The 225,413-nt window shown below is 63.4% G+C and carries 213 protein-coding genes, 3 tRNA genes and 1 pseudogene (1 of these 217 only partly in view); 124 read left to right on the forward strand and 93 right to left on the reverse strand.

Features of this window, described 5'->3' with window-relative positions:
• Nucleotides 1-39: 39 nt before the first annotated feature.
• The 3 genes from ACQ4W4_RS03905 to imuA all read right to left on the reverse strand — a co-directional run bounded on the left by ACQ4W4_RS03905 (nt 40) and on the right by imuA (nt 2,953).
• The gene (locus tag ACQ4W4_RS03905) at nt 40-744 is read right to left on the reverse strand and encodes a glutathione S-transferase N-terminal domain-containing protein (protein WP_436540852.1); all 705 of its coding nucleotides are present in this window, start codon (nt 742-744) and stop codon (nt 40-42) included.
• 81 nt (nt 745-825) lie between these two features.
• A complete protein-coding gene (locus ACQ4W4_RS03910) occupies nt 826-2,313 on the reverse strand; it encodes a Y-family DNA polymerase (protein WP_436540853.1) in 1,488 nt (495 codons plus the stop codon).
• Entirely contained in the window at nt 2,243-2,953 is a 711-nt protein-coding gene (gene imuA / locus ACQ4W4_RS03915; protein ID WP_436540854.1) for a translesion DNA synthesis-associated protein ImuA, read from the reverse strand. Before imuA ends, ACQ4W4_RS03910 begins: the two co-directional genes overlap by 71 nt.
• A gap of 206 nt (nt 2,954-3,159) precedes the next feature.
• Between imuA and ACQ4W4_RS03920 the strand changes: the two genes are divergently transcribed.
• Complete coding sequence (locus tag ACQ4W4_RS03920) at nt 3,160-4,425, forward strand: putative Na+/H+ antiporter (protein ID WP_436540855.1); 1,266 nt, start codon at nt 3,160-3,162, stop codon at nt 4,423-4,425.
• Between the two features lie 34 nt (nt 4,426-4,459).
• On the opposite strand, the gene ACQ4W4_RS03925 is transcribed toward ACQ4W4_RS03920, so the two are convergent.
• The 3 genes from ACQ4W4_RS03925 to ACQ4W4_RS03935 form a co-directional block, all read right to left on the reverse strand.
• On the reverse strand, nt 4,460-6,493 hold the full coding sequence (locus ACQ4W4_RS03925) for a GNAT family N-acetyltransferase (RefSeq protein WP_436540856.1): 2,034 nt from the start codon (nt 6,491-6,493) through the stop codon (nt 4,460-4,462).
• An 83-nt stretch (nt 6,494-6,576) separates the two neighbouring features.
• Nucleotides 6,577-7,791: an MFS transporter gene (locus ACQ4W4_RS03930; protein ID WP_436540857.1), complete on the reverse strand. Its 1,215-nt coding sequence runs from the start codon at nt 7,789-7,791 to the stop codon at nt 6,577-6,579.
• A gap of 290 nt (nt 7,792-8,081) precedes the next feature.
• Nucleotides 8,082-9,305 carry an extracellular catalytic domain type 1 short-chain-length polyhydroxyalkanoate depolymerase gene (locus ACQ4W4_RS03935; RefSeq protein ID WP_436540858.1) on the reverse strand — a complete coding sequence of 408 codons (1,224 nt, stop codon included), beginning with the start codon at nt 9,303-9,305 and terminating at the stop codon, nt 8,082-8,084.
• 239 nt (nt 9,306-9,544) lie between these two features.
• On the opposite strand from ACQ4W4_RS03935, the gene ACQ4W4_RS03940 reads away from it, so the two are divergent.
• On the forward strand, nt 9,545-10,108 hold the full coding sequence (locus tag ACQ4W4_RS03940; protein ID WP_436540859.1) for a PRC-barrel domain-containing protein: 564 nt from the start codon (nt 9,545-9,547) through the stop codon (nt 10,106-10,108).
• A gap of 188 nt (nt 10,109-10,296) precedes the next feature.
• On the opposite strand, the pseudogene ACQ4W4_RS03945 reads toward ACQ4W4_RS03940, so the two are convergent.
• Both ACQ4W4_RS03945 and hrpA read right to left on the reverse strand, forming a co-directional pair.
• Nucleotides 10,297-10,389 (reverse strand): annotated as a pseudogene (locus tag ACQ4W4_RS03945) (DUF3418 domain-containing protein); the annotation flags it as partial.
• 203 nt (nt 10,390-10,592) lie between these two features.
• A complete protein-coding gene (gene hrpA, locus ACQ4W4_RS03950) occupies nt 10,593-14,792 on the reverse strand; it encodes an ATP-dependent RNA helicase HrpA (RefSeq protein WP_436540860.1) in 4,200 nt (1,399 codons plus the stop codon).
• Between the two features lie 56 nt (nt 14,793-14,848).
• Between hrpA and argA the strand changes: the two genes are divergently transcribed.
• Nucleotides 14,849-16,159 (forward strand): amino-acid N-acetyltransferase, encoded by a 1,311-nt coding sequence (gene argA, locus ACQ4W4_RS03955; RefSeq protein WP_046685875.1) that lies wholly within the window; start codon nt 14,849-14,851, stop codon nt 16,157-16,159.
• Between the two features lie 45 nt (nt 16,160-16,204).
• On the opposite strand, the gene kdsA is transcribed toward argA, so the two are convergent.
• Nucleotides 16,205-17,050, reverse strand: coding sequence for a 3-deoxy-8-phosphooctulonate synthase (gene kdsA, locus ACQ4W4_RS03960; RefSeq protein WP_034750794.1), 846 nt, complete (start codon nt 17,048-17,050; stop codon nt 16,205-16,207).
• 219 nt (nt 17,051-17,269) lie between these two features.
• Here kdsA and ACQ4W4_RS03965 point away from each other — a divergent pair, with 219 nt between their 5' ends.
• Nucleotides 17,270-17,542 (forward strand): oxidative damage protection protein, encoded by a 273-nt coding sequence (locus ACQ4W4_RS03965; protein WP_034750797.1) that lies wholly within the window; start codon nt 17,270-17,272, stop codon nt 17,540-17,542.
• A gap of 167 nt (nt 17,543-17,709) precedes the next feature.
• Complete coding sequence (locus ACQ4W4_RS03970; RefSeq protein WP_436540861.1) at nt 17,710-18,234, forward strand: DUF6622 family protein; 525 nt, start codon at nt 17,710-17,712, stop codon at nt 18,232-18,234.
• 35 nt (nt 18,235-18,269) lie between these two features.
• On the opposite strand, the gene rpiA is transcribed toward ACQ4W4_RS03970, so the two are convergent.
• Entirely contained in the window at nt 18,270-18,947 is a 678-nt protein-coding gene (rpiA, locus tag ACQ4W4_RS03975; protein ID WP_436540862.1) for a ribose-5-phosphate isomerase RpiA, read from the reverse strand.
• 208 nt (nt 18,948-19,155) lie between these two features.
• On the opposite strand from rpiA, the gene ACQ4W4_RS03980 reads away from it, so the two are divergent.
• The 23 genes from ACQ4W4_RS03980 (at nt 19,156) to ACQ4W4_RS04090 (ending at nt 39,168) form a co-directional block, all read left to right on the forward strand.
• On the forward strand, nt 19,156-19,524 hold the full coding sequence (locus tag ACQ4W4_RS03980) for a response regulator (RefSeq protein WP_070222443.1): 369 nt from the start codon (nt 19,156-19,158) through the stop codon (nt 19,522-19,524).
• A gap of 2 nt (nt 19,525-19,526) precedes the next feature.
• Nucleotides 19,527-20,153: a chemotaxis protein CheC gene (locus tag ACQ4W4_RS03985; RefSeq protein WP_070222465.1), complete on the forward strand. Its 627-nt coding sequence runs from the start codon at nt 19,527-19,529 to the stop codon at nt 20,151-20,153.
• Between the two features lie 5 nt (nt 20,154-20,158).
• Complete coding sequence (locus ACQ4W4_RS03990; RefSeq protein WP_436540863.1) at nt 20,159-21,118, forward strand: diguanylate cyclase; 960 nt, start codon at nt 20,159-20,161, stop codon at nt 21,116-21,118.
• A 149-nt stretch (nt 21,119-21,267) separates the two neighbouring features.
• Nucleotides 21,268-22,935 carry a sensor histidine kinase gene (locus ACQ4W4_RS03995; RefSeq protein ID WP_436540864.1) on the forward strand — a complete coding sequence of 556 codons (1,668 nt, stop codon included), beginning with the start codon at nt 21,268-21,270 and terminating at the stop codon, nt 22,933-22,935.
• Entirely contained in the window at nt 22,932-23,633 is a 702-nt protein-coding gene (locus ACQ4W4_RS04000; protein ID WP_070222441.1) for a response regulator, read from the forward strand. Before ACQ4W4_RS03995 ends, ACQ4W4_RS04000 begins: the two co-directional genes overlap by 4 nt.
• 247 nt (nt 23,634-23,880) lie before the next feature.
• Nucleotides 23,881-24,027: a hypothetical protein gene (locus ACQ4W4_RS04005; RefSeq protein WP_436540865.1), complete on the forward strand. Its 147-nt coding sequence runs from the start codon at nt 23,881-23,883 to the stop codon at nt 24,025-24,027.
• Nucleotides 24,028-24,102: 75 nt separating this feature from the next.
• Nucleotides 24,103-24,276, forward strand: coding sequence for a Flp family type IVb pilin (locus ACQ4W4_RS04010; RefSeq protein WP_070222439.1), 174 nt, complete (start codon nt 24,103-24,105; stop codon nt 24,274-24,276).
• A 93-nt stretch (nt 24,277-24,369) separates the two neighbouring features.
• A complete protein-coding gene (locus ACQ4W4_RS04015; protein WP_071654391.1) occupies nt 24,370-24,543 on the forward strand; it encodes a Flp family type IVb pilin in 174 nt (57 codons plus the stop codon).
• The gene (locus ACQ4W4_RS04020; RefSeq protein ID WP_436540866.1) at nt 24,540-25,610 is read left to right on the forward strand and encodes a phosphatase PAP2 family protein; all 1,071 of its coding nucleotides are present in this window, start codon (nt 24,540-24,542) and stop codon (nt 25,608-25,610) included. Before ACQ4W4_RS04015 ends, ACQ4W4_RS04020 begins: the two co-directional genes overlap by 4 nt.
• Complete coding sequence (locus ACQ4W4_RS04025) at nt 25,607-26,194, forward strand: A24 family peptidase (RefSeq protein ID WP_436540867.1); 588 nt, start codon at nt 25,607-25,609, stop codon at nt 26,192-26,194. The genes ACQ4W4_RS04020 and ACQ4W4_RS04025 overlap by 4 nt, the downstream gene beginning before the upstream one ends.
• A 40-nt stretch (nt 26,195-26,234) precedes the next feature.
• Nucleotides 26,235-26,855 (forward strand): methyltransferase family protein, encoded by a 621-nt coding sequence (locus tag ACQ4W4_RS04030; RefSeq protein WP_436540868.1) that lies wholly within the window; start codon nt 26,235-26,237, stop codon nt 26,853-26,855.
• 33 nt (nt 26,856-26,888) lie between these two features.
• Complete coding sequence (locus ACQ4W4_RS04035) at nt 26,889-28,235, forward strand: DUF8689 domain-containing protein (protein ID WP_436540869.1); 1,347 nt, start codon at nt 26,889-26,891, stop codon at nt 28,233-28,235.
• Nucleotides 28,232-29,080 (forward strand): Flp pilus assembly protein CpaB, encoded by an 849-nt coding sequence (gene cpaB, locus ACQ4W4_RS04040; RefSeq protein WP_436540870.1) that lies wholly within the window; start codon nt 28,232-28,234, stop codon nt 29,078-29,080. Before ACQ4W4_RS04035 ends, cpaB begins: the two co-directional genes overlap by 4 nt.
• Before the next feature lie 22 nt (nt 29,081-29,102).
• Nucleotides 29,103-30,695, forward strand: coding sequence for a type II and III secretion system protein family protein (locus ACQ4W4_RS04045; protein ID WP_436540871.1), 1,593 nt, complete (start codon nt 29,103-29,105; stop codon nt 30,693-30,695).
• 9 nt (nt 30,696-30,704) lie between these two features.
• Nucleotides 30,705-30,992, forward strand: a complete 288-nt coding sequence (locus ACQ4W4_RS04050; protein WP_436540872.1) for a pilus assembly protein — start codon at nt 30,705-30,707, stop codon at nt 30,990-30,992.
• A 46-nt stretch (nt 30,993-31,038) separates the two neighbouring features.
• On the forward strand, nt 31,039-32,589 hold the full coding sequence (locus ACQ4W4_RS04055) for a pilus assembly protein TadG-related protein (RefSeq protein WP_436540873.1): 1,551 nt from the start codon (nt 31,039-31,041) through the stop codon (nt 32,587-32,589).
• A 7-nt stretch (nt 32,590-32,596) separates the two neighbouring features.
• Nucleotides 32,597-33,064: a TadE/TadG family type IV pilus assembly protein gene (locus tag ACQ4W4_RS04060; protein ID WP_436540874.1), complete on the forward strand. Its 468-nt coding sequence runs from the start codon at nt 32,597-32,599 to the stop codon at nt 33,062-33,064.
• A 10-nt stretch (nt 33,065-33,074) separates the two neighbouring features.
• Entirely contained in the window at nt 33,075-33,593 is a 519-nt protein-coding gene (locus tag ACQ4W4_RS04065; RefSeq protein ID WP_436540875.1) for a TadE/TadG family type IV pilus assembly protein, read from the forward strand.
• Nucleotides 33,594-33,616: 23 nt separating this feature from the next.
• Nucleotides 33,617-34,768 (forward strand): CpaE/TadZ family protein, encoded by a 1,152-nt coding sequence (locus ACQ4W4_RS04070; protein ID WP_436540876.1) that lies wholly within the window; start codon nt 33,617-33,619, stop codon nt 34,766-34,768.
• Nucleotides 34,769-34,806: 38 nt separating this feature from the next.
• Nucleotides 34,807-36,174 (forward strand): TadA family conjugal transfer-associated ATPase, encoded by a 1,368-nt coding sequence (locus ACQ4W4_RS04075; RefSeq protein ID WP_436540877.1) that lies wholly within the window; start codon nt 34,807-34,809, stop codon nt 36,172-36,174.
• Between the two features lie 10 nt (nt 36,175-36,184).
• Nucleotides 36,185-37,159 (forward strand): type II secretion system F family protein, encoded by a 975-nt coding sequence (locus ACQ4W4_RS04080; RefSeq protein ID WP_436540878.1) that lies wholly within the window; start codon nt 36,185-36,187, stop codon nt 37,157-37,159.
• Between the two features lie 19 nt (nt 37,160-37,178).
• The gene (locus ACQ4W4_RS04085; RefSeq protein ID WP_436540879.1) at nt 37,179-38,126 is read left to right on the forward strand and encodes a type II secretion system F family protein; all 948 of its coding nucleotides are present in this window, start codon (nt 37,179-37,181) and stop codon (nt 38,124-38,126) included.
• 13 nt (nt 38,127-38,139) lie between these two features.
• Nucleotides 38,140-39,168 carry a LytR C-terminal domain-containing protein gene (locus tag ACQ4W4_RS04090; RefSeq protein WP_436540880.1) on the forward strand — a complete coding sequence of 343 codons (1,029 nt, stop codon included), beginning with the start codon at nt 38,140-38,142 and terminating at the stop codon, nt 39,166-39,168.
• A 20-nt stretch (nt 39,169-39,188) separates the two neighbouring features.
• On the opposite strand, the gene ACQ4W4_RS04095 is transcribed toward ACQ4W4_RS04090, so the two are convergent.
• The 3 genes from ACQ4W4_RS04095 to edd all read right to left on the reverse strand — a co-directional run bounded on the left by ACQ4W4_RS04095 (nt 39,189) and on the right by edd (nt 42,357).
• On the reverse strand, nt 39,189-39,710 hold the full coding sequence (locus ACQ4W4_RS04095; RefSeq protein WP_436540881.1) for a Rhs element Vgr protein: 522 nt from the start codon (nt 39,708-39,710) through the stop codon (nt 39,189-39,191).
• 100 nt (nt 39,711-39,810) lie between these two features.
• A complete protein-coding gene (gene eda, locus ACQ4W4_RS04100; RefSeq protein ID WP_289903953.1) occupies nt 39,811-40,440 on the reverse strand; it encodes a bifunctional 4-hydroxy-2-oxoglutarate aldolase/2-dehydro-3-deoxy-phosphogluconate aldolase in 630 nt (209 codons plus the stop codon).
• A 3-nt stretch (nt 40,441-40,443) separates the two neighbouring features.
• Nucleotides 40,444-42,357: a phosphogluconate dehydratase gene (edd, locus tag ACQ4W4_RS04105; RefSeq protein ID WP_436540882.1), complete on the reverse strand. Its 1,914-nt coding sequence runs from the start codon at nt 42,355-42,357 to the stop codon at nt 40,444-40,446.
• Between the two features lie 336 nt (nt 42,358-42,693).
• On the opposite strand from edd, the gene pgi reads away from it, so the two are divergent.
• Together pgi and ACQ4W4_RS04115 are read left to right on the forward strand one after the other, a co-directional pair.
• The gene (pgi, locus tag ACQ4W4_RS04110; protein WP_436540883.1) at nt 42,694-44,358 is read left to right on the forward strand and encodes a glucose-6-phosphate isomerase; all 1,665 of its coding nucleotides are present in this window, start codon (nt 42,694-42,696) and stop codon (nt 44,356-44,358) included.
• A gap of 14 nt (nt 44,359-44,372) precedes the next feature.
• Nucleotides 44,373-45,269: an SMP-30/gluconolactonase/LRE family protein gene (locus ACQ4W4_RS04115; protein WP_436540884.1), complete on the forward strand. Its 897-nt coding sequence runs from the start codon at nt 44,373-44,375 to the stop codon at nt 45,267-45,269.
• A gap of 171 nt (nt 45,270-45,440) precedes the next feature.
• Here ACQ4W4_RS04115 and ACQ4W4_RS04120 read toward each other — a convergent pair whose 3' ends face one another.
• Complete coding sequence (locus tag ACQ4W4_RS04120) at nt 45,441-46,394, reverse strand: chemotaxis protein (protein WP_436540885.1); 954 nt, start codon at nt 46,392-46,394, stop codon at nt 45,441-45,443.
• Between the two features lie 172 nt (nt 46,395-46,566).
• Here ACQ4W4_RS04120 and ACQ4W4_RS04125 point away from each other — a divergent pair, with 172 nt between their 5' ends.
• The 4 genes from ACQ4W4_RS04125 to tal all read left to right on the forward strand — a co-directional run bounded on the left by ACQ4W4_RS04125 (nt 46,567) and on the right by tal (nt 50,589).
• On the forward strand, nt 46,567-46,860 hold the full coding sequence (locus ACQ4W4_RS04125; RefSeq protein ID WP_436540886.1) for a hypothetical protein: 294 nt from the start codon (nt 46,567-46,569) through the stop codon (nt 46,858-46,860).
• A gap of 96 nt (nt 46,861-46,956) precedes the next feature.
• On the forward strand, nt 46,957-48,429 hold the full coding sequence (gene zwf / locus ACQ4W4_RS04130; protein WP_100874099.1) for a glucose-6-phosphate dehydrogenase: 1,473 nt from the start codon (nt 46,957-46,959) through the stop codon (nt 48,427-48,429).
• A 211-nt stretch (nt 48,430-48,640) separates the two neighbouring features.
• Complete coding sequence (locus tag ACQ4W4_RS04135) at nt 48,641-49,495, forward strand: SIS domain-containing protein (protein WP_034750862.1); 855 nt, start codon at nt 48,641-48,643, stop codon at nt 49,493-49,495.
• A 158-nt stretch (nt 49,496-49,653) separates the two neighbouring features.
• Nucleotides 49,654-50,589, forward strand: a complete 936-nt coding sequence (gene tal / locus ACQ4W4_RS04140; RefSeq protein WP_436540887.1) for a transaldolase — start codon at nt 49,654-49,656, stop codon at nt 50,587-50,589.
• Nucleotides 50,590-50,656: 67 nt separating this feature from the next.
• On the opposite strand, the gene ACQ4W4_RS04145 is transcribed toward tal, so the two are convergent.
• Nucleotides 50,657-51,511, reverse strand: a complete 855-nt coding sequence (locus ACQ4W4_RS04145) for a hypothetical protein (RefSeq protein ID WP_436540888.1) — start codon at nt 51,509-51,511, stop codon at nt 50,657-50,659.
• 166 nt (nt 51,512-51,677) lie between these two features.
• Here ACQ4W4_RS04145 and ACQ4W4_RS04150 point away from each other — a divergent pair, with 166 nt between their 5' ends.
• The 3 genes from ACQ4W4_RS04150 (at nt 51,678) to ACQ4W4_RS04160 (ending at nt 55,968) form a co-directional block, all read left to right on the forward strand.
• The gene (locus ACQ4W4_RS04150; protein ID WP_436541117.1) at nt 51,678-52,769 is read left to right on the forward strand and encodes a patatin-like phospholipase family protein; all 1,092 of its coding nucleotides are present in this window, start codon (nt 51,678-51,680) and stop codon (nt 52,767-52,769) included.
• Between the two features lie 123 nt (nt 52,770-52,892).
• Nucleotides 52,893-54,626, forward strand: a complete 1,734-nt coding sequence (locus tag ACQ4W4_RS04155; protein WP_436540889.1) for a methyl-accepting chemotaxis protein — start codon at nt 52,893-52,895, stop codon at nt 54,624-54,626.
• 166 nt (nt 54,627-54,792) lie between these two features.
• Nucleotides 54,793-55,968 (forward strand): tetratricopeptide repeat protein, encoded by a 1,176-nt coding sequence (locus ACQ4W4_RS04160; RefSeq protein WP_436540890.1) that lies wholly within the window; start codon nt 54,793-54,795, stop codon nt 55,966-55,968.
• On the opposite strand, the gene hemW is transcribed toward ACQ4W4_RS04160, so the two are convergent.
• The 3 genes from hemW to rph form a co-directional block, all read right to left on the reverse strand.
• Nucleotides 55,965-57,239 (reverse strand): radical SAM family heme chaperone HemW, encoded by a 1,275-nt coding sequence (gene hemW / locus ACQ4W4_RS04165; protein ID WP_436540891.1) that lies wholly within the window; start codon nt 57,237-57,239, stop codon nt 55,965-55,967. The genes ACQ4W4_RS04160 and hemW overlap by 4 nt on opposite strands.
• Nucleotides 57,236-57,820, reverse strand: a complete 585-nt coding sequence (gene rdgB, locus ACQ4W4_RS04170) for an RdgB/HAM1 family non-canonical purine NTP pyrophosphatase (protein WP_070222390.1) — start codon at nt 57,818-57,820, stop codon at nt 57,236-57,238. The genes hemW and rdgB overlap by 4 nt, the downstream gene beginning before the upstream one ends.
• 138 nt (nt 57,821-57,958) lie before the next feature.
• Nucleotides 57,959-58,687: a ribonuclease PH gene (gene rph / locus ACQ4W4_RS04175; RefSeq protein WP_436540892.1), complete on the reverse strand. Its 729-nt coding sequence runs from the start codon at nt 58,685-58,687 to the stop codon at nt 57,959-57,961.
• A 302-nt stretch (nt 58,688-58,989) separates the two neighbouring features.
• Here rph and ACQ4W4_RS04180 point away from each other — a divergent pair, with 302 nt between their 5' ends.
• Nucleotides 58,990-59,880 (forward strand): YicC/YloC family endoribonuclease, encoded by an 891-nt coding sequence (locus ACQ4W4_RS04180; RefSeq protein ID WP_070289142.1) that lies wholly within the window; start codon nt 58,990-58,992, stop codon nt 59,878-59,880.
• A 128-nt stretch (nt 59,881-60,008) separates the two neighbouring features.
• On the opposite strand, the gene ACQ4W4_RS04185 is transcribed toward ACQ4W4_RS04180, so the two are convergent.
• Nucleotides 60,009-60,692, reverse strand: coding sequence for a tetratricopeptide repeat protein (locus ACQ4W4_RS04185; protein ID WP_436540893.1), 684 nt, complete (start codon nt 60,690-60,692; stop codon nt 60,009-60,011).
• 413 nt (nt 60,693-61,105) lie between these two features.
• On the opposite strand from ACQ4W4_RS04185, the gene gmk reads away from it, so the two are divergent.
• From gmk to ACQ4W4_RS04200, 3 genes are all read left to right on the forward strand, one after another.
• Complete coding sequence (gene gmk, locus ACQ4W4_RS04190; RefSeq protein WP_436540894.1) at nt 61,106-61,744, forward strand: guanylate kinase; 639 nt, start codon at nt 61,106-61,108, stop codon at nt 61,742-61,744.
• A 57-nt stretch (nt 61,745-61,801) separates the two neighbouring features.
• Complete coding sequence (gene rpoZ / locus ACQ4W4_RS04195) at nt 61,802-62,005, forward strand: DNA-directed RNA polymerase subunit omega (protein WP_010400723.1); 204 nt, start codon at nt 61,802-61,804, stop codon at nt 62,003-62,005.
• An 82-nt stretch (nt 62,006-62,087) separates the two neighbouring features.
• Nucleotides 62,088-64,370, forward strand: coding sequence for a RelA/SpoT family protein (locus ACQ4W4_RS04200; protein ID WP_436540895.1), 2,283 nt, complete (start codon nt 62,088-62,090; stop codon nt 64,368-64,370).
• Nucleotides 64,371-64,507: 137 nt separating this feature from the next.
• Here the strand turns inward: ACQ4W4_RS04200 and greB are convergent, their stop codons facing one another.
• Nucleotides 64,508-65,077, reverse strand: a complete 570-nt coding sequence (gene greB, locus ACQ4W4_RS04205; RefSeq protein WP_436540896.1) for a transcription elongation factor GreB — start codon at nt 65,075-65,077, stop codon at nt 64,508-64,510.
• Nucleotides 65,078-65,192: 115 nt separating this feature from the next.
• Between greB and ACQ4W4_RS04210 the strand changes: the two genes are divergently transcribed.
• The 12 genes from ACQ4W4_RS04210 to ACQ4W4_RS04265 all read left to right on the forward strand — a co-directional run bounded on the left by ACQ4W4_RS04210 (nt 65,193) and on the right by ACQ4W4_RS04265 (nt 78,080).
• Entirely contained in the window at nt 65,193-65,780 is a 588-nt protein-coding gene (locus tag ACQ4W4_RS04210; protein WP_099408922.1) for a hypothetical protein, read from the forward strand.
• Nucleotides 65,781-65,797: 17 nt separating this feature from the next.
• Entirely contained in the window at nt 65,798-67,300 is a 1,503-nt protein-coding gene (locus ACQ4W4_RS04215) for a sensor histidine kinase (protein ID WP_436540897.1), read from the forward strand.
• A 30-nt stretch (nt 67,301-67,330) separates the two neighbouring features.
• The gene (locus tag ACQ4W4_RS04220) at nt 67,331-67,978 is read left to right on the forward strand and encodes a response regulator (protein WP_034753998.1); all 648 of its coding nucleotides are present in this window, start codon (nt 67,331-67,333) and stop codon (nt 67,976-67,978) included.
• A 198-nt stretch (nt 67,979-68,176) separates the two neighbouring features.
• Complete coding sequence (locus ACQ4W4_RS04225; protein ID WP_436541118.1) at nt 68,177-69,748, forward strand: diguanylate cyclase; 1,572 nt, start codon at nt 68,177-68,179, stop codon at nt 69,746-69,748.
• 339 nt (nt 69,749-70,087) lie between these two features.
• On the forward strand, nt 70,088-71,599 hold the full coding sequence (locus ACQ4W4_RS04230) for a flagellin N-terminal helical domain-containing protein (RefSeq protein WP_436540898.1): 1,512 nt from the start codon (nt 70,088-70,090) through the stop codon (nt 71,597-71,599).
• 84 nt (nt 71,600-71,683) lie between these two features.
• Entirely contained in the window at nt 71,684-72,055 is a 372-nt protein-coding gene (locus ACQ4W4_RS04235; RefSeq protein WP_436540899.1) for a flagellar protein FlaG, read from the forward strand.
• Between the two features lie 230 nt (nt 72,056-72,285).
• Nucleotides 72,286-74,967, forward strand: coding sequence for a flagellar filament capping protein FliD (gene fliD, locus ACQ4W4_RS04240; protein ID WP_436540900.1), 2,682 nt, complete (start codon nt 72,286-72,288; stop codon nt 74,965-74,967).
• A gap of 22 nt (nt 74,968-74,989) precedes the next feature.
• Nucleotides 74,990-75,436 (forward strand): flagellar export chaperone FliS, encoded by a 447-nt coding sequence (fliS, locus tag ACQ4W4_RS04245; RefSeq protein WP_436540901.1) that lies wholly within the window; start codon nt 74,990-74,992, stop codon nt 75,434-75,436.
• 3 nt (nt 75,437-75,439) lie between these two features.
• A complete protein-coding gene (locus ACQ4W4_RS04250; protein WP_436540902.1) occupies nt 75,440-75,766 on the forward strand; it encodes a flagellar protein FliT in 327 nt (108 codons plus the stop codon).
• A 26-nt stretch (nt 75,767-75,792) separates the two neighbouring features.
• Nucleotides 75,793-76,989: a flagellar hook-length control protein FliK gene (fliK, locus tag ACQ4W4_RS04255; RefSeq protein ID WP_436540903.1), complete on the forward strand. Its 1,197-nt coding sequence runs from the start codon at nt 75,793-75,795 to the stop codon at nt 76,987-76,989.
• A complete protein-coding gene (locus ACQ4W4_RS04260) occupies nt 76,982-77,308 on the forward strand; it encodes an EscU/YscU/HrcU family type III secretion system export apparatus switch protein (RefSeq protein ID WP_152254657.1) in 327 nt (108 codons plus the stop codon). Before fliK ends, ACQ4W4_RS04260 begins: the two co-directional genes overlap by 8 nt.
• Nucleotides 77,309-77,333: 25 nt before the next feature.
• The gene (locus ACQ4W4_RS04265; RefSeq protein ID WP_092711001.1) at nt 77,334-78,080 is read left to right on the forward strand and encodes a flagellar brake protein; all 747 of its coding nucleotides are present in this window, start codon (nt 77,334-77,336) and stop codon (nt 78,078-78,080) included.
• A 139-nt stretch (nt 78,081-78,219) separates the two neighbouring features.
• Here the strand turns inward: ACQ4W4_RS04265 and fliE are convergent, their stop codons facing one another.
• Complete coding sequence (gene fliE, locus ACQ4W4_RS04270; RefSeq protein WP_436540904.1) at nt 78,220-78,522, reverse strand: flagellar hook-basal body complex protein FliE; 303 nt, start codon at nt 78,520-78,522, stop codon at nt 78,220-78,222.
• 336 nt (nt 78,523-78,858) lie between these two features.
• On the opposite strand from fliE, the gene fliF reads away from it, so the two are divergent.
• The 13 genes from fliF (at nt 78,859) to fliR (ending at nt 90,168) form a co-directional block, all read left to right on the forward strand.
• Entirely contained in the window at nt 78,859-80,574 is a 1,716-nt protein-coding gene (fliF, locus tag ACQ4W4_RS04275) for a flagellar basal-body MS-ring/collar protein FliF (RefSeq protein WP_436540905.1), read from the forward strand.
• On the forward strand, nt 80,567-81,565 hold the full coding sequence (gene fliG / locus ACQ4W4_RS04280) for a flagellar motor switch protein FliG (RefSeq protein ID WP_034754023.1): 999 nt from the start codon (nt 80,567-80,569) through the stop codon (nt 81,563-81,565). The genes fliF and fliG overlap by 8 nt, the downstream gene beginning before the upstream one ends.
• A 43-nt stretch (nt 81,566-81,608) precedes the next feature.
• Nucleotides 81,609-82,310, forward strand: coding sequence for a flagellar assembly protein FliH (locus tag ACQ4W4_RS04285; RefSeq protein ID WP_099408992.1), 702 nt, complete (start codon nt 81,609-81,611; stop codon nt 82,308-82,310).
• Nucleotides 82,311-82,399: 89 nt separating this feature from the next.
• Nucleotides 82,400-83,716: a flagellar protein export ATPase FliI gene (fliI, locus tag ACQ4W4_RS04290; protein ID WP_227742184.1), complete on the forward strand. Its 1,317-nt coding sequence runs from the start codon at nt 82,400-82,402 to the stop codon at nt 83,714-83,716.
• 32 nt (nt 83,717-83,748) lie between these two features.
• Nucleotides 83,749-84,189, forward strand: a complete 441-nt coding sequence (gene fliJ / locus ACQ4W4_RS04295) for a flagellar export protein FliJ (RefSeq protein ID WP_070289135.1) — start codon at nt 83,749-83,751, stop codon at nt 84,187-84,189.
• Nucleotides 84,190-84,208: 19 nt separating this feature from the next.
• On the forward strand, nt 84,209-85,489 hold the full coding sequence (locus ACQ4W4_RS04300) for a flagellar hook-length control protein FliK (protein WP_436540906.1): 1,281 nt from the start codon (nt 84,209-84,211) through the stop codon (nt 85,487-85,489).
• A gap of 186 nt (nt 85,490-85,675) precedes the next feature.
• Nucleotides 85,676-86,188 carry a flagellar basal body-associated protein FliL gene (gene fliL, locus ACQ4W4_RS04305; protein ID WP_070220126.1) on the forward strand — a complete coding sequence of 171 codons (513 nt, stop codon included), beginning with the start codon at nt 85,676-85,678 and terminating at the stop codon, nt 86,186-86,188.
• A gap of 6 nt (nt 86,189-86,194) precedes the next feature.
• Nucleotides 86,195-87,181 carry a flagellar motor switch protein FliM gene (fliM, locus tag ACQ4W4_RS04310; protein WP_070220128.1) on the forward strand — a complete coding sequence of 329 codons (987 nt, stop codon included), beginning with the start codon at nt 86,195-86,197 and terminating at the stop codon, nt 87,179-87,181.
• Between the two features lie 48 nt (nt 87,182-87,229).
• The gene (fliN, locus tag ACQ4W4_RS04315) at nt 87,230-87,664 is read left to right on the forward strand and encodes a flagellar motor switch protein FliN (protein ID WP_070220130.1); all 435 of its coding nucleotides are present in this window, start codon (nt 87,230-87,232) and stop codon (nt 87,662-87,664) included.
• Nucleotides 87,661-88,245, forward strand: a complete 585-nt coding sequence (gene fliO / locus ACQ4W4_RS04320; protein ID WP_436540907.1) for a flagellar biosynthetic protein FliO — start codon at nt 87,661-87,663, stop codon at nt 88,243-88,245. The genes fliN and fliO overlap by 4 nt, the downstream gene beginning before the upstream one ends.
• Entirely contained in the window at nt 88,235-89,011 is a 777-nt protein-coding gene (gene fliP, locus ACQ4W4_RS04325; RefSeq protein ID WP_495542785.1) for a flagellar type III secretion system pore protein FliP, read from the forward strand. Before fliO ends, fliP begins: the two co-directional genes overlap by 11 nt.
• A gap of 10 nt (nt 89,012-89,021) precedes the next feature.
• Nucleotides 89,022-89,291 (forward strand): flagellar biosynthesis protein FliQ, encoded by a 270-nt coding sequence (gene fliQ / locus ACQ4W4_RS04330; RefSeq protein WP_034754044.1) that lies wholly within the window; start codon nt 89,022-89,024, stop codon nt 89,289-89,291.
• A 16-nt stretch (nt 89,292-89,307) separates the two neighbouring features.
• On the forward strand, nt 89,308-90,168 hold the full coding sequence (gene fliR, locus ACQ4W4_RS04335) for a flagellar biosynthetic protein FliR (RefSeq protein ID WP_436540908.1): 861 nt from the start codon (nt 89,308-89,310) through the stop codon (nt 90,166-90,168).
• Here fliR and ACQ4W4_RS04340 read toward each other — a convergent pair whose 3' ends face one another.
• Nucleotides 90,169-90,822 (reverse strand): LysE/ArgO family amino acid transporter, encoded by a 654-nt coding sequence (locus tag ACQ4W4_RS04340; protein ID WP_436540909.1) that lies wholly within the window; start codon nt 90,820-90,822, stop codon nt 90,169-90,171.
• 73 nt (nt 90,823-90,895) lie between these two features.
• Between ACQ4W4_RS04340 and ACQ4W4_RS04345 the strand changes: the two genes are divergently transcribed.
• Complete coding sequence (locus ACQ4W4_RS04345) at nt 90,896-91,792, forward strand: LysR family transcriptional regulator ArgP (protein ID WP_436540910.1); 897 nt, start codon at nt 90,896-90,898, stop codon at nt 91,790-91,792.
• A 9-nt stretch (nt 91,793-91,801) separates the two neighbouring features.
• Here ACQ4W4_RS04345 and ACQ4W4_RS04350 read toward each other — a convergent pair whose 3' ends face one another.
• The 13 genes from ACQ4W4_RS04350 to flgB all read right to left on the reverse strand — a co-directional run bounded on the left by ACQ4W4_RS04350 (nt 91,802) and on the right by flgB (nt 104,712).
• Entirely contained in the window at nt 91,802-93,061 is a 1,260-nt protein-coding gene (locus tag ACQ4W4_RS04350; RefSeq protein ID WP_436540911.1) for an MFS transporter, read from the reverse strand.
• 48 nt (nt 93,062-93,109) lie between these two features.
• Nucleotides 93,110-93,553 (reverse strand): MarR family winged helix-turn-helix transcriptional regulator, encoded by a 444-nt coding sequence (locus tag ACQ4W4_RS04355; RefSeq protein ID WP_436540912.1) that lies wholly within the window; start codon nt 93,551-93,553, stop codon nt 93,110-93,112.
• A gap of 168 nt (nt 93,554-93,721) precedes the next feature.
• The gene (flgL, locus tag ACQ4W4_RS04360; protein ID WP_436540913.1) at nt 93,722-94,963 is read right to left on the reverse strand and encodes a flagellar hook-associated protein FlgL; all 1,242 of its coding nucleotides are present in this window, start codon (nt 94,961-94,963) and stop codon (nt 93,722-93,724) included.
• A 51-nt stretch (nt 94,964-95,014) separates the two neighbouring features.
• Complete coding sequence (flgK, locus tag ACQ4W4_RS04365; RefSeq protein WP_436540914.1) at nt 95,015-96,982, reverse strand: flagellar hook-associated protein FlgK; 1,968 nt, start codon at nt 96,980-96,982, stop codon at nt 95,015-95,017.
• Between the two features lie 88 nt (nt 96,983-97,070).
• Nucleotides 97,071-97,997: a flagellar assembly peptidoglycan hydrolase FlgJ gene (flgJ, locus tag ACQ4W4_RS04370; RefSeq protein ID WP_436540915.1), complete on the reverse strand. Its 927-nt coding sequence runs from the start codon at nt 97,995-97,997 to the stop codon at nt 97,071-97,073.
• 10 nt (nt 97,998-98,007) lie between these two features.
• Complete coding sequence (locus ACQ4W4_RS04375) at nt 98,008-99,123, reverse strand: flagellar basal body P-ring protein FlgI (protein WP_436540916.1); 1,116 nt, start codon at nt 99,121-99,123, stop codon at nt 98,008-98,010.
• Between the two features lie 2 nt (nt 99,124-99,125).
• Nucleotides 99,126-99,776 carry a flagellar basal body L-ring protein FlgH gene (locus tag ACQ4W4_RS04380; protein ID WP_436540917.1) on the reverse strand — a complete coding sequence of 217 codons (651 nt, stop codon included), beginning with the start codon at nt 99,774-99,776 and terminating at the stop codon, nt 99,126-99,128.
• Between the two features lie 50 nt (nt 99,777-99,826).
• The gene (gene flgG / locus ACQ4W4_RS04385; RefSeq protein ID WP_076568129.1) at nt 99,827-100,609 is read right to left on the reverse strand and encodes a flagellar basal-body rod protein FlgG; all 783 of its coding nucleotides are present in this window, start codon (nt 100,607-100,609) and stop codon (nt 99,827-99,829) included.
• A gap of 72 nt (nt 100,610-100,681) precedes the next feature.
• The gene (locus ACQ4W4_RS04390; protein ID WP_034787153.1) at nt 100,682-101,425 is read right to left on the reverse strand and encodes a flagellar basal body rod protein FlgF; all 744 of its coding nucleotides are present in this window, start codon (nt 101,423-101,425) and stop codon (nt 100,682-100,684) included.
• A 114-nt stretch (nt 101,426-101,539) separates the two neighbouring features.
• Complete coding sequence (locus tag ACQ4W4_RS04395) at nt 101,540-103,087, reverse strand: flagellar hook protein FlgE (protein ID WP_152254612.1); 1,548 nt, start codon at nt 103,085-103,087, stop codon at nt 101,540-101,542.
• A 54-nt stretch (nt 103,088-103,141) separates the two neighbouring features.
• A complete protein-coding gene (locus ACQ4W4_RS04400; protein WP_436540918.1) occupies nt 103,142-103,840 on the reverse strand; it encodes a flagellar hook assembly protein FlgD in 699 nt (232 codons plus the stop codon).
• Nucleotides 103,841-103,855: 15 nt separating this feature from the next.
• Nucleotides 103,856-104,257, reverse strand: a complete 402-nt coding sequence (gene flgC, locus ACQ4W4_RS04405) for a flagellar basal body rod protein FlgC (RefSeq protein ID WP_071075845.1) — start codon at nt 104,255-104,257, stop codon at nt 103,856-103,858.
• Between the two features lie 2 nt (nt 104,258-104,259).
• Nucleotides 104,260-104,712 carry a flagellar basal body rod protein FlgB gene (gene flgB / locus ACQ4W4_RS04410; protein ID WP_070220161.1) on the reverse strand — a complete coding sequence of 151 codons (453 nt, stop codon included), beginning with the start codon at nt 104,710-104,712 and terminating at the stop codon, nt 104,260-104,262.
• A gap of 190 nt (nt 104,713-104,902) precedes the next feature.
• Between flgB and flgA the strand changes: the two genes are divergently transcribed.
• The 4 genes from flgA to ACQ4W4_RS04430 all read left to right on the forward strand — a co-directional run bounded on the left by flgA (nt 104,903) and on the right by ACQ4W4_RS04430 (nt 107,490).
• Nucleotides 104,903-105,598 (forward strand): flagellar basal body P-ring formation chaperone FlgA, encoded by a 696-nt coding sequence (gene flgA, locus ACQ4W4_RS04415; protein WP_436540919.1) that lies wholly within the window; start codon nt 104,903-104,905, stop codon nt 105,596-105,598.
• Nucleotides 105,599-105,709: 111 nt separating this feature from the next.
• The gene (flgM, locus tag ACQ4W4_RS04420; RefSeq protein WP_034754089.1) at nt 105,710-106,018 is read left to right on the forward strand and encodes a flagellar biosynthesis anti-sigma factor FlgM; all 309 of its coding nucleotides are present in this window, start codon (nt 105,710-105,712) and stop codon (nt 106,016-106,018) included.
• An 8-nt stretch (nt 106,019-106,026) separates the two neighbouring features.
• The gene (locus tag ACQ4W4_RS04425) at nt 106,027-106,494 is read left to right on the forward strand and encodes a flagella synthesis protein FlgN (RefSeq protein ID WP_436540920.1); all 468 of its coding nucleotides are present in this window, start codon (nt 106,027-106,029) and stop codon (nt 106,492-106,494) included.
• Nucleotides 106,495-106,926: 432 nt separating this feature from the next.
• Nucleotides 106,927-107,490, forward strand: coding sequence for an FxDxF family PEP-CTERM protein (locus ACQ4W4_RS04430; protein WP_436540921.1), 564 nt, complete (start codon nt 106,927-106,929; stop codon nt 107,488-107,490).
• 133 nt (nt 107,491-107,623) lie between these two features.
• Here ACQ4W4_RS04430 and ACQ4W4_RS04435 read toward each other — a convergent pair whose 3' ends face one another.
• The 11 genes from ACQ4W4_RS04435 to ACQ4W4_RS04485 all read right to left on the reverse strand — a co-directional run bounded on the left by ACQ4W4_RS04435 (nt 107,624) and on the right by ACQ4W4_RS04485 (nt 119,004).
• On the reverse strand, nt 107,624-108,481 hold the full coding sequence (locus ACQ4W4_RS04435; protein ID WP_436540922.1) for a hypothetical protein: 858 nt from the start codon (nt 108,479-108,481) through the stop codon (nt 107,624-107,626).
• 71 nt (nt 108,482-108,552) lie between these two features.
• Nucleotides 108,553-108,915: a translation initiation factor Sui1 gene (locus ACQ4W4_RS04440; protein WP_436540923.1), complete on the reverse strand. Its 363-nt coding sequence runs from the start codon at nt 108,913-108,915 to the stop codon at nt 108,553-108,555.
• Nucleotides 108,916-109,030: 115 nt separating this feature from the next.
• Nucleotides 109,031-109,822, reverse strand: a complete 792-nt coding sequence (gene motD, locus ACQ4W4_RS04445; protein WP_436541120.1) for a flagellar motor protein MotD — start codon at nt 109,820-109,822, stop codon at nt 109,031-109,033.
• A 5-nt stretch (nt 109,823-109,827) separates the two neighbouring features.
• Nucleotides 109,828-110,574, reverse strand: coding sequence for a flagellar motor protein (locus ACQ4W4_RS04450; RefSeq protein WP_326459286.1), 747 nt, complete (start codon nt 110,572-110,574; stop codon nt 109,828-109,830).
• A complete protein-coding gene (locus tag ACQ4W4_RS04455) occupies nt 110,556-111,287 on the reverse strand; it encodes an RNA polymerase sigma factor FliA (RefSeq protein WP_102297166.1) in 732 nt (243 codons plus the stop codon). Before ACQ4W4_RS04455 ends, ACQ4W4_RS04450 begins: the two co-directional genes overlap by 19 nt.
• A gap of 45 nt (nt 111,288-111,332) precedes the next feature.
• Nucleotides 111,333-112,196, reverse strand: coding sequence for a MinD/ParA family ATP-binding protein (locus tag ACQ4W4_RS04460; protein ID WP_070220170.1), 864 nt, complete (start codon nt 112,194-112,196; stop codon nt 111,333-111,335).
• Nucleotides 112,189-113,517 carry a flagellar biosynthesis GTPase FlhF gene (flhF, locus tag ACQ4W4_RS04465; protein ID WP_436540924.1) on the reverse strand — a complete coding sequence of 443 codons (1,329 nt, stop codon included), beginning with the start codon at nt 113,515-113,517 and terminating at the stop codon, nt 112,189-112,191. Before flhF ends, ACQ4W4_RS04460 begins: the two co-directional genes overlap by 8 nt.
• A 267-nt stretch (nt 113,518-113,784) precedes the next feature.
• Nucleotides 113,785-115,881: a flagellar biosynthesis protein FlhA gene (gene flhA / locus ACQ4W4_RS04470; protein ID WP_436540925.1), complete on the reverse strand. Its 2,097-nt coding sequence runs from the start codon at nt 115,879-115,881 to the stop codon at nt 113,785-113,787.
• Nucleotides 115,878-117,071 (reverse strand): flagellar biosynthesis protein FlhB, encoded by a 1,194-nt coding sequence (gene flhB, locus ACQ4W4_RS04475; RefSeq protein WP_436540926.1) that lies wholly within the window; start codon nt 117,069-117,071, stop codon nt 115,878-115,880. The genes flhA and flhB overlap by 4 nt, the downstream gene beginning before the upstream one ends.
• Before the next feature lie 139 nt (nt 117,072-117,210).
• Nucleotides 117,211-118,209, reverse strand: coding sequence for a fumarylacetoacetate hydrolase family protein (locus ACQ4W4_RS04480; protein WP_436540927.1), 999 nt, complete (start codon nt 118,207-118,209; stop codon nt 117,211-117,213).
• An 84-nt stretch (nt 118,210-118,293) separates the two neighbouring features.
• Nucleotides 118,294-119,004 (reverse strand): pseudouridine synthase, encoded by a 711-nt coding sequence (locus ACQ4W4_RS04485; RefSeq protein WP_436540928.1) that lies wholly within the window; start codon nt 119,002-119,004, stop codon nt 118,294-118,296.
• Nucleotides 119,005-119,249: 245 nt separating this feature from the next.
• Between ACQ4W4_RS04485 and ACQ4W4_RS04490 the strand changes: the two genes are divergently transcribed.
• The gene (locus ACQ4W4_RS04490; protein ID WP_436540929.1) at nt 119,250-119,621 is read left to right on the forward strand and encodes a hypothetical protein; all 372 of its coding nucleotides are present in this window, start codon (nt 119,250-119,252) and stop codon (nt 119,619-119,621) included.
• A 386-nt stretch (nt 119,622-120,007) separates the two neighbouring features.
• On the opposite strand, the gene ACQ4W4_RS04495 is transcribed toward ACQ4W4_RS04490, so the two are convergent.
• The 4 genes from ACQ4W4_RS04495 to ACQ4W4_RS04510 form a co-directional block, all read right to left on the reverse strand.
• Complete coding sequence (locus ACQ4W4_RS04495; protein WP_436540930.1) at nt 120,008-121,009, reverse strand: S49 family peptidase; 1,002 nt, start codon at nt 121,007-121,009, stop codon at nt 120,008-120,010.
• A gap of 41 nt (nt 121,010-121,050) precedes the next feature.
• A complete protein-coding gene (locus tag ACQ4W4_RS04500) occupies nt 121,051-121,428 on the reverse strand; it encodes a Rieske (2Fe-2S) protein (RefSeq protein ID WP_436540931.1) in 378 nt (125 codons plus the stop codon).
• Nucleotides 121,425-122,084, reverse strand: a complete 660-nt coding sequence (locus ACQ4W4_RS04505) for an HAD-IA family hydrolase (protein ID WP_070289164.1) — start codon at nt 122,082-122,084, stop codon at nt 121,425-121,427. The genes ACQ4W4_RS04500 and ACQ4W4_RS04505 overlap by 4 nt, the downstream gene beginning before the upstream one ends.
• A gap of 105 nt (nt 122,085-122,189) precedes the next feature.
• Nucleotides 122,190-123,185 (reverse strand): RluA family pseudouridine synthase, encoded by a 996-nt coding sequence (locus ACQ4W4_RS04510; protein WP_436540932.1) that lies wholly within the window; start codon nt 123,183-123,185, stop codon nt 122,190-122,192.
• A 678-nt stretch (nt 123,186-123,863) separates the two neighbouring features.
• On the opposite strand from ACQ4W4_RS04510, the gene ACQ4W4_RS04515 reads away from it, so the two are divergent.
• The 6 genes from ACQ4W4_RS04515 to ACQ4W4_RS04540 all read left to right on the forward strand — a co-directional run bounded on the left by ACQ4W4_RS04515 (nt 123,864) and on the right by ACQ4W4_RS04540 (nt 133,531).
• Nucleotides 123,864-127,019, forward strand: a complete 3,156-nt coding sequence (locus tag ACQ4W4_RS04515; protein ID WP_436540933.1) for an Rne/Rng family ribonuclease — start codon at nt 123,864-123,866, stop codon at nt 127,017-127,019.
• Between the two features lie 89 nt (nt 127,020-127,108).
• Nucleotides 127,109-128,449: a chromate efflux transporter gene (chrA, locus tag ACQ4W4_RS04520; protein WP_436540934.1), complete on the forward strand. Its 1,341-nt coding sequence runs from the start codon at nt 127,109-127,111 to the stop codon at nt 128,447-128,449.
• 29 nt (nt 128,450-128,478) lie between these two features.
• Complete coding sequence (gene moaA / locus ACQ4W4_RS04525) at nt 128,479-129,600, forward strand: GTP 3',8-cyclase MoaA (protein WP_436540935.1); 1,122 nt, start codon at nt 128,479-128,481, stop codon at nt 129,598-129,600.
• Nucleotides 129,601-129,662: 62 nt separating this feature from the next.
• On the forward strand, nt 129,663-131,510 hold the full coding sequence (moeA, locus tag ACQ4W4_RS04530; protein WP_436540936.1) for a molybdopterin molybdotransferase MoeA: 1,848 nt from the start codon (nt 129,663-129,665) through the stop codon (nt 131,508-131,510).
• A 320-nt stretch (nt 131,511-131,830) separates the two neighbouring features.
• A complete protein-coding gene (locus tag ACQ4W4_RS04535; RefSeq protein WP_436540937.1) occupies nt 131,831-132,688 on the forward strand; it encodes an MHFG family PEP-CTERM protein in 858 nt (285 codons plus the stop codon).
• A gap of 57 nt (nt 132,689-132,745) precedes the next feature.
• Nucleotides 132,746-133,531 carry a hypothetical protein gene (locus ACQ4W4_RS04540; protein WP_436540938.1) on the forward strand — a complete coding sequence of 262 codons (786 nt, stop codon included), beginning with the start codon at nt 132,746-132,748 and terminating at the stop codon, nt 133,529-133,531.
• A gap of 27 nt (nt 133,532-133,558) precedes the next feature.
• On the opposite strand, the gene ACQ4W4_RS04545 is transcribed toward ACQ4W4_RS04540, so the two are convergent.
• Together ACQ4W4_RS04545 and ACQ4W4_RS04550 are read right to left on the reverse strand one after the other, a co-directional pair.
• On the reverse strand, nt 133,559-134,944 hold the full coding sequence (locus tag ACQ4W4_RS04545) for a DNA recombination protein RmuC (RefSeq protein WP_436540939.1): 1,386 nt from the start codon (nt 134,942-134,944) through the stop codon (nt 133,559-133,561).
• A 4-nt stretch (nt 134,945-134,948) separates the two neighbouring features.
• A complete protein-coding gene (locus ACQ4W4_RS04550; RefSeq protein WP_436540940.1) occupies nt 134,949-135,344 on the reverse strand; it encodes a group II truncated hemoglobin in 396 nt (131 codons plus the stop codon).
• Between the two features lie 132 nt (nt 135,345-135,476).
• Here ACQ4W4_RS04550 and ACQ4W4_RS04555 point away from each other — a divergent pair, with 132 nt between their 5' ends.
• The 3 genes from ACQ4W4_RS04555 to ACQ4W4_RS04565 are packed head-to-tail and all read left to right on the forward strand — an operon-like array spanning nt 135,477 to nt 137,627.
• Complete coding sequence (locus ACQ4W4_RS04555; RefSeq protein WP_436540941.1) at nt 135,477-136,742, forward strand: MFS transporter; 1,266 nt, start codon at nt 135,477-135,479, stop codon at nt 136,740-136,742.
• 12 nt (nt 136,743-136,754) lie between these two features.
• Complete coding sequence (locus tag ACQ4W4_RS04560) at nt 136,755-137,102, forward strand: GIY-YIG nuclease family protein (protein WP_436540942.1); 348 nt, start codon at nt 136,755-136,757, stop codon at nt 137,100-137,102.
• A 57-nt stretch (nt 137,103-137,159) separates the two neighbouring features.
• The gene (locus tag ACQ4W4_RS04565) at nt 137,160-137,627 is read left to right on the forward strand and encodes a MarR family winged helix-turn-helix transcriptional regulator (protein ID WP_436540943.1); all 468 of its coding nucleotides are present in this window, start codon (nt 137,160-137,162) and stop codon (nt 137,625-137,627) included.
• A 6-nt stretch (nt 137,628-137,633) separates the two neighbouring features.
• On the opposite strand, the gene cqsA is transcribed toward ACQ4W4_RS04565, so the two are convergent.
• Complete coding sequence (gene cqsA / locus ACQ4W4_RS04570) at nt 137,634-138,878, reverse strand: alpha-hydroxyketone-type quorum-sensing autoinducer synthase (RefSeq protein WP_436540944.1); 1,245 nt, start codon at nt 138,876-138,878, stop codon at nt 137,634-137,636.
• A gap of 132 nt (nt 138,879-139,010) precedes the next feature.
• Here cqsA and ACQ4W4_RS04575 point away from each other — a divergent pair, with 132 nt between their 5' ends.
• Together ACQ4W4_RS04575 and ACQ4W4_RS04580 are read left to right on the forward strand one after the other, a co-directional pair.
• A complete protein-coding gene (locus ACQ4W4_RS04575; protein ID WP_436540945.1) occupies nt 139,011-140,363 on the forward strand; it encodes a sensor histidine kinase in 1,353 nt (450 codons plus the stop codon).
• Between the two features lie 3 nt (nt 140,364-140,366).
• Nucleotides 140,367-141,374: a response regulator gene (locus ACQ4W4_RS04580; protein WP_436540946.1), complete on the forward strand. Its 1,008-nt coding sequence runs from the start codon at nt 140,367-140,369 to the stop codon at nt 141,372-141,374.
• Here ACQ4W4_RS04580 and ACQ4W4_RS04585 read toward each other — a convergent pair.
• Both ACQ4W4_RS04585 and ACQ4W4_RS04590 read right to left on the reverse strand, forming a co-directional pair.
• Nucleotides 141,371-143,902, reverse strand: a complete 2,532-nt coding sequence (locus tag ACQ4W4_RS04585) for an ABC transporter permease (protein WP_436540947.1) — start codon at nt 143,900-143,902, stop codon at nt 141,371-141,373. The two genes, ACQ4W4_RS04580 and ACQ4W4_RS04585, sit on opposite strands and share 4 nt — an antisense overlap.
• Before the next feature lie 21 nt (nt 143,903-143,923).
• The gene (locus ACQ4W4_RS04590; protein WP_436540948.1) at nt 143,924-144,955 is read right to left on the reverse strand and encodes an adenosine deaminase; all 1,032 of its coding nucleotides are present in this window, start codon (nt 144,953-144,955) and stop codon (nt 143,924-143,926) included.
• On the opposite strand from ACQ4W4_RS04590, the gene ACQ4W4_RS04595 reads away from it, so the two are divergent.
• From ACQ4W4_RS04595 to ACQ4W4_RS04665, 15 genes are all read left to right on the forward strand, one after another.
• Nucleotides 144,954-145,199 (forward strand): hypothetical protein, encoded by a 246-nt coding sequence (locus tag ACQ4W4_RS04595; RefSeq protein WP_436540949.1) that lies wholly within the window; start codon nt 144,954-144,956, stop codon nt 145,197-145,199. The two genes, ACQ4W4_RS04590 and ACQ4W4_RS04595, sit on opposite strands and share 2 nt — an antisense overlap.
• Nucleotides 145,200-145,527: 328 nt before the next feature.
• Nucleotides 145,528-147,450, forward strand: coding sequence for a PrkA family serine protein kinase (locus tag ACQ4W4_RS04600; protein ID WP_436540950.1), 1,923 nt, complete (start codon nt 145,528-145,530; stop codon nt 147,448-147,450).
• Nucleotides 147,451-147,522: 72 nt separating this feature from the next.
• Nucleotides 147,523-148,791: a YeaH/YhbH family protein gene (locus ACQ4W4_RS04605; RefSeq protein WP_436540951.1), complete on the forward strand. Its 1,269-nt coding sequence runs from the start codon at nt 147,523-147,525 to the stop codon at nt 148,789-148,791.
• Nucleotides 148,791-150,392, forward strand: coding sequence for a SpoVR family protein (locus ACQ4W4_RS04610; RefSeq protein ID WP_436540952.1), 1,602 nt, complete (start codon nt 148,791-148,793; stop codon nt 150,390-150,392). Before ACQ4W4_RS04605 ends, ACQ4W4_RS04610 begins: the two co-directional genes overlap by 1 nt.
• Nucleotides 150,393-150,930: 538 nt before the next feature.
• Nucleotides 150,931-151,587, forward strand: a complete 657-nt coding sequence (locus ACQ4W4_RS04615; protein WP_436540953.1) for an energy transducer TonB — start codon at nt 150,931-150,933, stop codon at nt 151,585-151,587.
• 86 nt (nt 151,588-151,673) lie between these two features.
• Nucleotides 151,674-152,606 carry a MotA/TolQ/ExbB proton channel family protein gene (locus ACQ4W4_RS04620; RefSeq protein WP_166448878.1) on the forward strand — a complete coding sequence of 311 codons (933 nt, stop codon included), beginning with the start codon at nt 151,674-151,676 and terminating at the stop codon, nt 152,604-152,606.
• Between the two features lie 5 nt (nt 152,607-152,611).
• On the forward strand, nt 152,612-153,040 hold the full coding sequence (locus tag ACQ4W4_RS04625) for an ExbD/TolR family protein (RefSeq protein ID WP_034754165.1): 429 nt from the start codon (nt 152,612-152,614) through the stop codon (nt 153,038-153,040).
• 105 nt (nt 153,041-153,145) lie between these two features.
• Nucleotides 153,146-153,577, forward strand: coding sequence for an ExbD/TolR family protein (locus ACQ4W4_RS04630; protein WP_176741207.1), 432 nt, complete (start codon nt 153,146-153,148; stop codon nt 153,575-153,577).
• Nucleotides 153,578-153,655: 78 nt separating this feature from the next.
• Entirely contained in the window at nt 153,656-154,867 is a 1,212-nt protein-coding gene (locus ACQ4W4_RS04635) for a tetratricopeptide repeat protein (RefSeq protein ID WP_436540954.1), read from the forward strand.
• 187 nt (nt 154,868-155,054) lie between these two features.
• Complete coding sequence (locus ACQ4W4_RS04640; RefSeq protein ID WP_436540955.1) at nt 155,055-156,026, forward strand: bifunctional riboflavin kinase/FAD synthetase; 972 nt, start codon at nt 155,055-155,057, stop codon at nt 156,024-156,026.
• A 67-nt stretch (nt 156,027-156,093) separates the two neighbouring features.
• Complete coding sequence (gene ileS / locus ACQ4W4_RS04645) at nt 156,094-158,994, forward strand: isoleucine--tRNA ligase (RefSeq protein ID WP_436540956.1); 2,901 nt, start codon at nt 156,094-156,096, stop codon at nt 158,992-158,994.
• 80 nt (nt 158,995-159,074) lie between these two features.
• Entirely contained in the window at nt 159,075-159,584 is a 510-nt protein-coding gene (gene lspA, locus ACQ4W4_RS04650) for a signal peptidase II (RefSeq protein ID WP_070224538.1), read from the forward strand.
• Between the two features lie 17 nt (nt 159,585-159,601).
• The gene (gene coaBC / locus ACQ4W4_RS04655; RefSeq protein ID WP_436540957.1) at nt 159,602-160,822 is read left to right on the forward strand and encodes a bifunctional phosphopantothenoylcysteine decarboxylase/phosphopantothenate--cysteine ligase CoaBC; all 1,221 of its coding nucleotides are present in this window, start codon (nt 159,602-159,604) and stop codon (nt 160,820-160,822) included.
• Nucleotides 160,823-160,977: 155 nt separating this feature from the next.
• Nucleotides 160,978-161,427 (forward strand): dUTP diphosphatase, encoded by a 450-nt coding sequence (gene dut, locus ACQ4W4_RS04660; protein WP_436540958.1) that lies wholly within the window; start codon nt 160,978-160,980, stop codon nt 161,425-161,427.
• Nucleotides 161,428-161,564: 137 nt separating this feature from the next.
• Entirely contained in the window at nt 161,565-162,668 is a 1,104-nt protein-coding gene (locus ACQ4W4_RS04665; protein ID WP_436540959.1) for a M48 family metalloprotease, read from the forward strand.
• 159 nt (nt 162,669-162,827) lie between these two features.
• Here ACQ4W4_RS04665 and ACQ4W4_RS04670 read toward each other — a convergent pair whose 3' ends face one another.
• Nucleotides 162,828-162,968 carry a hypothetical protein gene (locus tag ACQ4W4_RS04670; RefSeq protein WP_162835767.1) on the reverse strand — a complete coding sequence of 47 codons (141 nt, stop codon included), beginning with the start codon at nt 162,966-162,968 and terminating at the stop codon, nt 162,828-162,830.
• Between the two features lie 100 nt (nt 162,969-163,068).
• On the opposite strand from ACQ4W4_RS04670, the gene ACQ4W4_RS04675 reads away from it, so the two are divergent.
• The 5 genes from ACQ4W4_RS04675 to ACQ4W4_RS04695 all read left to right on the forward strand — a co-directional run bounded on the left by ACQ4W4_RS04675 (nt 163,069) and on the right by ACQ4W4_RS04695 (nt 166,817).
• The gene (locus ACQ4W4_RS04675; RefSeq protein WP_436541121.1) at nt 163,069-164,076 is read left to right on the forward strand and encodes an XdhC family protein; all 1,008 of its coding nucleotides are present in this window, start codon (nt 163,069-163,071) and stop codon (nt 164,074-164,076) included.
• Nucleotides 164,077-164,143: 67 nt separating this feature from the next.
• Nucleotides 164,144-165,049 (forward strand): DNA-3-methyladenine glycosylase family protein, encoded by a 906-nt coding sequence (locus ACQ4W4_RS04680; protein ID WP_436540960.1) that lies wholly within the window; start codon nt 164,144-164,146, stop codon nt 165,047-165,049.
• Nucleotides 165,050-165,107: 58 nt separating this feature from the next.
• The gene (locus ACQ4W4_RS04685) at nt 165,108-165,482 is read left to right on the forward strand and encodes a COG4315 family predicted lipoprotein (RefSeq protein ID WP_436540961.1); all 375 of its coding nucleotides are present in this window, start codon (nt 165,108-165,110) and stop codon (nt 165,480-165,482) included.
• A 19-nt stretch (nt 165,483-165,501) separates the two neighbouring features.
• Nucleotides 165,502-166,023, forward strand: a complete 522-nt coding sequence (locus ACQ4W4_RS04690) for an RNA polymerase sigma factor (protein ID WP_436540962.1) — start codon at nt 165,502-165,504, stop codon at nt 166,021-166,023.
• Nucleotides 166,020-166,817, forward strand: a complete 798-nt coding sequence (locus ACQ4W4_RS04695) for an anti-sigma factor family protein (RefSeq protein ID WP_436540963.1) — start codon at nt 166,020-166,022, stop codon at nt 166,815-166,817. Before ACQ4W4_RS04690 ends, ACQ4W4_RS04695 begins: the two co-directional genes overlap by 4 nt.
• 12 nt (nt 166,818-166,829) lie before the next feature.
• On the opposite strand, the gene ACQ4W4_RS04700 is transcribed toward ACQ4W4_RS04695, so the two are convergent.
• The gene (locus ACQ4W4_RS04700) at nt 166,830-168,056 is read right to left on the reverse strand and encodes an MFS transporter (protein WP_436540964.1); all 1,227 of its coding nucleotides are present in this window, start codon (nt 168,054-168,056) and stop codon (nt 166,830-166,832) included.
• Nucleotides 168,057-168,166: 110 nt separating this feature from the next.
• On the opposite strand from ACQ4W4_RS04700, the gene ACQ4W4_RS04705 reads away from it, so the two are divergent.
• The gene (locus ACQ4W4_RS04705; protein WP_436540965.1) at nt 168,167-168,967 is read left to right on the forward strand and encodes a helix-turn-helix transcriptional regulator; all 801 of its coding nucleotides are present in this window, start codon (nt 168,167-168,169) and stop codon (nt 168,965-168,967) included.
• Nucleotides 168,968-169,013: 46 nt separating this feature from the next.
• Here ACQ4W4_RS04705 and ACQ4W4_RS04710 read toward each other — a convergent pair.
• Nucleotides 169,014-169,090: transfer RNA gene (locus ACQ4W4_RS04710), tRNA-Met, on the reverse strand.
• Nucleotides 169,091-169,232: 142 nt separating this feature from the next.
• Nucleotides 169,233-169,309, reverse strand: a tRNA-Met gene (locus ACQ4W4_RS04715).
• A gap of 185 nt (nt 169,310-169,494) precedes the next feature.
• Here ACQ4W4_RS04715 and ACQ4W4_RS04720 point away from each other — a divergent pair.
• From ACQ4W4_RS04720 to ACQ4W4_RS04730, 3 genes are read left to right on the forward strand one after another with little or no spacing between them, the layout of a single operon-like run.
• A complete protein-coding gene (locus ACQ4W4_RS04720; RefSeq protein WP_436540966.1) occupies nt 169,495-170,073 on the forward strand; it encodes an NUDIX hydrolase in 579 nt (192 codons plus the stop codon).
• 31 nt (nt 170,074-170,104) lie between these two features.
• Entirely contained in the window at nt 170,105-170,821 is a 717-nt protein-coding gene (gene aat, locus ACQ4W4_RS04725; RefSeq protein ID WP_436540967.1) for a leucyl/phenylalanyl-tRNA--protein transferase, read from the forward strand.
• A 54-nt stretch (nt 170,822-170,875) separates the two neighbouring features.
• On the forward strand, nt 170,876-171,598 hold the full coding sequence (locus ACQ4W4_RS04730; protein WP_436540968.1) for an arginyltransferase: 723 nt from the start codon (nt 170,876-170,878) through the stop codon (nt 171,596-171,598).
• Between the two features lie 103 nt (nt 171,599-171,701).
• On the opposite strand, the gene ACQ4W4_RS04735 is transcribed toward ACQ4W4_RS04730, so the two are convergent.
• The gene (locus ACQ4W4_RS04735; RefSeq protein WP_436540969.1) at nt 171,702-175,013 is read right to left on the reverse strand and encodes a S41 family peptidase; all 3,312 of its coding nucleotides are present in this window, start codon (nt 175,011-175,013) and stop codon (nt 171,702-171,704) included.
• A 204-nt stretch (nt 175,014-175,217) separates the two neighbouring features.
• Here ACQ4W4_RS04735 and ACQ4W4_RS04740 point away from each other — a divergent pair, with 204 nt between their 5' ends.
• The 3 genes from ACQ4W4_RS04740 to ACQ4W4_RS04750 all read left to right on the forward strand — a co-directional run bounded on the left by ACQ4W4_RS04740 (nt 175,218) and on the right by ACQ4W4_RS04750 (nt 180,031).
• On the forward strand, nt 175,218-176,267 hold the full coding sequence (locus tag ACQ4W4_RS04740; protein ID WP_436540970.1) for a quinone-dependent dihydroorotate dehydrogenase: 1,050 nt from the start codon (nt 175,218-175,220) through the stop codon (nt 176,265-176,267).
• Nucleotides 176,267-177,313, forward strand: coding sequence for an aldo/keto reductase (locus ACQ4W4_RS04745; protein WP_436541122.1), 1,047 nt, complete (start codon nt 176,267-176,269; stop codon nt 177,311-177,313). Before ACQ4W4_RS04740 ends, ACQ4W4_RS04745 begins: the two co-directional genes overlap by 1 nt.
• 294 nt (nt 177,314-177,607) lie before the next feature.
• Nucleotides 177,608-180,031, forward strand: a complete 2,424-nt coding sequence (locus ACQ4W4_RS04750) for a TonB-dependent receptor plug domain-containing protein (protein ID WP_436540971.1) — start codon at nt 177,608-177,610, stop codon at nt 180,029-180,031.
• 84 nt (nt 180,032-180,115) lie between these two features.
• Here ACQ4W4_RS04750 and ACQ4W4_RS04755 read toward each other — a convergent pair whose 3' ends face one another.
• Entirely contained in the window at nt 180,116-180,673 is a 558-nt protein-coding gene (locus tag ACQ4W4_RS04755; RefSeq protein WP_436540972.1) for a PEP-CTERM sorting domain-containing protein, read from the reverse strand.
• A gap of 356 nt (nt 180,674-181,029) precedes the next feature.
• Here ACQ4W4_RS04755 and ACQ4W4_RS04760 point away from each other — a divergent pair, with 356 nt between their 5' ends.
• On the forward strand, nt 181,030-181,641 hold the full coding sequence (locus tag ACQ4W4_RS04760; RefSeq protein WP_436540973.1) for an immunity protein Imm33 domain-containing protein: 612 nt from the start codon (nt 181,030-181,032) through the stop codon (nt 181,639-181,641).
• Nucleotides 181,638-181,991 carry an MmcQ/YjbR family DNA-binding protein gene (locus tag ACQ4W4_RS04765; RefSeq protein WP_436540974.1) on the forward strand — a complete coding sequence of 118 codons (354 nt, stop codon included), beginning with the start codon at nt 181,638-181,640 and terminating at the stop codon, nt 181,989-181,991. Before ACQ4W4_RS04760 ends, ACQ4W4_RS04765 begins: the two co-directional genes overlap by 4 nt.
• Here ACQ4W4_RS04765 and ACQ4W4_RS04770 read toward each other — a convergent pair.
• The 8 genes from ACQ4W4_RS04770 to ACQ4W4_RS04805 form a co-directional block, all read right to left on the reverse strand.
• Complete coding sequence (locus ACQ4W4_RS04770; RefSeq protein ID WP_070224514.1) at nt 181,988-182,920, reverse strand: CysB family HTH-type transcriptional regulator; 933 nt, start codon at nt 182,918-182,920, stop codon at nt 181,988-181,990. The two genes, ACQ4W4_RS04765 and ACQ4W4_RS04770, sit on opposite strands and share 4 nt — an antisense overlap.
• 14 nt (nt 182,921-182,934) lie before the next feature.
• Nucleotides 182,935-184,005 (reverse strand): sulfate/molybdate ABC transporter ATP-binding protein, encoded by a 1,071-nt coding sequence (locus tag ACQ4W4_RS04775; protein WP_071075790.1) that lies wholly within the window; start codon nt 184,003-184,005, stop codon nt 182,935-182,937.
• A gap of 1 nt (nt 184,006) precedes the next feature.
• A complete protein-coding gene (cysW, locus tag ACQ4W4_RS04780) occupies nt 184,007-184,933 on the reverse strand; it encodes a sulfate ABC transporter permease subunit CysW (protein ID WP_298413800.1) in 927 nt (308 codons plus the stop codon).
• Nucleotides 184,930-185,739, reverse strand: coding sequence for a sulfate ABC transporter permease subunit CysT (gene cysT / locus ACQ4W4_RS04785; RefSeq protein ID WP_070224513.1), 810 nt, complete (start codon nt 185,737-185,739; stop codon nt 184,930-184,932). The genes cysW and cysT overlap by 4 nt, the downstream gene beginning before the upstream one ends.
• A gap of 329 nt (nt 185,740-186,068) precedes the next feature.
• Nucleotides 186,069-186,707, reverse strand: a complete 639-nt coding sequence (locus ACQ4W4_RS04790; RefSeq protein ID WP_436540975.1) for a peroxiredoxin — start codon at nt 186,705-186,707, stop codon at nt 186,069-186,071.
• Between the two features lie 42 nt (nt 186,708-186,749).
• Nucleotides 186,750-187,316: an RBBP9/YdeN family alpha/beta hydrolase gene (locus tag ACQ4W4_RS04795; protein WP_436541123.1), complete on the reverse strand. Its 567-nt coding sequence runs from the start codon at nt 187,314-187,316 to the stop codon at nt 186,750-186,752.
• Nucleotides 187,317-187,369: 53 nt separating this feature from the next.
• Entirely contained in the window at nt 187,370-188,374 is a 1,005-nt protein-coding gene (locus tag ACQ4W4_RS04800) for a sulfate ABC transporter substrate-binding protein (protein WP_077407966.1), read from the reverse strand.
• A gap of 130 nt (nt 188,375-188,504) precedes the next feature.
• Complete coding sequence (locus ACQ4W4_RS04805; RefSeq protein WP_152283346.1) at nt 188,505-188,888, reverse strand: diacylglycerol kinase; 384 nt, start codon at nt 188,886-188,888, stop codon at nt 188,505-188,507.
• 153 nt (nt 188,889-189,041) lie between these two features.
• On the opposite strand from ACQ4W4_RS04805, the gene ACQ4W4_RS04810 reads away from it, so the two are divergent.
• A complete protein-coding gene (locus ACQ4W4_RS04810; protein WP_034747499.1) occupies nt 189,042-189,821 on the forward strand; it encodes an IclR family transcriptional regulator in 780 nt (259 codons plus the stop codon).
• A 93-nt stretch (nt 189,822-189,914) separates the two neighbouring features.
• Here the strand turns inward: ACQ4W4_RS04810 and pbpG are convergent, their stop codons facing one another.
• The 3 genes from pbpG to ACQ4W4_RS04825 form a co-directional block, all read right to left on the reverse strand.
• Entirely contained in the window at nt 189,915-190,988 is a 1,074-nt protein-coding gene (pbpG, locus tag ACQ4W4_RS04815) for a D-alanyl-D-alanine endopeptidase (RefSeq protein ID WP_436540976.1), read from the reverse strand.
• A 177-nt stretch (nt 190,989-191,165) separates the two neighbouring features.
• Nucleotides 191,166-191,885, reverse strand: coding sequence for a nitroreductase (locus ACQ4W4_RS04820; RefSeq protein WP_436540977.1), 720 nt, complete (start codon nt 191,883-191,885; stop codon nt 191,166-191,168).
• A 14-nt stretch (nt 191,886-191,899) separates the two neighbouring features.
• Nucleotides 191,900-192,826 carry a DMT family transporter gene (locus tag ACQ4W4_RS04825; RefSeq protein WP_436540978.1) on the reverse strand — a complete coding sequence of 309 codons (927 nt, stop codon included), beginning with the start codon at nt 192,824-192,826 and terminating at the stop codon, nt 191,900-191,902.
• 352 nt (nt 192,827-193,178) lie between these two features.
• Here ACQ4W4_RS04825 and ACQ4W4_RS04830 point away from each other — a divergent pair, with 352 nt between their 5' ends.
• Nucleotides 193,179-193,745, forward strand: coding sequence for a phasin family protein (locus tag ACQ4W4_RS04830; protein WP_034747490.1), 567 nt, complete (start codon nt 193,179-193,181; stop codon nt 193,743-193,745).
• A 253-nt stretch (nt 193,746-193,998) separates the two neighbouring features.
• Here the strand turns inward: ACQ4W4_RS04830 and ACQ4W4_RS04835 are convergent, their stop codons facing one another.
• The 6 genes from ACQ4W4_RS04835 to ACQ4W4_RS04860 all read right to left on the reverse strand — a co-directional run bounded on the left by ACQ4W4_RS04835 (nt 193,999) and on the right by ACQ4W4_RS04860 (nt 199,385).
• Nucleotides 193,999-194,718, reverse strand: a complete 720-nt coding sequence (locus tag ACQ4W4_RS04835; protein WP_436540979.1) for an ABC transporter ATP-binding protein — start codon at nt 194,716-194,718, stop codon at nt 193,999-194,001.
• On the reverse strand, nt 194,715-195,488 hold the full coding sequence (locus ACQ4W4_RS04840; protein ID WP_436540980.1) for an ABC transporter ATP-binding protein: 774 nt from the start codon (nt 195,486-195,488) through the stop codon (nt 194,715-194,717). The genes ACQ4W4_RS04835 and ACQ4W4_RS04840 overlap by 4 nt, the downstream gene beginning before the upstream one ends.
• Nucleotides 195,489-195,502: 14 nt before the next feature.
• The gene (locus tag ACQ4W4_RS04845; RefSeq protein ID WP_436540981.1) at nt 195,503-196,720 is read right to left on the reverse strand and encodes an ABC transporter permease subunit; all 1,218 of its coding nucleotides are present in this window, start codon (nt 196,718-196,720) and stop codon (nt 195,503-195,505) included.
• Between the two features lie 21 nt (nt 196,721-196,741).
• Nucleotides 196,742-197,671 (reverse strand): branched-chain amino acid ABC transporter permease, encoded by a 930-nt coding sequence (locus tag ACQ4W4_RS04850; RefSeq protein WP_086140000.1) that lies wholly within the window; start codon nt 197,669-197,671, stop codon nt 196,742-196,744.
• Nucleotides 197,672-197,971: 300 nt separating this feature from the next.
• Nucleotides 197,972-198,919, reverse strand: a complete 948-nt coding sequence (ispH, locus tag ACQ4W4_RS04855) for a 4-hydroxy-3-methylbut-2-enyl diphosphate reductase (RefSeq protein ID WP_436540982.1) — start codon at nt 198,917-198,919, stop codon at nt 197,972-197,974.
• Nucleotides 198,920-198,929: 10 nt separating this feature from the next.
• Nucleotides 198,930-199,385 (reverse strand): FKBP-type peptidyl-prolyl cis-trans isomerase, encoded by a 456-nt coding sequence (locus tag ACQ4W4_RS04860; protein ID WP_070224501.1) that lies wholly within the window; start codon nt 199,383-199,385, stop codon nt 198,930-198,932.
• Nucleotides 199,386-199,505: 120 nt separating this feature from the next.
• Between ACQ4W4_RS04860 and radC the strand changes: the two genes are divergently transcribed.
• The 3 genes from radC to rpmG all read left to right on the forward strand — a co-directional run bounded on the left by radC (nt 199,506) and on the right by rpmG (nt 200,844).
• Nucleotides 199,506-200,180: a RadC family protein gene (gene radC, locus ACQ4W4_RS04865; protein ID WP_436540983.1), complete on the forward strand. Its 675-nt coding sequence runs from the start codon at nt 199,506-199,508 to the stop codon at nt 200,178-200,180.
• A gap of 237 nt (nt 200,181-200,417) precedes the next feature.
• Nucleotides 200,418-200,654: a 50S ribosomal protein L28 gene (rpmB, locus tag ACQ4W4_RS04870; RefSeq protein ID WP_010400928.1), complete on the forward strand. Its 237-nt coding sequence runs from the start codon at nt 200,418-200,420 to the stop codon at nt 200,652-200,654.
• A gap of 22 nt (nt 200,655-200,676) precedes the next feature.
• A complete protein-coding gene (gene rpmG / locus ACQ4W4_RS04875) occupies nt 200,677-200,844 on the forward strand; it encodes a 50S ribosomal protein L33 (RefSeq protein WP_010400929.1) in 168 nt (55 codons plus the stop codon).
• A 140-nt stretch (nt 200,845-200,984) separates the two neighbouring features.
• On the opposite strand, the gene ACQ4W4_RS04880 is transcribed toward rpmG, so the two are convergent.
• The 5 genes from ACQ4W4_RS04880 to ACQ4W4_RS04900 form a co-directional block, all read right to left on the reverse strand.
• Nucleotides 200,985-202,154 carry a DesA family fatty acid desaturase gene (locus ACQ4W4_RS04880; RefSeq protein WP_436540984.1) on the reverse strand — a complete coding sequence of 390 codons (1,170 nt, stop codon included), beginning with the start codon at nt 202,152-202,154 and terminating at the stop codon, nt 200,985-200,987.
• A 172-nt stretch (nt 202,155-202,326) separates the two neighbouring features.
• On the reverse strand, nt 202,327-203,685 hold the full coding sequence (locus ACQ4W4_RS04885; RefSeq protein ID WP_436540985.1) for a mechanosensitive ion channel family protein: 1,359 nt from the start codon (nt 203,683-203,685) through the stop codon (nt 202,327-202,329).
• Nucleotides 203,686-203,810: 125 nt separating this feature from the next.
• Nucleotides 203,811-205,130 carry an RsmB/NOP family class I SAM-dependent RNA methyltransferase gene (locus ACQ4W4_RS04890; protein ID WP_436540986.1) on the reverse strand — a complete coding sequence of 440 codons (1,320 nt, stop codon included), beginning with the start codon at nt 205,128-205,130 and terminating at the stop codon, nt 203,811-203,813.
• Between the two features lie 21 nt (nt 205,131-205,151).
• Nucleotides 205,152-205,760: a phosphoribosylglycinamide formyltransferase gene (purN, locus tag ACQ4W4_RS04895; protein WP_166448924.1), complete on the reverse strand. Its 609-nt coding sequence runs from the start codon at nt 205,758-205,760 to the stop codon at nt 205,152-205,154.
• Between the two features lie 156 nt (nt 205,761-205,916).
• On the reverse strand, nt 205,917-206,315 hold the full coding sequence (locus ACQ4W4_RS04900) for a barstar family protein (RefSeq protein WP_436540987.1): 399 nt from the start codon (nt 206,313-206,315) through the stop codon (nt 205,917-205,919).
• Nucleotides 206,316-206,716: 401 nt separating this feature from the next.
• Between ACQ4W4_RS04900 and ACQ4W4_RS04905 the strand changes: the two genes are divergently transcribed.
• The 5 genes from ACQ4W4_RS04905 to ACQ4W4_RS04925 all read left to right on the forward strand — a co-directional run bounded on the left by ACQ4W4_RS04905 (nt 206,717) and on the right by ACQ4W4_RS04925 (nt 210,698).
• Nucleotides 206,717-207,229 (forward strand): glycine zipper 2TM domain-containing protein, encoded by a 513-nt coding sequence (locus tag ACQ4W4_RS04905; RefSeq protein ID WP_070224495.1) that lies wholly within the window; start codon nt 206,717-206,719, stop codon nt 207,227-207,229.
• A gap of 222 nt (nt 207,230-207,451) precedes the next feature.
• Complete coding sequence (locus tag ACQ4W4_RS04910) at nt 207,452-208,240, forward strand: class I SAM-dependent methyltransferase (RefSeq protein ID WP_436540988.1); 789 nt, start codon at nt 207,452-207,454, stop codon at nt 208,238-208,240.
• Between the two features lie 47 nt (nt 208,241-208,287).
• Nucleotides 208,288-210,054, forward strand: a complete 1,767-nt coding sequence (locus ACQ4W4_RS04915; protein ID WP_436540989.1) for a GspE/PulE family protein — start codon at nt 208,288-208,290, stop codon at nt 210,052-210,054.
• Nucleotides 210,055-210,122: 68 nt separating this feature from the next.
• Nucleotides 210,123-210,198 (forward strand) — tRNA-Lys (locus ACQ4W4_RS04920).
• Nucleotides 210,199-210,302: 104 nt separating this feature from the next.
• On the forward strand, nt 210,303-210,698 hold the full coding sequence (locus ACQ4W4_RS04925; protein WP_436540990.1) for a hypothetical protein: 396 nt from the start codon (nt 210,303-210,305) through the stop codon (nt 210,696-210,698).
• On the opposite strand, the gene ACQ4W4_RS04930 is transcribed toward ACQ4W4_RS04925, so the two are convergent.
• Both ACQ4W4_RS04930 and ACQ4W4_RS04935 read right to left on the reverse strand, forming a co-directional pair.
• Entirely contained in the window at nt 210,699-211,172 is a 474-nt protein-coding gene (locus ACQ4W4_RS04930) for a hypothetical protein (protein WP_436540991.1), read from the reverse strand.
• 39 nt (nt 211,173-211,211) lie between these two features.
• Nucleotides 211,212-212,258 (reverse strand): lysozyme inhibitor LprI family protein, encoded by a 1,047-nt coding sequence (locus tag ACQ4W4_RS04935; protein WP_436540992.1) that lies wholly within the window; start codon nt 212,256-212,258, stop codon nt 211,212-211,214.
• Between the two features lie 174 nt (nt 212,259-212,432).
• On the opposite strand from ACQ4W4_RS04935, the gene ACQ4W4_RS04940 reads away from it, so the two are divergent.
• Nucleotides 212,433-214,595 (forward strand): prolyl oligopeptidase family serine peptidase, encoded by a 2,163-nt coding sequence (locus ACQ4W4_RS04940; protein ID WP_436540993.1) that lies wholly within the window; start codon nt 212,433-212,435, stop codon nt 214,593-214,595.
• 55 nt (nt 214,596-214,650) lie between these two features.
• Here ACQ4W4_RS04940 and ACQ4W4_RS04945 read toward each other — a convergent pair whose 3' ends face one another.
• The 5 genes from ACQ4W4_RS04945 to ACQ4W4_RS04965 all read right to left on the reverse strand — a co-directional run bounded on the left by ACQ4W4_RS04945 (nt 214,651) and on the right by ACQ4W4_RS04965 (nt 220,302).
• Nucleotides 214,651-215,943 (reverse strand): MFS transporter, encoded by a 1,293-nt coding sequence (locus ACQ4W4_RS04945; protein WP_436540994.1) that lies wholly within the window; start codon nt 215,941-215,943, stop codon nt 214,651-214,653.
• 232 nt (nt 215,944-216,175) lie between these two features.
• Nucleotides 216,176-216,907, reverse strand: a complete 732-nt coding sequence (locus tag ACQ4W4_RS04950) for a BON domain-containing protein (protein ID WP_436540995.1) — start codon at nt 216,905-216,907, stop codon at nt 216,176-216,178.
• Nucleotides 216,908-217,011: 104 nt separating this feature from the next.
• A complete protein-coding gene (locus tag ACQ4W4_RS04955; protein WP_436540996.1) occupies nt 217,012-217,704 on the reverse strand; it encodes a hypothetical protein in 693 nt (230 codons plus the stop codon).
• Nucleotides 217,705-217,857: 153 nt separating this feature from the next.
• Entirely contained in the window at nt 217,858-219,591 is a 1,734-nt protein-coding gene (locus ACQ4W4_RS04960) for a dipeptidyl-peptidase 3 family protein (protein WP_436540997.1), read from the reverse strand.
• A 111-nt stretch (nt 219,592-219,702) separates the two neighbouring features.
• Nucleotides 219,703-220,302 (reverse strand): short chain dehydrogenase, encoded by a 600-nt coding sequence (locus ACQ4W4_RS04965; RefSeq protein WP_436540998.1) that lies wholly within the window; start codon nt 220,300-220,302, stop codon nt 219,703-219,705.
• 112 nt (nt 220,303-220,414) lie between these two features.
• Here ACQ4W4_RS04965 and ACQ4W4_RS04970 point away from each other — a divergent pair, with 112 nt between their 5' ends.
• On the forward strand, nt 220,415-221,332 hold the full coding sequence (locus ACQ4W4_RS04970) for a LysR family transcriptional regulator (protein WP_436540999.1): 918 nt from the start codon (nt 220,415-220,417) through the stop codon (nt 221,330-221,332).
• Nucleotides 221,333-221,498: 166 nt separating this feature from the next.
• Here the strand turns inward: ACQ4W4_RS04970 and ACQ4W4_RS04975 are convergent, their stop codons facing one another.
• The 3 genes in view from ACQ4W4_RS04975 to ACQ4W4_RS04985 are tightly spaced (at most 50 nt apart) and all read right to left on the reverse strand, a layout consistent with a single transcriptional unit that may run on beyond the window.
• Nucleotides 221,499-222,929, reverse strand: coding sequence for an efflux transporter outer membrane subunit (locus tag ACQ4W4_RS04975; protein ID WP_436541000.1), 1,431 nt, complete (start codon nt 222,927-222,929; stop codon nt 221,499-221,501).
• Nucleotides 222,930-222,979: 50 nt separating this feature from the next.
• The gene (locus ACQ4W4_RS04980; protein ID WP_436541001.1) at nt 222,980-224,578 is read right to left on the reverse strand and encodes a DHA2 family efflux MFS transporter permease subunit; all 1,599 of its coding nucleotides are present in this window, start codon (nt 224,576-224,578) and stop codon (nt 222,980-222,982) included.
• A gap of 6 nt (nt 224,579-224,584) precedes the next feature.
• A protein-coding gene (locus ACQ4W4_RS04985; protein WP_436541002.1) for an HlyD family secretion protein crosses the window boundary here: on the reverse strand, nt 224,585-225,413 show its 3' portion. 371 nt of this gene lie beyond the right edge of the window; 829 of the gene's 1,200 nt are visible here — the last part of the coding sequence; the start codon falls outside the window, past its right edge; the stop codon is at nt 224,585-224,587.

A 225,413-nucleotide genomic window follows, 5' to 3' on the forward strand; every position in this document is an offset into this window, starting at 1 on the left:
CCGATGGCGCATTGTAGCGCCGGCCGGCCGCCGCCTGTTTTATCCGCGTTGCGGGATGTCGATGCCCTTGATGACGGCGGGACGGGCAAGAAACGCGTCCAGCGCGCGCTGCACGTTCGGGAAATTGTGGAAACCGACGAGCTCGCCCGCGCCATAGAAGCCCACCAGGCAGCGCACCCACGGGAAGATGGCGATGTCGGCAATCGTGTACTGGCTACCCATGATCCAGTCGCGGCCCTGCAGGCGCTGCTCGAGCACGCCCAGCAAACGCTTCGCTTCGCCCAGATAACGTTCCAGCGGGCGCTTGTCTTCGTAGTCCTTGCCGGCGAATTTGTGGAAGAAGCCCACCTGGCCGAACATGGGGCCGATACCGCCCATCTGGAACATCAGCCATTGGATCGTTTCATAGCGCAGGCCCGCATCCTCGGGGATGAACTTGCCCGTCTTTTCGGCCAGGTACAACAGGATGGCGCCCGACTCGAACAGGGCCAGCGGCTTGCCGTCGGGACCATCCGGGTCGAGGATGGCGGGAATCTTGTTGTTGGGATTGAGGGACAGGAAGGCGGGCGACAGCTGGTCGTTCTGCTCGAAGCTGACCAGGTGCGGCTCGTACGCCAGGCCCAGCTCCTCCAGCAGGATGGACACCTTGATGCCGTTCGGCGTCGGCAGCGAGTATAGCTGCAGGCGCTCGGGATGTCGGGCAGGCCATTTTTGGGTGATGGGGAAGTCGGAAAGCTGTGTCATGGATATCCTTCATTTCAATTAAAGACGCGGCGCAAGAAAGCAAGTATAGCCAAGCATGGCAGTTTCAGCAGGACAGCGCCTTCAGCCAAACAAGCCATGCAAAAACCAGCGCGGCGCGGCGTCTTCTCCGCTGCCGGCGATGCGTTCGCGGTAGACCCAGTAATGGGCGTGGTCGAGGCCTTCGGCGATGAAGTAATCGCGCGCCTGCGATTGCCCCCACCAGCCCGCCTCGATGCGCTCGGCGACGGACACCATTTTCAAGGGCGAGCCATAGAAGGGCCGGTGTTCGCGCATCAACAGGGCGATGGGCTGGGCCAGCAGCCAGCCGGGACGGGGCATGCCAGGCAAGCCGGGCGGCAAGTCGGACGGCGCGTTTTTTGCGCCTGGCTTAGCCGGCAGCGGCAGCCACCGGTTGGCCGCCTCGGGGCGGTAATCGGCGCGCGGCGCGGCCTGCAAGACATTTTCCATGCCCAGGCGCGCCACCAGCAATTCGAGCAGGCGCTGGCGCTCCTGCGGCGTACCGCCCGGCTCGGGAAACAGGCTCTCGCTGGGCGGCGCCATCGGCTGCACCTGCAGCGCTTCCAGGGTCAGGCCAATCACGGGCGCGTCCAGCGCCAGCTGCGCCAGGCGCTCCTTCAGCAGGCGCACCAGATGCTCGTCGCGCCAGACGGCCTCGCCCAAGGCCAGGTCGATGACGGTGGGAGCGCGCGCCACCCTGCCCCGTTCGTGCGCCAGCAGCAATTGAATGCGCTCGACGGCGAATTGCCGCGCGCACAGCCAGCCCGTCATTTGCTGCAGCAGGCGGCGCGCGCCGAACAGCAGCGCGTCGGCGTGCTCCACGCGGTCGAACAGTTCCAGGCTGGCGCGGAACGTGGGCGGCGCCTCAATCCATACGAACAATTCCGTGCTGTGGCCATGCGCGTCGTCGAGCATGTCCAGCAAGGCCCCGCCGCAACGGCGCTGCAAGCCGGGCCGGGGCAAGTGGCGCAGCTGCCCCAGGGTGCGGCAGCCGATGCCCTCGAACCAGTCGAGCCAGGGACGCGCGGGCGGCAGCAAGGCGCACGGCAGGCCGTCGAGACGGCGCACGAGACTCTCCATGCCCAGCACGCGGCCCCGGCGCGTGCCGGCGCGCGCCAGCAGCCAGGCGCCGCGCGCCGTGGGGGCGCACGACAGCTGGGCCGTGTAGCCGAGCGCGCGCAAGCTGGCCGCGATGCGCCGGCACAGGGCGCGCACGCCGCCGAACAGGCGCAGGCTGGCGCCCGCATCGACGAGCAGGGTCGCTTCCTCGCCCTGCGCCACCAGCGGCGAATATTGCAGCAGCGCCAGCGCCACCGCCTGCAGGGCCTGCGCTTCCAGCTCGGGCGAACGTTCGTGCAGGCGCGCCTGCGGCGCCAGCATCAGGGCGCCCGCGCGGCGCATGCCCGGCTTGACGCCGGCGGCCAACGCCAGCGGCGACAGGGCCATCACTTGCTCCTGCTCCAGCACCACGCCGAGGCTGTCAGCCGACCAGCGCGGGCAAAACACTTCGAGCGGAAGCCGGGGCAGGCACAGGCCGATCCAGAGTCGCATGGCGTAGCAATAATGAAGGAGGTTGCAGGGGCAGGAACAGGGGCGCGTCGCGCTGCGGTCCCCGGCGCTTGATGAAGCCGATCTCGATGCCGCCGGCGGCCGGACGCACGGACAGGCGCAGCGGCGCGGGCGACGCATCCTGCGCGCCGTGCAAGGGGCGCAGCATGCAGAACAGGGTATTGCCCGACTGCGCGGCCAGATGCAGCCGGCGCAGGCTGTCGGCGCGCACGTGCGATTGCCAGAACAGCAGGGCGCCGCACGTGCCGCTGCGCAAGATGTTCTCGGCCGCCCACAAGGCATCCTTGCTGCCGGCGCTTTTGAGCCACAGCAGCTGCGACGGCGCCACCCCCTGTGCGGCCAGGGCCAGCGCCTGCGGCGGATGGGGCGGCTGCAGCAGCACGATGGGCAAGCCCGGCAGCTGCGCCAGCGCGGGCGCCAGCAGCCGCAATTCGCCGCTGCCCGGCTGCTGCACCAGCAGATCGATAAGGCTGCCGCTGGGCCAGCCGCCGCCGGGCAGCTGCGCGGACAGGGCGGCAAAGCCCGTATCCAGGCAGCGCGTGGCGCCCTGGCCCAGCTGCGATGCGCGCCACAAGGACGGATGCAAGGCTTCCGGCGCGGCCATCAATTCGGAATGTTGCATAATTAAATATAGAGATAAATACTGTATGTATATACAGTACTATCCGGCCCCGCTTTTGGCAAGGCTTATCTGCGCAGCGCCTGCCCGGAGGCCGTCCCGCCATGTCCGAAAAACCCCGTTTCCCGCATCGATTGCTGTACCATAAGCACTCTCCTTACCGCTCGGCAATGCACCGGGCGGCTTCCTCCGTCCATAAGGAAACGCATTTGACCACCATCCAAATCATCAGCGCCATCGTCTTCGGCCTTGCGCTCATCCACACCTTCGCCGCCAAGTCGTTTGAAACATTATCGCGACGCCACCCCCGCCATGCGGGCCTGCTGCACTTGCTGGGCGAAGTGGAAGTCGTGTTCGGCTTCTGGGCCTTCATCCTGATCATCATCATGGCCTTTGTCTCGGGCGGCGATGCGGCCATCGAGTATGCCGAGTCGCGCCATTACACGGAACCGCTGTTCGTCTTTGTCGTCATGGTCGTGGCCGCCTCGCGCCCCGTGCTCGACGCCGTGCAGCGCCTGTTGAAAAGCGTGGCGCGCGTGATGCCGCTGCGCACGGAACTGGCCCTCGTCTGGCTGGGCCTGGCGCTCGTGCCCCTGACGGGCTCCCTGATCACGGAACCGGCCGCCATGACCCTGGCCGCGCTGATGCTGGCGCCGCAAATCTTCCGTCCGGGCATTCCCGAATGGCTGAAATACGGCGCGCTGGGCGTGCTGTTCGTCAATGTGTCCATCGGCGGCACGCTCACGTCGTATGCGGCGCCGCCCGTGCTGATGGTGGCCACCACGTGGAACTGGGACAGCGCCTACATGGCCACCCATTTCGGCTGGAAAGCCGCCATCGCCGTGCTGGTCAATGCCACGGGCGTGAGCATCTTGCTGCGCAAATATCTGCACAGCAACACCTCCGACATCAAGCCGAAAGCCGGCGACGTCGAAGCGCCGAAGGTGCCGCTGGCCGTCAGCCTCGTGCACATGATCGTGCTGGCGGGCGTGGTCACCCTGGCACACCACCCCGTGCTGTTCATCGGCCTGTTCCTGTTCTTCCTCGGCTTCGTGCAGGCCTATGAACGCTATCAAAGCCCGCTGATCCTGAAGGAAGGCTTGTTGGTCGGCTTCTTCCTCGGCGGCCTGGTGGTATTGGGCGGCATGCAGCAATGGTGGCTGCAGCCCATCGTCTCGAGCCTGAAGCCGCTGGCCCTGTTCTTCGGCGCCCTGGGCTTGACGGCGATTACCGACAATGCGGCCCTCACTTACCTCGGTTCGCTGATCGTCGGCATGACGGACGAAGCGAAATACATGCTGATGGCGGGCGCCGTGGCCGGCGGCGGCCTGACCGTCATCGCCAATGCGCCGAACCCGGCCGGCGTGGCCCTGCTGCGCCGCGGCTTCAAGGATGAATCGATCGGCGCCGTCGGCCTGCTGGCCGGCGCCCTGCTGCCGACGGCCGTGGCGGGCCTGGCCTTCCTGGCCTTGTAATCACCACAGTGCGGCGGCCACCCTGGCCGCCGCTTTAATTGCCTTCGTAGACGAGGAAATGCAGCCGGTCATAGAACAGGCTGTAGGCATAGTCGAACGTGCCCACGCTGCGAAAACCCTTGTGCAGATACACTTGCAGCGCTTCGCTCTTTTCCCACACCGTCAGGGTGATGCGCGCACAGCCCTTGCGGCCGGCCAGGTCGCGGATTTCATGGAACATCTGCCTGAATAAACCCTGGCCCCGGTATTTCTCGTCGATGGCCAGGCTGCTGACGAAACAGTCGTCGGCGCGCGCATGCGCGAGCACGAAAGCGTCATATGCGTCGTCGAGCGCCTTCATGTCGTCGCGGTAATAGGACACGGCGGCGCAGGCCTGGAACTCGTCCATCGTCGCGGCCGTGAAAAAGCCGATGAAGCGCCCGTCCTCGTCATGCAGGCCGTGGATGTGCGCCAGATACGGGTCGATGTTTTGCCGCCGCTGCAATTCGACGAACTGCAGATTGAGTTTATTGCCGAACGAGCAGTATTCGAGGTAGCTGGTGGCAAACAACAATTTGGCCATGCGGTTCTTCGTCTCTTCGCCCAGCAGTTCGCCCGCCACCAGCTTGAGCGGCGCATGCGACAGCAAGCCCGCCTGCGTCTCGTCACCGGGCGGGGCGGCATCGCTGGCGGCCGGCATGCGGCTGCCGTGACGGCCCACTGTGGGGCGCCAGAAATTGCCGGCGGCAATATGCTGCGAACGGTGGGCCAGCAGGTAGCGGCAAAAGACGGCATTCACGCGGTCCAGCTGCGGATCGTCCGACAGCACCGAGTAATAGTGAAAATGCTCGATGTCCGCACGCAGCTGGGCCGCATACGCCATGCGCGGCACTTCCTCGATGTCGAACACGTCGACGATGTCGGGCAGGCGCAATGGATCGTCGAGCTGCCAGCCGATCTCGTCCAGCCTGGCGACGCAGCGCGCATACGCGCGCCGCTCCTCGTCGTTCAGGGGGATGTGCATGCCGGTAATGATATCGTCCAACAAGCGCATGCCGCGGATGCCGCCCGCCACCGCTTCCCGCGCACCGTCATACAGCACGCAATAGCGCTGGTAGAACTCGGCATGGCTGAGCACGGTCACGCCCAGGTTCTTCTTCCATTCGGCATAGAACTGGCCGAACAGCTGCGCCTCGAATTGCGGACAGGAACGGGGAATCTGCGCGGCGATGCCCGCATAGGCGAGGTTCACATTGCGCTGGATCACGCGCAGCGCGGCGTCGTTTTTCTTGGCGATCAGCATGCCCGTTTCATCGAGAAACAGATTCATCCAGCTGACATGCCGGCGCTCTTCGCTGTCATTATCCTTGCGCTGGAAATAATCGGGCACTTCCGGCTTCATCAGGAAAATCGTCGCCGGATTATGCGGGATCGTATCGACATCCATGTACAGGCCGCCGTATTCGCACATGATGAGGATGCGGAAATAATCGGACAGAGTGGCGAAGTAGCGCTGCGTATGCAGGGTGTCGAGGATGTCGAAGCGGGCCGGCGCGAAATCGAGCGCCAGCGCGCGCAGCGAGTTGATGTGCAGGGTCGTGCCGCCGATGGCATAGCGGCCTATCGTATAGCGCCCGGCGCCGCCCGTGGGGCTGAAGCGCTCGTCATTGCGCAGCTGCTGCGCATCCCACACCCACAGGATGGAGACATATGGCGCGCCGCCGTTGTGCCGCACTTCTTCCAGCGCCGCGCCCCACTGCCCGATCGCCTCCCCGGCGATGGCCGGCAACGGCCCGCCCATCCAGATGCGGTGCAGGTAGCGCTCGTCCTCGCCGAGCGCGCGCGTGGGGATGCAGCTGAGCGAGGAACAGCTTGCCGCATTGAAATGGTTGAAGTTCAGGGCGACGAAGCTGCGCAGGGCGGCGATGCCCGCCTGGTGTTCCGCGGCCAGTTGTTCCAGGTCGCTGCCGGCCGGCCGGACATCGGCCAGGGTGATGTAATCGAGTTTCAGCCGGTTGATGCGGAACTCGTATTCCAGGTTGAAAATCTTTGCTTGATCGTGTTTTGAGGCCAGGTCATCTATTTTCATGGGCGCACCATTTTCCGCAGGAGAGTGTCAATAAACGTCGCAGGAGGTAAAACAAGGTCGACAACATGCGCATCGTTGCGCCATCAGTGCCGGGCCAGCCGCACCTCGCTTTCCCGGCGCCCCGCCATGCCCCGCGTAAACAACAGCAGGCAGGCGGCGATAACCACGATGACGGGAATATTCAGCAGCGCATACGTTTTCAGCGCATAGCCGAGGCGCTGGCACAGCAGGTTGTACAGTTGCAGCCAGGCGGACAGATAGATGCAGTACAGCAAGCTCATGGCGGCCGTCGTCAAGGTCATCGATTCCTTGCTGGCCGTGATCGCGCTGCGTATCAGGGCGCCGTTGAACAGCCCGAAGCCGATGGAATAGACAAACATGCAGGCCGCAAACACATCGACGTGATGGCGGCCCGCGCCGGCGCCCAGCATGCCGGCCGCCGCGATCAGCCCGCCCATGCGCAGCAGATGGACGAGAGGAAAATCCTGGCGCAGCCGCTGGATGGCGATGCTGCTGAGGACGAAGCCCGACAAAATCACGCATTGCAGCGCGATATAGGTGGCGTAGGACGCCCCCATTTCCTGCAGCACGAAGATGGGCGAAAAACCGATCCAGGCCGTCAGGGGCACGGTGGCCAGCCCGGCCGTGAACATGCCGAACATGAAGCGCCCGTTGCTGAAAATGGCGGCATAGCTGCGCACGATGGCGGCCAGGTCCAGGCGCGTGACCGTGGGCGCCGTGCGCGGCATGGTCTTGAACAGGCCCAGCAAGGACAGCAACGCCAGCAGGCCCGAGAGGAAAAACACGTAGCGCCAGTCCAGCCGGCTGATGATGGCGCTGCCGAGGATGGGACCGGCCAGGGGCGCAAGGATGGTGGTGCTCGACAGAATACTGCTCAGCTTGACGGCGGCCATGTCGTCGAACAGTTCATGGATCATGGCATAGCCGACGAAGATGAAGCAGCAGCCCATGCCCTGAATGAAGCGCACGGCGAGAAATTGCTCGATGGAAGTGGCAAACGGCACGGCCACCGTGGCCAGCAGGAACAAGGTATTGCCGGTGAGTACGAGCTTGCGCTTGCCGATGCAGTCGGCCAGCGGGCCCAGGAAGATCTGCAGCGAACTGCCGCCCAGCAGATACAGGCTCAGGGACAGTGGGACGAACTTTTTCTCCGCCTGGAACTCCTCGACGATGCCCAGCATCGCCGGCATGATCATGTCATTGGACAGATAGATATTCAGTTCGAAGACGAGAAAAAACGCAAAAAACCACAGCAACTGCTTGGACTTGATGGACATGGCGCGTTCCGTAACGTGGGTGGCTGCCGTCAGTGCATGCCGGCCGTCGGGGCATGGGACGGCGAACACGATTTACACTGAAAACGTGTACCAATTGTATACCAGTTCGTATTTTTAACGCCGATTTTTGTATTTTTTAAATACCGCAGCAATACCACTTACAGTAACTCCATGGCATTGCGGCAATGGCGCCTGCCCTGAAAAGGGCGTGTCCAGCATGCCGGCGCGCTGGCGCGGGCATATCGAGGAGGGAAGAACGATGCGTACCAGTCGGCGCGCATCGAGGCGGCCTACCGGCGGCGGTGGCCGGCGAAGAAATCGAGCAGCATCCTGCTGGCGTCGGGCTTGGCCTTGTCGTTGAACGGCAGGCTGGCGTCGCCGCCGCTCCACGCGTGCTCGAGGTGCTCGATCTGCGCCACGCGCAGCAGCACCTCCTTGCCCACCTGATAATCGTGCAGCGCGTACGCATGGGCCGGATTGCGTCCGCCCGCCGCCCCGCCCGGCAGCCGCTGCGCCGTCACCATGGTATCGGCGGGCATGCGGTTGACGCGCACGCTCTGGCGCACCAGCTGCGTCTGGTTAATGGGACGCACCACCTTGTCGGCCAGCCCTTGCAGCAGGATGGTGGGCAGGCGGGGGAACGCGGGCTGGCGCGCCAGCACTTCATCGATGGCCGCATCGGCACGGGCGGCTGCGCCATGCTGCATCACGCCCAGCGCGCCGATCAGGTTATGGCCGGCGCCAAACACGGGGCCCGAATGCAGGCCCAGCGCGGCGAACAGATGCGGGTGATTCAGGGCCACGATATGCGCCATGCCGGCGCCGGCGGAAATGCCGCAGATATAGATGCGCGCGCGGTCGATCGCATGGCGGGCCGCCACCTGCTCGATGGCGCCGACGATCAGGCGCACGTCGCCGCCGCCCTCCTGCGTCAGCTTGTCGTACCACTTCCAGCAGCGGCGCGCATGCGAGCGCAGCGATTGCTGCGGATACAGCACGGCATAGCCCTTGCGCTCGGCCAGGCGGTTCATGCGCGTGCCGTCGGCAAACTGCGTGGCGCTCTGCTCGCAGCCGTGCAGCATCACCAGCAGCGGCCGGCCACGGCTGCGCATGGCGGCGCTGGGCGCTTTTTCGGGCAGGTATAAAAAATAAGGCAGGCGCCGTCCGGGCAACTGCCCCAGCTCCGGCAACGGCGCATAGTGGGCGGCCAGCCACTTGCCCGGCGGGGGCGCCGTTCGCTTGTGCACGCGCGAGGGCGACAGGGGCGTGGCAAACGGCGCCAGCGAGGGCAGCGCATCGCTGGCGGGCCTGGCGCGCGGCGTCGCCCTGGTCTTGGCCTTGGTGTTGACCCCGGTCTTGACCACGGTCTTGACCACGGGCTTGCTGCGGGGTTTGGCCCTGGGCTTGGCCGGCACGGGGCCGAACAGCACCTTGGCCAGCTTGGTTGCCGTGCGCTGCTGCGCCTTACCGGCGCGCAATAGCCCGCGCAGCCATTTGGTGGCGGGCTTTACCATGGCACGCGGCGCAGGTGTCGTTGTGGAGCATACCGCAAGTTCATCCCTGTGCATCGTTGCATCGTCAGCATGTGCGGCCTCCTCCGTAGAACGCATAGAGTACCGCAATTGGCTGACCACACCGTACGTTTGCGCACGGATAAAAGTGCCCCAGGCACCATTGAGGCAGATCAAACGCAAACAGGTCCGTATGCTTAATCTGGATGTTCGATCAGCACTTCACACGAGGAGAGAACACCATGAGCTATCTGGATCGCGACATCCTGGGCATGTACCGCAACCACGACGGCCCGGGACCAGCCCTGATGGGAGCCGACACCCTGATCGGGGACGAAGTCTACAATCACAACGACGAGGAGCTGGGCGACATCAAGGAAATCATGCTCGACATGCGCACCGGCCAGATCGCCTATGCCGTGCTGTCCTTCGGCGGCATCCTGGGCATGGGCGACAAATTGTTTGCCGTGCCCTGGGAACGCCTGACCCTGGACACCGTCAACAAGCGCTTCCTGCTGAACGTCGACAAAGAGCTGCTGAAAAACGCTCCCGGCTTCGACAAGAACAACTGGCCCGACATGGGCAGCGATGCCTGGAACCAGCAGATGGAAGCGTTCTATGGCAGCGGCACGCGCTACGGCAGCATGGCGGGCAGCCGCATGCCATCGGGCAGCGACCTGCGCGGCGGCGCCAGCCTGCAATCGGGCAGCGAAGGCAGCCTGTCCGGCAGCTCCATGAGCGGCAGCCGCGCCGGCACCAGCAGCCAGAGCGGTTCGCGCTCATCGCTCAGCGATGATGAGAGGTAGAACCTAGGTCGGGTAGGTCGGGTAGGTCGGGTAGGTCGGATTAGCGGCGCAGCCGCGTAATCCGACACCACCAGCGGCACGGTTAACACCGCCAAACCGTCAACCCGGCTGACACCACTAACACCGCACCATCGTCGGGCCAACGATGGCGTCGGATGACGCGCGCCCTGCGGACGCGCTAATCCGACCTACCGCTGCATCGATTCCCACGCCTTCTGCAAACGCTTGGCAGAAACAGGCATCGGCGTGCGCAATTACTGCGCAAACAGCGATACGCGCAGTCGGGTAGTCGGGTAGTCGGGTAGTCGGGTAGTCGGGTAGGTCGGGTAGGTCGGATTAGCGGCGCAGCCGCGTAATCCGACACCACCAGCGGCACGGTTAACACCGCCAAACCTTCAACCCGGCTGACACCACTACCACCGCACCACCGCCGGGCCAACGATGGCGTCGGATGACGCGCGCCCTGCGGACGCGCTAATCCGACCTACCGCTGCATCGATTCCCACACCTTCTGCAAACGCTTGGCAGAAACGGGCATCGGCGTGCGCAATTCCTGCGCAAACAGCGATACGCGCAGCTCTTCCAGCATCCAGCGGAAGTCGACGAGTTTCGGGTCCGTGTTCTTGCCGGCCTGGCGGTCCTTGGCCTGGCGCAAGTACGGCGCGGCGGCCGATTGCCATTCGGCCATCAACTTGGTGTCGCGTGCGGGGTCGGCGCGCAGTTTTTCCAGGCGCACATTGATCGCCTTCAGATAACGGGGGAAATGCGCGAGCTGCGTGTACTCGTTTTCCGTCAGGAACCGTTTATGCACGAGTCCCTGCAGCTGCGCCTGGATATCGGTCGCTGCCGCGGCAGGAATATTCTGCAGGCGCTTGGGCAAGCCGTGGAATTCCGTCAGCACTTGCGACAGCAGGCGGGCAATTTCATTGACCAGCAAGACCAGGCGCGACTTGCCTTCCGCCTGGCGCTTGGCGAACGAGGCGGCGTCCAGCGGCAGCGGATCTTGCAGGCAGGCGATATCGAGCGCCTTGTTGATGATTTGCTCGCGCAACTCTTCCTGCGATCCCAGGGCCATGAATTGCATGCCCATCTGCTGCAAGCCGGGGATGCTTTTCTCGACGTACTTGATCTGCTCCTTCATTTGCAGCGCAAATAAACGGCGCAAACCGATCTTGTGCGTGCGGGCGGCCACGGTCGGGTCGTCGAACACTTCCAGGTCGCAATGCGTGCCCTTGTCGACCAGCGCGGGGAAGCCGATCAGGGTCAGCTTGCCCTGCACGATTTCGAGCAGCTCCGGCAATTCGCCGAAGGTCCAGGCCGTCAAGCCCATGTGCTGCGAGACGGTGGCATTGCCTGACGCCGGCGCAGCCGCGCCCTTGGCCGGCGCACCGCCCCTGGCGCTGGCGGGGTTCTGCGCTTGTGCCTGCAGCCGCGACGCCACTTGCGCGCCCGCCACCTTGGCACCCGGCGTGCCCGCGCCGGACACGCCCGACACTTCGGCCAGTTTCTGGAAACTCTGGCGTGCCTGGCCGCCGAATTCCGCCTGCAGGGTGGCCAGGTTGCGGCCCATGTCCAGCTGGCGGCCATGCTCGTCGATCACCTTGAAATTCATGAAGTGATGGGCAGGCAAGGTTTCCGGCTTGAAGTCCGTCGTCAGCACATTGATCGTGATCTGCGTGCGGATGTCGAGGATGATGGCGTCGATCAGATCGCCGCGGCCGAACACGCCCGCTTCGTGCACGCGCTCGCAGAATTTCGCCGCGTAATCGGGCAGCGGCACGCAGTGGCGGCGCAGTTTTTGCGGCAAGGATTTTAATAGCAGATGCACTTTTTCCTTCAGCATGCCCGGCACCAGCCATTCGCAGCGCTCGCGCGGCAACTGGTTCAAGGCATACAGGGGCACGCTCAAGGTCACGCCATCGCGCACGCTGCCCGGCTCGAAGTGGTACGTGAGGCCCATTTCCAGGCCCGTCACGGACATGGTTTTCGGGAACAGGTCCGTCGTCACGCCGGCCGCCTCGTGGCGCATCAGCTCTTCGCGGTTCAGGTACAGCAGCTTCGGGTTTTCGCGCGTGGCTTCCTTGTGCCATTTCTCGAAACCGGCGCCATTGCACACGTCCGCCGGCAGCAGCTTGTCGTAGAAGGCGGCGATCAATTCATCGTCGACCAGCACGTCCAGGCGGCGCGACTTGTGCTCGAGGTTTTCGATGTCCTTGATCAATTTATGGTTGTGCGCAAAGAACGGCGCGCGCGTGTCGAAGTCGCCGCCCACGAGGGCGTCGCTGATGAAGATTTCGCGCGCTTCCGGCAAGTTGAAATTGCCGTAGTTGATGCGGCGCTGGCTGTACACCACCAGGCCATAAAGAGTCGCCCGTTCGGACGCCGTCACCTGCGCCGAGCGTTTTTCCCAGCGCGGCTCGCCCCACGATTTCTTCAGCAGGTGCTCGCCGACTTTTTCCAGCCACTCGGGCTGGATCTGCGCCACGCAGCGCGCGTACAGCCGCGTCGTGTCGACCAGTTCGGCCGCCATGATCCACTTGCCCGGCTTTTTCAGCAGCGAAGAACCGGGCCAGATATGGAACTTGATGCCGCGCGCACCCAGGTAGCCCGCACCAGGCTCGTCCTCGCCCTTGAAGCCGATATTGCCCAGCAAGCCGGTCAGCAAGGCCATGTGCAGGTTGTCGTAGGTGGCCGGCGCTTCGTTCAATCGCCAGCCCTGCTCCTTGACGATGGTCAGCAGCTGCGAATGCACGTCGCGCCATTCGCGCAAGCGCATCTGCGACAGGAAATTCGTGCGGCAATTGTCTTGCAGCTGGCGGTTGGTTTTCTTGTGCTCGATGGCGGACTCGAACCAGCGCCAGATCTTCAGGTAGCTGAGGAACTCCGACTTTTCATCGGCAAACTTCTTGTGCGCCTCATCGGCCGCCTGCTGGTGCTCCATCGGGCGGTCGCGCGGGTCCTGCACAGACAGGGCCGAAGCGACGATCAGCACTTCCGTCAGACACGCGTTATCGAGCGCGGCCAAAATCATGCGGCCCACGCGCGGGTCCAGCGGCAGCTTGGCCAGCTTGTTGCCCAGCGGCGTGAGTTTATTGACTTCATCGACGGCGCCCAGTTCCTGCAGCAATTGATAACCGTCGGCCACGGCGCGCGCCAGCGGCGGCTCGATGAAGGGGAAGGTTTCCACGTCCGTCAAGTGCAGCGACTTCATGCGCAGGATGACGGCCGCCAGCGAGGAGCGCAGGATTTCCGGCTCCGTGAATTTCGGCCGCAGCAGATAATCCTGCTCTTCGTACAGGCGGATGCACACGCCGTCGGCCACGCGGCCGCAACGGCCGGCGCGCTGGTTGGCGGCGGACTGGGCGATCGGCTCGACCTGCAGCTGCTCGACCTTGTTGCGGTAGCTGTAGCGCTTCACGCGCGCCAGGCCCGCGTCGACCACGTAGCGGATGCCGGGCACGGTCAGCGAGGTTTCCGCCACGTTGGTGGCCAGCACGATGCGGCGCGCATTGCTGGTCTTGAACACGCGTTCCTGCTCCTCGGCCGACAGGCGCGCGAACAGGGGCAGGATCTCCACGTGCGGCGGGTGGTGCTTGCGCAGCGCTTCGGCGCAGTCGCGGATTTCGCGCTCGCCCGGCAAGAACACCAGCACGTCGCCCGAGCCGATGCGGCACAGCTCTTCCACGCCATCGACGACGGCATCCATCAGGTCGCGCTTTTCGCGCGCGGCGGCCGTGCGCTGCCCCGGCTTGTCAGGATTGGCGGCACCCGGCATGGCCACCTGTTCGCGCTCGACGGGACGGTAGCGCACTTCCACCTGGTACAGACGGCCCGACACTTCGATCACGGGTGCCGGTTTTTCCGGCGTGCCGAAATGGCGCGCGAAGCGCTCGGCGTCGATGGTGGCCGAGGTGATGATGATCTTCAGATCGGGCCGGCGCGGCAGCAGCTGCTTTAAATAACCAAGCAGGAAGTCGATGTTCAAGCTGCGTTCATGCGCTTCATCGATGATGATGGTGTCGTAGTTTTTCAACAGCGGGTCGGTCTGCGTCTCGGCCAGCAGAATGCCGTCCGTCATCAGCTTGACGGACGCGCCACGGCTCAGGGTGTCGTTAAAGCGCACCTTGAAACCCACGGTTTCGCCCAAGGGCGTGCCCAGTTCCTGCGCGATGCGCTTGGCCGTCGACGAGGCGGCGATACGGCGCGGCTGCGTGTGGCCGATCATGCCCTTCTGTCCGCGTCCCAGTTCCAGGCAAATCTTCGGCAATTGGGTCGTCTTGCCGGAACCCGTCTCGCCCGAGACGATGATCACCTGGTTGTCCAGCAAGGCCTTGGCGATTTCCGCGCGCCGGCCCGAGACGGGCAAGTCTTCCGGATACGTGATCGGCGGCAGCGGGTTGCGGAAGGCTTTTTCCGCCTCGCGCGCGGCGCGCGCCGCATCGCGGGCTTCGCGGCTTTCCTGCCCCTCGCGCGGCGGACGCGCGGCCTGGGGCTTGCCCTCTCCCGCGCGCTGCTGCTGTTGCTGTTTCTGCTGCTCCGCGCGCGGCGGCTGCTGCCTTTGCTGGCTCACGGGCGGGCGCTGGCGGCCCTGCGCAGGCGTGGCGGCAGGCGTGGCAACACCGCCGCTGGCGGGCACATTTGCAACGTTGGAAGGAGGGGAAAACTTATTGCTGGCTGAAGACATTGTTTTTTACAGGTATTTTAAGCGCGCACATCGCGCAGCGAATTATAATGCGCTTAATGGAAAACCCTACCCAATTCGTCCAATGGCTGCGCTCCGTCGCGCCCTACATCCACGCCTTTCGCGGCAAGACCTTCGTGGTCGCCTTCCCCGGTGAACTCGTCAGCGCCGGGGCGCTGCAGGTGCTGGCCCATGATTTGTCCCTGCTGCATGCGCTGGACATCAATGTCACCGTCGTCTACGGCTCGCGGCCGCAGGTGGCGGAACAACTGGCCTTGCGTAACGTCGAAGGCCGCTTCCACAACGGCGTGCGCATCACCGATATCGCCGCGCTGGAATGCGCGAAGGAAGCCGCCGGCGAGCTGCGCCTCGATATCGAGGCCGCGTTCAGCCAGGGCTTGCCGAACACGCCCATGTCGCATGCGGCCATCCGTATCATTTCAGGCAACTTCATCACGGCGCGCCCGCTGGGCGTGATCGATGGCGTGGACCTGGAACTGACGGGCATCACGCGCAAGGTCGACGCCGAAACCATCCATTCCATCCTCGGTTCGGATGGCCTGGTGCTGCTGTCGCCGCTGGGCTTCTCGCCCACCGGCGAAGCGTTCAACCTGACCATGGAAGACGTGGCGTGCAGCGCCGCCATCGCCCTGCACGCGGACAAGCTGATTTTTATTACCGAAACGCCGATGATGGAAGACGCCACCGGCGTGGAAATCCGCGAACTGTCGTCGCACCAGGCCGAAGCCGTGCTGATGGCCGGCTTCCTGCCCGACGCCACGGCGTTTTATCTGAAGCATTGCGTCAAGGCATGCCACAACGGCGTCGAGCGCTCGCATATCGTGCCGTTCTCGATGGATGGTTCGGCCCTGCTGGAATTGTTTACCCATGATGGCGTGGGCACGATGATCAGCCATGAAAACCTGGAAAGCCTGCGCCAGGCCACCATTGAAGACGTGGGCGGCATCATCAAGCTGATCGAACCGCTGGAAGCGGACGGCACTTTGGTGAAGCGGGGCCGCGAGCTGATCGAGCGCGAGATCGACTATTTTTCCGTCATCGAGCATGACGGCGTGATCTTCGGCTGCGCCGCCCTGTACCCGTTCCCTGCGCAAAAGATGGCGGAAATGGCATGCCTGACGGTCAACCCTGAAGTGCAGGCCCAGGGCGACGGCGAGCGCATTCTGAAACACATGGAGAACCGCGCGCGCGCCGCCGGCCTGAACAAACTGTTCGTGCTGACCACGCGCACCTCGCACTGGTTCAAAAAACGGGGCTTCGTGCCGGCCACCGTTGACGATTTGCCGAAGGACCGCCAGCATATGTATAACTGGCAACGCAAATCCCAGGTGCTCATCAAGACACTGTAAAACTGAAAAAGCCCGGCATGCCGGGCTTTTTTTACATTCAGATCGTTATTTGATATTCAATGGCGCAAACGATTTGACCAGGTCATCGAGCGCCTTCAATTGCGCCAGGAACGGTTCCAGCTGGTCCAGCGGCAAGGCGCTGGGGCCGTCGCAGCGGGCGTTGTCGGGATCAGGATGGGCTTCCAGGAACAGGCCGGCGATGCCGACGGCCAGGCCGGCGCGCGCCAGGTCCGCCACTTGCTGGCGGCGGCCGCCCGAAGCGGCGCCGCCGGGATCGCGCTGCTGCAGGGCGTGCGTGACGTCGAAGATGATGGGCAGGTCGTCGCAGGTCTTTTTCATGACGCCAAAGCCCAGCATGTCGACCACCAGGTTGTCGTAACCGAGACAGGTGCCGCGGTCGCACAGGATCAATTGATCGTTGCCCGCTTCCTTGAATTTCTCGACGATATTGGCCATCTGGCCTGGGCTGAGAAATTGCGGCTTCTTGATGTTGATGACTTTGCCCGTTTTCGCCAGGGCCACGACGAGGTCCGTCTGGCGCGCCAAAAAGGCCGGCAGTTGCAGCACGTCGACCACTTCGGCCACCTGCTGCGCCTGCCATGGCTCATGCACGTCGGTAATCACGGGCACGCCGAACGCCGCCTTGACGTCCTGGAAGATGCGCATGCCTTCTTCCAGGCCCGGTCCCCGGTAGGAATGGATCGAGGAACGGTTGGCCTTGTCGAAGCTGGCCTTGAACACATAGGGAATGCCCAGTTTTTGCGTGACGCGCACATATTCTTCGCAGGCGCGCATGGCAAGATCACGCGATTCGAGCACGTTGATGCCGCCAAACAGCGCGAAGCTGCCGGTATTGCTGACATCGATGCCATGGACTTTCACTGAGGTCATAGGGATTCCATATTGGTTAATTATTACTACTTGCTTGGAAGAGGCGCCGCCAGCGGCTGGCGCGATAAGGCATCTTACTAGCTAGGGCCGCGCAGATCAAATTTGATCCAGCGCAAGGGCGCGGCAAACGGCGTGTCGCCGGGCCGCGACGGCCCCGCGAGGGCAGGCGCAAAGTGCCTTATAATCACGCTTTATCTCTACACTGATTCAGGAGCACAGATGGCCCGCACGATCCACTGCATCAAACTCAACAAGGAAGCCGAAGGACTGGATTTCCCGCCGTACCCGGGCGAACTGGGCAAAAAGATTTACGAATCCGTGTCGAAGGAAGCATGGGCCGCCTGGCTCAAGCACCAGACCATGCTGGTCAATGAAAACCGTTTGAACCTGGCCGACGCGCGCGCCCGCAAATACCTGGCCACGCAGATGGAAAAGCATTTCTTCGGCGATGGCGCCGATGCGGCCATGGGTTACGTTCCACCTACGGAATAAGCTGTATCGCTTGCCCGTGACCGCGTCACGGGCAGTTTCACCTGCGTTTCACGCCTTCCTCCGCCGGTTCACGGCACCGCCTCCCCGTTTCGTCGCACACCGCTCGCCGCCCATGCCGCCCGCTGGCACAGTACGCCCATCGACAACCTCACTCCAAGGCGGACACCATGTTGCAGCAAATCTTCAGCCACACTCCCCTCTACGTCTGGGCCATCCTGGGCTTTCTCGTCTACCGGGGCGTGCTGGCCAGCCGTGCACGCGAGGTGACCTTGCGCAAGCTGTGCATCATTCCCCTGGTCATGCTGGCCCTGTCGCTGAGCGGCGTGCAGGGCAGTTTCGGCCTGGCCGGCGTGGCGCCGTTCGCCTGGGCAATCGGCGCCCTGGCCGGGGCGGCGCTGGCATGGACCTTGACCGATGCGCGCCAGATCGTCGCCATACCCGCGCGGGCCAGCGTGCAGCGTCCCGGCAGCTGGGCGCCGTTGATCTTGATGATGAGTATCTTCTGCATGAAGTATGCGGTGGCAGTGACGCTCGCCGTCGCGCCGGCCTACGCCCATGCGAGCGGCTTCATCGTGCCCGTCTGCCTCGCCTATGGCTGCTTCAGCGGCATTTTCCTCGGCGGCTTGCTGCGCACCGTGGCCGTGTACCGCCAGGCGCACATGACAAGCGGCCCGCAAGGGGCCGCCGTGTAAGACCAACGCATTGCCGGCGCACGCCGGCTATCGTCTTAGTATGCCAGGGTACGCACGCCTTCCGGCATGCCAAGCAGGCAGACATTGGCGCCGCGCACGGCGAACAAGCCGACGGCGATGACGCCGACGATCTGGTTGATCTGCTGCTCCAGCGCCACCGGGTCGGTAATTTTCAAGCCCAGCACGTCGATGATCTCGCCGCCGTTGTCGGTGATGAATGCTTCCGTGCTGCCAGGCTTCAGGCGCAAGCGGGGCGTGCCGCCCAGCGCGGCCAGCTGGCGCGAGACGGCGGCGCGCGCCATCGGCACCACTTCCACCGGCAGCGGGAAGGCGCCCAGGGTTTCCACCAGCTTGGAGCCGTCGGCGATGCAGACGAACTGTTTCGCGACGGACGCGACGATCTTTTCACGCGTCAATGCCGCGCCGCCGCCCTTGATCATGGCGCCGCTGGCCGTGATTTCATCGGCGCCATCGATGTAGACGGCGATCGTCTCGACGTCGTTCAAGTCGAAGACGGGAATGCCATGGCCCGCCAGGCGCGCGGCCGTCGCTTCGGACGACGCGACCGTCCCCTTGATGCGGTCCTTGATCTTGGCCAGTTCATCGATGAAAAAGTTGGCGGTGGAACCGGTGCCGACACCGATGATTTCTCCGTCCACCACATAGTTAATGGCGGCGCGGGCTACGGCTTGCTTCAATTCGTCTTGGGTCATGGCAAAAAAAGGCTAAAGTGAGGAATGCCGCTATTTTAACGGATTGCCAGCCCGGCCAGCCGGCCATGATGACGGACCATGCGATGGAATACAACAGGCAAGCGGGAAAACTTTGCCTCAAGGCAATTCCCAGCCAATTACTCTCTATGCCCCCTAAAATATGCGAAAATGGCACGATAGTCCCGATATGACGTTCCAGGAATAGCACATGAATCACAGTAAGCAGGTACTTGTTGTCGATGACAGCCGGGTTTCACGTTTGATGTCGCATCAATTCATCCTCAGCAAACATGCCGACTGGCAAGTGATTGAGGCGGCGACGGGTGAGGAAGCCCTGGAAAAAGTCAAGACTGTCAGCCCTGTGCTGATATTACTGGATGTCAACATGCCCGGCATGGGCGGTGTGGCGGCGGCGGAACAATTGCGCGCGCTGTGCCCGCAAACGCACATCGTTCTCGTCACGGCGAATGTGCAAAACGCCATCCGCAACCGCGCCATCGAACTTCGTGTCGGCTTCATGGAAAAACCGATCACGGAAACCCGCATCCACCAGCTGATCGAGTCACTGGGACTGTGAGCATGGTCAATCTCTCCGAACTGGAAAACGATGCCCTCGTAGAGATTTTCAACATCGGGGTGGGCCATGCGGCCGCCGCGATGAGCGAGATCGTCAATGAAGAAGTCACCATGTCGGTGCCGTCGATCACCTTCCTGAACCGTGCCGATGCGGCCGCCCTGCTGGGCAGCAAGAAGGATGGCGAACGCATCTGCGGCGTCAGCCAGCATTACGATGGCGCCTTCGCCACCGAAGCCATCCTGATGTTTCCCGAAGATAAAAGCCTGGAAATCGTGCGCCTGATGGTGGGCGATGCCATGCCGCTGCAGGAACTGACGGAGATGGAACAGGAAGCGATGAGCGAAATCGGCAACATCATCCTCAATTCCTGCGTAGGGACTTTGGCCAACCTGTTCGACAGCGAACTGCATGGCTCGCTGCCCCTGTACCATGTGGGCACCAGCGCGGAAATCCTCTCCTCGTTCGGCGGCCACGATGACGAGGCCGTCGTACTGATGCTGCATATCGACTTCGTGCTGTCCAAGCACCAGATCCACGGTTATGTGGCATTCGTGCTCGACTTGTCCGCCTTGCACGACCTGAAGCAGCAGGTCAGCCACTACCTGGCCAAGGTCCTGGGACAGGCGTGACGATCATGCCGGATGCCTTACACCGACTCGCCCTGCTCGAGAGCATACTCGGCGCCGTCAACCTGGGCGCCATCGTGCTCGACGAGCAGCACCGCATCGTGCTGTGGAACCACTGGATGGCGCGCCACTCGGCGTGCCAGGCCGACGCCGTGCTGGGCCAGGATTTCTTCACCGTCTATCCGGAGCTGCGCCACAAGCGCATCGATTCGGCCATCACCCAGGCCCTGCGCGACAATTTCCAGTCGCTGCTGTCGCAAACCCTGCACAAGGCGCCGTTTCCCCTGTACACGCATGGCGCGGCCGAAGGCCGGGAGCGCATGCAGCAGGCGATCGCCGTCACGCCGATCAATTTGCCCGCTTCGCCGCGCCACTGCCTGATCCAGATCAATGATGTCACCATCGCCGTGGGCCGCGAAAAGCTGCTGCGCGAGCAGACCATGGTATTGCGTTCGCAAACCTTTGCCGACGGCTTGACGGGCATCGCCAACCGCCGCCACTTCGACGTGGCGATCGAGAAGGAAATGCGGCGCGCCATGCGCACGGGCAGCCCCCTGTCGCTGCTGATGATCGATATCGATCACTTCAAGGATTACAACGACCATTACGGCCACCAGCAAGGTGACGATTGCCTGATACGCGTGGCGGCCGAACTGGCCGCCATGCTGCAGCGTCCCACCGACTTGCTGGCGCGTTATGGCGGTGAGGAATTTGCCGCCATCCTGCCCGACACGGACGCGACGCAGGCGCTGCGCATGGCCGAGGCGATCCGCCGGCACGCGGCCGGACTGCGCATTCCGCATGCCAAGACGGGCAATGAAGTCAAGCACATCACGGTCAGCATCGGCATCGCCACCCAGCACCCGCAGCAGCAGCCGACCATCTCCGCCCTGATCGGCGCCGCTGACCGCGCGCTGTACCTGGCCAAGGGCGCCGGGCGCAACCGCGTGATGGTGCAGCCGCTGTAAAAAAAGCAACGCAGGGCAAAGGATTCCAGTAGACATCTTCATGGCGTGTGCGTAGACTCGTCATTGATTGCAGCAACAATAACAAGAATTTATCTGTGGTATCTATCCCTGCGCATGGCTCACCATGCGGGACATGGCCAGGAGCGCTTGTGAATCTCGATCCTCCCCTCAGATCCGGCTTGCCGGGTGCCGGCATGGATACGACCATGGTGAACGGCATGCGCCTGCTGCTGTCGAGCGCCACCTTGCTGACCCTGTTCATCGACCCCGAAAGCGCTGGCAAGCTGAGCAAGATTACCTGGCTGATCTTTTCCGCCTACACCATGCACAGCCTGCTGCTCTACGTGCTGGCCGTGCTGGGCTTCAGCCTGCCCCAGGACATCTTGCTGTATTGGCTGGACGTGGCCTGGTATGCGCTGATCGTGTTTTCCACCAGCAGCCACAATAATTTATTCTTCCTGTTTTTTTTCTTTGCCATCCTGACCTCCTCGTTCCAGCGGGGCTTCGAGGAAGGCGCGCGCGTGACCCTGGCCTCGGCCGGCCTGTTCGCCGCCACGGCCCTGTTCGGCGAATCGGATGCGGAGCTGTCGCGCCTGCTGCTGCGCTCCACCTTCCTGCTAGCGCTCGGCTACATGATCGCCTACTGGGGCGGTTCCGCCATCACGCAGCGCAGCCACCTGGCGTTGCTGCGCGATGTCAGCCAGCTGTCCAATCCGCGCTTCGGCGTCGACCAGACCATTACCTCCGTGCTGGAAAAAACCCGCAGTTATTTCAACGGCCGCAGCTGCCTGCTGATCATGCAGGACAAGGGCACGCGGGTCTGGTCGCTGCGCAGCGTGCTGCAAACGGGAACGGGCGTCGTGCACACCAGCTCGTTCCTCAGCGATGACGCGGCCAGTCCCCTGCTCGCTTTCCCGCACGATAAAATCGCCTTGTACAACCAGCCCGCCGGCCGCTGGCTGCCGTGGACAGGCGGCGCGCGCATGCTCGATCCCGACAGCGGACGCTGGCTGCGGCACGACGACGCGGCAGGCGCCCGCCTGGCCGAGCTGCTCGAAGCGCACGCCTTCATCAGCGCACCGCTGCCCCTGCGCAATGGCAAGGGCCGCATCTTTATCGTCTCCGCCACCAGCATGAGCAAGACGGACGCCCTGTTTCTCAGCCATATCGGGGCGCAGGCGTTTCCCGTCATTGAGAACATCGACCTGCTCGACCGCCTGGCGTCGCAAGCGGCCTCGCGCGAGCGCGAAAAGATCGCCCGCGACCTGCATGACACGGCCGTGCAGCCATATATCGGCTTGCGCCACGGCCTGGCGGCCTTGCGCAACGAAGCCACGCCCGGCAACCCGCTGCTGCCCGAACTGGAAAAACTGATCATCATGTCAGGCCAGGTGATCGCCGACCTGCGCAGCTACGCGCGCACGTTCAAGAACGGCCAGGTGCAAAGCGAGCCGGAACTGCTGGTCGCGCTGCGCCACCAGGCCACGCAGATCCGCGAATTCTATGGCATCGACATCGCCCTGCAAATCGAAGGCGACCTGCACATCAACGACCGCCTGGCGGCCGAGGTGTTCCAGATCGTCAACGAAGGCATGAGCAATATCCGCAAGCATACGTCGGCGCGCCACGGCGCCGTCAAGCTGACCTGCGTGCAGGGCGCGCTGCACATCAGCATCGACAACGAATGCGCGGCCGCGCACGTCCCCGATTTCCTGCCCGACTCGCTGGCCGAGCGCGCCGCCGCCCTGGGCGGCACGGCCCGCGTCACGCATGGCATGCTGGGCAACACCTCCGTGCAGATCGAGATCCCCATATGAACGACTTACGCTACACGCCCCCGGCCAGCCATGTCATCAGCGTCATGCTGGTGGATGATCACAAGACCATGCTGTGGGGCCTGGAGCGGCTGATCGGCGGCGAGCACTCGGGCATGCGCGTGGTCGCCACGGCGTCCGACAGCGCCGAGGCGCTGGAGCAGGCAAAGGCGCTGCAGCCGGACGTGATCGTGCTGGACCTGGACCTGGGCGGCATCAGTTCGCTGGCCATCCTGCCCGCGCTGGCGCAGTGCGGCAGCACGCGCGTGCTGGTGCTGACGGCCAGCCACGACCAGGCCGTCCTGGACCAGACGGTGCTCAAGGGCGCGCGCGGCATCGTCAGCAAGGATGCGCCCGCGGAGATGGTGCTGAAAGCCATCGAAAAAGTGTATCAGGGCGAGCTGTGGCTGGAACACGCGATGCTGGGACGCATGCTAACGCAGCTGACCCAGCCCGGCGGCGGCTCGGCGCAAGCCATCGCCATCGCCAGCCTGACCCTCAAGGAAAGAAAGATCATCGCCGCGCTGGTGCACGGCAGCGGTACGCCGGCCAAGCTGCTGGCGGACCAGCTGTTCATCTCCGAACACACCTTGCGCAACCACCTGACGTCGATCTACCGCAAGCTGGGCGTGTACAACCGACTGGAACTGTACGCCTACGCCACCAAGCACCAGCTGGGCCAATTGCCGCCCGGCGCCTGAGGCCGCTGCTCCCCCGGCACGGCCACTGCATGGCCGCGCACTCCCTTCCACCTCCCCTTCGCCAGCCACCGGCGCTGCCTGCGCGCCCGCGCGCCAAACTCGACCATGACAATTGTCACGAAAAAAACAAGCAATTCCTCCTTGCAATAAAAGGATGTTCTTCTGATGTAGATCAAAGTGCCAACTTCTATAGTGGATTTACCGGAGTGCAAATCACCGCGCGGCCCACCACGACACGGAGCACAGCATGCGCCTTGACAAGTTTCTTCCGACAGCCCTGATCAGCTATTTGCAGGGCAAGGAAAAGGCTGCGTTCTACCGCTATGCCCTGGTGGCGGCCCTCATGGCGGTGGTGTGCATCATCGGACTGCTGGCACTGGGCGAAAGCCCATGAGAGCGTAGCAACAGGAAGCAACACCGTCATGCCGTTTTACCCACCGCCGTACCTTAACCACCACCAGGAGTTGTCATGAACCTCATCAAAAACTTTATCCGCGAAGAAGATGGCGTCACCGCAATCGAATATGGCCTGATCGCCGCCCTGATTGCCGTGGTGATCATCGCTGCCATCACCATCGTCGGCACGCAGCTGAAAAAGACCTTCAGCACCATCGGCACCAAGCTGACCACCGCCAATGCCTGACGCGGTGCCGTCCGGGCCGGCCCAGCGCCAGCCCGGACTACGCTTCCCCTATTCCCGGCACGTCCACCTTGATTCCGCCTAGCGAGGCCCATCGTGAAATCTCTCTTCAGCCGTTTATCCGACGAGTCCGCCGTTACAGCGATCGAATACGCGTTGCTGGCGGGCCTGATCGCGGCAGTGCTGGTGGTCACGATCACCGTGCTTGGCGACCAGGTCAAGCTGCTGTTTGTCTACGTCAAGGACCAAGTGGTCCTGGCCCTGTCATGAACACCCTGCGCGCCTCGCTGCGCACCCACCGCGCCCTGCTGCTGATCGTGCTGCTGTATGGCGCGGCCGCCGCGCTGCTGGCCGGCAGCCTGCCCAGCGCCGCGGACATCCTCAACGTGCTGGCCGGCTTCTTTGTCGCCATCCTCACGGGTCCCATCTTCATCCTGTGCGGCTACACCATCCGCGTCATGGTGATGCAACGTCCGCACCGCCTGTGCCACTACCTGTACCACGATCTGCGCCGCTACCTGAGCAACGAGCGCCTGCTGCACGCGCTGCCGGCCATGCTGCTGATCCCCGTCTTCGCCTCCAGCTTCACCGTCTTCAAGGGCGCCATTCCGCGCCTGCATCCCTACACCTGGGATGCCACCCTGTCCGCCTGGGACCTCGCGCTGCATGGCGGCATGGCCCCATGGGAAAGGCTGCAGCCGCTGCTGGGCCACCCGCTCGTGACGGGCTTGCTCAACTTCAGCTACCATTTCTGGTTCTTCCTGTTCTACGCCATCCTGTACTGGCTCATCCTCGACACGCGCCGCCCGCTGCTGCGCATGCAGTTCCTGCTCAGCTTTGCGCTGACCTGGATCGCCCTGGGCAGCATCCTGGCCGTGCTGTTCGCCTCGGTCGGCCCCTGCTACTACGGCCACCTGCACGCCAGCGACCCGTATGCGCCGCTGATGGCCTACCTGCATGACGCCAACCAGCACGTTCCCGTCTGGGCCCTGCAGGTGCAGGAGATGCTGTGGCAAGGTTATCAAAGCAAGGGCGCGAACGGCGAACTGGGCATCTCCGCCATGCCCAGCATGCATGTGGCCACGGCCGTGCTGATGGCCCTCATGGGCTGGAACGTCAGCCGCGCCGCCGGGATCGCCCTGTCCGCCTTCGCCGTGCTGATCCTGCTCGGCTCCATCCACCTGGGCTGGCACTATGCGCTCGACGGCTATGTGGGCGCGGCCGGCGCGGCGCTGGTGTGGCGCCTGGTGGGACGGCTGCTGCGCAGCCAGGCCGCGGCGCCGGCCATGCACATGACCACGGCGCCCTGCATGAGCAAGGAAGGACTGACGTCATGAACGCCCACCTGCCCATGCTGCTGTGCCTGGCCGTGCTGGCCGGCCTGCTCGCCGCCGCCCTGTGGCACGACCTGCGCACGCGCCGCATCCCGAACCGGCTGGTGCTGTGGGGCACGCTGACGGGGCTGATCCTGAACAGCTTCGTGCCGCCAGGTAGCGGCCTGTTCGACGCCGCCTTCGGCGGCCTGGGACCGCTGCAGGCGCTGGCCGGCGCCGCCGCCGGACTGGCCCTGCTGCTGCCCATGCACCTGCTGCGCGCGCTGGGCGCCGGCGACGTCAAGCTGATGGCCATGTGCGGCGCCTTCCTCGGTCCCGATGCCGTGCTCGAAGCGGCCCTGCTGACCTTCCTGTGCGGCGGCGTGCTGGCCCTGGCCGCCGCGCTGGCAGGCCAGCGCCTGCGCCAGGTGCTGAAAAACACCTATCACATGATGCTGGGCGCGCTGCTGCACAGCCTGGCCGGCGGCGCCGCCACGATCGCCGAACCGCCGCCCGCCACCGGCAAGCTGGCCTACGCCTTCGCCATCGCCAGCGGCACCGGCTTGCAGATCTTCCTGCAATACACCCACCTGTGGAGCCTGCGCTGAAACGCGCCGCTCCGACGACCAGCCACCATAGGACCCGACCATGGACACCCTCGCCACCCTCTGCCACTCGCGCCACGCCAGCCTGTTCACCAGCATCGCCATGGCTTGCCTGTGGACGTTCTTTGCCAGTGCCCACGTGGTGGGATTCCTGCACAGCGGCGACTGGAGCTATCTGCTGTTCTGCGTCGCCGAAACCCTGGCCGCCCTGTTCTTCATCGTGCGTTCGGCCCCCGTCAGCGTCTCCACCGATGCCGGCGACTGGTTGCTGGCCATCGGCGCCACCTTCGCGCCCTTCCTCCTGTCCCCCGCCGACATGGCCATCTGGCCCGGCGCGCGCTACCTGCTGGCCGTCGGCAGCCTGCTGCAGATCGCCGGCCTGCTGTCGCTGAACCGCAGCTTCGGCCTGGTGGCGGCGCAGCGCGAGATCAAGACGGGCGGCGTCTACCGCGTGATACGCCATCCGCTGTATGCCAGCTACCTGATTTCCCTGAGCGGCTACCTGCTGGCCAACACCTCGCCCGCCAACACCGTCCTCTATGTCGCGACGATGGGCATGATGGTGATGCGCCTGCTGCGCGAAGAGCGCTTCCTGGCCGCCGACGTGCGCTATCGCGTCTACATGCGCCAGGTGAAGTATCGCCTGCTGCCCTTCATCTTCTGATCATCGGTCACCCAAGCAAGAGGAGCACTTATCATGCCTGACACTTATCCAGAACGCAGCGACGGCGGCGGCATCGAGCCGGCGGCCAGGCGCGCGCCACGCACGGTCGAGGAAACGGGATTGCCCTTCCTGTTCCTGGTCGAACTGCTGGTCAAGATACTCTTCCTGCGCGGCCAGATCGGCCTGCCCGCCCTGTCGACGCACGTGAAACTGGGCGCCGGCGTGCTCGAACCGCTGCTCACCTTCATGCGCGCCGAAAAGCTGTGCGAAGCGCGCCGCAACGGCGGCAGCGGCACCGACGCCGACCTGTATTACCTGCTGGGCGACCAGGGCCGCCTGCGCGCCGCCGAATACATGCGCCGCAACGCCTACAGCGGCCCCGCCCCCGTCACGCTGGCCGATTACAGCAACCAGGTGCTGGCGCAAAGCGTGGCCGACATGCATGTCACCCGCGACGACGTGCAGCGCGAATTCCGCGACGTGGTGGCCAGTTCGGCCGTGCTCGACCAGCTGGGCGCGGCCATGAATTCCGGGCGCGCCCTGTTCTTCCACGGCCCCGCCGGCAGCGGCAAGAGCTACCTGGCCGAGCGCCTGAACGGCTTGCTCAGCGGCGCCATCGCCCTGCCCCATGCCGTGATGGTCGATGGCGAAGTGCTGCCCTTCCTCGACCCCATGCTGCACACCCTGTCAAGCAAAGGCCTCGTGCCATCCGACCCGCGCTGGGTGCGCGCCGAACGCCCCGCCGTGCTGACGGGCGGCGAGCTGACGCTCGACATGCTGGACCTGCAGTTCGACCAGGGCACGCGCCTGTACCAGGCGCCGCCGCACCTGAAGGCCAACAACGGCATCTTCATCATCGACGACCTGGGCCGCCAGCGCTGCTCGCCCGTGGAACTGATGAACCGCTGGATCGTGCCGATGGCGCGCCACATCGATTACCTGTCGCTGCACACGGGCTACAAGTTCCCCGTGCCCTTCGACGTCATCGTCGTCTTCTCGTCGAACCTGGCGCCGCAGCAGCTGGCCGACGATTCCTTCCTGCGCCGCATCGGCTACAAGATCCATGTGGGTCCCTTGAGCGCCTACCACTACCTGGCCGTGTTCCGCAGCACCTGCGCCCAGCTGGGCATCAATTTCGACGAAGCCTCCTATACCTACCTGCTGCACCTGCATAGCCTCTACAAGCGGCCCTTGCTCGCCTGCTATCCGCGCGACATCCTCGCGCAGGTCTGCGACCAGGCGCGTTATGAAGACCACGCGGCGCAACTGTCTCCGGAAGTCCTGTTCTGGGCATGGCAAAACTATTTCGGCAGCGATAACGACCTCGCAAGCACACATAACGGACCGGCAGCGGTCCAGCACAAAGGGGAAGCAAAATGAGAAACGCACGCGCTCTGACGATGATGGCCATCGCGGTCATCCTGGCGTTCGCCGCGGTCATCGTGGCCGCGCGCTGGATCAATGCCCAAGCCTCGGGCAACATCAACAAGGTGGCCGTGGCACAGGTCGACATCAGCCTGGGGGCGCGTCTCACGCCCGACATGGTGCGCATGGTGGACTGGCCATCGAACGCGCTGCCGCCGGGCGCCATCAACGATCCGAAACTGCTGGAAACGCGCGTCACGCGCACCAGCATCCAGCACGGCGAACCGATCATGGAAGGCAAGCTGGCGCCTCCCGGCACGCAAGGCGGCCTGTCGGCGGTCGTCGCCGAGGGCAAGCGCGCCATGACCGTGCGCGTCAACGACGTGGTGGGCGTGGCCGGTTTCGCCCTGCCCGGCAACTTCGTCGACATCCTCGTCAACACCCAGGGCGAAGGGGCGCGCAAGACGCCGGACCGCGATCCGAACATTTCCAAGATCGTGCTCGAACGCATCCTCGTGCTGGCCATCGCCCAGGAATCGAGCCGCGATGACACCAAACCCAAGGTGGTCAATGCCGTGACCCTGGAGCTGACGCCGGACCAGGCTGAAAAACTCGACCTGGCGCGCAGCGTGGGCACCCTGTCGCTGGTGCTGCGCAACCAGATCGAGGACAAGCCCGTCAACACGGAAGGCGCCACCAAGTCCAGCTTGCTCGATGAAAAAGTCGCCATTGCGGCCCCCGCCGCCATGGTGCAAGCCAAGCCGCTGCCACGCCGCCGTCCCGCCGCCGCACCGGCACCACAGGCCGGTCCAAGGGTCGATGTCATCAAGGGGCTGGAACGCAGCTCCCAACAATTCTAACCTGCACCAGAGGAGTCATGCCATGAGCACATATTGCACAGCAAGCGAAAGCCGGGTACTCAGCCTGGCGCTTGCCCTCGCCATGATCGGCGCCCTGGCGCCCCAGGCACGCGGCGAACCCGTCGCCGCTGCCGCCACCGCCGTTGCCGCCGACACCGGCACCGCCAGGAGCAACCGCGCCGCCGCCCGCCCCAAGGCCACGCCGCCGCAAAGCGAATCGCGCGCCGGCCGCACCGAGATGGCGCCGCAAATGAGCCTGGCCGAGGGCAAGTCGACGCTGATGCGGCTGCCGTTCGCCGCCAGCCGCATGTCCGTCGGCGACCCGCGCATCGCCGACGTCATCCTGCTCAATCCCAACGAGGTGTACCTGCTGGGGCGTTCCGTCGGCACCACCAACCTGATCCTGTGGAACAAGAGCAATGACGCCACCATCATCGACCTGGCCGTCGGCATCGACAGCAGCAGCCTGCAGGCACGCATGGCCGAGCTGCTGCCGAACGAAAAGATCCACGTCACGGTGGCGGGCGACACCCTGATCCTGTCGGGCATGGTCAGCGACGTCGTCAAGGCCGACCAGGCCCTGTCGCTGGCCAACGCCTATGTGCAGCGCAGCGCCCGCAGCGGCAGCGCCGCCTCCGGCGCCGCGCCAGCCGCAGGCGCCGCCGCTCCCGCCCCCGCCGCCACGCCCGATGCGGCCATGCCGCGCGTGATCAACCTGCTGTCGATCGCCGCGCCGCAGCAAGTGATGCTGGAAGTGAAGGTGGCCGAAGTGTCGAAGGTGCTGGTGGACCAGCTGGGCGCCAGCCTGGGCATCAACAAGACCATCGGCAGCTGGTCGTATTCGCTGCTGTCCAGCCTGCTCAGCAACAATCCCAGCGGCTTGAGCGGCGCCAGCAAGAACAACTTCTTCAACCTCGACGCGCAGAAGCGCGATGGCCTGATCAAGGTGCTGGCCGAACCGAACATCATGGCCATCAGCGGCCAGGAGGCGAGCTTCCTGGCCGGCGGCAAGATCTTCATCCCTGTCAGCCAGAGCAACAATAACGGCGTGCCCACCATCACGCTGGAAGAGAAGGAGTTCGGCGTGGCCGTGAAGTTCACCCCCACCGTGCTCGATGGCGGACGCATCAACCTGAAGGTGGCGCCGGAAGTGTCGGACCTGAACAAGGACGGCATCGGCATCACCGCCACCGGCATCTCGGCCACGGCCATCCTGCCCTCGTTTACGACGCGGCGCGCCACCACCACGGTGCAGCTGTTCGACGGCCAGAGCTTCGCCATCGGCGGCCTGATCAAGAACAACGTGACCAGCAACATCAAAGCCCTGCCAGGACTGGGCGAAGTGCCCGTGCTGGGCGCCCTGTTCCGCAGCACGGACTTCCAGACGGACCGCTCGGAACTGGTCTTCATCATCACGCCGCACCTGGTCAAGCCGCTGCCGGCCGACTACAAGCTGCCCACCGACGGCTACATCCAGCCGACGCGCGGCGACATGTTCATGCAGGGAAAAATGGAAGGCGACGCACCCGCCCCCGCAGCGCCGGCACCATCGGCCCCCATGCAGCCGCAAGCGGCCGCGCCCCAGCCCGCTGCCGCCGGCTTCGACCTCAAATAGGAGAACACCATGAAAACCGCACATTGCCTGCCTTGCGCCACCCTGCTGTCGCTGCTGTCGCTGCTGGCCGGCTGCGCCGCCACCACCACGCCCGTGCTCGATTCGCACTTCGGCGAATCGGTGGCCCTGCTCAAGGCGCAGCAGATCATGTATCCGGACGCCTACCGCAATGCCAACCCCGTCAGCGGCATCGACGGCAAGGCCGGCGCCAGCGCCTACCAGCGCTACCAGAAATCGTTCGCGGCGCCGGAACCGCAGCCGAACGTCTTCACCATCGGCGTGGGCGGACGCCAGTAGGCGCCAGTTTCGCGACGCACTCCCCCCAAGCCACCAGGAGACCGCCATGAACACCGCATTTCGCAGGCACGACAAGCAGCAGGGCACGATCGCCATCGTGCTGGGGCTGACCCTGGTGGTGCTGTTCGCCATGGGCGGCCTGGTGCTCGACCTGGGCCACCTGTACATCGCCAAGACGGAACTGCAGAACGGCGCCGACAGCGCCGCCCTGGCGGGCGCCGTGGAACTCAATCAGAGCGCCGCCGGCATCGACAACGCGCAGACGAAGGCCATCGCCATCGCGCAAAAGAACCGCTACGACTTTTCCACCACCTTGACCATCACGGCCGCCAACATCAGCTTTGGCCCCAGCCCGGACGGTCCCTGGTCGTCCGGCGCCAGCGCCCGCACCAGCCCGCAGGGAATGACCTTCATCCAGGTCGACACGGGCAGCAAGACCTTCGCCACCTACCTGATGGGCATCGCCGGCATCGCCAGCACCAGCACCTCGGGCGTGGCCGTGGCGGGCCGCTTCGTCAACGACGTCACGCCGATCGGCGTGTGCGCCGTCGACCCGGCCAACAAGACGGCGCAATACACGTATCCGGCCTCGCCGGCCGGCACGGGCCTGACGGAACTGGTCGAATTCGGCTTTCGCCGCGGCGTCACCTACAACCTGTTCGGCCTCAATCCGCTGGGCGGCCCGTCCGATCCCTACCTGATCAACCCGGTCGATGCCCCGCCCGGCAGCTGCAGCGCCTCGCATTCGAGCGCCGCCTCCACCGCGCCGTTCATGTGCACGGGCAGCAGCGCCGTCATCACCAGCGGCACGGGCCAGGTATACACGAACACGGGCATGACGGCCTCGCTGGCCGCCTCGCTCAACTCGCGCTTCGACGACTACGGCGGGCCATCCGTGTGCGACCCCGTGTCGGCGCCGCCCGACACCAACATCAAGGAATACCCATGCGTGGGCGCCGCGTCGCCGTGCGCCGCCAGCGCCGCCAACTCGCCGCCCACCGGCTGGATGCAGCCGGGCGCCAGCACCTTGCCCAGCCAGCAGTCGGTCAGCCTGGCCGGCAACAAGCCGAATTACCAGCTGCCGTCAGCCGGCCCCGTCCCGGCGCCGTCGGCGACGTTCGCGCAGTTCGCCGGCTACGGCGTGCTGTGGTCGTACGGCCCCGCCTACCAAAGCAACGGCGCCACCCCGGCCAAGGCCGGCGCGGCCTACAGCGTCACGGACGGCAACGCCAATCCCATGTACAGCACGGCCAAGGCGAATTACTTCGACACGGCCAGCTACCCCGTCACGGCTGGCGCCAGCTTCGCCGCCGGCACGCCGCCGTCGCCGTACAACCAGACCAGCGGCCCCACGTTCCAGGCGCCATCGGTGGCGCATCCCGGCCAGCGCAACCGGCGCATCCTCAACGTGGTGCTGGTCGACTGCCGCACGGCGCCCGTCGGGCCGGCCTCGTGCGGCACCATGAACGCGGTGGGCATCGGCAAATTCTTCATGACGATGAAAGCCGATTTCAGCGGCGGCACCAAGCGCCTCGACGTCGAGTTCGCGGGCCTGATCGAACCCGTGCCGAATTCCGAAATCAAACTCTACAAGTGAGGCGGCCATGCGTACCCCCAACTCCCCTCTCCGGCAGCGCGGCGGCGCCGCCGTCGAATTCGGCATCGTGCTGGCCCTGCTGATCACCCTGCTGGCCGGCATCTTCGGCTTCGGCCGCGCCTTCTGGTACTACGACGCGCTGAACAAGGCCACGCGCGACGCGGCGCGCAACATGTCCGTCAAGGCCAAGGCAGCCATCGCCTCGCAGGGCGTGCCGGCGGCCAAACAGACGGTGGCCGATGCGGCCGTCAGCGCCGGCATCAGCGACTTCACCACGGCCAACGTGACGGTCACCTGCCTGGACGCCAGCTTCAACGACAGCAGCTGCGCCGATGGCACGGCGCCGGGCGGCATCCGCGTCGAAGTCGTCAACTACACGCTGTCGGTGGGCCAGTACCTGCCCTTCGTGATCGGCGCGGCCAGCACCTATGCGACGCCGCTCGCACCGCGCACCACCATGCGCTACATGCTGTAAGGAGAACGCCATGCGCCACCGCCTTCCTCCCGCACCCTGCGCCGGCCGCCAGCGCGGCGCCGCCGCCGTCGAATTCGCCCTGGTGGCGCTGCTGTTTTTCACCCTGCTGTTCGGCATCCTCGAATTCGGCCGCATGCTGTACCTGTACAACACGGTGCAGGAAGTGAGCCGCCGCGCCGCGCGCGAAGCGGTGGTGCGCTGGATCGACCAGACCGACGCCGTCAAGACGCTGGCCCTGTTCGGCGGCACGGCCCTGCCGGCCGCGCCCGAAGTCACGGCCGCCAACATCACCATCCGCTACCTGAACAAGAGCGGCGCCGAAGTGACCTTGCCGCCGCTCGATCCGGGCGACAACCTGTCGGCCTGCGGCGACAACACGCGCACGGCCAGCTGCATCGACAGCGTGCGCGTATCGATCGATAACGTCAGCTATACGCCGATGGTCAGCCTGTTCGGTTTTCTCAATATCGCCGTGCCAGCCTCGGTGGTGGTCATGCACGCCGAAAGCCTGGGCTTCCAGATCAACTGAACGCCTTTACCGGGGAGTACCAAGTGAATATCGTCATCGTCTCGAAGAATGAAGCCCAGCTCAAGCGGCTTACCCGCCTGCTGCGCGAGCGCAGCGCGGCCGACCGCGTCACCCTGCTGGCGAGCATACCGGATCTGTTCGACAACGGCGTCACGCCGGACCTGCTGCTGCTGGAGCAGGAGCAGACGGGCGAGGCGGAACTGGAACGGCTGGAGCTGCTGGGCGGGCGCCATCCGAACCTGGCGATCATCGTGCAATGTCCGCAGCAAAGTCCGCAATTCCTGCTGCGCTCGATGCGCGCCGGCGTGCGCGAAGTGCTGCAGCCCGACGACGACGCGGCCCTGTGCGCCGCCTTGCGCCGCATCGAGGAAAAACTGCAGAAGCAGGTCACGCGCAAGGGCCAGGTGCTGGCCTTCGTCTCGTGCAAGGGCGGCAGCGGCGCCACCTTCATCGCCGCCAACCTCGGCTACGCGCTGGCCGCCGGCGAACAGCGCAAGGTGGCGCTGTTCGACCTGAACCTGCAGTTCGGCGACGCCGCCCTGTTCGTCTCGGACCACAAGCCAGCCACCACCCTGTCGCAGCTGTCGCAGCAGATCGTGCGTCTCGACGCCTCGCTGCTCAGCGCCAGCATGATCCAGATCACGCCCGCCTACAGCGTGCTGGCCGCCGCCGACGATCCCGCCCATGCGAGCGACGTCGAGGCCGACCATATCGACCGGCTGCTGACCCTGGCGCGCAGCCAGTACGACTACATCGTGCTCGACGTGGGACGCGGTCTCGATGCCGTCAGCGTGCGCGCGCTGGACCGGGCCGACCTGATCTTCCCCGTGCTGCAGGCAACGTTGCCGTATGTGCGCGACGGCAAGCGCCTGCTCGACGTGTTCCGCGGCCTCGGCTACCGCGAAGACAAGATCCGCCTGATCCTGAACCGCTATGCCAGCAGCGACAGCATCCGCGTGGCCGACCTGGAAGCGGCGTATGGCAAGCACGTCTACAAGTCCATCCCCAACCACTACGAGGGCGTGGCGGCCTCCGTCAGCCAGGGCGTGCCCATCCTCAAGCTGGCGCCGCACAATCCCGTTTCGCGCGCCCTGCAGGAACTGGCCGCCAGCCTGGCCGGCGAAACCCCGCCCGCCGCGCAAGGCTGGGTGGCGCGGCTGCTGGCGCGTGCCTGAGGTTCCAACCAGATCCCCCCATACACCGGAGACCGACCATGACTGCCGAAAAACTCACCCTGCGGGACCGCCTGGGCTATGCCCAGGATGACGCCAGCCTGAACGACGATGCCGCGCACCAGGGCGCAGCCAGTCACAGCTACCAGCAACTCAAGCACCGCACGCACCAGGCGCTGCTCGACCGCGTCGACCTGGAAGGCATGCAGCGCCTGTCGCGCGAGCAGATCCGCGAAGAGCTCAAACTCCTCGTCAGCGACGTGCTCACGGAAGACAATGTCGTGATCAACGAGCTGGAACGGCGCTCGCTGATCCGCGACATCCAGGACGAGGTGCTCGGCTTCGGCCCGCTCGAACCGCTGCTGGCCGATCCCAGCGTGTCCGATATCCTCGTCAACACCTGCCGCCAGGTGTATGTCGAGCGCCACGGCCGCCTGGAACTGAGCGACGTCTGCTTCACCGACGACGCCCACCTGATGAAGATCATCGACAAGATCGTCTCGCGCGTGGGGCGGCGCATCGACGAATCGAGCCCCATGGTCGACGCGCGCCTGCCCGACGGCTCGCGCGTGAACGCCATCATCCCGCCGCTGGCCATCGACGGCCCCGTGATGTCGATCCGGCGCTTCTCGGCCCAGCCCCTGCGCCTGGCCGACCTGATGCTCAAGCACAGCCTGACGGAAGAAATGAGCACCACCCTGCAGGCGCTGGGCAAGGCCAAGGTCAACATCCTGATCTCGGGCGGCACGGGCAGCGGCAAGACCACCATGCTCAATGCGATTTCCGGTTTCATCAGCACGGCCGAACGCATCGTCACCATCGAGGACGCGGCCGAACTGCAGATGCAGCAGCCGCACGTGGTGCGCCTGGAAACGCGCCCGCCGAACATCGAGGGCAAGGGCGAAGTGACGCAGCGCGCGCTGGTGCGCAACGCGCTGCGCATGCGCCCCGACCGCATCATCCTCGGCGAGGTGCGCGGCGCCGAGGCGCTCGACATGCTGGGCGCCATGAACACGGGCCATGAAGGATCGATGGCCACCATCCACGCGAACACCCCGCGCGACGCGCTGACGCGGCTGGAAAACATGATCAGCATGGCCTCGGCGGGCCTGCCCGTGAAGGCCATGCGCCAGCAGATCAGTTCGGCCATCAGCGTGGTGGTGCAGGTGGCGCGCCTGACGGACGGCAAGCGCAAGATCATCTCGATCCAGGAAATCACGGGAATGGAAGGCGAGATGATCACCATGCAGGAAATCTTCACCTTCCGCCAGACCGGCATCGGCGAGGACGGCACGGTGCAGGGACATTTCCATGCCAGCGGCGTGCGGCCGCATTTCCTGGAACGCCTGCGCGCCTTCGGCATCAGCCTGCCGGAAACCCTGTTCGATCCCGCCCGCCAGTACCATTAAGGGGAGCATCATGGACTATCTCTATTACGTATTCGCCATCCTCACCTTCATCGCCGTGGTGCTGCTGATCGAGGGCCTGTACCTGGCGTGGAACACCTCGCGCGGCCCGGAAGCGGAAAGGGTGGCGCGCCGCCTGCGCATCATGTCGGCCGGCGCGCATGGCGACACGGGCAGCTCGATGATCAAGAAGCGCCTGCTCAGTGAGACCCCGGCGCTGCAGCGCGTGCTGCTCAGCGTGCCCCGCGTGCATGCGCTCGACCGCCTGCTGGAACAGTCGGGCCTGAGCTGGAGCGTGGCCAGCTTCGCCGGCGTGATGCTGGCCTCGTCCGGCGCCGCGTTTTTGCTGCTCAGCTACTTCAGCGTGCCGTGGCTGCTGCGCCTGCCGCTGGTGGCCGGCGCGGCCCTGCTGCCGCTGCTGGCGGTCTTGCGCGCCAAGGCCAAGCGCCTGCAGCGCATCGAGCAGCAATTGCCCGATGCGCTGGACCTGATGGCGCGCGCCCTGCGCGCCGGCCACGCCTTCCCCACCGCCCTGAAAATGGTCGGCGATGAAATGAACGCGCCGCTGGCCTTGGAATTTCGCGCCACATTCGACGAAGTCAATTTCGGCATCGCCATGCAGGACGCCCTGATGAACCTGGCCACGCGCGTGCCCAGCACGGACTTGCGCTATTTCGTCATCGCCGTGCTGATCCAGCGCGAAACGGGCGGCAACCTGGCCGAACTGCTCGACAGCATCAGCCGCATCATCCGCGAGCGCATCAAGCTGCTGGGACAGGTGCGCGTGCTGTCGGCCGAAGGCAGGCTGTCGGCCTGGATCCTGTCGCTGCTGCCCTTCGGCGCGGCGGCCATGATCCACCTGACCAATCCGCAGTTCCTGGAAATGCTGTTCGTTGACCCGGGTGGACGCAAGATGCTCGTCGGCGCCCTGCTGCTGATGGCGTGCGGCGTCCTGGTCATGCGCAATATCATCCGCATCCGCGTCTGAGCCCGCTAGGAGAACCCTCATGAATCCCGTGCATATCGCTTTTCTCGCCCTGCTCTTCATCGCCGTCTTCGGCACCGTGCTGGTGGCCATGCGCAGCTTTGCCCCCGATCCCCTGCGCCAGCGCATGGACAACGCCACCGGCAAGAGCGCGGCGGCGCCCGGCGCATCGGCGCCCAGCCCCTGGCTGGCGCGCATGGTGCGCCTGAGCGGCCCGCTGGCCAAACTGTCGCTGCCCGACCAGGGCTGGGAAGGCTCCGTGATGCGTCGGCGCTTCATGAATGCCGGCCTGCGCCAGGCGTCGGCGCCCATCCTGTTCTTTTCCGCCAAGACCATGCTGGCCATCGGCCTGCCCCTGCTGCTGTTCCTGGGATTGAGCGCCTCGGGCAGCCAGATGGCGGGCAAGGCGCTGCTGTTCTGGCTGCTGATCGTGGCCGCCGTCGGCTACTACCTGCCCAACTTCGTCCTGCAACAAATGATCAAGCGGCGCCAGCGCGATATCTTCGAAAGCTTTCCCGATGCACTGGACTTGATGACGGTGTGCGTGGAAGCGGGCCTGGCCATGGATGCGGCGCTGGCCCGCGTGGCGGCGGAAATCGCCCTGAAAAGCGCCGTGCTGGCCGAGGAACTGCATCTGGTGATGCTGGAACTGCGCGCCGGCAACACCAAGGAGCGGGCGCTGCGCAACCTGGCCCTGCGCACGGGCGTCGAGGATGTCGACGCGCTGGTGGCCATGCTGATCCAGGCCGAGCGCTTCGGCACCAGCATCGCCGCCTCGCTGCGCGTGCAGTCGGACCAGCTGCGCACCAAGCGCCGCCAGATGGCCGAGGAAGAAGCGGCGAAGATCGCCCTCAAGCTGCTGTTCCCGCTGATCTTCTTCATCTTCCCTTCGCTGCTGGTCGTCCTGATGGGACCGGCCTTCCTGCAAATCTACCGCGTGCTCCTGCCCAGCATGGGCAGCGGCAGCTGACCGGAGAACCGCCATGTCACAGCCCACCACCCTGATGCTCATGCTCGCCTGCGCCGGCCTGCTGCCCGCCTGCGGTCACCTGCCCGGCCCGGCCAGCCCGCACAGCCAGGCCAATCATGCTGCGCCGCCCCAGGCGCGCAGCGATGACAGTCGCGCCACCCGCGCGGCCGCTTTCTGCAAGCTGGGCAAACGCCTGCAGGCACTGGGAGACGCGCGCGCGGCGCTGGCCGCCTACCGCGAAGCCCTGCTGCTTGAGCCCGACTCGCCCGACGCGCGCAATGGCGCCGCCGTGCTGCACGCGCAGCTGGGCCAGCTGGAAACGGCGCGCACCATGCTGCAGGCGCTGAGCAGCGAAGCGCCGACGGCCAGGACGTACAACAACCTCGGCTACGTGCTGTACCTGCAGGGAGAGTATGCCCAGGCGGCGAGCGTGCTGCGCCAGTCGCTGCAGCTCGACAACGGCCAGCAGCCGGCGCGCGCCAACCTGGAACTGGCCATCGCGGCGCTGGCGCGCAGCATAGGGACGGTCGATGCGGTCGATGCCACCGCGGACGCCATCGCGCCCGACCTGGCGCCGGCGCCAACGACGCCTGCCAGCCGCCTGCAGCTGACGCAGTTGCAGCCGAATATCTTCACGCTGAGCTGGCGCGACGCTCCCTTGGCGGCGCGCACCACCGTGCCAGTCCCGGCAAAACCGGTGGCGCCGGCGGCACCTCTGCCACGGCTGGAAGTCATCAACGGCAATGGCGCAACGGGCATGGCGGCGCGCATGCGCGGCATGCTGGGCGGCATGGGCATCAGCGTGCTGCGGCTGGCCAACCAGCGGCCGTACGGTGTCCAGGCCAGCAGCATCATCTACCGTCCCGGCCATGCGCAGGCGGCCGCCGCCCTGGCACTGGCCCTGGGCGGCATGCCGCAGCTGCAAGCGGCGGACGACGGTGGCATCGGCGCGGGCGCCGACCTGCGTCTATTGCTGGGCAAGGATGCGGCGGCCAGCCTGCGCGCGCCGGACGTGCGCCTGGCGTCGAACACGGCACCGTAGCAGTGGCATCCGCGGCGGCATCAGCGCGGCAGCAGGCGGCGGTCGGCGGGGTCGAGCAGGAAGCCTTGCAGGATGTCCTGCAGCTGCGGCAGCTTGGCCACGTAGGCGGGAATGCCCAGCTGGCGCGCGCCGAAGTAGTGGGCGATGATGTCGCCCTGCTGCTCCATGTTGAAGTCGGACAGGATGCCGCCTGCCTGCGCATCGTAGCGGTAGGCGCGCTGCCCGATGTAGCCGCCGCGCAGCGCCAGCAGCACGCCATGCAGCAGCACGCTGTAGCCGAGCTGGTACTGCCACACGTGCACCATTTCGTGGATGAAGAACAGCTTGCCGCCATTGCCTTCGCGGGAAAAATCGTCGCGGTACTGGGCCGGCATGAAATGCAGGCTGCCGCGCGGCGCCATCGCCGTGTTCTGGTCCTGCAAGCCGAACGGGAGGAAGGAGCCGCGCACGACGCGCACGCGCGCGTAGTCGATGGCGCCCTGGAAGACGCTGCGGGCCATGGCGGTTTCGCCGATGGTGAGGGGGCGGCGCAAGACGCGCATGGCACTCCGTCGGAAGAAAGAAACGGCAAGCATGCAAGCTTGCCGCATACTATAACTGCTAGTACCTGACAATAGCGTATGCCAGGTACGACTCAAACGACTAAACCGAACGCAGGCCGCTGGCTGCCTTCGCGATTTCCGTGATGCGGTCCCAGTTGCCTGCCGCGATCGCGTCTTTCGGCGTCAGCCACGAGCCGCCCACGCAGGCGACGTTCTTGCACGCCAGGAACTGCGACGCCGTCTCTTGCGAGATGCCGCCCGTCGGGCAGAACGTGATGTCCGGCAGCGGGCCGTAGATCGCGTTGAGCATGCCGATGCCGCCGGCCGGCACGGCCGGGAACAGTTTCAGCTGCTGGAAGCCGTTTTCACGCGCCGCCATCACTTCGCCCGGCGTCATCACGCCCGGCAGCAGGGGCAGGCCGCTGCTTTTCGCCGCCGCCACCAGGGCCGACGTCAGGCCCGGCGAGACGCCGAAGACGGCGCCCGCATCGCGCGCCTGCGCGAATTCCTCGGGACGGGTCAAGGTGCCCACGCCGACGATGGCGCCCGGCACGGCCGACATGGCGCGGATCGCTTCGAGACCGTGCTTGGTGCGCAGGGTCACTTCCAGCACGCGGATGCCGCCCGCCACCAGCGCGCGCGCCAGCGGTACGGCGTGTTCAGGATCGTCGATCGCAATCACGGGGATCACGCTCGAGGTGCGCATAATTTCCAGTAGTGTCATGGTCATCTCTTATTTCCTAGCCAAAAAGTCTTCATCGGAACCCGGTACGGTATCGCCGACATTGTCGGCGTCGTGCAAGGCGACGGTGGTGGGAATCGGCGACGGCAGGCCGAAGGTGGTGGCACCCTCTTCCGCCGCGCTGACGGTGGAACGGAACATGGAAAACAGCTCGCGGCCCATGCCGACGTGGTTCGGCGACAAATCGGCCGTGACCAGCGCACGCGCGTGCCAGACGTCGGCCGGCACCAGCGCCTCGAGCACGCCGGTGAAGGCGTCGAGGCGGATGATGTCGCCGTCGCGCACCAGGCCCAGCGGGCCGCCGGCGAGGATTTCAGGCGAGACGTGGATGGCGGCCGGCACCTTGCCCGACGCGCCCGACATGCGGCCATCGGTGACCAGCGCCACGTGGCGGCCCGCATCCTGCAAGTTGGCCAGCGCGGGGGTCAGCGCATGCAGTTCCGGCATGCCGTTGGCGCGCGGGCCCTGGAAGCGCAGCACGGCGACAAAGTCGCGGTCCAAGGATCCCGCCTTGTAGGCGGCCATGAAATCTTCCTGCGAATTGAACACCAAGGCAGGCGCTTCGACCGTGCGGTGCTGCGGCTTGACGGCCGACACCTTCATCACGGCGCGGCCCAGGTTACCCGCCACCAGGACCATGCCGCCGTCCGGCGCGAACGGATTCGAGGCGGGGCGCAGCACGTTCTCGTCGGCGCTGGCGGCCGGCGCGTCTTTCCAGAAGACCTTGCCGTCTTCGCCGAGGAACGGCTCCATGCAGTGCGCGCGCAAGCCATGGCCCAGGATGGTGTTGACATCCTCGTGCAGCAAGCCCGCGTCGAGCAATTCGCGGATCAGGTAACCTGTGCCGCCGGCCGCGTGGAAATGGTTCACGTCGGCGTCGCCGTTCGGGTAGATGCGCGTGAGCATCGGCACGATGGCCGACAGTTCATTGAAATCGTTCCAGTCGATGACGATGCCGGCCGCCTTGGCGATCGCCACCAGGTGCAGGGTGTGGTTGGTCGAACCGCCCGTGGCCAGCAAGCCCACGACGGCGTTGACGATACATTTCTCGTCGACGATATGGCCGACCGGCAGGTAGCTGGCGCTTTGCGCCGTGATGACGGCGGCGCGCTGGGCGGCGGCCCTGGTCAGCGCATCGCGCAGCGGCGTGTTCGGCGTGATGAAGGCGGCGCCCGGCAAGTGCAGGCCCATCACTTCCATCAGCATCTGGTTGCTGTTCGCCGTGCCGTAGAAGGTACAGGTGCCGGCGCCGTGATAGGCTTTCGATTCGCCTTCGAGCAAGTCTTCGCGCGTGGCCTTGCCTTGCGCATACAGCTGGCGCACTTTGGCTTTTTCCTGGTTGGACAGACCCGACGTCATCGGACCGGCCGGCACGAAGACGGCCGGCAAGTGGCCGAAGTGCAGCGCGCCGATCAACAGGCCCGGCACGATCTTGTCGCACACGCCCAGGTACAGGGCCGCGTCGAACATATTGTGCGACAGCGCCACGGCCGTCGACATGGCGATGGTGTCGCGCGAGAACAGCGACAATTCCATGCCCGGCTGGCCCTGCGTCACGCCATCGCACATGGCGGGCACGCCACCGGCGAACTGGGCGACGGCGCCCACTTCGCGCACGGCTTGCTTGATGATCTGCGGGAAGCCTTCGAAGGGCTGGTGCGCCGACAGCATGTCGTTGTACGAGGACACGATGGCCACGGACGGCTTCTTGTATTCTTTCAGCGACAGCTTGTCGTTGGCGGGAAAGGCGGCAAAGCCGTGCGCCAGGTTGGTGCACGACAGGGCGCCGCGCTGCACGCCCTGGATGCGGGCAGCATCCAGATGCGCCAGATAGGCGCCGCGCGATGGCCGGCTGCGCGCGATGATGCGCGCTGTTACGGATTCGACTACTGGATGCAGCGCCATATGGATTTCCTTAAAAATGAGTATTTCGTGAAATTTTACTACAAAACGGTGAAGAAGAAGCACTCTTGCATGGGCCAATAACACAAATAAGCCACGGATTGCGGCATATCAAGGCAAGCCCGGCAAATATCGCGTAGCGGCAGCTGTCAACATAGCTCTTATATGGCACGGGCACAAACGCTAAAAAAAGCACAACAAAATCGGCTTCGCGTCATAAACTGTAGTGAAATTACGTTTTTCTGATGTATTATTCTCATACCAATGCCGGACCCGCTGTTCGCCACCCCGAACGCGCCGCGCTCCTTTCAACCGAGACAAGCACCCAAGCCGACCGCCATGCGCCAGCCAGCACCTACTCCTGCCATCACCGCCACCGCCAGTTTCCAGTCCCTGCAAGCGCATAGCGCCAGCCTGCGCGAAGTGCATCTGCGCCAGCTGTTCGCCGCCGACCCCGCACGTTTCTCGACGATGACGGTCGATGCGGCCGGCCTGCTGCTCGATTACTCGAAAAACAGGGTCGAGGCCACCGCCATGGCGCTGCTGATGGACCTGGCCCGCGAGCGCGGCGTGGAAGCGCAGCGCGAAGCCATGTTTACCGGCGAGAAAATCAATCTTACCGAACATCGGGCCGTTCTGCATACCGCCTTGCGCGCGCCACGCGGCACCAAGCTGGTCGTCGATGGCCAGAATATCGATGCCGACGTGCAAGATGTACTGCAGCGCGTCAAGGCATTTACGGACAAGGTCCGCAATGGCAGCTGGCTCGGCTACACGGGCAAGCCCATCTGCGACATCGTCAACATCGGCATCGGCGGCTCGGACCTGGGCCCGAAGATGACGTGCCTGGCGCTGCGCTCCTATGCCAACCCGGGACTGGAAATGCACTTCGTTTCCAACGTCGACGGCCACGACATGGAAGCGACTTTATCGAAAGTCGATCCGGAAACCACCTTGTTCATCGTGGCGTCGAAAACTTTTGTTACGGCTGAAACCATGCTCAACGCCAACACGGCGCGCGCCTGGTTCCTGCTCGAAGGCAAAGAAAAGGATCTGGCGCAACATTTTGTGGCCGTGTCGACCAACACGCAAGCCATCGTCGACTTCGGCATTTCGCCGGACAATATGTTCCCGTTCTGGGACTGGGTCGGCGGCCGCTATTCCGTCTGGTCCTCGATCGGCCTGGCCGTGGCGCTGTCCGTGGGCTTTGAATACTTCAGCGATTTCCTCGCCGGCGCGCATGCGATGGACCAGCACTTCCGCCAGGCGCCATTGGAACAGAACATGCCCGTCGTGCTGGCCATGGTGGGTTTTTGGAACCGCCAGTTCCTCGATTGCGGCTCCGTTTCCATCGCGCCGTATCACCAGGATTTGAGCCGCTTTGCCGCCTACCTGCAACAGCTGGACATGGAAAGCAACGGCAAGCGCGTCACCAAGGATGGCGTGCCCGTCGACGTGCCGACCGGCCCCGTCATCTGGGGCGATTGCGGCACGAATGCCCAGCACGCGTATTTCCAGCTGCTGCACCAGGGCACGGACATCACCCCCATCGACTTCATCGCCGCCCTGCGCGCCACGCACGACTTGCCCGGCCACCACGACGCCCTGCTGGCCAACTGCTTCGCCCAGTCGGAAGCCTTCATGACGGGCAAGACGGCCGAGGAAGTGCGTCTCGACCTGCAGGCGCAGGGCTTGGCGGACAGCGAGATCGAAGCACTGGTACCGCACAAGACTTTCCCCGGCAACCGCCCCAGCAACACCATTTTGATGGACCAGCTGACCCCGACCACCCTGGGCGCCCTGATCGCGCTGTACGAACACAAAACCTTCGTGCAGGGCGTCCTGTGGAACGTCAACAGTTTCGACCAGTGGGGCGTGGAACTGGGCAAGGTGCTGGCCAAGAAAATCCAGGCCGAACTGACGGGCGAAGCCCGTCCCGACCACCACGACAGCTCGACCAATGGCTTGATTGCCCTGGCGAAAGCCGCCAAGGCGGCGTATTAACTTAATTGAGGTTTATGAATATTTACGAAATCAAGGTCGTCAGCGACAAAGCCATGCAAGTGGGCGAATGCCCGCTATGGCACGGCAAGGAAGCGGCCCTGTACTGGGTCGACATCGATGGCCGCGCCGTGCACCGGCTGCACCCGGCCAGCGGCAAGCATGCGCAGTGGAACATGCCGACGGAACCGTCGGCGCTGGCCATCAACGCCGGCGGCGGCCTGATCGTAGCCCTGCGCAGCGGCTTTGCCCACCTCGACACGAAGACCGGCAGCCTGGCGGAAATCGCGCCGGCGCCGTTCGACATGGCCACCACGCGCTTCAACGACGGCAAGGTCGACCCGGCCGGCCGCTTCTGGGTCGGCACGATTTTCGAGCCGCGCAACGCCGATGCGGCGGAAATGTTCGTGCTGGAAAAGGGTCAAGTACGCAAGGTCTGGTCGGGCGGCATGACCGTGTCGAACGGCCTGGGCTTCAGTCCCGACGGGCGCACCATGTATCACGCGGATACCACCACACACCGCATCGACCGCTTCGACTTCGACGCAGCCATGGGAGCCATTTCCGCGCCGCAACCGTTCCAGCGCTTTTCCATGGACAAGAAAGCGTTGGATTACGGCGGGCGCCCCGATGGCGCGGCCGTCGACAGCGAAGGCAATTACTGGTCGGCCATGTTTGAAGGCGGCAAGATCTTGCGCTTCGCCCCCGATGGCCATTTACTGGGCGAAATTACCGTGCCCGTGCGCTGTCCCACCATGGTGACATTCGGCGGCCCCGACCTGCGCACCCTGTACATCACCAGCGCCAGCCACAACCGCTCGGCAGCAGAAATCGCCGACTACCCGCTGACGGGTCACGTGTTGTCCGTGCGCGTGGACGTGGCAGGCCAGCCAGAACACCTGTATCAGGCGTAATCGTTTCAAACATGAAAAAGCGCCGGACCCTCGCGGGTGCCGGCGCTTTTTTTTACGCTCACGTAGGTCGGATTAGCGGGGCAGGCCCCGCGTAATCCGACAACAGTATGGGCCATGCTGGCGCCGGATGACGCGGCGCGCGCCGCTAATCCGACCTACAGTTGCCTCAGCTTACCGCGACAGCACCTTGCGGATGGTTTCCGCCAATTCAGCCGCAACAAACTTGGCCACATAACCATCGGCGCCCACGCCCTTGACATGGTCTTCGTTGGTCGAGCCCGTCAGCGACGAGTGGATCACCACGGGGATGTTGGCGAAGCGGCCATCGTTCTTGATGTTGCGCGTCAAGGTAAAGCCGTCCATTTCCGGCATTTCCAGGTCGGTCAGCACCAGCGCGACCTTGTCTTTTGCCGTCTTGCCTTCGGTGGCCGCCTGGGCCGAGATCGCCTGCAGGCGCTCCCACGCTTCCTTGCCCGTCTTGGTCATGATGAAAGGCACGCCCATCGCTTCGAGGCCCTTTTCGATCAGCGAGCGGGCCAGCGAGGAATCGTCGGCCGCGAGGATCACGGCGCCGGCCGGCAAGCGCACTTGCGGGCCGATGCTGTTTTCGTCCACGTCCGGGTCGCCCGACGGCAGCACGTTGCGCAGGATTTGCTCCACGTCCAGCACTTGCGCCAGGCGTGTCTTGTCCGTGTCGCCATCGAGGCGGGCGATGCTGGTGACGAGGCCGCCGCCGACGCTCGATTCGGCCGACAGGACCTGGTTCCATTCGAGGCGCACGATTTCATCGACCTCTTCCACGGCAAACGCCTGTGTCGAGCGGGCAAATTCCGTCACCATCAGAATCTTCAAACCGCTGCTCTTGCAGCCGACCGCCATCGGCAAATCGATCACGGGAACGATCTGACCACGGATATTGACCACGCCCAGCATGTGCGGGTGCGAGCCAGCCACCGCCGTGATGGCCGGCATTTCCATGATTTCACGGACTTTGAACACATTGATGCCGAACAGCTCGCGGCTGGCCGAGTGATCACTGGTCCCCAGCTTGAACAGGAACAGTTCGAATTTATTATTGCCTGTCAGGCTGGTGCGTTCATCGACATCTTGCTGCATTGAATTCATTGTGTCCCCTTGAGCCGTCTTGTAAAGTTAAGTCGCCCGCCCCTGATGCTGCGGACAGTGCGGACTGCACGTCGCATGGACGCCGGACGGCGGGTTTGGGGCATGGCCGGCGCTAACGGTGCAGTGTATATCGTACAACTTCATACAACCAATAGTTGCTATCGATTCGAGCTTGAATTATACGGTTTTTTACTTTCCTCAAAGCTACTTTACGCTGCCAACGGCGATCCTGACAGCATTTCTTGATTTGCTTGTTGCTACAGCGCAAATGATGACGGAGAGAATCGAAAATTTCCCTGGCAACCATGGTTGCTTTGCAAAGCCGACAACAAGCCTGACGCTGCGCCAGCGCCGGCGAACGGCATATAATGGCCATGCCGGCATCACTGGCATCCATGTCGGGCAAAATGGCGACGGCGGCGGAGGGAATGTAGTAAAATTTCTTGCAATTGCCTGTTCTACGTAGTAAATTTACACCATCGATTATAGTAGCGACAGACTGGCACTTCCGGTCGGCTTTCTCCCCGCTCCGGCCCTTTTACTTTTGCGACGACACTCACTTATGGCACTTACCGATTTTGACCTGGTCCTGTTTGGCGGCAGCGGCGATTTAGCAATGCGCAAGTTGTTGCCTGCAATGTATGCGCGCGACGTCGCGAACGATTTGCCGCCGACGGCGCGCATCATCTGTGTGGGCCGCCAGGACAGCGGCCAGGATGCCTTCCTGAAGATGGTGGAGACCAACTCGCGTCCCCACATCAAGGCCAGCACCCTGAACGCCGCCACCTGGAGCAAATTTTGCGCGCGTATCGTTTATGTGTCGCTCAACGCCAGCGATGCTGCCACGTACGCGCCGCTGGTCGAAGCGCTGCGCGGCGATGCCGAGCTGACGCGCGTGTACTACCTGGCGACGCCGCCGCATCTGTTCGCGCTGATCTGCGACAACCTGGAAGACAACGGCCTGGTCACGCCGAATTCGCGCGTGGTGCTGGAAAAACCGCTGGGCCGCGACCTGGCCAGCGCCAAGCAGATCAATGCCGAAGTGGGCAAGGTCTTCCAGGAATCGCAGATCTACCGTATCGACCATTACCTGGGCAAGGAAACCGTACAGAACTTGCTGGCCCTGCGCTTCGGCAACATCCTGTTCGAACCGCTGTGGCGCCGCGAATGGATTTCCGACGTGCAGATCACCATCGCCGAAAAGCTGGGCGTGGGCAACCGCATGGGTTACTACGACACCTCGGGCGCGCTGCGCGACATGCTGCAAAACCACTTGCTGCAACTGCTGTGCATCGTCGCCATGGAACCGCCGACCTCGATCGCACCGGACGCCGTGCGCGATGAAAAGCTGCAAGTGCTGCGCTCGCTGAAAAAATTCACACCGACCACCCTGGCGCAAAACATCGTGCGCGGACAGTACCGCGCCGGCCACGTCGACGGCGCCACCGTGCCGAGCTACCGCGACGAACCGGATGCGCCGGAACATTCACGCACCGAAACCTTCGTTGCCCTGAAGGCGGAAATCGACACCTGGCGCTGGGCCGGCGTGCCGTTCTACCTGCGCACGGGCAAGCGCATGGCCGACAGCCTGGCCGAGATCGTCGTGCGCTTCAAGCAGATCCCGCATTCGATCTTCAACCAGCCGACGTCGAGCTTCCAGCCGAACTGCCTGGTGATCCGCTTGCAGCCGGACGAAGGCCTGCGCATGAATCTGATGGCGAAAACCCCGGGCGACGGCATGCGCTTGAAACCGGCGGAGCTGGAACTCGATTTCCGCGAATCGTTCAAGACGCCGCGCATGGACGCCTACGAGCGATTGCTGCTCGACGTCTTGCGCGGCCAGCTGACCCTGTTCATGCGCGGCGACGAACTGGAAGCGGCCTGGGAATGGGTCGAGCCGATTCTCGACAACTGGGAACAGAACGACAGCGCGCCGATTCCGTACACGGCCGGCACCTGGGGCCCGGCAGCCGCCAGCGCCCTGATCGGCCGCGATGGCTTGCAGTGGCGTGAAGAGGCGCTTCCTGAAGACTAGTTTGGCAGCGCAAGGAGCCGTGCCTTGCAAGGCGCGGCCGTTACGCAGGCGCGGAGCGGTGCTCCGCGAAACCCCTGCTTCACCCCTGCCGGAAGACTAAGCTAGCAGGGCAAGGAGCCGTGCCTCGCAAGGCACGGCCGTTACGCAGGCGCGGAGCGGTGCTCCGCGAAACCCCTGCTTCACCGCTTCCCGAAAACAGAAGACTAATTTAATGCTGCTCGATTCCATCCGCACCCAGCTCGATTCGCTCTCCAAGTCGGAGAAGAAGGTCGCGCTGGCCGTGCTTGACCAGCCCAACCAGACGGTCAGCCAGAACATCACGGCACTGGCGAAAAGCGCGCAGGTGTCGGAACCGACCGTGGTGCGCTTTTGCCGCACCCTGGGCTATGACGGCTGGCATGAATTCAAGCTGAAGCTGGCGCAGGGCCTGGCCCTGGCCATGCCGGGCGCGAACGAGCAGCCGGCGCAGGACGATCTGGCGGCCGACCTGGTCAATAAAATCTGCAGCCGCTCGATCAACACCCTGCTCGACCTGCGCAACAACCTGAATCCGGAAGCGATCCAGCGCGCGCTCGACATCCTGTCGCGCGCCAGCAAGATCGAATTCTATGGCCAGGGCACGTCGGGCATCGTGGCGGCCGACGCGCAGCACAAGTTCTTCCGCTCGGGCGTGCCGACGGTGGCCTACAGCGACCCGAACATCCACAGCATCGCGGCGGCCCTGCTGCGCGGCGGCGACTGCCTGGTGGCCATCTCGCAGCGCGGCAACAGCCCCGCCCTGGTGCGCTCCGTGAAACTGGCGCGCCGCGGCGGCGCCGACGTCGTCGTGCTGGCCCCATCGGGCACGCCGCTGGCCGACCTGGCGACCGTGCTGATCCCGATCGACCTGGTCTTCAACACCGACCCCTACACCCCGATTTCCGCCCGCCTGGCCTACCTGGTGGTGATCGACGTGCTGGCCGTGGGCCTGGCCCTGCAACGGGGGCCCGAGTTCCGCAAGAAAATGCAGAACGCGCAAAAGGCGCTGCAGGAATTCGACATGCAGTTCGATTCGTTTATTGGCTAAAAAGCGGCAATCCGGGGTCAGACCCGCCGGGTCTGACCCCGGCACTCAGTTTTGGGGTGCAAGACCAGCATGCCCTCCCGCCACGCAAGAGCACCAGCGCACTGCCGCGGATTATGTACAATACCCTGGCAAGCCCATTCACTCTTTCCTGTGCAGCCATGAACCAACTCGAACAACTGAAGCAATTTACTACCGTGGTGGCCGACACCGGCGACTTCCAATCGATCCAGGCCTACACGCCGCGCGATGCGACGACGAATCCGTCGCTGATCCTGAAGGCCGTGCAGAAGGATGAATACAAGCCGCTGCTGGAAAAGGCCGTGCGCGACCATCCCAACGCCTCCACCGCCGAGATCATCGACCGGCTGCTGATCGCCTTTGGCGTGGAAATCCTGCAAACCATCCCCGGCCGCGTCTCCACCGAAGTCGATGCGCGCCTGTCGTTCGACACGCAGGGCACGGTGGCCAAGGGCCGCGACCTGATCGCCCTGTATTCGAACGCGGGCATTCCACGCGAGCGCGTGCTGATCAAGATCGCGTCCACCTGGGAAGGCATCCGCGCCGCCGCCATCCTGGAACAGGAAGGCATCCGCTGCAACATGACCCTGCTGTTCTCGCTGGCCCAGGCGATTGCCTGCGCCGAAGCGGGCGCCCAGCTCATTTCCCCGTTCGTCGGCCGCATCTACGACTGGTACAAGAAATCGACGGGCATCGACTACGTGGGCGCGGAAGACCCGGGCGTGCAATCGGTACGCCGCATCTACAATTACTACCGCAAGTTCGGCTACAAGACCGAGGTGATGGGCGCGAGCTTCCGCAATACCTCGCAAATCCTCGAACTGGCCGGCTGCGACCTGCTCACCATCAGCCCCGACCTGCTGCAAAAGCTGGCCGACAGCGATGCGCCGGTGGAACGCAAGCTGAGCGCCGAAGCGGCGCCATCGACCAACATCGTGCAGATGTCGCTGAACGAAGAAGCCTTCCGCTTCATGATGAATGAAGACGCGATGGCGACGGAAAAACTGGCCGAAGGCATCCGCGCCTTCTGCATCGATTCCGGCAAGCTGAAACAGATGATCGCGGCATTGCGCTAAGCCCGACGCACGAAAAAAAAGCGGCGTCCGTGCAGTGCACGGCGCCGCTTTTTTCATGCAGGGACGATCAAGAGCAACGGAAGGTCGCTACGCCCTGGTAATTGGCGCCGTTGGCCATGACCACCTTGTAGCCGCCCGTGACCAGGTAGGTTCCCGTGCCGCCGTCACCCAGCGCCAGCAGCATGCCCGAGCTGCCACCCAGGAAGCCGCCGCTGATGACCGTCATGTCCGGCGTGTTGATCGTGCCGGTGCCGCTGGCCTTGCCAGTGCTGCCGCCGGCCGTGGCGTCGACCGTCATGGCCAGCGCGGCGCCCGCGGCGCCGAAAGACAAGGTGGCGCTGCCGCTGGCCGTGCCGAAATAGCCGTCCTGCTGCACGCTGGCGCCGCCCGTGTAGCTGGGCGCCGTGAACTTGCCCGCATCGCATTGGAAGACGCCGGTGAAAGGCAAGGCCGCCAATGTGTTATAGACGCTGTAGTGGGCACTGGCATTGTTGCCGCTCATGACCGTGCTGCCGCTGCTGCGCGTAAGTGTGCCGGTGAACCAGCGTCCCTGCGCAAATGCCGCGTCGCCGACGATGTCGCGCGTGATGGCGGGCGTGCCGCTGAAGCCGACGCCCGAGATTTCGCTCAGGGCGCCGGAACTGTCTTGCGTCATGCTGCGCAAGGTGCCGTAGGCCTGGCTGCCAACGGCCAGCAACAGATAGCGCGGGCTCAGCCCTTTCGCAAACGGCGCGCTGACGCTGCCCGTGTCGCTGCCGGCGGGCGGGGTGACCGGCGTCACCGGAGGGAGTGGATTGACTGGCGTGGCCGGATTCGCGGCAACCTGGGCATCGGCGGAAGAAGAGCCGCCGCCACAAGCACTGAGGGTGGCAGCCAGCACGACTGGCAAAACAAGGCGGGAAGCGCAGCTTGGTTGTTTCATGTATTCCTTATGACAAAAAAGGCAAGGACGGAACGCTTGCATAGCATCTGTATATTTCAAATAATATTGCTTGTTCCTCTCAACTGTCGCACGCTTGCGACCGCGCATTGGCGCGGCATGACGCTGCAATCGCTACAATAGGCAATCGCCACCAGCCTCCATGCGCATGTCCTTCACCCTGCCTGCCTCGTCCGCCATCACCATCCGCCTGGGCCGCCGCGCCCGGACGCGCATCGCCGAAAACGGGGTGCGCGCCAGCGACATCGCCATCGTCCCTGCCGCCGCAGGCGGGCCGAAAGGCCTCATCCTGCACCAGCTCGATTGCTGGCTGTTCGGCGACTTCCTGCCGCAGGCGCCGCGCCCGCGCCAGTTCGTCGGCGCCTCGATCGGCGCCTGGCGCATGGCCGCCGCCGTGTTCCCCGACCCTGTCGCGGCGCAGCGCCGCCTGGTGCGCGAATATGTGGGCCAGCGCTATCCCGACAAACCCGATGCGGCGCACGTCAGCCGCACGTGCCGCGCCCTGCTCGACGCCGTCCTCGACGGCCAGGAGGCGCAACTGCTGCGGCACGAGCGCCATAGCCTGTCGGTGCTGGCCGTGCGCGGCATCGGCGCGCTGGCGCAGCCTGGCAAATGGCGCGACCGGCGCGGCTTCCTGCTGGCCGCCGCCGGCAACGCCGTGGCGCGCGCGCGGCTGGCCGCCTCGCTGGAACGCACCGTGTTCCATGCCGGACCGGACGGCGCCAGCTGGCTGCGCTCGCGCTTCGACGCCTTTCATTCGCATTTCGTGCCGCTGGCGCAGAACAACCTGCGCGACGCGCTGCTGGCCTCCGGCTCCATCCCGCTGGTGCTCGATGCGGTCGCGGACATCGCCGGCGCGCCGCCCGGGCGCTACTGGGACGGCGGCCTGGTCGACTATCACCTGCACCTGCCCTACCAGCGCGAACCGGATCTGGTGCTGTACCCGCATTTTGCCGACCATATCGTGCCGGGCTGGCTGGACAAGGCCATGCCCTGGCGCCGCGCGCGCCGCGGCGATAGCGCACTCGACAACATGATCCTCGTCTCGCCCTCGCCCGCCTTCGTGGCCAGCCTGCCCAACGGCAAATTGCCGGACCGGCGCGACTTCCCCCATTACGGCCAGGACCACGCGGCGCGCATGCGCGACTGGCGCCGCGCCATCGCGGAAAGCGAGCGCATGGCGGCCGCATTCGCCCGCTGGGCCGAGCAGCCGGACTTGCGCCAGGCGGGCGATCTGTAGCACGGGCGTGGCTGCAACAGGCGCAAAGACAAGCGCGCTTTTCCCTCGCCTCTTGGTCACTTATCAGTGCATACTATGTCGCACAGGCAACCTTCAACCCTCTCTGCGACAGGAGTTCCGACCATGCACGCCCTCTCCCACCTTCGTATCGGCACGCGCCTGGCTGCAGGCTTCGCGCTGGTGCTGCTGCTGTCCGTGATCTCCACCTCGTACGCGCTGTACAGCGCCAGCGTGAATGCCGAAGCGACGCGGCAAATGATGGAAAAACCGCTGGCCAAGGAACGCCTCGTATCGGACTGGTACGTGCTGATTTACTCGGCCATCGCGCGCACCTCGATGATCGCCAGGAGCACCGATGAAACGCTGTCGAACGTGTTTGCCGACACCATCGCCGACAGCACGAAACAGGGCGGCGAACTGCTGAAGAAAATCGAGACGCTGCTCGACAGCGACGAGGAAAAGGCCATCTTCAAGGCGTCCATTGCCGAACGCGTCAAGTACCAGGACGCCAAGACGCTGGTGATGAATGCGCGCAAGGCCGGCAATGCGGCGCAGGCGGAAAGCACCTACCGCGACAGCTTCGCGCCGGCCGCCGCCAAATACCAGAACAACGTCAAGGCCCTGCTGTCGCAGCAGCGCCAGGCCATCGACACGACGGCGCACGCCATCGAGGCGGCCAACGGGCGCAGCTTCACCCTGCTGCTGACCTTGTGCGCGCTGGTGGTGGCGCTGGGCAGCGTCTGCGCCTGGCTGATCACGCGCTCGATCACGCAACCGTTGAAAGCCGCCGTGAAAGTGGCGGAAACGGTGGCCAACGGCGACTTGCGCACGCATTTCGGCAAGGCGGCCAGCGATGAAATCGGCGACCTGATGCGCGCGCTGCACGGCATGAACGAGGCGCTGCGCAAGGTGGTGTCGGAAGTGCAGACGGGCACCAATGCGATCGCCACGGCGTCGGGCGAAATCGCCGCCGGCAACCAGGATTTGTCGGCGCGCACGGAACAGCAGGCCAGTTCGCTGGAAGAGACGGCGTCGTCGATGGAAGAGCTGACCAGCACCGTCAAGCAGAATGCGGACAATGCGCGCCAGGCCAACCAGATGGCGGTGGCCGCGTCCGGCGTGGCCGAACGGGGCGGCAGCATCGTCAGCCAGGTGGTCGACACCATGGGCGCCATCGATACGGCCTCGACGAAAATCGTCGACATCATCGGCGTCATCGACGGCATCGCCTTCCAGACGAATATCCTGGCCCTGAACGCGGCCGTCGAAGCGGCGCGCGCCGGCGAGCAGGGGCGCGGCTTTGCCGTCGTCGCCACCGAAGTGCGCAGCCTGGCGCAGCGCTCGGCCGCCGCGGCGCGCGAAATCAAGACCCTGATCGGCGACTCGGTGGAACAGGTCAACAACGGCACGCGGCTGGTGCAGCAGGCCGGCAGCACCATGGGCGAAGTGGTCGACAGCGTGCGCAGGGTGACCGACATCATGGCCGAGATCACTGCCGCCAGCGCCGAACAAAGTCTGGGGATCGACCAGGTCAACCAGGCTATCGCACAGATGGACCAGGTAACGCAGCAAAATGCGGCGCTGGTGGAAGAAGCGGCGGCGGCCGCCGAAAGCATGCAGGACCAGGCGGCGCGTCTGGCGCAGGTGGCGGCCGGCTTCCAGCTCGACCACGTGGCCACGGCGGCGCCGGTGCGCGCCGCGCGGCCGGCCAAGGCCGCCATTGCCACCACGCAAAAACTCGCGCCACGCCCGCCCCAGGCCAAGGCCGGCAAACCGGCAGCGCCCAAGGCGGCCAGCGCCGCGGCGCGCAAAACGCCATCGCACATCGCCGGCGAGCAGGACTGGGAGGAATTTTAAACCCGCGGTTTCAAGTCCGGCTTTAAGCCCGCTTTCAAGCACCGTGCAGGCGGCGGCCAGGCGCTTGAAACCATTTGACAGCGGCGCCAGGCGCGCCGATACTGGTTTCAGGTGGGACTGGCGCGCCACCACGACATGAGACAGCCGGCGCCTCCAGGGAGAGACCATGCGCCCCTATCTTGTTTTCGCCCCTTGCTTCAAGCGCCTGGGCGCCGCCCTGCTCTGCGGCGCTTTGGCGGCCTGCAGCGTAGCACCGCCCGCCAGCCTGCCCCCCATCTTCAACGACAGCGATTTCGCGCCGGCCGCCGTCATCGACCCCAGCCAGGTCTTTGCCGTCGACGAGACCATGCGCCAGTATGTGCGTACGCAAGTACGGCGCGAAGCGCGCAACAAGAATGACCGCGCGGCCCTGTATGACGCCCTTTACGACAAGAGCAGGCTGAAACTCGAGTACGATGCGGCCATGACCCGCAATGCGCGCGAAACGTTCGCCGCGCGCCAGGGCAACTGCCTGTCGCTGGTGATCATGACGGCGGCGCTGGCGCATGAAATGGGCTTGCAGGTGCGCTACCAGGAGGTGCTCGGCGAAGAAAGCTGGAGCCGCAGCGGCGACATGTATTTTGTCGCCGGTCACGTCAACCTGGTACTGGGCCAGCGGCTGGACGACAAATCCGGCAGGTACGATGCCAAGGGCATGATGGTGATCGATTTCCTGCCGTCCGCGGAGATAGGCGGCTACCGCACGCGAGAACTCGAGGAAGCGACCGTGCTCGCCATGTACATGAACAACCGCGCCGCCGAAACCATGAGCGAGGGCCAGCTGAACCAGGCGTACTGGTGGGCCCGGGCGGCGCTGCTGCAAGACCCCTCGTTCAGCGGCGCCTACAACACCCTGGGCGTGATCCAGTTCCGCCATGGCGACCTGGCGCAAGCGCGGCGCACGCTCGCCCATGCGCTGACGCGTGCGCCGGACAACACGGTGCTGCTGTCGAACCTGGCGCAGGTGCTCGAAGCGTCCGGCCTGCCCGATGAAGCGCTGCCGCTGCGCCGGCGCCTGCTGGCGCTGCAGCCGCAGCCGCCTTTCCACTACTTCAACCTGGGCAAGGCGGCCATGCAGCAAAACGATTACGTGCGGGCGATACAGCTGTTTTCACGTGAGATCGCGCGCGACCCGTACTACCACGAATTCCACTTCTGGCTGGCGCAAGCCTATGCGCGCCTGGGCCAGATGGAGCAAGCCGGCAAGCAGCTGGAACTGGCGATGAGCAACAGCACCACGCGCAGCGACCATACTCTGTATGCGGCCAAGCTGCAGCGCCTGCGCGCCGTCACCACCCATTAATCTTCCAGGAACATCTGCTGCAGGTCATTCAGGAAGCACAATCCCCGTTCCGTCGGGCAGATGACCTGGTGGTCGCGGTACAGCAAGCCTTTCGCTTCGGCCGCATTGAGCGGCTGCTCGATGGCGTTGAGGGCCAGGCCCGTGCGCTCGGCGAACAGGTTCGGCGCAAAGCCCTGCGTCAGGCGCAGGGTATTGAGCATGAACTCGAAGCCCATTTCCTCGCGCGCCAGTTCGCGCTCTTCCTGCACCGGATTGCCGGCCAATACCGCATCCATGTAGGCGCGCGGCTGCTTGTAGCGGGCCTGGCGCAGCACGCGGTGCGGGAACGAAATTTTACTGTGCGCGCCCGCGCCGATGCCGAGATAGTCGCCGAATTCCCAGTAGTTGCGGTTGTGGCGCGCCTGGCGCCCCGGCTGCGCATAGGCCGACACTTCATAGCGGCCATAGCCGGCCTGCGCGGCGCGCGCGGCCACCATGTCGGCGATATCGGCGCTCTCGTCGTCGTCCGGCAGCGCGGGCGGATACTTGGCGAACAGCGTGTTCGGTTCCAGGGTCAGGTGGTACAGCGACAGGTGCGGCGGCGCGAACGACAGCGCCGTTTCCAGGTCCTGCCGCGCCTCGGCCAGCGTCTGCGTGGGCAGCGCGTACATCAGATCGAGGTTGAAATTATCGAAGTTGGCGTGCGCGATCTCCACCGCGCGGCGCGCCTCGTTGTCGTCATGGATGCGCCCCAGCGCCTGCAAATGGCGCCCATTGAAGCTCTGGATGCCGACCGACAAACGGTTGATGCCGCTGGCCCGGTAGGACTTGAATTTTTCCGCTTCAAAGGTGCCCGGATTGGCTTCCATGGTGATTTCGCAATCGGGCTCCAGCGGCAGCAAGGTGCGCACGTCCGACATCAGCCGGTCCAGGCCGGCCGCCGACATCAGGCTGGGCGTGCCGCCGCCGATGAAGATGGTGTGGATCTTGCGGCCCCAGATCAGCGGCAGCGCCATCTCCAGGTCCAGCCGCAGGGCGGCCAGGTATTCGGCTTCCGGCAGGTCGCCGCGCACCTCGTGCGAATTGAAGTCGCAATACGGGCATTTCTTCACGCACCACGGAAAGTGAATGTACAGCGACAGCGGCGGCAGGGCCGTCAGGTTCAGCGCGCCCGGCTGCAGATAGCGCAGCGCGGCCCCGGCCGCGCCGGAAATGCCTTCGTGCGGCGCGGCAGCGGCATTCGGCCTGGCTGCCGCCTTGGCAACGGCGCCCACCAGTTTGATCGGGATCATCGCAGCTTTTCCACCAGCGCGCGCAGGGCCTGGCCACGGTGCGACAGCGCGTTCTTTTCATCGGACGTCAGTTCGGCCGCGCACTTGCCCAGCGCGGGAATAAAGAAATGCGGGTCGTAGCCAAAACCGCCGTTGCCGCGCGGTGTGGCGATCATTTCGCCATTCCAGCGGCCGTCGGCGATCACCGGCTGCGGGTCGTCCGCATGGCGCACGTACACCAGCACGCAGTAGTAATACGCGGACTTGTCGGCATGCGCCTCGAGGTCGGCGATCAGCCTGGCGCTGTTGGCCGCGTCCGATTTCGGCTCGCCCGCATAGCGGGCCGAGTACACGCCCGGCGCGCCGCCGAGCGCATTGACGCACACGCCGGAATCGTCGGCCAGCGCCGGCAAGCCCGTCAGGCGCGACGCGTGGCGCGCCTTTTGCAGGGCGTTTTCAACGAAGGTGTGGAATGGTTCGTCGCTTTCCGGCACATCGTATTCGCCCTGGGCATGGACGGAAAAACCGATGGTCGAGAGCAGCTCGTTGAATTCCTTGAGCTTGCCGGCGTTATTCGAGGCGAGGATGAGGCGTTGGGTCATGTCAGTAATCCGGTTGAAGTGCCGACATTGTAAACCTTTTGCGCCCCCCTCACCGCGCCCCGCCGCCGCGCTCAACGGCGGCGGGTGTGGGCTTTTTGCCCCGCGCGGCGGGCCAGCGGATGTAAATCTATGTAAAGATCAGATCCCCAATGCCTGCTTCTGCATGGCGATCAGGTCGGCGATGCCGTCCTGCGCCAGGTCCAGCAAGCGGTTCATGCCGGCGCGGTCGAAGGCGGCGCCTTCGGCCGTGCCCTGCACTTCGATGAAGTGGCCCGCTTCCGTCATCACCACGTTCATGTCCGTGTCGCAGCCCGAGTCTTCCACGTAGTCGAGGTCCAGCACCGGCATGCCCTGGTAGACGCCCACCGAGATGGCGGCGACAAAGCTTTTCACGGGGATGGCGGCGATCGCGCCGCGCGCCTGCAGCTGGGAAAACGCGTCATACGCGGCCACCATGGCGCCCGTGATCGAGGCCGTGCGCGTGCCGCCGTCGGCCTGGATCACGTCGCAATCGAGGTGCAGGGTGCGTTCGCCGAAGGCCTGCAGATCGAAGGCGGCGCGCAGCGAGCGGCCGATCAGGCGCTGGATTTCCTGCGTGCGGCCCGATTGCTTGCCGCGCGCCGCTTCGCGGTCCATGCGCGTGTGCGTCGAGCGCGGCAGCATGCCGTACTCGGCCGTCAACCAGCCCTGGCCCTTGCCCTTCAGGAAGCCCGGCACCTTGTCTTCGATGCTGGCGGTACAGATGACCTTGGTGTCGCCGCACTCGATCAGCACCGACCCTTCGGCATGCTTGGTGTACTGGCGGGTGATGCGGATGGCGCGCAGCGCATCGACGGCGCGGCCGCTCGGGCGGGATTCGAATGTCATGGGGATGTCCTGTGTGATTGGGGTTGCGGCAGCGATTCTACCACCGCGCGCGCGTCCATTTGCAGCCATGCAACAGCGCAGGGCGCAATGGAGGGCGGCGCACACATGATCCCTACAATCCTGCCCCGCCAAACACAATTTTCTTTACAATGCCGTAAAACGCACACTATTCAGCAATTTTCAGGCCATCGGGCACTTCGGTCCTGTTTCGCGGCGCGGGCAGTATTGCCTGCGCTGGCTGATTAAGTGTATAAGTGACTGTATACAAGATCAAATCGGGGAATCCTTTGAGCATTTCAAGCATGACAGGCTACGCGGTTGCCACCAGCGAAGGTGCTGCAGGCACACTGACAATTGAAATCAAGAGCGTCAACTCACGCTTTCTCGACCTGCAATTCCGGATCAACGACGATCTGCGGGCTCTGGAACCTGACTTGCGCGCCGCCGTCATGTCAGCCATCACGCGCGGCAAAGTCGAGGTACGCCTGAGCTTTGGCCGCAAGGCCGCCACCGCCGGCACGCAGGCGCTGAACGTGCCCCTGCTGACCGAACTGGCGCGCCTGCAAAACGAAGTGGGCCAGCATTTTGTCTCCGCCCCCGTCATGACGGTGGCCGAACTGCTGCGCTGGCCTGGCGTCATCGAAGAAGCGCAAGTGGGACAGGAGTCCCTGCAGGCGGACGTGGGCGCGCTGACCCGCCGCACCGTGGCCGCCTTCGTCGACAGCCGCAAGCGCGAAGGCGCGGCGCTCGAAGCGGTGCTGGTGTCGCGCATCGAAGCGATGGAAGCCATCGTCAAGCGCATCACGCCCTTGATTCCGCAAGTGGTGGCGGCCTTCCAGCAAAAAGCCATCGAGCGCATGCAGGATGCGCTGGGCCTGGCCAGCCAGGGCTCGAATTCGGCCCTGTCGCGCCAGGACGCCATGGAACGCATCCGCCAGGAAGTCATCCTGTACGGCATCCGCATCGATGTATCCGAAGAACTGGCGCGCCTGTCGGCCCACTTGGGCGAAACGCGCCACATCCTCACCAAGGGCGGGCAAGTGGGCAAGCGCCTCGACTTCATGATGCAGGAACTTAACCGCGAAGCCAATACGCTGGGCGCCAAGGCGTCCGTCAAGGAACTGGCCGACGCCTCGATGGACCTGAAGCTGCTGATCGAGCAGATGCGCGAACAGGTGCAGAACCTGGAGTAAAAGCTGCTATTGGCACAAGATCGGGCGGTAGCGACGCGCCGCCCGGCAAGTGCAGACATCGAATGCCACGCTCGACAGCTATCGCGTTCATTAAAGCCGCACGTTTGCCGCAGTGATATATTTGCTCATTAATGCCTGCCCATTTCCGCACCAAAAGACGTGCCACGGCAACAAAATACGTCACTCATTTTTTCAACAGTTTTCATTTTTTCAAAAAGCTTGGCTTTCAGTAATTCCCCTCTTGCAAGCTCGATTTTGCTCATGCGCGACAAGCGCCTGTCAAATTCATCCATACTGCAAAAAAAGTCATGGGGCGCGCAAAAGGCATGCCATGCATAGCCTTGCGCAATATCGTGAACCGGGGAATGTATATCCAGATAATAGGCAACTACGTTGTATTCTGCCTTGGAAAAGCCGCGCTCGGCAGCACCACGGAATAAATCGAGCAACTCCCTATCACTCGTAATGCCACCAAGCTGCAAAGCGGTAGCGAGATGAAACATGGAAGGTGGAAAAAATTGCTTGGCCGATTTGGACAAATAAAAAATCGCCACGTCCAAGCTGGGATCGTCACAAACTCCATAAAGCGCCTTGATGCCCATCAGATGCTGCGCATGCATATCGCTACCATCTGCACGCTCTTTGACCAACTTGTGAGATTCAGCACTGCAGTCTTGCGGAAGCACGACTTCCGTAACCTGACTCGCAACCACCACCTTATCGGCTGCTTCAGAATGGACAGCGGTGCTACTGCAAGCCGTTAGCAAAGCCAGTTGCGACAATACAATCAACATACTTTTGTGCATTTTCATTGGATTCCCTCTGTTGTGACCGTCAAGAACAAGGACGCTTATTCGACGCGCAAACATTGGCACGACCACACAGTAAGCACGCCAAGCGCAGCAGAAATAGTCTGAAGCAATGCTATAAGGCTTGTGAAATTTACTGCTATACAAAGACAGCCGAGCTGTTTTAGCACAAGCACCGGACGAAAAACAGGATTGTTTTTACCTGCTGGGAAACAAATGGCATGATGCTGTGGCAGGTGGTATCCGACAGCCATGAGAAATGCCAGACGGCACAGGATCAATGACTGCCATCAGGAAGACAGAAGTCGCAGTTTAAATTGATGACCGGAAAGCGCCGTCTTGGTAAAATACGCCTTTGGGCGCTGCCTTTGCATGCCACAACGCTGCCGCCCGCCACAAAATATGGAAAAATACGCATGAGTCTCACAACCGCCTTCTCCGGCAGCCTGTTCGTGGTCGCCGCGCCATCGGGCGCCGGCAAATCGACACTGGTCAATGCATTGCTGGCGCAAGAGCCCGGCATCAAACTGTCGATCTCGACCACCACGCGCCCGCCGCGTCCGGGCGAGCAGCATGGCCGCGAGTACTATTTCACGACGGCGGAAGACTTTGTCGCGCGCGCCGACCAGGGCGAATTCCTGGAATGGGCGGAAGTGCACGGCAATTACTACGGCACCTCGCGCATCATGGTGGAACAGCAAATGGCCGCCGGCACCGATATCCTGCTGGAAATCGACTGGCAAGGCGCGCGTCAGGTGCGCAAGCAATTTCCCCGCGCGGCCGGCATTTTCATCCTGCCCCCATCGATCGATGCGCTGGAAGAACGCCTGAACAAGCGCGGCCAGGACGAGCCGCACGTGATCACGCGCCGCCTGCTGGCGGCCGGCGGCGAAATCGCACACGCTCCCGAGTTCGAGTATGTTATTATCAATGAAGAGTTTACGGTCGCTTTGTCCGAACTGAGCGCGATCGTGAGAGCGGCCCGTTGCCGGTTTGCGCAACAAGCGGCCCGCAACGCATCGCTATTCGCCCAGCTGGGCCTGCACGCAGAATAATACGCTGCAACGGCACGCCAGTTCACACAGCACCACGCACACAATTTAGGAGTTACTATGGCCCGTATCACAATCGAAGATTGCCTGAAGCAGATCCCTAACCGTTTCCAGCTGACCCTGGCTGCGACCTATCGCGCACGTCAGTTGTTGCAAGGCCACACCCCCAAGGTGGAAGCCAAGGACAAGCCTACCGTCGTCGCACTGCGTGAAATCGCTGCCGGTAAAGTCGGCATCGAAATGCTGAAAAAGGTCCCGATGTAAGTGGGAACCCGCGTGCCGGAACAGTGCTGACCCCTGGTTCTACCGTATTCTTTATTCACACTGTGAAGCAACGCGACGTTTTATGAGTCTGACCCCAGCCGACACGACTTCCGCAGCACTGCCGCCCCTGGCCCCGCGCCAGGCGGCAAAATCGCAGGGCGCTTCCGCGCCCGGCGCCGGCACGTCCGGCGGCACCCCCCCCGCAGTACCGCCAGCGCCCGCCCTCGGCGTGGCCTCCGTCAGCCACCTGACCGAGAAGCTGGCCGAATACCTGTCTCCCGCCGACCTGAAAAAAGTCAAGGAAGCCTACCGCTTCTCCGACGAAATGCACCTGGGCCAGATGCGCCGCTCGGGCGAGCCGTATATCTCGCATCCGATCGCCGTCGCCGAAATCTGCGCCGACTGGAAGCTCGATGCGCAAGCCATCATGGCCGCCCTCCTGCATGACGTCATGGAAGACCAGGACGTCAAGAAGGAAGAATTGATCGAGCGCTTCGGCGCGCCCGTGGCGCACCTGGTCGACGGCCTGTCGAAGCTGGAAAAGATCGAATTCCAGAGCCAGATCGAAGCGCAGGCGGAGAACTTCCGCAAGATGCTGCTGGCCATGGCGTCCGACGTGCGCGTGATCCTCATCAAGCTGGCCGACCGCCTGCACAATATGCGCACGCTGGACTTCATGACGGCGGCGAAAAAACGCCGCATCGCCAGCGAGACCATGGAAGTGTACGTGCCGATCGCGCACCGCCTCGGCCTGAACAACATCTACCACGAGCTGCAGGACCTGTCGTTCTCGCACCTGTATCCGATGCGCTACCGCACCCTGGCCAAAGCCGTCAAGGCGGCGCGCGGCAACCGGCGCGAAGTGGTCAACAAGATCATGGAAGCGGTGAAGAGCACCCTGTCCATGGCCGAACTCGAGGCTGAAGTCACGGGCCGCGAAAAGACCCTGTACGACATCTACAAAAAGATGCGCAACAAGCACTTGTCGTTCTCGCAAGTGCTGGACGTGTACGGCTTCCGCGTGGTGGTGGGCAGCTTTGCCGACTGCTACGTCACCCTGGGCACCCTGCACAGCCTGTACAAGCCCATGCCGGGCAAGTTCAAGGATTACATCGCGATCCGCAAGCTGAACGGCTACCAGTCGCTGCACACGACCGTCATCGGTCCGTACGGCACCCCCGTCGAATTCCAGATCCGCACGCAGGAAATGCACCGCACGGCCGAATCGGGCGTGGCGGCGCACTGGCTGTACAAGAGCGGCGAATCGAACCCGTCCGACCTGCAGCAGCGCACGCATGCATGGCTGCAATCCTTGCTCGACATCCAGCAGCAGACGGGCGACTCGGCCGAATTCCTCGAACACGTCAAGGTCGACCTGTTCCCCGACTCCGTCTACGTGTTTACGCCGAAGTCGAAGATCATCGCCCTGCCGCGCGGCGCCACGGCCATCGACTTCGCCTACTCGATCCACACAGGCATCGGCGACCAGACCGTGGCCGTCAAGATCAACAACGAAACCTCGCCCCTGCGCACCGAGCTGCACAATGGCGACATCGTGGAAATCATCACCGATTCCTCGTCGCGCCCCAGCCCGACGTGGCTGTCGTTCGTGCGCACCGGCAAGGCCCGTTCGGCCATCCGCCACCATTTGCGCACGATCAACCTGCCCGAATCGATCGCCCTGGGCCAGCAGCTGCTGTCGCAGGCGCTGCATACACTGAACATCGGCGCCGAGCTGCCGGCGCCATTGGTCGAACGCCTGCTCAACGAATCGAGCGCCAATTCCATGGACGAGCTGTACGCGGACATCGGCATCGGCAAGCGCATGGCCACGCTGGTGGCGCGCCACATCTTCGGCCTGATCGGCGGCGAAGCGGCCAGCATGCCGGTGGAACACAATAGCGGCAGCGAACTGGACCCCGTCACCATCTGCGGCAGCGAAGGCGTGTCCGTGCAGCTGGCGCCATGCTGCCTGCCGATTCCGGGCGACCAGATCATCGGCCAGCTGCGCCGCGACCAGGGCTTGCTCGTGCACACGAGCGACTGCTCGCAAGCGAAACGCCAGCGCGCCAAGGAACCGGACCGCTGGATCGCCGTGCGCTGGGGAACCGAACTGAACCGCCGCTTCGACTGCCGCATCAAGGTGCTGATCAACAGCGAGCGGGGCATCCTCGCCCGCGTGGCCGCCGAAATCGGCGAATCCGATGCCAACATCATCTATGTGGGCATGGACGAAGACAAGGACAACGTCCTCGACCAGCTGCGCTTCACCGTGCAGGTGAAAGACCGCGTCCACCTGGCCGCCCTGCTGCGCAATGTGCGCCGCGTGGCCGGCGTCAACCGCATCCTGCGCGAACGTAACTAAAAACACCTGTTAAACCTACTGCGCGTCGCGATTTGCGGCCTGCGATGCTCGCTGTGCTCAGGCACAGCTGTGCTTCTCAGCCACAACTCGCTGCCGCTCGCTACGGTTTTCCAGGTGTTTTACACCTCAACATTCGTTCAAGCAACATCCCCCGGCGCCGGATACGTCACTTCCAGCAATTCCAGTTCCTGCTCGCCCAGCGGCGTGTTGAGGGTGATCACGTCGCCTTCGCGTGCCTTGGTGATGGTGCGGGCCATGGGCGAGACCCAGCTGATCTTGCCGTTCAGGGGATCGAATTCGTCGATGCCGACGATGGTGATGGTGTGCGTTTCGCCGTCGCTGGTGCGGTAGGTTACGGTGGCGCCGAAAAACACCTGGTCGTTGCCATGGTGCACGCTGGGGTCGACGATGGCGGCCAGGTCCATGCGCTTGGTGAGGAAGCGGATGCGGCGATCGATTTCGCGCAGGCGCCGCTTGCCGTAGATATAGTCGCCATTTTCCGAGCGGTCGCCATTCGACGCCGCCCAATGGACGATGCGCACCACTTCCGGACGGTCGACGTCGATCAGCTGCAGCAGCTCTTCCTTGATGCGCTGGTAGCCGGCCGGCGTGATGTAGTTCTTGGCGCCGGCGGGAATGGCCAGCGCCAGCGCGGCGGCCTCTTCATCGTCGTCGTTGTCGGATTCTTTTACAAAGGCTTTATTCATCCGCCTATTGTAGCCCCGCCACGGCGCCGCGGGCACACGGGATGCGGGGGCAGGCGGGCTTTTTTGACGTATCATCGTGGCAATCGCGGCAAACGTGGGCCGCACACGGAGACGGATGAAAAAATTCTACAGAGTCAGGCGCTGGCTGTTCGCGCCGCTGGTCTACCTGGCCGCCATCTGCCTGCTGATCGAGGAATGGCTGTGGGCGACGGGCGCGCGCATCATGCAGGTGGTGTCGCAATTTCCGCCGCTGCATGCGCTCGAAGCGTGGATCAAGCGTCTGCCGCCGTACTGGGCGCTGGCCATCTTCGTGCTGCCGGCCGTGCTGCTGTTTCCCGTCAAGCTGCTGGCCCTGCTGGCGATCGCGCGCGGCCATGCATTTTCCGGCATCGGCGTGATCGTCATCGCCAAGCTGGGCGGCGCGGCCGCTGTCGCGCGCCTGTATTCGCTGACGCGCCCTACCCTGCTCAGTTTGCCGTGGTTTGCCCGCTGGCATGGCCTATTCATGGAAACCAAGGACCGCTGGATCGCCCGGCTGCGCGCCACGCGCCCGTGGCGCCGTGTCAGCCGCCTGTCGGCAGCGCTGGGCCGCGCCCGCCGCGCCTGGTGGCAGCGCTTGCGCAAGGGCACGCCAGGGCGCCATAATTCCCGCCCAGCCAGGGTGCTGCGCCGCTTTGCCGCCTTCTGGCGCGCCCGCCGCTGATGAAGAAAGGCAACTCCATGCACGACACTCCCCGGCTGGCCCCCGCCCTGCGCGCGGCGGCGCCGGAAATCTACCTGTACGACGCGGCCAGCTTGCAATTGCTGGACGCCAACGATGCCGCCTGCGACAACCTGCAGTATGCGCGCAAGGAATTGCTGGCGATGACGCCCCTCACGCTGGCGCCACAGCTCGAGGCGCAGCAGCTGGCCGCCGTGCTGGCCACCCTGGACGACAGCATCGGTGCGCAAGCCCGGCTGCACGTGCAGCAGCGGCGCCGCGACGGCAGCCTGTATTCGCTCAGCCTGCATTTGTCGCGCGCCCAGCGCCAGGGGCGCGCCCTGCTGCTGGCCGAAGGCGAGGACTTGCGCACGCCGCAGGCGACGGCCGCCGCCCTGGCGCAAGTGCAGTCGCGCTTCAACGCCATCGTCTCGAATACGCCGGGCCTCGTGTACCAGTTCTGCCTGCATGCGGACGGACGCGCCGCCTTCCCCTACCTGAGCGATGGTTGCCAGGCCCTGCTGGGCCTGAGCCCGGCACTGCTGCACGCGCGCCCGGAACTGTTTTACCAGCTGATCCTGGCCGATGACCGCGCCTCGTATCTGGAATCGATGCAGGCCTCGAAAAGCGCCTTGTGGAGCTGGAACTGGGAAGGCCGGATCTGGATCGATGCCTGGAAGGACGTCAAATGGATCAACCTGCGCTCGACGCCGCGCGCGCTGGCAGACGGCACTGTGCAGTGGGAAGGCATCATGACGAATATCACGGAAAGCCGGCTCGAACAGATCGAAGTGCGCCAGTCGCGCGCGCGCCTGGCCGAGCTGACGGCGCATATCGACAAGGTCAAGGAACACGAACGCACGCGCCTGGCGCGCGAACTGCACGATGATCTGGGCGGCAATCTGACAGCGATCAAGATGGCGCTGGCCATGCTGGCGCGCCGCCTGCCGCCGGACGACCCGCTGCTGCAGGAAAAGGCCGACTATGTCGATGCCCTGGTCGACCGCAGCATCGACGCCGTGCACCGCATTTCGCTGGACTTGCGGCCCTCCATGCTGGACCTGGGCCTGGTCGCCGCGCTGGACTGGCAGGTGAAGGAATTCGCGCGCCAGGCCGGCATCGCATGCCAGTTCATTTCGAACCGCCAGCACATCGACCTGGAGCTGGACCAGGCGACCAGCCTGTTCCGTATCGCCCAGGAGGCGCTGACGAACATCGCCAAACATGCGCAGGCAAGCAAGGTCAGCGTGCGCCTGGCCCGGCAGCGCCAGCATATCAGCCTGTCGATCGCCGACAATGGCGTCGGCATGCGCCTGTCCGACCGCGCCAAGCCGCAGTCGTTCGGCATCCGCGGCATGGCCGAACGGGCCAGCGCGCTGGGCGGCACCCTGAGCCTGATGGACGGGCCGGACGGCGGCACCATCCTCAGCATAAAAATCCGTCTGACCACGCCGCGAGAGGCGATAATAGCGGCTGCAGCCAGTGCGCCCGCGCACAGCGGGCCGCCGCCAGACGCGGCCTAGTGGGTGAATTAGATAGGAAACAACGCAGTCATGAAAGAAAAAGCCACCATCCGGGTATTCATCGCCGACGATCACGCGATCGTGCGCGAAGGCTTGAAGCAAATCCTCGCCGATACGAAGGACATCATCGTGGCCGGCGAGGCCGAAAATGGCCACGATGCCATCAAACTGTTCCGCGGCTCGAAATGCCAGGTGTTGCTGCTCGACATCTCCCTGCCCGACCGCAGCGGCATCGAGGTGCTCAAGCAGATCAAGAAGGAAAAACCGGAACTGGCCGTGCTGATGCTGTCCATGCACCGCGAGGACCAGTACGCGATCCGCTCGCTCAAGGCGGGCGCGGCCGGCTACCTGACGAAACAGAGTGCGCCGCGTGAACTGGTCACGGCCATCCGCCAGGTGGCGCAGGGCTTGAAATACATCAGCGCCTCGCTGGCGCAGGAACTGGCCAACACGGTGGGCGAAGACCACGAAACGGCCTTGCACGACACGCTCTCGGACCGCGAATACCAGACCCTGGTGATGATCGCCTCAGGCAAGGCGGTGGGCGCCATCGCCGAAGAGCTCAAATTGTCCGTGAAAACCGTCAGCGAATACCGCGCCCGCCTGCTGGTCAAGATGAAACTCAAGAATAGCGCCGAACTGACGCATTACGCCATCCGCAACCAGCTGGTCGATTGACGGCAAAGCTGCATGCCCGCTGGCATCGGGCGAATTGACAGGACTTCTCCTTGCTTCTCGCACAATAAGTTCTTTGCCAACTCGCCTATCATGAGGATAATGAGAAATATCTAAAAAGGCTGTGCCTACATGTCCAGTAAATTGCCATCCTCACCAGCAGGCGCGCCCGCTGGCGCCACGAATACCGCCGCTGCGGCGATGAACCCGGCCGATATCGCCCGCGAAGCGTTTCGCCGCCTGGCCACGCGCCGCATCGCCCCCACGCCGAGCGCCTACCGCGAGATTTACAATGAAATCGCCGGCATCAGCGAACCGGCGGACAGTCCTGCCACGCCGGCAGCCGTGCTGGCCGCCAGCGCCCCGCTGGACGGTGGCGCGGAAAACGTCCTGACGCAATTCGCCGCCAAGATGAGCGAATCGGCGGGCGAACTGGGCGACTTTGGCAAGCGTTTCCAGCGCGCCCTGAAAGCGCGCGACTGGGACGGCTATGCGCGCACCCTGGCGCAACTGGCGGAAAAACAGGTCAAGAAAGGCGGCGGCATCGAATTGCCGCCCCTGCCGGACGGCGAACAGACGCGCACCCTGCGTGAGTTGCTCAGCCGCACCTTGGGCTTTGCCGTCGCCACCTTGTTGACGGGTACGCCCGCCCTGGTGGAAGAGGCAGAGTCCTTGGGCGCGGCCATCAAGCAGGCTCATACGGAAGAGGCGCTGAACGAAGCGGCCCTGCGCCTGAAACAGCTGTGCTACCAGATCGAACTCAAAAGCGGCGACACGGCCGAGCAGCAGGAATTGCTGCTGCGCCTGTTCAAGCTGCTGCTCGACAACGTCAGCCAGTTGCTCGACGACGACAGCTGGCTGCGCGGCCAGGTCGACGCCGTGCAAAACCTGATCGCCGGCCCGCTCGACCAGCGCGCGCTGGAAGACGCCACGCGCAGCCTGAAGGAAGTCATCTACAAGCAAAGCCAGCTCAAGCACAGCCTGTCCGACGTCAAGCTGACGGTCAAGAACATGATGATGACCTTCATCGACCGCCTGGGGCAAGTGGCGGCCAGCACGGGCGACTTCCATGAAAAGATCGGCGGCTATTCGGAAAAGATCAGCCAGGCGGAAAATATCAGCGAATTGAACAGCGTTCTCGACGAAGTCTTGCGCGAAACGCGCATGGTGCAGAACGAGGCCTTGCGCGCACGCGACAAGATGGTGCTGGCGCGCCAGGAAGTGCAGGATGCGGAACAGCGCATCCACACCCTGGAAGCGAAGCTCCAGCATATGAGCGAACTGGTGCGGGAAGACCAGCTGACGGGCAGCCTGAACCGTCGCGGCCTGGACGATGTGTTCGAGCGCGAGACGGCCCGTTCCGACCGCCGCGGCACGCCCCTGTGCATCGCCATGCTGGACCTGGACGATTTCAAACGCCTGAACGACACCTATGGCCACCTGGCCGGCGATGCCGCCTTGAAACACCTGGTGAAGATCGTCAAGGAAACCCTGCGCTCGATGGACGTCATCGCCCGCTTCGGCGGCGAGGAATTCCTCATCCTGCTGCCGGAAACGACGGTCGAGGCGGCCTCGTCGACAATGACGCGCCTGCAGCGCGAGCTGACCCGGCATTTCTTCCTGCACGACAACGAAAAAGTCCTGATCACCTTTTCCGCCGGCGTGGCCCTGCGCCTGCCCAACGAAGACCAGGCCGAACTGGTCAAGCGCGCCGACCGCGCCATGTACCAGGCCAAGCAGACGGGCAAGAACCGAGTGGTGGTGGCGGACTGACCCCTGCCGCTTCGCCGCATGCCGTCCCGCCACCCGGCCGGACGGCATTTTTCATGGCAAAAACAATAACATTCATCGCCTTCCCGCCTTCCGCCGGCGTCCGCGCGACATGAAAATAAAACTATTTTTACTCTCAAGTTTCTTTAAATCATGTCGTCTAGCGCGCGGCCGGCGGCAAACTGAAGGGCTAAAAATTAAAATTTAAAGCACTTTTCGCCATAAATTTTCCCGCAGAGCAACCGTTACCCTAAACAACAGCGGCTTGATTGTCCCGGAACAGCGGGGCAGGCCAAAGTGACTAGCACATAGCGCAATGTAGTACCTGTTTGGAGAATTATCATGGCTGCAGTAATTAATACCAACATCTCGTCCCTGAATTCGCAACGCAACCTGTCGACCTCGCAGTCGGCCCTGAGCACCTCGCTGCAACGCCTGTCCTCCGGTATGCGCATCAACAGCGCCAAGGATGACGCCGCTGGTCTGGCAATTTCCGACCGCATGACGTCGCAAATCCGCGGCATGACCCAAGCCACCCGCAATGCAAACGACGGCGTCTCGCTGGCTCAAACGGCTGAAGGCGCGTTGGCAAGCTCGGGCGACATCCTGCAACGTATCCGCGAACTGGCCGTGCAATCGTCGAACGCCACCAACTCGTCGAGCGACCGCCAGGCGCTGCAAACCGAGGTAGGCCAGCTGGGTTCGGAATTGAACCGTATCGCCCAAACCACCTCGTTCAACGGCCAGGCGCTGCTGGACGGCACCATGGGTACGGCCAACTTCCAGGTCGGCGCAGATGCCAATCAGCTGATTTCCGCCAGTGGCGCAAACTTCCTGACCAACACCTACGGTAACAACCGTATCGCCAACGATGCATCGGCTGTCAAGAAAGATGCCGTAGGTAATGCAGTTGTCGGCAAGCTGACGATTTCCGGCTCCATCGGCACCACGACCGTCGACACGACGGCCGCCGTCGCCGAAACGGCACCAGGTGCAGGTGATGCCATCAAAGGCAGCACGGCAAAATCCGTCGCCGCCGACATCAACAGCCAAACCGCGAAAACCGGCGTGACCGCATCGGCACAAACGGATGTCAACCTGAACCTGGGCGCCGAATCGTATTCGTTCTCCATCGGTTCGGATAACGCCAAGCCAGTCACCGTGTCGTTCGCCGTCAGCGGCACGGCATCGACCGCAGCCGACTATGCTGCAGGCATCAACGCCATCAATGCCCAAACGGCCAAGACCGGCGTGACCGCCCAGTACGACAGCGTCAACAAGGGCATGAAGCTGACCAATGCATCGGGCGAGAACATCAGCCTGACGCAAGGCACGACGGCCAACGTCAAGTTCGACGTGGACGGCTACAAGGCTGACGGCAAGGTACAAGCTGCAGCGCAATCGATCATCACCGCTGCCGACGCCGCCACGGTCAACGGCCGCGTGACCTTCGACTCGCAAAACAGCTTCTCGGTCACGGAAACCACCACCACCGGCCTGGCGATTGGTAAAGCGACGGCACAAGGTTCGACCCTGAACTCCGTGTCGACCCTGGACGTGACGACGTTTGACGGCGCGCAGCTGGCACTGAAAATTGCCGATGCAGCACTGGCAACGGTGAACGGCCAACGCGCCCAGTACGGTGCTTTGCAATCGCGCTTCTCGTCGGCGATTTCCAACCTGCAATCGACCACGGAAAACCTGTCCGCATCGCGCAGCCGCATCGTCGACACCGACTTTGCATCGGAAACGGCCAACATGACCCGCGGCCAGATCCTGCAACAAGCTGGTACGGCCATGCTGGCGCAAGCGAACTCGCTGCCAAACGGCGTCCTGAGCCTGCTGCGCGGCTAATCCTCGATTAGTCAGGCAACAGCGCAGGACCCTGATTCCCCTGCCGGATTTTTTCGGCAGGGGAATTTTCACTAGGAGAGCACCATGACTATCGACACGATAGCGGCCGCCTCCGCGGCCAGGATAGACAAGAGTTACGCGTCGGCAGACACGCCACCGGCCCGCCCGGCAGCGCCACGCGCGGCCACTGAAAACGGCACGGTTGCACCACAGCCAGCCAGCAAGGAGCCCAGCCGCGAGCAGCTGGACAAGGCGGTATCGGAGTTGAACCAGTCGTCGCAGATGAAGACGCAAGGCCTGGAGTTTTCCATTGACGAAGACAGCCAGCGCACGGTCGTCAAGGTCATCGACCAGGAAACCAAGGAAGTATTGCGCCAGATTCCCACCAAGGAAGCCCTGGAACTGTCCAAGACCTTTGACTCGGCCAAAGGTTCGCTGATCAGTCAAAGCGCCTGATGATGGCTTGGCACACGGACATGCGACATCGCGGCAGCAGGCATCAGCATGACCACGGGGTTCGGTAGCCTGGCTATCCGGCCCCGTTTTTCATTACAAATAAAGCAATATCCTCCCGTCTCTTCCCCGCTTTTTTGCTCCCGCTGAAAACAGCGCGGTAAATCCCCCTCTCAAGTCCTGATTGATTCTGCCGATAACAGCTTATATTAGCGTTTTCCTAGGAGTATTCAGTGGCCATCACACCTACACTTTCATCCATAGGCATCGGCGCCGGCGCCAGCGGCCTGGATGTGAATGCCATCATCGACAAGCTGATGACGGCTGAAGCCGCGCCGCTGGGTACCTTTGACAAGAAAACGGCCTCCTACCAGGCCAAGCTCAGCGCGATGGGCACGCTCAGTGGCGCCGTCAGCACCTTCCAGAATTCACTGTCGGCCCTGTCGAATACAAATAACTTCCGCGCCGTCAGCGCCACGCCCGCCGATCCCCTGGTGCTGTCTGCCAGTGCTGGCGCCAAGGCCGTGGCCGGCAACTACAACATCAATGTCACCCAGCTGGCCCAGTCGCAAACCCTGATGTCGGGCGGCATGGCCAGCAAGCTGTCGACCATCGGCCTGGGCAGCAAGACGACGATTTCCTTCCAGCTGGGCTCGCTTGCCGGCGGCACCTTCGGCTTGACCGGCACCGCCCTGGGCGCCACCACGGCACAGAGCGGCATCAGCAACGGCTCCCTGATACTCAACGGCACCGCCATCCCCACCGACGCCAGCACCAAGAGCGCGCGCGCCCTGGCCGACGCCATCAACGCCAAGAGCAGCACCACGGGCGTGACCGCCACGGCCCAGCCGACGTCGAGCAGCGCCACCATGTTCGCCGGCTTCGGCAGCGTCGAAACGGGCGCGGACGGCACCTACTCGCTGTCCGTGGGCGGCATCGAGATCGTTACCCAGGGCAACGGCGTGGCCGCCAATGGCGGCATCACGGCCGCGTCGCTCGACACGACGCTTGAAGGCCCGAATGCCGTCTCGAATGCGCTGGCCGCGGCCAACATCACCGTCACCGGCAAGGCGGCCGACGGCACCCTGAAATTTACGCGCGCCGACGGTTCCAACCTGAACATCGAAGAAGTGGTGACGGGGTCGGTCAAGGGCGGCATCGGCCATGCCTCGAACTCGGTCAATGACGGCTCGAACGTGACGCTGACCAGCACCATCAACCTGGCCTCGAGCAATGCCAGCCCGATCACCATCGCCGGCAGCAATCCGGCCGCCGCCGGACTGACGGCAGGCTCCGGTGGCGCCTACATGAACACCAACTTTACCCAGGACGGCACGCAGGCGACGGGCACGGTGGTGATCGACGCCACCAACAACACCTTGCAAGGCATCCGCGACGCCATCAATAACGCGGGCCTGGGCGTGACGGCCAGCATCGTCTCGGACGGCACGGACAAACCGTATCACCTGGTCTTGAGCTCGTCGAAGACGGGCGCCAACTCGGCCATGAAAATCTCGCTGAGCGGCAGCGACGGCCTGCCCCCGGACAGCGCCCTGAACGACTTGCTGTCGTACGATGCGGGTGGCACGCAAAACCTGAAACAGAACAGCGCCGCACAAAACACCAACTTCAGCGTCAACGGCATCGCCATCACCAGCGCGTCCAACAGCGTCGATACGGCCATCGAAGGCGTGACCCTGGGCATTGCCAAGGTCGGCAGCACCAGCTTGTCGGTACAGAAAGATACCTCCACCGTCAAGACCAGCATCAATACCTTCGTCAAGGCCTATAACGACCTGAATACGGCGATGGCCAAGATGACGGCGTATGATCCGGAAACCAAGAAGGGCGGCGTCCTGCTGGGCGACTCGACCGCGCAATCGATCCAGAGCCAGTTGCGCAAGCAGCTGGGCGCGCCGATTACCGGCTTGAACAGCAGTTTGAGCACCTTGAGCCAAGTCGGCATTTCCTTTCAGAAAGATGGCAGCCTGACCCTGGATACCAGCAAGCTCGACAAAGCCATCAGCGCCAACTTCACGGACATCGCCGGCCTGTTTTCCGCACTGGGCAAGGCCAGCGACAGCAACGTCGCCTTTACCAGCTCGACCGCCGCAACCAAGCCAGGCAGCTATGAATTGACGATCACCACGATGGCCAGCCAGGGCTCGATCACTTCGGCCGCCGTCATGCCGGCCACCACCACGATAGGCAGCGACACCACGTGGAGCATCACGCTCAACGATACCGAGCCCAGCGCTGCCAAGAATACGGCCCAGGTCGTCATTCCGGCCGGAACGTACACCCCGGCCCAGATGGCGTCCATCATCCAGTCTTCGATCAACGGCGTGAAGTCCTTTTCCGACAACGGCGCCACCGTGTCGGCTTCCATCGATGGTGCGGGCAAGCTGGTGCTGGCATCGAGCCGCTATGGCTCCGTCTCGAATATCGCCATCAGCAGCGGCACCGGCACGGCGCCAACCGACCTGTTCGGCGCATCCGCGCCCGTCAAGGGCGCGGACGTGGCCGGCACCCTTGGCGGCCAACCGGTGATCGGCTCGGGCCAGACCCTGACGGGCGCCGCCGGTTCACCGGCCGAGGGTTTGAAAATTGAAGTGACGGGCGGCACCACCGGTTCGCGCGGCACCGTCAGCTTCTCGCAAGGCTATGCCTACCAGCTCAATAACCTGGCCACGTCCTTCCTCGGCACGGACGGCATGATCACCAACCGCTCCAAGGGGCTCAACGAAACGATCAAGAACATCGCCACGCAGCGCGACAAGTTCAGCGAAAAGCTGACCGACATCGAAACGCGCTACCGCGCCCAGTATTCGCGCCTGGATGTATCGCTGAATAAATTACAGGGCATGCAAACCTATTTGACCCAGCAGCTGGCATCCATCGCCGCCAACCGCTAAGCGCCATCATCAGGAGAAACATATGTTCGGAACTCAACAACGCGGCGTCAATGCCTATGCCAAAGTCGGCCTGGAAACGGGCATCGGCTCGGCCTCGCCGCACAAGCTGATCGTGATGCTGTACGACGGCGCCCTGGTGGCCGTGCTCAGCGCGCAGATGCACATGAAATCGGGCAATGTGCCGGAAAAAGGCAAGACCATCTCGAAAGCCATCCAGATCATCGACAATGGCTTGCGCGCCAGCCTGGACAAGGATGCGGGCGGCCAGATCGCCGAAGGCCTCGACGCCCTGTATGAATACATGAGCGCGCGCCTGCTGGCGGCCAACATCCACAACGATCTTGGCATGCTGGAAGAAGTGCAGCGCCTGCTGACCGACTTGCGCGAGACCTGGAACGCCATCGGTACCACGCCGGCCGCCATCCCCGGCGCCGATTTGAAACGTATGCCCAGCCTTGCGAGCGCCTGACCCATGATGACGAACCAAGAAGTCCTGACCACCTACGAAACCATGCAGACTCTGACGGGCCGGATGGTAACCGCCGCCGGCAACGCCGACTGGGACGAGCTCGAAGCGCTGGAACAGCAAGTGAGCGCGCATGTCGAGGCGCTGAAGGCGAATGAAGAAAAAGTCGTGCTGGAAAGCGCGGGCCGCCAGCGCAAGGTCACCCTGATCAAGCAGATGCTGGAAGACGACCGCAAGATCCGCGACCTCACCATGCCGTGGATGGCGCAATTGTCCAAGCTGATCAACAGCACCGGCACCGAACGGCGCCTGGCCAACGCCTACGGCGTCTAAACGCCCACGGGGCAAGGTCAGCTATCATGTTGCCGAAGATGGATGCGATCGGCATGACGCCCCTGACCCCGGTCAAGCCAACGCGGGCGGCCGATGCCGTCGCCGACCCGCGCCAGGCCGAGTTCCAGCGCTCGCTGCAGGGACTGATCGGCAAATCCATGCAGGGACAAGTGCTGGCCCGGATGGGCGATGGCAGCTTTCTCGTGCGCGTGGCCGGCACGCCTGCCCGCATGCAGCTGCCCGCCGGCGCCCAGGCGGGCACGGAAATCCCGCTGACCTTGATCGGCATCAATCCCCGTCCTTCTTTTCAAATCGGCAATAACCGCGACCAGCCCGCCAGCGCCCTGCTGACATATGCGGACGCGGAAGCCGAGCCCGAGGCTGCCGACCTGCGCGGCCCCCAGGCCGGCGCCGCCCAGGCGGGCACGCGCGCCAGCAGCACGGCCGCCACCCTGCTCAGCCGTACCCCCCTGACGCCAGCCAATCTGCTGCCCGCCCTGGCCGGCGACACCCCTGCGCCCGAGCTGAGCACGACCGCGCGCGCCATCAGCACCGTGCTCAGCCAAGCAGAAAGCGTGCCCGGCGCGCCCCTGTCGCTGGTCGGCAAGACGCCGCTGATGGCCACGCCAAACGCCGCCCCGGCCCAGGTGGCCCAGAAACTGCAGGATGCCGTCGGCAGCAGCGGCCTGTTCTATGAATCGCATGTGGCCGAATGGGCCGAGGGCAAGCGGCCGCTGGCCTCGCTGTTGCTGGAACCGCAAATGCAGAAGGCGGCACAGGGCGACATGGCCAAAACGGGCACCGACCTGGCTTCGGCACAACTGATCAATTTACAGCTGCATACGCACGAACAGGCGCGCGTGCAATGGCAGGGCGAAGCCTGGCCCGGGCAGAAGATGCAATGGGATATCAGCAAGGATGCGCCGGAAGGACAGCAGCGCGACGGCACGCAGGCCGACGAGGAAGCGACGGCCTGGCGCAGCAATGTGCGCTTCCAGTTCCCCCTGCTGGGCGACCTGGCCGCGCACGTGGTCTTGCAGGGCGGCCGCGTGGCCATCCAGCTGCAAGCGGGCAGCGAAGGCAGCGCCGATACCTTGCGCCAGCATGCGGCGCGGCTGGAAGCGTCGCTGGAAGCGGCCGGATGGCCATTGTCATCGTTGACGATCGCCGGCAAGCCGCAGGCCGACGACGCGGCGGCGGAAACGGGAGCCGGCGATGCTTGACGACGCCAAGCGCAAGGTGCCGCAGACGGCCGTCGCCCTGGCCTACCAGAGCGGCACGCCTGCGCCCAAGGTAGTGGCCAAGGGCAGCGGACTGATCGCGGATCAGATCATCAGCACGGCGCGCGAACACGGCGTGTTCGTGCATGAATCGAAGGAATTGGTGGCGCTGCTGATGGATGTCGACCTGGACCGCCAGATTCCGCCCGGCCTGTATCGGGCGATTGCGGAACTGCTGGCCTGGTTATATCATATTGAATCTGCGAATGGCGGGCCGATTCCGCCGCCGCCCGACACCAGCGTCCACCTCACCGATACATAGACAGGCATCAATGCAAGCACATATTATGGATTCCGGCCTCGAAAACTGGCATGATTTTGAAGTGGAATCGCGGCGGGAAATCATTGCCTTGCTGCGCGGCATCAGCGAAAAGAACCAGCTGATCCGCATGCTGATCCACGGTGAGTCCGATGTGTGCGTCACGTCCATCCTGGAAGTCGATGCCGACCACAACACCGTCATCCTCGACCGTTCCGTGAACGCCGACCAGAACCGGCGCATGGTGGCCGCCACCGGCATTTCGTTTGAAACCTCGCTCGACAAGATCCGCATCCTGTTTGCCAGCGCCCTGGTGGAAGAGTGTAATTACGGCGGCACGCCCGCCTTGAAAATTGCCATTCCAGAAACACTGATCCGCCTGCAGCGGCGCGAGTATTACCGCATGACGACGCCTGTCAGCAATCCCGTGCGCGTCTCGATTCCCCTGCCGCCCTCGCTGGGCGGCGCCGATACCCTGTTTCCGCTGGCCGACATCAGCTGCGGCGGTATCGCCATCCTCGACAATAAACTGATGCTGGGCGAAACCATCGGCAGGGACTATCCCGGTTGCCGTATCGACCTGCCCGACGTCGGCATCGTCACCGCGACTTTGCAAATTCGCAATTCGCTGGACATGACCTTGCTGAACAACAAGCTGAACCGCCGCCTCGGCTGCCAGTTCGTCGACCTGCCGCGCAGCATGCTGGCGCACGTGCAGCGCTATATCACGCGGCTGGAGCGAGAACGCAATGCGCGCATGGCGGGGCTGGGTTAATTCAATCCAGAGTCAAAGCTTAACGTTTCGCAAAAGCGTAGCGAGCGGCGATGATTTGCGGCCGAGACGCGCAGCTGTGCTATAGCACAGCGAGCATCGCAGGCCGCAAAGCGCGCCGCGCAGTAGCTTTGGCGATACGTTAAACCTGCATATTCATGATCTCATGATATGCCGAGACTAACTTATTCCTCACCTGCACCGTCGCCTGGAATTCGATGCTCGACTTTTGCATCGATACCATCACGTCCGACAGGCTGACCTTTTCGTCACCCATGGTAAAGCGCTGCCCCAGCGCCGACGACGCCTGTTGCGCGCCGCTCACGGAGTCCAGCGCGCTCTTGAAGGCATCGGCAAAATTCACCTTCGCCGCCGGCATCTCGGTCTGGATCGCCGGTACTTTCGCCTCCGGCCGCGTGGCCGCCGACTTCAGTTGCGCGATCATCGCCTCGATCCTGCTGCTATCGATACCGCCTGTTTTCACTTCGCCTCCCGATTCTGGTGTGCTTCATAACTGTTCCATGCCTGTTGCACCCAGAGAACAAAACTCTGGCTTGCAAGGCAACGACGGGTACAATAACTTCCGTCACATGTTGCCAGGGTTCCACAATACCAGCGCCAACGCCAGCCGCTCGGCCGAGCAGGCGGCAAAAGCGCCTTCTATTTGGACGATTGAAGCGCGTGACAGTGGCGGATAATTCTGCATATCGCCCCTCCTCCCGAGGAAGCGGCCCCTACGCATCACCCAATACACGTAAAAACACCGCCCTGGAAGGCAATCATGGCTGTAGCCGAAGAAATCGATGTGAACCGCATACCGCCTGAACCGGCGCCTGGCCGCTCGCCCGTGGAGTCCGTGCAAGCCTTCGCCAAGACGCCGATGGGCAAGAATTTCCTGCGCGGCCTGGGCGTGGCGGCACTGATCGCCATCGGCGTGGCCCTGTACATGTGGAACCAGCCGCCCGAGTACAAAGTCCTGTTCTCCAACTACACGGACCGCGACGGCGGCGCCATCACGGCGTCGCTGGATCAGCTGGGCATCAAGCACAAGTTTTCCGAAGGCGGCGGCGCCATTCTCGTGCCGTCCGAGCAAGTCCATGACGCACGCCTGAAACTAGCCGCGCAAGGCTTGCCGAAGGGCGGCAACGTGGGCTTCGAGCTGATGGAAAACCAGAAGCTGGGCGTGTCGCAATTCCTGGAACAGGTCAATTTCCAGCGCGCGCTGGAAGGCGAACTGGCCAAATCGATCGAATCGGTGTCCGCCGTCGATACGGCGCGTGTCCACCTGGCCCTGCCCAAACCGTCCGTTTTCGTGCGCGAGCAGCAAAAACCGACGGCTTCCGTGCTGCTGAACCTGCACCCGGGCCGCGGCCTGGACCAGTTGCAGGTGAGCGCCATCGTGCACCTGGTGGCGTCGAGCGTGCCGGAATTGCTTCCAATCAATGTCACCGTGGTCGACCAGGCCGGCACCTTGCTGTCGAACCAGGAAAAGGACAAGGACCGCGCCAACGGCATCAAGAGCCTGGACCCGAACCAATTAAAGTACGTGCAACAATTGCAACAAAGCGTGATCAAGCAGGTCGAATCGATCCTGCTGCCCATCGTCGGCGAAGGCAATGTGCGCGCCGAAGCGACCGCCGACGTGGATTTTTCGCAAAGCGAGCAGGCCGCCGAAACCTACAAGCCGAATTCGCCGCCCGAAGCGTCCACCATCCGCAGCCAGCAAACGAGCGAGTCGACGGGCGCCGGCAATGCCAACCCGTCCGGCGTGCCGGGCGCGCTGTCGAACCAGCCGCCTGGCGTGGCGACGGCGCCATTGACGGCCGAGGCGCCGGGCGCCCCCGCTGGCGCGCCGACGGCGCCGACACAGAAGGAATCGACGACGAATTATGAAGTCGACAAGACTGTGCGCTACGAGCAGAAATCCATGGGCGGCCTGCGCCGCCTGTCGGTGGCCGTCGTCGTCAACTACCGCCGCAGCTTCGACAAGGATGGCAAGGTCACCGTCAAGCCAATTTCTCCTGCCGAAATGGTCCAGATCAACAATCTGGTCAAGGAAGCGATGGGCTACAACAAGGAGCGCGGCGACAGCTTCAGCGTGGCCAACTCCCCGTTCGACGGCATCGACCGCGCGCCGGAAGGCAAGCTGGAGTGGTGGCGCGACCCGGCCAACTTGCCGCTGGCCAAGGAATTGGCGAAATTCCTCATCACGGCCCTGATCCTGCTGTACATCTTCATCAAGATCGTGCGCCCGATGCTGCGCCCCGTGATGCGCAAGATCGACGATTTCGGCGCCCCGCCGCCCGTCATCGAGCCGGAGCTGGCCAAGGACGGCGAAGAAAACGAAGTCCTGCTCAGCGAAGCGGAGCTGGAAGAACTGGAAGAAGATACGGCGCGCGGTTATCGCGAAAACCTGGCGATGGCCAGAAAACTGGCGCAGGAAGACCCGCGCGTGGTGGCCAACGTAATCAAAGCATGGATAGGCAATAATGACTGAGACAACGGGACTGCAAAAAGCGTCGATCCTGATGCTGGCACTGGGCGAGAGCGAAGCGGCCGAGGTCATGAAATTCCTCGGCCCGCGCGAAGTGCTGAAACTGGGCGCCGCCATGGCCACCATGAAGGGCATCGCGCACGAGCAAGTGGTCGAGGTGCTCGGCGACTTCCGCGCGCAGACGGAACTCAATTCCACCGTCGGCCTCGATTCGGACGAATATATCCGGCAAGTGCTCACCAAGGCGCTGGGCGACGACAAGGCGTCCGTGCTGCTGTCGCGCATCCTGGGCGGCAAGGACGCCTCCGGCATCGAATCGCTGAAATGGATGGATTCGCAATCCGTGTCCGAGCTGATCCGCAACGAACACCCGCAGATCATCGCCACCATCCTCGTCCACCTGGAACGCGACCAGGCCTGCGAAATCCTCGGCCACTTCACGGACCGGCTGCGCAACGACGTGGTCTTGCGCATCGCCACCCTGGACGGCGTGCAGCCGGCCGCCTTGCGCGAACTCAACGACGTGCTGACGAAACTGCTGTCGGGTAACGAAAACATCAAGAAATCGTCGCTGGGCGGCGTGCGCGCGGCGGCCGAAATCCTGAACTTCATGAGCGGCGAGCAGGAAGGCTCCGTCATGGACAATATCAAGAACTACGACAACGACATGGCGCAAAAGATCATGGACGAAATGTTCGTGTTCGACAACGTGATCGATATCGACGACCGCGGCATCCAGCTGCTGCTGCGCGAAGTGCAGTCGGAAATGCTGATCATCGCCCTGAAGGGCGCCTCGCAGGAACTGCGCGACAAGATCTTCAAGAACATGTCGCAGCGCGCCGGCGAGATGATGCGCGAAGACCTCGAATCGAAAGGCCCCGTGCGCCTGTCGGAAGTGGAATCGCAGCAGAAACAGATCCTGCAGATCGTGCGCCGCCTGGCGGACGAGGGACAGATTGTCTTAGGCGGAAAAGGCGAGGATTCGTTTGTCTAATTTGATTCCCAAAGAGCAGCAAACCGCGTACCAGCGCTGGGAAATGACCTCGTTTGGCGACGAGCGCCCCAGCGTGGTGGCGGCGCGCAAGCTGCTCGAGCCGGATCCCGAACCGGAATTCGATCCATTTGCAGAGCTGCACGAGGAAGAGCCGGCCCCGCCGCTTGAATACCCGACGCAGGAAGAGCTCGACGCCATCCGCGAGGAAGCGCGCGCCACGGCCTTCGAGGAAGGCCGCGCTGCCGGCTATGCGGAAGGCCACGCGGCCGGACATGCCGACGGCCATGCCGAATCGTATGCACAAGGCAAGGCTGCCTCGGCCGTGGAACTGGCGCATTTGCAAACCATCGCCGTCGACTTCGGCACGGCCGTGCACCAGGCAGACGAACTGATCGCCAACGACGTGATGGAACTGGCCCTGCAGCTGGCCAAGAGCATGCTCAAGACCGCCTTGCCCGTGCGCCCCGAACTGATGCTGCCGATGGTGCGCGAAGCCATCGAATACTTGCCTGTGCTGCAACAACCGGCCTTGCTGATGCTCAACCCGGAAGACGCGCAAGTCGTACGCGACGGTATCGGCGATGAACTCGACAAGGGCGGCTGGCGCGTCATCGAAGACCCGTCCGTGGAACGCGGCGGTTGCAAGATCGACACGGCCAGCAACCAGATCGACGCGCAGGCATCCACCCGCTGGCAGCGCCTGACGCATGCGCTGGGCAAAGACCTGGACTGGCTGGCGCCGTGAGCGAGCCCGTCAAAGGCCCCACGGCCCATGCGGCGCGCTGGCGCGCCTACCTGAGCGATTGTTCGGCCGTGGTCGGCTTTGTCGAACCGATGCAGATTTCAGGCCGGGTCACGCGCGTGGCCGGCCTGGTGATGGAAGCCGTGGGCTTGCGCCTGGCCGTCGGCGCCGCCTGTACCGTGCCGCTGCCCAATGGCGGCCGGGTCGAGGCGGAAGTGGTGGGCTTTGAAGGCGACCGCCTGTTTTTGATGCCGCAAAGCGACGTCGAAGGCATTGTGCCCGGCACGCGCGTGTTTTCCGTCGAACCGGCCATCCCCCGCCCCGGCAGCGTGGCGCACCCGCGCCGCCGCCCCAGCGACCGCGCGCGCCACCTGCCCGTCGGGCCGCAACTGCTGGGCCGCGTGCTCGACGGCGCGGGCCGTCCGCTTGACCAGCTCGGCCCGCTGCACACGACCGACAGCGCCCCCATCAACGTACGCCCCGCCAACCCCCTGGGCCGCGCGCCCATCGTCGATACGCTCGACGTGGGCGTGCGCTCGATCAACGCCATGCTGACCGTGGGCCGTGGCCAGCGCATGGGCCTGTTCGCCGGTTCCGGCGTCGGCAAGAGCGTGCTGCTGGGCATGATGGCCCGCTATACGGAAGCGGACGTGATCGTCGTCGGCCTGATCGGCGAACGCGGACGCGAAGTGAAGGAATTCATCGAGCAAATCCTCGGCCCCGAAGGCCTGGCCCGTTCCGTCGTCGTGGCCGCGCCGGCCGACACGCCGCCGCTGATGCGCCTGCAAGGGGCCGCGTATGCGACGGCGATCGCCGAACATTTCCGCGACCAGGGGCAAAACGTGCTCTTGATCATGGATTCGCTGACCCGCTACGCCATGGCGCAGCGCGAAATCGCCCTGGCCATCGGCGAGCCGCCCGCCACCAAGGGCTATCCGCCCTCCGTCTTCGCCAAGCTGCCCGTGCTGGTGGAACGGGCCGGCAATGGCGAGGAAGGCGGCGGCTCGATCACGGCCTTCTACACCGTGCTGACCGAGGGCGACGACCAGCAGGACCCGATCGCCGACTCGGCGCGCGCCATCCTGGACGGGCATATCGTGCTCAACCGCCGCCTGGCCGAAGCGGGCCATTATCCGGCCATCGACATCGAGCAATCGATCTCGCGCGCCGCTCACTCGATCACGACGCATGAGCACCAGCAGCAGGCGCGCAAGCTGAAACAGCTGTATTCGCGCTACGAGCGCAGCCGCGACCTGATCAGCGTGGGCGCCTACAGCGCCGGCACCGACCCCGTGCTGGACCAGGCCATCGCCCTGCATGAAAAGATCGAGGCGTTTTTGCAACAGCAAATCACGGAGCGGGTCAGCATGGATGAGAGCTTGGGGCAACTTACCGCTCTATTCGACTGATTAGGACTTGCATAGCGGGAATATAATCAGCCATGGCTTCTCCTTCCCAACTTGCAACCCTGATCGACCTCGCCCAGCGCGAAACGGACGATTGCGCCAAGCGCCTGGGCGCGGCCCTGAAAGCGCTCGACGATTGCCGCCAGAAGCTCGACATGCTGTCCGGCTACCGCGACGACTATGCCAAGCGCTTCGAGGCCAGCATGAGCAACGGCATCACGCCCATGGCTTACCGCAACTTCCAGGCCTTCATGGTCAAGCTCGACAGCGCCATCCTGGGCCAGCAGCAGGTGGTCGAGCATGCGCAGGCGCGCAGCGAGAATGAAAAGATGCGCTGGCAGCTGGCCGAACGCAAGCGCATGTCGTACACCACCCTGAACAACCGGGCGCAGGAACAGGCGCTGAAGCTGGAAAACAAGCGCGACCAGAAAGCAATGGATGAGCACGCGGCGAGACAAGCCTATTACAAACGCTAAGCAACACTGAGGCAGCATCATGCAAACCCAGCCAACACCGATTTCCCAGATTATCTCGCCCAACGCCACGCCCGGTGCCGCCAACCGCAGCCAGCCCGCCACCAGTGGCGCGGCGGGCGACTTCCAGCGCACCCTGAACCGCCAGATCGAGCAACGCCAGGCCAGCCGCAATATGGCGCAAGCGCCGGCGCCGGCACGCCCCGCCAGCCCTGCGGCCACGCCAGCGCCCGCGACGCCGGCGCCCGCCAATGATGCGAAGCCGGCGCCAGCGGGCACCGAACAGGCGGCCAGCAGCGAACAACCGCCCGCACCCGCCAGCGAGGCGGCGACCCAGGCCAACGGCGACAGCGCCACGGCAGAGGCCAGCGTGCCCGCCGTACCCGCGATGACCGTCACGCCGCCAGCCGATCCGGCCGCCGAGATGCTGGCCCTCGTGGGCAACATCCAGCTGGCCATCCAGCCACCGGCGGCAGCCGCCAAGGCCGTGCCGGAACTGGCGGCGCGCGCCGGCGTCAAGGCCGACGGCAAGGGCCTGGCAACCGGGCAATTACTGGCAGCCGGCCAGGGCAGCGGCAAGGCCGCCGCCACCGTCATCGCGCAAGCGGACAGCGGCGACTTTGCCGACAGCCTGGGCCAGGCCCAGGGCAAGGCGGCCGCCACACCAGGCGCCAGCGTCCCGGCAGGCAAGGCCGAGCCGGGCAAGCTGGCCGTCGACGCCCAGTTGGCGGCCACCGCCAAGGCGGGCGCCGCCGTAGCCGAACCGGCCTTCAAGGAAACGCCTGCCGACCTGAGCCGCCTGGCGGCCCAGTTGCAGCCGGGCGCGCTGCAGCAGGCCGCGGCCGCCGTGGCCGTGCCGGCCGACAAGCTGACGGGCCGGGTCGGCTCGCCGGCCTGGGACCAGCAACTGGGGCAGAAAGTCGTGTGGATGGCGGCCGGCGGCGACCAGAGCGCCACCCTGACCCTGAATCCGCCCGACCTGGGGCCCGTGCAGGTGGTCCTGACGGTCACCAATGACCAGGCCGATGCCGCCTTCATGTCGGCCCAGCCGGAAGTACGCCAGGCGCTGGAAGCGGCCATGCCGCGCCTGCGCGAAATGATGAGCGAAGCGGGCATCGCCTTCGGCAGCGCCACCGTCTCGGCCGGCACGCCGGAACAGCAACACCATGGCGAGCGCGCCGCCTCGGGCGAACGCCGCGGCAATGGCCAGGGCGGCGGCACTTCCGGCGGCGAGATCGCCATCGCACCGGCAACTGGCGGACGCAGCCGACCCAGCCTGAGTGCCGTGGATACCTTTGCCTGAGGACAATTCGTCGTCCGCAGGCCACAGGCGCGCGCCGCGGCATAACTTTTCGTATAAAAACAGCGAGTTGAGGGCGCTTCCGCCTTCTTTTCACTGCATCCTTCTGCGCAGAATTTGCCGATAATGACATAATGGCGTCGTGATCCACTTCCATGCACCCGAGTACCATTGAAAGCAAATCCAAAAATGAAAGCAGATCCGAAAGCAGATGCAGGTCTGGCCCCCGCCGGCGCCTCGAAAAAGAAGCTTCTGATCATCGTGCTGGCCTCGGTGCTGGTGGCCGGCGGCATCGGTGGCGGTGCCGCCTGGTACTTCTTGCATGGCAAGGCCGATAAAGAAGAAGCGGCGCCGAGCAAGAAAAAACACGCCGCTTCCAAGGCAGGTCCGCCCGTTTTCGTCCCCGTCGATGCCTTCACCGTCAACTTGCAGCCGGAAAATGGCGAGCAATATCTGCAGATCGCGTTTACCCTGCAGGTGGGCAGTCCTGAAGAAATGGATAGCATCAAGCTGAACATGCCGAAAGTGCGCAGCCGCTTGTTGCTGCTGCTGTCCGGCAAGAAGGCGTCCGAACTCAATACCGTGGAAGGCAAGCAGCAGCTGGCGGCCGAAATCATCAATCAGGTGAACCAGCCGTTCGAGGACAAAGGGCCGGAGCAGGACGTGACGGACGTATTATTTACCGCATTCATCATTCAATAAGCAGCCATGGCCGATAATTTCCTCTCCCAGGAAGAAGTCGATGCCCTTCTGAAGGGCGTCAACGGAGACCAGGACGACGCGCAGACGCCGGAAGATGTCACGGGAGTTCGTACCTACAACCTGGCAACCCAGGAGCGCATCGTGCGCGGCCGGATGCCAACGTTGGAAATTATCAACGAGCGTTTCGCCCGGCTGCTGCGCGTAGGCCTGTTCAACTTCCTGCGCCGCAGCGCCGAAGTGTCGGTCGGGTCCGTGCGCGTCTCGAAATACAGCGAGTTCATCCGTAATCTGGTGGTGCCGACCAATCTGAACCTGGTGCACATGAAGCCGCTGCGCGGCACGGCCCTGATGGTCTTCGATCCGGGCCTCGTGTTCCTGCTGGTCGACAATCTGTTCGGCGGCGACGGACGCTTCCATACGCGCGTCGAAGGGCGCGACTTTACGCAGACGGAGCAGCGCATCATCCTGCGCATCCTCGATATCGTCTTCGAGGCCTATACCAAGTCGTGGGAGCCGGTCTTCCCCGTCGAATTCGAATATATCCGTTCAGAAATGAACACGCAGTTCGCCAACATCGCCACGCCAAACGAGGTGGTGGTGGCGTCTACGTTTACGGTGGAACTGGGCTCCGTTTCCGGACAAATCCACTTCTGCATGCCGTATTCGATGATCGAGCCGATCCGCGATTCGCTGACCTCGAGCCTGCAGGGCGAGGCGCTGGAAGTGGACAAGCGCTGGATCCGCCTGATGACGCAGCAGATCCAGATCGCCGAAGTCGAGCTGGTGGCCTCGCTGGGCACGGCGCGCGTGTCGTTCGACGAGATTTTGAACATGAAGGTGGGCGACATCATCCCGCTGAATATTCCCGAACTGATCGCCGCCACCGTCGACGGCGTGCCCGTGATGGATTGCACGTATGGCGTGTTGAACGGACAATATGCATTGAAGGTGGAGAAACTCCTCGCCAATGCCGATAACATGAACAATCATTAAAAAATACCCGGGCCGCTGCGGCCCGCATCAGTACAACAGGAGAAACACATGTCTGACAACCAAGACGACCAAAGCGCGGAAGACGATTGGGGCGCGGCCATTGCCGAGCAGGCCAAGGCGGAAGCCGAAGCGCTGCAGAACCAGGCCGCCACTACGGCCAGCGCGGCCAGCGCCGCCGTGTTCAAGGACTTTTCCAAGCAGGCATCGAAGTCGGAAACGCACAACGATATCGATTTCATCCTCGATATTCCCGTGCAGCTGACGGTCGAACTGGGCCGCACGAAGATCGCCATCAAGAACCTGCTGCAACTGGCGCAGGGTTCCGTAGTCGAGCTCGACGGCCTGGCCGGCGAACCGATGGACGTGCTGGTCAACGGCTGCCTGATCGCCCAGGGCGAAGTGGTGGTGGTCAATGACAAGTTCGGCATCCGCCTGACCGACATCATCACGCCTTCCGAACGCATCCGAAAATTGAATAAATGAAGCCTGGCCTGTTGATTTCCACCGTGCTGCCGCTCCTGGCGGCATGCAGCATTGCCCACGCGGAACCGGCAGCCGCGTCGGCGCCGGCGGCCAGCGCCGCCAGCGCTGCCGTCGCCGTGGCAAGCGAGACACCCGCCGCCCCAGCGGCGCCGGCCGCCGCATCCGCAACCTCGCCTGCCGCCGCCCTGCCGGCGATGCCGGCGGGCGCGCCCATGACGATGGCGCCGACCAGCTCGGCCGGCAGCCTGCTGCAAACCATCTTCGCGCTGATGTTCGTGCTGGCCCTGTTGATCGGCCTGGCCTGGTTCATGAAACGCTATGGCCCCAAGGTCATGGGCGGCAACAACAAGATGCGCGTCGTCAGCTCGCTCAACCTGGGCGGACGCGAACGCATCGTCCTCGTCGAAGTGGCCGACCAGTGGATCGTCGTCGGCGCCTCGCCCGGCAGGATCAACGCGCTGGCCACCATGCCGCGCCAGGAAGGCGAGTTGCCGCAACTGGCCACGGCGCAAAACGGCCCCGCGGCCGCCAATTTTTCCGAGTGGCTGAAACAGACCATCGAAAAACGCAATGGGAAATAAGCAGCAGATGGCGTGGTCCACCTTGAAGACTCCCCTGACCTGGCTGCTGGCGGCCGCCGCCCTGGCCTTGCCGCTGTGGGCGCTGGCCGAACCGGGCATCCCGGCCTTCACCAGCACGCCGGCGCCGGGCGGCGGCCAGAACTACTCGCTGCCGGTGCAGACGCTCATCCTGATGACGTCGCTCACCTTCCTGCCGGCGGCCCTCCTGATGATGACCTGCTTTACGCGCATCATCATCGTGCTGTCCCTGCTGCGCCAGGCCATCGGCACGCAATCGGCGCCGCCGAACCAGGTGCTGGTGGGGCTGGCCCTGTTCCTGACCCTGTTCGTCATGGGACCCGTGTTCGACAAGATCTACACGGATGCGTATCTGCCGTATCAGGAAAACAAGATCAGCATGCAGCAGGCGATGGACAAGGGCGTCGATCCCCTGAAAACCTTCATGCTCAAGCAGACGCGCCAGGCCGACCTGGCCCTGTTTGCCAAGATGTCGCGCTCGGCGGCCCTGCAAGGTCCGGAAGACGTGCCGCTGCGCATCCTCGTGCCCGCCTTCGTCACCAGCGAACTGAAGACGGCGTTCCAGATCGGCTTTGCCATCTTCATCCCGTTTTTGATCATCGACATGGTGGTCGCCAGCGTGCTGATGTCGATGGGGATGATGATGATGTCGCCGGCGACGATCTCGCTGCCGTTCAAGCTGATGCTGTTCGTGCTGGTCGACGGCTGGCAGTTGCTGCTGGGCTCCTTGTCACAGAGTTTTTACTAGGGGAACTACGATGACACCCGAAAGCGTCATGACCCTGGGCCGCCATGCGATGGAAATCACCCTGATGGTGGCCGCGCCCATGCTGCTCGTCGCCCTGATCATCGGCTTGATCGTCAGTATCTTCCAGGCGGCCACGCAGATCAACGAGGCGACCCTGTCCTTCATCCCCAAGCTGGTCGGCATCTTCGTCGCCATCGTCGTGGCCGGCCCGTGGATGCTGTCCGTCATGCTCGACTACATGCGCCAGGTGTTCACGGGCATCCCGAACCTGGTCGGCTAGTGCAGCGATTGTTGCCATGCTGACCCTGTCCAGCATCGAACTGAACACGTGGATCGCAGCACTGCTGTGGCCGCTTAGCCGCATCCTCGGCCTGATCGCGGCCGCCCCCCTGTTCGGCAACGCGGCCGTGCCGGCCAGCGTCAAGGTGACCCTGGGCGCGCTGCTGGCCATGATCATCGCCCCCACCGTGCCGGCCTTGCCTGCCGTCAACCCGATGTCCCTGCCCGGTTTATTGATCCTCACGCAGGAAATGCTGGTCGGGCTGGCCATGGGCTTTTCCATCCGCATCGTGTTTTCCGCGATCGAAATGGCAGGTGAACTCAGCAGCCTCACCATGGGCCTGGGCTTCGCTTCGTTCTTCGATCCGCAAACCAAGGGCAGGTCGTCCGCCATCAGCCAGTTCCTCGTCATGCTGGCCACCTTGATGTTTCTCACTGTCAACGGCCACCTGGTCTTGCTGGCGGCGCTGGCGGAAAGCTTTGTCAGCCTGCCCATTTCATCGAGTCCCATCAGCGGCGGCGGTTTCCAGCAATTGGCGGCCTGGGGCGGGGAAATCTTCCGTTCCGGCCTGCAAATTTCGCTGCCCATCATCGCCGCCCTGCTGCTGACCAACGTGGCGCTGGGCATCTTGACGCGCGCCGCGCCGCAGCTGAACATTTTCGGTATCGGTTTCCCCGTCACACTGGGCGTGGGCTTGCTGGTGATCGGCATGGTCCTGCCCTATCTGGCCACGCCCTTCCAGAACATGTTCCTGCGCGGCATAGAAACGGCACGTTTGCTGCCGCGCGGCTTTGCCACGCGCGACCGGCCACCGCCGCCCGCGCCGCCGAATCCCCTGCGCCCGGCAGCGCCGGCGCCGCTGCCGCCCGCGCGCTGATCAGGGCTGCCAGCCCAGCGCGTGGCGCAACAGCAGCGCCGACAGCACGAACATCGTCACGCCGATCAAGCCATCGAGTACTTGCCAGGCCCGGGGCCGCGCAAACCATGGCGCCAGCCAGCGCGCGCCATAGCCCAACGATGCAAACCACAGCAGGCTGGCCGCGCTGGCGCCGACGATGAAGCAGCCGCGCAGCGCGCCCGGTTGCTGGGCGCCGATGCTCCCCACCAGCAATACCGTATCCAGATACACATGGGGATTGAGCAAGGTAAATGCGACCGCCTGGCCCAGGATGGCGCCCAGGGCCAGCCCGGCACCGCCTTCGGCCGCTCGCAGCTGCTGCGGCCGGCGCGCGCGCCGCAGCGCTTGCCAACCGTAGACGGCCAGGAAAACGGCGCCGCCCAATGCCAGCGCGCTGGCCAGCAAAGGGCGTTGGCCCAGCGCATGGGCCATGCCCAGCACGCCGGCGGCAATCAGGGCCGCGTCGGCCAGCGCGCAGAACAGCACGACGGCCCCCACGTGTTCGCGGCGCAAGCCTTGCCGCAAGACAAAGGCATTTTGCGAGCCGATGGCAACGATGAGTCCCAGGCCCAGGGTCAAGCCCTGGAGAAAGACGGAAAAAACGAGCGGGGCGGTGGCGGTCGAGAGTGTCATGCGGCGATCTTGCCAGTCGCACACAATGAAGGCAAACTACCTTTACTACAGCAAGTTAAGGAAAACTTCATTCATGCTCGATTATGCCGCCCTCGCCGCCTTGGCCGCCGTCATCCGCGAAGGCAGTTTCGAGCGCGCCGCACGCGCCTTGCACGTGACGCCATCGGCCATTTCGCAGCGCATCCGCCTGCTGGAAGAGCGCGTCGGCTGCGCGCTGGTGATACGCGACCAGCCCTGCCGCGCCACGGAAACGGGACGGCGCCTGTGCCAGCACGTGGACCAGGTGCAGCTGCTCGAACAGGATCTGCAAGGCGCCTTGCCGGCGCTGGCGGTGCAGGGCCTGGCGCGCGCCAGCGTGCCCGTCGCCGTGAATGCCGACAGCCTGGCCACCTGGCTGGCGCCCGCCATCGCCGCCTTTGCGGCCAGCCACCCGGTGCTGCTGCAAGTGGCCGTCGACGACCAGGACCATACGGCCGAATGGCTGCGCAGCGGCGCCGTGCTGGCCGCCGTCAGCGCCACGGCCCGGCCCGCATCGGGCTGCAACAGCCGCCCGCTGGGCGCCATGCGCTACCTGGCGGCCGCCAGTCCTGCCTTCATGCAGCGCTATTTTGCCCACGGCGCGGGCGCCGCCAGCCTGGCGCTGGCGCCCAGCCTCGTCTTCAATGCCAAGGACGAGCTGCAATCGCGCTGGGTGCGGCGCCTGTGCCACCGGCACGTGGAGCTGCCGCGCCATGCCCTGCCCTCGTCGCATGCCTTCGTCACGGCCGCCCTGGCCGGCATGGGCTGGGGCTTGCACCCGCAGGCGCTGATCCAGCCGCATCTTGACAATGGCAGCCTGGTCGAATTGCTGCCCGATACGCCCCTGGATGTGCCCTTGCACTGGCATACGGCGCGCGCCGCCTCCAGCCTGCTCGACGGCTTGAGCGCAGCCGTCGCGGCCGCCGCCCGCGCGGGCCTGCTGCCGCCCTGACCGGCCGCGTCAGTGCTGGTCGCTGCTGAACGCCAGGCGCCGGCGCCGCACATCGACATTCAGGCGCAACTGGTGATGTTTGACCAGGTAGCGCACGCCGACGAGGGCTGCCGCCAGGCCCGACAAGGCGGCTATGCCCAGCGCCCAGCGCGGGCCGAAGGTGTCGGCCACCCAGCCCACGATGGGTGCGCCCAGCGGCGTGCCGCCGGCCGAGATGGCCAGCACGATGGCCATCACGCGGCCCCGCATGGCGGGCGCCGTCGACAGTTGCACGCTGCTGTTGACGCTGGTGGTAAACGTTTGCGCGGCGATGCCGATGACCACCAGCATCATGCCGAACAGCCAGTAATTGGGCATCACGGCCGCCAGCGCGCAGGCCAGGCCGAACAGCGCGGCCGCCCCCAGCAGCAGGGCCAGGGTGGGCTGGCCGCGCCCCGCCGCCAGCAGGGCGCCGGCCACGGAACCGCAAGCCATGATGGAACTGAGCACGCCATACTGGCCGGCGCCCGCATGGAAGGCGGTCACGGACATGGTCGAGAGGAAAATCGGGAAGTTCAGGCCGAAGGTGCCGATCAGGAACAGCATCAGCAGGATGGCCATCAGGTCGGGCCGCTGGCGCACGTAGCGGAAACCCTCGCCCAGGCTGGCGCGCGTGGCCTTCAGGCGCGGCGCGCGGCGCAGCAGTTCCACGCGCAGCAGCAACAGCGAACCGATCACCGCGGCAAACGAGACGGCGTTGATGATGAAGACCCAGCCGCTGCCGACGCTGCTGATCAGCAAGCCGGCCACGGCCGGGCCCAGCATGCGCGCCGCATTGAACGAGGTGGAATTGAGCGCCACGGCATTCGTCAAGTCTTCCTCGCCGACGATTTCAGCCACGAAAGTCTGGCGCACGGGCGAATCGAAGGCCGTCACGCAGCCCAGCAGGAAGGCGAACACATACACATGCCACAGTTGTACCAGGCCGCTGATGCACAACATCCCGAGTCCCAGCGCCAGCAAGCCCATGGCCGCCTGCGTGCACAGCAGCAGTTTCCTGCGGTCGAGCAGGTCGGCCGCCATGCCCGTCAGTGGCAGCAACAGCAGTTGCGGGCCGAACTGCAAGGCCATGACGATGCCGACGGCGCTGGCGTTGTGCTGCGTCAATTCGCTCAGCACCAGCCAATCCTGCGCCGTGCGCTGCATCCACGTGCCGATATTCGACACGAGGGCGCCGCCGGCCCAGATACGGTAATTGGGAATGCGTAGCGAACGGAATGTGTTGTTCATCTGGGCGTGCGGGCTCCTTGCCGGGGTCGTGGTGAAAAAATCAGCGGATCACTCCGCCAAGCGTTTGAGTAAGGCCACCGCCTTGTCCAGCTCGGTGACTTCGGCCGGCGTGAGCCGGGTTTCGATGGTGCGCGCCAGCCAGTCTTCGCGCGCGGCGCGGCTCGCCGCGATCCAGGCGCGGCAGCTGTCCGTCAGGGTCAATAGCGTCTGCCGGCCATCGAGCGGATCGGGCGACCCCGTCACCATCCGCGCTTCCGTCAAGGCTTGCACGGTGGCGGCCATCGACTGGGGCCGCATGCCTTCGGCGCGCGCCAGGCTGCTGGCGGTGGCGGGGCCGTCGCGCTCGAGACGGCTGAGCACGGATGCCTGCGACATGCTGACGTCCCCCAGGTGCGCCTCTTCGCGCAGGCGGCGGCGCAACTTGCCGACCAGGATGCGCAATTCGCCGGCCAGTTGCAGAACTTGTTCGTGGTCTTCTTGCGGGGTGGTCATGGTGTCCGTGCGATGTATCAACGGACTCCACTATAACATATATACAGGTAGACTGCACAGTTTGCCTGCATATACTATCAGAACAGCCAGATTCCGCGCACAAAAAAGCCGGGGCGGGAGATGCACTCCCTGCCCCGGCTTGCCGGCCCATCGCGCGATGCCGGTGCGTCAGTTGATGTAATTGAACAGCGACAAACCCGAGATCGAGGTGAACGATTTTTGCGCCGCCTGCAGGGTCACTTGCTGCTGGCTGAAGGTGGAAATGGCTTTCACCATGTCCAGGTCTTGCAGGTCCGACAGGGTGGTGGCGTACTGGATGTCGAGATCGTCTCCAGCGCTGTCGAGGTAATCGAGTTCCTTCATGCGGGAACCGACATCGGCGCGCACGGACAGCACATTGTCATAGGCCGTGTCGAGGATATTATGCGCGGCGTTCAAGCCGTTCGTCAGGCGCGCCTGCCCCGCATCGCCGCTGCCAGGCTGGCGCAGCACGCCGATCAGGTTTTTCACGGTGGTAAACAACGATTCCTTGGCGCTCGGCTCCAGGGTAAAGCTGTCCTGGTCGGCCGGCTTGCCCGTGATGTTCACTTGCTGGCCGTCGAAGGTGATGGCGTCGCCCGCCTTGTAGGGGATGGGCACGGCAGGATTGGGCACCGTCTGGCCCAGGGTGGCGTCGGTGACGGTATAGGTGGTGACGGCGTCCGTTCCCGTGCCCGTGACCTTGAAGTCGATCGAATACTTGTGCCCCGTCAATGCCGACGGGTCCGTCACCGTGCCGCCCGAAACCACGCCCGAGCCGCCGCGCGTGAAGTTGGCGGTAGCGGCGGCCGTCGTGAACTTGCCGTTGCCCGTCAGGTTGTTTTCAAACACGGTGGCGCCGGAATCGCTGGTGGCCAGGTAGCGCGCCGAACCCACCTGCAATTCGCGCTGTCCCTGGTCGCCCACATAGCTGGCGCCCGTCGGCGTCTGGCTGAATGGCTGGGTCGTGGATTTGTAGCCGGAAAACAGGTAGCCGCCCGCACCGTCGGCCGTATTCGCGATGCCCAGCAAGTCGGTCAGCCGGCCTTCCAGCTCCCTCGCCAGGGTATCGCGGTCGACATCCTTCAGGGCAGGGTTACCGGCCTTGAGCACCAGATCCTTCACGTCGGCGATCAGCGAGGTGGTGCTGGCCAGCGCCAGCTCTTCCTGCGACAGGAAGTTCTTCGCATTCGAACGGTTCGTCACGAACTGGGTGTTGATCGATTGCGACTGCGTCACTTCCAGCGCGCGCGCCGAGGCGATCGGATCATCGGCCGGCGTCAGGTTGCGGCGGTTCGACGACAGCTGCATCTGCGTACGGTTCAAGGCGCCCTGCAGATTGTTCAGCTGCGAGCTGCCCTGGTCATAAATCATTCGTGTGCTGATGCGCATGATGCTGCCCTTCCAGAAAGCCGCCGCGCGCTACGTCGCGGCAAAAATTGATTAACGTCCCAGGCCGATGACCACGTCGAACAGGGTGCTGGCGATCTGCATGACCTTGCCGCACGCCTGGTAGGACTGCTGGTAACGCAGCAGGTTGGCCGCCTCTTCGTCGAGGTTGACGCCGGAAACGGCCTGCTGCTGGGTGCTGACCTGCTGCAGCAAGGCCAGGCTGGCCAGGCCGCTCACCTGCACTTCGCGCGTCTTGTTGCCCACGAAGCTGACGGTTTGCGCATACGAACCCTGGAACGTGGCATTGCCGCCATCGAGGATATTCTTCGTCTGCAAGCCAGCCAGCAGCGCGGCATTGCGGTTGTCGCCCACGCCGCCCGTATTGGGCTTGATGACGAAGGTATCGCCCTGCGCCGGCGTGCCCGTCATGCTGACATTGATGCCGCCAAAGCTGAAGTTGTCGCCTTCCGTGTAGGGGATGTTCGCCGTGCCGGCCGGATAGGTCGTGGTCGCGCCATTCAAGCCCTTGACCGTCACCGCCTGGCCCGCAGGGAAACCTGTCAGCGAGGTGGTCGCCTTGTCATATGTCAACGTCAGGGGGCCGGTCAGGGCATTGCCCGGCGTCAGGTAGGCCTTGTCGACGGAGCCGGCGCTGAGCTTGCCGGAACCCGTATTGGCCACCGGCGCCGACGTGGCGATCGGCGCGGCGGCGGCGATCTTGTTGCGGTCGGTGATCAGCACGTTCAGGCCGGCCGCGCCGTTCGCCGTCGGCCTGATGACGTAGTTGTCGCCCTGGGCGGCCGTGCCCGAGATCGAGAAATCGACGCCGTCGATGGTTTGCGGCCCCGTTTGCGGATACGGATTGATGATGGTGTGCGTGCCGTCGGATTCGCGCGTGACCACATAGTTGCTGCCGTCGTATTTCAGGCTGTAATCGCTGGCCGTCAGCTTGGTCGGGTCGCTGACCTTGGCCGACAGCACCGTGGTGCTGCTGGCGTTGTTGCCGCGGTCGGCACCGATCACCGGGTCGGGTATCTTGAAAAAGTCGCCGCCCATGGCGCCATTCAAGTCCTGGCCCAGCTTATGCTGGTCGTTGAAGGTGCTGGCCAGCGCGATGGCGACCTTGCCCAGCGAGTTCTGCACATTGTCCAGGGTGCCGCTGCGAAATTCCAGCAAGCCGCCCAGCGAACCGCCGGTCAGGGAGCTGTCCGGCAGCACGGTGACGGTGCTGCCCGTGACATAGCCCACCTCGATGCGGTTCGGGTCCGTCCGCGAAGGCGTGGCCGCCAGTTCGAAGCTGCGGTCCGCCACCACCAGGGGCTGCCCCGCGCCGATGGAAATGGTCACGGTATTGTTGGCAGCGGGCTGCACCGTCGCCTTCACGTATTTGTTCAATTCCGTGATCAGCTGGTCGCGCTGGTCCAGCAGATCGTTGGGCTGGTTGCTGACGTCGACCGACAACTGGGAAATTGACTTGTTCAGCTCGGCGAGCTGCTTGGCATAGGTATTGATCACCGTCACATTCGACGTGATCTGCGAATTGACGCCGTCGCCGATCTCCGTCAGGCGCGCGCTCAGTCCCTGGAAGCGCGAAGCGAGCGAGCCGGCGCTCGACAGCAGCGCCTGACGCGACGCGACCGAGGAAGGATTGGAGCTGAAATCCTGCACGCCCTTGAAGAAATCCTGCAAGGCGGGCGACAGACCGGCCGTGGGATCGGCCAGCAGGTTGTCGATCTGGCTGATCTGCGTGTAATACGTGTCGAGCGCACTGGTCGCGCTTTGCGCGGAATTGACCTGGGTGGCCATGAAGCTGTCGTACTGGCGCTTGATCTGCGACACTTCCGTGCCCGTGCCGACAAAGCCATAGCCGGCATAGTTGGACTGCGAAGTCTGCTGCAGCACCACCTGGCGGTTGTAGCCGGCCACGTTGGCGTTGGTGATGTTATGCCCGGTCGTCGACAGGCCCACCTGCGCTGCAAGCAAACCGCTCTTACCGATGCTGAGTAGATTCGAAGTCATGGTGTCTTATTGGTTACCGTCAAATGTATTTACGGCAGCTGCGGCGAAAACTTGAAGCGCGCGGCCTGCACAAGGGTAGGGAGGCGGATTAACCGACCAGCGAATTCTTGATGATTTTTGTCAGTTTGGCAGCGTAATGCGGGTCCGTCGCGTAGCCGGCCTTTTGCAAGCCCTGGGCGAACGTGCTGGCGTCGCCCGCGCTGGCCAGCACTTTTTCATAGCGTTTGTTGTTGGTAATCAACTGCGCATAATCCTTGAAGCTGTCCGCATAGCTGTCGTAGGCGCGGAATTTTTCCACCTTGCGCTGCGCCTTGCCATTTACATATTCCGTGGTGACGGCTTCCGTGACCTTGCCCTTCCAGTCGCTTGACGCCTTGATGCCGAACAGGTTGTGGCTGCTGCTGCCGTCGCGGCTGATGATTTCGCGCTTGCCCCAGCCCGTTTCCAGCGCCGCCTGGCCCAGCATGAACTTGGCCGGGATGCCGGTGGCGCGGCTCGCTTCTTCCGCATGCACGCCCAGCTTTTCCTGGAAGGCGCGCACGTGCGGCGCCTGCGTGGCGTTGGCCTTGTCGCTCAGGGTCTTGCCGGTGGCGGCGGCGCCGCCGGCGCCCTCGGTCAGCGCGCCCTGCTGCTGGCGGAACGCGGCCAGGGCCTGCGCCATGCTGGAAGACCGGGGCGACGGCGCTTCGGCGCCGTCGGCGGCCAGCGCCTGGTTCGAGGACGACAGCTGGCGGATCAGCACGTCCGCCAGGCCCGTGCCCCGCTTGGCCAGGTTCTGGCTCGTCTGCTGGTCCAGCATCGAGGTGTACATCTTGCTCTGCTGGCTATCCATGATGCCGTCCTGCGGCGTGGCCTCGCGCATGCTTTTCATCATCATGTTGATGAACATGGCTTCGAATTGCGTGGCCGCCTCTTTCAGGGCGGCGGGATCTTTCGCCTTGGCGGACTGGCGCAAGCCATCCATGCCCTTGACGTCATAGGCGGCGGTATTGCTGAGGTCGGTTTGGCTGATCATGGCGTGTCCATCAAATGATTTCGAGTTCGGCGCGCAGCGAACCTGCCGCCTTCATCGCCTGCAGGATGGCCAGCAAGTCTTGCGGCGAGGCGCCGATGGCGTTCAAGGCCTTGACCACGTCGGACAGCGAAGCGCCGCCCTTTACCAGCATCACCTTGCCCGGTTCCTTCTTGATATCGATCTGCGCCGTCTGCGTGACCACCGTGCGTCCGCCCGACAGCGGCGCCGGCTGGCTCACCTGCGGCTCGACATTGATGGTGACGGACAGGTTGCCGTGCGAAATGGCGCACGTTTCCAGGGTCACGGACTGGTTCATCACGACGGAACCGGTGCGCGCATTCATGATGACCTTGGCTGCCAGGCGGGCCGGATTGACTTCGATGCTTTCCAGCTGGCCCAGGAAGGACACGCGCTGGTCGCTGCCGCCCGGCGACTGCACCTGGATCACGCGCCCGTCGAGCGCGGCGGCCGTGCCGGCGCCGTAGCGGCTGTTGATGGCGTCGACCACGCGGCTGGCCGTGGCGAAATCGGTGGCGTTCAATTCCAGGCGTATCGTATTGTTGGCGCCCAGCGCCGACGGCACGGTGCGCTCGACCGTGGCGCCGCCCGAAATGCGACCCACGCTCAGGTGATTGATGACGACGGAGCTGCCGGCCGCCTGCGCGCCCACGCCGCCCACCAGCACGTTGCCCTGCGCCATGCCGTACACCTGGCCATCGGCGCCCTTCAATGGCGTCATCAGCAAGGTGCCGCCGCGCAAGCTTTTCGCATTGCCCATCGACGAGACCGTCACGTCGAGCAACTGGCCCGGCTGGGCAAACGCGGGCAAGGCCGTCGTCACCATCACGGCGGCCACGTTTTTCAGCTGCAAACTGGTGCCTTGCGGTAAGTTAATACCCTGCTGCTGCAGCATCGCCGCCACGCTCTGGATGGTGAACGGCGTTTGCGTGGTCTGGTCGCCGCTGCCGTCGAGGCCGACGACGAGGCCATAGCCCATCAGCTGATTCTGGCGCACGCCGGCGATGCTGGCCAGGTCCTTGATGCGCTCGGCGTGCGCCACGGGCGCCAGCAGAGAAATGGCCAGGCCGAAAACAGCTGCAAAGCGGGGGAAAGTAAACGTGGCCATGATCAGAACGGCAGCAGGCTGAGGAAGAAGCGCGAGGCCATCGAGGCCATTTCGGCGCGGTCGATCTGGCTGTTGGTGCGGTACTCGACGCGCGCGTCGGCCACCTGGGTCGAGGGCACGACATTGCCCGTGCCGATGGTGTCCGGATTGACCATGCCCGAGAAGCGGATGAATTCCGTGCCCTTGTTCATGGCGATCTGTTTCTCGCCGGCCACGATCAGGTTACCGTTCGGCAGCACTTCAATCACCGTCACGCCGATCACGCCGGAAAAGGTGTTGCTGGCGGACTGGTTGTCGCCATCGGCAAATTTCGTCGCGCCATTCGCCGAGACGGTGCCGCCCAGGCGGCCCTGGGCGAAGCCGGGCGTGGAAAAGCCCACGCTGCCGGACTTGTTGCCGGAACTGGCGCCCGCCTTGACGGCGTTCGTGCGCTCGGTGATGGCGATCGTCATGGTGTCGCCCACGTGGCGCGCGCGGCGGTCTTCGAAGGCGGGACGGTAGGTCGACGGCTGGTAGATGGAACCGTTGTTGGCAACCACGGGTTCGGGCATCGGCGCGCGCGTGGTGGTCGGGTATTGCACGATCGAGGTGGGCGTGATGGCGCAGCCGGACAGCAGGACTGCGGACAACAGGGCGATGATGGGGTATTGCATGACGAACCTCCGCTGCCATCCGGCGGCGGATGGCATGACGACTATGAAAATTAAAGTTGCGACAATTTCTGCAGCATTTGATCGGATGTGGTGATGGCCTTGCTGTTGATCTCGTAAGCGCGCTGCGTCTGAATCATGTTGACCATTTCCTCGGCCACGTTGACGTTCGACGTTTCGATATAGCCCTGCATCAGCACGCCGGCGCCGTTGGTGCCCGGGGTGTTGGTCTGCGCCACGCCGGAGGCGCCCGTTTCCATGTACAGGTTTTCGCCCTTCGATTCCAGGCCTGCCGGATTGACGAAGGTGGTCAGCTGCAGCGAGCCGATTTGCGATGGCGCAACAGTGTTGGGCAAGGTGACGGAGACGGTGCCGTCACGCGCCACGGTCAGGCTCAGCGCATTGGTCGGTACGGTGATGGCGGGCTGGATGACGAACCCTTCGGAAGTGACGAGCTGGCCGTTGGCATCGGTCTGGAAGGAGCCGTCACGCGTGTAGGCGGTGGCGCCGTCCGGCAGCAGCACCTGGAAAAAGCCCGTGCCGTTGACCATCACATCGCGTGAATTGCCCGACGCCTGGGGATTGCCCTGCGTATGGATGCGTTCGGTAGCCACGGTGCGTACGCCCGTGCCGATCTGCAAGCCCGATGGCAGCTGGGTCTGCTGCGACGATTGCGCGCCCGGCTGGCGCACATTTTGATACAGCAAATCTTCAAACACGGCGCGCGACTTCTTGAAACCCGTGGTACTGACGTTGGCCAGGTTATTGGCGATCACGTCCATCTGCGTCTGCTGCGCTTCCAGGCCGGTCTTGGCTATCCAAAGGGAACGAATCATAATTTTTCTCCAATAACAGCGCTGGTCAGCCCTGTAGACTATTTCTATGTGACCATTATGCGGTGGTCCCCATCAATTCAAAGCGAGGATCTGGGTGGCTTTCGCCGCGTTATTCTCGGCATTCTTCAACAAGCTCATTTGCGTTTCGAACTGGCGCGCCAGGGCGATCATGCTGACCATCGAGTCGACGGGGCTGACATTGCTGCCTTCCAGCGCACCGGTGGTCAGCTTGACGGCCTGGTCGGCCTGCGCCACCGTGCCATCCTTCAGACGGAACAGGCCGTCGTCGCCGCGCACCAGTTGCTGCTCGGGCGGGTTGACCAGCTTGATGCGTCCCAGCACCGTCGACGGACCGGGCGGCACGTCTGTGGAGATCGTGCCCACCGTGCCGTCGCTGGCGATGGCCACCGTCACGCCGGGCGGAATGGCCATGGGGCCCGTATCGCCCTGCACCATCAGGCCTGACTGCGTCTGCAGCATGCCGTTCTCATTGAGCTTCAAGGCGCCGTTGCGCGTATAGGCTTCGGAACCGTCGGCCGACTGCACCGCGATCCAGCCGCCGTTTTCCACGGCCACATCGAGCGCGCGGCCCGTGTGCTGCATCGGACCTTGGGTGAAGTCGGAACCGACCGTCGAATCGACGACGAAGGCGCGCGTCGGCATCATGCCGTCCGCCACTACGGGCACGGCGCGAAACGAGTCGAGCTGGGCACGGAAACCCGTGCTGGTGGCATTCGCCAGGTTGTTCGCCGTGGTCGCCTGCTTGTCCAGGATGTGCTTGGCGCCCGAGCCGGCGGTGTAGATGAGACGGTCCATGTTTTATTTCTCCTGTTGCCTTCAACCCAAGGCAGAAAGCTGGGGTCAGACCCGGCGGGCGAATGCGCCGCAATGCGGCACATTCCGGTCACGAAGTGACTGACTCCCTGATTATTAGCGCAAGTTCACCAGGGTTTGCAGAACAGAATCCTGCGTCTTGATGGTCTGCGCATTCGCCTGGTAGGCGCGCTGGGCCGTGATCATGTTGACCAGTTCTGCCGTCAGGTCCACGTTCGACACTTCCACGGCCGAGGCGCGCAAGTCGCCCAAACCGCCCGAGCTCGGCTCACCCGTCATCGGGCTGCCCGAAGTCGAGCTTTCCGCCCAGGCATTGTTGCCCAGCGGCTCGAGGCCATTCGGATTGGCAAATTTGGTCAGCACCACCTGGCCCATGTCGCGCGTCTTGCCATTGTTATACTGCCCCTGGATCACGCCATCGCTGCCCACGACGAAACGGTCCAGCTGGCCGGCCGCGTAGCCATCGGCCACGGTGCGCTTTTCGCTGGTGGACGAACTGAGCTGGGTGGAATTGGTGAAGTCGACCTTGATCGCCAGATTCGCGTTCGCGCCCGTGGCGGGGAAGACGGGCAGGTTGACCGTCACCGGCAGGGTTTGCGGCGGCGTCAGTGCCAGCATGGCGGCCTTGTCCAGGCTGCCGACGCTGTTGAACACCAGCGAAGCCGACCTTACGGCGGGCACTTCCGTCACCGAGGCGATATTCTTGTCGATCTGGTCCGGCGTCAGGCTGGAATTGACGCCATTGGGCACGGCGCTGCCATAGGTGGCGCTGATGGCGGCCAGCTGGGCCGGGCTGGCGCCGGCCGCCGCAGCGGCGGCGCGCACGGCGGCGCCGGCCGCATTGCCGTAGGCGATGGCGGCGGCCGTGATATTTGCCGGCACCAGCGGCACGGCCGTGACGGCGGCCTGGTAGGCGCTGCGCGCAGCCAGCGAGGCGGCATCGGTCTGCGCTGCCGCGGCCACTTTCGCGCTGGTAATTTCCTTGCCGTCAGTGGCCGAGTAGACATCCCAGGTATTGGTGCCGGTCTTGACATAGAAATTCGACATCGTGTGCGAGTTGCCCAGCGAATCATAGACGGGCACGGGGAATTGCTTGGTCCACGACTTTTGCTCGCCTACGCTGAATGGCACCACGGTCGGCATGGCCGAGTTGGAATCGAGGTTGACCTGGGTATCGACCTTGGTGGTCGCCTGCGGCGCCATGTCGGACGGGTCGATCTGCAGCGGCACGGTGGCGCCGGCCAGGATCTTGCCGTTCGCATCGGCCGGATACCCCGTCAGCTGGGCTTTCTGGGCATTGATGATGAAGCCGCTCTTGTCGACCTGGAACTGGCCGTTGCGCGAATACTGGATGGCGCCGTTCACGCTGGTGCGGAAGAAACCGCCGCCATTGATGGCGATGTCGAGCGGATTGGACGAACTCTCCAGGTTCCCCTGGTTGAACAGCTGCGCCACTTGCGACACGGACACGCCGATACCGGGCTGGTTGCCGCCCACGCCATACAGCGAGTTGGCATAGATGTCGGCGAACTGCGCCTGCGATTGCTTGAAACCCACGGTGGCCGAGTTGGCGATGTTGTTGCCGATGACGTCCAGCGATTTGGCGGCGCCGTTCAAGCCGCTCAGGCCTTGTTGGAAAGACATTGTGTTCTCCTGGTAGAAAATAGGGGTAGAGGGTCTACGCTACAAATGAGCGGCTTACAAAATCTGTTTCACATCGGCCATGGTGATGCTGCCCACTCCCGGCACATTCAACTTCACGCCGCCGGCGCCCGTCGACACGCTGGCGACCGAACCGAACATCAGCGCCGCCGCATCCTTGAGCTTGGCCCCGCCGCGCGTGGCTTCCACGGCGAAGGTGTAGGCGCCGTCAGCCAGCACGACCGGCTTGCCATCCTTGTCGAGCTCGGCCGTGGAACCGTTCCAGCCCAGCGGCAAGGTACCCGCGTCCTGCGGGCCCAGGTCGATGGAATGGACTTCCTTGCCCGCACTGTTGTAGATGATGACCTTGACGCTGTCGGCCGGCGTGGCCAGGTCCACGCCCAGCAGGGCCGCGCTCTTGCTCAAGGTGATGTTCTTGCCTGCCGTCAAGACGCCGTGGCCGATGATATTGGCCGCCTGCATGGATTCGGCTTGCTGGTAGCTGGTCTTGAGCGTTTCCAGGGTGGTATTGAGCTTGTTGACGCCCGTCACGGTGGACAGCTGGGCCAGCTGGCTGGTCAGCTGCGCATTGTCCAGGGGATTCATCGGATCCTGGTTTTGCAGCTGGGTCACCAGCAGGGTCAGGAATTTGTTCGTTTCTTCCTCGACGCTGCCTTTCGCGGCCGTGGTCTTCTTCGGATTCATTGTCGCCATCAGGTCGGTGACGGTGGCGTTGCTGGTATCGATGGTTGCCATAATGATCAGTCAGCCTTACTGGCCGAGGGTGAGGGTTTTCAGGAGCAGCGACTTGGCCGCGTTCATGGTTTCCACGTTGGTCTGGTACGAGCGCGAGGCCGACAGCATGTTGACCATCTCGTCGACCGTATTCACGTTGGGCATGGTGACGTAGCCCTTCTCGTCGGCCAGCGGATTCTTCGGGTCGTAGACCAGCTTCATCGGCGACGGATCTTCGATCACCTTCTGCACCTTGACGGCCGTGGCGCCGTTGGCCATGGGCACGGCTTCGAACACCACCTGCTTGGCGCGGTAGGCTTCGCCCGTGGCGCTGGTGGCGCTGTCGGCATTGGCCAGGTTGCTGGCCACCGTGTTCAGGCGCTGCGCCTGGGCGCTCATGGCCGAACCGGAAACATTGAAGATATTAAATAGCGACATGATTATTGTCCTCCCTGGATGGCCGTCAGCATGCCCTTGATCTGCGAATTGAGGAACGTTACGGCCGCCTCGTAGCGGATGGCGTTGTCGGCAAAGGCATTGCGCTCGAGATCCATGTCGACCGTGTTGCCATCGACGGCGCCCTGGGCCGGCGCGCGGTACAGCAGCGGCGTGCCGTCGGCCAGGGTCTCGACCTTGCCCCCCGTGCTGCCACCGACGGCGGCGGCGACGCCCTTGCCCGGCATATGCTGCGGCGCCGTGCCCTTCAGGGCCGGCTGCACGCCATCCTTGCGCGCCATCGCCCCCTTCAGCGCGCTGGCGAAATCGACGTCGCGCGCCTTGTAGTTGGGCGTGTCGGCATTGGCGATATTCGAGGCGAGCAATTCCTGGCGCGTCGAGCGCAGGCTCAGCGCCGTCTCGTTGAAGCGCATGTAATCGTCGAGTTTCCCTATCATGTCAGGCTCCGGAAAGATCTGCCACTGGCGCCTGAGATGGCGGAAGGATGGCGGTATAGTGATGACAGGAAACATAGTACGGCGCCCGCCGGCAAGACCATCGCCGGATCAGACCGTACTTTTACCCCTTAATCGGCGCTTCAAACGGGGCGGCGCGCACTATCATGGCACTATTCCAGAGGCCTATACCATGAAAACACCGCTCGCTTTCCTCTTCGCTCTTGCCGCCCTGCCACTGCTGGCGCAGGCGCAAAACGCCGGCCGGCAGACGCCGGAGGCGCTGCGCAACAGCGTGGAACAATTCCTGCAAGTGCAAAGCAACGGCTTGCCGGGCAAGGTGACGGTCACCGTCGGCGCCGTCGATCCGCGACTGAACCTGGCCGCCTGCCCCGCGCCGCAAGCATTCATGGCGCCTGGCGCCCGCGCCTGGGGCAAGACTACCGTGGGCGTGCGCTGCACGGCCCCCTCCAACTGGACCATTTATCTGCAGGCGAACGTGGCCGTCGTGGGCGACTATGTGGCCAGCGCCGTGCCGCTGGCGCAAGGGCAAGCCATCGACGCCAGCCAGCTGGTGACGATGCAGGGCGACCTGGCAGCATTGCCGGCAGGCATCGCCACCGACATGGCCCAGGTGGTGGGCGCCAGCACGAATATTTCCTTGCCGCCAGGCACGCCGATGCGCCTCGATACCCTGCGCCGCAAGCCGGTGGTGATGCAGGGCCAGCTGGTGCGCGTTGTTTCCAGTGGCAACGGTTTCCAAGTGGCATCAGAAGGACGCGCCATCGGCAGCGCCGGCGACGGTCAGACGGTACAGGTACGCACGCAGAGCGGCCAGCAGATCAGCGGCGTGGCGCGGGCTGGCGGCATGGTGGAGGTCGCCTTTTAAACTCGGATGGACAGCGATATTGTGGTCTTGCGCACTAAAGTTTCGGAAGAAGGTGCCGATAATGACACATATCCCGGAGTTTTTTGACTTCGACCAGACGAGGATCACGCTGTGAAAATTACCGATAACACCATTAAAAGCAATCCCGGCCTGCCGGTGGCGCCCGCGAATACTTCGGGCGCCCGGAATGCCGAGAAAGCCCAGGCAACACCGACGACGTCGGACAATGTACGCCTGTCGCCGCAAGGACAGGCATTAGCGGCCAGTGCAACTGCCGGCAGCGGCGCCGTGTTCGACACGAAGAAAGTCGAACGCATCAAGCTGGCGATCGCCGACGGCCAGTTCCAGGTCAACTCTGAAAAAGTGGCGGACGGTCTCCTCGACACGGTCAAGGACTTGCTGCACTCACGAAATAGATAGGTTTCCTCATGCAATCAGTGACTCCGTTTTCCAGCCTGCGCGACGAGCAACAGCTCATGACCACATTGCTGGCATTGATGAAAGAAGAACAGCGGCATCTGGTTGCCGCTGACATCGATGCAATCACGGAGCTCACGGCCCGCAAGACGGCGCTCGTCGGGCAGTTGAGCCAGCTGGCGGCGCAACGCCACCAGGCGCTGGCGGCAGCCGGCTTCACGGCCGCCGAAGCGGGCATGGAAGACTGGCTGGTCAGCACCAGCGATGCCGAGGCGGCGCCCCTGTGGAAAGCCCTGCTCGAGACGACACGCGAAGCGAAGGAACAGAACCGGCTGAACAGCCTGCTGGTCAACAAGCACATGCTGCATACGCAAGGCGCCCTGAACGCCATGCGCCCCACCGCCCAAAGCGGCAATTTCTACGGCCCCAGCGGCCAACCGATGGCGAACACGACCAGCCGGCGCGTCGTCATCGGCTAAGTATCTTCCCGCTTCACCCCCAGCGATGGAACAGCAGCGACAGGCACAGCAATAAGCCCTTGCTGCATGCCTGACGCCGTCTCGAACAGCGGCCCGATACCACGGCCATCGCGACGAACATCATCGCCGTACCGCCCCACTTTCAGCGAGAATGCGGCGGAGCCGGCGTGCCCGCATTCCCTCCACAACGCCGCACGCAGAAACAACAGCGCCCCCTTTCACGTCCACACATTTGAGCACGCTCAAACTTGATGGAAATGATGACTATATGCTAACTACAGCATACGCCGCACCAATACATGGCGGGACTTTCCTCGCCGACACGAACGTCGTTCCCGCAGGCATAGCTAATCCATTGCACGCGTCCAGCTTGCGCTTTGGCGCTGCGCCATGACGCACACCACTTCCACTGCACATACACAGGAGCATGATATGAACTCTCTCTCAGTAACCAAGGCTGGCGCGGCGCTGCTGCTCGGCTACACCCTGCTGGCGCCAGCCGCGCAGGCCGAGACGCAAGCCGTGTTCTACAACCATCTCGTATCGACGGCCGTGGTGGCCGCGCCGCTGCTGGCGCAAGACACCTTGTTCGTCGACACCTTCACGACGGAGCGCGGCTCGCTGCTGCAAACGACCACGTTTACGGTCGGCAGCGGCGTGCAGTCGTTCACGGGGAACGCCGCCTGGCTGGTCACGGGCGCCAGCGAATTCGGTCCCCGCCTGACCGGCGTCAACATTGACTTGTTCGACTCCAGCCATAACCTGGTGCAGTCCGACACCTTCGCCGGCGTGCTGGGCGCGTTTGCCCATTCGACTTTCAACGGCCTGCTGGGACCTGGCATCTATACCCTGGTGGCAAGCGGCCTCGGCGTGCGTGATTCCGTGCTGGACATTTCCATCACCACGGCCGTGCCCGAACCGGAAACCTACGGCATGCTGCTGGCGGGACTGGGGCTGATCGGCTATAGCGTACGGCGCCGCAAGACGGCTGTCTGACCCGCACCCGGCGCCTGCAAGCACTGCCGTAGCTGGCAGACCTGGCGCCGGTGCGGCGACGCCACGCACGGACTGGCCTATGCACGGACTGGCTGATGCACGGGCCAGCCTATGCAGAGGCTGGTCTACGCACTCAACCGTGCGTGGGCCGGCCCGTATGCTGGCGGAATTTCGCGGCGATGCCATTCGCCTTGATCAGGGCGGCGGCCTGCTGCTCGGGTGTCAACTCGTTCTGCAGCCAGTGCCAGTAGCTGTCCTGGTAGGGATTCGTGGTGCCGGGCGTAAGGATGTCGTCGTAGACCATGCGCAGGGCCAGCAGGTAGCCATACGCTTGCGGCGCGTCTTTCTGCACCACGTCGCCATCGCGCAGGTAGGCCATCATCAGGGTCGATACGCTGGTCAGTTCCGCCGCATCCGCCTGCGCCGTCAGCTGGGCGATGGCTTGCCGCTTCCATGCCTGCACCAGCGGATCGTCGGGACGGTTGCGCAGCGCGCTGCGGTCGCCGAACGGGCCTTCCGACAGGAACAGGGTGGCCGCGCCCGGAACGCCGCCTTGCGCGGCAGTGGCCAGGTAGCCAAGGCGGTCCTCGCGCTGGCGCTGCGTCAGACCCGCGCACAGCTGCTGCTGGGCAGTTTTTTCTTCCGCCGTCATTTCTCGCCCCAACTCGAATTCCATCCCCGGCAAGCGGCTTTCGCGCTGGAAGACGATGCAGTCGTCGATCAGGTTGTAGGCCGCATACGCGTCCTCCGGCTTGCCGCTGGCGCCCAGGCGTTCGAGCCGCTGCGCCAGGGACACGACAACGGGCGCGGGATCGGCGGCCGGGGTGGCGTCGATACTCAAATACGACGCCAGGCTGCGTCCCGCCGGCGCGCTGGCGGCAGCGGCGGCGCCAGTGTCCGGCGCGCCGCCATCGGGTGCGGGCCAGTACACGAGCGCCAGCACTGCCGCGATGGCAGCGGCGATGGCAATACCGGTCAGTTTGCTGTTCATATGAGGTGGCGCATAAAAGGAAATGCACGTTACCACAGGCGCACGGCAGCGGGCCGCACGCCTTCGCACGCTCAGCCGCCGGCCTTTTTCGGCTGGTGGCCCAGCTTGGCCAGCGCCGCCATCACCGTCTCGACATGGTCGCCCTGCACTTCGATCACGCCGTCCTTGACCGTGCCGCCCGAGCCGCATTGCGTGCGCAGCTGCTTGCCCAGCAGGGCCAGCGCGGCGGCGTCCAGCGCCAAGCCCTTGACCACGGTCACGCTCTTGCCGCCACGGCCCTTGGTCTGGCGCGACACGCGTACCACGCCATCGCCCGCCGGCGCCGTCTTGGCTTGCGCCTTGCACGCGCACTGCGCCAGCGGCAGGCGGCAGGCGGGACACATGCGGCCCGTCTCGGTGGAATAGACGAGACCGCCCAGGGAGCTGCTTTTCATGATGGAGTCGTAAAAGATGGGAAGGCGGCGATTGTACCAAGCAATGCCGGGGGCAGTTCCTTCGGAATCGGTATGCGCCCTATTCGGCCGCTTCCCCCCGACGGGTCTGCCCTCACTAGTCAGGTGTCGCGGGTGTCGCCACGGCAGGAGGCGCCGTCGGCACTTCCGTCACCGTTTCCGGGATCCCCGAGAGGATCGTCACGGCGACCCGGCGGTTGCGCGCGCGCCCTTCCGGGGTTTCGTTGGGCGCCACGGGGATATTGTCGGCGTGGCCCACCGCCGTCAGGCGCGATGCCTTGACGCCGCTGGCGATGAACAGGCGCACCACGGCGCTGGCGCGCGCGGCCGACAATTCCCAGTTCGAGGCAAAATTGGAATTGCTGATCGGCTGCACGTCGGTATGCCCTTCCACCTGCACATCGTGCGTGTCATCCTTGAGCAGCACGGCGACGGCGCGCAGGGCCTGGTCCGATTCGGCCGTCAGGCGCGCCGCGCCCGGGTCGAACAGCACGCTGGCATTGATTTCCACGCTCACGCCGCGGCTCGTCTGCGTGACCCGCACCTTGCCTTCCTTGACCAGCGGCGCCAGGGTGGACGTGAGGTCCTGCGCCAGGCGCGTCATGTGTTCGCGCTCGCGGCGGATGGCTTCCGTGCGGCGTTTCAGGGCGGGATTCGGCAACGGGATCGCCTGCGGCGCTTCCATGATGATGGGCGGCGCACCCTTTTCCAGGCTGAAGGCCTGGCCGATGGCGTTCTGGAAGACGCGGTACTTGCCTTCGTTGACTTGCGAAATCGCGTACATCACGACGAAAAACGCGAACAGCAAAGTGATAAAGTCGGCGTACGAGATCAGCCAGCGGTCCTGGTTGTCCGGTTCCTCGTCATACTTCCTGCGCGCGCGCCGCATCATGGTCAGTGCTCGTGCAGCAGACTGGACACGCGCTCTTCGATGATGCGCGTGTGGTCGCCCGTGGCGATGTCGTACAGCACGGCGGCCGTGATTTCATACTGCACCACGCGACGCGAGACGATGGCCTTGAGCTTGTTCGCCACCGGCAGGAACAGCAGATTGGCCAGACCCACGCCATAGATCGTGGAAACAAAAGCCACGGCGATGCCGCTGCCCAGTTTGCTCGGGTCGGTGAGGTTTTCCATCACGTGGATCAGGCCCAGCACGGCGCCCAGGATGCCGATGGTGGGCGAATAGCCGGCCGCCGATTCCCACACCTTGACGGCCTGGCGCTCGGCCATTTCGTAGGCGGAGATTTCCACGTCGAGCAGCTGGCGCAGCTTGTCGGGCGCGATGCCGTCGACGATCATGCGCAAGCCCTTGGCGTTGAAGCGGTCGGCCGTGTTTTCCATCAGGCGCTCGAGCGCCAGCGGACCGTCGCGGCGCGCCGTCAGGCTCCACTGCCCGATGTCGCGCGCCAGCGCGGCGCGCGTGTCGGCCGGCGGCAAAAACACCCAGCGCAGCATTTCCAGGCCGCGCACGAAGGTGCGCAACCGCGTTTGCAGCAGCACGGCGCCGAAGGTGCCGATGATGACGATGGCAAAGGCGGCCGGCTGCAGCAGGGAGGCCATCTTGCCGCCTTCCAGTGCCTGGCCGACCAAGAGGCCCGCCAGCGCCAGCGCCAGCCCGATTACGCTGGACCAGTCCACGCCTGCTCCCTCAAGGTTGCGCGCAGGCGCGCGACGGCCTGGGTATGCAGCTGCGAGACGCGCGATTCGGATACGCCCATCACCGCGCCGATCTCCTTCAGGTTCAGCTCTTCTTCGTAATACAGGCCCATGAGTATTTTCTCGCGTGGTGGCAGCGCGTCGATGGCATCGATCACGGATTGCCGGAAATCGGTATCGAGCAGGGAACGCAAGGGGTCGCTGTCCTCGTCCACGCAGTGGCGGTCGAGGAAGCTGTCATTGCCATCCGGGTCATGAAAGTCTTCGTAGTACACCAGCTGGTGGCCGCCGCCGTCGCCCAGCATTTCCTGGTAATCGGCCAGCGACATTTTCAGCAGCTTCGCCACTTCCGACTCCGTCGGCGGATGGCCGAGGCGCTGCTGCAAGGTGCTCATCGCCTCTTCGATCTTGCGCATGTTCTGGCGCATGCTGCGCGGCAGCCAGTCGCTGGTGCGCAATTCGTCGAGCATGGCGCCGCGGATGCGCAGCACGGCATACGTCTCGAACTGCGCGCCATGCGTCTCTTCATAGCGGGTAATGGCATCGAGCAGGCCGATCATGCCGGCCTGGATCAGGTCATCGACCTCGACCGAAGGCGGCAATTTCGCCTTCATATGGTGCGCCAGACGCTTCACCAGCGGAATGTGCTCCGTCAGCAAATAGTCCTTGTTCGATTTCCCTTTGACCGTGTACATAGGCTGCTTATTGTTTTCTCGTCTTATCTGGTGCTACGGTTGGTGTCAGGCGCTGAACTGGTGCGGGCTCCCCGTCTGGTACAAGGTGCCGCCAAGCACCGGCGCCGCCGAACGGGCCAGCCGCTCGGCCAGTCCGCGAAACGCCACCGAGGCGCCCGCCAGCGGAAACGCATCGACCACGCTGCGGCCCAGCCGCGCCGCGCGGTGCAGATATTCATCGGCAGGCACCGAACCCATCGAGGTCAGCTTCACGGCCAGGTAGCGGCTCGCCGCCTGTGCCATATTATCGTATACCACTTTTGCCTCGGATTCGGAAGCGCCCGTGACGAGAATGCCGAACGGACGGCGTCCCAGTTCCTGGCTCAGGCGCTTGATCAGGCAGTACGCCGCCTTGATCGAAGTGGCGCTGGTCGACACTTGCACCACGATATCCGACGAAGCCATCAGCGGCACGGGGAAGCAATCGCCCTCGTCGGCCACGACGCCGTCGACCAGCACGATGCCGCTCTGGCGCGCCAGCACCTCGAAGGTCTTGCCCAGGCGGCGCAATTCATCCTCGCCCGCATAGTCCATGCTGTCCATCAGGTGGTTACGCGCGCCCAGGCTGGCCACGCCGAAGCCTTGCGGCACCTGGTGGATGACCTGATTCAAGCCGCACTGCTGGCGCGCCACGTCGCGCAGGCTGGCGCCGTGCGCCAGTCCCAGCCGTGCAGCCACGCCGTCGCTGCCGCCGCTGGCGTCGAGCAGCAGCACGTCATTGCCGCCATAGGCGAGCGAAGCGCCCAGGTTGACCAGCATGGCGCCCTTGTCGTCCTGCGGCGTGGCCGAGAGGAACGTCATGACGCGCGGCTGCGGGCCGGCCAGCATGCGGCGCAAGCCTTCGGCCTGGTCGAAATCGAAATTAGCCAAGGTGCACCCCGCGCGCTTCATTATTGCGGGCGGCCGCCTGCGCCATCAGCAGCGGCAGTTCGGCATCGGAAAACTGCGTCGCCGCCGAGTCGCGCTTGAGCTTGAAGGCGCGGTCGATCAGGTAGCCGCGGTCGGCCAGGTACAGGTCTTCCGGCACGCGCTGGCCGTTCGACACATAAAACAGGTTCAGCTTCTGGCGGATCACCACGTCGAGCACGTTGCCGATCGACGCCGCTTCATCGAGCTTGGTCATGATGCAGCCGGCCAGGCCGCTGCCCTGGTAGGCGCGCACCACTTCGTTCAGCGTTTCCTGCGTCGCCGTCGAGTTCAGGCACAGCAAACGCTTCACGTCGGCGCCGGCGCCCGACAGCATGGCCACCTGTTCCGTCACCATCTGGTCACGCTGGCTCACGCCCACGGTATCGATCAGCACCGTGTGCTTGTTCTTGAGTTCCTTCAGGGCGATGCGCAAGTCCGCTTCATCCTTCACCGAATGCACCATCACGCCGAGGATCTTGCCGTAGATGCGCAGCTGTTCGTGCGCGCCGATACGGTAGGCATCCGTGGTGATCAGGGCCAGCTTTTCCGGGCCGTGGCGCATCACGCAACGGGCCGCCAGCTTGGCCGTGCTGGTGGTCTTGCCGACGCCGGTCGGGCCGACCAGCGCGAATACGCCGCCCTGCTCCAGCATGGCGTCTTCATTGGCGACCGTGTTCAGGTTGCGGCTCAGGACCGTCTTGATCCAGCGCATGCTTTGCGCACCGTCGAGGCCGGCGGGCAGCTTGTCGATCAGGTAGCGCGCCAGGCTGGCCGAGAAGCCGGCGGCCAGCATTTCGCGCAGCACGACGGCTTTTTGCGGCTCGCGCTGCTGCGTCGAGCCCCACGAGATTTCCGCCAGCTGGGTTTCCATCATGCCGCGCATGGCGCGGATTTCATTCATCATGCCGCTCATCTCGGCGGCGGCGTTTTCTTTGACGTGCGCCAGCGCGCTGGCCATCATCTGCTGCATGCGGGCCATGTCCACCGGCTCGCCGGCTGCCTGGCGCGGCGCGGCAGGACGTGGCGCAGACGGGCGCTGGGCCGGTGCGGCCGGACGCTGCGGCGTGGCGAACTGGGTCTGCAACTGGGGCCGGGGCTGGGCCATTTCGGACGCGGCCGGCGGCGAAGCCAGCGAAGCGGCATCGTCATTGGCCAGCGCGAGGATTTCCACCACGCCATCGGCCTGGCGGTTCGACAGGATCACGGCGTCGGGACCCAATGCTTCGCGCACCTTGCGCAGCGCATCGCGCGACGAGGCGCCCGTAAATTTCTTCACATTCATGACCGGCCTCCCAAGGCGGGGGTGGCGCAATATTGGCTGAACTGTGTGACCATCATCGACTCCTGTTGCTTGGGCGCTGTCTTCCACATGGACACAGATCACCCGGACAGTTTCCATTATTAGCGATGCTTGCAGGAAATGATCGAAGGAACAGGACGGGAAAGTACCCGTTATTCAGTTTGCCGGCAGGAAATTGATGTTTATTTGACCAAAAGCAAGGGCTGGGGTCAGACCCGGCGGGTCTGACCCCGATGCGAATGAAGATAACTACTGCGCCCCCACCAGCGCCGTGACGCGGATGGTCTTGGTTTCCGGCACTTCCGCATGCGACAGCACTTTGAGCTGCGGCAAGGCGCGGCGCAGGAAGCGCGACAGCAGGGCGCGCAGCGGCGCCGGCACCAGCAGCACCGGCGTCAGGCCCAGCGCTTCCTGTTGCTGCGCGGCCAGGCCCGCCTGGTGCGCGATGGTGTCGGCCAGGCCCGGCTCGATGCCGGCGCCGTCGCCGCCATTGCCCATCGCCTGCATCAGCAGGCGTTCCAGGCGGCTGTCGAGGGTCATCACGGACAACTCGGCCGCGCCGGGGAACAGCTGCTGCACGATGGCGCGGCCCAGGGCCACGCGCACCAGCGCCGTCAGATCGTTCGGGTCTTGCGTATGGACCGTATGCTCGGCCAGGGTTTCGATGATGGTGCGCATGTCGCGGATGTGCACGCCCTCGGCCAGCAGGTTCTGCAGCACTTTCTGCAGGGTCGACAGCGACAGCATCTTCGGCACCAGGTCTTCCACCAGGCGCGGCGCATCCTTGCCCAGGTGGTCGAGCAGCGACTGCACTTCCGCGCGGCCCAGCAGCTCCGACGCATGCGAGGTGATCAGGTGATTCAAATGCGTGGCCACCACGGTGCCCGCATCGACGACCGTGTAGCCCATCGATTGGGCCTGGTCGCGCAGGCTGGCGTCGATCCAGGTGGCGGGCAAGCCGAACGCGGGGTCGCTGGTGGCCAGGCCCGGCAAGGTGCCGCTGGCCATGCCGGGATTGATGGCCAGGAACTGACCGTTGAACGCTTCGCCCACGCCCACTTCCACGCCCTTGAGGGTGATGCGGTAGGCGGACGGCTTCAATTCCAGGTTGTCGCGGATATGCACGGGCGGCGCCAGGAAACCCACTTCCTGGGCAAATTTCTTGCGGATGCCTTTGATGCGCTTGAGCAATTCGCCGCCCTGCGTCTTGTCGACCAGGGGAATCAAGCGGTAGCCCACTTCCAGGCCCAGGGTGTCGACGGGCATGATGTCTTGCCAGCTGGCTTCTTCCTGCTCGGGCGCCACGGTCGCCTGCGGCGTTTCGGCCGGCTTTTCGGCCGCCTCTTTTTCCTGCGAGCGTTTCTTGCTGATCAAATACGCGGAACCGGCCAGCAGCGAGGCCAGCAAAATGAAGACCATGTTCGGCATGCCGGGAATCAGACCCATGCCGCCGATGATGCCGGCGGTGATGTACAGTACTTGCGGTTTTGCAAACAGCTGCCCCACCAGCTGGGTGCCGATGTCCTGCTCGCTGGCCACGCGCGAAACGACAATACCGGCCGCCGTGGAAATGATCAGCGAAGGAATCTGCGCCACCAGGCCGTCACCGATGGCCAGCAGGGTGTAGTTCTTGAGCGCATCGGCAAAGCCCATGTCGTGCTGCAGCAAGCCCACCAGCAAACCGCCGACGATATTGATGACGGTGACCATGATGCCGGCGATGGCGTCGCCGCGCACGTATTTGCTGGCGCCGTCCATGGCGCCGTAGAATTCCGCTTCCTGCGCCACTTCGGTGCGGCGGCGGCGCGCTTCGTCTTCGCCGATCAGGCCGGCGTTCAGGTCGGCATCGATGGCCATCTGCTTACCCGGCATGGCGTCCAGCGCGAAGCGGGCACCCACCTCGGCGATACGGCCCGCACCCTTGGTCACGACGGTAAAGTTGATGATCGTCAAAATAATAAAGACCACGATACCGACTGTGTAGTTGCCGCCGATCAGGAAGTGACCGAAAGCCTCAATCACTTTACCGGCCGCGTCGGCGCCCGTATGGCCTTCCGTCAGCACCACGCGCGTGGACGCCACGTTCAGCGACAGGCGCAGCATGGTCGACACGAGCAGGATGGTCGGGAACGCCATGAAGTCGAGCGGCTTGACCGTGTACAGCGCCGTCAGCAGCACGATGATGGACAGCGCGATATTAAAGCTGAAGAAAATGTCGAGGATGAAGGCAGGCAGCGGCAACACCATCATCGCCAGCAGCATGATGATGATGATCGGCGCGGCGACGCCCTTGCTGGCGCTGCCTTTCAATCCGCTGAGCCAGGCTGGCATGGTCAGGCCGTTCATGGTGTGCTTCCTTTATTCTTGTTTGCCGCGTCTGCCGCGGGTTTGGTCTGCGACGCGGGGTCGAGCGGGTCGAGCTCGGGTGGCACGTCGAGTTTTTTCGGCTTGTCGGGACGCTGGCCGTGGCCGCTGCCGTAGCTGCGCAGTTGGAACACGTAGGCCAGTACTTCGGCCACGGCGCCATACAGCGCCTCGGGAATCTCGTCGCCGATGTCCGTGTGCTTGTACAGCGCGCGCGCCAGGGCGGGCGCTTCCAGGATGGCAACCTTGTGTTCGCCCGCCAGTTCGCGGATCTTCGCCGCCACCTCGTCGATGCCCTTGGCCACCACCTGCGGCGCGCCGCGCGAATTCTCGCCGTACTTCAGCGCCACGGCGTAGTGGGTCGGATTGGTCACCACCACGTCGGCCGTGGGCACGTCGGCCATCATGCGGCGGCGCGACATTTCATGCTGCATCTGGCGTATCTTCGCCTTGATCTGCGGATTGCCGTCCGACTCCTTCGCCTCTTGCTTGACTTCCTGCAAGGACATTTTCATCTTGTTGGCGTAGTGCCACATCTGGTAGGGGCCGTCGATGGCGGCGATCAGGCCCAGTGCGCCCACGATCAGCAGGAAGGCCGTGATCAGCAGGCTGATCAGATGGGCCGAACCGGCGCGCAGGGATTCCACCGACAGGCCCAGCACGGCATCCTTTTGATGCTGCATCACCATCCAGGCGACGACGCCGACGACGAGAGTCTTGGCGATGGCCTTGAGCAATTCCACCAGCGCATTCTTCGAAAACATATTGCCCAGGCCGCGAATCGGGTTGAGCTTGCCAAAATTGGGGGTAAATGCCTTGGAACTGAACAGCCAGCCACCCACCAGCACGGGCGAGGCCAGCGCGACGAGCATGATGGCCGCGGCGTACGGCAGGCAGGTCAGCAGAACAGAACCCACGTCGTAGCCGATGCGCAACATCATCGCGTCGGGATTGAGGATTTGCTCCCGATCCAGGGTCAGCCCGGAAACCATGACGGCCGTCAGCCGCCGCACGATGGCGTCGCCGGCAAACCACAGGCAGCAGCCGGACGCCATCAACACCGTAAACGTGGCCACTTCACGCGATCGCGGAACGTCGCCTTCCTCACGCGCCTGCTCGAGGCGCTTCGGTGACGCGGCTTCGGTCTTTTCTGCGTCGCTGTCTTCCGACATCAATCAACTCCGGTGAAGTCCTGCAGCCTGGCTAGGCGCAATACGGACTGGGCATGACGCATTATCGGCTCAAGCGGGTGCACGCCATCGGCGGAACAGGGGGGCAAATGCCCTGTATTTCCTTTACTCTCCAGTAACCTTAGCGGGACTTGCGCGCTTCCGCCTGTTTCACCGTCTGCTCGATGGCGCCAAACAGCGACTTGCCGTCATCGCCCAGCATCTCCAGCCGGACCACGTCGCCGAACAGCAAATACGGCGTGCTGGCGACGCCATCGGCGATCATCTCCTGGTTACGTCGTTCAACGATACTGGAAAAACCTTTCTTGATCTCCTTGTTGGCGACGCCGCCCGCGCTGACCACGCTGCCGGCGCGCGCGTTGCGCGTCTGACACAGATGGGCGAGCAATTGCGGGTAATTGAACGCCATGTCGGCGCCCGCGTGGGGCTGGCCCGTCAACTTGCCGTTCAGGCTGCAACGCAGCGCGTAATGCACCTTGCCGCCGCGCCAGGCGTCGCCCAGTTCGTCGGGCGTGATGGCGACAGGCGAGCACGCCATGGCCGGCTTCGCCTGCAGGAAGCCGTAGCCGCCCGCCTGCTCGTCGGGTGCCAGGTTGCGCAAGGTGATGTCGTTTACCAGCATCAACAGCTTGATGTTCAGGTGCGCCTGGTCCGGCGTCGAGCCCATGGCCACGTCGTCCGTGATGGCGGCAATGCCCGCTTCGTAATCGATACCCCACTGCTCGTGCGCCAGGGTGATGTCATCGTGGGCGCCAAGGAAATCGTCGCTGGCGCCCTGGTACATCCTTGGCGCGTCACGCAGATTGGCGGGCGCGTCGACGCCGGCGGCCTTGCAGGCCCGCTCGATCTGCTGCAGATAAGAAGCGCCGGCCACGCGCAAACTGCTGCGCGGCAAAGGCGCCATGCAGTTGGCGGGATCGAACTCGAAGGCGCGATGGCCGCGGCCGCTATTAATGGTCTGGTACAGCAAGTCCAGCTGGGGCGCGATGAAACTCCAGTCGTCGAGCGCCTTTTGCAGGGTCGAGGCGATGCCGTCGGCCAGGTGGGCCGTTTTCAGGTCGCGCGAGACGACAGCCAGCTGGCCGTCGCGCGTGCCATCGTTCAGGGTTGCTAATTTCATGTAGGGAAAACTTCGTCAAATGCAGGCAATGGAGCCCAAAGACGCCAAAAAGCCGGGAAAACCCGGCTTCGGCGCTCAAGGGAGTTATGCCAGGAGGGCGATCTGTTCGGGCGTGAGATAGCACCACTCGCCTTCGGTGATGCCCAGCGATTCCAGGGTCAGGCTGCCGATGGCGGAACGGTGCAGCGCGCTGCAATGGTTGCCGGCGGCGGCCAGCATGCGCTTGACCTGATGGTACTTGCCTTGCTCGAGCACGATTTCCAGCAGGTGCTCTCCGCGCTTGACACAGACGAGGGCCGCCAGCGGGGCCGGCTCGTCGTGCAATTGCACGCCAGCCAACAGCTGCGCCACCAGCTCATCCGTGACAGGCTCTTGCGTGGTGGCCTGGTAAATCTTGGGAACGTGGCGCTTCGGCGACGATTGTGCATGGATAAACGCACCATCGTCGGACATCAGCAGCATGCCGGTCGTATCGTGGTCGAGCCGGCCGACGGGCTGGACTTCGCGCCAGGTAAATTGTTCCGGCAGCAGGGTCAATACGCCGGGATGGTGGCTGGGTTTGCGCGAGCATTCAAAGTTGGCGGGTTTGTTCAGCGCCAGGTACAGGTGCGCGCGGTATACCCACTCTTCTTCGAACACGTGCAGGACCAGACCTTCGGTCTCGACGGTGGCGCGGTAATTGGTCTGGGTGACGCCGTCAATGACGACATCGCCATCTTCGATAAGGGAACGGCAATATTTACGGGTGCCAAAACCCTGCGATTGCAGGATGCGGTCTAGGGATAATTTACTCATGGGCGTGACTTTACCAGAAGCGGCTGGCAGCGTGAAGCGGCCCGGCTCCAGGCCGCCGAAGACGCACCAGCCTTGCGCAGGCACAGATGATCTGAAGTGCAAGGTGAGATTTCGATATAAATGGTCAATTCCTTTGAGAAATATCAAGCGCTCGGAATATCGCATTTATAGACTGAAACTTCGTTAGGAATCCGCCTAACGAGCTTTAGGAATAATAACCAAGCAACGACTCATAAGGACATTGTATGAAGCATACCGATACCATCGCCTTAGAAGGCAGCATCGCCGACATGCGCCAGCGCATCGCTGCGGAACAGGCGGCCATGCACAAGGTCAGACTCGGCGTGGCGCGCTGGAGCAACACCCCTGCGCAGCAGGATGGGGACGCAACGCCGTCGCCAGCAAGCCAGACGCACTGGCATGCCGAGGCCCAATGCCATTTCATGTGCTGGCTGGAGCTCGGCGGTTTTGCGCAAACGGATACGGAAACCGGGAACCTGACCGCACCTGCCATGGCGGACACGCCGCCTGACCTCAGTTCCGGCGCCAGCACCATCGCGACGCCGGCCCGGCAGGCAAGCAGCGCGCCCGCGCACTGCAACGGCTGCGCCGTCTGAGCGCGGCGCAACCGACCGGCCATGCCCAGCCCTCGCATGCCTGCCTTGCCAGCACACCCAGACACAACATCCGGCAACACCGGTCTATCCGGCACGCACAAGGAACACAAGGAACAAAAGGAAACGGCGGCATTGCGCCGCCGTTCCCAAGCCCCATCGGGACTTTAGTGAGGAATGTAAATTCACTCAAAACCACATCTGCGATGCGGCGAGTAGTTCCAAGACTTGCCAATCAAGTTAGTACTGACAACATAGTTGATATATCGCCCCTCCTTGAAAAGAACTACGCCTTCACTATAGCCCAAGCAGCCCCATTTTCAAGCCAATTTACCACCTTATTGAAAATCATTCTCGACTGGCTTGCCTGCCAGCCAAGAGTGATGTCCTCAGCGCAACGCCGGTTGTGATTGCTGCACGGCTGCCTTCATGGCCCCCGCGCCCATGGCGGCGCCAAACTTTTTGAGCACCCGCTCCGGCAAGCCTTCATGTTGCGTGTAGTCGACGATGTCTTCCGCCTTGACGACGTCGCGCGCCACGCTGTCGACCGTGCCGAAATCGTCGGCCAGGCCCATTTCCACGGCTTTCGCGCCCGTCCAGTACAGGCCCGAGAAGGTATCGGCCGTTTCCTTCAGACGCTTGCCCCGTCCCGTCCGCACCACCTCGATGAATTGCTGGTGGATTTCATTGAGCATGCCTTGCGCATACGCCTTGTGCTTTTCCGTCAGGGGGCTGAACGGGTCCATGAAGCCCTTGTTCTCGCCCGCCGTCAGCAACCGCCGCTCGACGCCGACCTTTTCCATCACGCCCGTAAAGCCGAAGCCATCCATCAGCACGCCGATCGAGCCGACCACGCTGGCCTTGTTGACGTAGATGCGGTCGGCGGCGGCGGCGATGTAATAGCCGCCCGAGGCGCACATTTCATCGACCACCACATACAAGGGCTTGTCCGGATAGCCCTTGCGCAGGCGCTGCATCTCGTCGACGATCATGCCGGCCTGCACGGGACTGCCGCCCGGACTATTAATATGCAGCACCACGGCCACCGAGCCGCTATCGGAAAACGCCTTGTCCAGCGCAGGGATGACGACGGCGGCCGAGCCGCTGCCTTCGGACTCGATGGCGCCGTTGATATCGATCAAGGCCGTATGGCGGCCCAGGGTCTCGCTGTCGTCGGCCGTGTTGTAGTCATAAAACACCCACAGCGCGAACAGCACGATCAGCAGGCCGAAGACCTTGAAGAAGATGCTCCAGCGGCGGTGCGCGCGCTGCTCTTGCAAAGTGGCAAATACCAGCTTTTCCAGCACGTCGCGCTCCCAGTTGCCCGCAGGGGCGCCGTGGCCGGCGGCTGGCGCGCTGCTGTCCAGCTTGTCATTCGTGTTATCGCTCATGGTTCACTTTGTTTAAATTGCAATAATGCCTGCACCCTGTTTCAGGCTGGCAACGGCTGGACATACTCGTCGGGCTGCCAGTACAGCTGGCCGTCGCGTTCGACCACGGCAATCGGACGCAAACGGCCGCCCTTGCAGGGGCCGCCCGCGCAATAACCGCTTTCCGGCACATAGATGGCGCCATGCGTCGAACACATCAGGTACAAGCCGCTGGACTCGAAAAACTCGCCTTCTGCCCAGTCCAGTTCGATCGGTACGTGGGCACAGCGGTTCAGGTAGCCATACGCCTTGCCGCCGTGGCGCACGACAAAGCCCGTGGTCGCTTCGCCGCCGGCCGCGACGGGAAAGCGCACGCCCTTGCCGCCATCGGCCACGGCGTCGGCCGCACAAATCAACACTTCCGCACCATCAGTCATCATGCGTGCTCGCTCAGCCATTGGTGCAGGTCGGCCACCGTGGCGGCCGAATACAGGGGATGGCAAGCTTGCAGTTGCGCCACCGGATGCGCTCCATACTCTACGGCAATACCGGCCGCACCCGCATTGCTTGCCATCAATAAATCATGGCTGGTGTCGCCGATCATCACGGTACGGCGCATATCCTGCCCCAGTTCGCGCGTCAGTTCCTGCAGCATGGCAGGATGGGGCTTGGAAAACGTTTCATCGGCGCAGCGCGTCGCATCGAACAGGGACAGCAGCTTGACGGCATTCAAGGAACGGTTCAGGCCGACACGGCTCTTGCCCGTGGCGACGGCGAGAAAATACGCTTGCTGGGAAAGTTCCAGCAGCATCTCGTGTACGCCGGGAAACAGGGTCAGCTCATGGTCGCGCGACAGATAGTGATAGCGGTAGCGTTCCGCCATGCGCGCATGGTATTTCGGCTCCACGTCGGGCATCACCAGCTGCATCGCTTCCTGCAAACCCAGGCCGATCACATGCGAGGCCAGCAACTCGGTGGGAATGGGCAAGCCCAGGTCTTTGGCCGATGCCTGGATGCACTTGACGATGGTCGAGGTACTGTCTATCAGGGTACCGTCCCAATCGAAGACGATCAGATCAAATTGCTTTCTTGCCATGTTTCCCGACGACATAGCCGCCGGCTCCTTGAGAATGAATGATGGCGACTGACTACCTTGTGAGTAGTGTCGCGCGCACGCGGTGGATCGTTAAGTAACTCCCAATTATCGTGCGGCAACGGCCAATGGTTTGCCCAAGCTTACCAAGAAACGCTCGCATTCGGCAGCCAGCGGCGCGTTCAGGGTCATCGTCTTGCCCGTTTCCGGATGCGTAAACGTGATCTGGTGCGCGTGCAGGAACATGCGCTTGAGGGCGCCGCGCGTGCTGTCGGCTTTCAACAAGGCACGGTTGAGGGCAAAGTCGCCATATTTATCGTCGCCTGCGATGGGAAAACCGGACGACGACAGGTGCACGCGGATCTGGTGCGTGCGTCCCGTCTTCAATTCCGCTTCCAGCAAGGCGAAGTTGTGATATTTATGCAACAGTGAAAACACCGTGTGCGACGCCAGGCCATCGGCCTGCACGGCCACCCGGCGCTCGCCTTCGGCCGTCGTATATTTATGCAACGGCAACTTGATATGCTGGCGCGCATTCTTCCAGTCGCCGGCCACCAGCACCAGGTAGCGCTTGTCGGTAAGGCCGTCGCGCATCTGCTCGTGCAGGTTGGTCAGCGCCGTGCGTTTCTTTGCCAGCAACAGCAAGCCGGACGTGTCGCGGTCCAGGCGGTGCACCAGTTCCAGGAACTTGGCGTCGGGGCGCGAGGCGCGCAATTGTTCGATCACGCCGAACGACACGCCCGAGCCGCCATGCACGGCCACGCCGGCCGGCTTGTCGATGACGAGCAGCTGCGCATCTTCGAAGATGATCGAAAATTCGGCGGCCGGCGCGCCCGTGGGCGCCTTTTCGGCCACGCGCACGGGCGGAATGCGCACCACGTCGCCGGCGGCGAGGCGGTACAGCTGATCGATACGGCCTTTATTCACCCGCACCTCTCCCGATCGCAAGATCCGGTAGATGTGGCTTTTAGGCACTCCCTTGCACACTCTTAATAAGTAGTTGTCGATGCGCTGGCCTGCTTCTTCCTCGGCGATCGTTACGAATTGGGCTTGCGGCTGAACCGGGGGTGTTGAAGGGGGAACAACATCATTTTGACTCTTCATTTACTATGTCTTCCCAGAAATCTCTCTAAGTCCTTCATTTTGAATATATAATTGTTTTTGCTGCGGCCCTGGCTGCTGCGAGTGTAAGAATAAAAGCACATTTTACACAGGGGCGTCTCCACCGGCCTCGCCAAATTGCAAATTCGGTGGAAAAAAATGTATATGCACCATCGCTGCGCGAATCAAGGTTGCACCGTAGTTGTAATCGGATAACGCGTGGAGATGCTGAAGTGAGTGTGGGATTATAAGGATAAGTACCCGTTAGCGCGACTTATCGAGTCGGGCTCGCGGGTTGATGAAGTTGATAACGCTTGCCGTTTTCGCCAAACCCGTATGCGGCCACCTGAGGTTGTCGATGAATAGGCTGAGGCCAAGCCTCGCCATCGCGATCCCTGTAATGAGCCGGCTTACGATTTGGCTCTGAATTTGCTGACCACTTGCATTCTCTGCCCCCGGCATCCGGGCTGTTACAGATGAGTTGCAAGTGTCCCGTGCACTCGGCATGACGATTGACCTCACCGCGCCTGTTGCGGCCGTAACGTATACCTCGTACGCGTTGTTGCTCCGCACGCCTGGGCATTTCCCCCGCCAGCACTCCCGTTCTCGCATATATCCCTGTACTTCGCCGCTTCCCCGGAAGCGGCTTTGAGATGGCCTACGGGTCGCGGAGTTATAAAAATGAAACGCATGTTGTTTAATGCCACGCAGCAAGAAGAACTGCGCGTAGCGATTGTCGACGGACAAAAACTGATCGACATCGATATCGAGACAGCCGGGCGCGAACAGCGCAAATCCAACATCTACAAGGGCGTGATCACGCGCATCGAGCCATCGCTCGAAGCGTGCTTCGTCAGCTATGGCGAAGACCGCCACGGCTTCCTGCCTTTCAAGGAAGTTGCCCGCACGTATTTCCGCGAAGGCGTCGACGTCCGTAACGCCTCCGTCAAGGAAGCGCTGCGCGAAGGCCAGGAAATCATGGTCCAGGTGGAAAAGGAAGAGCGCGGCAACAAGGGCGCCGCCCTGACCTCGTTCGTCTCGCTGGCCGGCCGTTACCTGGTCCTGATGCCGAACAACCCGCGTGGCGGTGGCGTATCGCGCCGCGTGGAAGGGGAAGAGCGCCAGGAATTGCGCGAAACCATGGATAAACTGGACTTGCCTGCTGGCATGTCCGTCATTGCCCGCACCGCCGGCATCGGCCGCAACGTCGATGAACTGCAGTGGGACTTGAATTACCTGATGCAACTGTGGCGCGCCATCGAAGGCGCCGGCAAGTCGGCCAACGGCGCATTCCTGATCTACCAGGAATCGTCGCTCGTCATCCGCGCCATCCGCGACTACTTCCAGCCCGACATCGGCGAGATCCTGATCGACACCGACGATATCTACGACCAGGCGCACCAGTTCATGAGCCACGTGATGCCCGACATGGTGCACCGCGTAAAACGCTACAGCGACGACGTGCCGCTGTTCTCGCGCTTCCAGATCGAACACCAGATCGAAACGGCCTACAGCCGCACCGTGCCGCTGCCATCGGGCGGCGCCATCGTGATCGACCACACCGAAGCGCTGGTCTCCGTCGACGTCAACTCGGCCCGCGCCACGCGCGGTTCGGACATCGAGACAACCGCCTTCAACACCAACTGCGAAGCGGCCGAAGAAGTGGCCCGCCAGCTGCGTTTGCGCGACCTGGGCGGCCTGATCGTCATCGACTTCATCGACATGGAAGTGGCGAAAAACCAGCGCGAAGTGGAACAGCGCCTGAAAGACGCGCTGCACCATGACCGTGCCCGTGTACAAATGGGCAAGATTTCCCGCTTCGGCCTGATGGAACTGTCGCGCCAGCGCCTGCGTCCTTCGCTGTCCGAAGGCTCGCACGTGACGTGCCCGCGCTGCTCCGGCACCGGCCACATCCGCGATACGGAATCGTCCGCCCTGCAGGTGCTGCGCATCATCCAGGAAGAGGCGATGAAGGAAAACTCGGCCACCATCCACGTGCAGGTGCCCGTGGACGTGGGCGCCTTCCTGCTCAACGAAAAGCGCGGCGAAGTGCTGAAAATCGAGAACCGCCACCGCATCGCCGTGATCCTGATCCCGAACAAGCATCTGGAAACGCCGCACTACAAGCTGGAACGCATCAAGCACGACGATCCGCGTCTGGAAGACAGCCAGGCCAGCTACAATCTGGCCGAAAGCGCTGAAACCGACATGGCGTACAGCAAGCGCCAGAAGGAAGAAGCCAAGCCGCGCCAGGAAGCCGTCGTCAAGACGATCACCCCTGACCAGCCGGCACCGCTGGTCGAGCGCAAGCCCGTCGAAGCGAAACCGGCTCCGGTGGCCGCGCCTGCCGCACCGCAAGGTCTGATCGCCAAGATCATCAGCTTCTTCACCGGCGCCCCGGCACCGGTGGCGCCAGCGCCCGCCCCGGTCGCACCGGCCAAGCCGGCCGGCGCCGACCGCGGCGACCGCAACAGCCGTGGCCCCCGTGGCCGTGGCCGCAACGGCAAGCCTGGCCGCGAAGAGCGCGAACCAGGCCAGGGCCGCCCAGCCCAGGATGACGCAGCGAAAGAAGCGGAAGCACTGGAAAAGGCGGCCCGTCCGCCACGTCCGCCGCGTCCGCCACGCGAACCGCGTGAAGCGCGCGAGAACGGCGATACGGCAGCGGCGCCACGCGAACGCGGTGAACGTCCGGAACGCGCCGAGCGTCCGGAACGCGCGGAACGCCCGGAACGTGCCGAGCGTCCGCCACGCCAGCCACGCGAAGGCCGCGAACCACGCGCCGACAAGGCTGTTGTTGCTGAAGTGAAAGCTGAAGAGCTGGCCCTGGTTGGCGCCACCGCCAGCGCCGTGCATGTCGTCGTGCCATCCAACGGCCCTGAATCGGACGCCGCACCGGCGAACCTGCTGAAAGCGCCGGCCAATGCCGGCCCGGAAGGCGAAGAGACGGAAAGCGACGTGGAAGGCGAAGAACCGCGCCGTCGTCGTCGTCGTGGCGGCCGCAACCGCAACCGCCGCGACCGCGAAACGGGCGAGCTGATCGAATCGGCAAACGGCGAGAACGAAGGCCAGGACGCGCCAGTGATCAGCTTTACGGTCGCTCCGGCGCCGGAAGCCGTAACTGATGCTGCACCGGTCGCCGTCGTGGCTGCCGCCGCAGTCGTCGCTGTCGCAGCGCCAGTGGAAGCCGCAGCCGACACCGCGCCAGCCGTCGTGGCTGAAGTCGTGGAAGTGGTCGAAGTGGTGGAAGTGGCCAAGGTGGTGGACATCGCCAAGGCCGAAGCAGCCGCTCCTGCCGCAGAAGCCGCGCCAGCTGCTGCACCGGTCGTAGCGCCAGCCCCTGTCGAAGTGGCTGCGGCGCAAGTTGAACCAGCCGCTGCCGAACCGGCGCCGGTTGCCGAGTACAGCTTTGCCGAGAAAGCGGAAGCTGCCCCGGCGCCTGCGCCAGCGGAAGTCATCGTCGAAGCGGCGCCAGTCGTGGAAACGGTTGCTGTCGTGGACACCGTCGCCGTGGCCGAAGAAGCGCCAGCACCAGCTCCAGCGCCGGTAGCGGAAGCGGCGCCGGTGCCTGCCGAAGCTGCTCCTGCTCCTGCTCCGACGCCAGCGCCTGTGGTTGCTCCTGCCCCGGCACCCGCCGCGCCAGTGGCCGCGCCGCTGGACTTGAACGCGGTGCTCGGTTCGGCCGGTCTGACCCTGGCCGCCACCGATCCGGAAAAACTGCGCCTGGCGCAGGAGGCGGCCGCCAAGGCGGTCGCTCCCGTGCGCAAGCCGCGCGAACGCAAGCCTTTGCCGCCGCAATCGGATGAGCCGTTGATCCAGGTCAACACGCAACGTCCATAAGCGTGCCGGGTTCGCCCCACCGCCCATGATGAAAGGGGGAGCTCAGGCTTCCCCTTTTTTACGTCCCCACCTTTTGCCAGCCAGCCGCCATGCACGAGAACGCCAACCTTCCCCGCCCCGCCCCCGTCAGCCTGCGCAGCGCCTTCTGGTACTGGCTCAAGCTCGGCTGCGTCAGCTTTGGCGGCCCGGCCGGGCAGATCGCCATGATGCATGCGGAACTGGTGGAAAAGCGGCGCTGGATTTCCGAGCAGCGTTTCCTGCACGCCCTCAATTACTGCATGCTGCTGCCGGGGCCGGAAGCGACCCAGCTGGCCATCTACATCGGCTGGCTGATGCACCGCACGCGCGGCGCCCTGGTGGCGGGCCTGCTGTTCCTGCTGCCCTCGCTGCTGGTGCTGATCGCCCTGTCATGGCTCTACATGGCGTATGGCAACGTGGGCGCCATCGCCGGCATCCTGTACGGCATCAAGCCGGCCGTCGTCGCCATCGTGCTGGCGGCCGCCTGGCGCCTGGGCCGACGCACCTTGCGCAGCCCCAGCCTGATCGCCATCGCGGCGGCCGCATTTGTCGCCATCGCCGCGCTACGGCTGCCATTTCCGCTGATCGTGCTCGCCGCCGCCCTGCTGGGCATGGCGGGCGGGCGCTGGCTGCCGGCCCACTTTCATGCCAACGGCGCGCACCATGGCGGCGCGGCCCGCTACGGCGCCGCCCTGATCGATGACGACACGCCCACGCCGGACTATGCGCGCTTCCGCTGGCCGCGCCTGCTTGGCACGGCCGCCGTGGGCCTGGCGCTGGCCTTCTTCGCCTGGCTGGGCCTGGCGCTGGCGGGCGGGGCGGACCAGCCGCTGGCGCAGATGGGCGTGTTTTTCAGCAAGGCCGCCCTGCTTACGTTCGGCGGCGCGTATGCCGTGCTGCCCTACCTGGTGCAGGGCGCCGCAGACCATTACCACTGGATCACGAGCGCGCAGATGATGGATGGCCTGGCGCTGGGCGAAACGACGCCCGGCCCCCTGATCATGATCGTCGCCTTCATCGGCTTTGTCGGCGGCTGGAGCCATGCCGTGACAGGGGAACACCTGTGGCTGGCGGGCGTGTGCGGCGCGCTCGTCGCCAGCTGGTTTACTTTCTTGCCCTCGTTCATCTTCATCCTGGCCGGTGCGCCGCTGGTGGAAGCGTCGCGCGGCAATTTGCGCCTGAGCGCGCCGCTGACGGCCATCTCGGCGGCCGTGGTGGGCGTCATCGCCAGCCTGGCCCTGTTCTTTGGCCGCCATGTCTTCTGGCAAGAAAACCCGCTGCCGCACTGGGACTGGCTGGCGATGATCATCGCGCTGGCGGCCGGCGTGGCGCTGATCAGGTTTCAAGTGGGCACCATCAAATTGCTGCTCGCCTGTGCCATCTTCGGCCTCGTGCTATCGTATCTGCCTTGACCGATTTAACGTAAGTGGTATCACCTTTCATGGCTGACAAGATTATCTACCTCGCCGAAGCCCGCAATGGGGCACCGGCGATCCCCGCGCAGCTGGAAAGCCCCAGCGGCAACGTGGCCGACAGCCTGGGCCGGCCCCTGCACGACCTGCGCATCTCGATTACCGACCGCTGCAATTTCCGTTGCGTGTATTGCATGCCGAAGGACGTGTTCGACAAGAACCACGTGTATCTGCCGCACACGGATTTGCTGTCGTTCGAGGAAATCACGCGCATCGCCCGCCTGTTCGTCGAGCACGGCGTGGAAAAGATCCGCCTGACGGGGGGCGAGCCGCTGCTGCGCAAGAATATCGAAAAACTCATCGCCATGCTGGCCGAGCTGCGCACGCCGTCGGGCCAGCCGCTGGACCTGACTCTGACGACCAATGGCTCCCTGCTGGCCAGAAAGGCGCAAGCCCTGAAGGATGCGGGCCTGAACCGCGTTACCGTGTCGCTCGATTCGCTCGACGACGCCACCTTCAAGCGCATGAACGATGTCGACTTCGCCGTGGCCGACGTGCTGCACGGCATCGACGCGGCGCATGCGGCGGGCCTGGGCCCCATCAAGATCAACATGGTCGTCAAGGCCGGCATGAACGAGCAGGAAATCGTGCCCATGGCGCGCCACTTCAAGGGCACGCCCTACATCCTGCGCTTCATCGAATACATGGACGTGGGCGCCTCGAACGGCTGGAACTTGCAGGAAGTCATCCCATCGTCCGAGGTCGTGCGGCGCATCGCCTTACACATGCCCTTGCTGCCCGTCGACCCGAACTATCCGGGCGAGACGGCGGCGCGCTGGCGCTATGCGGATGGCGGCGGCGAAATCGGCCTCATTTCCAGCGTCACGCAGGCGTTCTGCGGCGACTGCAGCCGCGCCCGCCTCTCGACCGAAGGCAAGCTGTACACGTGTCTGTTCGCCAGCAGCGGCCACGACTTGCGCAGCCTGCTGCGCGGCGGCCGCAGCGACGCGGAAATCTCTTCGGCCGTGGCGCAGCTGTGGCGCGGCCGCGGCGACCGCTATTCGCAATTGCGCACCAGCCAGACGGATTTGACGGGCAGCGCGCTTGAGCACGGTAAAAAGAAAGTGGAAATGTCGTACATCGGCGGCTGAATCGGGCGCGGCGCACGCCCGCCGCTGCTACCATGGCGCATGCGCCAATTTTCTTACCTGACATGATCAACAAACACGACATTACCGGCCTGATCCTGGCCGGCGGCCTCGGCACGCGCATGGGCCAGCGCGACAAGGGCATGCTGCCCCTGCATGGCCAGCCCCTGGCCCGCCACGTGCTGCAGCGCCTGGCGCCGCAAGTGGGGCCGCTGGCCATCAGCGTCCACGCCGATGCCGGAGAGTACGCGCGCTTCGGCGTCCCCGTATGGCCGGATGCGCTGCCGGGCCAGCTGGGTCCGCTGGCCGGCTTGCACAGCGGCATGCAGCACGCCGGCACGCCCTATCTGCTCACCGTGCCGTGCGATTCGCCCCAGCTGCCGCCCGACCTGGCGGCGCGCCTGGCCGCCGGCCTGGTCGAGAACGACGCCGACCTGGCCATCGCCGTCACCGAGGAAACCGATGCGGCGACGGGAACGGCCGTGCGCCGCCCCCACCCCGTCTTTTGCCTCGTCAAGACCGCCGCCCTGCCCCAGCTCGATGCCTACCTGCGCAATGGGGAGCGCCGCATGCGCACCTGGCACGGCCCCTTGAAGCTGGCCGAAGTGCTGTTCGAAAACAATAGCGCGTTCGGCAACATCAATACCCCGGACGAGCTGGCCGCCCTGCAAGCGCAGGGCCTGTCCGTGCCGATGGCGCAAGCCATCCTGGCCGATACCGTCGCGCCCGTGGCCGACATCGAGGCACTGCCGCTGCCGCAGGCGTTCGAGCGCATCCTGGCGGCCGACATCGTCTCGCCCATCAGCGTGCCCGCGCACGACAATTCCGCCATGGATGGCTATGCGCTGCATGGCGCCGACCTGGGCGGCGACGCGCCCGTGACCCTGGCCGTGGTCGACACCATCCTGGCCGGGCGTCCCGGCACCGTCAAAATTGGACGCGGCCAATGCGCGCGCATCATGACGGGCGCCGTCATGCCCGATGGCTGCGACAGCGTGGTGCCGCAGGAACTGGTGCTGCAAGCCAATGAAACCAGCATCACGCTGGCGCCGGACTGCATCCGCCCCGGCGACAACCGCCGTTTCAAGGGCGAAGACTTGATGCAGGGCCAGCCGGCCTTGCTGCAAGGCAAGCGACTCGGACCGGCCGAACTGGGCTTACTCGCCTCGCTGGGCATCGCCACGGTGCCCGTGCGCCGCCGCCTGCGCGTGGCCTTCTTTTCCACGGGCGACGAATTGCGCTCGATCGGCGAGCCGCTCGATGCGGGCTGCATCTACGACAGCAACCGCTACACCCTGCTGGGCATGCTGACGCGCCTCGGCTGCGACGTGCTGGACATGGGCATCGTCAAGGACAATCCGCAGGCGCTGGAAGCGGCCCTGCGCGGCGCCTGCGCCAAGGCCGACGTCATCGTCACCTCGGGTGGCGTGTCCAGCGGCGCGGCCGATTTTACGCGCGAGATCCTGGCGCGCCTCGGTGAAGTGGCCTTCTGGCAGATCAACATGCGTCCGGGCCGCCCCATGGCCTTCGGCCGGATTGCCAGCGAGGGCGACACGGCCTTGCTGCTGGGCCTGCCCGGCAACCCCGTGGCCGTGATGGCCGCGTTTTATTTCCTCGCCCGCCCCACCCTGCTGCGCCTGATGGGCGCCGATGCGGACACGTCCGCCCTGCCGCTGCTGCAGGTGGCGGCGCAAGCGCCGATGCGCAAGAAACGGGGCCGCACGGAATACCAGCGCGGCATCGTCGAGCGCGGCGCGGACGGACGCCAGCACGTGCGCGTGACGGGCGCGCAAGGCTCGGGCATCCTGCGCTCGATGACGCAAGCCAATTGCATGATCGTGCTGCATGAAGCGCAAGGCCACGTGGCGGCCGGCGACCTCGTCGATGTCGTGCTGTTCCATGGCCTGATGTAAGCAACTCCCCTCCCCCCTTTCTTTGACGGCCCGCCTTGTGCGGGCCGTTTGCATTGCCCCTTCGCAATCTATTTCCCGGCGTGGCGGCTATTCCGCTAGCGAGATAATAATGTTAATTATTTCTCAATGAAAAATATCAAAAAACACAACACAAATTGTAATAATTTTATTTATTAGTTGATATTGAAGTTTCTTCGGTGATAACATCCGAACTCATATAAAAATTCAATTTTGATATTGTTTTCATGAGGAAACTACCAATGAAACACGGTCCATGGTTGGCGAGCACTTGCATGCTGGGTGCGGCAGTCATATTCGGCATGTTGTCTCTGGCCCCCCTGCCCGCGTATGCGAAAGGCGGGGCCCGCGCCGACGTGCTGGACAACTGCAACTGGAATCGTCCCGGCGTCGACCCGTTCATGGGTGACGTGGTGGCGGCCGTGGACCGCTATACGGATATCGCGCCGCCGGTGCGCGAACAATTGAAGGAGCGCATGCGCGCGCGCCAGTACGATGAGATCGTGGTGATCAGCCGCGACGCCATCCGCAGCAAGGGCAATTACAATGCGCGCATCAGCGACATGCATTTCGGCCCGGGCCGCGTCTGCCGCAACGTCACGCGCTCGGGTTGGAGCGAGCAGATGCAGGAACGGGGACTCGTGTATTGCGTGCAGGGCCAGTGCATCCTGGTGCCGACGATTTGCCGCAACGTCAGCCGTATCACGCAGGCGCCCGCGTCGGCGCCGCCAGCGGCCGGTGGTGCCGCTCCCGGCGGTACGGCACCCGTTGCCGCCGCCCCCGCCGCCCCGGAAACGGCAGGCGTGCCCCTGATCGACAATCCCGACGCCTTGCGCGGCGGTTCTTTCACGGGCGGCGCCATGCCGCCCGAGGTGGCCAGCATTCCTTTCCTGCCCTTCGATTATGTGCGCACCGTCGGCGGCATCGCGGCGCCGGCCGGCATGGGCGGCGGCGGCGGAGGTGGTGGCGGAAGCGTGCCGCCGGACCAGGGCAGCAGCATCATCGTGCCGCCTACCACGATCCTGCCGACGCTGCCGCCCACCGACCCGACAGTCCTGCCGGCCGTGCCAGAACCGCAAACCTGGGCCATGCTGCTGGCGGGACTGGCGTTGACGGCATTCTGCGCCAGAAAACGCCGTACCGGCAAGCATGCCGCGTGAGGCGTAGCCAGCCAGGTGCGAACTTGTTACTATGGTGCATTCCAGACAAGGATCGCCATGCCCGACATCGATAGCCGTTTGACACACGTCACTGCGCTGCGCCGGGAAGGCAGGCATGCGGAAGCGCTGCCGCTGCTGCAACAGGTGTTCGCCGCCGCCGGACAGGCATTGAATCCGGCAAGATCGAACCATTTCATTCCCATGCTGGAGTGGAAATTTTTGGCCGATGCCTACGCGCCGGCATACGCCGCCCTGCAGGTGGAGCGTGACGCGCAAATACGGCTGCTACTGTCAGGCGAACATGATTTCGGCCGCCACGACAGCAGCGTAACGCAGGCAAGCGACGCGTTCGGGCGCACGTCGCGCTTCTCGATCATCGCTGCAATGAACGACACGCTGGGCGATGCCCATTCCACCGCAGACCTGTTCGCCCGGCTGGACGCCAGCACCCCCGAACTGGCGCTCCAGTATGCCTGGCAAGCCCTGCCAGCCGTCGTCGCGGCGGGCAATTTCGCGCTGGCGGACCGCTATCGCTGCCCCGCCCCGCTGGGCCATCTCGATACTGTCAATGCCCTGGCCGCCAGCCAGCCCCTGTTTCCCGCGCCGGGCACGGCGCCGCGCCTGGCGGCGGAGTTGATGAATCTGGTGAAAGACGTGCGGATCGCCGCTGCCGTGCTGCACGGGCAAGGGCAGGCGATCGAGGCCGAGGCCTTGTGCGCCGCCCTGCTGGCCGGCCTGGCGAATGAGGCCATGCGTGCACTGGCGCAGCGCGAACTCGATGCGCCAGGCAGCATCACCGCTGAAATCGTCAAGCGCCAGATGGACGAGGAAACACAGGCCTAGCCAGCCGCTACGGCGAACAAGACGTGCCTATTCGCCGTCCGCCTCGGCGGACAGCCCCGCGTCCGCCTTACCCAGCAGCAAGGCGGCCGCTTCGCCCGGCAAGGCTTCCACGGATTTCAATTTGCGCGCCATCTGCCGGCTGCGCACTTCCGCGCTTTCGATATTCTTCGCCGCCTTTTCCAGGGTCAGCCGGGTTTGCGACAGCACGTCGCCAAACTTGCCGAATTCCGTCTTGACGGCGCCCAGCACCTGCCATACTTCAGACGAGCGCTTTTCCAACGCCAGGGTGCGGAAACCCATCTGCAGACTGTTGAGCAGGGCCGTCAGGGTCGAGGGCCCCGCGATGCTGACGCGGTGCACGCGCTGCAATTCGTCGGCCAGACCCGGGCGGCGCAGCACTTCCGCATACAGGCCTTCCGTGGGCAGGAAAAGGATGGCGAAATCCGTCGTCTGCGGCGGCGCCAGGTATTTCTCGGCGATGGTTTTCGCCTCGCCGCGCACGGCCCGCTCCAGCTCCCGGCCGGCCAGGGCCACGCCGTCCGCATCGGCCCGCTCGGCCGCCTCCACCAGGCGCTCATACTGTTCCTTGGGAAACTTCGCATCGATGGGCATCCACACGGGCGGTCCACCGTCGGCAAGGCCCGGCAGCTTCAAGGCGAATTCCACGCGCGCGCCGCTGCCCGGCACGGTTTCCACGTTCTTCGCATACTGGTCGACAGTGAGTACCTGCTCCAGCAGCATTTCCAGCTGCACTTCGCCCCACGTGCCCCGCGTCTTGACGTTGGTAAGCACCCGCTTCAGATCGCCCACGCCCAGCGCCAGCTGCTGCATTTCACCGAGCCCCTGGTGGACTTTTTCCAGCCGCTCCGACACTTGCTGGAACGAGGCGGACAGGCGCGTCTCCAGGGTCGCGTGCAGTTTCTCGTCGACCGTCTTGCGCATCTCTTCCAGGCGCGCGCCGTTATCGGCCTGCAAGTCGCGGATCTTGTTTTCCAAGGTGGCGCGCACTTCCAGCATGCGCTGCGCATTCGATTCCGTCAGCTGGGCCAGGGTCTGGTTGGTGCTGTCGGCAAAGCGCGCCAGGCTTTGTGCCTGTTCCTCGCGTCCGACTTTCCCCTGCGCCTGCATCTGCGTGCGCAGGCTGTCGAGCTGTTGCAGAGTCGCCGCCTGGAATTGCGCCAGGCCGGCCGCCAGGTCTTGCCGCGTCGCTTGCGCCGACGCCTGCAGCTGCATGCGCACTTCGCGCTCGACCCGGTCGATGCGTTCCAGGCTTTGCTGCTGGTGCTGCTGCACCAGGGCCAGGGTGGTGGCGCCATCGCCGGCCGCGCCGCGCGGGCGCAGCAAAATCAATAGCAACAGGACGATGGCGACGGCGGCGGCGCCCAGCAGGCTGTAGAACTCGATTGGGCTCATGGGATCAGTCAGGTTTGTTGCGCATCCAGTCGGCCGTCTGATAGAACGACTCCATCAGGCGCACGCGCAAGGATTCTTCGATGCCCGTGTCTTCCATGGCCCAGGCCATGGCGCGCAGCCACTGGTCGCGCTCGCTGGTGCCGATGGCATAGGGCAAGTGGCGGGCGCGCAGGCGTGGGTGGCCGAATTTCTCGATATACAAATCCTGTCCGCCCATCCAGCCCGTGAGGAAAAAATACAGCTTGTCGCGCGAGCCGTCCGTCGATGGCGGATGCATGACGCGGATGCCGGCGAACTCGGGCTCCAGTTCCATCAAGTCATAGAAACGGTCGACCATTTCGCGCAGCACGGGGGCGCCGCCGATGGTCTCGTACAGGGTGGGGGCAGTGGTATCAGTCATGGCCGCCATGATAGCGCAAGCATCGGCGCTCCATGCACCACTGGCTCTCTCTGCCACAATTAATGGCAATATACTTGACTAATCAAGTTTTCATCAACTACCATGCAATTTTAAAACATGGATAAGACGAACATGCCAACCGCCACAGACACTGATTTGCTGCGCAATATTAACTTCCGCTGGCTGCTGGGCGGCGGACTCGTCTCCATGCTGGGCGACCAGTTCAGCATGCTGGCGCTGCCGTGGCTCGTGCTGAGCCTGACGGGCGATAGCCTCAGCCTGGGTATCGCCGTGGCCCTGATGGGCACGCCGCGCGCCGTGCTGATCTTGCTGGGCGGCACCATCGCCGACCGTTATTCGCCCCGGCGCGTGCTGCTACTGAGCAAATATGCGAACGCTGCCATCCTGCTGGCACTGGCGGCGCTGCTGGTGCTGGACCGGGCCAGCCTGGCGCTCGCGTATGCGGCCGCGCTGGCGCTCGGCGTCGCGTCCGCCTTTGGCATACCGGCCGGCACGGCCATCCTGCCGCAAGCCGTGCCTGCACCAACGTTGCAGAAAGCCAATGGCTTGCAGATGGGTGTGCGCCAGCTGTCCTTGCTGGCCGGTCCCCTGCTGGCGGCGCTCGTGCTGGGCAGCCGCGATGGCGGGCAGCAAACCAGCATGACGGCGCTGGCCGCCGCCTTTGCCATCGATGCGCTGACGTTTGTGTTTTCCGCCTGGACCTTGCGGCAAGTCAAGCTGCGGCCGCTGGCCGTGGCGGCCGCGCAGGGCATGTGGCGCGACATGGCGGCGGGCCTGGCCATGGTGTGGCGCGACCTTCCCTTGCGCAGCTGCTATGCCTACTGGGCGGTGGTGGCGTTCTTCGTCATGGGTCCGCTGCAAGTGGCCTTGCCCGTGCTGGCCAGTGAGCGCCTGCACGGCGCCGCGGCGCTGGGCGTGCTGATGGGCGCGCACGGCGCCGGCACCCTGGCCGGGATGCTGGCGTCCGGCCTGGGCGGCGCCTGGCTGCGCCGCCGCTTCGGCGCCACCCTGCTGCTCGTCGATGCGGTCGTCGGCCTGCTGCTGATGGCGCTGGGACAAATCAGCTCGGCCTGGCACGGCGCGGCCTTGCTGGCTGTCACAGGCGTGCTGGGCGGCTATGTGCAGGTGGCTATCTTTACGTGGATACAGCGGCGCGTGGCGCCCGCCATGCTGGGCCGGGCGATGGCTGTGTTCATGGGCATCTTCCTGGGACTGGCCCCGCTGTCGGCGGCGGCCACGGGCGCACTGCTGCGCCACCTGACGGTGGGCGAACTGTTTTGCGCCGGCGGCGCCCTGCTGCTGGCCGCCGCCATCGCCGCCGCCCTGTTCACGAATATTGCCCACATCGCCACCACCGATTACATCACCCAACCTTGAGGAAACCGCAACATGGATAAAATACAGCAAGCTGCCTTGAAAGCAGCTTACCGGCAACAAGCGCCCGCGCTGGGCATCATCGCGCTGCGCCACCTGCCCAGCGGCTGCACCCTGCTCGACCGCAGCCGCAACGCGCCCGGCGCGCTGAACCGCCACCGCTTCGAACTCACGCTGGGCACGCACCGCAATGCGCGCCTGCAGGCGGACTGGCGGCGCGACGGCGCGGCGGCCTTCCGCTTCGACATCATCGACACCGTCGATCAATCCGCCGACCCGGCCTTCGATGCGGACGCCGAACTGGACGCCCTGCTGGCGCTGCATCAGGCGCAGCTGCTGGAACAGGGACAGGCACGCTATTGAGCGGCCATGCTTTACACTTGCGCACTCACGCACTGCGCAGCAAATGAAAAGGATGTCATGACCGATCACACTCTCCCGACGCCGGACGGCGGCAGCGCGCTGGACTTTTGCCTGCGCCTGGCGCGTGCCCAGGCGCTCATCGTGCGCCGCTTCGACAGCATTCTGGGCAATCTGCACGGCCTGAGTTTCAGCGATTACCAATTGCTGTACCACTTGCAGCGGGCGCCCGGCGGGCGCCTGCGCCGCATCGACCTGGCCGAGCGCTTGGCGCTGACGGCATCCGGCATCACGCGCTCGCTGATGCCGCTGGAAAAAATCGGCCTGGTGGCACGCCAGGCTGATGCACGCGATGCGCGCGTCGGCTACGCCGCCATCACCGAGGCGGGACTGGCATTGCTGGCGCACGCGACTACGACGGCGCAGGCGCTGGGCCAGGAATTGCTGGGCAATGCCAGCGTGGACCAGCTGGCGCCCCTGTCCATGCTGCTGGGCACGATCGCCGGCAATCAGCCCACGAACGGCTGACGCGCGCTACACCAGCGCCAGCTTGCGCAGGCGCCGCGTCGATGGCCAGCGCGCCATGCCCGTCTCGTCACGGATGGCGGCGCAGGCGGCCAGCACTCTGGCGCACTCGTCCTCGCGCAAGCCCGCATTCAGGGTCAGGCGCACCAGCGAACGGTTCTTCGGCGTAGCCGGCGCGCAAAAGACGGCGCCGTAGATGCCGTGCCGTTCCAGCGCCTTGCGCAGGATCAGGGTATCGGGTTCGCTGCCCGCTTCCAGCGCGATGATCTGCTCGGTGCCGTCGCTGACGTTGTAGCCGAGATCCGTCAATCCCTGGCGCAGCCGCACGCTGTGGCGGTGCAGCGCGGCGCGGCGGCCATCGGCGGCGCGGATGAAGTCGAGCGCCGCATCGAACCACGCCAGTTCGTGTTCGAGCAGGCAGGAACTGAAGATGGCGGGCCGCGAGGCGGACAAAAAATATCCCTTGAAACGGGCCGAACAGGTAATCAGCCCCGCCCGGCCCGCGAACGCCTTGGCCAATGACGCCGTGCGGAAATGCACGCGCTCGGCCAGGCCCAGCTCCACCACCAGCCCTGCGCCCTGCGGGCCGTGCGTGCCCAGCGAGTGCGACTCGTCGACGATCAGCATGCTGCCGCTGCGTTCGGCGATTTCCACCATGTCCAGCAGCGGCGCCACGCTGCCGTTGGTGCTGTACAGCGCATCGACGATGATGATGCCGGGGCCATGCTTGTCGAGCTGGCGCTGCAGGTGGGCGCCATCGTTGTGCAGGAAGGCGACGGGCACGGCTTGCGCCGATTGCACGCCTTCCCACAGCGAAGCGTGCGCCTGCATGTCGAGGTATACGGGAATGCCCGGCCCGGCCAGGCTTTGCAGCAAGCCCACATTGGCGGCCCAGCCCGACTGCGCCAGCACGCACGCTTCGCTGCCGAGAAAATCCGCCAGCTTGTGTTCCAGCCGGTGCTGGCGGCTGCCTTCCTGCAGGAACACGGACGACATCAGCATGGCGCCGCCGTCCTGCAAGACGCGCGCCTGGGCCGCCAGCAGCGCGGCCTCGCCGGCGATGTTCAGGTAATCATTGCCTGCCAGCATGACCGCACTGGCCGGCACGGCTTGCCATTCGTGCAAGTGCTCGCCGCCGAGCAGCTTCTCGATGCGCTCGACGTAATGTTCATCCATGCGCGCGCGCACGAAGGCGGGCATCAGTTGCTCGGCATGGATGGCGCGGGACGACAGAGGGGAAATAGCGTTTATCATAGGAACTCCGGATTGGTTGCGGTGGGAACTACCGCGTCCAACATGCGCGAGTCATCCGGCAAGAGTTTGATACAGCTCAACAGTTGTGCCGATATTGTGCTGATACAGAGGGAACCCGCCGATCATGTTGCATTGATACGCCTCAACGAACACGCCCCCCTGATCATGATGCATGCGCGGTCCCCTTCCGGAAAACGGTGGCAAGGCAAGCTGCTCCAGCCTTTCCTGCATTTCCACGACGCCATCGAACACACGCCCGTGCGGCGTGCGCAGGTGCGCACCCTGGCGCTCATCGGTGCGCTGGGCATGCCCATGTACTACGCGCTGTGGCATTACTTCTTTCCGCAAGAATACGAATCGCTGCTGCTGCGCACCATCTCCGCCCTGCTGTTCCTGCCCGCGCTATGGCCTGACCGCTTCAGCAATACCTGGTTCAGCGTCTACCTGTTCCTGGGGCTGACCTTCGAACTGCCGTTTTTCTTTACGTATATGTTCCTGATGAACCACGCCTCGACGCTGTGGATGCATTCACTGCTGGTGGCGCTGGTCGTGCTGTTTCACTTCGATACGCGCATCGCCGTGCTGACCTACCTGAGCGGCACCCTGCTGGCGTGCCTGGCGTTTGCCGTGGCCGGCGATCCCGCCTTCCTGCTCAGCCGTGACGTCTTGCAGCAATTGCCCGTGCACTGGTTCACGATTGCCGTGTTGTCCGTCATCAAGGTGGGCCGCAACGTGGGTGCGCAGGAGAAACTGGCCGGGCTGGCGGCCGGCCTGGGCAGCGTGGCGCACGAATTGCGCACGCCTCTCGTCAGCGTCGAGGCAAACGTGCGCGGGCTGCAGCGCGGGCTGCGGCAAAACCTGCAAGGGCAGCCGCCGGACGAGGCCAGCCGGGAAGCGCTGGCGCGCATCCAGTTCGAAGTGCGCCATATGCACCACATGATCGATCTGTTCCTGCTCAGCGCCAGCGCCGTCAACCGCAAGCTCGAAGCCAACGAGGCGGTGGCCATGCACGACAGCGTGACGGCCGTGCTGCGCCGCTACCCGTTTACCAGCACGGCCCAGCGCGACATCGTCAAGGTCGACGTGCGCGCCGATTTCACGTTTCCCGGCCAGTCCGAGCTGTGCGTGGTCATCCTGCTGAACCTGCTGCGCAATGCCTTGAAAAGCATCCACCGCGCCGGCAAGGGAAGAGTGCGCATCATCATCGATGGCGCCCATCCCGTGCCGCGCCTGCTGTTCATCGACACGGGCTGCGGCATCGCCGCGAGCCGATTGCCGCTGATCTTCGACCGTTTCTATTCGTATCCCTCGCATAACGGCAGCGGCATCGGCCTGGCCCTGTGCCGGCAAATCATGCAAGCCTGGCAGGCGCGCATCCGCTGCGTCGCGCGCGAAGGCGCCTACGCCATCTTCGTGCTGGAATTCCCCCAGCCCCTGCCCGTGCCTACGCACAACCGTTTTCCATCCATCCACCGCGCGAGGTGACGCATGCAACTGCCCGTCTACACCCATCCGACCCTGACCGTATTGATCGACGACAGCGATTCTTTCCTGAAAAGCCTGGCGTTCCAGCTCGATCCCGGCCTGGCGCGCAAGACTTTCCACGACACGAGCAGCGCGCTGCACTGGCTGCGCCAAAGTACGCAGCCGGGCGAGACGCCGCTGCACGTCAATTTCGACACGCAAAACCTGCCGCCCGACCAGTGCAACGTGGCGCTCGACATCGAACGCATCTGGCGCATCAGCGGCCAGGCGCAGCGCTTTGCCGTGCCTTCCGTGCTGGTGGTCGATTATTCGATGCCGCAGATGAATGGCCTGGAATTCTGCCAGGCCGTGCGCGACTTGCCGTGCAAGAAGATTTTATTTACGGGCGCGGCCGATGAAAAGGTGGCCGTGACGGCCTTCAACCGGGGCTTGATCGACCGCTACATCAAGAAGAGCGACGACGATGCGCTCGACATCCTGGAACAGGAAATCGTTGCCCTGCAGCGCGAATTCTTCCTGCAACAATCGGAAACCGTGCGCGATCTGCTGATGCTGCACGACTACAGTTTCCTGCAAGACGAGGCGCTGGCCGCCGTCGTGCACGAGCTGTGCCAGCGCCACGGCTTCGTCGAGTTTTATATCTTTCCCAATCCCAGCGGCATCCTGTTCTTCACGCGCGACGGCCACGCCAAGCTGATGATCATCGAGACGGAGCGCAGCCTGCACACGCAATATGAAATGGCGCGCGACAGCGACGCACCGGAATCCCTGCTGCTGGCCCTGCTGGAAATGCGCGTGATCCCGTACTTTTCCGACGCCGACAGCGATGGCATGTATTCCAGCCAGATCGGCGAAAACTGGTTCCGCTATTGCGCCGCGCCCACCATCTGCCTGGGCGGCGTGACCTATTTCTGGGCCCTGTTCGACGTGCCGGCGCACCAGCTGGAACAACCGGTGATGTCCTACGCGCAATTTCTACGCGCGGGCGCGGGCGACGGCGTCAGTGTTTAGCCTTCCCTTAAGGTCTGTAGCGGCGGATGTTTCAGCACGTTGCGCAAACCCAGCCAGCCGCCGGCGATCGCGCACAGGGCGCCGGCCAGCAAGCCAAAGGCCCACACGCCCGGCGCGAAGCTCCAGGCGAACTTGAACTGGTACGTCGCCAGGGCCCAGCCCATGGCCGCCGCACCCGATGCCGCCAGCAAGCCGGCCAGCGCGCCGACGAGGGAAAACTCGATCAGCTGCGCCTGCGCCAGCTGGCGCCGCGTGGCACCCAGGGCGCGCAGCAGTCCCGCTTCGCGCGTGCGCTCGTCCTGCGAGCCCATCAAGGCCGCATACAGCACCAGCAAGCCCGAGGCCAGTGTAAACGCAAAGAGGAATTCGACGGCCGTCACCACCTGGTCCAGCACGCCCTGAATTTGCTTGAGCACGCCGCCCACGTCGACCACCGTCAGGTTCGGATAGTCGCGCAGCAAGGCATTGCCCAGGTCCGCCTGCGCGGGCGGCAGGTGGAAGGCCGTGATCCACGTCTGCGGCGTGTCCGCCATGGCGGCCGGGTTGATGATGACAAAGAAATTGACGCGCATCGAACCCCATTCCAGCTTGCGCAGACTCGTGATTGCCGCTTCGACGGGCTGGCCGGCGATGTCGAAGCGCAGCTTGTCGCCCAGCTTCAGCTTCAAGGTCTTGGCGATGCCCTCTTCCACCGATGCTTCGGCAGGTGCGCCCGGCGCATTGCTGAACCACTTGCCGGCGACGAGCTTGTTTTCTTCCTGCATCGTGGCCATGGTCGACAGATTGAATTCGCGGTCGGCCAGGCCCTTGGCGCGGTCATCCTCGTACGTGCTTTCCGTGATCGCGTTGCCGTTCACGGCCACCAGGCGCCCCCGTATCATCGGATACAAAGGCGCATTGGCCACGCCGGCCTGGGCCAGGCGCGCGGCGATCGGGTCTTTCTGTTCCGGCAGGATATTGATCATGAAGCGGTTCGGCGCGTCGGGCGGCGTGGCGTTGCGCCAAGCCACCATCAGGTCGCCGCGCACCACCGTCAGCAGCAGCAAGGCCATCAGGCCCAGGGCCAGCGACACCACCTGGATGACGGTAGCGCCCGGGCGGCGCTGCAATGACGTGACGGCAAAGCGCCAGCCCTGGTGGTTGAAGGCGCCGCGCAGCGATTTCAGCGAGCGGATGCCCAGCCATCCGGCCAGGCCGAACAGGGCGAAACCGCCGAGGAAGCCGGCCGCCGTCAGCAAGGCCAGTTTCACGTCGCCCGCCTGCCACAACAGCAGCACGACGAAGGCGGCGATGCCCAGGCCGTAGGTCGCCAGGGCCAGCGCCTGCGGCGGCTCCTGCTCGCGGCGGATCACACGGTTGTGCGGAACATTGCGCAACTGCAAAATCGGCGGCAGGGCAAAGCCCAGCAACAGCAGCATGCCGGTGGCCACGCCCTGCAGCGCGGGCAGCATGGAGACGGGCGGCAAGTCGCTCTGCACGAGTTTGCCCAGCAACTCCAACAGCACCAGGTGGCCGCCGAAGCCCACCATCACGCCGATCAGGCTGCCCACCAGGCCCACCAATAAAAATTCGATCACGTACATGGCCGTCACCTGGTTTTGCGTCAGGCCCAGGCAGCGCAGCATGGCGCAGGCATCGAGGTGCCGCAGCATGAAGCGGCGCGCCGCCATGGCCACGGCGACGGCCGCCAGCATGGCCGACAGCAAGCCGACGAGCGACAGAAAACGGTCGGCGCGGTCCAGGGTCGATTGCATCTGCGGGCTGCCCGATTCCAGCGACTCGATGCGCACGCCCTTGATGGCCTGCGCCTTGATCTGGCTTTCCAGCCAGGCTTGATATTGCGCAAGCTCGGCCGCCTTGGCGGGCGGCGCCGACAGCAGCAAGCGATACGATACGCGCGAGCCGTTCTGCACCAGCGCCGTGGCGGCCAGGTCGCCCAAGGGCAGCATCACGCGCGGCGCGAAATTGAGGAAGGAGGCGCCGCGATCCGGCTCGCTGGCGATCAGTTGCGTGACGGTAAATGCCTTGTCGCCCAGGGTCAGGGTGTCGCCCAGCTTCGCGTTCAGGCTGGACAGGATCGCCGCATCGACCCACACGGTGCCGGGCGCCGGCACCTGGTCCGTGGGCCGCCCCACGGCATCCTGCGCTTCGCTCAGTTTGGTCGTGATTTTCAGCTTGCCCCGCTGCGGGTAGCCGGGCGAGACGGCCTTGATGGACGCCAGTTGCGACAGCGATCGCTCGCCTTCGCCCGCCTGCGCCATGCTGGGAAACGTCACCGTGTCGGCCAGGATAAAACCGCGCTTCTGCGCTTCGGCGCGCCAGGCCGCAGTGACGGGCTGGTCGGCGCTGATGACGAGGTCGGCCCCCAGCAGCTGGTGCGCATCGCGGTTCAGGCCCGCGCGCAGGCGGTCAACGAAGAAGCCGACGGCCGACAGGGCCGCCACGGCGACGATCAGCGCGACGAGCAGGAAACGCAGTTGCCCGGCGCGCCAGTCGCGGCCGGTCATTTTCAAGGAGAGGCGGAGCATGGGCGGCGGGTCTTTATAGAGTTACTGCGCGCTGCCGTGGGCGGCCGCGTGCTGCGCGAAATACGCGTCGACGGTAGCGAGGAAAACGTCTTTCTGCGCCTGCGGCAGGAAGGCGGCGATGAAACCGTTGCGCGCCAGGCGTTGCGCGTGGGACAGGCCCAGTGGCAGCGCGTCGAAGATGGCGTCGAAATTGTCGTTCATGTAGCCGCCGAAATAGGCGGGATCGTCCGAGTTCACCGTCACCAGCAGGCCCGCGTCGAGCAGTTGCACCAGGTTATGGTCATGCATCTGGTCGAACACGCGCAGCTTGGTGTTCGACAGCGGGCAGACGGTGAGCGCGATCTGTTCGCGCGCCAGGCGGGCCGTCAGTTCCGCGTCTTCCAGGCAGCGCACGCCATGGTCGATGCGTTCGACTTGCAAGTCGTCGAGCGCCGTGCGGATGTAGGCTGGCGGACCTTCCTCGCCCGCGTGGGCCACCAGGTGCAGGCCCAGTTCGCGGCAACGGGCAAACACGCGCGAGAATTTTTCGGGCGGGTTGCCCACTTCCGAGGAATCGAGGCCGATGCCGATGAATTTGTCGCGGTGCGGCAAGGCGTCTTCCAGGGTCTCGAACGCCTCTTTCTCGCTCAGGTGGCGCAGGAAGCACAGGATCAGGGCCGCGCTGACGGGGCTGTCCTGGCAGGCGCGGTGGATGCCGTTGATCACGTCGGCGATGGGCACGCCGCGCGCCGTGTGCGTTTGCGGATCGAAGAAGATTTCCGTGTGCAAGACGTGATCGGCTTCGGCGCGGCGCAGGTAGGCTTGCGTCATGTCATAGAAATCCTGCTCTTTCAAGAGCACGCTTGCGCCGGCGTAATAAATGTCGAGAAAAGACTGTAAATCCGTAAAAGCATAGGCGCTGCGCAAGTGTTCCACCGATTCATAGCCCAGCGGCACGCCATTGCGCTCGGCCAGTGCGAAAATCAGTTCTGGTTCCAGCGAGCCTTCGATGTGGATATGCAGCTCGGCCTTCGGCATGCCGCGGACGATCGCGCGCAATTGGGAGTTCATCATGGGTGTTCCTTATAGGGTGACGATAAAAATGCTGGCCCGCGTGCACGCGGCGCGCAGGGCCATCAGACATGCAGGCATCTTAGCGCAAGATGGCCCGCCTCACCGGCGCCCGGCCGCCGTGGCGCCGCTTGCGGCAGCGCCATGGCCGGCACCGGCACGCTGTGGCGAATTGTCGTATGATGATTTAAAAGGTATACAGAAGTTCATTGGAATCGATGAAGAATTTGATGATTTATCCAATTAAATCAACAATTTACAAACAAGTATTAAGGATATGCTGACATATCTTTTGACTTCCTGATCCTTTAGAGCAATAATTAATTTCATGGGGTAAAGGTAGGTGCAATAAGCGCTATCAACAGTGAAAAATAAGCCGGCTGGCCACGTCAGCACACGGCATCAAGCGCCAGTTTTTTGGTCCGGGCAATCCGGACTCGCAAAGACAGCCGGGCTTGAAACAACAATAAAAATCGGTACGAGGTACAGGAAAAGTTCAGACGGCAAGCCCAGGCGAGTGCCAGGCGGGCGGCCATGGTGACTGGCAGTTCAGGTTTACATTAAAGGACATTGACATGACCATTTTTGATAACTATGCAGCACGCTACGAGCGCACCCGCGAAGAGGAAATGTCGCTCACCGAATACCTGGCCCTGTGCAAGAAGGACAAGCTGACGTATGCCAGCGCGCCCGAACGCATGCTGGCCGCCATCGGCGAACCGCAACTGGTCGACACGCGCAACGACACGCGCTTGTCGCGCATCTTCGCCAACAAGGTGATCAAGATCTATCCCGCCTTCCGCGAGTTCTACGGCACCGAGGAAGTCATCGAGCAAGTCGTCTCGTATTTCCGCCACGCGGCGCAAGGCCTGGAAGAACGCAAGCAGATCCTGTACTTGCTGGGGCCTGTGGGCGGCGGCAAGTCGTCCATCGCGGAAAAACTCAAGTCGCTGATGGAACACGTGCCCTTCTATTGCCTGAAAGGCTCGCCCGTCAACGAATCGCCGCTGGGCCTGTTCAACGAACAAGAGGACGGCACCATCCTGGAAGAGGATTACGGCATCCCGCGCCGCTACCTGCGCAACATCCCCAGCCCGTGGGCCGTCAAGCGCCTGCATGAATACAATGGCGATATCAACCAGTTCCGCGTCGTCAAGCGCTATCCATCCGTGCTGAAACAGATCGCCATCTCGAAGACGGAGCCGGGCGACGAGAACAACCAGGATATTTCCTCGCTGGTGGGCAAGGTCGATATCCGCAAGCTGGAAGACTATGCGCAGGACGACCCGGACGCCTACAGCTATTCGGGCGGCCTGTGCCTGGCCAACCAGGGCTTGATGGAATTCGTGGAAATGTTCAAGGCCCCGATCAAGGTCCTGCATCCGCTGCTGACGGCCACGCAGGAAGGCAACTACAAGGGCACGGAAGGCTTCGGCGCGATACCGTTCGACGGCATCATCCTGGCCCACTCGAACGAGTCGGAGTGGAAGACGTTTAAAAACAACCGCAACAACGAGGCCTTTCTTGACCGTATCTATATCGTCAAAGTGCCGTACTGCCTGCGCGTGTCCGATGAAATCAAGATCTACGACAAGCTGGTGGCCAATTCCTCGCTGGTGAAGGCCCCGTGCGCGCCCGGCACCCTGCGCATGATGGCGCAGTTCGCCATCCTGTCGCGCCTGAAAGACCCGGAAAACTCGAGCATTTTCTCGAAGATGCTCGTCTACGATGGCGAAAACCTCAAGGATACGGACCCGAAAGCCAAGTCCATGCACGAATACGTCGATTACGCGGGCGTGGACGAGGGCATGAACGGCTTGTCCACGCGCTTTGCCTTCAAGATCCTGTCGAAAGTGTTCAACTTTGACAATTCCGAAGTGGCCGCCAATCCCGTGCACTTATTATATGTACTGGAACAGCAGGTCGAGCGCGAGCAGTTCGCGCCGGAACTCGAGCAGCGCTACTTTTCCTATATTAAAGAGCACCTGGCGCAGCGCTACGTGGAATTCATCGGCAAGGAGATCCAGACGGCATACCTGGAAAGCTATTCGGAATACGGGCAGAATATTTTCGACCGTTATGTGACGTTCGCCGATTTCTGGATACAGGACCAGGAATACCGCGATCCGGACACGGGCGAAAGCTTTGACCGCGAATCGCTGAACAATGAGCTGGAAAAGATCGAGAAGCCGGCGGGTATTTCCAATCCGAAGGATTTCCGCAATGAAATCGTCAACTTCGGGCTGCGCGCGCGGGCCTCGAACGGCGGCAAGAATCCCGCCTGGACCAGTTATGAAAAGTTCCGCACGGTGATTGAAAAGAAAATGTTTTCGAATACGGAGGAATTGCTGCCCGTGATTTCCTTCAATGCCAAGGCCAGCGCCGACGATGCCAACAAGCACGCCGACTTCGTGGCACGCATGGTGGAAAAAGGCTATACGGCCAAGCAGGTACGCCTGTTATGCGAATGGTACTTGCGGGTACGCAAGTCGTCATAGCGCGGACAGCGGAGGCGCGCTCCGGCCTGACGAGCGGCGGGGCGCGCAAGACGAGAAGCAAGGAGGCACCCTTTGACATACCTTATCGACAGGCGCTTGCAAAGCAAGAATAAATCCGCCGTCAACCGCGAGCGTTTCCTGCGGCGTTACAAGGGCCAGATCAAGGATGCCGTGGGGCGCGCCATCAAGGGGCGCTCGATCACGGACGTCGAGAATGGCGAGAAGGTCAGCATCCCCGTCAAGGACGTGGGCGAACCGTCGTTTGGCCACGCGCATGGCGGCGTATGGGAAGTGGTCAATCCCGGCAACAAGGAATACCTGAAAGGCGACCAGATCGCCCGGCCGAAAGGCGGCGGTGGCGGCGGGCGGGGCAAGGCGGGCAATAGCGACGAGACGACGGAAGACGACTTCATCTTCGAATTGTCGCGCGAAGAATTCATGAATTATTTCTTCGAGGACCTGGAATTGCCGCACATGGTGAAAACCCAGCTGACGGCCACCACGGAATTCAAGAACCAGCGCGCCGGCTACAATATGTCGGGCACGCCCTCGAACATCCACGTGCTGCGCTCCCTGCGCGGCGCGCTGGGCCGGCGCATCGCCGTCGGCGGCGGCGCCCGCAAGCAGCTGGCGCAGGCCGAGGAAGACCTGGCGGCCCTGCTGCACGAAGGCGCGCCCGACAGCGACCCGCTGGTCACGGAACTGCGCCGTCTGATCCACCACCTGCACACGCGCCTGCTGGCGATTCCCTTCATCGACCCGTTTGACTTGCGCTACAGCAACCGCATCAAGGTGCCCAAGCCGATGACGCAAGCCGTCATGTTCTGCATCATGGACGTGTCCGGCTCCATGGACGAATCGCGCAAGGACACGGCCAAGCGCTTCTTCATCCTGTTATATCTGTTCCTCAAGCGCGTCTACGACAAGATCGAGGTGGTCTTCATCCGCCACCATACGGCGGCCGCCGAGGTGGACGAGCATGAATTCTTCAATTCGCGCGAGTCCGGCGGCACCGTCGTGTCGTCCGCGCTGCACTTGCTCAACACCATCATCGACGAACGCTATGGCGCCGGCCAATGGAACAGCTATGTGGCGCAGGCGTCCGACGGCGACAACTGGGACAACGATTCCGTGCTGTGCCGCCAGTTGCTGATCAACACCATCATGCCCAAGGTGCAGTACTACACCTATGTCGAGATCACCGACGGCCCGCAGCAAAACCTGTGGGAGCAATATGCGGGCGTGCTCGACCACCACGCCCATTTCGCCATGCAAAAGATCGTCACGCCGGCCGATATCTACCCGGTCTTCCGCGAACTGTTCAAGAAACAGGTGAAATAATGAGTGCAGCCTTTGACCGCGCCAGCAATACTCCGGGCGAACCGTTCGTGCGCCTGCGCCACCCGAACGCCCTGCCCGAGCAGTCGGAATGGACGTTCGAGCTGATCGAGCAAATCCACGAGGAAATCCGCCGCGTAGCGAAACAGTTTGGCCTCGACACCTATCCGAACCAGCTGGAAATCATTACGGCCGAACAGATGATGGATGCCTACACCTCGGTCGGCATGCCCGTCTCCTACAACCATTGGTCGTTCGGCAAGCATTTTTTATCGACCGAGAAAAGCTACAAGCGGGGCCAGATGGGCCTGGCCTACGAGATCGTCATCAACTCGAATCCGTGCATCGCCTATTTAATGGAGGAAAACAGCCTGACCATGCAGTCGCTGGTGATCGCGCATGCGGCCTACGGCCATAACTCCTTCTTTAAAGGCAATTACCTGTTCCGCGCCTGGACGGACGCGGACGCCATCATCGACTATATGGTGTTTGCCAAGAATTACATCGCCGAATGCGAGCAGCGCCATGGCGTCGATGCCGTGGAATTGCTGCTCGACTCGTGCCACGCCATCCAGAACTATGGCGTGGACCGCTACAAGCGCCCGGCGAAACTGTCGATGGCGAAGGAATATGCGCGCCAGAAAGAGCGCGAAGCCTATGTACAGTCGCAGATCAACCAGCTGTGGCGCACCCTGCCCCGGCGCGACGAGGACGAAGACGAGGACGACCAGCGCAAGGCCGCGCCCCGCTTTCCGCCCGAACCCGAGGAAAACCTGCTGTACTTTATAGAGAAGTACGCGCCGCTGCTGGAACCGTGGCAGCGCGAGATGGTACGCATCGTGCGCAAGATTTCCCAATATTTCTATCCGCAGCGGCAAACCCAGGTCATGAACGAAGGCTGGGCCACCTTCTGGCACTACACGATATTGAACCAGCTCTACGATGAAGGCGTGGTGGGCGACGGCTTCATGATGGAATTTTTGAAAAGCCATACCAACGTGGTCTACCAGCCGCCCATCGACAGCCCGTATTACAGCGGCATCAACCCGTATGCGCTGGGTTTTGCCATGATGAGCGACATCCGCCGCATCTGCGAGCACCCGACAGACGAAGACCGCGCCTGGTTCCCCGACATGGCCGGCAGCGACTGGCGCAAGAGCCTGGACTTTGCCATGCGCAATTTCAAGGATGAAAGCTTCATCGCCCAGTATTTGTCGCCGCGGCTGATCCGCGAATTCCATTTCTTTGCCGTGCTCGACGACGACAAGAATGAAAAGCTGGCCATTTCCGCCATCCACGACGATGCCGGCTACCGCTACGTGCGCCAGCAGCTGGCCGAACAGTACAACCTGGGCAACCGCGAGCCCAACATCCAGGTCTGGTCCGTCAATACGCGCGACGACCGCGCATTGACCTTGCGCCACACGCAGTTCCAGCGCCGCCCGCTGAACCAGCAGGCGGCCGAGGTGCTCAAGCACGTGGCGCGGCTGTGGGGCTTCGATGTCCACCTCGATACGGTCGACCCGCAGGGCGTCGTCCTGGGTACTCTGAATTGCCGCCGGGAAAAACGCAACCGGCGCGACGACGCTGTCGTCCGGCCATGAAATGATTTATTGATAATAATCAATGGCAAGAATATAAGCGTTTCCTATGCCTACATAGGAATTCCGTATGGCCTGGCGGCGTCAAACGGCCGCCAGCACCGCCTTTTTTGACCTGGATAAAGTCCCTTCCGCACCCGTTTGGTGCGCGCGCGCCGCTAAGTGGTCTGGTTCCGAGCCAAAACATTTCCAAAAGGAAAGATTTTTCTCCAAATTTAGCGGTTTCCATATTGAATATCACGAAATATAATTCCGCCAGATGGGCACATCGGAGAACTTAGCAGTGGTCGCCCAAAACCGCTGTAAAAAACCGATAAGACCGCCTTTTTTTATGTCCGAAAGCGTGCAAAGATGACATAAGCAAGTACGTTTTCAGGGCGCAAAAGCGCCAAAAATTTAACCGGTTTTAGGCGTTAAAAATCTGTGTAAAATAAAGAATTCGTATGTATAATTCGGCGACGTCCCGGATACGGCTGGAGCTTTGTGTCGTCATTTTGGGGTTCAGTTGCAAGACAAGAGATGGTATTTGGAGAAAGCAGGCATGAATTTTTCGAACGAGAAAAGTCCCAAGAACTACACAGGCATCACTATCGTTGTCCTGCTGCACGTTCTCGCGGCTTACGGGATCGTGACGGGCTTGGGCAAGCGGTTGGTCACCAAAATGATGGAACCGGTTGAAACCAAGATTATCGAGGAAGTCAAACCGCCTCCACCGAAGGATCTTCCACCGCCACCACCGCCGCCAGAAATGAAAGCGCCACCGCCGCCATTCATTCCGCCAGTCGAGGTGAACGTGCAGCAGCCGCCACCACAGCAGAACGTGATTGCAAATACGACTGCCGTGAAGCCAGCCACGAATGTATTGGCGCCGCCAGCACCGCCTGCACAGCCTGCGCCAGCTCCTGGACCAGCCAAATCGGTGCGTACGCCGGCCGTGGTTGACTTCAGTGTCTGCGAAAAGCCGGCTTATCCAAAGTCGTCGCAGCGCAATGAGGAAACCGGTGTGGTGACACTGTCCTTCCTGATCGGTGTAGACGGCAAGGTCGCTGATTCGAAGATCGTGAAGTCCAGCGGCTTCAGAGACCTGGACAAAGCCGCAGTGCAAGGTATTAGCCGCTGTACATTTAAGCCGGCAACAGTTGACGGCAAGCCGGAACAAGGCTGGCAGCAAATGCAATACGTTTGGTCGCTGGATTAAAACCCGAGGCAGTTATCCCCTGTCTCACACTATGATTTCGTTGTCATTACGTTCAGCGATCTGTTATTTTTAATTTTGGAGGAAGCATGTTTAAGAATACCCGTTTGTCCGCATTTTTTGCCGCGGTTCTGTTGTCCGTTACCGCTACTACCGCCCTGGTAGCAGCTCCGGCATTCGCTGACGCGCCAGCATCGGCTGCCGCTTCGGCTCCAGCGGCAGACGCTGCAGCAGCACCAGCACCAGCTGCTGACGCAGCCGCTCCAGCAGCAGACGCAGCAGCTCCAGCCGCTGACGCAGCAGCTCCAGCCAAAACCGAAGAAGTCCACAACCCGTTCGGCCTGCAAGCAGTGTGGGACGGCGGCTTCGTGCCACGCGCCACCCTGATCATCCTGGCCATCATGTCGATCGGCAGCTGGTACATCATCATCACCAAGCTGATGGATCAAATGAAGATCTTCAAGCAAGCCAAAGAAACCGCTGCCAAATTCTGGAAAGCCCCTTCGATCGCTGCTGGTTCGGCAACGCTGACCGAAGGCTCGCCATTCCGCTTCATCGCTGAATCGGGCACCAAGGCAACGGCTCACCATGACGGCGCCCTGCTGGAACAAATCGACCTGTCGACCTGGGTGACGATGTCGATCCAGCGCGCTTCGGACAAAGTCCAGTCGCGTCTGCAAGATGGCCTGTCGTTCCTGGCAACCGTTGGTTCGACCGCACCGTTTATCGGTCTGTTCGGTACCGTTTGGGGTATTTATGGCGCGCTGACCAACATCGGCATGACCGGTAACGCATCGATCGACAAAGTGGCAGGTCCAGTTGGTGAAGCACTGATCATGACCGCTTTCGGTCTGCTGGTCGCCGTTCCTGCCGTTCTGGGTTACAACTGGCTGGTGCGTCGTAACAAAACCGCAATGGAAGACGTACGCTCGTTCAGCGCCGACGTTCACTCGGTACTGATCTCCGGCGCCATGTCGACCAGCGAAGCTGGCCGTGCTGCCGGCGCTAAAAAGATCGGATAAGAATCATGTCGATGTCCGTCGGCTCCGACAGCGGAGATGAAGATCAAGTAATGTCAGAAATCAACACGACGCCGCTCGTCGACATCATGTTGGTTTTGCTGATCATTTTCTTGATCACCAGTCCGGTTGTCCTCAAATTGCAGAAAATCGATCTGCCGATCGAGGCCAACCAAGCCCTTCAAAGCAAGCCAGAAAACGTCAACATCGTTGTCAACAAGGATGGCGAGATTTATCTGGGCCAGAAGAAACTGAAAGATACGAGCGAGCTGTTCGATTATCTGAAAGTTGAAGCAGTGAAAGTACCGCAGCCGGAAGTACACGTTCGTGGCGACCAAGAAACACGCTACGAATCGATCGGCCGGGTTATTTACACGACCCAACGTGCCGGGATCCAGAAGGTCGGCTTCATCACCGAACCACCTGACAAGGGCTGATAGCGACTGGCGGCGGCGTCCCGGCAACAAGGGGACGCCACTGCCGGAAGCTGACCGGGCGGCAGTTTCGCCCGGTGCTTCGTTGGACTTCTTAAAGGAAACACTATGAGTATGAATGTCGGTTCGGGAAGCGCTCCAGGCGCGGATCCGGAACCAATGATGGAACTGAACATGACGCCCCTCATCGACGTGATGCTGGTGCTGATTATCATGTTGATCATCACGATTCCTAAGCAAAACCACTCGGTGAACTTGAACATGCCGGTCGGCACCCCGCCGCCACCGACAACCGAACCAGTGGTCGTCACGATCGATGTCGATTTTGACGGTACGATCTTGTGGGACAATCAGGTCGTTCCTGACCGCGCTTCGCTGGAAGCCAAGCTGAGCAACGTTGCTGCGCAAGCAGACCAGCCGGAAGTGCATCTGCGTCCGAACAAGCTGGTGGAATACAAAGTCGTCGCCGGTGTGATGGCGTCGGCGCAGCGTCTGGGCGTGACCAAAATCGGTCTGGTCGGCAACGAGCAATTCCAGTAAGCTGCAGCAATCAGGTTCTCTTTACATCCGAATAGGCAGGACTTCCTGCCTATTCGCTTTTTACTGAAAGACTTTCTTATGTCCAAGTTTCGTCTCGCTCATCTCGGCCTCGTCATGGCCGCTATCGGTTTTACCGCAGCAACTCCCGTAATCGGCCTGGGCTCGCTGGCATACGCCGCGGACACCGTGCGTGCCGAAGTGGGCAAGCCACTGCAAGAAGCGCAAAAACTCGCTAGCAGCGGCAAAAACAAGGAAGCGCTGGCCAAGCTGCGCGAAGCTGACAGCGTCGGCGGCAAGACCGCCTTTGAAAGCTACCAGATCGAGCGCGTGCGCGCCTCGGCCGCTGCCGCCGCCGGCGACAACGGCACCGCCATCAAGGCGTTTGAAGCCGTCATCAATTCCGGCCGCCTGAGCGCCGCCGAAGCCCCCAAATTCACGCAAGCGCTGGCCGGCATGTACTACCGCGCCAAGGACTGGCCGAACACCATCACCTGGATCAAACGTTCGCTGAAAGACCGCGAAGATCCACAGATGCGCGAACTGCTGATCCAGACCTACTACGTCAGTGGCAACTACGCCGAAGCGGCGAAAGAACTGCAATCGCGCGGCGGCAACTCGGAAGCGAGCCTGCAAATGCTGGCCAACATCCAGTTGAAACAGAACGACAAGGCGGGCTATGTGTCCACCCTGGAAAAACTGGCATCGAGCTATCCGAAAACCAGCTACTGGGCCGACCTGCTGAACCGCGTTTCCGGCAAACCTGGCTTCTCTCAGCGCCTGGGCCTGGACGTCCAGCGCCTGCGCCTGGCCAACGGCCTGTTCACCAAGCCGTCCGAATACATGGAAATCAGCCAGCTGGCCTTGCAAGCAGGCAATCCTGGCGAAGCGCTGAGCATCATCGAGCAGGGCTACAAAAAAGGCGTGCTGGGCACCGGCGCCGATGCCGCCCGTCACCAGCGTCTGAAAGACCTTGCCCTGAAAACCCAGGCTGACCTGAAAGCCAACGCCGCCAAATCGGAAGCGGAATACGTCAAGAACAAGGACGCCGACAGCTTGAGCAAGCTGGGCTTCGCCCTGGTCTATGACGGCCAGGCAGAAAAAGGCCTGGGCCTGATGAATGACGCCGTGAAGATGGGCACCGCCAAGTATCCGGAAGAAGCCAAGCTGCATCTGGGCATCGCCTACATCCACGCCGGCAAGAAAGCCAATGCAACGACGGCACTCAAAGCGGTCAAGGGCACGGATGGCGCAGCAGACCTGGCCCGCTACTGGGCATTGATGAACAAATAAGACGACATCCGCAGGATATCGTCGGGCAGCTAGTCGAGTGCCACCAAAAAGCGTTGCCAGCACACCCGCCGGCAACGCTTTTTATCATTTCAGCAGGGAAATTGCCCCTGCGGCCGCCCTGCCGGGTGTGCATCCCTGAAACAGTCCGTATAATCCCCCTTTTGGCACAGTTTTTCATCAGATTCCTATGAAGGTATTCCGCGGACTTCCCAATGCCCAGGCACGAGCGCCTTGCGCTCTGACCATCGGCAATTTTGACGGTGTCCACATCGGCCATCAGGCCTTGCTGGCGCGCGTGCGCGAAGCTGCCACTGAACTCGGCATCGAAGCGGCCGTGATGACGTTCGAACCGCACCCGCGCGAATTCTTCGCCCAGCGCGCGGGCGACCTGTCGAAAGCCCCGCAGCGCATCGCCAACCTGCGCGACAAGCTGCAGTCGCTGGACGACGCCGGCATCGACCGCGTCGTCGTCGAGCACTTCAGCGCCCAGTTCGCCGCCTTGACGCCGCAGGAATTCACGGAAAAAGTCCTCGTCGACGGCTTGCACGTGAAATGGCTGATGGTCGGCGACGACTTTTGTTATGGCGCCCGGCGCGCCGGCGACGTCGCCATGCTGCAGGAAGCGGGCCGTCAATATGGTTTCCACGTAGAAACCTTACCGACGGTGATGAATGGCAGCACGCGCATCTCCTCGTCCGCCGTGCGCCTGGCCCTGGCCGCCGGCGATTTCCCGCTGGCCACGCAGTTGCTGGGCCATCCGTACGCCATATCCGGCCATGTGATCCACGGCCAGAAACTGGGCCGCACCCTCGGTTTCCCCACCCTGAACCTGCGCGTGGCGCACCGCCCCGCCCTGTCCGGCGTCTTCATCGTGCAAGTGCACGGCCTGGGGCCGCAGCCGCTGCCCGCTGTGGCCAGCCTGGGCGTGCGCCCCACCGTCGACGACAGCGGCCGCGTCTTGCTGGAAGTGCATCTGTTTGATTTCGCCCAGTCCTGCTACGGCAAGCTGGTACGCGTGGAGTTTTTGGAAAAGCTGCGCGACGAAGAAAAGTACGACGACTTGCCCACCCTGACGGCCGCCATCGAGCACGACTCGAACCAGGCGCGCGCCTACTTCGAGCAGCGCAGCGGCGCCATTACCGCTACCGACCGAATTTGACGCCGGCCAACTCCGTCGCCTGGCGGCACCTGCCGCCGCAAACCATTCAATATCATTAAAGAAGATTATGTCCGATCAAAACAAGCCAGCCACGCCCAAGCAGAACAAGAAGCCTGAAAGCAAATACCCGGTCAACATGACGGAAACCCCGTTCCCGATGCGCGGCGACATGGCCAAGCGCGAGCCGCAATGGGTGCAGCAATGGCAAGACAAGAAAATCTACGAGCGCGTGCGCAAGGCTGCCGCCGGCCGTCCGAAATTCATCCTGCATGACGGCCCGCCGTATGCGAATGGCGACATCCACCTGGGCCACGCCGTCAACAAGATCCTGAAGGACATGGTCGTCAAGTCGCGCTCGCTGGCCGGCTTCGACGCGCCGTATGTGCCGGGCTGGGATTGCCACGGCATGCCGATCGAGATCCAGATCGAAAAACTGCACGGCAAGAACCTGCCCACGGCCGAAGTGCTGGAAAAGGCGCGCGCCTACGCCAACGTGCAGGTCGAGCGCCAGAAGAAGGACTTCATCCGCCTGGGCGTGCTGGGCGAGTGGGACAACCCTTACCTGACGATGGCGCACGGCAATGAAGCGGACGAATTGCGCGCGCTGGGCAAACTGCTGGAAAAAGGCTATGTCTACCGCGGCCTGAAGCCCGTCAACTGGTGCTTCGACTGCCAGTCGGCCCTGGCCGAGGCGGAAGTGGAATACGCGGAAAAACGCGATCCCGCCATCGACGTCGGCTTCAAGTTCGCCGAGCCGGAAAAACTGGCGGCCGCCTTCGGCCTGCCTTCCCTGCCGACCGATAACGGTTTCATCGTCATCTGGACCACCACGCCGTGGACCATCCCGTCGAACCAGGCGCTGAACGTGCACCCGGAAGTGAAATATGCGCTGGTGAAGACCGAGCGCGATGGCCAGCCGCTGCTGCTGATCCTGGCGCAAGACCTGGTGGTGGCCAGCCTGGCGCGCTTCAAGCTCGAAGGCACGACGATTGCCACCTGCGACGGCGCGGCCCTGGCCGGCATCAGCTTCCGCCATCCGCTGCATGCCAGCGATGCGTTCTACGACCGTCTGTCGCCCTTGTACCTGGCCGAATACGTGACCACGGAAAGCGGCACGGGCGTGGTGCACTCGGCGCCGGCCTACGGCCTGGACGACTTTATCTCGTGCAAGGCGCACGGCATGAAGGACGACGACATCATCAAACCCGTCATGGGCGACGGCAAGTTCGCCTCGACCCTGCCCCTGTTCGGCGGCATGACCATCTGGGAAGCATCGAAGCCGATCTGCAACGCCTTGCGCGAAGCGGGCGCGCTGTTCGAAGTCAAGATGTTCGACCACAGCTACATGCACTGCTGGCGCCACAAGACGCCGATCATCTACCGCGCCACCTCGCAGTGGTTCGCCGGCATGGACGTGACGCCGAAAGACGGCGGCGCGACCCTGCGCGAAACCGCGTTGAAAGGCATCGCCGACACCGAGTTCTTCCCGGACTGGGGCCAGGCGCGCCTGCACGGCATGATCGCCAACCGTCCCGACTGGACCCTGTCGCGCCAGCGCCAGTGGGGCGTGCCGATGGCCTTCATCGTGCACAAGGAAACGGGCGACCTGCATCCGCGCACGCCGGAACTGCTGGAGCAGGTGGCCAAGCTGATCGAAAAAGGCGGCATCGAGGCATGGCAGGCGCTGGACCTGAAAGACCTGATCGGCGACGAAGCGGCCATCTACGCCAAGAACAAGGATACCCTGGACGTGTGGTTCGATTCCGGCGCCACGCACCAGACGGTGCTGGGCGGCCCGCAAGCGCACGGTTCGCACTCGACGCAGCTGCAATTCCCGGCCGATCTGTACCTGGAAGGTTCGGATCAGCATCGCGGCTGGTTCCACTCCTCGCTGCTCGTCTCGTCGATGCTGAACGGCCGTCCGCCATATAAAGCCCTGCTGACGCACGGCTTCACGGTCGATGGCGAAGGCAAGAAGATGTCGAAATCGCTGGGGAACACCCTGGCGCCGCAAAAGATCTCGGACACCCTGGGCGCGGACATCCTGCGCCTGTGGATCGCCTCGACCGACTACACGGGCGAGCTGTCGATCTCCGACGAGATCCTCAAACGCGTGACGGAATCGTACCGCCGCATCCGCAACACCCTGCGCTTCCTGCTGGCGAACACCTCGGACTTCAATCCGGCCACGGACGCCGTGCCGGTCGCCGAGATGTTTGAAATCGACCGCTATGCGCTGGCCAACATGGCCTCGCTGCAGCAGCAGATCGAGAACAACTACGCGCGCTACGAGTTCCACCCGGTGGTGTCGAAGCTGCAGACCTACTGCTCGGAAGACCTGGGCGGCTTCTACCTGGACATCCTGAAGGACCGTTTGTACACCTCCGGCTTGACGTCGCACGCGCGTCGTTCGGCGCAGACGGCACTGTGGCACATCACGCAAAGCCTGCTGCGCCTGATGGCCCCGGCCCTGTCGTTCACGGCCGAGGAAGCGTGGGCCGTCTTCGCCGGCGCGGAAGCGTATGCCGCCAGCGATGAAACCATCTTCACGCAAACCTGGTGGCAGCTGCCGCAAGTGGCGGACGCCGCCGACCTGCTGGAGAAGTACACGGCCCTGCGCGCCGTGCGCACGGACGTGACGAAACAGCTGGAAGACTTGCGCACCTCGGGCGCCATCGGCTCCTCGCTGCAGGCGGAACTGACGATCAAGGCCGCGCCGATGAAGTACAAGCTGTTGACGACCCTGGGCGACGACCTGAAGTTCGTTTTCATCACCTCGCAGGCAACGGTGGCCGAAGTGGCCGACGAAGCGGCCGAGGAAGTGGTCGTGGCCGCGTCGACGGCGCCGAAGTGCGAGCGCTGCTGGCACTACCGTGCGGACGTGGGTACGGACGCCGCGCATGCTACCCTGTGCGGCCGCTGCGTCAGCAATCTGTTTGGTGCGGGCGAGAAACGCCGCTTCGCATAAAAACGGTGCGGGACAGGTTCCCGCACCGCTTCCAACCGCCGCCTGCTGCCAGGCGGCGGCTTTATCTTCCCTGGAAAAATATGGCCACTAAAAACCGTTTTTCATCGAAATCGTCCTCCTCAGCGTCGCTCGTGCCCTGGCTGGGCATCGCCGCCATCGTCATCCTGTTCGACCAGATCACCAAGATCACGATCCTGAAGACCTTCCGCTACGCGCAAGAGATGGTCATCACCTCGTATTTCAACCTGGTGCTCGCGTATAACAAGGGCGCCGCGTTCAGCTTCCTGTCCGACCAGGGCGGCTGGCAGCGCTATTTCTTCACCGGCATCGCCCTGGCGGCCGCCATCTACATCATTTATCTGCTGAAAAAGCACGCCGGCCAGCGCATGTTCTGCTGGGCACTGGCGCTGATCCTCGGCGGCGCGCTGGGCAACGCCATCGACCGCCTGGTGTACGGCCACGTGGTCGATTTCCTCGACTTCCACTGGAAAAGCTGGGGCCATTTTCCCGCTTTCAATATCGCCGACAGCGCCATCTGCATCGGCGCGGCCCTGTTCATCATCGATGAACTGCGCCGTGTAAACAAATAAACACGCGGGAGAACGGCATGGAATTGTCCGGCAAAAAAATCGTCCTGGGACTTTCGGGCGGCGTCGCCTGCTACAAGGCGGCGGAACTGTGCCGCGCGCTGACAAAGGCCGGCGCCTCGGTGCAGGTGGTGATGACGGATGCGGCCAGCCACTTCATCACGGCCGTGACCATGCAGGCGCTGTCCGGCCACCCCGTGCACACGAGCCAGTGGGATGCGCGCATCGCCAACAACATGGCGCATATCGATTTGACGCGCCATGCGGACGCCATCCTGATCGCGCCGTGCTCGGCCGATTTTCTGCGCAAGCTCGCCCATGGCGTCTGCGACGACCTGTTGTCGACCCTGTGCCTGGCCCGCCCCTCCCACCTGCCCCTGCTGGTGGCGCCGGCCATGAACGTGGAAATGTGGCAGAACCCCGCCACGCAGCGCAATGTGCAGCAGCTGCGCGATGACGGTATCACCCTGTTCGGCCCGGCCGCCGGCGAACAGGCGTGCGGCGAAGTTGGCCTGGGCCGCATGCTGGAGCCGGAACAGCTCTTGACGGAGCTGATCGCCGCTTTCCAGCCTAAAGTCCTGGCGGGCAAGCGCGTGCTGGTCACGGCCGGCCCCACGTTTGAAGCCATCGATCCCGTGCGCGGCATCACCAATCTGTCCTCGGGCAAGATGGGCTATGCGGTGGCGCGCGCGGCGCGCGAAGCGGGCGCCGAGGTGCTGCTCATTTCCGGTCCCACGGCCCTGGACGCGCCATTCGGCGTGCGCCGCATCGATGTGCAAAGCGCGCAGCAGATGCATGATGCAGTGCTGGCCCACGTCGACGGCCAGCATGTCTTCGTCGCCGTGGCCGCCGTGGCCGACTGGCGCGTGGCCAACGCCAGCGACCAGAAGATGAAAAAGCAGGCCGATGGTTCCGTGCCCGAATTGCAGTTCGTGCAAAATCCCGACATCCTGGCCACCGTGGCGGTGCGCACCAACCTGGCCGGCTATCCGTACTGTGTCGGCTTTGCCGCCGAATCGGAAAACCTCGTGGAATTCGGCTCGGTCAAGCGCGAGAAAAAAGGCATTCCCCTCCTGGTCGGCAATATCGGCCAGAACACGTTTGGCCAGGACGACAACACCATCATCCTGTTCGACGAGGAAGGCCATACCGTGCTGCCGCGCGCCTCGAAACTGAACCTGGCACGCCAGCTGATTTCGGAAATCTCGAAGCGCCTGGCCAAAAATTCGCTGCTCAAATAAGAATGCCTAAAAACCTACTGCGCGTCGTGATTTGCGGCCTGTGATGCTCACTGTACCTTCGTACAGTTGCGCTTCTCGGCCACAACTCACTGCCGCTCGCTACGGTTTATTAGGCATTCCAGAAACCTTTTTATCAGTCTTAATGTAAAGCTTTAATGAAAAATATCGACATCAAGATCCTCGACGCCCGCATGCAAGACCTGCTGCCGGCCTACGCCACCCCGGGCAGCGCCGGCCTGGACCTGCGCGCCTGCATCGAGGAGCCGATCACCATCGAAGCCGGCCAGACCGTGCTCATTCCCACCGGCCTGGCCATCCACATCGGCGACCCGTCGTATGCGGCCATGATCCTGCCGCGCAGCGGCATGGGCCACAAAAACGGCATCGTCCTGGGGAATCTGGTAGGCTTGATCGACTCCGATTACCAGGGCCAGCTGATGGTATCGACCTGGAACCGGGGCCAGAGCGCTTTCACGCTCAATCCCATGGAACGCCTGGCGCAACTGATTATCGTGCCGGTGCTGCAAGTGGGCTTTAACGTCGTCGAGGAATTCGGCGACAGTGAACGCGGTGTTGGCGGTTTCGGCAGCACCGGCAAACATTAACAGCGACTGACAAACCGTAGCGAGCGGATGTGAGTTGTGGCTGAGAAGCGGAGCTGTGCGAATGCACAGTGAGCATCGGAGGCCGCGACCCGCGCCGCGCAGTAGGTTTTGTCAGGAGTTACAAGAAGGATTGTCTTATGCCAGGTTTCCGCCATCTGATCCCAGCCCCAACTTCGCTGCGCCATCTGGCCTCGCCACTGCTGGTGGCTTGCGTTGCCCTTCTCTCGGCCTGCACCACGCCAACGACGCAGGTCAGCGGCCCGTTCAACGTCGTGCCGGCGCCCGATGCGCCCGCGCCGACGGCGCAGCAAAGGGCGGCGCAGGAAGAACTGGTGAAGATGGTGGCGCTGCAGGACCGCCTGTCGAAAGTCTCGGCGCCCCTGCTGATCAACAATGCGGACCTGTGCAAGACGTATGCGCGCAACCTGCTGGGCTTCACGGCGCAGAACAAGTATTCCTACCCTGGCATCTATGCCGATGCGGCCCAGGCGGCCCTCGGCTATGGCGAACAGATGCAGGTGTCGAGCGTCTTGCCGGGCAGCGGCGCCGCGCGCGCCGGCTTGCGCAAGGGCGACGGCTTGCTGGCCGCTGAAGGCAAGCCGCTGCCGGCCGGCCCGAAAGCGGAAGGCCCGTTCGGCGCCATCGTCGGCCCGCTGGCCTCGAAAAGCGCGAGCCTGAACATGACCATCGCCCGCGACGGCCAGCAGCAAGACCTGAAAATTCCCGTCACGCGCGCCTGCGCCTTCCGCGTCGCCCTGGGCAATGCGGACAATATCAACGCCTATTCGGACGGTTCGCGCATCATGCTCACGCGCGGCATGATCAATGCGGCGCAAAACGATGAAGGCATCGCCTTCGTGATCGCCCGCGAAATGGCGCACAACATCCTCGACCACGCGCGCAGCCAGCGCACGGCAGGCACGGCAGGCAGCATCATCGACAGCCTGGGCGCCGTGCAGCCCGACGTGTCGATGCTGACGGGCGCCGCCGGCATCAAGGCCATGCCACAGGAACTCGACGTGCAAGCCGACACCCTGGCCATCTACCTGCTGGCACGCGCCGGCTACAATGTCGATAACGCGGCCCGCTTCTGGCAGCGCCTGGCCACGCAAGTGCCGGCCACGGTCGCCAACGGCTACACGGCCCTGCACCCGGGTACCAACTCGCGCATAGCGGCCGTCAACCGCGCCGTCACCGACGTGCGCGCCAAGCAGGCGGCGAAGAAGCCGATCAAGCCTTAGAACGCCTACCATAACCTACTGCGCGTCGCGCTTTGCGGTCTGCGATGCTCACTGCCTCGGCGGCCCCGTGCCAAGCACAGTTGCGCTTCTCGGCCACAAATCGCTGCCGCTCGCTACGGTTCTGTCAGACGTTCTTCATCCTGATCAAACAGGATTTGCTCAGGCCCCCGGGAAGTTGGGGAAGTAGGTGCCCATGATCCAGGTCAGGGCGCCGCAGAACACCACGGCTAAAAACAGAACAATGAGCAGCTTGCCGAACTTGGGAATACCCTCTTCTTGCGTCTTGACTTCATTTGACATGAAAATTCTCCGCAGGGTGGTGGAACAGGTAGTATATCCACAATCTTGAATACTTTTCCATACTTTGCCGCGAACATGCGGCATGTCACTCGCGCGCGCCATGGACAGCATCGACCTTGAAGTTCTGAAAACCAGCGCCGCCTGGCTCGCCGCCGGTCGCCGCTGCGAACTCGTCACCGTCATCAAGACCTGGGGTTCCAGCCCCCGTCCCGTAGGCGCCACCCTGGCCATCTGCGACGACGGCACGGTGGTCGGCTCCGTCTCCGGCGGCTGCATCGAGGATGACTTGATCGACACCGTGCGCGTGCACGGCATCGTGCGCACCTTGCCGGAAATCGTCAGCTACGGCATCAGCGCCGACGAAGCGCACCGCTTCGGCCTGCCCTGCGGCGGCACCATCGAACTGGCCATCGAACCGCTGCATGCGGGCAGCCGCGTGGACGAACTGCTGGCGCGCCTGGAAGCGCATGAACTGGTCGAGCGCAGGCTCGACCTGCGCAGCGGCGCCGTCACCCTGCAGCGCGCCACGCCGGGCGCCGTGCTGGCCCTGGAAGACGCGGTACTCACCACGCAGCACGGCCCGCGCTGGCGCCTGCTGATCATCGGTGCCAGCCAGCTGTCGCGCTTCGTGGCGCAGATCGCCATGGCCATGGATTACCACGTCATCGTCTGCGACCCGCGCGAGGAATACCGCGGCGGCTGGAACGTGGCCGGCGTGCCCCTGCTGCACGCCATGCCGGACGACCTCGTGCTGGAATTAAAGCTCGACAGCCGCAGCGCCGTCGTCGCCCTCACGCACGACCCCAAGCTCGATGACCTGGCCCTGATGGAAGCATTGAAATCCCCTGCGTTCTACGTGGGCGCCATCGGCTCGCGCGCGAATAACGCCAAGCGGCGCGAGCGGCTGCTGCAGTTCGACGTCAGCGCGGAACAGCTTGCGCGCCTGCACGGCCCCATCGGGCTGTACATCGGCAGCAAGACGCCGGCCGAAATCGCCATTTCCATCCTGGCCGAACTGACGGCCGTGAAAAATGGCGTGCCCGACGCGTTGCAGATCCAGCACGCGGCGGCCCTGAGCCCGCCCGGCACCGACCTCTGCGCCCGCTAAGGCACAAAGCAAGAAACGCGGTGCGCCCGCATCGTTCCACTGATACCGTTCCTGATTTTTAGCCACCATGACCCTGCTGCACTGGACCCTCCCCCTGCCCGCCGGCTACCGCCGCGACGATGTCATCGCCTTTCACAGCCGCGACGGGGAAGCCGTGGCGGAACAGGTCACGCCGACAGGCCTGCGCAAGGGCATCCTGGCGCACGGCGTGCCTGTCGTGCTGGACGTGGCCTTCACGCCGGATGCCGCCATCTGCCAGGCAGACATCGATGGCGATGCCGACCTTGAAACACTCCTGCACGGCGCCGTGCGCAACATCCTCGGCCTGCGCATCGACCCGCAGCCCTTCGCGCAGCTGGCCGCCGCCGATCCGCTGCTGGCGCCCTTGATCCGGCTCAACCCGGGCTTGCGCATCGTGCAATCGGCCAGCCCGTTCGAGGCGCTGACCTGGGCCATCATCGGGCAGCAGATCAACCTGCCGTTCGCCATTTCCCTGCGCCGCACTTTTATTCTGCAGGCGGGGCGCCGGCACGCCAGCGGTCTTTGGTGCTACCCGGAGGCGCGCGACGTGGCGCGGCTCTCCGTCGAGGATTTGACGGACCGAAAATTCTCGCGCGCCAAGGCCGAAACCGTGCTGCGCCTGGCGCGTCTCGTCCATGACGGGGAACTGTCGCTGGAGCTGCCGCCCTCCGGCGACGTGGCGGCCATCTCGCAGGCGCTGCTGGCCGTGAAAGGCATCGGCCCGTGGACCGTCAATTACGCGCTGCTGCGCGGCTATGGTTACGCCGACTGCTCGCTGCATGGCGACGTGGCCATCCGCGCCGCCCTGCAAAAGCTGCTCGGCGAAGAGGTAAAACCGGACATGGCGCGCACGGAACAATGGCTGCGCCAGTATGCGCCGCACCGCACCATGGCGGCCGCCCACCTGTGGGCCAGCCTGCATCCAAAAAATAATCCGCCAGCGCTGGAATAAACGGCGGGCGGCAACCGTCTATCCCTTGCAAGCCCCTAAAAACCTCAAGGAGACCACCATGCGCTTTACGACCTGTTTCGCCGCCACCGCCCTTTTCACCGCCTTGTCCGCCCCCCTCGCGTTCGCCGCCGACGTCATGCCCGCCAACGGCATGCTGGTCAATGCCAGCGGCATGACCGTGTATGTGTTCGACAAGGATGTCGCCGACAGCGGCAAGAGCGCCTGCAGCGGCGGCTGCCTGGTGGCCTGGCCCGCCGTCATCGCCACCGAAGCGGCGCCCGCCGCCCCGTATGGCAGCATCAAGCGCGACGACAACGGCGCCATGCAGCTGACCTACAAGGGCAAGCCCCTGTACCTGTACAAGGAAGACAAGAAGCCGGGCGATGTGGCCGGCGACAATTTCAAGAACGTGTGGCACGTCGTCAAGCCGTAAGCCCCTTCCCGCCGCCGCGATGACCACGCAAGAGGATAGCCGCCAGCTGCAAGCGTGCCTGCCCGGCCTGCGCCGCTATGCGCGCGCGCTGGCGGGCGCCCTGCACGCGGACGACCTGGTGCAGGACACCGTGGAGCGGGCCTGGCGCAAGCTGGAGCAGCGCGGCGGCGAGATGCGGCCCTGGCTGTTTTCCATCATGCATAACCTGCACGTGGACCAGCTGCGCCGCCCCGGCCTGGCGCTGCAGGAACTCGACGACGATACCGTGCTGCCCGCGCCGGAACACGCGCCCGGGCAAGCCATCGCCATCGGCGAGATGGATGCGGCGCTGGCCCGTTTGCCGCTGGGGCAGCGCGAAGTCATCCTGCTCGTCGCGCTCGAACAGATGCCGTACGAGCAGGTGGCGTCTACCCTCGACATCCCCGTCGGCACCGTCATGTCGCGCCTGTCACGGGGGCGCGACAAGCTGCGCACCCTGCTCGACGGCCGCCCTGCCGGCAGCCAGGGCAGCGGCCCACCCACCCTGAAAGTCGTGAAATGACAATGCAAGCCATCAGCGAAGCGCAATTGCACGCCCTGGCCGACGGCATCCTGCCCGAAGACCAGCGCGCGGCCGTCGACGCCCACCTGCGCGCGCATCCCGGGGATGCCGCCAGGGTCGATGCGTGGCGCGAGCAGAACCGGCAATTGCGCGCCCTGTTCGACCCTGTGCTGGACGACGCCGTGCCGCCTGCCCTGCTGCAGGCGGCGGCCCCGCCGGCGGCGAACGGCGCCTGGCGTCGCCCCGCCATGCAGGCGGCAGCTGCCGTCGTGCTGGTGCTCGCTGGCGGCGCGGGCGGCTGGCTGCTGCGCGGCGATGGCGCCGGTGGCGGCGACATGCGGAGCGCCAGCGCCAGCCCGATCTCCCTGGCGCGCAGCGCCGCCATCGCCCATGCCGTCTACACGCCGGAAGTACGCCACCCCGTCGAGGTAGGCGTGGAACAGGAGGCGCACCTCGTGCAATGGCTGTCAAAACGCCTGGGCAGCAAATTGCAGCCGCCTGCGCTGTCGCCGCTCGGCTATCACCTGATCGGCGGGCGCTTGCTGCCCGGCGATGGCGACGGTCCCGTCGCGCAATTCATGTATGAAGATGGCGGTGGCAAGCGCCTGACCCTGTACGTGGCGAAAGAACGGGCCGGCAAGCAGGAAACGGCCTTCCGCTACACGCAGGAAAAGGACCTGAGCGTGTTTTACTGGATCGACGGCCAGCTCGGCTATGCCCTCTCGGCGAGCCTGCCCAAACAGGAACTGGGCAAGATCGCCGACGCCGTGTACGCGCAACTGGAAAGCCGCTGAAAGCAAACTCTTTCATTTTCTGGAATCCGGCAATCCTGAAATCCATTTCACGCCGTGCCATTGCAGCAGCAACGCGGCGGCGGCGACCAGGGCGGCGCCGGCCGCCAGCAGCCACATGGGCCAGTCCAGCAGGAGCAGCACCCCGCCTGCGGCGGCGCCGATGGCGCTGCCCAGGTACAGCGCCGATTCGTTGAGGGCGATGGCCAGGTTGCCGTCGCCCTGCCGCGCGCGCACGGCCAGCAGCCGCTGGTTCTGCGGCACTTGCAGGGCCCAGCCAGCCGCACCCCACAGGGCGATCGGCGCCAGCATCAGCCAGGCCGACCAGCCGGCCGCCAGCGGCAGCGCGCACAAGGCCAGCGCCAGCAGCAGCAAGATGAGCCAGGTCAGTTTCGGCGCCGCCACCTTGTCCGCCCATCGCCCAACCAGCATGCTGCCGGCGATTCCCCCCACGCCCCACGCCCACAGGAAGGGCGTGGTGGACATCGCCGCGCCGTGCGCGGACCACGCCAGCAGCGGCGCGATAAAGGTGTACATGCCCAGGCTGGCGATGGCCGCCAGCAGCGACACGAGCAGGATGGGCAGCACCTGCCTGTCGGCCAGCAGGGCCAGCTTGCGGCGCAGCGACATGGCCGGTGCGGCTGCCAGTGGAGGCAGTTTCCACAGCAAGCCCGCCAGCGCCAGCGCACCGAGCATGGCGACCAGCCACAGGGCCGCCGTCCAGCCCAGCTGCTGCGCCAGCAACAGGCTCAATGGCACGCCCAGCACCGTGCCGCCCGCCATGCCGCCCATGATCGCGCCGATGGCCTTGCCCCGCTGCTGCGGCGCCGATACGCCCGCCGCCGCCGCGATGCCCAGCGCCAGGTAGACGCCGGCGCCGATGCCGGCCATGGCCCGCCATGCCAGCAGACTGGTGAAGCCGGGCGCCAGCGCGCTGGCCCCGTTCGCCAGCACGAACACAGCCAACGCCCACAACAGCCCGGAACGCTGCGCGCGCGCCGGCAGCAAGGCCACGGCCAACGGCGAGCCGAGGCCATAGGCCAGCGTAAACGCCGTCACCAGCTGCGCCGCGATCGCCAGCGAGATGGAAAACGTGGCGGCGATCATCGGCATCAGGCCCGCCGTCACATACGACGCCATGCCCAGCGCGAACGCGCCCACGGCGATCAGGTAGACGGTGGCAGGCAGCGCAGTGGCGGCGGCAGGCGCGAGAGTACTGGAGGAGGAGGAATCATCAAGCATGGGCAAGCTTTCGGGAAGAAAGCAGACATTCTGGAATACAATATAAACAATTACAATTTAACTGTTTATGCTATTACTGATAGCAACAGTCTCACCGGAAAGACCGCAGCATGCGCACCTTGCAACGCACCCGCCACGAACTGGCCGCCTATCTGCAGGCGCGCCGCGCGCGGCTGTCGCCTGAGGACGTGGGTTTACCGGGCGGCGGGCGGCGCAGGACGCCGGGCTTGCGCCGCGAAGAGGTGGCGGCGCTGGCCGGCGTGGGGTTGACCTGGTACACCTGGCTGGAGCAGGGACGCGACATCGGCGTCTCCAGCGCCTTCCTCGACAAGCTGGCCGAAGTGCTGAAACTCGATGCGGCCGAGCGGCGCCACCTGTTCCTGCTGGCGCATGCGCGCCCGCCCGCCGAAGAGGGCAAGACGTTTTGCGTGGTGCCGCCGCCCGTGCGCCGCCTGATGCACGAACTGGCGCATCCAGCCTATGTGCTCAACCTGCGCTGGGACGTGCTGGCGTTCAATGCGGGCGCGGACGCCCTGTTCGGCTTCGGCGCGCATGCCGCCGCGCGACGCAATCTGCTGTGGCTGTTGTTTACCGACCCGCTGCTGCGGTCTCGCTTTGTCGGCTGGGAAGAGCAGGCGCCGCTGATGCTGTCGAGCTTTCGCCGCGACTATGCGCGCGCCACGCAGGAAGCCGATATCCACGCGCTGGTGGACGAACTGGAAAAAGTCTCGCCCGAGTTCAAGCGATGGTGGCGCCGCCACGACGTGCATGCGCCGTGCGCCGGCGTGCGCCAGCTGGACGTCGGCGGCGAGCAGGTCGCCTACGAGCACACCTCGCTGACCATCGATGCGGACCGCCACTTGCGGCTGATCGTGTATGCGCGCCAGCTGGCAGAAGACCTCGCGCCGTAAACGAAAAAACCGCTGGCCCTCTTGCGAGGAACCAGCGGCTTCGAATTGGTTGCGGGGACAGGATTTGAACCTGTGACCTTCGGGTTATGAGCCCGACGAGCTGCCAGACTGCTCCACCCCGCACTCGAATTATATACCAGATTGTTGCGCGGCGTAAAGGGTATGATTTGACAATCTCATTGCTGCCCCGCCTGACGAAGTTTGCCGTCGGCCGGCAATGGAAAAAGCCGCTGATCTTTTGCAAGAGTCAGCGGCTTTCCGGTATTGGTTGCGGGGACAGGATTTGAACCTGTGACCTTCGGGTTATGAGCCCGACGAGCTGCCAGACTGCTCCACCCCGCACTCGAATTATAAGGGCAAACGGGGGACTTAGGCAATAGCTATCTCAACTTCAACTGCAATAGAGCTATTTAATTAAAAAAGTCAGCCAATTACCAGGAAGCATTGTGTCCGCCCGTCACGCCACACAGCGCGCAATCGGTGTACAGTAAGCGTTACACTAGACACCTATTTTCCGAAGCCAGCCCATGAAATTCTGCTCCGAATGCGCCCATCCTGTCAGCCTGTCCATTCCGGAAGGCGACAACCGTCCGCGCTATGTGTGCGCCAACTGCGACGCCATCCATTACCAGAACCCGAAAATGGTGGTCGGCTCGATTCCCGTCTGGGAAGAGGAAGGTCAGCTGCAGGTCTTGCTGTGCAAGCGGGCCATCGAGCCGCGCCTCGGCTACTGGACCCTGCCGGCCGGCTTCATGGAAAACGATGAAACGACGTCCGACGCGGCCGAGCGCGAAACGGTGGAGGAAGCGGGGGCGAATATCGAGCTGGGTCCCCTGTTTTCGCTGCTCAACGTGCAGCGCGTGCACCAGGTGCACCTGTTCTATCTGGCGCGCCTGCGCGACCTCGATTTCGCGCCCGGCATCGAAAGCCTGGAGGTGCAGCTGTTTACGGAAGCGCAAATTCCGTGGGACGACCTGGCCTTCCCCACCATCCGCGCCACCCTGGAACTGTTCTTTGCCGACCGCGTGAAAATTCGCGAAGGCGGCAGCTACGGTGTCCATACGGGCGACATCACGCGCCCGATGGCGCGCGCGGATGCCGAGTAAGCCCCCATCACCTGCCATTTTTTGACGCCGCATGATTCCCTGGCTCGACATCCACACCCCGTTCCCCGACGTCTCGCGCGCCCTGACCGACGAGGCGCCCGGCCTGCTGGCGGCAGGCGCCGACCTGTCGCCCGCGCGCCTGCTCGACGCCTACCGGCGCGGCATCTTCCCCTGGTTTTCCGAGGGCCAGCCCATCCTGTGGTGGAGCACCGATCCGCGCATGGTGCTGATGACGAAGGACTTCAAGGTCTCCGACAGCCTGGCCAAGGCGATCCGCAAGGTAGAGCGCAGCGCCGCCACGGACAGGCGCTGGCAGCTGCGCTTCGACGGCGATTTCGACGCCGTCATGCGCGCCTGCGCGGCGCCGCGCAAGGATGGCCCGGGCACCTGGATTTCCGACGAAATCATCGCCGGCTACACGGGCTTGCACAAGATGGGTTACGCGCACTCGTCCGAGCTGTGGCTGGACGGCGAACTGGTGGGCGGCGCATATGGCGTGTCGATCGGGCGCATGTTCTATGGCGAATCGATGTTCGCCCGCGTCTCGGATGGCTCGAAGATCGCACTGGCCCACCTCGTGCGCTTTTTGCAGGCGCGCGGCGTGACCATGATTGACTGCCAGCAAGAAACGAAACACCTGGCCTCGCTGGGCGCGGCGCCCATTTCGCGCACCCGCTTCCTGGCCCATGTAAGGAGCGCCATTGAAGCAGCGCAAATCACCGATTGGCATGCTGCGCCACCGGCGTAAAAAAGCTATGATAGCTTCAGGCACATTGCCGCGGACAGACCAGACAGGATCAGCATGACGCACCTGAACGAACTACCGTTTGCCACCCTGCAGTTCTACACGACGGCACCGTATCCGTGCAGCTACCTGGACGACCGCCAGGCCCGCTCGCAGGTGGCCACGCCTTCGCACCTGATCAACAGCGACGTGTATTCGGAACTGGTGCGCAACGGCTTTCGCCGCAGCGGCATTTTTACTTACCGCCCGTATTGCGATGGCTGCCAGGCCTGCATTCCCGTGCGCGTCGTGACGCAGTCCTTCACGCCCAACCGCAACCAGCGCCGCGCCTGGAGCCGGCACGCCGATCTGCAGGCGGGCGTGGCCACCCTGTCCTTCCTCGACGAGCACTACGAACTGTACCTGCGCTACCAGAGCACGCGCCACGCGGGCGGCGGCATGGACCAGGACAGCCGCGACCAGTACGCGCAATTTTTGCTGCAAAGCCGGGTCAACACGCGCCTGGTGGAATTCCGCGATCCCGACGGCACCCTGCGCATGGTCAGCATCATCGACATGCTGGCCGATGGCCTGTCGTCCGTCTACACGTTTTTCGATCCCGACGTGCCGGGCGCCTCGTACGGCACCTACAACGTGCTGTGGCAGATCGCCCAGGCACGCGAACTGAACCTGCCCTACATCTACCTGGGCTACTGGATAGAACAGAGTCCGAAGATGGCCTACAAGATCAACTTCAAGCCGCTGGAAGCGCGGATCAAGGGGCAGTGGGTGGTGATGTAAAACCTGGGATTATTTGGTAGGTCGGATTAGCGCGCAAGCGCGTAATCCGACACTGCGAGGCCAACAATGGTGTCGGATTACGGCGCTGTGCGCCTGATCCGGCCTACTTGCTCTTGTCCGGAAACGCCGGACGCTTGGGCCGCACGGGCGGGTTCTTCGCCAGTTCGGCCTGGATCACTTCGATCGCCTTTTCCAGCTGCGGATCGCGCCCGGCGATAACGTCGGCCGGCGTTTGCTCGACTTCGATATCGGGCGGCACGCCTTCGTTTTCCACGCCCCAGCCGTTTTCGCGCGTCCAGAACGCCAGGTTCGGCGCCGTGATCATGCCGCCGTCCATCAGCACGGGGAAGCCGAGGATGCCCACCAGGCCGCCCCACGTCGCCTTGCCGATCAGCGGACCCATGTTATTTTTGCGGAACATCCACGGCAGCAGGTCGCCGCCCGAACCGGCCGTCTCGTCGATCAGCATGGCGCGCGGTCCCTGGATCGAGGCCGACGGCGTCTTCATGTCGGCGCCGTAGCGCATGGTCCACCAGGCGATTTCCTTCTTCTGCAGGATCTCGATGTAGTAATCGGCCACGCTGCCGCCGCCATTGAAACGCTCGTCGACGATGATGGCCTGCCTGTCCGCCTGCGGGAAGAAATAGCGCTTGAAGTAGGTGTGGCCCAGCCCCGCCGTATTGGGCACGTACACGTACGCCACCTTGCCGTTAGTGGCCGCATTGACCTTGCGCATATTGCCCTCGATCCAGTCGCGGTTGCGCAAGGCATCCTCCGTCGGCACGGGCACCACGGTGATGGTGCGCGCGCCCTTGCCGTCGGCCGATGGCCCCACGGTCAGGTCGATGGCCTTGCCGGCCGTGTTCTCAAAGGCACTGTAGATATTCGTCGGCGGCAGCAAGGGACGGCTGTCGACGGCCAGCAGGTATTCGCCCGCCTTGACGTTCAGGCCCGGCTCCGTCAGCGGCGCGCGCAGGGTCGGATTCCAGTTCAAGCCGCCATACACCTTCTTGAAGCGGTAATGGCCGTCGCTCACTTCATAGTCGGCGCCCAGCAGGCCGCCCGGCACCTTCTTCGCCTCCAGAAAATCGTCGCCGCCGCCGCCCCGGTGGTGGCCCACGGCCAGCTCGCTGCACATCCACTGGATCAGCCGGTTCAGGTCCGCGCGGCTGGACAGCTCGGGCAGGAAGACGGCGTACTTGTCGCGCATGGCCTTCCAGTCCACGCCATGCATGCCCGGGTCATAGAAATAGTCGCGGTTGATGCGCCACACTTCGTTGAAAATCTGCGTCCACTCCGCGCGCGGATCGGCTTTGACTTCGATGGCGTCGACCTTGATCTTGCCTTCGCCCGGCGCCAGCAGCTTGCCCGTGGCGCTTCCCATGGCCCAGTTGTCCTTCTGGCGGTACAGCAGCTTCTTGCCGTCGGCCGAGACCTCGAAATCGTCGGCTTCGGCCACCACGGTTTCCGCCTTGCGCTCCTTCAGGTCGAAACGCTGCACGGCCTTCTTGCCGTCGCTTTCGCGCAGTAAAAAGATCTGCCCGGCGGCACCGGCCGTCAGGCTGGAAAACTGCGCGGCCGGCAGCGGCAGGTCGACGACGCGCGTGGCGATGCCGTCGAAATCGATGTGGATCGGCGCCACGGGCGCGACCGTGACTTTCGGGTCGTCGCGGCCCGTCTTCGGATCGACCTTCTGCTCGTTTTTCGGCTCGGCTTCCGCCTTCGCCGTGTCTTTTTTACTCTCCGCGCCGGCGGCCTTTTCCTCGTCGCTTTCCTTGATCAGCGGCGACGGCAAGTCGCGCCGCAGCACGGCCATCCACACGGTGCGCGTCACCAGGTTGTCTTCATTCTGCTGCGAGAACCAGTTGTTGCTGGGGCCTGCGTTGGTCGAGGCGAAGAAGTACAGGTACTTGCCGCTCTTGTCGAACACGGGCTGGGCCACGTCGGACAGGCCATCGGTCACAGGCATCGATTTGTTCTGCTCGACGGAATAGATGTAGGCGCTGCGCGTGTAGGTGGGCGAATTGAGCGTGTAGGCCAGCCAGCGCGAATCGGGCGCCCACGAAGCGCGCATGCTCTTGTCGACGCCATACATCGGCTCCGTGGCGATTTTTTGCACCTTGCCGCTGCCGACGTCGATCACGTACATGCTCCAGCCGTTGTCGGCAAACGCGATCTTCCGGCTGTCGGGCGACCAGACGGCGTTGTCATAGAAGCCGCTGCCATTGAGCTTGAACTTGCGCACCGCCCCCTTGCCGTCCTGCGCGCGCACATGCAGTTCATACTCGCCCGACTCGTCCGAGAAATACGCGACCGAACGGCCGTCGGGCGACCAGATCGGCGTGCGTTCGTGCGCGCCGGCCGTCTGCGTCAGGTTGCGCACGTCGCCCTTGTCGGCGGGGATGGTGACGATCTCGCCCCGGTATTCGAAGGCGACGCGCGCGCCCGATGGCGAGATCGAGGCGTCGCGGATATATTTCGCGTTCTTCACCCAGCGCGGGCGCGTCTGCCCCAGGTCGCTGGCCACGCCGATGGCCAGCCGGTGCGCCTGGCCGCTGGCGATGTCGAAAGCGTGCAGGTAGCCGGCCTGCTCGTAGACGATGGTGCCGTTCGCGGCCGAGGCGTTGAGCACGGGGAAATCCGCGTGCCGCGTCAGCTGGCGCACGGCCTTGCTCTTGACGTCATAGGCAAACAGGTTGAATTCGCCGTTGCGGTCGGAACGGAAGTACACGGTATCGCCTATCCACATGGGGTCGACGTCGTTCGAGCGCGTCGTCGGCTGGGGGATTTTTTCGATCGACTTGTCGCTGGACGAAAACAGCCACAGCCAGGAATTGGTGCCGCCCCGGTAGCGCTTCCACTGCTTGAAAGCGGGCGCCAGCGGGTTGTAGGCGATGCGCTTGCCATCGGGCGAATACGTGGCGCGCGACGCGTTGGGGATCTCCAGCTGCGTTTCCACGCCGCCCGCCACCGGCACCGTAAACAGCTTCTGGAAGCGGTTGTTGAAGGCGGCGCGGGGCGAGGTGAACATCACGGACTGGCCATCGGGCGTGAACGACTGCGCCAGGTCCGCGCCCGGGTGGAAGGTCAGGCGACGCGGCACGCCGCCCGCCGCCGCGATCACATACACGTCGACATTGCCGTCGATGTTCGCGCTATACGCGATCTGGCTGCCGTCGGGCGAAAACACGGGGTTGGACTTGTCGCCCAGGTCGGACGTCAGGCGCCGCGCGCCGCCGCCGTCGAGGTTCGACAGCCACACATCGCCCGCATAGATGAAGGCGATATGGCGGCTGGAGACGGCCGGTTCGCTCAGCATGCGAGTGTCTTGGGTGTTGGGCAGGGCCAGGGCCGGGTGGCTCAGCAGCAGTGCGCTGGCGGCAGCGATGGCGGTCAGGATGCGTGTCTTTTTCAATCGATGTCTCGCTTATGAAGTCAACAGAACAGAGAAAAAACAGGAAGGTCCGCGGCCCAATGCGAATTAACAAGGAATCAATGTTGCATTAGACCAAAGAGAACTATACACCCGGCAGCCGCGCGGAACACGGTAAAATACGGCACTTATTTCGCGCGCCGCCAGCCCTTCCCGGCAGCCCGCATACCTACTCAAAGCGCCCCCATGTCTGAAAAATTCCTGTACTCCCTCGCTCGCCCGCTGCTGTTTTCGATGGATGCCGAAGCGGCCCACCATCTGACCCTGCCCGCCCTGAAACGCGCCAGCGCGCTGGGCCTGACGAAGCTGGCCGGCAAACCCGCACCTGATCCGCGCACGGTGATGGGCATCACCTTCCCCAATCCCGTAGGCCTGGCCGCCGGCCTGGACAAGGATGGCGCCTACATCGACGCGCTGGCCGACCTGGGTTTCGGCTCGATCGAAGTGGGCACCGTCACGCCGCGCGCGCAGGCGGGCAATCCGAAACCGCGCATGTTCCGCCTGCCGCAGGCGCAGGGCATCATCAACCGCATGGGTTTCAATAATGGCGGCGTGGACGCGTTTGTGGCGAACGTGCAGGCGTCGAAGTTTTACCAGAACCGCGCCGGCGTGCTGGGCCTGAACATCGGCAAGAACGCCGACACGCCCATCGAGCGGGCGGCCGACGACTACCTGCTGTGCCTGGAAAAAGTCTACCCCTACGCCAGCTATGTGACGGTAAACATCTCGTCGCCGAACACCAAGAATTTGCGCCAGCTGCAGGGCGCCTCGGAACTCGACGCCCTGCTGTCCCAGCTCAAAGATGCCCAGGCGCGCCTGGCCGACAAGCACAAGCGCTACGTGCCGCTGGCCTTGAAAATCGCGCCGGACATGGATGGCGAACAGGTGAAAAGCATCGCCGAGTCGCTCACGCGCCACCGCATTGACGGCGTCATCGCCACCAACACGACCCTGTCGCGCAGCGCCGTCGAAGGCATGCCGCACGGCGCCGAGGCGGGCGGCCTGTCGGGCGCGCCCGTGTTCGAGTTGTCGAACAATGTGATCCGTTTGCTGAAGGCGGAACTGGGCGACGCCCTGCCCATCATCGGCGTGGGCGGCATCATGCAGGGCAAGGATGCCGTGGCCAAGTTCGAGGCGGGCGCGCAGCTGGTGCAGCTGTACAGCGGCCTGATTTACGCCGGTCCCGCGCTGATCAAGGATTGCGCGCGCGCGCTGCGCGGCAAACAGGCGACATGATCGCCAGGGTCAAGCTGGGCGCCAGCAGCCTGGACGTGAGCACAATCTGCCTGGGCACGATGACCTTCGGCGAGCAGAACAGCGAAGCCGAAGCGCACAGCCAGCTCGATTATGCGCTGGAGCGGGGCATCAACTTCATCGACACGGCCGAGATGTATCCGGTGATGGCCAGCGCGCAGACGCAGGGCAGCACCGAGCGCTGCATCGGCAGCTGGCTGAAGAAAAGCGGCAAGCGCAGCCAGATCGTCCTGGCCAGCAAGGTAGCGGGGCCGAACTCGCGCATGCACTGGATACGCAAGGGCAAGACGGACCACGACGCGGTCAACATCCGCGCCGCCGTCGAGGACAGCCTGCGCCGCTTGCAGACGGAGCACATCGACCTGTATCAGTTGCACTGGCCCAGCCGCAACCTGCCCATCTTCGGCGCCAGCGTGTACAACCCGCGCAAGGAGCATGCGTCGGTCGCCATCGAGGACACGCTGGCCGTGCTGGGCAAGCTGGTCGAGGAAGGCAAGATCGGCCACATCGGCGTGTCGAACGAATCGTCGTGGGGCGTGTGCGAATACATCAAGCAGGCCGAGCTGAAGGGCTTGCCGCGCATCGTGTCGATCCAGAACCTGTACAACCTGACGGCGCGTCATTTCGAGACCAGCCTGCTCGACGAAACCTGCCACCGCGAGAACGTCAGCTTGTTGGCCTACAGCCCGCTGGCGTTCGGCCAGCTGACGGCGAAATATATCGACGATCCGCAAGCCAAGGGCCGCCTGACGCGCTTCCCGGCCGGCTGGAGTCCCCGCTACGTGCGCCCCGCCACCATCGCGGCGGCAAGCCGGTATGCGGCGCTGGCCCGCGCGCACGGCATGACGCCGGCGCAACTGGCGCTGGCCTGGTGCTACTCGCGCTGGTTCGTCGCCTCGACCATCATCGGCGCTACCAGCGTGGCGCAGTTGCAGCAAAATATAGACGCCCATCAACTCACCCTGTCGCCGGAACTGGTGGCGGCCGTCGACGCCATCCACGCCAGCGCGCCCAATCCGGGACAGTAAGGCCCGCCGTCTGGCGGCGCATGCCGTCGCCAGGCGCCCCACTCCCTTCGCAGATAGTCGTATTTATACAACAGCTGGCAATTTACTGCTGTGCAGCATTGCGGCCTTGCCGTGCCCGGTCGTATGCTGGAAACGAGGCCATATGCGCTACGCGCGCCATGTTGACGTCTTTCAGATATTTATTGCATATCGATAGACAGAACGATTCGTAAGCACGCCGCGTGCCCACTGTTAATCTGATTGCATCACCGGACCGCCGCGGTCCGCGCAACCACAACCGAAGAGATATCGTCGATGAGTTCAAGCAACGCCCGCTCCCAGCTTCCCGCCCTGCCCGTAAAAACCGTGATCGCCGCCAGCCTGGTCGCCTGCTTCAGCCTGCCTATGCAGGCGCAAGCGCAGCAAGAGCTGCCGGCCGAAGGCGAATTGCAATCGGTGGTGGTCACCGGCACTTTCGCCAAGAACCGCCGTACCATCGATTCCGAATCGCCGATCGACATCCTCACTTCGCGCGACCTGCAAAGCACGGGTTCGGGCGAACTGGCCACCGTGCTGGCGCGCCTGCTGCCATCGCTGAACTTTGCCCGCGCCACGGGTGCCGACGCCAGCGACGCCGTGCGTCCGGCCCAGTTGCGCGGCCTGTCGCCGGACCAGACCCTGGTGCTGGTGAACGGCAAGCGCCGTTATACGTCCGCAGTGGTCAACGTCAACGGTTCGCTGGGCCGCGGCTCGGCGCCCGTCGACCTGAACGCCATTCCCCTGGCCGCCATCGACCACGTGGAAGTGCTGCGCGATGGCGCGGCGGCCCAGTACGGTTCCGATGCGATCGCCGGCGTGATCAACATCATCCTGAAAAAAGGCGCGGCCGGCGGCGACGTCGAAGTAGGCTATGGCCAGACGCAGGAACGCGACGGCAAGCAGAAATCCATCAAGGGTTCGGCCGGCTTCGCCCTGGGCGAGGACGGCTGGGTGCGCGTCTCGGCCGAAGTGGCGGAACGCGACCCGACCAACCGCGCCGGCGCCGACTTCCGCAATCCGGCCGAGCCGCGCTACGGCAAGGTGAACCAGCGCTATGGCGACCCGGAAAGCAAGCCGGCAACGATTTTCCTCAACAGCGAATACCACATCAGCGACAACCTCGACTGGTATGCCTTCGGCAACTACGGCAAGCGCGACACGTCGGCCGCCGCCACCTGGCGCACGGCCCTGATCACGGACCCGAATAATTCGAAGCTGTTCGTCCAGCGCACGCCGCTCTTCCCGGAAGGCTTTTTGCCATTGCAAAACAGCACCCTGACGGACCAGTCCTTGGTGACGGGCTTGCGCGGTGAAGCGGCCGGCTGGCGCTGGGATGCCAGCCTCAATTACGGCAGCAACAAGTTCGAACTGGACCTGGACAACACGGTCAACCAGTCGCTGGGCGCGAACAGCCCCACGCATTTCTATGCCGGTTCGCTGAAAAATGAACAGACGGTATTCAACCTCGATGCGGCGCGCGAATTCCCCGTCTCGTACTTTACGGGCCCGCTGACGGTAGCCGTGGGCGCCGAAGCGCGCCATGAAAAGTACAGCATCGGCGCCGGCGACGAAGCGTCGTACACGGGCAGCGGCTCGCAAGGCTTTGCCGGCTTCCGTCCCGCCAACGCGGGCAGCCATTCGCGCCACAACGAGTCGATCTATGTGAACCTGGAAGCGGAAGCGACGAAGAAACTGTCGGGCGGCGTGGCCCTGCGCCATGAGCGCTACAGCGATTTCGGCAGCACCGCCTCGGCCAAGGGCTCGGCCCGCTATGCGTTCACGGATGCGCTGTCCCTGCGCGGCACCGTATCGAGCGGCTTCCGCGCGCCGTCGCTGGCGCAGCAGTACTACACCATTACCACCACCAATTTCCAGGTCGTCAACGGCGTCAACACGCCGATCGAGACGGGTACCTTCGCCGTGAACACGCCGCAGGCGCGCGCGCTGGGCGCACAGGATCTGAAACCGGAAAAAGCACGCAACTACAGCCTGGGCCTGCAGTTCCAGCCGACCCGCAACTTCACGACGACAGTGGACGCCTACCGCATCGACATCGACAACCGCATCCTGTTCTCGGCCAATCTGGTCCTCAACAATGTATTGAAAAACATCCTGGCCGCGCAAGGCACGCCTGTGGGCTCGGGACGCTACTTCACCAACGCCGTCGATACGCGCACGGAAGGCGTGGACATCGTCAGCACCTACCGCATCGACCTGCAGGACAAGGATCGCCTCGACCTCACCGTGGCGTACAACCACAACAAGAGCACGGTACGGAAAATCGCCGACAATCCGGCCATCCTGACGGCGAACAACCTGAAACTGATCGACCGCCAGAGCATCGACCGCATCACGGTGGCTTCGCCGAAAGACAAGTTCAGCCTGGCCGCCGACTACGGCTTCGGCATCTGGAATGCGCACGGCGTCGTGACGCGCTACGGCAGCTTCACCGTACCGCAGAACGACGTCAAGCTGGACCAGACGTATGACCCGCAATGGGTGCTGGACGTGTCCGGTTCCGTGAAACTGGGCAAGAACTGGCGCCTGGTGGCCGGCATCGACAACGTCACCAACCGCTACCCGGCGCAAGTGACGAGCGCGGGCAACCTGAACGTCAACGGCACCCAGCCGTACAGCATCTTCGCGCCGAACGGCTTCAACGGCCGCTATTACTACGCCAAGGCTGGCTATAGCTGGTAAATACGGCTCCGCCATGCAAAAAGCCCGGAAACGCGATGCGTTCCGGGCTTTTTTTCATGTCTTGCGCCCACGGGCGCTGCAGGCTCAGGCGCGGCGGCGGCGCGCGACAAAACCGACCAGGCCCAGGCCCAGCATCAGCATGCCGTAGGTCGCTGGCTCAGGCACTGCCGAGACCGAGTTGAACGCGCGGAAATTGCTCAGACCGCGCGGCAGGTTGGCAAGGCTGAACACCGTATTGGCGGCCAGCGGCGTGTCCCAGTGGAACAACAGTTCGCCACGGCCATAATGCACGGCCAGGTAGTCGAAGCTGGACTTGACAATGAACGAACCGGACTTGCTGCTTTCCAGGTCACCCTGGGCGGCAAAGACCAGCGAGCCGGTACCGCTGGATGGCAGGCCAAACTTGCTGCTGACCAAGCTCTGGATGGCGGCCGCATTTTGCGCGCCGGACGGGTTGGCGCCGTCATAGACCCAGACCGAGTCCGCTGCCACGCTGCCGTAAGTGACGGTCTTGCCGCCCACAAGGAAGCCGCTCATGGCAGGATCGGTGATTTCCACCCAGCTTGCCGCCTGCGCCAATGGCGCCAGGCAAGCCGAGACAGCAAGGCAGAAACCCAGCACAGCATGTTTAGTCGTGTTCATAATTTCCCCCTGTTGATCAATTTCAAAAAACACAATATTAATTATATTTTTGTTATATTTTTTTGCGATTGAGCAAAAGATATCATTCAGGAAATCAAAATGCAATAAAAGAAACAAATTTTACCATTGGCATTTTCAATCGGTCTCATCAGTTTCTTGCCGAGTCCGGCTATCAAGGGGCTTGCCGCCATCCTTGCCATAACCGGGCGCTAGTCTGGTAAGCAGGTTTGTTGTAGATCGGCACATGCCAAGCGGCGGCGTAGCCAAGCGGCAATGGCAAGCCTGCAGGTATGCGTGGTCATCCTGGCAGGCAATCGGCTACCATGGACATTCGCTCACTCTGACGACGGAATACCATGCCCAGCTGGCACCTGGCCGACGCCGCCGAACTGGCGGCGCGCCATCCCTATACTTTCTATAAATCACCGCCCGAGGCCATCGCCCAAGTGCGCCCCGGCGACGTGGTCAAGCTGATCTTCGCCTTCCATAGCGACGATCCGCAGGCGCCGGGCGCCGAACGCATGTGGGTGCTGGTGGAGACGATCGAGCCGCACGGGCACTTCACCGGCAAGCTCGACAACATACCCGGCTACATCGCCGATTTGCACGCCAAAGACCCCATCGCCTTCGCGGCGCGCCACATCATCAATACCCAGCACGACGATGACGATAACCTCGTCAACCGCTACGCGGGCCTGTGCTTCGTCACAAAGCGCGTGCTGGAAGACGGCGCGCCCGTCGGCTATCTGTACCGCGAGGCGCCGGACAACGACGACGACAGCGGCTGGCGCTTCACGGCCAACGACGAGAGCGACGACTACATCAACGACAGCGCCAACGTGGCGCTCGTGTCGCTGGGCGCCGTGCTCAGCGTGGACGACCGCTTCATTGCGCTGCTGGACTCCCCTGCCGGGTCGGCGTTTGCCTTCGACCACGACATGCAACAATTCATGGCGGTGGACGAATGACAACAGATGAACTGAAGGAATGTTGCGCGGCCCTGCCCGGCGCGCAAGCCGTGCTCTACGGCGCGCCGTCGAACATCCTCGTGTATGAAGTAGCGGGCAAGAAATTTGCGTACTTTAAAACCAGCATGCCGGAACAGTGGCGCTTCAGCCTGCGCGTCAGCGCCGGGCGTTTTATCGAACTGACGGACATGCCCGGCGTGAAACCGGCCCGCTACATGGGCCGCTTTCACTGGGTGACTATCGTCGACGTGGCGCGCTTCCCTGCCGATTACCTGGCGGAACTGGTGCAGGATAGCTACGCGCGCGCCGTGGCCAGCCTGACGCGCGCGCAAAGGGCGGCCATCGCCTAGAGCGCTTCCTCGCCCGCCATGGCGCGGTCGATGTCTTCGCGCGTCAGGTCCGGTGCCAGCTGCAGGATGAACTCGTAGGCGTAGGCGCGCAGGTAGGCACCGCGGCGCACGGCCAGGCGCGTCGTGTTGGTGGCGAACAGGTGCGACGCTTCCACCGCCCTTAAACCCTTGTCGCGGCCATGGTCGAAGGCCATTGAGGCGACGATGCCCACGCCCAGCCCCAGCGCCACGTATTGCTTGATGACGTCCGAATCCATGGCCGTGAGGATGATGTCCGTCGTCACGCCCGCCTTGGCGAAGGCGTCGTCGATATGGCCGCGTCCCGTGAACCCCTTGTCGTAGGTAATCAGCGGGTATTTCGCCAGGTCTTCCAAGCGGATCGGCGAGTGCTCGAGCAGCGGGTGGCCGTCCGGCACGACGATCAGATGGCTCCAGCGGTAGCACGGGAAGGACACGAGATCGGGGAACTGGCTCAAGCCTTCCGTGGCGATGCCAATATCGGTCTTGCCCGACAGCACCCATTCCGCGATATGCTCGGGCGCGCTTTGCTGCAGCGCGATGCGCACGTCGGGGAAGGCGGCACGGAAGCCCTGCACCACTTTCGGCAGCGCATAGCGCGCCTGCGTGTGCGTGGCCGCCACCGATAAGGTCCCGCTGGTCTGGCCGCTGTATTCGAGGCTGGCCTGTTGCAGGTTTTCCGCCTCGATCAGGAGGCGGTCGACGATCTTCAGGATGCCCTTGCCCGGCTCCGTCAAGCCCGTCAAGCGCTTGCCGTTGCGCTCGAAAATCACCACGCCCAGCTCGTCCTCGAGTTCGCGTATCTGCCGGCTCACGCCCGGCTGCGACGTGAACAGGGCATTCGCCACTTCCGTCAGGTTATAGCCGCGGCGGGCCGCTTCGCGGATCGAGCGCAGTTGTTGAAAATTCATAGTGTTCCAGCCTCTCAGGTTCTTGTCGGTTCGACGAACACGTGTAATCGTTTCGGACGCACCACCAGCGTCTCGCCCTCTTTCAGCTGCAGATGGCTGAAGCGCTCGTTCGACATCACGGCTTCGATCAGCTCACTGTTATCGACGCGCTGCAAGTCCAGCTGGGCCAGCGGGCCGATCGCATGGGCGCGGCTCAGCTTGACGACGATGCCTTCGGCGCCCTGCGTGTAGCGGTCGATTTCCAGATCGTGCGGACGCACATAGGCCGTGCCCTTGCTGTCGCTCACGCCCGCATAATCGGGCACTTCGAAGCTGGCGTCGCCGGTGGCCATCACGCCGTCATGCACGCGGCCATGGAACAGGTTGACGTTGCCCAGGAAGCCGTAGACAAACGGCGACGCCGGGTGGTTATACACTTGCTCCGGGGAACCGAGTTGCTCGACGGTGCCCTTGTTCATCAGCACCACCTGGTCGGCCACTTCCAGCGCCTCTTCCTGGTCATGCGTGACAAAAATGCTGGTGACGTGCAAGTCGTCATGCAGGCGGCGCAGCCAGCGGCGCAATTCCTTGCGCACCTTGGCATCCAGGGCGCCGAACGGCTCGTCGAGCAGCAGCACGCGCGGCTCGACGGCCAGGGCGCGCGCCAGGGCGATGCGCTGGCGCTGGCCGCCCGACAGCTGCGGCGGATAGCGGTCGGCCAGCCAGTCCAGCTGCACCAGCTCCAGCAAATCTTTTACCTTGCGGCGGATCTGGTCTTCCGACGGGCGCTCGCTGCGCGACTTCACCCGCAAGCCAAACGCCACGTTCTCGAACACGGTCATGTGCTTGAACAGCGCATAGTGCTGGAAGACGAAACCGACTTGCCGCTCGCGCACGTGGCGGTTCGACGCGTCTTCCGCGTCCAGCAGCACCTGGCCGCTGTCCGGATGTTCCAGTCCGGCGATGATGCGCAGCAAGGTGGTCTTGCCGCAACCGGACGGACCGAGCAGGGCCGTCAGTTCGCCGGCGGGAAAGTCCAGCGAGATATTGTCGAGGGCGACGAAATCGCCGAAACGCTTGTGGATGTTTTTAACTGCGATGGTCATATCAGTGCTCCGTGGAACGTAAGGCGGAATCGTCGGCGTCGCTCTCGTTCAAACGCCACTCAATGAAGGCTTTCAGGGCCAGTGTCACCAGCGCAAGCAAGGCCAGCAAGGAGGCGACGGCAAACGCGGCGGCGAAGTTGTACTCGTTGTACAGAATCTCCACCTGCAGCGGCATGGTGTTGGTTTCGCCGCGGATATGGCCGGACACGACCGACACGGCGCCGAACTCGCCCATGGCGCGGGCGTTACACAGGATCACGCCATACAGCAGACCCCACTTGATGTTCGGCAAGGTGACTCGGCGGAAGGTGTTCCAACCCGACGCACCCAGCACGATGGCGGCCTCTTCCTCTTCGCTGCCCTGCGACTGCATCAGCGGGATCAGTTCGCGCGCGACGAACGGGAAGGTAATGAAAATGGTGGCCAGCACGATGCCGGGCACGGCAAACAGAATCTTGATGTCGTGCGCCTGCAGCCACGGACCGAACCAGCCCTGGGCGCCGAACATCAGCACGTAGATCAGGCCGGAAATTACGGGCGAGACGGAAAACGGCAGGTCGATCAGGGTCAGCAGGATGCTCTTGCCGCGGAATTCGAACTTGGCGATGCACCAGGACGCGGCCACGCCGAAAACCAGGTTCAGCGGTACGGCGATGGCGGCCGTGATCAGGGTCAATTTAATGGCGGAAATCGCGTCCGGATCGATGATAGCGGCGATATACGCTTCCCAGCCCTTCTTGAACGCTTCCGCGAACACGGCCACCAGGGGCACGATCAGAAAGGCCGTCAGGAACAGCAGGGCGATGGTGATCAGGACCGTGCGCACCCACAGCGGTTCCAGCACGACGGGGCCGACATTCGGCTCGAAGCGGCGCGCCTTTGGCAGCGCATCTTCCGCGCTGGCGACAGCGGTAATATTCGTACTCATGATTTCTTCGCCTTTCCGCGCGTCCATGCTTGCAGCAGGTTAATCGTCAACAGCAGCAGGAAAGACACCACCAGCATCACCACGGCGATGGCCGTGGCGCCTGCGTAATCGTATTGTTCCAGCTTGGTAATAATGAACAGCGGCGTGATTTCCGACACCATCGGCATGTTGCCGGCGATAAAGATCACGGAACCGTACTCGCCCGTGGCGCGGGCAAAGGCCAGCGCAAAGCCCGTCAGCAAGGACGGCAAGATCGTCGGGAAGATGACGCGGATAAACGTTTGCAATGAATTGGCGCCCAGGCTGGCGGCCGCTTCTTCCAGTTCCTTTTCCGCGTCTTCCAGCACCGGTTGCACGGTGCGCACGACAAACGGCAAGCCGATGAAGGTCAGCGCCACCACCACGCCCAGCGGCGTGAACGCCACCTTGATGCCCAGCACGCCTTCGATGAACTGGCCGAACCAGCCGTTCGACGAATACAAAGCCGTCAGGGTGATGCCGGCCACGGCCGTCGGCAAGGCGAACGGCAAGTCGACCAGCGCGTCGATGATGCGCTTGCCAGGGAATTTATAGCGCACCAGCACCCAGGCCAGGATGCCGCCGAATACCACGTTCAGCAAGGCGGCGATCAGCGAAGCGCCAAACGTCAGGCGGTATGACGCCATCACGCGCTCGGACGTGACGGCGCTGAAGAAGGCGTCCCACGTCATGGTGAAGGTTTTCAGGAACACCGACGACAGCGGAATGAGGACGATCAGGGCCAGGTAAAAGAGCGTGAAGCCCAGTGACAGCTTAAACCCCGGCATGACCCGAAACGGCGCTCCGCGCGCCTTGATCGGTGCTGCTGATGCTGATGCTGCAGACATAGAAACCCCTTCTTATTACATTTTTGAGTTATAGAGCGCAATAATCACATGCAATCGTTATAAAAAGAACTAACCATTTCTCATTTGCTTAGATGGATTTTGCATACTTGCCGGTGAAAAATCTGGGCGAAAAAAAACGCACCGGCGAGGTGCGTTTTTGTGGGAACAAGAGTGCCGAATAAAACGTTCAGGGCTAGGCGCGTTACCGAAGACAGTACGAATGTACGGCGAGACAATGCAACAACGCCATGGACGTTTTTTCGGTGCTCTTATTTGTTGGGCTGCGGCGTGAGGCGCAAGTATGGCTTCGCTGCCGTAAAGCCCTTCGGATATTTCTGCTTGATCACGTCCGGGTCTTGCACGGTCAGTGGAATGATGACGTCGTCACCATCCGTCCAGTTGCCGGGCGTGGCCACCGTGTAGCCGTCCGTCAGTTGCAGGGCGTCGATGACGCGCAAGATTTCATTGAAGTTGCGGCCCGTGCTGAGCGGATACGTGAGGATCAGCCGTACTTTCTTGTTCGGGTCGATGATGAAGACGGAGCGCACGGTGGCCGTGACGGATTGCTCCGGGTGGATCATGTCGTACAACACCGACACTTTCTTGTCGACGTCGGCGATGATGGGGAAGCCCACCACCGTGTTCTGCGTCTCTTCGATATCCTTGATCCAGCTCTTGTGCGACTCAGCCGCGTCCACGGACAGGGCGATGGCCTTCACGTTGCGCTTGTCGAATTCCGGCTTGAGCTTGGCAGTCAGGCCCAGTTCCGTCGTGCACACGGGGGTAAAGTCGGCCGGGTGGGAAAACAGCACCACCCAGGAATTGCCCGCCCACTCGTGGAACTTGAGCGGGCCGATCGAGCTGTCTTGTTCAAAATCAGGGGCGACGTCGCCCAGGCGTAAAGTCATCGTGATCTCCTTGTGAGGTTGTGTAGCGGGATGTTCGTCGTATCAGGCTGCCTGACGGTGGCGCTTGTCGCTTTGCGCCAGATCAAACAGCGTCTGCAGCTGCGCCTGGCCATAGACCCAGTCGCCCAGACGCGACTCGGCGTTGATGTGGCCGAGTTCGCCGCCATCAATATACTTGCAATTCCAGCGCCGTGCCCACTGCGCCGCGTGTTCGGCCGTCATCCACGGGTCCGTCTGGCTGGCGATCAGGATGCCGGGACAAGGCAGCCGCTTTTGCGGCAAGGCCTTGGCCACGCCAAACTTGTCCGGGTCGGCCGGCCCCACCAGCAGCACGCCGGCCACGCCCTGCGGATCGCGCGCCAGGCTGTGCGCCGTCGTCAGGCAGCCGAAGCTGTGGGCGACGATCAGGGTCGGGCGCGCATCCTGCCGCCGCACCTGGTCCAGGCGCGCCGACCAGGTGGCCAGGTCGGGCGTGTTCCAGTCGTCCTGCTCGACCCGCTCGAATTGCGGATACAGGCGCTGCCAGCGGCTCTGCCAATGCTCGGGACCGCTGTTATGCAAGCCCGGCACGATCAGTACCCGGTAATCGGAAAAGCTGCGCAGCGCCATGATGTGTCCTTGCGTGATCGATTCCGGCAAGCGTTGCCGCCTGCCGGTGAAGATTACTTCGGCTGGTAGATCTGGTCGAAGATGCCGCCGTCGGCAAAGTGCGCCTTCTGTGCCGCCGTCCAGCCGCCGGCCACTTGCTCGATGGTGAACAGATTGACCTTGGCGAACTGCGAAGCATATTTCTTCGCCGCCTTGTCCGTTGCCGGACGGTAGTAATTCTTGGCGATGATGTCTTGCGCTTCGTCCGTGTACAGATAGTTCAGGTAAGCCTCGGCCACCTTGCGCGTGCCATGCTTGTCGGCAAACTTGTCGACGACGGCGACGGGCGGCTCGGCCAGGATGCTGACGGACGGCGTGATGATGTCGAACTTGGTCGGACCCAGTTCCTTGACGGCGAGATACGCCTCGTTTTCCCAGGCGATCAGCACGTCGCCGATACCGCGCTCGACGAAGGTGGTAGTGGCGCCGCGCGCGCCGGAATCGAGCACGGGCACGTTTTTATACAGTTTGCCGAGGAAATCCTTGGCCTTCGCTTCGCTGCCGCCCGGCTGGCGCAGCGCGTAGCCCCAGGCTGCCAGATGGTTCCAGCGGGCGCCGCCCGAGGTCTTCGGATTCGGCGTGATGACGGACACGCCCGGTTTGATCAGATCGTTCCAATCCTTGATGCCTTTCGGGTTGCCCTTGCGCACCAGGAACACGATGGTCGAGGTGTAAGGCGAGCTGTTGTGCGCCAGGCGCTTTTGCCAGTCGGCGGCCAGCAGCTTGTGCTCGGCCAGCGCATCGATGTCGTAGGCCAGCGCCAGGGTGACCACGTCCGCTTCCAGGCCATCGATGACGGCGCGCGCCTGCTTGCCGGAACCGCCGTGCGATTGCTTGATCTTGACGTTGTCGCCCGTCTTGCCTTTCCATTCCTTGGCAAACGCCGTATTCACATCCTGGTACAGCTCGCGCGTCGGGTCGTATGACACGTTGAGCAGGGTGATATCGGCAGCCTGCGCCGTTTGCAGAAGGGCAAACGCGCTGATGGCGGCGGCAGTGATGATTTTTTTCGACAGCATCTAAGATCCCCGTGTGGTTGAACTTTCAGAGCCACCAGATTACGGCGCAACGGCCGCAAAGAGAACGAAGCGTTTCGCCGTTTGATATACATTTTTTGCATATGGACGGCGCGCAACGGGGATTTAGCGCTTAATAGAAACGGTTGAACAGGACCACGGCCCACGTGGCGAAGGCCAGGATGCAGGTCAGCAACACGGCCGCGCTGCCGAAATCCTTGGCGTTTTTCGACAGCGGATGGCGATCCAGCGAAATGCGGTCGACCACTGCTTCCAGTGCGGAATTGATCAGCTCGACGATCAGCACCAGCAGCAGCACGCCGATCAGCACCAGCTTTTCAAACGCGGAGATGCGCAGCAGCAAGGCAATCACGGTGCCGACGACGAACAGACCGAGTTCCTGGCGGAACGCGTGTTCATGGCGCCAGGCCGCCTTCAAACCATCGAGCGAGTAGAAAAAAGCGGAGAAAATCCGTTTCAAGCCGCTTTTGCTCTTGAATTCATTTACAGGTTGCATAGTTTTCCATGACTCAAAGTCCATCCGGTTGCCAATTATGAAGGGCAACATGAGAATTGTGACAATTTATTCGCTGAATATCTCGGAACATTTCACTATTTTTTCACATCATGGTATAAAGAAGCATGAATACTGCATTGCACCAAATCCATCATGAAAATTGAACCGGTCGCTGCCCCGAAGACGACGATCCAGGTCATCGAACGCATGGTCGCCCTGCTCGACGCCCTGGCCAAATATTCCGACCCGGTCAGCCTGAAGGAATTGTCCAAGGTCTCTGGCCTGCACCCCTCGACGGCGCACCGCATCCTCAACGACATGGTGCTCACGCGCTTTGTCGACCGCATCGAACCGGGCACGTATCGCTTGGGCATGCGCCTGCTGGAACTGGGTAATGTGGTGAAAAGCCGCCTCAGCGTGCGCGAAGCGGCGCTCGATTTCATGCGCCAGCTGCACAAGAAAACCCAGCAAACCATCAACCTGTCCGTGCGCCAGGGCGACGAGATCGTCTACATCGACCGCGCCTTTTCCGAACGCTCGGGCATGCAGGTAGTGCGCGCCATCGGCGGCCGCGGCCCGCTGCACCTGACCTCGACCGGTAAATTATTCCTCTCCGTCGACGAACCGAAAGCCATCCGCGCCTACGCCACGCGCACGGGCTTGGCCGGGCACAACAAGAATTCCATCACGGATCTGCAAAAGCTCGAGCGCGAGCTGAGCCTGGTGCGCGAACGCGGTTATGCGCGCGACAATGAAGAGCTGGAACTGGGCGTGCGCTGCATGGCCGCCGGCATCCGCGACGATACAGGCAAGCTGATCGCCGGCCTGTCGATCTCCGCCCCCGCCGACCGCCTGCAGGATGAGTGGCTGGTGGACCTGGTCGAGACGGCGAACCAGATTTCCGTCACCCTGGGATTCATTCCCCAAGACTAAAGCACTGCCGTATAAAAATGTTCAGGGCAAGGCGCACTAACGAAGACAGTACGACTAGTACGGCGAGTTAGTGCAACGCAGCCATGGACATTTTTATCCGCCGGGCAGGCTCATGTTGGCGGGTTTCAAAGCCTCCAGCCACTTGCGCATGCGTCCCGCATCGGCCGTACGCGACTGTTTTCCCTTGGAGTCAAGGAAGACCATGATCACGGCCCGTCCTTCGATGACGGCCTGCATCATCAAACAACGTCCCGCCTCATTGATGAAGCCTGTCTTTTGCAAGCCGATTTCCCAGCCGGGGTTGGCCACCAGGTGATTCGTATTGCCAAACTGCATGGGCTGGCCGCTCGCTTCGACGATGGCTTTCGGATCCGTCGAGTACTCGCGCAGCAGCGGATGGCGGAAGGCGGCCATGGCCAGCTTGCCCAGGTCGCGTGCGCTGGCCACGTTCATTTTCGACAGGCCGCTGGAATCGACATAGTGCGTATCCATCATGCCCAGCTGGCGCGCCTTGCTGTTCATGGCGTCGACAAACGCCGGCAAGCCGCCCGGATAATTGCGGCCCAGCGCCGAGGCGGCGCGGTTTTCCGAGCTCATCAGGGCGATGTGCAGCATATTGGCGCGCGTCAATTGCGAGCCCACCTTCAGACGAGAACTGCTGAACTTGGCGCGGTCGACGTCCTCGTCCGTGATGGTCAGCAGCTCATCCATGTCCTGGTGCGCTTCGACCACCACCAGGCCCGTCATCATCTTGGTGATGGAGGCGATGGGCAGGGCGACATTCGAATTCTTTTCAAACAGCACTTCGGAATTGGCCTGGTCCAGCACCAGCGCCACGCTCGACTTGAGGTCGAGCGGATCGCGCGTGAGGTTCAGGCCCGCCAGGTCGCCCATGGTGGGCATCGGTGCGGCCATGGGCACGGCCACGCTGCTGACTTTTTGATAGATGACCTTGCGTTTGCCGCGCACCATGACGACCCGGCGCACGCTCTTTTCGCGTGGCGCGGCCGTCGCGCCCTTGCGCAGCACGACCTTGATTTTCTTGGTGTTGTGTTTCTTGGAGGCTGAGGATTTGCCGTTCGCTTCCCTGGCGTGCACGGCCGCAGCCGGCGCCAATGCAAACAGCAGGGAAGCCAGGATACCCAGCGCAAGTTTAAACTTAGCCATTCGATAATTCCCCGTGAAGCTGTTGCCTTCTTGCAGTGTAGCGAAATGCAGAGTAATCGCAAGCCTATTTAACAGTTAGGACAGTATTTATTGCAGCAACGAAATACAAATCGTTAGCGATCCGCAAACAAACTCATCCTTGACGGACTGTTTTCCTGTGCCAGTCGCTGGCAATGTCTATTTGTCCATGAATTTAACAAAACCGCCCAGCGGCTCGCGTTCCGTGCTCAAGCGGTTCTCGATCTTGTCCGGGTCGGCATAACCGAGGGCCATGCCGCACACCACCATTTCGCTGGCCGGCACGCCCAGCTCGTCGCGGATGATGTCATGGTAATGGATGAAAGCCGCTTGCGGACACGTATCGAGTCCCCGCGCGCGCGCCGCCAGCATGATGTTTTGCAAGAACATGCCGTAGTCGAGCCAGGAACCCTGCTCCAGCACCCGCTCGATGGTAAAGATCAGGCCGACGGGCGCATCGAAAAACTGGAAATTGCGCCCATGCTGGGCCGCCATGCCGGCCGTGTCGCCCCGCTCCAGACCCAGCAGCTGGTACAGGTCCAGGCCGATCTTGCGGCGGCGCTCGATGTACGGCGCCGTCCACTGGCGCGGGTAATAGGTGTACGAGGCCGTGCGCGCGGGCGCATCGGACGCCTTCGGCGCGTCATAGGCGGCGAGGATGCGGCGCGACAGGCGCAGGCGCGCTTCGCCCGACAGCACATACACTTTCCACGGCTGCATGTTGGCGCCCGAGGGGGCGCGCGCCGCCACTTCCAGGATGCGCGCGATCTCGTCCTGCGCCACCGGCGTGGGCAAAAAGGCGCGGATCGAACGGCGCGACCGGATGACGCTATCGACGGCTTGCTGCGCCGCCGGTGTTTCCAATGCTGGCTTGCTCACTGCCCTGCTCCCTGCTATTTCTTGACTACAAACACCACGCCGACCACGGCCACCAGCATGCCGGCGATGCCCAGCATATTAAATGCTTCGCCAAACATCAGCCAGGCCATCACGGCCGTCGTGGGCGGCGTCAGGTACAGCAAGCCCGTCACTTTCGTCGCGTCGCTGCGGCGGATCAGGGCGAACAGCAGGAAGATGGCGCCGATCGACAGCACGAGTACCGACCACAGCAAGGCGCCGATGAAATTCGCCGTCCATTGCACATTGCTGAACTGCCAGTCCAGGCCTTCGTAATACAAGGCGAATGGCAACACCACGACGATGGAAGCGGCAAACTGCACCACTGTGCCGGTGCGCAAGTCAAATTGCGGGCAGTGGCGTTTTTGATACATGGTGCCGGCCGTCATCGACAGCAGCGCGAACACGCACAGCAGCACGCTTTCCGCGGTCAGGCCCACGAGGTTGATCTTCGCGTACACCACCAAAGCCACGCCCAGCAAGCCAAAGAACAGGCCCAGCCACTGGCGCGGGCGCACGGATTCGCCGATCAATGGCGCGGCGCAGGCCGTCAGAACGGGCTGCATGCCGACAATGAGCGCAGAGAGGCCGGCCGGCATGCCCAGCTTGATGGCGCACCAGACGCCGGCCAGGTAGCCGGCCTGCATCAGGATGCCGGCCACGGCGATCTGGCGGAACTGTCCCACGGGCCACGGCGCGCGCAACAGCAGCACCAGCGGCAGCAGGATCACCAGCACGCCCAGAAAGCGCAGCAGCAAAAAGGTCAGCGGCGGCGCATACGGCAAGCCGAACTTGGCCACGATAAAACCCGTGCTCCATAACAACACGAAGAAACCAGGCAAGGCCATCGGCGCCACAGTGGTCAGGAAAGGGGTTTTGGAGGCTTTGCCGCTGGCGCCAGCCGCGGCGGGAAGATTGGACATGGTATCAACTCGGGAAACGGGATACTCACCGGGGCGCTGCGCCGGTGCGGGAGGCAAAGTCTAGCATGCTGCGCCGCGATCGTCGCCCGCAGCCACTGGAAATGATAGTTTAGACATAAACCATTGACACGTAGAAATCAAATATTTCTCTTTAGAAACAATGACTTTTGATGCAAATCTATTCAATTGTTGCATCGCACAAGAAACGCTTGACTTCGTTTTTTTTCGCCGTAGAATAGGGTTTGTTGCGTTGCACAATTCTTGTTCAGCTTGAAAAATTTAGATTCACCTGCTTTCCCAAACGGTACACGCAGCATCAAATTAACCAGATTTCGATTTTTTGGAGATTTATATGTTTTCAATTCCTGAGCAATTTTCGTCCGCTACCAAAGCCAACCTGGAAGCCCAATTCGCCCTGTTCTCGTCGCTGACGGGCAAAGCCTTCGAAGGCATCGAAAAGATCGTCGAACTGAACCTGACCGCTGCCAAGGCAACGCTGGAAGAATCGACCGCCGCCGCCAAGCAATTGCTGTCGGCAAAAGATCCACAAGAATTCTTCTCGCTGAGCGCTGCTCAAGCCCAGCCTAGCGCCGAAAAAGCCATCGCTTACGGCCGTCACCTGGCTGCCATCACGTCGGGCACCCAGGCCGAGTTCAGCAAAGCCGCGGAATCGCAAATCGCTGAAACCAACCGCAAAGTCCTGTCCCTGGTGGAAGAAGTCACCAAGAACGCGCCAGCCGGTTCGGAAAACGCCGTCGCCATCCTGAAAAGCGCCATCGGCAACGCCAATGCAGGTTACGAGCAATTCTCGAAAACCAGCAAGCAAGCTGTCGAAGCGATCGAAGCGAACCTGACCTCGGCCGTGAACCAATTCACGCAAGCGGCTGAAAAAGTCGTTCCGCGCGCTGCCGCCAAGTAATTACCAAGCGACCGCCACGGCGATCCGCTGTTAACAGCTCCTCCAGGCATCCATCCCGCACTTTCCCGACGGATGCCATTATGCCCCAGCCCAGCTGGGGCATTTTTTATGCCAGCTTAGTACGCGTAACCAAACCTACTGCGCGTCGTGATCTGCGGCCTGCGATGCTCACTGTGCTCAAGCACAGTTCCGCTTCTCAGCCACAACTCCCTTCCGCTCGCTACGGTTTTGTTAAGCGTTCTTTGTATCTGTTCTACTCTCCCAGATACGCCGCCTTCACGCGCGGGTCGTCGAGCATGGCGGCCGCGTTGCCGCCCATGGTGACGAGGCCGGAATCCATCACATAGCCGCGGTGCGCCGCCTGCAGCGCCAGCCGGGCATTCTGTTCGACCAGCAGGATCGTGATGCCTTCGGACGAGACTTTGCGGATCACCTCGAAGATTTTCTCGACCATGATGGGCGACAGGCCCATCGACGGCTCGTCGAGCAGCAGCAGCTTCGGATGGCTCATCAGGGCGCGCGCCATGGCCAGCATCTGCTGCTCGCCGCCCGACAGGGTGCCGGCCATCTGCGCCGCCCTTTCCTTCAGGCGCGGGAACACGTCGAACCATTTCTCGATATCGGCCTCGACACCGGCCTTGTCCGTGCGCGTGTAGGCGCCCATCATGAGGTTTTCGCGGATCGACATGCGGGTAAACACGCCCCGCCCTTCCGGCACCATCGCCAGTTTCCTTTCCACCAGGTGGAACGATTTCGTGCCCTTGAGCGACTCGCCCAGGTAGCTGATCGTACCTTCGACCTTGCATTCAGGCAAAGTTCCCGTGATGGCTTTCAAGGTCGTCGTCTTGCCGGCGCCGTTCGCGCCGATCAGCGCGATCAGCTCGCCCTCATTGACTTCCAGGTCGATGCCTTTGACCGCCTTGATGCCGCCGTAGGCCACGTGCAGGCCCGCCACCTTCAATATATTACTCATGCGTGCGATCCCCCCAGGTAAGCCTCGATGACGGCCGGGTTTTGCTGTATTTCGGCCGGCAAGCCTTCCGCGATGCGCTTGCCATATTCGAGCACCGTGATACGGTCGCACAGCCCCATCATCAGTTTCACGTCGTGCTCGATCAGCAGCACGGTCTTGCCTTCGGCCTTGATTTTCACCAGCAACTCGCGCAGGGCCAGCTTTTCCGTCGCATTCATGCCGGCCGCCGGCTCGTCGAGCGCCAGCAGGGTCGGATCGGTGGCCAGCGCGCGGGCGATTTCCAGGCGCCGCTGGTCGCCATACGACAAAAAGCGCGCCGTGCGGCCGGCGAACTGGGCGATGCCGACGAAGTCGAGCAGCTCCATCGCCCGCCGTTGGATCGACGCCTCTTCCTCGCGCGCCGCCTTGTGGCGGAAGATGGCGCCGAACACGCCCTGGTGCGAGCGCACATGGCGCCCCACCATGACGTTTTCCAGCGCCGTCATGTCGCCGAACAGGCGAATGTTCTGGAAGGTGCGGGCGATGCCCGCCTTGGCCACCTTGTGCGGCGCGGACGGCGAATACGGCTTGCCGGCCAGCTCGAAGGTGCCCGTGTCGGGCTGGTACAGGCCCGTAATGACGTTAAAGAAAGTGGTCTTGCCGGCACCGTTCGGGCCGATCAAGCCATAGATTTGCCCTTGCCGGATGGTGATGCCCACGTCGGTGAGCGCCTGCAGGCCGCCGAAACGTTTATTGACGCCGGCGATATTGAGAATGATCTGTTCGCTCATGGTGCTTTCCTCCCTTAAGCGGACACGACGCCGGTGGATTTATTCGGCTGGTCCACATCGTGGTCAGGCCGGTCTTCATGCTTCGGCGACGGCCACAGGCCGGCAGGACGTATAAGCATAATCAGTACCATGGCCAGACCATACAGCAACTGGCGCAGTACTTCAGCATCGATGATGATCTCGCCAAACAACGCCTTCTGCGCCGGCTCGACGACATGGCGCAGCACTTCCGGTATCGACGCGAGGATCACGCCACCAAGGATCACGCCAGGGACATGGCCGATGCCGCCCAGCACCACCATGGCCAGCACGGCGATCGATTCCGTCAGCGAGAACGATTCCGGCGCGACAAAGCCCTGGAACGAGGCGAACATGGCGCCGGCCACGCCGCCGAACGAGGCGCCCATGGAAAAGGCCAGCAATTTGACGTTGCGCGTATTGATGCCCATGGCTTTCGCGGCGATCTCGTCTTCGCGGATGGCCACCCAGGCGCGGCCCAGGCGCGAATGCTGGAGGCGCTGGGTGACGAACACGACGGCGATGCACAGGAACAGGAAAAGAAAATAATAGGCATTCACGGAGGGCATGGAAAAGCCGCCCACCGTGACGGTGCTGTTGGTGCCCGCCTCGCCCGCCAGGTTGACGCCGAAGATGCGGATCGGGTCAACCATGTTGATGCCTTGCACGCCATTCGTGAAATTGATAGGCTCATTCAAGTTGCCCATGAAAATACGGATGATCTCGCCAAAGCCCAGGGTCACGATGGCCAGATAGTCGCCGCGCAGTTTCAAGGTCGGCGCGCCCAGCAAGGCGCCGCACAGGCCCGCCACGGCAGCGGCCAGCGGCACGATGATCCAGATCGACAGGTGGACGCCGTTTTCGCGGATTTCCGGCCCCATCAGTTGCACCAGCGTTTCGCCCAGCACCGGATATTGATTCACCACCGATTCGAGCAGGATGGCGAACTGGGGCGACGCCAGCAAGGCCGTCAGGTAGGCGCCCACGGCATAAAAGGCGATGTAGCCGAGGTCGAGCAGGCCGGCAAAGCCGACGACGATGTTCAGGCCCAGCGCCAACATGATGTACAGCAAGGCCATGTCGACGATGCGCACCCACGAGTTGCCGAACTGCGCGGCAAAAAACGGGAACACCATCAGCAGCGCGGCCAGGCCCAGCATGCCGGCGTAGGCCTTGGCGGGATTCTTTCTTGCGTCGAAATCGAGTAATGCCATGATTATTCTCCCAGTTTCACATCAGGCACGGTCGGCCACTCTTTCGCCCATGATGCCGGACGGGCGCAGGGTCAGCACAATGATCAGCACGATGAAGGCAAAGATATCCTGGTAATTGCTGCCGAGGAAACCACCGGTGAGATAGGCGATATACCCGGCACCAAGGCTCTCGATGAGGCCCAGCAGGATGCCGCCCAACATGGCGCCATAGATATTGCCGATGCCGCCCAGCACGGCCGCGCAAAATGCCTTCAGCCCGGGAAGCGCTCCCATCGAAAACTTTACCGACGCATAGTTGGCGCCCCACATCACGCCGGCCACGGCTGCCAGCGCGGCGCCAATGGCGAACGTGGCGACGATGACCTTGTCGGAATCGACACCCATGAGTCCCGCCACGCGAGGATTCTCCGCCGTGGCCCGCATGGCGCGGCCCATCTTGGTTTTCTCAATCAGTAAGACCAGAGATCCCATGGAAATGGCGGCCAGGGCCAGCAGCAATACTTGCGTTTGGGAAATGACAGCACCACCGATGTGCAGCGGGTCGGTCGACAGCAACTGGGGAAATGGCAGCGGATTGCGCGTCCAGATCATCATGGCGAAGGTTTGCAGCAGGATGGAGACGCCGATGGCGGTAATCAGGGGAGCGAGGCGGGGGGCGTTGCGCAGGCGGCGGTAGGCGACCCGTTCGATGAAAATATTGACCAGAATACAGATGGGAATGGCGCCGAGGATGGCGGTGGCCAGTTTCAGGTAGCCGGGCCAGTCCGGCACATAAATGCCCAGCAGCTTGAGGATGGTCAAGCCCACCATGGCGCCGATCATGAGCACGTCGCCGTGGGCGAAGTTGATCAGGTTCAAGACGCCGTACACCATGGTGTAACCGAGGGCGATCAAGGCATACATACTGCCCAACACCAAGCCGTTGATGATTTGCTGGATGAATGTATCCATGGTCAGATTGCCCTATCAAATATGCATTTTTCGGGAACAACTTCCAGCAGAATATGTTGCTGATACAAAAACGGCACCGGAGGAATAATTCCTGCAGTGCCATCCCTGGACCGTTCTCACCAGCATGGTGCACGCACCGAAAACGGGCGTGACCTTGCTTAGTCATAACGACAACATATTCAAGCTTGAACCAATCATAACGATCTTTTGCAAAAACTAAGCTTGGAATAATGCGGCCATTTCCGAATTAAATTCGGTTTTAAGGTAACTATTTCATCGATACTCAATTGCCCTGGCAACTCAGGCGACATCGCGCTTGATGCCGTCGAGGCCTTTCGGCATCGGGAACGTGACGGCTTCCTGCACGCCGTCGAGCGGGCGCACGCTCTTCACGCCGCACTCTTTCAGGCGGTCGATGACGGCTTGCACCAGCACCTCGGGCGCCGAGGCGCCAGCCGTGACACCCACGCGCAGCTTGCCTTCCAGCCAGGCGGGGTCGATCTGCGAGGCATTGTCGACCATGTAGGCTGGCGTGCCCATCTTCTCGGCCACTTCACGCAGGCGGTTCGAATTCGAGCTGTTCGGGCTGCCCACGACGATCACCACTTCCACTTGCGGGGCCATGAATTTCACGGCTTCCTGGCGGTTGGTGGTGGCGTAGCAGATGTCGCCTTTTTTCGGCTCGACGATATTCGGATATTTCGCTTTCAAGGCCGCAATAATGTCGCTAGTGTCGTCAACTGACAACGTTGTTTGCGAAACATAGGCCAGGCTGTCCGGATTGGCGACCTGCAATGCCGCTACATCGTCGAGCGTTTCCACCAAATGCATGCCCATATCGGCCTGGCCCATCGTGCCTTCCACCTCGGGATGGCCGTCGTGGCCGATCATGATGATCTCGCGGCCTTCGCGGCGCATCTTGCCCACTTCCATGTGCACCTTGGTGACGAGCGGGCAAGTGGCGTCAAAAATGCTCAGGCCGCGCGATTCCGCCTCGGCGCGCACGGCTTTCGACACGCCGTGCGCGGAAAACACGAGCGTATTGCCCGCAGGTACGTCGTCGAGGTCATCGATGAAGATGGCGCCCTTGTTGCGCAAGTCGGCCACCACATAGGCGTTGTGGACGATTTCATGGCGCACGTAGATCGGTGCGCCAAATTGCTGCAAGGCGCGCTCGACGATTTCAATCGCCCGGTCGACGCCAGCGCAGAAACCGCGGGGCTGGGCCAGTAACAGTTCTTTATCCATCGCTATTCCTTCACAGCACCGAGATGAGCTTGACTTCAAAACGCAGCGGCTGGCCGGCCAGCGGATGATTGAAGTCGAACAGGGCGGAGTCCTCGCGCATTTCGCGCAGCACGCCGGCAAAGCGGCCGCCGCCCGGCGCGGCGAAGTCGACCAGGTCGCCGATCTTGTAGTCGGCGCCCGGCACCGAGTTCTCGTCCAGGGTCGCGCGCGAAACGGACTGCACCAGCTCGGGATTGCGCTCGCCAAAGCCTTCACCGGCCGCCAGCTCGAAGGTCTGGTGCGTGCCTTCAGGCAAGCCCAGCAGACGTTGCTCGAGGAAGGGCGCCAGCTGGCCCTGTCCCAGCATCAAGGTCGCAGGATTTCCGCTGAAGGTAGTGACAATATCAGTACCGTCAACAGTAGCAAGACGATAATGCAGGGTGAGGTAAGCCGCTTCGGTGACGACTGCTGGTTGCTCGTTGGACATAGTAGTTTTCAGGTAACTGGTGCAAAACGATATTGTAAGCCACACTGGCCGCGCCTGCCCCATGGCTTCGTCAAAGAAGACCGCACTGGGGCACGCACCGGTGCCAAACAGGAGAACAGCATGGGCATCAAGGACTGGCCGGCCGGCGAACGGCCGCGCGAACGCTTGATCGAGGATGGCGCGCAATCGCTGTCGGACGCGGAATTGCTGGCCGTGTTCCTGCGCACGGGCGTGCGCGGCAAGAGCGCCGTGGAACTGGCGCGCGACACGGTCGAGCACTTCGGCTCCCTGCGCGGCCTGTTCGGCGCCAGCCTCGTGAGTTTTTCCGCCGTGCACGGCATGGGCAGCGCCAAATTCGCGCAGTTGCAAGCGGTGCTGGAACTGGCGCGGCGCGCCATCATCGAGGATTTACAGGCGGGTCAGGCCCTCAATTCGCCGCATGCCGTCAAAGACTATTTGCGCCTGACCCTGGGCCACCTGGCGCATGAAGCGTTTCACGTGTTGTTTTTGGACGTCAAGAACCGCCTGATCACGACCCAGGAAATGTTTCGCGGCACCCTCACCCACACCAGCGTGTATCCGCGCGAAGTGGTGAAACAGGCGCTGCTGCACAACGCTGCCAGCGTCATGCTGGCTCATAACCACCCGTCCGGCACGCCCGAACCCAGCGAATCGGATCTGCTGCTGACGCGGGCGCTGGCGCAAGCGTTGTCGCTGGTCGACGTGCGCATCCTCGACCATTTCGTCGTGGCCGGGCGGCAAGTGCATTCGTTCGCGGAACATGGCCAGATCTAGGCCAGGCGGCAGTTAACCATGTGTAAACAAGGACATACGTGACGGCACCGGCACGCTTATCTAACAGTAAACGGCGCTGTTTACCAGTGCCTTCCCCTGTGAGGAAGGCCAAAAGTCCAATTGTTAAATTTTTACAATGAAACACGACACAATTGTTTTTCGCAAGTCATTGATAAATCTGCTTATTTTGGATATACTCTCGTTTTTCCAATTTGGAATATCTTTAAGGAGTGCGCCATGGCACGTGTTTGCCAAGTCACTGGGAAGAAGCCGATGGTCGGCAACAATGTTTCCCATGCAAACAACAAAACCAAACGTCGTTTTTTGCCTAACTTGCAGAATCGTCGTATTTTTGTTGAATCTGAAAACCGCTGGGTCTCCCTGCGTTTGTCCAACGCCGGTCTGCGCGTCATCGATAAAGTCGGCATCGACGCCGTATTGGTCGATATGCGCGCTCGTGGCGAAAAAGTCTAATTAGCAGAATAAGGGAGCTATCATGGCAAAATCAGGCCGCGACAAAATCAAGTTAGAATCGACCGCCGGTACGGGTCACTTCTACACGACCACCAAAAACAAGCGTACGACGCCTGCGAAAATGGAGATCATGAAATTCGATCCTAAAGCACGCAAGCACGTAACGTACAAAGAAACCAAAATCAAGTAATTGATCTTGTGTTCTGTAAAAAGAGCCGCTCCGATGAGCGGTTTTTTTTCGCCCTGATTTTCATCTTGCCGTCCTCCCTTTTGCCAAGGCGAAAAAAAAGGCCCTGGAAACCAGGGCCTTGATATGACGCGACAGCTTACTCAGGCATAGCTGCGCAGGCGCAAGGAGAAGTCCTGCAATGACTGGATGCCCGACGCTTCGGCGCGCGCGCACCAGTCTTGCAGCTTCTGCAGCAACTGCTCGCGTGTAAAGTGCGAACGCTCCCAGATCGCGCCCAGTTCCACGCGCATGTGGTGCATGGTTTCCAGCGCCTTGCTGTGCTGAAACAGTTCCGACAACTGCTCGTGATGCGCATCGGCCAGCTTGCCCGGTTCGCGCTGCATCAGCTTGCGCGACGACTTCAGGAAACGCTTTTCCAGCTCGGCCTTGTGCTTCAGGTGTTCCAGCTCTTCCTTCCAGGCATGCTTGATCGATTTCGCATACTTGGCCATCACGTCGTAGCGGTTGGCAATGACCGACTGCAAGGTCTCGAAGTCCGCTTCCACCTTGCCGTGCGAGAACTTCGGTTCCGGCGCCAGCTTTTTCACTTTGGCCAGGCCCAGCATTTCCAGCGCGCGGATATACGCCCAGCCGATATCGATTTCATACCATTTCGACGACAGCTTGGCCGACGTGGCATAGGTATGGTGATTGTTGTGCAACTCTTCGCCGCCGATCAGGATGCCGAACGGAATGATGTTGGTGGCCGCGTCGGCGCAGTCGTAGTTGCGGTAGCCCCAGTAGTGGCCGATGCCGTTGATGATGCCGGCCGCCGTAATCGGAATCCACATCATTTGCACGGCCCACACGGAAATGCCGATCACGCCGAACAACACGAAATTGATGACGAACAGCGACACCACGCCCAGCCAGCTGTATTTGGTGTACAGGTTGCGCTCGATCCAGTCCGTCGGCGTGCCGTGGCCATATTTCGCCATGGTTTCCATGTTCTTCGATTCAGCCCGGTACAGCTCGGCGCCTTCCCAGAACACTTTCTTGATGCCGCGCGTCACGGGACTGTGCGGATCTTCTTCCGTATCGCACTTGGCATGGTGCTTGCGGTGGATGGCCGCCCATTCCTTGGTGACCTGGCCCGTCGTCAGCCACAGCCAGAAACGGAAGAAATGGCTGGGGATCGCATGCAATTCCAGCGCCCGGTGAGCCTGGTGGCGGTGCAGGTAAATCGTGACGCTGGCGATCGTGATGTGCGTGACCACCATGGTGTACAGGAAAACTTGCCATGCAGACAGGTCGGTAACGCCAGTTGCCATGAACTGCAAAACGTCGTGTAAAACGGAACTCAATGTCATTACTACTACTCCAAGTGGACAGGGCGTGCGCACGGTCGCTCCAGTGACTCTGGAGGTCCGGCAGAGTTAATTTTAGGCGTGATTGTACGCCCTAATGGGTGCTATCAGGCAAAATCGGAGGCAGGCAGCGAGGTTAAGGCTGGGTGCCGGATGGCGGGGACTCACCGTCTGCCGCGCCCGCGAGCGGGGCAGGAGGCGTACCAACAATACGCAATTCGCGTTGCGGAAACGGTACAGTGACCTTATGTTCCTGCAAGGTGCGCCAAATGGCGCGGTTTACATTCGACTTCACGCCGCCCGTGCCGTTTTCCGGATCCGCGATCCAGAAACCGATCTGCACGTCCAGGCCATCGGCGCCGAAACGCACGAGCGTCGCCGAGGGCGGATTGCTTTGCGACACACGCGGCACCTTGGCCGTGGCCGCTTCCAGCAAGGGGAAGATCACATCGAGATCCGTTTCATAGCCTACCGACACAGCCGTCGACAACCAGACCATGCGGTTGCTCAGCGACATGTTCTGCACGCCGCCGGAAATCAGCATTTCATTGGGCACGATGGATTCAACGCCATCGCCACCCAATAACACAGTATAGCGCGTATTGATCTGCGTGACTTTGCCCGTGAATTGACCCACCGTGATCATGTCGCCGATGGTCAGGCTGCGGTCCAGCAAAATGATGAAACCGGACACAAAGTTCGCGGCGATCTTTTGCAAGCCAAAGCCCAGCGCCACGCCGAAGGCGCCGCCGAACACGGACAGCACCGTCAGGTCGATGCCCACCAGCGACAGGCTGACCAGCACGGAAACGAGAATCAGCACGGCGCGCCCCATGCGCGAGAGCACCACGCGCAGGGAGGTGTGCAAGCCCTGCATTTTCATCAGGCGTTCGTCGAGCGACGTGCCGGCCCACATGGCCAGCACCAGCAGCACGGCTACCGAAATCGCGGCTTGCAAGATGGCAGCCACCGACACCTTGTTGCGTCCCAGCGGCACGACGATGCTTTCCAGGAAGGCATGCAGTTCCGGCCACAGGCCCGTGATGTACAGGGCCATGCCGGCCCATACCACGACCGTGAAGATCTTTTCCAGCAACAACATGGTGGGACTGATGTCGCCATGGCGGGAAAAAATACGGCGCAGCACGTAAAAACCGAAGCGCACCAGCGCCATCGACGTGCACAGGGGGATGGCGATGCTGAGCAGGTTCACCGACTGGAACTTGGCCAGGAAATGCTGCGCAATGCCCAGCAGCATGGCCGCCAGCACGGGTGTCAGGATGCGAATGAAACTGTCCGTGCGCTGCAGGGTTTCCGGGGTGGCCGGCGTCGTCGCCGCTTCCGCCCGTTTATGCAGGAACACGCGCAACTGCCGCACCAGCAGCCAGCTCAGGGCCAGGCAGGCAATGATCGCCAGCGCCTGCCACAAAATAGCCGGCTGACGGAAATCGTCGACAAAATCAGTGATCAGGTTGAGCAGCGGGGTTTCATTCATGGCGGATGGGATCTGGAAGGTGGTGCGGGAAAACAAACGGGCGGGACGCCCACAGCATGCGCCAGACTGGCTGGCGCAGGTGCATGGCCACCGCTGCGATGCTGCAGCGATGGCCCGTGACCAGCTTACTCGGCTGGTTCAGCGTCAACGTCGCCGGCCGGTTTTTCATCGGCGTAGACTTTTTTCGGCATGACCTTGCGTTCGAACACGGCGGCGAAGAAGCCGTCGGTCTGGTGCAGGTGCGGCAACAATTTCAGGTAGTCGCCCATTTCCAGCTCGATCTTCTGTTCGGCCAGTACCTTGCTCATAGGCACCAGGGTGAAGTCAGGATGCGCAGCCAGGAATTGCTCGGCGATAAAATCGTTTTCTTCGTTCAGGAAGCTGCAGGTGGCGTACACCAGACGGCCGCCGCCCTTGACCAGGCGCGCCGCGCCGGCCAGGATGGCTGCCTGCTTGGCTTGCAGCTCGACGATGGAGTTCGGCTGCTGGCGCCATTTCACGTCCGGATTGCGGCGCAGGGTGCCCAGGCCGCTGCATGGCGCATCGACCAGCACGCGGTCGATCTTGCCGGCCAGGCGCTTGATCTTGGCATCGCGCTCATGCGCGATCTGCACCGGATGCACGTTGGACAGGCCGCTGCGGGCCATGCGGGGCTTGAGCTTGGCCAAGCGCTTTTCCGACACGTCGAACGCGTACAAACGGCCCGTGTTGCGCATCAGCGCACCCAAGGCGAGAGTCTTGCCGCCCGCACCGGCACAGAAATCGACCACCATCTCGCCGCGCTTGGCGCCGACGATCTGCGACAGGATCTGGCTGCCTTCATCCTGCACTTCGATGGCGCCGCTCTGGAACAAAGGCAGGTTTTGCAGCGAAGGCTTCTTGATCACGCGCAAGCCCAGCGGGGCATACGGCGTTGGCGTGCTGAGGATAGGCGCTTCGGCCAGGGCCAGCATCACGTCGTCGCGCGTGGCCTTGAGCGAGTTGACGCGCAAGTCCAGCGGCGCCGGCGCGTTCAGCGCATCGGCCAGCTTCATGGTTTCCGCTTCGCCGAACTGGGCGATCAGCTTGTCGAACAGCCAGGTCGGCATGTTGGCGCGCATGTTCGACGGCATCAGGCTGCGGTCGATCTGCGTGATGCGTTCCAGCCATTCCACTTCTTCTTCCGTCAGGCCGCCCAGCGAATCGGCGCCCACCGCTTCGGCCAGGCCGAGGATGGTCAAACGGCGCATGGTGGGACCGCTGCCCGCTTCGGCGAAATCCGTGAAGAACGATTTGTTGCGCAGCACGGCATAAATGCCTTCGGCGATGGCGCCGCGTTCGCGCGAACCGAGGCGCGGATGGTCGCGGAAATAGCGCGACAGGGTGGTGTCGGCCGGGGCCGTGAAACGTAAAATTTCGCGCAATACTTCTTCAGCATTGGCAAGTATCGCTGGTGGCAATCTCATTGTTATTCTTTCTGTAATATTTTATTGAGGGTCCACGCGGACCTGGCCATGCTCGACTGACAGTTTATCGTCAATGAACAGGCGGATGGCGCGCGGGTAAAGCAGATGTTCCTGTACCAGCACGCGCGCCGATAAGCTCTCTTCTGTGTCGCCTGGCAAGACGGGGACTTTCGCGCTCGCCACGGCCGGGCCATGATCGAGCTCGGCCGTCACGAAATGCACGGTCGCGCCGTGTTCCGTCACGCCCGCCTCGAGCGCCTGGCGGTGCGTCGCCATACCCGGGAACAGCGGCAGCAGCGACGGGTGGATATTGAGCATGCGCCCCGCGTAATGCTCGACGAAGGGCGGCGTCAGGATGCGCATGAAACCGGCCAGCACGACCAGATCGGGGGCGAAGCCGTCGATCACGGCTTGCAGCGCCGCATCGAACTGTTCGCGGCTGGCATAATCCTTGTTGGCAACGACTGCGGTCGCTATCCCATGTTCCGCGGCAAAAACCAGTCCCTGGGCATCGGCCCGGTTACTGATGACGGCGGCAATACGGGCTGGCCATTGCTCGGCTTGCGCCGCGCGCACGACCGCTTCCATGTTGCTGCCGCGTCCGGAAATGAGGATAACGATATTTTTCATAGCGCGCATTGTACCCGCTATGGCGATGCGAACCAAGAAAGGCCGCTATTATTGTTGCGGCGCAACATACCTTCCGGGCCGCCGCCGCTGCCGGATTACGCGGCCCAACAAGGGCAAAAAAGGCTGGCTTGACGGCACCGCAGCGTGAGTAGGTACTTACTCGAACGAATAGAAGACGCGGAACGGGACTTTCTTCTCGGCCCAGTAGTCGGCCGCGTCGCGGAACACGTCGAGCAGGATCTCGCGTGCTTCCTTGTCGAATTTTTGCGTATTTGGCAATTGCTCGAGCACCACCAGGAAACCCGTCTGCGTGCCCGCCTTGAACATGGTGTCCGTCAGGCACAGGCGCAGGGCATCGAAATTCTTTGCCAGGTTTTTCGGAAACAGGAAGGCTTCCGCAATAATGCCGATGACTTGTTGTTTGGTCTGTCCAGCGTGGCAATGCGCATATAAAAAGTGCTGCCCGAGACGGATCGCCTCGTCTTGTAATTCGGTCACGCGAAAGGCACGGATGGACTGGACAAGGTTGGGCGGCACGGTTAGTAACAAACTCATTTTTCCCTCAAATCGACCTGTTATGTATGGATCTGTTCTAGCTGCTCTTCTTATTGCATCCCCGCACGCGGGTCAATGCGCACGCGGTGATTCGATCTGTATCAACTTTTATGCGATTCAGTGCGATTTTATATAAGCCATACGCGTATTAGGGTAACGTGTTGTCCTGCATGAATCAACCCGAATATGATGTCAAACGCAAGATTTGTTACAAACCGCTGGTTTCAAGTCACTTCAACATCTTGTATCGATTGAAAGTGCATGTTACAGACTGTGGGGCAAGGGGCTTGGGCTGTTACATTTTGTTGCCATGCGAAACACTTGCCCCGGTCTGGCGGGATTACTATAGTCCCAAGTTGTAAAAAATACCCTGAAAGATTCTCTAGATAACGAGGTTACAAATGAACTTGCAAGCCAAATTGATGTTGTCAGCCGTTTGTCTCGGCACATTGCCACTCGCCCAGGCCGCCGACTTTGAAGATTTCGGCAAAGTCGTACGCGTCGTGCCGCAAGTGGAACAGATCAACCGTCCACGCCAGGAATGCCGTACGGAATACGTGCAAGTGCAGGCACCGCCGCAACAGCGCAGCGCTGGCGGCTCCATCGTCGGCGGTATCGCCGGCGCCCTGCTCGGTAGCCAGGTCGGTGGCGGCAATGGCCGCACGGCCGCCGCCGCCGCCGGCGCGATTGCCGGCGCCGTCGTGGGTGACCGGGTCGACAACCAGAACAATTACCAGGGCGGCATGCAGGAACAAGCCGTCAAGCAGTGCCGCCAGGTCGACCACTGGGAATCGCGCAACAACGGCTACCAGGTCACCTACGACTACCGCGGCCGCAACTACACGAGCATCATGTCCTACGATCCGGGCGAACGCATCCGCCTGCGCGTCTCGATCGAGCCGGCTCAACAGTAACGCCTGACATAAGCTGCTGCGCGTCGGCATAGGTGGCCTGCGATGCTCACCGTACTGGAGTACGGTTGCGCTTCTCGGCCACCTCTGCCTTCCGCTCGCGACGCTTCTGTCAAGCGTTGTTACTCAGTACTAAAATGCCAGCCCCATGTCTTTCTCATGGGGCTGGCATTTTTTATGGCGCCCCGGCGCGGGCTATAATGCGGCACACTTTCAGGCCGCCTTATGCTTATCAAACGAAAATCCATCGAACAAGTCGAATCCTCGCGCCCTGCGCGCAAGCCCCGCTATGCCCCTGTCACCCTGTCGGAAATGGATGGCGTGCGCTATCTGCATTTCGGCACGGAATGGGTGCAGGGCGCCATGCGCATCCGCAAGCCGGACTGGCCGGAGCTCGAATACGCGCAGCAGATGATGGCGTGGATGCTGTGGATCGAACAGCCGCAGCGTCTCGCCCAGCTGGGCCTGGGCACGGCCGCGCTGACCAAGTTCTGCTACCGCCAGTTCCCGCAGGCGCAAGTCGAGGCCATCGAACTGAACCCGTCCGTCATCACCATCTGCGAATCGATGTTCAAGCTGCCGCCCAACGACGAGCGCCTGCATGTGCGCGAGATGGATGCGCTCGACTATGTCAACGACGACGCCAACCACGGCACCCTGGACGCCCTGCAGGTGGACCTGTACGACGCCACGGCGCGCGGTCCCGTGCTCGACAGCGCCGACTTCTATACCGCCTGCTGCGCCTGCCTGGCGCCGCACGGCATCATGACGGTCAACCTGTTCGGCGACCATCCCAGCTACGCGAAGAACATCAAGGCGATGAAGTTTGCGTTTGAACAGGTGATCTGCCTGCCGGAAGTCCATGATGGGAACGTGGTGGCGATCGCTTTCAAGACAAAAGTGGCACTCGATACGGAAGCGCAAGCGGCCCTGCTCGAGCGCGCCAAGCAGATCGTCGCCGAGACCAAGCTGCCCGCCAAGTCCTGGGTCAAGGGCATCGTCAGCACCCTGTAAGCGCCGGCACTCCCAGGCAAGGCCGGCAGTCCTGAAAGACGCCGGCCATGCCCGCTTCCCCTCCTCCCTCTTCCACCTCTTCCGACACGCCGCTGGAACTGCCGCAACTGCTGGCCTGGCTGCAGGATGACGGCCTGCTCGACGCTGCGCAAGCGGCCGCCATCAACGCCCAGGCCGCCCTGCTGCCGGCGCCCGCCTTGCATCCGCTGTGCAGCATCGCCCACGGCGCACTGACGCTCGACGCACTGTGCGCGTGGCTGGCGCAACGCGCGTGCTTGCCGTATCTGCGCATCGATCCCCTGCACATCGATTTCAGCCAGGTGGCCGACGTCATGACGGCCGGCTATGCGGCCCGCTTCAACATCCTGCCCGTGGAAAGCACTGTGGAACGCATCGTCATCGCCACGGCCCAGCCCTACGCGCTCGCCTGGCAGGCGCAGCTGGGCAACCTGGCGCCGCGCAAGCTGAGCCTGGTCATCGCCAACCCGCTGCACATCGCCGACGCCATCGCGCAATTTTTCAGCCTGGCCAGTTCCGTCAAGGTGGCCCGGCAGGCGTCCACGCAAGACATGGCGCTGCGCCACAACTTCGAGCAACTGGTGGAACTGGGGCGCAACAAGGGCAACCTGGACGCCAACGACCAGCACGTGGTGCGCATCGTCGACTGGCTGTGGCAATACGCGTTTGCCCAGCGCGCGTCCGACATCCATCTGGAACCGAAACGCGACGCGGGCCTCGTGCGCCTGCGCATCGACGGCCGCCTGCACCAGGCCTACCAGCTGCCGCCCGTCGTCATGCTGGCCATGACGGCGCGCATCAAGTTGCTCGGACGCATGGACGTGGTGGAAAAACGCCGCCCGCAGGATGGCCGCATCAAGACGCGCAATGCGCAGGGCCAGGAAATCGAGCTGCGCCTGTCGACCTTGCCCACGGCCTTCGGCGAAAAGCTCGTCATGCGCATCTTCGACCCGGAAGTGGCCGTCAAGAGCCTGGGCGAGCTGGGCTTTCCGCCCGCGGACGCCGAACGCTGGCGCCAGCTGACATCGCGCACGCACGGCATCGTGCTGGTGACGGGCCCCACCGGCTCGGGCAAGACCAGCACCCTGTACAGCACCCTGAAGGCGCTGGCCGGCAGCGAAGTCAATGTGTGCACGGTGGAAGACCCCATCGAAATGGTCGAACCGGCCTTCAACCAGATGCAGGTGCAAACCCAGGCCGGCATCGAGCTGTCGTTTGCCGACGGCGTGCGGGCGCTGATGCGGCAAGACCCCGACATCATCATGGTGGGCGAAATCCGCGACCTGGCCACGGCCGAGATGGCCATCCAGGCGGCGCTGACGGGACACCTGGTGCTGTCGACCCTGCACACCAACGACGCCCCTTCCGCCGTCATGCGCCTGCTGGAGCTGGGCGTGCCCGCCTATCTGCTGGAGGCGTGCCTGGCCGGCGTGCTGGCGCAGCGCCTGCTGCGCTGCCTGTGCCCGGGCTGCAAGCAGCCGGGCGCCACCCCGGACGACGCTGCCTGGCAGCGCCTGACGGGCGGCCAGCTGGAACGGCCCCAGGAAGCGTACCGGCCCGTCGGCTGCACCCTGTGCCGGCACAGCGGTTACCTGGGGCGCGCCGGCATCTATGAACTGCTCTGCGTGACGGAAGCGTTCGGCCAGCTGGTCAAGGCAGGCGCCGACCTGCACGCCTTGCGCCGCCAGAGCCTGCTTGACGGCATGACGCCGCTGCGCCTTGCCGGCGCGCGCAAGATCATCGATGGCACGACCAGCATCGATGAAGTGCTCAAGCTCACCGCAGCCCTGCATTGAGCCATATTCTTTTTCGTGCAGGAATACTTTGCATTCTTTTTCAACTGATATATAATGCGGCCTCTTTCGGGTCGTTAGCTCAGCTGGTAGAGCAGCGGACTTTTAATCCGTTGGTCGCAGGTTCGAATCCCGCACGGCCTACCACGAATGCGCAGTACCAAAAAGCCAATCCTCCGGGATTGGCTTTTTTGCGTTTCCGGCCTCACGGTTATACTGGCTCTTCGTCTTGCCAGCCATGAAAGAAACGCATGAAACTTGCCGCCCTCCTCCTCACCACCGCCTGCCTGTCCGCCCAGGCGCAAACGCCCATCGTGCTCGACGGCCAGTACACCGCGCGCACGGATGAGATGAGCCTGGAGATCATCGGCAACCGCGTCTGCTTCGCGCCCGACAAGGCACAATGGGGGCGCCTGCCCCGCCCGGCCGCCCGGCATGAGATATGGTTTTGCTTTTCCAACGATGGCGAGGCGCGCCGCCTGCTGCGCGTGCCCGCGCGCCAGGCCGACAATTGCGGCTGGCAGGCGCGTGCGCGCATCATCATCGACAGCTATCAACCGTATGTCGAGCAAGGCGACGGCAACGATATGGCGCGCCTGGCGTCGGTGGTCAAGGTGGCGCAGCCGAACGCCATCGCCTGCGAGTAATCAGCCGAGTTCGTATTCCTGCAAGTAGCGGGCAAACAGTTCCCCATCGGCCAGCGGACACGCAACGCCCGCGCCCCAGTCGGCCAGCAGCAACTGCTCTTTCATGGGCAGCAGCATGAACTCGGGCATGCCATCGCTGCACCACAGGTCGCACACGATGCCGTGCTCGTCCAGGCCGGCGAATAATGTTTCCGTCTTGTCGCCGCCAAAGGCCAGCACGTTCTTGCATTCCACCCGGTAACTGCTGTAGCCCGTGTAGACGGCGTCATACGGCGGCAAGGCGTCGGCCAGCGCCAGGCGCAGCTGGTCCGCCGTCATGCCCAGGACGGACAGTGGCGAAGGTGCCGCCTTGATCACATACATGTCCGTCCAGCCGGCGCCGCTGCGGTGCGCGTCGGCGAACGCCTGCTGCTCGCCCTCGCCCATCTGCGTCAAACAGTGCTGCAAGTTATCCAATGGCAAGAGTTCGATCATGCAAAAATCGTCTTCGTGGTAATACGCTTCCCGCATGGCTTAATTCTCCAGCAAATCTTGCAGTTGCGCATTACGCCGCGACGTCAGGCGGCCGGCCCACGTTTCGCTGGTGACGGACGGATAGCGCACGGCGCCAAAGTTCATCCAGGCATCGCGGTAGGCCAGCCACAGGCGCTGGGTGGCGCGGATGCCATCCTTGTCCACGGCGCCCGCATGGGTTTCCGCCGGCTTCTTCATGAGCTTGCCGTAGATGGCGTTGAGTTCCTTGTCGAGCGCCGCCGCCTGTTCCTTGGTCATGCTTGGCGGCAGCTTGCCCGCCTCGTATTCGCGCAGATCGTGCGCCAGCAGATCGAGCTCGGCCGTGCGGGCCGCGATACTCTGGGCGGCGCGCGCCGTGCCGCTCAAGTCCGTTTCGTTGGCCGCGCGCGCATCGGCAAACTTGCTTGCTGCTGCCTGCAGCTTTTGCAGCGACGCTTGCGCCACGGCAGGCATGCTTGCGCTGACCTTGCCTGCCGCCTGCGCGCGCACGCGCTGCTTTTGCCGCGCATCGATGGCGCTGCACACGCCCATCATGTAGCCGCTGGTGATGTCGTCGCACAAATCGATCAGGCCGCGCCCGCTGGCGTTAATCTGCTGCAAATGTTCGATGCGGCCCTGCATCTCGGCCGGCGCCGCATCGATGCTGCACGCATACTTGAGCGCCAGCAACGGGTCCTTCTGCACACCCTGTCCATTCTGGTACAGCATCATCAAGACGGCGCTATTCTGCGTGGCCATGGCGCAATGGCGCGCGGGACGCCAGTCGGCCGGCTTGGGCGAGGACATACTCTTGGTATCGTAATACAGGTCCGTTGCCTGGCACTGCTGCAGCGACGCCGCGGCCGACGGCGCCGGCTGGTCGGCCGGCGGCGGCGCCGCATCCTTGACCTTCAGACAAGCCGCATACCAGGCCGTGCTTTCCGCATGACCCACGCCCATGGCGCTGGTATTCGGGTACGGTGCGGCGGCGGCGGCAAAAACCGGACTGGCCAGCAGCGCGCCCGCCCCCAGCAAGAGCGTTTTCAATAAGGGTAGACAAATTTTCATGTTGGATAGGCGCCAGCGTGAGTAAAGCGGCAAGTTTAACTGATCAGCCAGGCCGCGCCCGCCCGATACGCGCCCATCCCGCCTGGTAAGTAACGGTACTCAGCCTTGGCAGTGCAGGAAACGATGGGCAATAATGTTGCCCGCTGTACTTTTTTCACTACCCGGACCACGCCCATGACCTCACCCCGTCTTCGCCGTTCCCTCGGCTCCCTGCTGATCGCAGCGGCCTGCGCCTCGCTGGCAACGACCGTCCACGCCGCCGATACCAAGGCCACTACCCCAGTTCCCGGCTCGCAGGCCAGACATGCCATCACGCATGAAGACGTGTGGCTGATGAAACGGGTGGGCGCGCCCGTCGCCAGCCCCGATGGAAAGTGGGCCGTGTTCTCCGTGGTCGACAGCGCCTACTCTAGCCAAGAGCAATGGTCGGACCTGTGGATCAAGTCGCTGCTTGATGACAGCGCCCCGCGCCGCCTCACGTTCTCCAAGGGCGGCGAAAGCGCCGTGGCCTGGTCGCCGGACAGCCGCCAGCTGGTGTTTGTCGCCAAGCGCGACGGCGATGAAGCGGGACAGATCTACCGCCTCGACGTGGCCGCTGGCGGCGAAGCACAACGCCTGACCTCGCTCACCCTCGGTGCGCGCATGCCGAAATGGAGCCCGGACGGCAAGCAATTGCTGTTCATCAGCGACATCTATCCGGGCAACAAGACGGAAGCCGACGTCAAGCAAAGCGCGAAGGAGCGCAAGGAGCGCAAGGTCAGCGCCCGTTCGTATGAAACGACGGCGCCCCGCTACTTCGACAAGTGGCTGACCGACAAACAGGTGCGCCTGTTCATCATCGATGCCGACGTCGCTGCACGAGGTGACAACACCGCGCGCGATATCCTGTCGGGCACGCAACTGGTGGCGCTGCCGGGCTTTGGCGGCGGCCAGGGCGACGAGGGACAATCGCTGGACGCCGTCTGGACGCCGGACGGCAAGGCCGTCGTCTTCAACGCGGCCACCAACCGCGATGCGGCCCAGCGCGAAGCCGTCTACTCGCAACTGTATCTGCTGCCCGTGGCGGGCGGCGAAGCGCAGCGCTTGACGCAGGACCAACATAGCTACGGCTCCCTGAAATTCGCCGCCGATGGCAAGACCCTGTTCGCCCTGAGCGACGCGCAAACGCCGGGCAAGGTGTATGACGTGAAACGCCTGGCCAGCTTCGCCTGGCCGATGAGCAACCCTGTGCCGAGCATCCTGACGGCCAAGCTGGACCGTTCAATTTCCCGCTTCGTGCTGCCCGAAGGCGGCAAGCGCGTCCTCTTCAGCTATGAACATGCTGGCCTGGAAAAGCTGTACTCGATCGACGCCAGGGGCGGCGAGGTGCGCGAGGAACCATCCTTGCCGACGGGCACCATCAACTCGCTGAGCAGCGGCGGCAAGGCCCTGGTCGGCGTGTGGGAGTCCGCCATCAACCCGCCGGAAATCTATGCCTTCAACGGCAAGCAGCCGAAGCGCCTGACGGCCTTCAACACGGAGAAAGCGAGCAAGATCGACTGGCAGGCGCCCGAGCACTTCTGGTTCACGACGGCCGACGGCCGCCAGATCCACAATATGCTCGTCAAGCCGGCCAATTTCGATCCGAACAAGAAATACCCGCTGTTTACCGTCATCCACGGCGGCGCGGCCAGCATGTGGCGCGACCAGTTCGTGCTGCGCTGGAACTACCATTTATTGGCCAAACCCGGCTATGTCGTGCTGCTGACGGACTACAAGGGTTCCACCGGCTACGGCGAGGAATTTGCGCGCTCGATTCAGTTCGACCCCTTGAAAGGTCCGGGCGAGGAGGTCAACCAGGGTGTCGATGAAGCCATCAAGAAATACCCGTTCATCGACGGCACGAAACTGGCGGCCGGCGGCGCCAGCTATGGCGGCCACCTGGCCAACTGGCTGCAGGCGACCACCACGCGCTACAAGGCCATCGTCTCGCACGCGGGCGAAATGGATCTCATCATGCAGTGGGGCACCAGCGATGGCGGTTTCGGCCGTGAAACGAATGCAGGCGGCCCCGTCTGGTCCAACCTGCCCGTGTGGCGCGATCAAAGCCCGGTCATGCAAGCGGGCAACCACGAAAAAGGCACGGGTTTCACGACACCAATCCTGATCACCGTGGGCGAGCTCGATTACCGCGTGCCGGCCAACAATGCCTTGATGAACTTTGCCGTGCAACAGCGCCTGAACGTGCCGGCAAAATTGCTGGTATTCCCGGACGAAAACCACTGGATTTTAAAAGGCGAGAACAGCCGCTTCTTCTATAGCGAAGTGGAAGGCTGGCTGGCGAAGTATTTAAAATAATCACGCTGTACGCTTCTTGAAAAGCCAGGCTCCGCGCATGCGGGCCTGGCTTTTTTCATGCGCTCTGGGCAGCGGCCACGGCCGCTTTCTGGCGCCGTATCGCCAGCACCAGCAGCGCGGCCAGCAGGCAGGCGGCGCCAGCGGCGAACAGGGCCGGGTTGTAAGTCAGCATCAGGGTGCGGATGCGGCCCGCGCCATACGCGGCCACGGCGGCGCCCAGCTGGTGGCCCGCGAAGATCCAGCCAAACACCATGCCCGCCCGCTCCCGGCCGAACGTGGCGCCCACCAATTTGACGGTGGGCGGCACGGTGGCGATCCAGTCCAGGCCATAGAACATGGCAAACAGCGACAGGCCGTACAGGGTGAATTCCGAATACGGCAGCCAGAACAGCGACAAGCCCCGCAAGCCGTAGTACCAGAACAGCAGTTTGCGGTTGTCATAGCGGTCCGACAGCCAGCCGGACAGGATTGTGCCGAACAGGTCGAACGCGCCCATCACGGCCAGCACGGACGCGGCCGGCACGGCGGACAGGCCTGAATCGCCGCACAGGGAAATGAAGTGCGTCTGGATCAGGCCATTGGTGCTGAGACCGCAGATGAAAAAGGTACCGAACAGTATCCAGAAGGTGCGGTTCGCCGCCACGCTGCGCAGGATCAAAAAAGGCGTGGCAAACGTCATTTTTGCGGCCACTGGCGACGTCAGCGGCGTGGCCGGATCGGCGCCGTAGGGACGCAAGGCCACGTCCTGCGGCCGGTTGCGCATGCACAGGAAAGCCAGCACGGCGACGATGGCGCAGGCGGCAAACACGGGCATGACGGCCGTGCGCCAGCCGTAGTGCTCGATCAGCCAGGCGCCAACGGGCAGGAACAGCAGCTGGCCCGTGGCCGAGCTGGCCGTCAGCACGCCCACCACCAGGCCCCGGTGCGTCTCGAACCAGCGGTTCGCCACCACGGCGCTCAGGACCAGCGCCGTCATGCCCGAACCCAGCCCCAGCAGGATGCCCCACAGGGCCACCAGGTGCCAGAACTGCGTCATGCGCGTGGCCAGCAGCATGCCGCAAGCGATCAGCCCCAGGGCCACGCAGATGATATTGCGCAAGCCGAAGCGCTCCATGAGGATGGCGGCAAACGGCCCCATCAAACCGAACAGCACGAAGCGCACGGCCAGGGCCGAGGAAATCTGTTCGGCATCCCAGCCGAATTCTCGGCTCAACGGTTGCATCAGCGCGCCCGGCAAGCCCAGCGCAGCAGACGAGGTCAATGCCGTGAGAAAAGTGATGGCGACGATGACCCAGGCAAAGTGCATGCCGCGCCGCTCCAGCCATTGCGAAAAAGGATAGGAAAGCATGCAGTCCTCATGAGAAAGAGTGAAGAGAAAGCGTGGATGCCGGTCAGCATCGGCCGATGGGATTTCCCGCATGTTATATTATGATCGTAATTTATGCAATCAAAAAAACTGGAGTCACACTGCTGCGTGCGGCTCCAGTCCTGGCTTCAAGCTGATGAAATGGGGTCAGTCACTGCGTGATCGGAATGCGTCCCACTGGGACGCATTCCCCCGGCGGGTCTGACCCCAAACATTACTTCACCTTCAAGCCATTCTTCACATCCGTCACGCCTTCCACGCCCCTGGCCAGGTCGGCGGCTTTCTTGACTTGCGCCTGGGAAGGCACGAAGCCGCTGAGCATGACGACGCCGTTGACCGTTTCCACGTGCACGTCGAGCGCTTTCAAGTCATTGTCCTTGACGAGGTCCGCCTTGATCTTGGTGGTGATGACGGAGTCGGCCACGGCCGTCTTGGTGCTGCCGGCCGCATTGCGCGCCACGCAGGCGGCCTTGGCCGTCGCATCCATGGCGTCGCAATTCTCCTTCGTGGTGGCGGGCGGATTCTGCGCCACGTTGGTGCCGGCCTTGGCGCCCGTACTGGCGTCGGCCAGCGCGGCCGTTTTGGCCGCCTTGGCATCGTTCATGCACGTGGTTTTGTCGGCGCCCGTGCGGTCGCCGCACTTGGCCTTGGCCAGGTCATACTCGGCATTGGCGACGTCCTTGCGGGCCTTGGTCAGCTCGCGCGGCGTGTTGCGGTACTGGGCCACGGCATCCGACTCGGCCTTGGCGCGCGCCACCCTGGCTTCTTCCACGCAGACTTTTTTCGCGTTGCCGCTGTGGCTGTCGCAAGCGGCCTTGGCCTGCTTGTAGTCGGCCGTTGCCTTGTCCGTCAAACTCTTGTACGAGGCATCCTGCGCATACGCGGGCGCGGCGGCAAGCAGAGCGCTGGCACTGGCGGCCAGCATGAGTGCGATCATTTTGTTCATGATGGTTCCTCTCTGGTTAGTTGATGCCCAGATTAGACCCCTGCCGCGCGCAAAGCTCCGTGCGACAGCACACGCTGACAGTCCATTCGCCTAAAAATCACCGTTTATTTGTCGCCGCTCAATCCCTTCCGCCACAATACTTGCGCCTGTTCAAATGGTGAAGCGGGGTCATCAAATGCACCCTCGCCATCGGCCAGCGCCAGCCATGCCTGCGTGGCGTGCGAACCGCCTGCGCCGTCGCCAGCCGCGCGCACGCCGCGCATCCAGGCCAGCACCTTCTCGTACTGCCCGGGGTGGCGTCCATGCATCCAGGCCAGGGCCACCAGGTCCGCATAGGCCTCTTCGCGGCGCGTCTCGCGCAGCTCCTGCGCCAGCGGTGTCAACTTGCCCCGCTGCATGCTGCGCGGCTCGACAAAGCCGCGTGGCAAGGCGTGCCAGTCGCCCTGCGCATAGCGCTGGCAATGGCCGATTTCATGCGCCGTCATCGCTTCCACCATCAGGCCGTGGCGCGCAGCCGGCACGCCTTGCAGGACACTGTCCGCCTGCGCATTGCCGCGCAAGGAGAGCACCAGCTTGCAGCGCCCTGCTTCGTAGCCCAGCGCCAGCGGCACGGCGCCGGGCGTCTCCTGCGGCTGCACGATGATATCGATGGGCAAACCTTGTGCACGCGCAAACGCAATGACGGGCTGGCCCGCCTGCAGCCAGCGCGTTTCCAGGTCGGTGAGCTGGGCGGCAGCCACGGCGGGCACAGCAGACAAAACGATGAGCAAGCGCATCGCCAAGAGCGGATTGGGCATGGGATCGGCGGGAAGAAAAGCGGATTGACCATTGCAGGGTAAGCGGCGCGGATATTTCCACAAGGAAAAACTGGCAACTTTTCATAAATAAAGACGAAAAAAAACCGGCGCAGAGGCGCCGGCTTTTCACACTGACAATAGTCGAGCCCCGGCTTATTTCTTCGCCGCCTGGTCCAGCGCGCGGGCCGTGACGAATTCCGGGCGGATATCGTTGGGCACGGCCTTCATCTTGTCGAGCGCCACCTGCACTTCGGGACGGATCACCACGTATTTGCTCATCATCGCTTGCGCGCGCGCATAGTCGCCCGTCGCCTCGATGGTCAAAAATTCACGGTCCAGGTCGATCACGGCCTGCTTGATCTTGCCGAAATCGACGCCGAACTTGCCGTCGCCCAGCGAGACAAAACCGCCCTTGTCGAGGATGTAATTCATCTGAATGGCCATGCCGCGCGCATGCGAATCCGTCAGGCCGAAATGCAGCGTGCGGAAACCGGAGGCAAGGAAAGTGTTGTACAGCTTGCGCTCAGCCGCCTCGCCCTGGCCCAGGGTGTCGTTGAGCTGCCCCTTGTCCATCATGTAGCGCAGCGCGAACAGGCCCGTGATATCGGCCTTGGCTTCTTCGATGGTGGAATACGCTTCCTTCAAGTCCTGGCGCGGCGTCGATGGCTTGCCGTCGACCACGGTCGCATGCGGGCCCAGGCCGTGCATGATTTCATGCGCGAGGATGTGCGTGAAGAAGGAATTGAAATCCACATCCTGCTGCGCGTCGGGCGTGAGCACCAACTTGGAGATCGGCGTCAGGGTGGCCTTGAACTTGGCTTCCTGCACGTTCTTCAGCATGACGCGCTTGGAGCCGCGCGCGCTGATGATGCGCTCGTCGTTCGGCAGGTTGTAGGCGGCCGTCTGCACGGCCATGTTGCCGTCGCCGGCGCCGTACACCTGATTGACCACCACCATCGGCGCCAGCGCGCCCACTTTCGGGTTGCGGTACCGGGCGTCGAGCGGCAGGTTGTCTTCCAGTTCCTGCATGTGCTTGGCGAAGAAGTTGAGCTTTTGCGTTTCCGCCTGGTCGCGGATGTTCACATAGGCTTCGAACGCGGCCTTGTAGCCGAACAACTCGTCGTTGTACGTCTCGTACGGGCCGATGGTGATGTCGACGGGCGAATCGAGGTCCATCCAGGCGAAGTCGGACGGTAAATAGTCGTTGTCGAGGAAAGCCTTGGCGCGCAGGCTCAAAAACTTCTTCAGCGACGCGTTGTCCGTGGCGGCGGCCGCCTCGTCGAGCAGTTTGGCCAGCTGTTTCAGCTCGACCTTGTATTCATCCGAATACTTGACGGTCTGATACTTTCCATCCTTGCCCGCGCGGATGGTCGTGAAGAACCATTGCGCCTGCTGCTTGTCGTCTGGCGACAAGCCATTCATCCACGTTTCCAGGCTGGCCTTGGTGGCGCCCTGCGGATAGAAATTGCCCGCTTCCGGCTTGTGCGCGGGAATGGCGATGCCCGCATAGCTGGCCGGCATGAAGGACGCGTGCGCGTCGAGCACCGACCATGGACCCTTGTTGATCCAGAAATAATTCAGGCGGGCCTGACCCAGGGCCGACTTGTCCGTCTTCAGGGCTGCCCACAGCGCCTCATTGCCGGACCAGCGCTGGCGCAGCTGCAGCACGTCGACCAGCTTGGCCGCCTCGACCAGCTTGGCAATGGCCTGGCGGTCGCCTGCGGACAGGTGCGTGACATCGGCGGTCAGCGCGACGGGCGCGTAGCGGGCGCTCATGGCGGTCAGTTGCGCGGCGGTGGCCGGGGTGGTTGGTGCGGCGGCTGGCGTCGCGGCGCAGGCGCTGCCGACGGCGGCGGCCAGCAGCAGGGGAATCAGGATGTTTTTCATGGGGCCTCGGTGTATGGTTCACAGCAAGCAAGCGCCCCGCACCATCACGGCGCGGCCGCTTCCTTGTTCAGCCTGCGATTGTCCCACCTGCCCCATGGCATGGCAAGCGGCTTACCAGACCTTGTACACCTGCCCCGTCTGCGCCCCTTCCACGCTGCGGCTGTAGGCCAGGGCCACGCGGCTGGCGGCGGCCGGCTCGAAACCGTAGAAGAAGGGGCCATACGACTCCAGCGATTCGGCCAGCACCGTGGGGCTGACGACATTGATGCGCACGCCGCGCGCCAGTTCAATGGCGGCGCCGCGCACGAAGCCTTCCACGGCCGCATTCGTCATGCTGGCGGCCGTGCCGAAACGGATCGGCTGCTCGGCCACGATGCCGCTCGTGAGCGTGATCGAACCGCCGTCATTCACGTATTCCTGCGCCACCAGCGCCACGTTGACCTGGCCCATCAGCTTGCTGTCCAGACCCAGCCGGAATTGCTCTGGCGTAAATTCGGCCAGGGGACCGAAATGCAGCTTGCCGGCCGTGACGACGACGGCGTCGACCTTGCCGATGCGCTTGAACAAGGCACGCACCTGCGCGATGTCGCTCATGTCGGCCTGGTGCGTGCCGCTGCGGCTGCCCACTTCGATGATTTCATGGCGTTGCGCCAGTTGGGCGGCGACGGCCGTGCCGATGGTGCCGCTGGCGCCGATGATGACGATTTTCATGCTGCTTCCTTGTGTGAGTTGAACGATGGAGCCAGTATGCGCCGCTTACAAAAAGGAATAAATACGCTAGAATTTACAAGATTACTAATCTACAGTTTGCAATCAGGACGTCATGGATAAATTGCGCAGCATGGAGATGTTTGTCGCCGTCGTCGATGCGGGCAGTTTCACGGCTGCCGCCGAGGCGTTCCAGATTTCACCCGTGATGGTGGGCAAGCACATCAAATACCTGGAAGAGCGGCTGGGCGCGCGGCTGCTGGCGCGCACGACGCGGCGGCAAAGCCTTACGGAAATCGGCCAGCAGTATGCGGAACAGTGCCGCCAGATCCTGGCCAGTATCCATGCGGCGGAACGGGGCGCGGAAGCCATGCGCGCGGCGCCGCGCGGCAAGCTGAAGATCACGGCGCCCGTGTCCTTCGGCAGCGAGTGCATCGCGCCGCTGATGGCCGACTACCTCGATGCGTATCCGGAAGTGAGCCTGGAACTGAACCTGAACGACAGGATGGTGGACCTGGTGGAGGAAGGATTCGATGCGGCCATCCGCATCGGCGCGCTCGAGGATTCCGGCATGGTGGCGCGGCCCTTGCGGCCCTACGCGATGGTGATCTGCGCCGCGCCCGCCTACCTGGCAAGACACGGCACGCCGCGTACGCCGGACGACCTGGCGCGCCACGAATGCGTGGATTTCATGCAGTGGTCGCGCCACATGCGCTGGCGCCTGAGCGGCAAGGAAGCGCGCCACGATGGCGTGACGGCCGAGAGCCGCTTCCGCTCGAACAACGGCCAGGCCCTGCGCATGGCGGCCCTGCACGGCTTCGGCATCGTCATGCAGGCGGAAATCCTGATGGCTGGCGATATCGCCGCCGGCAGGCTGGTGCCGCTGCTGGCCGACTACGTGCCGGCGCCGCGCCCCATGCACCTCGTGTATGCGCGCGACCGCCAGCCCACGCCGAAGCTGACGACCTTCATCGATTTTCTGCTGGAACGCTACGGGCCGGCGGCGACACCGCCGCCGGCCACGCTCACGTAACTAGTTGGATAGCCTTGTCATTTGTTGCTCATGGTTAACATTGCGACACCTGAGAAAACCGTAGCGAGCGGCAGTGATTTGTGGCCGAGAAGAGCAACCGTACTTTAGTACGGTGAGCATCGCCGGGCGCAAAGCGCGACGCGCAGTAGGTTTTATCCGGTGTCCTTCAACGCTGCCAGCCGGCACCCAGTGAGCGGGCCACGGCCACCGTCGCCAGCAGGCGCTGGGTCTTGATCTGCGCGGCGGCGCGGTCTGCTGCCAGCGAACTGCGCTGGGCATCGGTGACGTCGAGGTAGGTCGAGATGCCGCGCTCATAGCGCGTGCGCGCCACCAGGTAGGCGCGCGCCGCCGCTGCCTGCGACAGGGCTTGTGCATCGCCCTGCAACTGGCGCTGCTCCACGTCGGACAACGCGTCCTCCACTTCGCGCAAGGCCGTCAGCAGTTTCGTTTCATGGTTCGCCACGGCTTCCGCATAGCGCGCCTTGGACAGGTCCAGATTCGCCTGATTGCGGCCGCCGTCGAAGATCGGCAGGGACAGGGCCAGCGGGCCAAAGCTGAACTGGCGCGAACCGCCCTGCGCCAGGTCGCGCAGCTTTTCGGAGGCGTAGCCGAAATTGCCCGTCAATTGCAGCGACGGGTAAAACGCGCCTTCGGCCACGCCCACTTGGGCGTTCGCCGCGCGCAGGCCGGCCACGCTGGAAACGAGGTCCGGACGGTGCGCCAGCAGGCTGGCGGGCAAGCCGACAGGGATACCTGGCGGCAGCGGCAAGATCGACGGATCGGCGGCCACCGGCAATTGCAGCGCCGACGGCGGCTTGCCCGTCAGAGTGGCCAGGCTGTTTTCCAGCTGGTTGCGCTGGCGCTTGACTTCATGCAGGTCGGCCTGCGCGTTCGACAGTTCGACTTTCGCGCGCGCCAGGTCCAGCTCATTCGTCAGGCCCGCGTTGAAGCGCGCCTCGACCAGCTGCGCCGATTCGCGGCGCGTGTCCAGGGCGCCATTCAGGATCGCCATTTCCGCGTCCAGCCCGCGCAGCTGCCAGTAATTGCTGGCCACTTGCGCCGACAGCATCAGCAGCACGCCGTCGCGGTCCGCCTGCGCCGCCAGCGCCTGCGAGTCCGCCGCTTCGACCATGCGTTTGACGCGGCCCAGCAAGTCGACTTCATACGACAGCGAGCCGCCCACCGAGAAGTTATTGCCGCTGATCGAGCGGTTGCCCAGGGCCAGGCCCTGCGAGGTGTTGGCCGAAGTGCGCGAGTTCGAAATGCCCGTGCTGACGTTGACGCTCGGTCCCTGGTTGGCGCGCGCCGTGCCGCTTTGCGCCAGCGCCTGCAGCAGGCGCTCGCCGGCCGCCTTGACACTCGGATTGTCCTGCAATGCGGCCTGTTCGAGACGGTCCAGGGTGGCGTCGCCGTAGATGCTCCACCACTCTTTGGGCAATTGCGCGGCATCGGCCGCGGCCGCGCCGTGGCGGAACGATGCGTTGTCGATGCCGGCCACATTCGCCGGGGCGGTGAAATCCTGGCCCACGGTGCCGCAGGCGGACAGCGCCACGGCAAGGGAAGCGGCCAGCGCGATTTTCGTCAATACTGTTTGCATGATGTGTACCTTCTTGTTCTTGAGGTGCTGCACGTGCGGCCTGTGCGCGGTCAATGACCGCCGCCACCGCCACCGGGAGCTTTGAGTTTGTCGGCCAGCCACAGGGGCACGATGCAGGCCAGCAGGATGGCGCCGACGAGGAAGAAACCATCGTTGTAAGCCATCACATACGCTTCGCGGCGCACGATGCCGTCGATCGCCTGCAAGGCCTGGTTGCCGGCCGTAACGGCGTCATAGCCCTTGGCCATGAACGACGACGTCAGCTGGTCGATGCGCAGCTGCGTGGCGCTGGAATACGCATTGATCGCTTCGCCCAGGCGCTGCGAGTGAAAGTGCTCGCGGGTGCTCAGGGCAGTGGCCAGCAGGGCGATGCCGATCGAGCCGCCCAGGTTGCGCGTCATGTTGAACAGGCTCGAAGCGGACGCCATGTCCTTCGGCGCGATGCCCTTCATGGCGAAGTTCGACAAGGTCAGCATGACGAAGGGCTGGCCCAGCGCGCGCACCACCTGCGACCACAGCAGCTGGTCGTAGCCGGTGGAAGCGTCCATATAGGCATTCATCATGCACGAACCGCCGAACAGCAGCAGGCCGAACGAGCACAGGATGCGGTTGTCCACCTTGGACGACAGCTTGGCGACGAACGGCATGATGAACAGCTGCGGCAAGCCCACCCACATGATGACTTCACCGATCTGCATCGGCGAATAGCCGGCGATCTGGCCCAGGAACAGCGGCAGCAAAAAGGCCGAGCCATACAGGCCCATGCCCGTCACGGCCGACAGCACGGTGGCCACCAGAAAATTGCGCTGGCCGTACAGGGCCAGGTTGACGAACGGCTCGGCGCGCGTGGCGCTGGTGACGACCCAGCCCAGGATGCCCGTCAGGGCCAGCGCGGCGAAGGCGATGATAAAGCCCGAGTCGAACCAGTCCTTCGAATTGCCCTCTTCCAGGAAGATGGTCAGGCAGCCCAGGCCCAGGGCCATGAAGAAGATGCCCAGCCAGTCGGCCTTCCAGAACAATTTGAGCTGCATCGGCTCCTTGTCCAGGCCATAGATCATGCCGGCGATCAGCAGCACGCCCGGTACCCAGTTGATGTAGAAGATCGAAGGCCAGCCATACAGCTCGGAGAGATACCCGCCCAGGGTGGGGCCCATGGCTGGCGCCAGGGTGGCCGTCAGGCCGAAGATGGCCATGCCGACGGCGCGCTTCGACGCCGGCAGCTTGAGCATCACCAGGGTGAACGCCATCGGGATCAGGGCGCCGCCCGTGAACCCCTGCAGCATGCGGAAGACGATCATGCTTTCCAGGTTCCAGGCCGCCCCGCACAGGGTGGAGAACAGCAGGAAGAAAGCGGTGGTGCCGATCATGTAGGTACGCAGACCGAACACGCGCGCCAGCAGCGCGGTGAGGGGAATGACGATGATTTCCGCCACCAGGTAGGCCGTGGAAATCCACGAGCCCTCTTCCTGGGTGGCCGACAGCGAGCCAAGGATATCCTTGAGCGAGGAATTCGTGATCTGGATGTCGAGCACCGCCATGAAGGCGCCCAGCATGCCGGCGGCGACCGCCAGCCAGGTGCGCCCGGAGACTTTTTCGTCGATCACGGGAAACGCTGGCGGCTTCGCCAGCGTGGTGGAGGGGCTGCTCATGGAAGCTTAGCGGCTGGTGGTCTGGGCGGCTGGCGCGGCCGCGTGGCGCGGGGCCTCGGCCTTGTCCGACGCGGGCTGGTTCACTTCCACTTCGGCGATCACCGACATGCCCGGCACCAGGCGGCCGTTCATGGCCTTGATGTCTTCCGGCTGGAAGACGATTTTCACGGGCACGCGCTGGACGATCTTGGTGAAGTTGCCGGTGGCGTTATCGGCCGGCAGCAGGGCGAATTGCGCGCCCGAGGCAGGCGCGAAGCTGTCCACGGTACCCACCAGTTTCTTGCCTGGCATGGCGTCGATCGTCACGTGCACGCTCTGACCGCGGTGCAGGTCGGCCAATTGGGTTTCCTTGAAGTTGGCGGTGACCCAGACGTTGTCCTGCACGATGGCCGTCAATTGCTGGCCAGGCTGCACGCGCATGCCCGTTTCCACGTTGCGCTTGCCGATGCGGCCGGCGACGGGCGCCAGGATGCGGTTGTATTGCAGCTGCTGTTCCGCATCCTTCAATTGCACGCGCAGCACGGCCACTTGCGCCTTGGCCACGTCGCGCGCGGCTTGCGCCGCACCGATCTGCGCCTTGGCGGCGGAGGCGCTGTCGCGGCGGGCGGCCAGGTCGGCCACGGCGCTCGAGCGGGCCGCATTGGCGGCGTCCAGTTCCGCTTTCGAGACGGCTTTCATCTGGCTCGTGTACAGCTGGCCATAGCGCTCCGCATCCTGTTTCGCGCGCAGCAGTTGTGCATCGGCCTGCGCCACTTGCGCCTGGGCGGCGCTCGCCTGCGCCTGCACCTGGGCGATCTGCGCATCGGCCTGCAGCACTTGCTGCTCGGCGCTGGCG

Source organism: Janthinobacterium glycogeni (assembly GCF_051380725.1).
Lineage (GTDB): Bacteria > Pseudomonadota > Gammaproteobacteria > Burkholderiales > Burkholderiaceae_D > Janthinobacterium.

Excerpts from the sequence above, each read along its gene's own strand:
- ACQ4W4_RS03905 (WP_436540852.1), bottom strand. The coding sequence starts at position 744 with ATGACACAGCTTTCCGACTTCCCCATCACCCAAAAATGGCCTGCCCGA.
- ACQ4W4_RS03910 (WP_436540853.1), bottom strand. The coding sequence starts at position 2,313 with ATGCGACTCTGGATCGGCCTGTGCCTGCCCCGGCTTCCGCTCGAAGTG.
- imuA (WP_436540854.1), bottom strand. The coding sequence starts at position 2,953 with ATGCAACATTCCGAATTGATGGCCGCGCCGGAAGCCTTGCATCCGTCC.
- ACQ4W4_RS03925 (WP_436540856.1), bottom strand. The coding sequence starts at position 6,493 with ATGAAAATAGATGACCTGGCCTCAAAACACGATCAAGCAAAGATTTTC.
- ACQ4W4_RS03930 (WP_436540857.1), bottom strand. The coding sequence starts at position 7,791 with ATGTCCATCAAGTCCAAGCAGTTGCTGTGGTTTTTTGCGTTTTTTCTC.
- ACQ4W4_RS03935 (WP_436540858.1), bottom strand. The coding sequence starts at position 9,305 with ATGGTAAAGCCCGCCACCAAATGGCTGCGCGGGCTATTGCGCGCCGGT.
- ACQ4W4_RS03940 (WP_436540859.1), top strand. The coding sequence starts at position 9,545 with ATGAGCTATCTGGATCGCGACATCCTGGGCATGTACCGCAACCACGAC.
- hrpA (WP_436540860.1), bottom strand. The coding sequence starts at position 14,792 with ATGTCTTCAGCCAGCAATAAGTTTTCCCCTCCTTCCAACGTTGCAAAT.
- argA (WP_046685875.1), top strand. The coding sequence starts at position 14,849 with ATGGAAAACCCTACCCAATTCGTCCAATGGCTGCGCTCCGTCGCGCCC.
- kdsA (WP_034750794.1), bottom strand. The coding sequence starts at position 17,050 with ATGACCTCAGTGAAAGTCCATGGCATCGATGTCAGCAATACCGGCAGC.
- ACQ4W4_RS03965 (WP_034750797.1), top strand. The coding sequence starts at position 17,270 with ATGGCCCGCACGATCCACTGCATCAAACTCAACAAGGAAGCCGAAGGA.
- ACQ4W4_RS03970 (WP_436540861.1), top strand. The coding sequence starts at position 17,710 with ATGTTGCAGCAAATCTTCAGCCACACTCCCCTCTACGTCTGGGCCATC.
- rpiA (WP_436540862.1), bottom strand. The coding sequence starts at position 18,947 with ATGACCCAAGACGAATTGAAGCAAGCCGTAGCCCGCGCCGCCATTAAC.
- ACQ4W4_RS03980 (WP_070222443.1), top strand. The coding sequence starts at position 19,156 with ATGAATCACAGTAAGCAGGTACTTGTTGTCGATGACAGCCGGGTTTCA.
- ACQ4W4_RS03985 (WP_070222465.1), top strand. The coding sequence starts at position 19,527 with ATGGTCAATCTCTCCGAACTGGAAAACGATGCCCTCGTAGAGATTTTC.
- ACQ4W4_RS03990 (WP_436540863.1), top strand. The coding sequence starts at position 20,159 with ATGCCGGATGCCTTACACCGACTCGCCCTGCTCGAGAGCATACTCGGC.
- ACQ4W4_RS04000 (WP_070222441.1), top strand. The coding sequence starts at position 22,932 with ATGAACGACTTACGCTACACGCCCCCGGCCAGCCATGTCATCAGCGTC.
- ACQ4W4_RS04005 (WP_436540865.1), top strand. The coding sequence starts at position 23,881 with ATGCGCCTTGACAAGTTTCTTCCGACAGCCCTGATCAGCTATTTGCAG.
- ACQ4W4_RS04010 (WP_070222439.1), top strand. The coding sequence starts at position 24,103 with ATGAACCTCATCAAAAACTTTATCCGCGAAGAAGATGGCGTCACCGCA.
- ACQ4W4_RS04020 (WP_436540866.1), top strand. The coding sequence starts at position 24,540 with ATGAACACCCTGCGCGCCTCGCTGCGCACCCACCGCGCCCTGCTGCTG.
- ACQ4W4_RS04025 (WP_436540867.1), top strand. The coding sequence starts at position 25,607 with ATGAACGCCCACCTGCCCATGCTGCTGTGCCTGGCCGTGCTGGCCGGC.
- ACQ4W4_RS04030 (WP_436540868.1), top strand. The coding sequence starts at position 26,235 with ATGGACACCCTCGCCACCCTCTGCCACTCGCGCCACGCCAGCCTGTTC.
- ACQ4W4_RS04035 (WP_436540869.1), top strand. The coding sequence starts at position 26,889 with ATGCCTGACACTTATCCAGAACGCAGCGACGGCGGCGGCATCGAGCCG.
- cpaB (WP_436540870.1), top strand. The coding sequence starts at position 28,232 with ATGAGAAACGCACGCGCTCTGACGATGATGGCCATCGCGGTCATCCTG.
- ACQ4W4_RS04045 (WP_436540871.1), top strand. The coding sequence starts at position 29,103 with ATGAGCACATATTGCACAGCAAGCGAAAGCCGGGTACTCAGCCTGGCG.
- ACQ4W4_RS04050 (WP_436540872.1), top strand. The coding sequence starts at position 30,705 with ATGAAAACCGCACATTGCCTGCCTTGCGCCACCCTGCTGTCGCTGCTG.
- ACQ4W4_RS04055 (WP_436540873.1), top strand. The coding sequence starts at position 31,039 with ATGAACACCGCATTTCGCAGGCACGACAAGCAGCAGGGCACGATCGCC.
- ACQ4W4_RS04060 (WP_436540874.1), top strand. The coding sequence starts at position 32,597 with ATGCGTACCCCCAACTCCCCTCTCCGGCAGCGCGGCGGCGCCGCCGTC.
- ACQ4W4_RS04065 (WP_436540875.1), top strand. The coding sequence starts at position 33,075 with ATGCGCCACCGCCTTCCTCCCGCACCCTGCGCCGGCCGCCAGCGCGGC.
- ACQ4W4_RS04075 (WP_436540877.1), top strand. The coding sequence starts at position 34,807 with ATGACTGCCGAAAAACTCACCCTGCGGGACCGCCTGGGCTATGCCCAG.
- ACQ4W4_RS04080 (WP_436540878.1), top strand. The coding sequence starts at position 36,185 with ATGGACTATCTCTATTACGTATTCGCCATCCTCACCTTCATCGCCGTG.
- ACQ4W4_RS04085 (WP_436540879.1), top strand. The coding sequence starts at position 37,179 with ATGAATCCCGTGCATATCGCTTTTCTCGCCCTGCTCTTCATCGCCGTC.
- ACQ4W4_RS04090 (WP_436540880.1), top strand. The coding sequence starts at position 38,140 with ATGTCACAGCCCACCACCCTGATGCTCATGCTCGCCTGCGCCGGCCTG.
- ACQ4W4_RS04095 (WP_436540881.1), bottom strand. The coding sequence starts at position 39,710 with ATGCGCGTCTTGCGCCGCCCCCTCACCATCGGCGAAACCGCCATGGCC.
- eda (WP_289903953.1), bottom strand. The coding sequence starts at position 40,440 with ATGACCATGACACTACTGGAAATTATGCGCACCTCGAGCGTGATCCCC.
- edd (WP_436540882.1), bottom strand. The coding sequence starts at position 42,357 with ATGGCGCTGCATCCAGTAGTCGAATCCGTAACAGCGCGCATCATCGCG.
- pgi (WP_436540883.1), top strand. The coding sequence starts at position 42,694 with ATGCGCCAGCCAGCACCTACTCCTGCCATCACCGCCACCGCCAGTTTC.
- ACQ4W4_RS04115 (WP_436540884.1), top strand. The coding sequence starts at position 44,373 with ATGAATATTTACGAAATCAAGGTCGTCAGCGACAAAGCCATGCAAGTG.
- ACQ4W4_RS04120 (WP_436540885.1), bottom strand. The coding sequence starts at position 46,394 with ATGAATTCAATGCAGCAAGATGTCGATGAACGCACCAGCCTGACAGGC.
- zwf (WP_100874099.1), top strand. The coding sequence starts at position 46,957 with ATGGCACTTACCGATTTTGACCTGGTCCTGTTTGGCGGCAGCGGCGAT.
- ACQ4W4_RS04135 (WP_034750862.1), top strand. The coding sequence starts at position 48,641 with ATGCTGCTCGATTCCATCCGCACCCAGCTCGATTCGCTCTCCAAGTCG.
- tal (WP_436540887.1), top strand. The coding sequence starts at position 49,654 with ATGAACCAACTCGAACAACTGAAGCAATTTACTACCGTGGTGGCCGAC.
- ACQ4W4_RS04145 (WP_436540888.1), bottom strand. The coding sequence starts at position 51,511 with ATGAAACAACCAAGCTGCGCTTCCCGCCTTGTTTTGCCAGTCGTGCTG.
- ACQ4W4_RS04150 (WP_436541117.1), top strand. The coding sequence starts at position 51,678 with ATGTCCTTCACCCTGCCTGCCTCGTCCGCCATCACCATCCGCCTGGGC.
- ACQ4W4_RS04155 (WP_436540889.1), top strand. The coding sequence starts at position 52,893 with ATGCACGCCCTCTCCCACCTTCGTATCGGCACGCGCCTGGCTGCAGGC.
- ACQ4W4_RS04160 (WP_436540890.1), top strand. The coding sequence starts at position 54,793 with ATGCGCCCCTATCTTGTTTTCGCCCCTTGCTTCAAGCGCCTGGGCGCC.
- hemW (WP_436540891.1), bottom strand. The coding sequence starts at position 57,239 with ATGATCCCGATCAAACTGGTGGGCGCCGTTGCCAAGGCGGCAGCCAGG.
- rdgB (WP_070222390.1), bottom strand. The coding sequence starts at position 57,820 with ATGACCCAACGCCTCATCCTCGCCTCGAATAACGCCGGCAAGCTCAAG.
- rph (WP_436540892.1), bottom strand. The coding sequence starts at position 58,687 with ATGACATTCGAATCCCGCCCGAGCGGCCGCGCCGTCGATGCGCTGCGC.
- ACQ4W4_RS04180 (WP_070289142.1), top strand. The coding sequence starts at position 58,990 with ATGACAGGCTACGCGGTTGCCACCAGCGAAGGTGCTGCAGGCACACTG.
- ACQ4W4_RS04185 (WP_436540893.1), bottom strand. The coding sequence starts at position 60,692 with ATGAAAATGCACAAAAGTATGTTGATTGTATTGTCGCAACTGGCTTTG.
- gmk (WP_436540894.1), top strand. The coding sequence starts at position 61,106 with ATGAGTCTCACAACCGCCTTCTCCGGCAGCCTGTTCGTGGTCGCCGCG.
- rpoZ (WP_010400723.1), top strand. The coding sequence starts at position 61,802 with ATGGCCCGTATCACAATCGAAGATTGCCTGAAGCAGATCCCTAACCGT.
- ACQ4W4_RS04200 (WP_436540895.1), top strand. The coding sequence starts at position 62,088 with ATGAGTCTGACCCCAGCCGACACGACTTCCGCAGCACTGCCGCCCCTG.
- greB (WP_436540896.1), bottom strand. The coding sequence starts at position 65,077 with ATGAATAAAGCCTTTGTAAAAGAATCCGACAACGACGACGATGAAGAG.
- ACQ4W4_RS04210 (WP_099408922.1), top strand. The coding sequence starts at position 65,193 with ATGAAAAAATTCTACAGAGTCAGGCGCTGGCTGTTCGCGCCGCTGGTC.
- ACQ4W4_RS04215 (WP_436540897.1), top strand. The coding sequence starts at position 65,798 with ATGCACGACACTCCCCGGCTGGCCCCCGCCCTGCGCGCGGCGGCGCCG.
- ACQ4W4_RS04220 (WP_034753998.1), top strand. The coding sequence starts at position 67,331 with ATGAAAGAAAAAGCCACCATCCGGGTATTCATCGCCGACGATCACGCG.
- ACQ4W4_RS04225 (WP_436541118.1), top strand. The coding sequence starts at position 68,177 with ATGAACCCGGCCGATATCGCCCGCGAAGCGTTTCGCCGCCTGGCCACG.
- ACQ4W4_RS04230 (WP_436540898.1), top strand. The coding sequence starts at position 70,088 with ATGGCTGCAGTAATTAATACCAACATCTCGTCCCTGAATTCGCAACGC.
- ACQ4W4_RS04235 (WP_436540899.1), top strand. The coding sequence starts at position 71,684 with ATGACTATCGACACGATAGCGGCCGCCTCCGCGGCCAGGATAGACAAG.
- fliS (WP_436540901.1), top strand. The coding sequence starts at position 74,990 with ATGTTCGGAACTCAACAACGCGGCGTCAATGCCTATGCCAAAGTCGGC.
- ACQ4W4_RS04250 (WP_436540902.1), top strand. The coding sequence starts at position 75,440 with ATGATGACGAACCAAGAAGTCCTGACCACCTACGAAACCATGCAGACT.
- fliK (WP_436540903.1), top strand. The coding sequence starts at position 75,793 with ATGTTGCCGAAGATGGATGCGATCGGCATGACGCCCCTGACCCCGGTC.
- ACQ4W4_RS04260 (WP_152254657.1), top strand. The coding sequence starts at position 76,982 with ATGCTTGACGACGCCAAGCGCAAGGTGCCGCAGACGGCCGTCGCCCTG.
- ACQ4W4_RS04265 (WP_092711001.1), top strand. The coding sequence starts at position 77,334 with ATGGATTCCGGCCTCGAAAACTGGCATGATTTTGAAGTGGAATCGCGG.
- fliE (WP_436540904.1), bottom strand. The coding sequence starts at position 78,522 with ATGATCGCGCAACTGAAGTCGGCGGCCACGCGGCCGGAGGCGAAAGTA.
- fliF (WP_436540905.1), top strand. The coding sequence starts at position 78,859 with ATGGCTGTAGCCGAAGAAATCGATGTGAACCGCATACCGCCTGAACCG.
- fliG (WP_034754023.1), top strand. The coding sequence starts at position 80,567 with ATGACTGAGACAACGGGACTGCAAAAAGCGTCGATCCTGATGCTGGCA.
- ACQ4W4_RS04285 (WP_099408992.1), top strand. The coding sequence starts at position 81,609 with ATGACCTCGTTTGGCGACGAGCGCCCCAGCGTGGTGGCGGCGCGCAAG.
- fliI (WP_227742184.1), top strand. The coding sequence starts at position 82,400 with ATGCAGATTTCAGGCCGGGTCACGCGCGTGGCCGGCCTGGTGATGGAA.
- fliJ (WP_070289135.1), top strand. The coding sequence starts at position 83,749 with ATGGCTTCTCCTTCCCAACTTGCAACCCTGATCGACCTCGCCCAGCGC.
- ACQ4W4_RS04300 (WP_436540906.1), top strand. The coding sequence starts at position 84,209 with ATGCAAACCCAGCCAACACCGATTTCCCAGATTATCTCGCCCAACGCC.
- fliL (WP_070220126.1), top strand. The coding sequence starts at position 85,676 with ATGAAAGCAGATCCGAAAGCAGATGCAGGTCTGGCCCCCGCCGGCGCC.
- fliM (WP_070220128.1), top strand. The coding sequence starts at position 86,195 with ATGGCCGATAATTTCCTCTCCCAGGAAGAAGTCGATGCCCTTCTGAAG.
- fliN (WP_070220130.1), top strand. The coding sequence starts at position 87,230 with ATGTCTGACAACCAAGACGACCAAAGCGCGGAAGACGATTGGGGCGCG.
- fliO (WP_436540907.1), top strand. The coding sequence starts at position 87,661 with ATGAAGCCTGGCCTGTTGATTTCCACCGTGCTGCCGCTCCTGGCGGCA.
- fliP (WP_495542785.1), top strand. The coding sequence starts at position 88,235 with ATGGGAAATAAGCAGCAGATGGCGTGGTCCACCTTGAAGACTCCCCTG.
- fliQ (WP_034754044.1), top strand. The coding sequence starts at position 89,022 with ATGACACCCGAAAGCGTCATGACCCTGGGCCGCCATGCGATGGAAATC.
- fliR (WP_436540908.1), top strand. The coding sequence starts at position 89,308 with ATGCTGACCCTGTCCAGCATCGAACTGAACACGTGGATCGCAGCACTG.
- ACQ4W4_RS04340 (WP_436540909.1), bottom strand. The coding sequence starts at position 90,822 with ATGACACTCTCGACCGCCACCGCCCCGCTCGTTTTTTCCGTCTTTCTC.
- ACQ4W4_RS04345 (WP_436540910.1), top strand. The coding sequence starts at position 90,896 with ATGCTCGATTATGCCGCCCTCGCCGCCTTGGCCGCCGTCATCCGCGAA.
- ACQ4W4_RS04350 (WP_436540911.1), bottom strand. The coding sequence starts at position 93,061 with ATGAACAACACATTCCGTTCGCTACGCATTCCCAATTACCGTATCTGG.
- ACQ4W4_RS04355 (WP_436540912.1), bottom strand. The coding sequence starts at position 93,553 with ATGACCACCCCGCAAGAAGACCACGAACAAGTTCTGCAACTGGCCGGC.
- flgL (WP_436540913.1), bottom strand. The coding sequence starts at position 94,963 with ATGCGCATCAGCACACGAATGATTTATGACCAGGGCAGCTCGCAGCTG.
- flgK (WP_436540914.1), bottom strand. The coding sequence starts at position 96,982 with ATGACTTCGAATCTACTCAGCATCGGTAAGAGCGGTTTGCTTGCAGCG.
- flgJ (WP_436540915.1), bottom strand. The coding sequence starts at position 97,997 with ATGATCAGCCAAACCGACCTCAGCAATACCGCCGCCTATGACGTCAAG.
- ACQ4W4_RS04375 (WP_436540916.1), bottom strand. The coding sequence starts at position 99,123 with ATGGCCACGTTTACTTTCCCCCGCTTTGCAGCTGTTTTCGGCCTGGCC.
- ACQ4W4_RS04380 (WP_436540917.1), bottom strand. The coding sequence starts at position 99,776 with ATGCAATACCCCATCATCGCCCTGTTGTCCGCAGTCCTGCTGTCCGGC.
- flgG (WP_076568129.1), bottom strand. The coding sequence starts at position 100,609 with ATGATTCGTTCCCTTTGGATAGCCAAGACCGGCCTGGAAGCGCAGCAG.
- ACQ4W4_RS04390 (WP_034787153.1), bottom strand. The coding sequence starts at position 101,425 with ATGGACCGTCTCATCTACACCGCCGGCTCGGGCGCCAAGCACATCCTG.
- ACQ4W4_RS04395 (WP_152254612.1), bottom strand. The coding sequence starts at position 103,087 with ATGTCTTTCCAACAAGGCCTGAGCGGCTTGAACGGCGCCGCCAAATCG.
- ACQ4W4_RS04400 (WP_436540918.1), bottom strand. The coding sequence starts at position 103,840 with ATGGCAACCATCGATACCAGCAACGCCACCGTCACCGACCTGATGGCG.
- flgC (WP_071075845.1), bottom strand. The coding sequence starts at position 104,257 with ATGTCGCTATTTAATATCTTCAATGTTTCCGGTTCGGCCATGAGCGCC.
- flgB (WP_070220161.1), bottom strand. The coding sequence starts at position 104,712 with ATGATAGGGAAACTCGACGATTACATGCGCTTCAACGAGACGGCGCTG.
- flgA (WP_436540919.1), top strand. The coding sequence starts at position 104,903 with ATGAAAACACCGCTCGCTTTCCTCTTCGCTCTTGCCGCCCTGCCACTG.
- ACQ4W4_RS04425 (WP_436540920.1), top strand. The coding sequence starts at position 106,027 with ATGCAATCAGTGACTCCGTTTTCCAGCCTGCGCGACGAGCAACAGCTC.
- ACQ4W4_RS04430 (WP_436540921.1), top strand. The coding sequence starts at position 106,927 with ATGAACTCTCTCTCAGTAACCAAGGCTGGCGCGGCGCTGCTGCTCGGC.
- ACQ4W4_RS04435 (WP_436540922.1), bottom strand. The coding sequence starts at position 108,481 with ATGAACAGCAAACTGACCGGTATTGCCATCGCCGCTGCCATCGCGGCA.
- ACQ4W4_RS04440 (WP_436540923.1), bottom strand. The coding sequence starts at position 108,915 with ATGAAAAGCAGCTCCCTGGGCGGTCTCGTCTATTCCACCGAGACGGGC.
- motD (WP_436541120.1), bottom strand. The coding sequence starts at position 109,822 with ATGCGGCGCGCGCGCAGGAAGTATGACGAGGAACCGGACAACCAGGAC.
- ACQ4W4_RS04455 (WP_102297166.1), bottom strand. The coding sequence starts at position 111,287 with ATGTACACGGTCAAAGGGAAATCGAACAAGGACTATTTGCTGACGGAG.
- flhF (WP_436540924.1), bottom strand. The coding sequence starts at position 113,517 with ATGAATGTGAAGAAATTTACGGGCGCCTCGTCGCGCGATGCGCTGCGC.
- flhA (WP_436540925.1), bottom strand. The coding sequence starts at position 115,881 with ATGAACGGCCTGACCATGCCAGCCTGGCTCAGCGGATTGAAAGGCAGC.
- flhB (WP_436540926.1), bottom strand. The coding sequence starts at position 117,071 with ATGTCGGAAGACAGCGACGCAGAAAAGACCGAAGCCGCGTCACCGAAG.
- ACQ4W4_RS04480 (WP_436540927.1), bottom strand. The coding sequence starts at position 118,209 with ATGAAATTAGCAACCCTGAACGATGGCACGCGCGACGGCCAGCTGGCT.
- ACQ4W4_RS04485 (WP_436540928.1), bottom strand. The coding sequence starts at position 119,004 with ATGAGTAAATTATCCCTAGACCGCATCCTGCAATCGCAGGGTTTTGGC.
- ACQ4W4_RS04490 (WP_436540929.1), top strand. The coding sequence starts at position 119,250 with ATGAAGCATACCGATACCATCGCCTTAGAAGGCAGCATCGCCGACATG.
- ACQ4W4_RS04495 (WP_436540930.1), bottom strand. The coding sequence starts at position 121,009 with ATGAGCGATAACACGAATGACAAGCTGGACAGCAGCGCGCCAGCCGCC.
- ACQ4W4_RS04500 (WP_436540931.1), bottom strand. The coding sequence starts at position 121,428 with ATGATGACTGATGGTGCGGAAGTGTTGATTTGTGCGGCCGACGCCGTG.
- ACQ4W4_RS04505 (WP_070289164.1), bottom strand. The coding sequence starts at position 122,084 with ATGGCAAGAAAGCAATTTGATCTGATCGTCTTCGATTGGGACGGTACC.
- ACQ4W4_RS04510 (WP_436540932.1), bottom strand. The coding sequence starts at position 123,185 with ATGAAGAGTCAAAATGATGTTGTTCCCCCTTCAACACCCCCGGTTCAG.
- ACQ4W4_RS04515 (WP_436540933.1), top strand. The coding sequence starts at position 123,864 with ATGAAACGCATGTTGTTTAATGCCACGCAGCAAGAAGAACTGCGCGTA.
- chrA (WP_436540934.1), top strand. The coding sequence starts at position 127,109 with ATGCACGAGAACGCCAACCTTCCCCGCCCCGCCCCCGTCAGCCTGCGC.
- moaA (WP_436540935.1), top strand. The coding sequence starts at position 128,479 with ATGGCTGACAAGATTATCTACCTCGCCGAAGCCCGCAATGGGGCACCG.
- moeA (WP_436540936.1), top strand. The coding sequence starts at position 129,663 with ATGATCAACAAACACGACATTACCGGCCTGATCCTGGCCGGCGGCCTC.
- ACQ4W4_RS04535 (WP_436540937.1), top strand. The coding sequence starts at position 131,831 with ATGTTGTCTCTGGCCCCCCTGCCCGCGTATGCGAAAGGCGGGGCCCGC.
- ACQ4W4_RS04540 (WP_436540938.1), top strand. The coding sequence starts at position 132,746 with ATGCCCGACATCGATAGCCGTTTGACACACGTCACTGCGCTGCGCCGG.
- ACQ4W4_RS04545 (WP_436540939.1), bottom strand. The coding sequence starts at position 134,944 with ATGAGCCCAATCGAGTTCTACAGCCTGCTGGGCGCCGCCGCCGTCGCC.
- ACQ4W4_RS04550 (WP_436540940.1), bottom strand. The coding sequence starts at position 135,344 with ATGACTGATACCACTGCCCCCACCCTGTACGAGACCATCGGCGGCGCC.
- ACQ4W4_RS04555 (WP_436540941.1), top strand. The coding sequence starts at position 135,477 with ATGCCAACCGCCACAGACACTGATTTGCTGCGCAATATTAACTTCCGC.
- ACQ4W4_RS04560 (WP_436540942.1), top strand. The coding sequence starts at position 136,755 with ATGGATAAAATACAGCAAGCTGCCTTGAAAGCAGCTTACCGGCAACAA.
- ACQ4W4_RS04565 (WP_436540943.1), top strand. The coding sequence starts at position 137,160 with ATGACCGATCACACTCTCCCGACGCCGGACGGCGGCAGCGCGCTGGAC.
- cqsA (WP_436540944.1), bottom strand. The coding sequence starts at position 138,878 with ATGATAAACGCTATTTCCCCTCTGTCGTCCCGCGCCATCCATGCCGAG.
- ACQ4W4_RS04580 (WP_436540946.1), top strand. The coding sequence starts at position 140,367 with ATGCAACTGCCCGTCTACACCCATCCGACCCTGACCGTATTGATCGAC.
- ACQ4W4_RS04585 (WP_436540947.1), bottom strand. The coding sequence starts at position 143,902 with ATGCTCCGCCTCTCCTTGAAAATGACCGGCCGCGACTGGCGCGCCGGG.
- ACQ4W4_RS04595 (WP_436540949.1), top strand. The coding sequence starts at position 144,954 with ATGGGTGTTCCTTATAGGGTGACGATAAAAATGCTGGCCCGCGTGCAC.
- ACQ4W4_RS04590 (WP_436540948.1), bottom strand. The coding sequence starts at position 144,955 with ATGATGAACTCCCAATTGCGCGCGATCGTCCGCGGCATGCCGAAGGCC.
- ACQ4W4_RS04600 (WP_436540950.1), top strand. The coding sequence starts at position 145,528 with ATGACCATTTTTGATAACTATGCAGCACGCTACGAGCGCACCCGCGAA.
- ACQ4W4_RS04610 (WP_436540952.1), top strand. The coding sequence starts at position 148,791 with ATGAGTGCAGCCTTTGACCGCGCCAGCAATACTCCGGGCGAACCGTTC.
- ACQ4W4_RS04615 (WP_436540953.1), top strand. The coding sequence starts at position 150,931 with ATGAATTTTTCGAACGAGAAAAGTCCCAAGAACTACACAGGCATCACT.
- ACQ4W4_RS04620 (WP_166448878.1), top strand. The coding sequence starts at position 151,674 with ATGTTTAAGAATACCCGTTTGTCCGCATTTTTTGCCGCGGTTCTGTTG.
- ACQ4W4_RS04625 (WP_034754165.1), top strand. The coding sequence starts at position 152,612 with ATGTCGATGTCCGTCGGCTCCGACAGCGGAGATGAAGATCAAGTAATG.
- ACQ4W4_RS04630 (WP_176741207.1), top strand. The coding sequence starts at position 153,146 with ATGAGTATGAATGTCGGTTCGGGAAGCGCTCCAGGCGCGGATCCGGAA.
- ACQ4W4_RS04635 (WP_436540954.1), top strand. The coding sequence starts at position 153,656 with ATGTCCAAGTTTCGTCTCGCTCATCTCGGCCTCGTCATGGCCGCTATC.
- ACQ4W4_RS04640 (WP_436540955.1), top strand. The coding sequence starts at position 155,055 with ATGAAGGTATTCCGCGGACTTCCCAATGCCCAGGCACGAGCGCCTTGC.
- ileS (WP_436540956.1), top strand. The coding sequence starts at position 156,094 with ATGTCCGATCAAAACAAGCCAGCCACGCCCAAGCAGAACAAGAAGCCT.
- lspA (WP_070224538.1), top strand. The coding sequence starts at position 159,075 with ATGGCCACTAAAAACCGTTTTTCATCGAAATCGTCCTCCTCAGCGTCG.
- coaBC (WP_436540957.1), top strand. The coding sequence starts at position 159,602 with ATGGAATTGTCCGGCAAAAAAATCGTCCTGGGACTTTCGGGCGGCGTC.
- dut (WP_436540958.1), top strand. The coding sequence starts at position 160,978 with ATGAAAAATATCGACATCAAGATCCTCGACGCCCGCATGCAAGACCTG.
- ACQ4W4_RS04665 (WP_436540959.1), top strand. The coding sequence starts at position 161,565 with ATGCCAGGTTTCCGCCATCTGATCCCAGCCCCAACTTCGCTGCGCCAT.
- ACQ4W4_RS04670 (WP_162835767.1), bottom strand. The coding sequence starts at position 162,968 with ATGTCAAATGAAGTCAAGACGCAAGAAGAGGGTATTCCCAAGTTCGGC.
- ACQ4W4_RS04675 (WP_436541121.1), top strand. The coding sequence starts at position 163,069 with ATGGACAGCATCGACCTTGAAGTTCTGAAAACCAGCGCCGCCTGGCTC.
- ACQ4W4_RS04680 (WP_436540960.1), top strand. The coding sequence starts at position 164,144 with ATGACCCTGCTGCACTGGACCCTCCCCCTGCCCGCCGGCTACCGCCGC.
- ACQ4W4_RS04685 (WP_436540961.1), top strand. The coding sequence starts at position 165,108 with ATGCGCTTTACGACCTGTTTCGCCGCCACCGCCCTTTTCACCGCCTTG.
- ACQ4W4_RS04690 (WP_436540962.1), top strand. The coding sequence starts at position 165,502 with ATGACCACGCAAGAGGATAGCCGCCAGCTGCAAGCGTGCCTGCCCGGC.
- ACQ4W4_RS04695 (WP_436540963.1), top strand. The coding sequence starts at position 166,020 with ATGACAATGCAAGCCATCAGCGAAGCGCAATTGCACGCCCTGGCCGAC.
- ACQ4W4_RS04700 (WP_436540964.1), bottom strand. The coding sequence starts at position 168,056 with ATGCTTGATGATTCCTCCTCCTCCAGTACTCTCGCGCCTGCCGCCGCC.
- ACQ4W4_RS04705 (WP_436540965.1), top strand. The coding sequence starts at position 168,167 with ATGCGCACCTTGCAACGCACCCGCCACGAACTGGCCGCCTATCTGCAG.
- ACQ4W4_RS04720 (WP_436540966.1), top strand. The coding sequence starts at position 169,495 with ATGAAATTCTGCTCCGAATGCGCCCATCCTGTCAGCCTGTCCATTCCG.
- aat (WP_436540967.1), top strand. The coding sequence starts at position 170,105 with ATGATTCCCTGGCTCGACATCCACACCCCGTTCCCCGACGTCTCGCGC.
- ACQ4W4_RS04730 (WP_436540968.1), top strand. The coding sequence starts at position 170,876 with ATGACGCACCTGAACGAACTACCGTTTGCCACCCTGCAGTTCTACACG.
- ACQ4W4_RS04740 (WP_436540970.1), top strand. The coding sequence starts at position 175,218 with ATGTCTGAAAAATTCCTGTACTCCCTCGCTCGCCCGCTGCTGTTTTCG.
- ACQ4W4_RS04750 (WP_436540971.1), top strand. The coding sequence starts at position 177,608 with ATGAGTTCAAGCAACGCCCGCTCCCAGCTTCCCGCCCTGCCCGTAAAA.
- ACQ4W4_RS04755 (WP_436540972.1), bottom strand. The coding sequence starts at position 180,673 with ATGAACACGACTAAACATGCTGTGCTGGGTTTCTGCCTTGCTGTCTCG.
- ACQ4W4_RS04760 (WP_436540973.1), top strand. The coding sequence starts at position 181,030 with ATGCCCAGCTGGCACCTGGCCGACGCCGCCGAACTGGCGGCGCGCCAT.
- ACQ4W4_RS04765 (WP_436540974.1), top strand. The coding sequence starts at position 181,638 with ATGACAACAGATGAACTGAAGGAATGTTGCGCGGCCCTGCCCGGCGCG.
- ACQ4W4_RS04770 (WP_070224514.1), bottom strand. The coding sequence starts at position 182,920 with ATGAATTTTCAACAACTGCGCTCGATCCGCGAAGCGGCCCGCCGCGGC.
- ACQ4W4_RS04775 (WP_071075790.1), bottom strand. The coding sequence starts at position 184,005 with ATGACCATCGCAGTTAAAAACATCCACAAGCGTTTCGGCGATTTCGTC.
- cysW (WP_298413800.1), bottom strand. The coding sequence starts at position 184,933 with ATGAGTACGAATATTACCGCTGTCGCCAGCGCGGAAGATGCGCTGCCA.
- cysT (WP_070224513.1), bottom strand. The coding sequence starts at position 185,739 with ATGCCGGGGTTTAAGCTGTCACTGGGCTTCACGCTCTTTTACCTGGCC.
- ACQ4W4_RS04790 (WP_436540975.1), bottom strand. The coding sequence starts at position 186,707 with ATGACTTTACGCCTGGGCGACGTCGCCCCTGATTTTGAACAAGACAGC.
- ACQ4W4_RS04795 (WP_436541123.1), bottom strand. The coding sequence starts at position 187,316 with ATGGCGCTGCGCAGCTTTTCCGATTACCGGGTACTGATCGTGCCGGGC.
- ACQ4W4_RS04800 (WP_077407966.1), bottom strand. The coding sequence starts at position 188,374 with ATGCTGTCGAAAAAAATCATCACTGCCGCCGCCATCAGCGCGTTTGCC.
- ACQ4W4_RS04805 (WP_152283346.1), bottom strand. The coding sequence starts at position 188,888 with ATGCAACCTGTAAATGAATTCAAGAGCAAAAGCGGCTTGAAACGGATT.
- ACQ4W4_RS04810 (WP_034747499.1), top strand. The coding sequence starts at position 189,042 with ATGAAAATTGAACCGGTCGCTGCCCCGAAGACGACGATCCAGGTCATC.
- pbpG (WP_436540976.1), bottom strand. The coding sequence starts at position 190,988 with ATGGCTAAGTTTAAACTTGCGCTGGGTATCCTGGCTTCCCTGCTGTTT.
- ACQ4W4_RS04825 (WP_436540978.1), bottom strand. The coding sequence starts at position 192,826 with ATGTCCAATCTTCCCGCCGCGGCTGGCGCCAGCGGCAAAGCCTCCAAA.
- ACQ4W4_RS04830 (WP_034747490.1), top strand. The coding sequence starts at position 193,179 with ATGTTTTCAATTCCTGAGCAATTTTCGTCCGCTACCAAAGCCAACCTG.
- ACQ4W4_RS04835 (WP_436540979.1), bottom strand. The coding sequence starts at position 194,718 with ATGAGTAATATATTGAAGGTGGCGGGCCTGCACGTGGCCTACGGCGGC.
- ACQ4W4_RS04840 (WP_436540980.1), bottom strand. The coding sequence starts at position 195,488 with ATGAGCGAACAGATCATTCTCAATATCGCCGGCGTCAATAAACGTTTC.
- ACQ4W4_RS04845 (WP_436540981.1), bottom strand. The coding sequence starts at position 196,720 with ATGGCATTACTCGATTTCGACGCAAGAAAGAATCCCGCCAAGGCCTAC.
- ACQ4W4_RS04850 (WP_086140000.1), bottom strand. The coding sequence starts at position 197,671 with ATGGATACATTCATCCAGCAAATCATCAACGGCTTGGTGTTGGGCAGT.
- ispH (WP_436540982.1), bottom strand. The coding sequence starts at position 198,919 with ATGGATAAAGAACTGTTACTGGCCCAGCCCCGCGGTTTCTGCGCTGGC.
- ACQ4W4_RS04860 (WP_070224501.1), bottom strand. The coding sequence starts at position 199,385 with ATGTCCAACGAGCAACCAGCAGTCGTCACCGAAGCGGCTTACCTCACC.
- radC (WP_436540983.1), top strand. The coding sequence starts at position 199,506 with ATGGGCATCAAGGACTGGCCGGCCGGCGAACGGCCGCGCGAACGCTTG.
- rpmB (WP_010400928.1), top strand. The coding sequence starts at position 200,418 with ATGGCACGTGTTTGCCAAGTCACTGGGAAGAAGCCGATGGTCGGCAAC.
- rpmG (WP_010400929.1), top strand. The coding sequence starts at position 200,677 with ATGGCAAAATCAGGCCGCGACAAAATCAAGTTAGAATCGACCGCCGGT.
- ACQ4W4_RS04880 (WP_436540984.1), bottom strand. The coding sequence starts at position 202,154 with ATGGCAACTGGCGTTACCGACCTGTCTGCATGGCAAGTTTTCCTGTAC.
- ACQ4W4_RS04885 (WP_436540985.1), bottom strand. The coding sequence starts at position 203,685 with ATGAATGAAACCCCGCTGCTCAACCTGATCACTGATTTTGTCGACGAT.
- ACQ4W4_RS04890 (WP_436540986.1), bottom strand. The coding sequence starts at position 205,130 with ATGAGATTGCCACCAGCGATACTTGCCAATGCTGAAGAAGTATTGCGC.
- purN (WP_166448924.1), bottom strand. The coding sequence starts at position 205,760 with ATGAAAAATATCGTTATCCTCATTTCCGGACGCGGCAGCAACATGGAA.
- ACQ4W4_RS04900 (WP_436540987.1), bottom strand. The coding sequence starts at position 206,315 with ATGAGTTTGTTACTAACCGTGCCGCCCAACCTTGTCCAGTCCATCCGT.
- ACQ4W4_RS04905 (WP_070224495.1), top strand. The coding sequence starts at position 206,717 with ATGAACTTGCAAGCCAAATTGATGTTGTCAGCCGTTTGTCTCGGCACA.
- ACQ4W4_RS04910 (WP_436540988.1), top strand. The coding sequence starts at position 207,452 with ATGCTTATCAAACGAAAATCCATCGAACAAGTCGAATCCTCGCGCCCT.
- ACQ4W4_RS04915 (WP_436540989.1), top strand. The coding sequence starts at position 208,288 with ATGCCCGCTTCCCCTCCTCCCTCTTCCACCTCTTCCGACACGCCGCTG.
- ACQ4W4_RS04925 (WP_436540990.1), top strand. The coding sequence starts at position 210,303 with ATGAAACTTGCCGCCCTCCTCCTCACCACCGCCTGCCTGTCCGCCCAG.
- ACQ4W4_RS04930 (WP_436540991.1), bottom strand. The coding sequence starts at position 211,172 with ATGATCGAACTCTTGCCATTGGATAACTTGCAGCACTGTTTGACGCAG.
- ACQ4W4_RS04935 (WP_436540992.1), bottom strand. The coding sequence starts at position 212,258 with ATGAAAATTTGTCTACCCTTATTGAAAACGCTCTTGCTGGGGGCGGGC.
- ACQ4W4_RS04940 (WP_436540993.1), top strand. The coding sequence starts at position 212,433 with ATGACCTCACCCCGTCTTCGCCGTTCCCTCGGCTCCCTGCTGATCGCA.
- ACQ4W4_RS04945 (WP_436540994.1), bottom strand. The coding sequence starts at position 215,943 with ATGCTTTCCTATCCTTTTTCGCAATGGCTGGAGCGGCGCGGCATGCAC.
- ACQ4W4_RS04950 (WP_436540995.1), bottom strand. The coding sequence starts at position 216,907 with ATGAACAAAATGATCGCACTCATGCTGGCCGCCAGTGCCAGCGCTCTG.
- ACQ4W4_RS04955 (WP_436540996.1), bottom strand. The coding sequence starts at position 217,704 with ATGCCCAATCCGCTCTTGGCGATGCGCTTGCTCATCGTTTTGTCTGCT.
- ACQ4W4_RS04960 (WP_436540997.1), bottom strand. The coding sequence starts at position 219,591 with ATGAAAAACATCCTGATTCCCCTGCTGCTGGCCGCCGCCGTCGGCAGC.
- ACQ4W4_RS04965 (WP_436540998.1), bottom strand. The coding sequence starts at position 220,302 with ATGAAAATCGTCATCATCGGCGCCAGCGGCACCATCGGCACGGCCGTC.
- ACQ4W4_RS04970 (WP_436540999.1), top strand. The coding sequence starts at position 220,415 with ATGGATAAATTGCGCAGCATGGAGATGTTTGTCGCCGTCGTCGATGCG.
- ACQ4W4_RS04975 (WP_436541000.1), bottom strand. The coding sequence starts at position 222,929 with ATGCAAACAGTATTGACGAAAATCGCGCTGGCCGCTTCCCTTGCCGTG.
- ACQ4W4_RS04980 (WP_436541001.1), bottom strand. The coding sequence starts at position 224,578 with ATGAGCAGCCCCTCCACCACGCTGGCGAAGCCGCCAGCGTTTCCCGTG.